At 64.8% G+C, this 230686-nt stretch carries 139 protein-coding genes and 4 pseudogenes (1 of these 143 running past the window's edge); 66 read left to right on the forward strand and 77 right to left on the reverse strand.

Annotation, left to right across the window (positions count from 1 at the left end):
- Both AADZ55_RS12595 and AADZ55_RS12600 read right to left on the reverse strand, forming a co-directional pair.
- A protein-coding gene (locus AADZ55_RS12595; RefSeq protein WP_207569141.1) for a sensor histidine kinase crosses the window boundary here: on the reverse strand, positions 1-253 show its start. Its footprint begins 1460 nt before the window's first position; the window shows 253 of its 1713 coding nt (coding positions 1-253); its start codon is at positions 251-253; its stop codon lies beyond the left edge, outside the window.
- A gap of 111 nt (positions 254-364) precedes the next feature.
- On the reverse strand, positions 365-1186 hold the full coding sequence (locus AADZ55_RS12600) for an alpha/beta fold hydrolase (protein WP_085326805.1): 822 nt from the start codon (positions 1184-1186) through the stop codon (positions 365-367).
- Positions 1187-1574: 388 nt separating this feature from the next.
- Between AADZ55_RS12600 and AADZ55_RS12605 the strand changes: the two genes are divergently transcribed.
- Both AADZ55_RS12605 and AADZ55_RS12610 read left to right on the forward strand, forming a co-directional pair.
- Positions 1575-2330, forward strand: coding sequence for a hypothetical protein (locus AADZ55_RS12605; RefSeq protein ID WP_207569143.1), 756 nt, complete (start codon positions 1575-1577; stop codon positions 2328-2330).
- Complete coding sequence (locus tag AADZ55_RS12610) at positions 2327-3082, forward strand: hypothetical protein (RefSeq protein ID WP_085326807.1); 756 nt, start codon at positions 2327-2329, stop codon at positions 3080-3082. The genes AADZ55_RS12605 and AADZ55_RS12610 overlap by 4 nt, the downstream gene beginning before the upstream one ends.
- Positions 3083-3099: 17 nt before the next feature.
- Here AADZ55_RS12610 and AADZ55_RS12615 read toward each other — a convergent pair whose 3' ends face one another.
- Positions 3100-4572, reverse strand: a complete 1473-nt coding sequence (locus AADZ55_RS12615; RefSeq protein WP_341286309.1) for an amino acid permease — start codon at positions 4570-4572, stop codon at positions 3100-3102.
- A 206-nt stretch (positions 4573-4778) separates the two neighbouring features.
- Positions 4779-5048, reverse strand: coding sequence for an EF-Tu/IF-2/RF-3 family GTPase (locus tag AADZ55_RS12620; protein WP_085327353.1), 270 nt, complete (start codon positions 5046-5048; stop codon positions 4779-4781).
- Positions 5049-5358: 310 nt separating this feature from the next.
- On the opposite strand from AADZ55_RS12620, the gene AADZ55_RS12625 reads away from it, so the two are divergent.
- Positions 5359-6201 (forward strand): ribonuclease Z, encoded by an 843-nt coding sequence (locus AADZ55_RS12625; RefSeq protein ID WP_085327327.1) that lies wholly within the window; start codon positions 5359-5361, stop codon positions 6199-6201.
- A 173-nt stretch (positions 6202-6374) separates the two neighbouring features.
- The gene (locus AADZ55_RS12630) at positions 6375-7022 is read left to right on the forward strand and encodes a response regulator transcription factor (protein WP_085327328.1); all 648 of its coding nucleotides are present in this window, start codon (positions 6375-6377) and stop codon (positions 7020-7022) included.
- 21 nt (positions 7023-7043) lie between these two features.
- Here AADZ55_RS12630 and AADZ55_RS12635 read toward each other — a convergent pair whose 3' ends face one another.
- From AADZ55_RS12635 to AADZ55_RS12650, 4 genes are all read right to left on the reverse strand, one after another.
- Positions 7044-8195: a PPE family protein gene (locus AADZ55_RS12635; RefSeq protein ID WP_085327329.1), complete on the reverse strand. Its 1152-nt coding sequence runs from the start codon at positions 8193-8195 to the stop codon at positions 7044-7046.
- A gap of 213 nt (positions 8196-8408) precedes the next feature.
- A complete protein-coding gene (locus tag AADZ55_RS12640) occupies positions 8409-9596 on the reverse strand; it encodes a sensor histidine kinase (protein WP_085327330.1) in 1188 nt (395 codons plus the stop codon).
- Positions 9597-9641: 45 nt separating this feature from the next.
- Positions 9642-11003: a hypothetical protein gene (locus tag AADZ55_RS12645; RefSeq protein ID WP_085327331.1), complete on the reverse strand. Its 1362-nt coding sequence runs from the start codon at positions 11001-11003 to the stop codon at positions 9642-9644.
- A gap of 172 nt (positions 11004-11175) precedes the next feature.
- Positions 11176-12075: a haloalkane dehalogenase gene (locus AADZ55_RS12650; protein ID WP_165759460.1), complete on the reverse strand. Its 900-nt coding sequence runs from the start codon at positions 12073-12075 to the stop codon at positions 11176-11178.
- A 131-nt stretch (positions 12076-12206) separates the two neighbouring features.
- Between AADZ55_RS12650 and AADZ55_RS12655 the strand changes: the two genes are divergently transcribed.
- Positions 12207-12833, forward strand: coding sequence for a TetR/AcrR family transcriptional regulator (locus tag AADZ55_RS12655; RefSeq protein ID WP_085327333.1), 627 nt, complete (start codon positions 12207-12209; stop codon positions 12831-12833).
- Here AADZ55_RS12655 and AADZ55_RS12660 read toward each other — a convergent pair.
- On the reverse strand, positions 12817-13830 hold the full coding sequence (locus AADZ55_RS12660; RefSeq protein WP_085327334.1) for an NADP-dependent oxidoreductase: 1014 nt from the start codon (positions 13828-13830) through the stop codon (positions 12817-12819). The two genes, AADZ55_RS12655 and AADZ55_RS12660, sit on opposite strands and share 17 nt — an antisense overlap.
- Positions 13831-13897: 67 nt before the next feature.
- On the opposite strand from AADZ55_RS12660, the gene AADZ55_RS12665 reads away from it, so the two are divergent.
- The 7 genes from AADZ55_RS12665 to AADZ55_RS12695 all read left to right on the forward strand — a co-directional run bounded on the left by AADZ55_RS12665 (position 13898) and on the right by AADZ55_RS12695 (position 20356).
- Positions 13898-14749 carry a class I SAM-dependent methyltransferase gene (locus AADZ55_RS12665; RefSeq protein ID WP_085327335.1) on the forward strand — a complete coding sequence of 284 codons (852 nt, stop codon included), beginning with the start codon at positions 13898-13900 and terminating at the stop codon, positions 14747-14749.
- 315 nt (positions 14750-15064) lie between these two features.
- Entirely contained in the window at positions 15065-15280 is a 216-nt protein-coding gene (locus tag AADZ55_RS12670; protein ID WP_085327336.1) for a hypothetical protein, read from the forward strand.
- A 368-nt stretch (positions 15281-15648) separates the two neighbouring features.
- Positions 15649-16206 (forward strand): cytochrome P450, encoded by a 558-nt coding sequence (locus AADZ55_RS12675; RefSeq protein WP_085327337.1) that lies wholly within the window; start codon positions 15649-15651, stop codon positions 16204-16206.
- Positions 16206-16823, forward strand: coding sequence for a cytochrome P450 (locus AADZ55_RS12680; RefSeq protein ID WP_278248632.1), 618 nt, complete (start codon positions 16206-16208; stop codon positions 16821-16823). The genes AADZ55_RS12675 and AADZ55_RS12680 overlap by 1 nt, the downstream gene beginning before the upstream one ends.
- 68 nt (positions 16824-16891) lie before the next feature.
- Positions 16892-17938 carry a M48 family metallopeptidase gene (locus AADZ55_RS12685; RefSeq protein ID WP_085327339.1) on the forward strand — a complete coding sequence of 349 codons (1047 nt, stop codon included), beginning with the start codon at positions 16892-16894 and terminating at the stop codon, positions 17936-17938.
- Positions 17939-18013: 75 nt separating this feature from the next.
- The gene (locus AADZ55_RS12690) at positions 18014-18508 is read left to right on the forward strand and encodes a DUF1772 domain-containing protein (protein ID WP_085327340.1); all 495 of its coding nucleotides are present in this window, start codon (positions 18014-18016) and stop codon (positions 18506-18508) included.
- A gap of 114 nt (positions 18509-18622) precedes the next feature.
- Positions 18623-20356 carry an FAD-dependent monooxygenase gene (locus AADZ55_RS12695; protein WP_085327341.1) on the forward strand — a complete coding sequence of 578 codons (1734 nt, stop codon included), beginning with the start codon at positions 18623-18625 and terminating at the stop codon, positions 20354-20356.
- On the opposite strand, the gene AADZ55_RS12700 is transcribed toward AADZ55_RS12695, so the two are convergent.
- Both AADZ55_RS12700 and AADZ55_RS12705 read right to left on the reverse strand, forming a co-directional pair.
- A complete protein-coding gene (locus AADZ55_RS12700; RefSeq protein ID WP_085327342.1) occupies positions 20276-20947 on the reverse strand; it encodes a TetR/AcrR family transcriptional regulator in 672 nt (223 codons plus the stop codon). The two genes, AADZ55_RS12695 and AADZ55_RS12700, sit on opposite strands and share 81 nt — an antisense overlap.
- Positions 20948-21023: 76 nt before the next feature.
- Complete coding sequence (locus tag AADZ55_RS12705; protein WP_085327343.1) at positions 21024-21851, reverse strand: glycoside hydrolase family 16 protein; 828 nt, start codon at positions 21849-21851, stop codon at positions 21024-21026.
- A gap of 108 nt (positions 21852-21959) precedes the next feature.
- Here AADZ55_RS12705 and AADZ55_RS12710 point away from each other — a divergent pair, with 108 nt between their 5' ends.
- Positions 21960-22808 carry a class I SAM-dependent methyltransferase gene (locus tag AADZ55_RS12710; RefSeq protein WP_085327344.1) on the forward strand — a complete coding sequence of 283 codons (849 nt, stop codon included), beginning with the start codon at positions 21960-21962 and terminating at the stop codon, positions 22806-22808.
- On the opposite strand, the gene AADZ55_RS12715 is transcribed toward AADZ55_RS12710, so the two are convergent.
- Positions 22771-24216 carry an APC family permease gene (locus tag AADZ55_RS12715; protein ID WP_085327354.1) on the reverse strand — a complete coding sequence of 482 codons (1446 nt, stop codon included), beginning with the start codon at positions 24214-24216 and terminating at the stop codon, positions 22771-22773. The genes AADZ55_RS12710 and AADZ55_RS12715 overlap by 38 nt on opposite strands.
- A 262-nt stretch (positions 24217-24478) precedes the next feature.
- Between AADZ55_RS12715 and AADZ55_RS12720 the strand changes: the two genes are divergently transcribed.
- Positions 24479-25114 carry a hypothetical protein gene (locus AADZ55_RS12720; RefSeq protein ID WP_242670363.1) on the forward strand — a complete coding sequence of 212 codons (636 nt, stop codon included), beginning with the start codon at positions 24479-24481 and terminating at the stop codon, positions 25112-25114.
- 32 nt (positions 25115-25146) lie between these two features.
- Here the strand turns inward: AADZ55_RS12720 and AADZ55_RS12725 are convergent, their stop codons facing one another.
- Both AADZ55_RS12725 and nrdF read right to left on the reverse strand, forming a co-directional pair.
- Positions 25147-25833, reverse strand: a complete 687-nt coding sequence (locus tag AADZ55_RS12725; protein WP_119185093.1) for an esterase — start codon at positions 25831-25833, stop codon at positions 25147-25149.
- A 225-nt stretch (positions 25834-26058) separates the two neighbouring features.
- The gene (gene nrdF, locus AADZ55_RS12730) at positions 26059-27027 is read right to left on the reverse strand and encodes a class 1b ribonucleoside-diphosphate reductase subunit beta (protein WP_085327346.1); all 969 of its coding nucleotides are present in this window, start codon (positions 27025-27027) and stop codon (positions 26059-26061) included.
- Positions 27028-27359: 332 nt separating this feature from the next.
- Here nrdF and AADZ55_RS12735 point away from each other — a divergent pair, with 332 nt between their 5' ends.
- The gene (locus AADZ55_RS12735) at positions 27360-29030 is read left to right on the forward strand and encodes a PecA family PE domain-processing aspartic protease (RefSeq protein ID WP_085327347.1); all 1671 of its coding nucleotides are present in this window, start codon (positions 27360-27362) and stop codon (positions 29028-29030) included.
- Positions 29031-29078: 48 nt separating this feature from the next.
- Positions 29079-29999 carry an arginase family protein gene (locus AADZ55_RS12740; protein WP_085327348.1) on the forward strand — a complete coding sequence of 307 codons (921 nt, stop codon included), beginning with the start codon at positions 29079-29081 and terminating at the stop codon, positions 29997-29999.
- On the opposite strand, the gene AADZ55_RS12745 is transcribed toward AADZ55_RS12740, so the two are convergent.
- The 6 genes from AADZ55_RS12745 to AADZ55_RS12770 form a co-directional block, all read right to left on the reverse strand.
- Positions 29982-30677: a cutinase family protein gene (locus AADZ55_RS12745; protein ID WP_085327349.1), complete on the reverse strand. Its 696-nt coding sequence runs from the start codon at positions 30675-30677 to the stop codon at positions 29982-29984. The two genes, AADZ55_RS12740 and AADZ55_RS12745, sit on opposite strands and share 18 nt — an antisense overlap.
- Before the next feature lie 223 nt (positions 30678-30900).
- Complete coding sequence (locus AADZ55_RS12750) at positions 30901-31533, reverse strand: TetR/AcrR family transcriptional regulator (RefSeq protein ID WP_085327350.1); 633 nt, start codon at positions 31531-31533, stop codon at positions 30901-30903.
- Positions 31534-32517: 984 nt separating this feature from the next.
- Positions 32518-33294 carry a fructosamine kinase family protein gene (locus tag AADZ55_RS12755; protein ID WP_242670364.1) on the reverse strand — a complete coding sequence of 259 codons (777 nt, stop codon included), beginning with the start codon at positions 33292-33294 and terminating at the stop codon, positions 32518-32520.
- Positions 33295-33695: 401 nt separating this feature from the next.
- The gene (locus tag AADZ55_RS12760; protein WP_341286191.1) at positions 33696-39869 is read right to left on the reverse strand and encodes a PE family protein; all 6174 of its coding nucleotides are present in this window, start codon (positions 39867-39869) and stop codon (positions 33696-33698) included.
- 325 nt (positions 39870-40194) lie between these two features.
- Positions 40195-40407: a hypothetical protein gene (locus AADZ55_RS12765; protein WP_085327633.1), complete on the reverse strand. Its 213-nt coding sequence runs from the start codon at positions 40405-40407 to the stop codon at positions 40195-40197.
- Positions 40408-40894: 487 nt separating this feature from the next.
- Positions 40895-42868 carry a PE domain-containing protein gene (locus AADZ55_RS12770; protein WP_341286192.1) on the reverse strand — a complete coding sequence of 658 codons (1974 nt, stop codon included), beginning with the start codon at positions 42866-42868 and terminating at the stop codon, positions 40895-40897.
- A gap of 685 nt (positions 42869-43553) precedes the next feature.
- Between AADZ55_RS12770 and AADZ55_RS12775 the strand changes: the two genes are divergently transcribed.
- From AADZ55_RS12775 to AADZ55_RS12785, 3 genes are all read left to right on the forward strand, one after another.
- Complete coding sequence (locus tag AADZ55_RS12775) at positions 43554-44414, forward strand: hypothetical protein (protein WP_133056425.1); 861 nt, start codon at positions 43554-43556, stop codon at positions 44412-44414.
- Positions 44414-45343: a hypothetical protein gene (locus AADZ55_RS12780; protein ID WP_085325348.1), complete on the forward strand. Its 930-nt coding sequence runs from the start codon at positions 44414-44416 to the stop codon at positions 45341-45343. The genes AADZ55_RS12775 and AADZ55_RS12780 overlap by 1 nt, the downstream gene beginning before the upstream one ends.
- A 340-nt stretch (positions 45344-45683) precedes the next feature.
- The gene (locus AADZ55_RS12785; protein ID WP_085325349.1) at positions 45684-46112 is read left to right on the forward strand and encodes a cellulose-binding domain-containing protein; all 429 of its coding nucleotides are present in this window, start codon (positions 45684-45686) and stop codon (positions 46110-46112) included.
- A gap of 73 nt (positions 46113-46185) precedes the next feature.
- Here AADZ55_RS12785 and AADZ55_RS12790 read toward each other — a convergent pair whose 3' ends face one another.
- Complete coding sequence (locus tag AADZ55_RS12790) at positions 46186-46863, reverse strand: DsbA family protein (RefSeq protein WP_085325350.1); 678 nt, start codon at positions 46861-46863, stop codon at positions 46186-46188.
- 561 nt (positions 46864-47424) lie between these two features.
- Here AADZ55_RS12790 and AADZ55_RS12795 point away from each other — a divergent pair.
- The 6 genes from AADZ55_RS12795 (at position 47425) to AADZ55_RS12820 (ending at position 54472) form a co-directional block, all read left to right on the forward strand.
- Positions 47425-47829, forward strand: coding sequence for a type II toxin-antitoxin system PemK/MazF family toxin (locus tag AADZ55_RS12795; RefSeq protein ID WP_242670161.1), 405 nt, complete (start codon positions 47425-47427; stop codon positions 47827-47829).
- Between the two features lie 323 nt (positions 47830-48152).
- The gene (locus AADZ55_RS12800) at positions 48153-48389 is read left to right on the forward strand and encodes a type II toxin-antitoxin system Phd/YefM family antitoxin (RefSeq protein ID WP_085325351.1); all 237 of its coding nucleotides are present in this window, start codon (positions 48153-48155) and stop codon (positions 48387-48389) included.
- Entirely contained in the window at positions 48386-48808 is a 423-nt protein-coding gene (locus tag AADZ55_RS12805) for a type II toxin-antitoxin system VapC family toxin (RefSeq protein WP_242670162.1), read from the forward strand. The genes AADZ55_RS12800 and AADZ55_RS12805 overlap by 4 nt, the downstream gene beginning before the upstream one ends.
- A 415-nt stretch (positions 48809-49223) precedes the next feature.
- Positions 49224-49409 (forward strand): hypothetical protein, encoded by a 186-nt coding sequence (locus tag AADZ55_RS12810; protein ID WP_242670163.1) that lies wholly within the window; start codon positions 49224-49226, stop codon positions 49407-49409.
- A gap of 153 nt (positions 49410-49562) precedes the next feature.
- Positions 49563-50942, forward strand: a complete 1380-nt coding sequence (locus AADZ55_RS12815; protein ID WP_278248610.1) for a TIGR00366 family protein — start codon at positions 49563-49565, stop codon at positions 50940-50942.
- A gap of 902 nt (positions 50943-51844) precedes the next feature.
- On the forward strand, positions 51845-54472 hold the full coding sequence (locus AADZ55_RS12820; protein ID WP_085325354.1) for a PHP domain-containing protein: 2628 nt from the start codon (positions 51845-51847) through the stop codon (positions 54470-54472).
- A 239-nt stretch (positions 54473-54711) separates the two neighbouring features.
- Here the strand turns inward: AADZ55_RS12820 and AADZ55_RS12825 are convergent, their stop codons facing one another.
- The 7 genes from AADZ55_RS12825 to AADZ55_RS12855 all read right to left on the reverse strand — a co-directional run bounded on the left by AADZ55_RS12825 (position 54712) and on the right by AADZ55_RS12855 (position 65951).
- Complete coding sequence (locus tag AADZ55_RS12825) at positions 54712-58518, reverse strand: HsdR family type I site-specific deoxyribonuclease (RefSeq protein ID WP_085325355.1); 3807 nt, start codon at positions 58516-58518, stop codon at positions 54712-54714.
- On the reverse strand, positions 58518-59696 hold the full coding sequence (locus AADZ55_RS12830; protein ID WP_165759387.1) for a restriction endonuclease subunit S: 1179 nt from the start codon (positions 59694-59696) through the stop codon (positions 58518-58520). The genes AADZ55_RS12825 and AADZ55_RS12830 overlap by 1 nt, the downstream gene beginning before the upstream one ends.
- Positions 59693-61243, reverse strand: coding sequence for a type I restriction-modification system subunit M (locus AADZ55_RS12835; RefSeq protein WP_085325356.1), 1551 nt, complete (start codon positions 61241-61243; stop codon positions 59693-59695). The genes AADZ55_RS12830 and AADZ55_RS12835 overlap by 4 nt, the downstream gene beginning before the upstream one ends.
- Before the next feature lie 37 nt (positions 61244-61280).
- Positions 61281-62105 (reverse strand): hypothetical protein, encoded by an 825-nt coding sequence (locus tag AADZ55_RS12840; RefSeq protein WP_242670165.1) that lies wholly within the window; start codon positions 62103-62105, stop codon positions 61281-61283.
- A gap of 2 nt (positions 62106-62107) precedes the next feature.
- Positions 62108-63145, reverse strand: coding sequence for an ATP-binding protein (locus AADZ55_RS12845; RefSeq protein WP_085325358.1), 1038 nt, complete (start codon positions 63143-63145; stop codon positions 62108-62110).
- Between the two features lie 2 nt (positions 63146-63147).
- The gene (locus AADZ55_RS12850) at positions 63148-64998 is read right to left on the reverse strand and encodes a Mu transposase C-terminal domain-containing protein (protein WP_341286193.1); all 1851 of its coding nucleotides are present in this window, start codon (positions 64996-64998) and stop codon (positions 63148-63150) included.
- A 197-nt stretch (positions 64999-65195) separates the two neighbouring features.
- Positions 65196-65951 (reverse strand): TnsA-like heteromeric transposase endonuclease subunit, encoded by a 756-nt coding sequence (locus tag AADZ55_RS12855; protein ID WP_085325360.1) that lies wholly within the window; start codon positions 65949-65951, stop codon positions 65196-65198.
- Between the two features lie 2255 nt (positions 65952-68206).
- Here AADZ55_RS12855 and AADZ55_RS12860 point away from each other — a divergent pair.
- The 8 genes from AADZ55_RS12860 to AADZ55_RS12895 all read left to right on the forward strand — a co-directional run bounded on the left by AADZ55_RS12860 (position 68207) and on the right by AADZ55_RS12895 (position 96158).
- Complete coding sequence (locus AADZ55_RS12860; RefSeq protein WP_085325361.1) at positions 68207-68923, forward strand: GntR family transcriptional regulator; 717 nt, start codon at positions 68207-68209, stop codon at positions 68921-68923.
- Positions 68924-68927: 4 nt separating this feature from the next.
- On the forward strand, positions 68928-72545 hold the full coding sequence (gene uca, locus AADZ55_RS12865; RefSeq protein ID WP_085325362.1) for an urea carboxylase: 3618 nt from the start codon (positions 68928-68930) through the stop codon (positions 72543-72545).
- Positions 72542-74287: an allophanate hydrolase gene (atzF, locus tag AADZ55_RS12870; RefSeq protein ID WP_085325363.1), complete on the forward strand. Its 1746-nt coding sequence runs from the start codon at positions 72542-72544 to the stop codon at positions 74285-74287. The genes uca and atzF overlap by 4 nt, the downstream gene beginning before the upstream one ends.
- Positions 74288-74452: 165 nt before the next feature.
- Positions 74453-82162, forward strand: a complete 7710-nt coding sequence (locus tag AADZ55_RS12875) for a SpvB/TcaC N-terminal domain-containing protein (protein ID WP_165759388.1) — start codon at positions 74453-74455, stop codon at positions 82160-82162.
- Positions 82163-82199: 37 nt separating this feature from the next.
- Positions 82200-91190 carry a neuraminidase-like domain-containing protein gene (locus AADZ55_RS12880; protein ID WP_085325365.1) on the forward strand — a complete coding sequence of 2997 codons (8991 nt, stop codon included), beginning with the start codon at positions 82200-82202 and terminating at the stop codon, positions 91188-91190.
- Positions 91191-91308: 118 nt separating this feature from the next.
- On the forward strand, positions 91309-92781 hold the full coding sequence (locus AADZ55_RS12885) for a PE family protein (RefSeq protein WP_085325366.1): 1473 nt from the start codon (positions 91309-91311) through the stop codon (positions 92779-92781).
- Between the two features lie 248 nt (positions 92782-93029).
- Positions 93030-94004, forward strand: coding sequence for a nicotinamide-nucleotide adenylyltransferase (locus AADZ55_RS12890; protein ID WP_085325401.1), 975 nt, complete (start codon positions 93030-93032; stop codon positions 94002-94004).
- A 444-nt stretch (positions 94005-94448) separates the two neighbouring features.
- Entirely contained in the window at positions 94449-96158 is a 1710-nt protein-coding gene (locus AADZ55_RS12895; protein WP_242670166.1) for a DHA2 family efflux MFS transporter permease subunit, read from the forward strand.
- Positions 96159-96169: 11 nt separating this feature from the next.
- Here AADZ55_RS12895 and AADZ55_RS12900 read toward each other — a convergent pair whose 3' ends face one another.
- The 4 genes and pseudogenes from AADZ55_RS12900 to cmtR form a co-directional block, all read right to left on the reverse strand.
- Positions 96170-97162 carry a hypothetical protein gene (locus tag AADZ55_RS12900; protein WP_133056426.1) on the reverse strand — a complete coding sequence of 331 codons (993 nt, stop codon included), beginning with the start codon at positions 97160-97162 and terminating at the stop codon, positions 96170-96172.
- A 232-nt stretch (positions 97163-97394) separates the two neighbouring features.
- Positions 97395-99778 (reverse strand): annotated as a pseudogene (locus AADZ55_RS12905) (heavy metal translocating P-type ATPase).
- Positions 99762-100046 (reverse strand): DUF1490 family protein, encoded by a 285-nt coding sequence (locus tag AADZ55_RS12910; RefSeq protein ID WP_085325403.1) that lies wholly within the window; start codon positions 100044-100046, stop codon positions 99762-99764. Before AADZ55_RS12910 ends, AADZ55_RS12905 begins: the two are co-directional and overlap by 17 nt.
- A gap of 28 nt (positions 100047-100074) precedes the next feature.
- A complete protein-coding gene (cmtR, locus tag AADZ55_RS12915) occupies positions 100075-100410 on the reverse strand; it encodes a Cd(II)/Pb(II)-sensing metalloregulatory transcriptional regulator CmtR (RefSeq protein ID WP_085325368.1) in 336 nt (111 codons plus the stop codon).
- 147 nt (positions 100411-100557) lie between these two features.
- Here cmtR and AADZ55_RS12920 point away from each other — a divergent pair, with 147 nt between their 5' ends.
- Both AADZ55_RS12920 and AADZ55_RS12925 read left to right on the forward strand, forming a co-directional pair.
- The gene (locus tag AADZ55_RS12920) at positions 100558-101514 is read left to right on the forward strand and encodes a universal stress protein (protein ID WP_085325369.1); all 957 of its coding nucleotides are present in this window, start codon (positions 100558-100560) and stop codon (positions 101512-101514) included.
- A gap of 18 nt (positions 101515-101532) precedes the next feature.
- Positions 101533-102438 (forward strand): universal stress protein, encoded by a 906-nt coding sequence (locus AADZ55_RS12925; RefSeq protein ID WP_085325370.1) that lies wholly within the window; start codon positions 101533-101535, stop codon positions 102436-102438.
- A 276-nt stretch (positions 102439-102714) separates the two neighbouring features.
- Here the strand turns inward: AADZ55_RS12925 and AADZ55_RS12930 are convergent, their stop codons facing one another.
- The 3 genes from AADZ55_RS12930 to AADZ55_RS12940 are packed head-to-tail and all read right to left on the reverse strand — an operon-like array spanning position 102715 to position 104380.
- Positions 102715-103101 carry a hypothetical protein gene (locus tag AADZ55_RS12930; protein WP_085325371.1) on the reverse strand — a complete coding sequence of 129 codons (387 nt, stop codon included), beginning with the start codon at positions 103099-103101 and terminating at the stop codon, positions 102715-102717.
- On the reverse strand, positions 103098-103817 hold the full coding sequence (locus tag AADZ55_RS12935; RefSeq protein WP_085325372.1) for a methyltransferase domain-containing protein: 720 nt from the start codon (positions 103815-103817) through the stop codon (positions 103098-103100). Before AADZ55_RS12935 ends, AADZ55_RS12930 begins: the two co-directional genes overlap by 4 nt.
- Positions 103814-104380, reverse strand: coding sequence for an ArsR/SmtB family transcription factor (locus AADZ55_RS12940; protein WP_423202398.1), 567 nt, complete (start codon positions 104378-104380; stop codon positions 103814-103816). The genes AADZ55_RS12935 and AADZ55_RS12940 overlap by 4 nt, the downstream gene beginning before the upstream one ends.
- 26 nt (positions 104381-104406) lie before the next feature.
- Between AADZ55_RS12940 and AADZ55_RS12945 the strand changes: the two genes are divergently transcribed.
- The 7 genes from AADZ55_RS12945 (at position 104407) to folE (ending at position 112906) form a co-directional block, all read left to right on the forward strand.
- A complete protein-coding gene (locus AADZ55_RS12945) occupies positions 104407-105837 on the forward strand; it encodes an NAD(P)-binding protein (protein WP_085325374.1) in 1431 nt (476 codons plus the stop codon).
- A gap of 9 nt (positions 105838-105846) precedes the next feature.
- A complete protein-coding gene (locus AADZ55_RS12950) occupies positions 105847-106599 on the forward strand; it encodes an acyl-[acyl-carrier-protein] thioesterase (RefSeq protein ID WP_085325375.1) in 753 nt (250 codons plus the stop codon).
- Positions 106600-106644: 45 nt separating this feature from the next.
- On the forward strand, positions 106645-107427 hold the full coding sequence (locus AADZ55_RS12955; RefSeq protein WP_085325376.1) for an SDR family oxidoreductase: 783 nt from the start codon (positions 106645-106647) through the stop codon (positions 107425-107427).
- A 56-nt stretch (positions 107428-107483) separates the two neighbouring features.
- Entirely contained in the window at positions 107484-108779 is a 1296-nt protein-coding gene (locus tag AADZ55_RS12960) for an acyltransferase family protein (RefSeq protein WP_085325377.1), read from the forward strand.
- A 589-nt stretch (positions 108780-109368) separates the two neighbouring features.
- Positions 109369-110781, forward strand: coding sequence for an ABC1 kinase family protein (locus AADZ55_RS12965; RefSeq protein ID WP_085325378.1), 1413 nt, complete (start codon positions 109369-109371; stop codon positions 110779-110781).
- Positions 110778-111965 carry a cytochrome P450 gene (locus AADZ55_RS12970; RefSeq protein ID WP_085325379.1) on the forward strand — a complete coding sequence of 396 codons (1188 nt, stop codon included), beginning with the start codon at positions 110778-110780 and terminating at the stop codon, positions 111963-111965. Before AADZ55_RS12965 ends, AADZ55_RS12970 begins: the two co-directional genes overlap by 4 nt.
- 212 nt (positions 111966-112177) lie before the next feature.
- Positions 112178-112906, forward strand: coding sequence for a GTP cyclohydrolase I (gene folE, locus AADZ55_RS12975; protein WP_085325380.1), 729 nt, complete (start codon positions 112178-112180; stop codon positions 112904-112906).
- Positions 112907-112932: 26 nt separating this feature from the next.
- On the opposite strand, the gene AADZ55_RS12980 is transcribed toward folE, so the two are convergent.
- The 5 genes from AADZ55_RS12980 to AADZ55_RS13000 all read right to left on the reverse strand — a co-directional run bounded on the left by AADZ55_RS12980 (position 112933) and on the right by AADZ55_RS13000 (position 118087).
- The gene (locus AADZ55_RS12980) at positions 112933-114441 is read right to left on the reverse strand and encodes an AAA family ATPase (RefSeq protein ID WP_085325381.1); all 1509 of its coding nucleotides are present in this window, start codon (positions 114439-114441) and stop codon (positions 112933-112935) included.
- A gap of 21 nt (positions 114442-114462) precedes the next feature.
- Positions 114463-115350, reverse strand: coding sequence for a universal stress protein (locus tag AADZ55_RS12985; protein ID WP_085325382.1), 888 nt, complete (start codon positions 115348-115350; stop codon positions 114463-114465).
- Positions 115351-115640: 290 nt separating this feature from the next.
- Entirely contained in the window at positions 115641-115985 is a 345-nt protein-coding gene (gene fdxA / locus AADZ55_RS12990; RefSeq protein WP_085325383.1) for a ferredoxin, read from the reverse strand.
- A 122-nt stretch (positions 115986-116107) separates the two neighbouring features.
- Positions 116108-116995 carry a universal stress protein gene (locus tag AADZ55_RS12995; protein ID WP_085325384.1) on the reverse strand — a complete coding sequence of 296 codons (888 nt, stop codon included), beginning with the start codon at positions 116993-116995 and terminating at the stop codon, positions 116108-116110.
- Positions 116996-117250: 255 nt separating this feature from the next.
- Positions 117251-118087, reverse strand: a complete 837-nt coding sequence (locus tag AADZ55_RS13000; RefSeq protein WP_085325385.1) for a DUF3097 domain-containing protein — start codon at positions 118085-118087, stop codon at positions 117251-117253.
- Between the two features lie 234 nt (positions 118088-118321).
- Here AADZ55_RS13000 and AADZ55_RS13005 point away from each other — a divergent pair, with 234 nt between their 5' ends.
- Complete coding sequence (locus AADZ55_RS13005) at positions 118322-118615, forward strand: DUF3349 domain-containing protein (protein ID WP_085325386.1); 294 nt, start codon at positions 118322-118324, stop codon at positions 118613-118615.
- A gap of 19 nt (positions 118616-118634) precedes the next feature.
- Here AADZ55_RS13005 and AADZ55_RS13010 read toward each other — a convergent pair whose 3' ends face one another.
- From AADZ55_RS13010 to pncA, 7 genes are read right to left on the reverse strand one after another with little or no spacing between them, the layout of a single operon-like run.
- The gene (locus AADZ55_RS13010; RefSeq protein ID WP_085325387.1) at positions 118635-119609 is read right to left on the reverse strand and encodes a patatin-like phospholipase family protein; all 975 of its coding nucleotides are present in this window, start codon (positions 119607-119609) and stop codon (positions 118635-118637) included.
- Positions 119610-119661: 52 nt separating this feature from the next.
- Complete coding sequence (locus AADZ55_RS13015; RefSeq protein ID WP_085325388.1) at positions 119662-120732, reverse strand: ABC transporter ATP-binding protein; 1071 nt, start codon at positions 120730-120732, stop codon at positions 119662-119664.
- Positions 120733-120734: 2 nt separating this feature from the next.
- Positions 120735-121577 (reverse strand): carbohydrate ABC transporter permease, encoded by an 843-nt coding sequence (locus AADZ55_RS13020; protein ID WP_085325389.1) that lies wholly within the window; start codon positions 121575-121577, stop codon positions 120735-120737.
- A complete protein-coding gene (locus AADZ55_RS13025; RefSeq protein WP_085325390.1) occupies positions 121564-122511 on the reverse strand; it encodes a carbohydrate ABC transporter permease in 948 nt (315 codons plus the stop codon). The genes AADZ55_RS13020 and AADZ55_RS13025 overlap by 14 nt, the downstream gene beginning before the upstream one ends.
- Positions 122508-123827 carry an ABC transporter substrate-binding protein gene (locus AADZ55_RS13030; RefSeq protein ID WP_085325391.1) on the reverse strand — a complete coding sequence of 440 codons (1320 nt, stop codon included), beginning with the start codon at positions 123825-123827 and terminating at the stop codon, positions 122508-122510. The genes AADZ55_RS13025 and AADZ55_RS13030 overlap by 4 nt, the downstream gene beginning before the upstream one ends.
- A 45-nt stretch (positions 123828-123872) precedes the next feature.
- Positions 123873-124670 (reverse strand): ketosteroid isomerase family protein, encoded by a 798-nt coding sequence (locus AADZ55_RS13035; RefSeq protein WP_085325392.1) that lies wholly within the window; start codon positions 124668-124670, stop codon positions 123873-123875.
- Complete coding sequence (gene pncA / locus AADZ55_RS13040; RefSeq protein ID WP_085325404.1) at positions 124670-125230, reverse strand: pyrazinamidase PncA; 561 nt, start codon at positions 125228-125230, stop codon at positions 124670-124672. The genes AADZ55_RS13035 and pncA overlap by 1 nt, the downstream gene beginning before the upstream one ends.
- A 70-nt stretch (positions 125231-125300) precedes the next feature.
- Here pncA and AADZ55_RS13045 point away from each other — a divergent pair.
- A pseudogene (locus AADZ55_RS13045) lies at positions 125301-125870 on the forward strand (DoxX family protein); the annotation flags it as partial.
- A 5-nt stretch (positions 125871-125875) separates the two neighbouring features.
- Here the strand turns inward: AADZ55_RS13045 and AADZ55_RS13050 are convergent.
- Genes AADZ55_RS13050 through AADZ55_RS13065 form a run of 4 tightly spaced genes read right to left on the reverse strand, consistent with a single transcriptional unit; the run spans position 125876 to position 130264 of the window.
- On the reverse strand, positions 125876-126238 hold the full coding sequence (locus AADZ55_RS13050; protein WP_085325394.1) for a DUF2784 domain-containing protein: 363 nt from the start codon (positions 126236-126238) through the stop codon (positions 125876-125878).
- 5 nt (positions 126239-126243) lie between these two features.
- The gene (locus tag AADZ55_RS13055; protein ID WP_242670170.1) at positions 126244-126726 is read right to left on the reverse strand and encodes a gluconokinase; all 483 of its coding nucleotides are present in this window, start codon (positions 126724-126726) and stop codon (positions 126244-126246) included.
- A 38-nt stretch (positions 126727-126764) separates the two neighbouring features.
- Positions 126765-128753, reverse strand: coding sequence for a phosphotransferase (locus tag AADZ55_RS13060; protein WP_085325405.1), 1989 nt, complete (start codon positions 128751-128753; stop codon positions 126765-126767).
- 5 nt (positions 128754-128758) lie between these two features.
- Positions 128759-130264 (reverse strand): carboxylesterase/lipase family protein, encoded by a 1506-nt coding sequence (locus AADZ55_RS13065; protein WP_085325396.1) that lies wholly within the window; start codon positions 130262-130264, stop codon positions 128759-128761.
- Positions 130265-130342: 78 nt separating this feature from the next.
- Between AADZ55_RS13065 and AADZ55_RS13070 the strand changes: the two genes are divergently transcribed.
- From AADZ55_RS13070 to AADZ55_RS13100, 7 genes are all read left to right on the forward strand, one after another.
- Positions 130343-131023, forward strand: a complete 681-nt coding sequence (locus AADZ55_RS13070) for a hypothetical protein (RefSeq protein ID WP_085325397.1) — start codon at positions 130343-130345, stop codon at positions 131021-131023.
- A 137-nt stretch (positions 131024-131160) separates the two neighbouring features.
- Entirely contained in the window at positions 131161-132369 is a 1209-nt protein-coding gene (locus AADZ55_RS13075; protein ID WP_085325398.1) for an aromatic ring-hydroxylating oxygenase subunit alpha, read from the forward strand.
- A 524-nt stretch (positions 132370-132893) separates the two neighbouring features.
- Entirely contained in the window at positions 132894-133541 is a 648-nt protein-coding gene (locus AADZ55_RS13080) for a chorismate--pyruvate lyase family protein (protein WP_165759389.1), read from the forward strand.
- An 801-nt stretch (positions 133542-134342) separates the two neighbouring features.
- On the forward strand, positions 134343-136397 hold the full coding sequence (locus AADZ55_RS13085) for an AMP-binding protein (protein WP_341286195.1): 2055 nt from the start codon (positions 134343-134345) through the stop codon (positions 136395-136397).
- Positions 136297-157263 (forward strand): type I polyketide synthase, encoded by a 20967-nt coding sequence (locus AADZ55_RS13090; RefSeq protein ID WP_341286310.1) that lies wholly within the window; start codon positions 136297-136299, stop codon positions 157261-157263. Before AADZ55_RS13085 ends, AADZ55_RS13090 begins: the two co-directional genes overlap by 101 nt.
- 32 nt (positions 157264-157295) lie before the next feature.
- A complete protein-coding gene (locus tag AADZ55_RS13095; protein ID WP_423202310.1) occupies positions 157296-171782 on the forward strand; it encodes an amino acid adenylation domain-containing protein in 14487 nt (4828 codons plus the stop codon).
- A gap of 176 nt (positions 171783-171958) precedes the next feature.
- Positions 171959-172183, forward strand: coding sequence for an MbtH family protein (locus AADZ55_RS13100; RefSeq protein WP_085327614.1), 225 nt, complete (start codon positions 171959-171961; stop codon positions 172181-172183).
- 25 nt (positions 172184-172208) lie between these two features.
- Here the strand turns inward: AADZ55_RS13100 and AADZ55_RS13105 are convergent, their stop codons facing one another.
- The 3 genes from AADZ55_RS13105 to AADZ55_RS13115 all read right to left on the reverse strand — a co-directional run bounded on the left by AADZ55_RS13105 (position 172209) and on the right by AADZ55_RS13115 (position 187976).
- Complete coding sequence (locus AADZ55_RS13105) at positions 172209-174806, reverse strand: sugar epimerase family protein (protein ID WP_085327615.1); 2598 nt, start codon at positions 174804-174806, stop codon at positions 172209-172211.
- Between the two features lie 10 nt (positions 174807-174816).
- Entirely contained in the window at positions 174817-187281 is a 12465-nt protein-coding gene (locus AADZ55_RS13110) for a type I polyketide synthase (protein WP_341286196.1), read from the reverse strand.
- 344 nt (positions 187282-187625) lie between these two features.
- The gene (locus AADZ55_RS13115; protein WP_119185036.1) at positions 187626-187976 is read right to left on the reverse strand and encodes a hypothetical protein; all 351 of its coding nucleotides are present in this window, start codon (positions 187974-187976) and stop codon (positions 187626-187628) included.
- 175 nt (positions 187977-188151) lie between these two features.
- On the opposite strand from AADZ55_RS13115, the gene rbpA reads away from it, so the two are divergent.
- The gene (gene rbpA, locus AADZ55_RS13120; RefSeq protein WP_085326422.1) at positions 188152-188487 is read left to right on the forward strand and encodes an RNA polymerase-binding protein RbpA; all 336 of its coding nucleotides are present in this window, start codon (positions 188152-188154) and stop codon (positions 188485-188487) included.
- Here the strand turns inward: rbpA and lnt are convergent.
- The 3 genes and pseudogenes from lnt to AADZ55_RS13135 form a co-directional block, all read right to left on the reverse strand.
- Positions 188455-191118 (reverse strand): annotated as a pseudogene (gene lnt / locus AADZ55_RS13125) (apolipoprotein N-acyltransferase). The gene rbpA and the pseudogene lnt sit on opposite strands and share 33 nt — an antisense overlap.
- Before the next feature lie 70 nt (positions 191119-191188).
- A complete protein-coding gene (locus AADZ55_RS13130; protein WP_085326419.1) occupies positions 191189-192793 on the reverse strand; it encodes an amidohydrolase in 1605 nt (534 codons plus the stop codon).
- A gap of 19 nt (positions 192794-192812) precedes the next feature.
- Positions 192813-193346, reverse strand: coding sequence for an FxsA family protein (locus AADZ55_RS13135; RefSeq protein ID WP_085326438.1), 534 nt, complete (start codon positions 193344-193346; stop codon positions 192813-192815).
- A gap of 76 nt (positions 193347-193422) precedes the next feature.
- Here AADZ55_RS13135 and AADZ55_RS13140 point away from each other — a divergent pair, with 76 nt between their 5' ends.
- Both AADZ55_RS13140 and AADZ55_RS13145 read left to right on the forward strand, forming a co-directional pair.
- Entirely contained in the window at positions 193423-194130 is a 708-nt protein-coding gene (locus AADZ55_RS13140) for a dienelactone hydrolase family protein (protein WP_085326418.1), read from the forward strand.
- 224 nt (positions 194131-194354) lie between these two features.
- Positions 194355-195935, forward strand: coding sequence for a DUF389 domain-containing protein (locus AADZ55_RS13145; RefSeq protein WP_085326437.1), 1581 nt, complete (start codon positions 194355-194357; stop codon positions 195933-195935).
- On the opposite strand, the gene AADZ55_RS13150 is transcribed toward AADZ55_RS13145, so the two are convergent.
- From AADZ55_RS13150 to AADZ55_RS13160, 3 genes are all read right to left on the reverse strand, one after another.
- Positions 195932-196327 (reverse strand): PPOX class F420-dependent oxidoreductase, encoded by a 396-nt coding sequence (locus tag AADZ55_RS13150; protein ID WP_085326417.1) that lies wholly within the window; start codon positions 196325-196327, stop codon positions 195932-195934. The two genes, AADZ55_RS13145 and AADZ55_RS13150, sit on opposite strands and share 4 nt — an antisense overlap.
- Before the next feature lie 89 nt (positions 196328-196416).
- Positions 196417-200001: a cobaltochelatase subunit CobN gene (cobN, locus tag AADZ55_RS13155; RefSeq protein ID WP_085326436.1), complete on the reverse strand. Its 3585-nt coding sequence runs from the start codon at positions 199999-200001 to the stop codon at positions 196417-196419.
- 47 nt (positions 200002-200048) lie between these two features.
- Entirely contained in the window at positions 200049-200792 is a 744-nt protein-coding gene (locus AADZ55_RS13160; protein WP_085326435.1) for a class I SAM-dependent methyltransferase, read from the reverse strand.
- 133 nt (positions 200793-200925) lie between these two features.
- Between AADZ55_RS13160 and cobG the strand changes: the two genes are divergently transcribed.
- The 3 genes from cobG to AADZ55_RS13175 are packed head-to-tail and all read left to right on the forward strand — an operon-like array spanning position 200926 to position 204131.
- The gene (cobG, locus tag AADZ55_RS13165) at positions 200926-202017 is read left to right on the forward strand and encodes a precorrin-3B synthase (RefSeq protein ID WP_085326434.1); all 1092 of its coding nucleotides are present in this window, start codon (positions 200926-200928) and stop codon (positions 202015-202017) included.
- 9 nt (positions 202018-202026) lie between these two features.
- Positions 202027-202653, forward strand: a complete 627-nt coding sequence (locus AADZ55_RS13170) for a precorrin-8X methylmutase (RefSeq protein WP_085326416.1) — start codon at positions 202027-202029, stop codon at positions 202651-202653.
- A complete protein-coding gene (locus AADZ55_RS13175; protein WP_085326415.1) occupies positions 202650-204131 on the forward strand; it encodes a precorrin-2 C(20)-methyltransferase in 1482 nt (493 codons plus the stop codon). Before AADZ55_RS13170 ends, AADZ55_RS13175 begins: the two co-directional genes overlap by 4 nt.
- Here the strand turns inward: AADZ55_RS13175 and AADZ55_RS13180 are convergent.
- Together AADZ55_RS13180 and bla are read right to left on the reverse strand one after the other, a co-directional pair.
- The gene (locus AADZ55_RS13180; protein ID WP_085326414.1) at positions 204128-205354 is read right to left on the reverse strand and encodes a class I SAM-dependent methyltransferase; all 1227 of its coding nucleotides are present in this window, start codon (positions 205352-205354) and stop codon (positions 204128-204130) included. The two genes, AADZ55_RS13175 and AADZ55_RS13180, sit on opposite strands and share 4 nt — an antisense overlap.
- 57 nt (positions 205355-205411) lie before the next feature.
- Positions 205412-206332: a class A beta-lactamase gene (gene bla / locus AADZ55_RS13185; RefSeq protein WP_085326413.1), complete on the reverse strand. Its 921-nt coding sequence runs from the start codon at positions 206330-206332 to the stop codon at positions 205412-205414.
- Between the two features lie 128 nt (positions 206333-206460).
- Between bla and sigC the strand changes: the two genes are divergently transcribed.
- Positions 206461-207015, forward strand: coding sequence for an RNA polymerase sigma factor SigC (gene sigC / locus AADZ55_RS13190; RefSeq protein ID WP_085326412.1), 555 nt, complete (start codon positions 206461-206463; stop codon positions 207013-207015).
- Between the two features lie 5 nt (positions 207016-207020).
- On the opposite strand, the gene AADZ55_RS13195 is transcribed toward sigC, so the two are convergent.
- The 4 genes from AADZ55_RS13195 to AADZ55_RS13210 are packed head-to-tail and all read right to left on the reverse strand — an operon-like array spanning position 207021 to position 210422.
- Positions 207021-207755, reverse strand: coding sequence for a cobalt-precorrin-6A reductase (locus AADZ55_RS13195; protein ID WP_085326411.1), 735 nt, complete (start codon positions 207753-207755; stop codon positions 207021-207023).
- Positions 207752-208507 (reverse strand): precorrin-4 C(11)-methyltransferase, encoded by a 756-nt coding sequence (gene cobM / locus AADZ55_RS13200; RefSeq protein WP_085326410.1) that lies wholly within the window; start codon positions 208505-208507, stop codon positions 207752-207754. Before cobM ends, AADZ55_RS13195 begins: the two co-directional genes overlap by 4 nt.
- The gene (cbiE, locus tag AADZ55_RS13205) at positions 208504-209676 is read right to left on the reverse strand and encodes a precorrin-6y C5,15-methyltransferase (decarboxylating) subunit CbiE (protein WP_085326409.1); all 1173 of its coding nucleotides are present in this window, start codon (positions 209674-209676) and stop codon (positions 208504-208506) included. Before cbiE ends, cobM begins: the two co-directional genes overlap by 4 nt.
- Positions 209673-210422 carry an SDR family NAD(P)-dependent oxidoreductase gene (locus tag AADZ55_RS13210; RefSeq protein WP_085326408.1) on the reverse strand — a complete coding sequence of 250 codons (750 nt, stop codon included), beginning with the start codon at positions 210420-210422 and terminating at the stop codon, positions 209673-209675. The genes cbiE and AADZ55_RS13210 overlap by 4 nt, the downstream gene beginning before the upstream one ends.
- Positions 210423-210451: 29 nt before the next feature.
- Here AADZ55_RS13210 and AADZ55_RS13215 point away from each other — a divergent pair, with 29 nt between their 5' ends.
- Positions 210452-210871 carry a F420-dependent biliverdin reductase gene (locus tag AADZ55_RS13215; protein WP_119185035.1) on the forward strand — a complete coding sequence of 140 codons (420 nt, stop codon included), beginning with the start codon at positions 210452-210454 and terminating at the stop codon, positions 210869-210871.
- A 55-nt stretch (positions 210872-210926) separates the two neighbouring features.
- Here AADZ55_RS13215 and AADZ55_RS13220 read toward each other — a convergent pair whose 3' ends face one another.
- The gene (locus AADZ55_RS13220; RefSeq protein ID WP_085326405.1) at positions 210927-212402 is read right to left on the reverse strand and encodes a hypothetical protein; all 1476 of its coding nucleotides are present in this window, start codon (positions 212400-212402) and stop codon (positions 210927-210929) included.
- Positions 212403-212788: 386 nt separating this feature from the next.
- On the opposite strand from AADZ55_RS13220, the gene AADZ55_RS13225 reads away from it, so the two are divergent.
- Entirely contained in the window at positions 212789-213739 is a 951-nt protein-coding gene (locus AADZ55_RS13225) for a hypothetical protein (RefSeq protein WP_242670201.1), read from the forward strand.
- A 280-nt stretch (positions 213740-214019) separates the two neighbouring features.
- Positions 214020-214478 (forward strand): hypothetical protein, encoded by a 459-nt coding sequence (locus tag AADZ55_RS13230; RefSeq protein ID WP_085326403.1) that lies wholly within the window; start codon positions 214020-214022, stop codon positions 214476-214478.
- A 26-nt stretch (positions 214479-214504) separates the two neighbouring features.
- Here the strand turns inward: AADZ55_RS13230 and AADZ55_RS13235 are convergent, their stop codons facing one another.
- Positions 214505-214705 carry a hypothetical protein gene (locus AADZ55_RS13235; RefSeq protein WP_085326401.1) on the reverse strand — a complete coding sequence of 67 codons (201 nt, stop codon included), beginning with the start codon at positions 214703-214705 and terminating at the stop codon, positions 214505-214507.
- A gap of 1002 nt (positions 214706-215707) precedes the next feature.
- Here AADZ55_RS13235 and AADZ55_RS13240 point away from each other — a divergent pair.
- From AADZ55_RS13240 to AADZ55_RS13255, 4 genes are all read left to right on the forward strand, one after another.
- Complete coding sequence (locus tag AADZ55_RS13240; protein ID WP_133056442.1) at positions 215708-216847, forward strand: DUF5631 domain-containing protein; 1140 nt, start codon at positions 215708-215710, stop codon at positions 216845-216847.
- 134 nt (positions 216848-216981) lie between these two features.
- Positions 216982-217296 carry a DUF2563 family protein gene (locus AADZ55_RS13245; RefSeq protein WP_085326397.1) on the forward strand — a complete coding sequence of 105 codons (315 nt, stop codon included), beginning with the start codon at positions 216982-216984 and terminating at the stop codon, positions 217294-217296.
- A complete protein-coding gene (locus AADZ55_RS13250) occupies positions 217278-219236 on the forward strand; it encodes an alpha/beta hydrolase (RefSeq protein ID WP_085326395.1) in 1959 nt (652 codons plus the stop codon). The genes AADZ55_RS13245 and AADZ55_RS13250 overlap by 19 nt, the downstream gene beginning before the upstream one ends.
- Positions 219217-219789 carry a hypothetical protein gene (locus AADZ55_RS13255; protein WP_085326393.1) on the forward strand — a complete coding sequence of 191 codons (573 nt, stop codon included), beginning with the start codon at positions 219217-219219 and terminating at the stop codon, positions 219787-219789. Before AADZ55_RS13250 ends, AADZ55_RS13255 begins: the two co-directional genes overlap by 20 nt.
- 13 nt (positions 219790-219802) lie before the next feature.
- Here the strand turns inward: AADZ55_RS13255 and AADZ55_RS13260 are convergent, their stop codons facing one another.
- Positions 219803-220930, reverse strand: a complete 1128-nt coding sequence (locus AADZ55_RS13260; protein WP_085326391.1) for a M24 family metallopeptidase — start codon at positions 220928-220930, stop codon at positions 219803-219805.
- A 48-nt stretch (positions 220931-220978) separates the two neighbouring features.
- On the opposite strand from AADZ55_RS13260, the gene AADZ55_RS13265 reads away from it, so the two are divergent.
- On the forward strand, positions 220979-221935 hold the full coding sequence (locus AADZ55_RS13265; RefSeq protein ID WP_085326432.1) for a 5'-3' exonuclease: 957 nt from the start codon (positions 220979-220981) through the stop codon (positions 221933-221935).
- Between the two features lie 4 nt (positions 221936-221939).
- Here the strand turns inward: AADZ55_RS13265 and AADZ55_RS13270 are convergent, their stop codons facing one another.
- The 8 genes and pseudogenes from AADZ55_RS13270 to AADZ55_RS13305 form a co-directional block, all read right to left on the reverse strand.
- Positions 221940-222668 carry a DUF4333 domain-containing protein gene (locus tag AADZ55_RS13270; RefSeq protein WP_085326389.1) on the reverse strand — a complete coding sequence of 243 codons (729 nt, stop codon included), beginning with the start codon at positions 222666-222668 and terminating at the stop codon, positions 221940-221942.
- A 72-nt stretch (positions 222669-222740) separates the two neighbouring features.
- Entirely contained in the window at positions 222741-225509 is a 2769-nt protein-coding gene (locus AADZ55_RS13275; RefSeq protein WP_085326431.1) for a DEAD/DEAH box helicase, read from the reverse strand.
- A gap of 96 nt (positions 225510-225605) precedes the next feature.
- Positions 225606-226463, reverse strand: a complete 858-nt coding sequence (gene tatC / locus AADZ55_RS13280) for a twin-arginine translocase subunit TatC (RefSeq protein ID WP_242670202.1) — start codon at positions 226461-226463, stop codon at positions 225606-225608.
- A 117-nt stretch (positions 226464-226580) separates the two neighbouring features.
- Positions 226581-226832 (reverse strand): Sec-independent protein translocase subunit TatA, encoded by a 252-nt coding sequence (gene tatA, locus AADZ55_RS13285; RefSeq protein WP_085326385.1) that lies wholly within the window; start codon positions 226830-226832, stop codon positions 226581-226583.
- 90 nt (positions 226833-226922) lie between these two features.
- The gene (locus tag AADZ55_RS13290) at positions 226923-227891 is read right to left on the reverse strand and encodes a helix-turn-helix transcriptional regulator (protein ID WP_085326383.1); all 969 of its coding nucleotides are present in this window, start codon (positions 227889-227891) and stop codon (positions 226923-226925) included.
- Positions 227888-228877, reverse strand: a complete 990-nt coding sequence (locus AADZ55_RS13295) for a helix-turn-helix transcriptional regulator (protein ID WP_085326381.1) — start codon at positions 228875-228877, stop codon at positions 227888-227890. The genes AADZ55_RS13290 and AADZ55_RS13295 overlap by 4 nt, the downstream gene beginning before the upstream one ends.
- A gap of 10 nt (positions 228878-228887) precedes the next feature.
- Positions 228888-229094: pseudogene (locus AADZ55_RS13300) on the reverse strand (Pup--protein ligase); the annotation flags it as partial.
- A gap of 482 nt (positions 229095-229576) precedes the next feature.
- On the reverse strand, positions 229577-230242 hold the full coding sequence (locus AADZ55_RS13305) for a hypothetical protein (RefSeq protein ID WP_341286197.1): 666 nt from the start codon (positions 230240-230242) through the stop codon (positions 229577-229579).
- Between the last annotated feature and the right edge of the window lie 444 nt (positions 230243-230686).

A 230686-nucleotide genomic window follows, 5' to 3' on the forward strand; every position in this document is an offset into this window, starting at 1 on the left:
GTTCGTCAACCAGTGCCGGACTCCGGGTCAACGAGGTCTGGTCGTAGCGGGAGATGTTGCCCAGTACCGTCGGGGAGGCGGCCACGACGCGAGCGATATCCAATGCATGATTGCCGTACTGGATGTCCAACCGGTGGCGATTGAACTGGACGAACAGCACGAAGGCGACCATCAGCGTCAACGTCACAACTACGAGTTGCAGCTGCAGTATCCGGCTGGCCAGTCGCAAGTCGATGCGGCCCCTGTAGGCCATGAAGGGACCTTAGCACGCGACCTGAGCAAAATGCGCAAAAGTGCGGGCGCGGTTTCGCGGGGAATCTCCGTGGGTAGTGCTAAGGGCCCGTGCGCAATTCGCCATCTCCGATCACAGGTGAGTCAGGAGCCGCTCGGCGAATGCCTCGGGATGCTCCCGGTGCATGAAGTGCCCGCCCCGGACCTCCTCGACGAGGTACTCGTTCCCGAACATCCGGGCCGCACCCCGATAGTCCGCAGGCTCGACGATGGGGTCATCGAGCCCCGCAAAGACGATCGTCGGCACCGTGATTCGCGCCTTCAGTGATGCCGACGGTACCGGGGAGAGCTTTCGGTAGTACCCGAACGCCGCGTTCAGGCTCGCCCGGTTTGAGAAGCTCGCGCGCACGGCATCGAATTCCTTGGGGTCGGGGTTCCAGGTAGGGGACCACCGCCGATAGATGGCGGGGAGCGCGGCGAAGTCATTGCGCGCGAAGCGGTTCGGCGCCCCTGGCAGCTTGTAGGCCGCGAAGTGCCGGGCGCCCCAAAGCTTCTTCAGCGATGGCTTGAGCGCCCCCGGGTGGGGAATGCCGATGGTAACCAGCTTCTTCACCCGGTCCGGGTGAAGCGCCGCCGCCCCATACGCGGCCGAGGCTCCCCAATCGTGCCCGATAACGACGGCGTCGCGGGCGCCGAGCGCATCGATCAACGCCAGGGCATCGCGCGCCAAGGTCTCTTGATCGGGGTCGCCGTCCGGGACCGCCGTCGGGTGGTACCCGCGCATAAACGGGCTGACCGCGCGGTAGCCCTTGGCGGCTATGCGCGGACGAAGATCGTCCCAGGAATGCGCCGTGTCCGGGAACCCGTGCAACAGGAGCACCAAAGGCCCAGAGCCCTCCTCGAGATAGGCAAATTTCAGCCCGTTCGCATCGACGAAATGAATCGCATCAGCCATGGCTTGGGGACACTACGCCAATCACCGGGCTATGAACAGATTGGAATGCGCCGCCGGCACCCGGCACTAGGCGCGGCCGAATGCTGTTTCCGGGGGTGCATTTCGCGTTAGGCTGGGCCGCTTTTGGGTGGGCAGCCGGCCGTTGTGTCTTCGGCTGTCTTGCCGTGCTGAACGCTAATGTGTACGCCGACACCCCGGTGGCAACGCGGACGCCGCGCAGGCCGGCCCGCGGGGAGGAGCACAAGTGCGGATCGATCGGTTCAGCCCGTTCACACTCCGGCCGCGACGATGGATAGCCCGAGCGGCTCCGTGGTGAGCCTTTCGATCAGTGATGCGCTCCGCAGCTGACAAGCGGTGGCCACGGCTGGTGGGTGCTGCTGCCCTGGCGGTGCTGGGCACCTGCGGTGCGGCCGTGGTGCTGACCACGCCGCGCTCGATCCAGGGGCGGGCCCCGTCGGCGAGCCTGGTGTCGCGATCGAACTGGGCTATCGCCAGTGCGTTGCCGGCCAGCGGGGATTTCCCGGCCGACTGGGGGTATTCGTTGACGGGGCGGTTGCGGCGAGCCCCATCGCCAAGCAGCGTGGCGCCGGCTGCCCTTCCCAGCGCGGGCCCGGCTGCGGTCTACTCGCCGGCGGCATGCCGAAGCATCCCCAAAGTCCTGGACCACTCCGACGCCGACCTGGCCGGCTACGTCCAGGTCGACCGGTACATCCAAGTGTTCGTGCAGGATGCCCCGCCAGCGGATGCCGCTGCGACGGGGGAAAACCGTGAGCACGGACCCAACGCCCGCTTCGCGATCTGGGCCGTTGCCGACGGTCCAGCCCGGATCGTGAATTACCTGAACTGGCTGGACCGGTGCGGCTCTTACCGGGTCACCAACCACTTTCTCGACGGCGCGGTCAAGAACGAGCGAACGGTCACCACCGAGGTGAAAGCACGCGGGGCCGGTGGCGCCGACGCCGCCGTCGCCGTCACTAGAACGTTTACCAGTGCCGGCAGCATTGAGCCCTCGTCGACTTACCATGTCGCGTACTACGCGGTGCGCGGCGTCCTGTTGGAGTGCACCATCTATCTGGAGGGCGCCGACCTGGATCTGGTACGGCGGCTCGCCACCCAGACGGTGCGAAAGTTGCGCGCGTTATGAACGGCTTGGCGCGACTGCGTAGTTCACTGAGGCCCCGTGCGGTCGCCGCCGTGCTGTGCATGCTCGCGACCGCCGCCGTACTGATCACCGCGCCCGCCGTGGTGAGCGCCTTGAGATCGGACCCGTCCGGCCCGTCGGGCCCCGAGCCGCTCGCCCCAAGGCTGGCCGCACTCGGCGACCAAGAACTCGCGGACCTGTTGCCCAAGCGGAGCGAATTCCCGGCTGGGTGGACGGTCGACGAGACCAGGGAGCTTTCGGACACGTTCGGATACATCAGATATCCCGTGTCCGACGACGGTCTGGGCATTGATCCCATCGAATGCTTTGGGGTGGTCGGGGTCGCCTCAACCGGCGCGTTCGACGCGGCCCAGGTGGTCGGGCACGACACCGCCGACCCGGCGGAGGTCGCCGATCGCACGGACATCCGCCTGATGGTCGGACGTGAATTCGACCCGAGAGGGTTCGATGCGTTCGTCGACCTGGTATCACGATGCTTGCGATTTAGTAGCACCGCCGCCGGCTCCTACACGGTGCGCATCCACGAGGACTCTCGACCGACCGCTGGGCCGCAGCGCTTCCGGTACTCGCTCACCACAACGATCACCGACGAGCCCGCCAACGAGACGCGCACCGATTATTACTCCTACGCACGCACCTCAGGGTTGATTCTGACCGGTTCGGCCAGCACCGGGCACCAACCGGCCTTCGATGCCCTGTTCGACAGCACCCTGCGGCGAATCTCCAACCGCTGACCCGTCCAGCGCTGTCGTCAGACAACGGGTGCACTCACGTCGGAGGTCTCATCGTTTGCGCCGTTCATCTCGGCTTGGAACAGGCAGTATTGCTCCGCGCGGCCGGGCCGGCGCTGGGCGATGAGCCAACCCAGGGTGAGGCCCACGAACCATAGCGGGAACCATGCCAACGCGAGCGCGGTTTCGGGTTCAGTGGTCAGCGCCCAGACCACGAACATGAAGAACGCAAGGACGGCCCAGCACATCGCCACGCCCCCGGGCATCTTGTAGACCGAGGCGGTGTGGCGCTGCGGGTGTCGGCGCCGGTAGACCAGATAGCTGACGATGATCATCGCCCACACAAACATGAACAGCAACGAGGAGACCGTCGTGACGAGCGTGAACGCGCCAATCACCGACCGGCCGGCATACAGCACCGGGATGGAGGTCAGCAGCAGCGGAGCCGTCAGCAGCAGGGCGGGCGCGGGCACGCCGCCGCGGTTGAGTCGGCGGAAGGCCGCCGGGGCGTGGCCTTCGTCGGCGAGGCCGAAAAGCATTCGCCCGGTAGAGAAGAATCCCGAGTTCGCTGACGAGGCCGCCGCGGTGATCACGACGAAGTTGACGATCGAGGCCGCGGCGGCAAGTCCGGCCAGCGAGAACATCGCCACAAACGGGGACTGACCGCCGGCGAACTGCCGCCACGGCACCACGGCCAGGATCGCCAGCAGCGCACCGATGTAGAAGACCGCCACCCGCAGCGGAACCGCATTGATCGCGCGGGGAAGGGTGCGGCGCGGGTCGAGGGTCTCGGCCGCCGCGGTGCCCACCAGCTCCACACCGACGAACGCAAAAAACGCGATCTGGAAGCCACTAACCACACCCAGGAAGCCCGTTGGGAAGAACCCGCCGTCGTTCCACAGGTTCTCGATCGTTGCGCGATCACCATGCGGGGAGACGAAGTTGGTCGCCACCAGGATCGCACCGATGGCGATCAGACAGATGATGGCGACGACCTTGATCAAGGCGAACCAGAACTCCAGCTCCCCGAAATGGCGGACGCTGAACAAATTGACCAGAATGATCAAGCCGACCGTGACCACGGCCGGGAGCCAGGTGGGCAGGTCGGGCCACCAGAACTTTGAGTAGCCGGTGATCGCGACCAGCTCTGCGATGCCGGTGACGACCCAGGCGAACCAGTACGACCACCCCACGAAAAAGCCCGCCGCAGGGCCCAACAGGTCGGCGGTGAAGTCGACGAACGACTTGTAGTTCAGGTTCGACAGCAGCAGCTCGCCCATCGCGCGCAGCACGAAGAATATGAAGAAGCCAATGATCCCGTACACCAGCAGCACCGCCGGACCGGCGAGGGAGATCGTTCGCCCGGATCCCATGAAGAGGCCGGTGCCGATCGCGCCTCCGATCGCGATCAACTGAATATGACGGTTGGCAAGACCCCGACGCAGGTGCGGGACCGCGTCAGCGGCATCGGAAGGGGTGCGGTCGATCGACACGGTGGCGTCCTCGTCAGTGATGCAGTCCTGGCAGAGATTGATCTTCGTCGCCGAGTACGCGGCCGCGACGTCGTTGTTCCATCGGCCAGACCATTGTTTCCACGGCCACACCCTACGAAGCTCGCGCGGGCGTAGCGCCGGTCGTTCACTAAGAAACACTTGCATATGTGCTCGAACTGATTGCTCCCACCGCTTTCGGTCGCGTCCTACGCCAGGAAGACACCCGTCGAGGTGATCACGTCGCCGGCAGCCACATCGCTCTTAGTGAGCCTTGCGAACAGCAGACCCACGTTGTCGCCGACCTTCGCCGTGTCCACCCTTTTGCGAAAGGCTTCGATGGCGTCGACCCTGACGGCGGAGCCGTCGTTGATCCGGACCTCGTCACCGATGCGCAGCTCCCCATACTCAACGCGGCCGGTAGCCACAATCCCGCGGTTGCGAATGAAGAACACGTCCTGGACCGTCATGCGGAACATGTGCGGAACGCTACCCGCCCGACCCAGGTCCATCACGCGTGCCACCGCGTCGTGCACCCAGCGGCGATAGCGGCAATTCCGTCGGGTGAACGTATGATTCGGTGGATGAAATTCGCTCCCCCAATTGGGGGAGAACAACGTGGCCTATGCGTCCGGCGCGCCCAGCGCGTGAGTGCACTCAGGACACGAAATATGCTGCTGCAGTTAGTCTTTAATGCAGTCGCTGCGCTCGGCCGGACGGCGCCGCACTTCGGCACGGTACCGCCGAGCCGCCCTGGCGCCGAGACCCCGGTTGTGGCATACCTGTGGAGTGATTGAAGTTACGTTGCTCGGCACCGGCAGCCCCATTCCGGATCCGCAGCGGGCGGGCCCGTCGACGCTGGTGCGCGCGGGCGGTCAAATACTCCTGGTGGACTGCGGCAGGGGAGTGCTGCAACGTGCTGCAGCGGTTGGTGTGATGGCGAACGCGCTGACCGCGCTGTTGGTGACCCATTTGCACAGCGACCACATCGCGGACCTCGGTGACGTGCTGATCACTCGGTGGGTCAGCACATTTAGACCCGACCCGGCGCCGTTGCCGATCATCGGCCCACCGGGAACCGCCGCCACGGTGGAGGCGACATTGGCCGCCTTCGGCGCCGACATCGGCTATCGGATTGCCCACCACGCCGACCTGACCCAGCCTCCCGCCGTCGCCGTGTACGAACACACCGAGGGAACGGTTTGGGACCACAACGGGGTGCGGGTCCTCGTCGCACCGACCGACCATCGACCTGTGTCTCCGACGATCGCCTTTCGCGTGCAGCATGACGGCGTGTCGGTAGTGTTGGCCGGGGACACCGTGCCCTGCAACAGCCTTGACCGGCTTACCGCCGGCGCGGATGCGCTGGTACACACCGTAATCCGCAAGGATCTTCTGAATGCTGTGCCGCTGCAACGCATGCGCGATATCTGCGACTACCACTCCTCGGTGGAAGAGGCGGCTTCGACCGCGGCTCGCGCCAGGGTAGCTACCTTGGTGCTCACCCATTGCGTGCCGCCGATCGCGCCGGGTCAAGAGGAGGCCTGGCGAGCGTGCGCAGCCGCACATTTCGACGGTCGCATCGAGCTGGGACCCGATCTGCACCGCATCGAGGTACAACGCACAACCTAGCGGACACATTTCCAACTTGGCGTCCCGCGGTCGGGTCGGCATCGGTGGCCCAGCGTTATCAGTAGTGCGCAAACTGCCGCGCCATTCGGTCTGGGAAGCAACAATGGGAGGGCACCCGTCCGCCTTGTCGGCCGGGCCCACAGAGCTTTTTCCCAGATCGCTTGGAGCAGCCCATGGCCCACCCCAATCAACGCGTCACTGTCGTCGTGGCCGACGATCACCCGGTAACGCGCCAGGGGGTAGTGCGCGCCCTGAACGCCAGCGGGCGGGTGGAGGTCCTCGCCGAGGTGACCGACGGTCGCGCGGCGCTAGACGCCATCCGTAGACTGCGGCCCGCGGTAGCTCTGCTCGACTACCAGATGCCCGGGCTTGACGGCCTTGAAGTCACCCACGCGATAGCTCGGGACGGGTTGCCCACCCACGTGGTGCTGCTGAGCGCCTTTGACGACAGCTCGGTCGTTTACAAGGCTATTGCCGAGGGCGCTTCGGGGTATTTGACCAAGGAATCCGACAGCGACGAGATCGTCGACGCCGTGGTCCGATGCTCCGGCGGCGCCACCTATCTACCCACCGGGGTAGCCGGGGGACTGGTCGGTGAGGTCAAACGCCGGGCCAGAGGAGCGTCGACCGTATTGACCCATCGCGAGAGCCAGGTGGTGGCGATGATCGCCGACGGGCTGTCGGTTCCGCAGATCGCGTCGCGACTTCATCTGGCTCCCAGCACCGTGAAGACGCATGTGCAAAGCCTCTACGAGAAGCTTGGTGTCGCTGACCGGGGAGCCGCGGTCGCCGAGGCGATGCGGCGTCGATTGCTGGAATGACTTGTGCCGAAAGGCCTTTTGCTATCCGGCTGACACCGGACGTGCCATCACTGTGGGACGGAACCCGTATCGCGGAGGGGGGTTGCCACCATCCCGACCGGTGCTCGTCGCCATCGGCATCCCGGGAATACCGGGTCCTCCTCCCATGACTGTCGGGGCGCCGCCCAGACTGATACCCGGCAACGCGGCCGCGCCGGGGCCCTGCGCCGGGGCCGCGACGGCCCAACTCGGCGGCACGGACAACGCTCCGACTGACGCAACACGGCCCAAGCCCGCCGGCATCGCCGCCGGTCTCGCGCTCAGCCCGGCTGCTCCCACCACGCCGGCGGCGGACCGCAGCGCGCCTCCAGCCGACCCCATCGCCTTCGCCGCAGTACCGGCACTCCCGGCGAGCCCATTCATCGCGCCTATCGCCGACATGCACGAACTCAGGATCGACGAGGGCACGATCGCAAAGACAGTCATGTCGGCGGCGAACTCCAACACGTCGTGCACCAAGTGTGCGGGTGTGATTGACGCGAGCCGCTGCAGCGCCTGGGGCACGGCGGTAATTACCCGGGAGCCCGTCGATATGACGATATGTGCGCGGGTTGGTGCCGTGCCGACGGCCTGGGCAACCGCGGCGGCCTGCCCGGCCAGCCCGGCCGGGTTGGTGGTCGCCGGCGGCGGGGGGAACGGCGTCAATGTCGCTGCCGCCGCCGAGGCGGCGGCGTAGCCGTACATCGCGGCCACGTCCTGGGCCCACATCTCGGCGTAGCGGGCTTCGGTGGCGGCGATCGCCGGGCTGTTCTGCCCCAAGAAGTTGGTCGCGGTCAGCGACATCAGCAGGGCACGGTTTGCCGCGATCTTCCCCGGCGGCACTGTCATCGCGAACGCTGCCGCATGGGCGGCCGCGGCAGCGTTGGCTTGGGCACGCGCCTGCCCAGCCTGAGCGGCTGTGGCGCTTAACCACGCCACATGGGTGGTAGCCGCGGCCGCCATCGATATCGATGCCGGCCCCAGCCACACCCCACCGGTCAACGCAGAGATCACCGAGGCGTATGAGGCCGCGGCCGTATGCAGTTCGTCGGCCAGCTCGCCCCATGCTGCCGCGGCCGCCAGCATGGACCCGGGCCCGGGACCGGAATACATTCGGCCAGAGTTGGTCTCCGGAGGCAAAGCTGCGAAATGCATGTCCGATCCTCGGGTAATCAGCTGCTGGCGGCGACCACGTTTACCGCCTCATAGCGGCCGGCCCACGCGCTCGAAGCCAGATATCTAAAGGTGCCGCGCCAAGATGGCGGTGCCTATCGGCTGAGCGGTTAGCCAGAGGATGAGAATGCGCCCCCCAATTGGTGGAGCCCGGCTTCCCCGTCGAGGGCTGGCTCGATCTCGCGCCGGTGGCGGTCAGTGCCGAAGCGGCAGTTCAACCCGAAGGTGTGCCCCCACGTGCTCATCGATGATGCTCAGCGTGCCCCCGGCAGCCTCCACCCGCGCGCGATGTGAGGCCAGACCGATATGGCCCAGCGCGAGACGGCGCGCCGCGGCGTCACGAGTGATCCCAATTCCGTCGTCTGCCACGTCGATACGAGCCACGCCGTCGACAACGGCCAGTTTCACCGATGCCGCGCTGGCACCCGAATGACGGGCAACGTTGGACAACAATTCGCGAATCACCCCGAACAGGATGGGATCGATCACATTCGAGCCCGGGTAGTCGATTTCAGTGGTGATGGCTAGGTTCGAGCGCTCCGCGGTGACCGAGGCTAGTTTCTCGACCGCGGCGGCCAATCCAACCTGGTTTAGCACGGCTGGGTGTAGCTCAAAGGTCGCTTCACGCAAGAGCCGGGAAGCGTGCTGCAAGCTGGCCAGCGCATGCTTCAGGGGCGCGTCCGGAGCGAGCTTCAGGAAGTCGGCGATATCACGGCGGGCGGCCAGCACATCTTGCAGCGGTCCGTCGTGGATGGATTCTGAGATCTGCCGCCGCTCCGCTTCCGACGCGGTCATCGTCTCAGCGAGTAGCTCTTCGCGGGACGAGGTCAGTTTGGCCATTTCGTCGACATTGCGCAACCGGAAGAACACCACCAATAGTGCTGTGCTGCAGATAAATCCGTACATCAGCACGATCAGCCCCGCTACCGCCGGCCCAATGCGCGACACGATCACCGGGTCGTGCAGAAGCGATCCGGTGAAGATCACGAAGCTGCAGGCCAGCACGGTAGCCGCCCGCCGCAACGACAACTCGGCAGCGACCAGCCGCGGCAGCAGCGCCATCACAAACAGCGGAATGTATCCGCCCGGCGACAACAGCTTGAAGCCGAACACCGCCATGACGTCAACCAAGGCGAGGATCAACAGTGTTCTGTCGCTGGTAAACACGGCACGTGTCGCGGAGAACGCCACCCTCAGCGCGCAGATCGCAATCAATGCGTAGCTGGCAAGCAGGCCCGTCTGCGCTGGCCATAGGGTCGAGTTGGTGTCGATTAGCAGTGCGCCGATCATGATGATGACGACGCCGACGCGAAGCATGGCCCCGGCTTGCAATGAACGCACCCGCTGTCTGCGGAGAACCTGCTCGACATCCGTGCTGCTCATCGTTTACCCAAGATACGGCGGTTTCGGCGGATGGCGGGGCGCAGGTCAGACAACGCTGACGCGCGCCAGCTTGGAGATCGTCGGATAGTACAGATCGCGACCCCATCCAACCGCAGGAAACACGATGCCCTGGAAGAGGCTTGGGACTCGGGCGCGCGCGCGTTCTTGACCGGTTTCGATGTCGATCACGACGACATCATCCGAGCAGCGGCTGGCACCGGCCGCGCGCACGTGACGGTTGTTCAGCAGTGGCCCCGCGTACGCCATGAGTCGCCGCAGACGCTGGGTGCGTAGCCGGGGCAGGTCGGCGTGATAGTCGTCGATGACGACCTCGCCGGTATCACCGAATCGGACCATGTGCGTCGCCGTAGCATACGGGCGCTGCCAAAGGCGTTGCAGCCCAGCATCACCAAAGCGCCAGGCGGCTAGTGCGCCGTTGGCCGAGTCGTAGCCGAGCGCGATGCGGCGCTTGGCGTCATACAACGGCGGGTTGGTCGCACTACCGTGTGCAGCGCCGCACACGTCGACGAATTCGTGATCGGTTACGTCCGTGAGGGAGACCCGGATCAGCTGAATGCCGCTCGGCGCCACGCCTGCGCCGAGCATCGAGTGAGTGTAGGTGTGGTCACCGTTGTTCAGAAACCACATCTGGCCGCCGTCGACGACGGGATCCCATCCGTAGCTATGGTCTGATCTGCCGCAATAGCGAAGCACCCAGTCGTCGTCGCGCTCGAGCCGCTCGGCCGCGGGATCCCAGACATAGCGATACACCGTCGTCACCCCGACCACATAGATCGTGTGCCCGTCGCTGGACAGTCGTGCGATCGTTCGCTCGGGCAACTCGATCTCCGCGCAACGTGGCTGCAAGCTTTCGGGTTCCAGCAGCGACAGTCGGGCGCGCTGTGCGCCTTTGCGGTCGAGATCTTTGGTGACGATCGTCCCGTCAGCGAGGATGACGAACGAGTTGTACGGACGCGGTTGAGGCAGTTTGCGGCTCGCGATCACCGAGCAGTCCGGCGCCAGGCGATGGCACCACCGGCCGAAAACCGTATACAACGATCCGTTGGCGTGGGCAGCCAACCCCCCCGGCCAGAACGGCCCGGCAGCCAGGTCCGGCGAGCGTTGCAGTGGCCGCAACGACTCGGGGTCGATGCGTTCGACCCACCCAGTCGACGGGCTGTCCAGCAGCCGCGGCCCCAGGGTGTGGCGCAGCACGTACACCTCGCCGGGATCGCGCAGCACCACCATCGTCACCGCGTAGGCATCGCGGCTGATCACCTCGAGGCGCTCACCGTCGGCGATGCCCAGTCCGCAGGTGCCGTGCGGTGTTTGGGTGCGGCGTGGGCCGCCGTCCTCACCTGGCCATGGGCTCGGCCAGTATCCCGCCAGTGCAGCATCCGAACTCATATGGCTGACTCGTTCCGGACGAGCACTTGGGTATCACCGCATGCCGGCAACGAAAGCATTGACACCCCACCAGTTTCCACGCGCAATGACGCAACCTGACACAAACTCAGCGTCCCGACGATCACCTCATCGGACATGCTGGACCACAATGGTTTTCGGCTCTAGCGCGTCGCTACGGTGTGACCGGGTGGACGCTGGTGAGCAGAGTGAGCAGATGCTCGGCGAGTTGCTCACCCCGGTCTTCCTGTAGGAAGTGCGCCGCGCCCGCAATCCTCACCTGCTCGCCCGCGGTGGGTATCAAGTCACAAAAGGCTTGCCCCGACTTCGGATACGCAAAGACCGGGTCCGTGTCGGAAAATGCAACGAGGGCCGGCTTATTCCACCGGGAGAGCTCATCGATGACCGTCCGCATCTCGTTCGCACCCGGACCGTCTTCGGCAGTCGGGACCAGCAGCGGAAACTGCGCGGCGCCAGCCTTTGACTCAACCGTGGGAAACGGCGCGTCGTACGCGGCGACGATGTCGTCGGGCAGCTGACTCGTCGTGGCGCCCTGGATTACGACACCCACCGGCAGATCCGGGTTCTTTTCCGCGAAGGCACGCCAGGCCAAGAATCCTTTGGACACCTGCCCGACGAACAAACCGGTATTCATGATCATCAGCGCGTCAACCCTGGCGGCATTCTCTGTTGCCCAGCGCAGTCCGATCGGGCCGCCCCAGTCCTGCACGACAACAGTTGCGTTGTGCACGTCGAGCGCACCCAACACCTTCGCGACCAGCTCGCTGTGCCGGTCGAAGGTGTACCAGCGGCGGTCCGTGGGCTTGTCGGATCGTCCGAAGCCGGCGTAGTCGGGCACGATGACCCGGTGCCCCGCCGCGACGAGCGGCGGCAGCATCTTGCGATACAGGTACGCCCAGGTCGGCTCGCCGTGAAAGCACACGACAGGCGATCCCTCGCGTGGCCCCTCGTCCAGATAGTGCATCCGCAATCCGTCGACGTCCAGGTAGTTGGGTGCGAAGCCATATCCCGGAAGTTGCTCGAACCGCGAATCGGGTGTACGGAAAACCTCCAAGGTGGACGAACTCATTGCTGCTATCTCCATTCGATAGTGGGCTGCGCTCCAGCACGTCACGGACACGTCAAGATTTCCCACAACGTATCGGATGTTTGACCGACCAGTCAACTATCGGATACGCTGGCTGGGTGCCGCGAACCTCGGATGCTCGTGATCGCATCGTGTCAGTCGCGGCACGGCTGTTCCTCGAACGCAGCTACCACGATGTGGGTGTAGAGGAACTTTGCGCCGCGGCCGATGTTCGCAAAGGCAGCTTCTACCACTACTTCTCGTCGAAAGCTGACTTGGCGAAAGCGGTAATTGACCTGCACATGCAGGCATTTCTAGCCCGGCTGACCAGCGAGCCCGGTGCCACACCGGCCGAGCTGCTGCTCGCGATACCAGACGCCATCAGTGCCATCCAGACCGCACTGCACGGTCAGTTCGGACGCTTCGTCGGCTGCCCGTTCGGCAACATGGCCGCTGAGTTGGCTACCACCGACGAAGCGGTGCGCATCCACCTCGCCGCGCGGTTGGCCGCGCTCGAAGAACACCTAGCAGCAACCTGTCGCGAGGCTGCCGCACACAACATGCTTCGCAACGGCGTCGACCCGGACCGGCTCGCGCATGCCCTATTCGCCCACTACCAGGGCCTTATCCTGCTTGCCAAGCTACATGGTTCGAGCGCTAACGCTCTGGCACCTGCGCTACACGACTTCCTGGACGGCTACCTAGCCGACCCGCATCGCCGCACCATGCCTAGCCGGACATCTTGACCACAAGCTTGCCGACGTTCTTGCCGTCGAACAGCATGTTGATTGCCGTCGGCAGCTGCTCGAAGCCTTCGACGACGGTCTCGAGCGGTTTGAGTTCGCCCTCGGCGATCAGGCCGGCGATCTCGGCGACCGCCTCCGGCGAGCGGCCGAAGTGGTCCCCAACGATGAAGCCCTGCACCGTCGCCCGCGCAATGAGCAGCTTGCCGAACGCGCGTGGTCCCGGCGGCGGGTCGACCGAGTTGTAGCCGGAGATCAGGCCGCACAGCGCGACCCGCGCGCGGACGTTGAGGCGCGCGAAGATCGCGTCCATGATGTCGCCGCCGACGTTTTCGAAGTCGACGTCGATGCCGTTGGGCGTCGCCGCGGCGAGTTTGGCGGCCCAATCGGGAGCGCGGTGGTCGACGGCCGCATCGAAGCCGAGCCGGTCGGTCAACAGAGCGCACTTCTCGGCGCCGCCGGCGATCCCGACGACGCGCGCGCCGTCAGCCTTGGCGAGCTGGCCTGCCACCGAGCCGACCGCACCCGCCGCGGCCGAGACCACGACTGTCTCGCCCGGCTGCGGCTTGCCGATGTCGCGGATCCCGATCCACGCGGTGAGCCCGGTCATCCCGAGCGCACCCAGGTAGGCACTCGGCGAGACGCCCTCGGCGACCTCGACCGGCAACAACGGCATCGCATCCGAGACGATCGCGTACTCCTGCCAGCCGATCAGACCCTGCACCGTCTGGCCAACCGGGTATTTCGGATTCTTCGACGCGACAACCTCGCCGAGCCCGAGGCCACGCATGACCGCGCCGATGCCGACCGGCGGCAGGTACGTCGGCGTGTCGTTGATCCACGCGCGGTTCGCCGGATCCAACGAGATCCAATCGACGCGTACCAGCGCCTCGCCGTCGCCGATCTCGGGCACCGCTTGTTCGCTGAGCTCGAAGGTGTCCGGGCCGATGCGTCCGGTGGGGCGTTCGCGCAGCAGAAAGCGGCGGTTTCGATCCGGCATTACCGCACCGTACCGCCAGTACGCCGACGGGAGACGCGTTGGGGTGGCGAGTGCTATAACGCAACACATGTCAGGATCTGGGCACACCATCACCCATGTTTCGGATACGGCCCGGTGGACGGCGTTGCATCGAGCAACCGAATCGGCACGGCCAGATGCGTTGTTCAGTGACCCGCTTGCCGAGCGACTGGCCGGTGAGCAGGGCCGTGCCATCGTCGCCCGGGTTCCACGGATGGCGCGCAGCGGTTGGTGGCTTGTCGCCCGCACCAAGATCATCGACGACGTCATTGTCGAAGCGATCGCCGGCGGCTGTGACCGGGTGTTGAACTTGGCCGCCGGATTGGACACCCGCCCGTATCGTTTGGACCTTCCGTCCGATTTCACCTGGGTGGAGGCTGATCTGCCGCAGTTGCTCACGGAAAAAACGCAGCTGCTTGCCGACCAGGCACCCACCTGCCGGTTAACCCGGATGGCCGTCGATCTGGCCGATGCTCGCGCCCGCGACGCATTCTTCAGAAGTGCGCTGGACGGCGCATCCAAGGCGCTAGTGCTAACCGAGGGCTTGTTGATGTACCTCGACGATCGCGATGTCGTCGCGCTTTCCGAGGCGATCAAGCAACCCGAGGTCGGCTGGTGGATGCTCGACTTCGCCGGCCCGGGCCTCAAGAACCTGATGAACAAGAAGATGGCCGGCATGCTGCAGAATGCGCCCTTCAAGTTCGCGCCTGAGAACGGGTTGGCCTACTTTGAAGAACTCGGTTGGCTCGTCATCGAGGCCGAGTCGCTGTTTTCGGCGGCCCGCCGGCTCCATCGCTTGCCGATATCGATGCGTCCGGCTGCCTGGTTGCCCCAGCCGGATCCGCGCCACCCGGGTAATCGGGCTTGGAGTGCGGTTGCTCTGCTTACCCGTCGTGCCTGACACGGTGGTCCGGTTATCGCCCCCCGGCACCCATCGTTTAGGCGTCCTAACAAGCAGGGCACAAACGCTCTTCACCGGTCGTTGCCTCTCCGCGGAGCTGGGCAGAAGATCCGGTTGAATTCGTGCGATGGGTGATTTTTCGAACACCCGCGTTTACACCGGTGCGGATTTTCAGCGAATTCACGGCTGATTCTCATCAAAAGACACGGCTAGGTCACAGCTTTGTGGCAATCCTGGACTACAAGGGTGAAAACACCGAGCCAGCATTTGGTGTTGCACCCCCAGTGCGGGTGAGTTGCGTTGATCTGAGAGGCGATGACAATCGTGGCGAAAGCGGCAGAGGCAACGGTGATTTTCCTTGAGTCCCACCCGGTGTGGGTTGCAGCTCAGCAGCGCGAAAAGCGGGTTCAGGAAGAGATGCGCCGCCATCCTGCGTTTCTGGGGCGGCAGCGCGCCGCCGAACGAGGTGGCGACGTCGCCGTCGGCGGCCGCGACTTCAGGGCATGCCACGGCAGCGACACACCCGCCTGAAGAGTGAGCCGCGAATACCGGCACCTGTCGCGATCGGTGAACGTCGACGGGCAAACCGGTCAGGCGCCTCCTGACCGGGATGGTGGCCAGCGGTAGCTCGGGGAGTCGGCCGCCGATCTCAAGTTCGTAAATCGGTTGATCGGATTGCCGCCCGCGATCCGTGTTTCCATTTGGGCGAAGACCGTGCCTAGCCGAGCTATGCCCACCCGGTGCAGCCCACGGGCAAACGATGGCCCCTACCGGCCAACCCACCTTTAACTACAGTGAGAATTGTGAGCACAGCGTCGGCGATCTGACGGCCGAGATGATGGCTTTTATCGAGTGAGCAGCCCTTCCGTCATTTCGCTACCTAATGACAAGGGCCGCAGATGACCACGTCGACCGACAACTTGACGATTCACCACCCGATCACCGTCGGAAGTGAAGAGTTCAATGCCAATCAGCACCGCTACTACGAGTGGATGCGCCGCCACGCACCGGTTTATCGGGGCAGGCTGAAGTTTGTCGAGGAACGCGATGTCTATTTCGTGTCCCGGCACCACGACTGCCTGAACCTGGTCACCGACCCGCGGATCCGCCGGCACGTCGCGGGAGCCCAACCGCTGCCGCTGCCCAAAGCGATCCGCATGCTCACCACCGACACCATGATCTATAAGGACGACCCCGAACACCTGCGGCTGCGCAAGCTGGTCAGCCATTCGTTCACCCCACGCACGATCAGCCACCTCGAGGCACGGGTCGAGAGCGTCACGCGCGGTCTGCTGGACCAAATGACGTCCGGGCAGGAAATCGACCTGCAACAGGCCTATGCCCTGCCGGTCCCGACCACGGTGATCAACGAATTGGTCGGGGTGCCCGAAAATGACCGCTACAGGTTCCGCGACTTCGTCGAAATCATGCTCGACGGGGTCAACTGCACGACCTGATCGAGCAGCGCCGCGCCGATCCTGGCGAAGACATCCTGACCGAGCTGATCCACGCCTGCGAGGAGGGCGAGCGCCTGTCCGACGACGAGGTCATCGCGATGGTGTTTTTGTTGATCGGCGCCGGCTACGAAACCACCTATAACCTGATCACCAACGGAGTCGCTGCCCTGTTGGCCCACCCCGACCAGTTTTCCCGCCTGCAACGGCAACCCGAGCTGATCGGCAGCGCGGTCGAGGAGATCCTCCGTTTCACCGGCACGGTTGGCGGCACCGAGCCCACCACGTTTGCCGCCGAAGACATCACCCTGCACGGCACTACCATCCCGCGCGGGGCGATGGTGATGGTGCTGCTCGCCGCCGCCAACCGTGACCCCGCCGAGTTCGCCGATCCAGACCTCTTCGACATCACCCGCAGCCCGAACAATCATCTGGCGTTCAGCAAAGGCAATCACTTTTGCCTCGGCGCGCACCTCGCCCGGATGGAAACCCGGATCGCGATCGCCAACCTCATCGAACACTTCCCCAACCTGCGACTAGCAATTGCACCCGAGGAGCTGAGCCTCCTGCCGGTGCCGCTGCTGAACCGGCTCAACGGCCTGCCTGTGGTGTTGCGCTGAGGTTTTCGGCGAAGCCCGCCCGGCGCAGCACCGTATTCTGAAGACCGGACGAACGAGGGGACCGCGCCATGTCTCAGACACCCGCCACCACCCGCAGCATGTTTCCCGAGATCAGCTCACGAGCGTGGGAGCACCCCGCCGATCGGACCGCCCTGTCCGCGCTGCGCCGGCTCAAAGGCTTCGACCAGATCTTGAAGCTGATGTCCGGAATGCTGCGGGAGCGTCAGCACCGGCTGCTGTACCTGGCCAGCGCGGCGCGTGTCGGGCCGCGGCAGTTCGCGGACCTCGACGCGCTGCTCGACGAGTGCGTGGATGTGCTGGACGCGCCGGAGAGACCCGAACTTTATGTGATGCAGTCGCCGGGCCCGGATGCCTTCACCATCGGGATCGACAAGCCATTCATCGTGATCACGTCGGGGATGTACGACTTGATGACGCACGACGAGATGCGGTTCGTGGTGGGCCACGAACTCGGCCACGCCCTGTCCGGTCACGCGGTGTACCGCACGATGATGTTGCATCTGCTGCGGTTGGCGCGATCATTCGGCGTCTTGCCGGTCGGCGGCTGGGCGTTGCGTGCGATCGTCGCCGCGCTGTTGGAGTGGCAGCGCAAATCGGAACTGTCCGGGGACCGCGCCGGGTTGCTGTGCGCGCAGGATTTGGACACCGGGATCCGGGTTGAAATGAAGCTCGCTGGTGGCAGCCAGCTGGACAAGCTGGACTCGGAGGCCTTCTTGGCGCAGGCCCGGGAATACGAGAGATCCGGCGACATGCGCGATGGGTTACTCAAGCTGCTCAACCTGGAGCTGCAGACCCATCCGTTCTCGGTGTTGCGGGCCGCCGCCTTGACCGACTGGGTGGATTCCGGCGAATACGCAAAGGTGCTGGCCGGCGACTACCCGCGTCGGGCCGACGATCGAAACGCCAAATTCTCCGACGACCTCGGCGCGGCCGCCAAGCATTACAGAGACGGCTTCGACCAGTCCAACGACCCGCTGATCAACGGCATCCGCGACGGACTCGGCGGCATCGTCGATGGCGTGGGACGGGCGGCCTCGAACGCGGCCGATTCGTTGGGCCGCAGGATCAGCGAGTGGCGCCAGTCCTCGAAATGACGGCCGCGCCAGCCCGTGCCGGACATCCCGGCTCGACGGTGGACCGACCACGCCGTCCCGGGTTTACTTCCGGTCATGAACATGAGCCCCTTTGTCGCCCTGACCTCCCTGGCCGCGATCGCTAGCGCCGCATCGGGCGGAATGATGTTTGTGTTCTCCACCTTCATCATGCGCGGGTTGGACCGGACCGATCCGATCGAGGCCATCACCGCGATGCGCGGTATCAACGCCGAAGCCAACTCCAATCCGGCGTTTCTGCTGGCGTACTTCGGTGCGACGATCTTGGCTCTGGTGGTCGGCGTGTTGGCCGCGATCCAGTTGCGCCAACCCGGCAGCTGGTGGGTGCTGGTGGGAGCGGTCTTCGGGATCCTCGGCGCGATCATCACGATCGCCGTCAACGTGCCGCTCAACAACCATCTCGACGGCGTGAATCCGGCGGGGTTGTCAGCCGCCGATGCGGCCCGCGAGTGGCAGGCCTACTTCACGACCTGGACGGCGTGGAACCACCTGCGGACCGTTACCGCGTTCGTCTCCGCCGTGGTGATGCTGATCGGCGTGCGCTTCCGCTGAACAATCCGTCAGGGGGAGTGACCCGGCCGACATTGCTTCAAGTCGCTCATAGTACTACAGTTGTAGTAACAATTCACCAATTGACGAATTCTTTCCACGGAGGCTGGTCGGGCGATGACTGAACAGTTGATAACGGCGCTCGTCGTAGGTGCGGGACCGACGGGCTTGACCATGGCAAACGAACTGACGCGCCACGGCGTCGCGGTGCGGATCATCGACCGCGAGCCCGCGCCGCTGCGCACGTCGCGGGCACTGGTCGTACAGCCTCGCACGCTGGAGATCTTCGACGACATGGGCGTGATCGACGAAGCACTCGCGGCCGGCAATCCGGCCACGTCGCTCACCATCGCGTTCAAGAAAAAGAAGGTGCAGCTTGACCTCGCCGGCGTGTTGACCGGACCGCAGAACCACACCGCCTATCCCGCCCTGCGCACTCTCTCGCAGCACGACACCGAGCGGATACTCAGCGAGTCGCTGACCACGCGGGGTGTCCCGATCGACCGCGGCCGGGCACTGATCGATCTGAGCCAAGACGGTGACACCGTGCAGGCGTCGTTGCGCGGCGACGACGGATCAATCGAGACGGTGCAATGCCGCTGGGTCATCGGCTGCGATGGCGCTCACAGTGCGGTACGCAAGGCAGCTGGCATCGCCTTCACGGGCTCCACTTATCACGACGAGTTCATCATGGCTGACGCCAAACTCGATTGGGACCTACCACACGGCGGCCTGTACGGATTTCCCACTTCGGCAGGCATTTTCGCGGCGTTTTCCATGCCAGGCGAGAACAGATACCGCATCTTCGGCAATGTCGCACCGGGGGTCCCCCCGCGACAGGAGGGACCCGGCGCCGAGTACTGCGAGCCAACCCGGGAAGAGTTCCAGGCGATGCTCGACAAGCGGGTGCCCTTCCCGGCCAGGGTCGTCGAGGACTACTGGGTGACCCGGTATCGGGTGCACAGCCGCGTCGTGCCCATCTATCGCCAGGACCGTGTCTTCTTGGTCGGGGACGCCGCACACGTGCACAGCCCCGCCGGGGCCCAGGGCATGAACACCGGTATCCAGGACGCCTACAACCTGGCCTGGAAGCTTGCCCTGGTCGAACGTGGTATCTGCGATCCGGCACTACTGGACAGCTACGAGGCCGAGCGTCACCCCGTGGGCATCCAGTTGCTCAAGACGACCGACCGGTTGTTCTCAGCTCTGCTGGGGCGCAACCCGATATCGACGATCGCCCGTGGTTGGCTGGGCCCAACGGTTGCGACGCGAGTACTCACTCGACGCGCAGTGCGTCGATGGTTCGTCGGCACATTGGCGCAGTTGCGGCTGCATTACCCGGACAGTCCGCTCAATGCTCAGGACGGTCCCCGGCAATCGGGCAAGGTTACCTGGGCTGATGCCCCCGCACCGGGCGACCGGGCACGAGAGGCCGACATGTTCTCCGGCGGGAAACCGGGCCGCCTCTACGAGACATTCCGAGGCACCCATCACACCGTTTTGCTGTTCACCGGGTTCGACGAACAAGCGCGACCCGCCGTGGAGCTCTGCCGAATTGCCGAACAAGTCGAACACGCCTACCCCGGGCTGGTGCGGGCGCGCGTTATCAGTGCCGAACGTTTCGTCGACCACCCGCTGGCACTTGCTGATCCGGATCGGTCAGCGCACGCTCAGTACGGGGTCAAGTCGCAATGCGTATTCGTCATCCGCCCCGACGCACACATCGGCTACCGCGGACGACCGATCGGCGTAGATCGGCTCCTGGCCGACCTAGCTGCCCGACTGCCCGGCGCTAGCGCGCTGCCGGCCGGTGGGTCGGCCAACCGCGGTGGCGCCGTTGGTCGCAGGTGATAGCTGGGCAGCACTTGGTTCAAGAACTTTCCGAACCATGCTGCGTGTGATCTCGCCGGGGCTGCGACCACCCAGGGTGTGGGGCATAACTAGCGAGGTGAACAGCACCCCGTTGTAGAAGGTGCCGAGCAGCTCGATGTCGTCCTGCGACGGTTCGCAGTCGTTCACACGATGCGCGTCGCGCGTCAGTCTCATGGCGTCATCGGTGATGCGGTCGAGCTCCTGACGCATATCAGGCTTTCGAGCGCACTCCAGCGCCAGTTCAAGCATCGCGAGATAGCGCCCGGGAAAACGCGTCAGCGCGTGATCGACCACGTCGCCTAGAAAGTCTGGGACGCTGACGGTTCGATCCGCCGCTGCGTACTGGGCGCGCAACTCCGTGATCAAGGCGAAGTGCAGGTCGACGATGCGCTGAACCGTCGCCGCCACCAACGCTTCGCGGGAACGAAAGTAGTTGGACGTGGTCCCGCGCGGTACTTCGGCGGCCTCGTCCACTGCACGGTGCGATAGGCCATGCAAGCCATGCATGGCCACTAGCTCGGCGGCGACATCGGTCAGTTTGTCACGCCGCGGCTGATTACTCGGTGGCACGTAGCTGCCTCCACGATCGACTTATCACTATGGCAATAGTAGCGCTGCCGTAGTGGCAACCCGCGCGGTCCGCGTCCTACCAGACACGCACCCAGTCGACGAGCATTTGTGCGGGGTAGCTCCCTGGCCCAGGATCACCGCCACCGGAACCAGCGACCGCCAAATTCAGGACCGGAAACACCGTGTAGCCGGATTCGTTAAAGGGCCAGTCCGGCAGGGAGTTCGCCGGAACGGTGAAGTACGGTTGCGCGCCATCAACGTAATCCTCCCAGAAGCGCATACCGGCTTGGTCCCACTGGCATCGCCAGGTGTGCCACCCGCTGTCCACCGCAATGTTGCGGGTCTTCCATTCCGAACCATTCGATTTCGCATGGACGGTGGTTGCCGAAGGCCAGTTACGGTTGCCGTACCACTCGAGAATGTCGATCTCGCCGCCACGGTCCTCATTGGACAACCACCAGGCGGGCCAGCAACCGGCGGTGAGGCAATCCAGTTTGATTCGAGCTTCCCAGGTGTGGCCGACGCCTCCCCGCCACGGGCTTTGAATTTTGCCGCTGTAGTAGGTGCTGCCTTCTTTTGCGGCACGGATTACCAGGTTGGACTTGCCATCGAGGAACACGTTTTGTCGGTCGTCGCGGTATTGCCCGATGTTCTCGGGTAGCTCCCAGAACGTCGGATCCTTGATGCGCTCACGAGCTCGCGCGACCGTCCACTTCGACGGGTCCGGGGCCGAGCCGGCCGGTCCATCAAACTCGTCCTGGAAGAGGTAGGTCACCGATTGGCCACTGGGCGACGGCGCATCAGGTGGGGACGGCAAAGCCCGGGCCTCCGGGAGGGGAACCGAAGCTGCCAGCGCACCGATACCCGTCATCAGCATCATGCTGCGACGATCCATCTCGGGCATAAACAAGGCACGATAGCAGTCGACAGGGGATTCCCGGGTGACCACTTCGCCTCGGAGCGGTCGTCGTTCTCATAACATTGCGCACAGGGGACGAGGAGGTGAGCTGCCATGGGCGGGGCGAATATGCCTGAACTTGCGATTGCAACGATGCCAAGGGGTGGGCCCGGGGCATCCTGGCTGGATCGTCGGTTCCAAACCGATGCGCTGGAGTATCTCGACCGCGACGACGTGCCCGACGAGGTCAAGCAGAAGATCATCCGGGTGCTCGATCGGGTCGGCACCATGACCCACCTGCACGAGAAGTTCGCCCGCGCAGCGCTGAAACTTGTCTCCGACATACCCCGTCCGCGCATCCTGGAGCTTGGTGCGGGTCATGGCAAACTCTCGGCGAAGATCCTCGAGCTACACCCGACCGCGACCGTCACGATCAGCGATCTGGATCCGACCTCGGTGGCCAACATCGCCGCGGGGGAGCTGGGGACCCATCCGCGGGCGCGCACCCAAGTGATCGACGCCACCGGAATCGACGCGGAGGACGATAGCTATCACCTGACGGTCTTCGCGCTGGCATTTCACCACCTGCCGCCCGCGGTCGCCTGTCGGGCCATCGCCGAGGCCACCCGGGTTGGGAAGCGCTTTCTGGTCATCGACCTCAAACGGCAGACGCCGTTGTCGTTCGCGCTCTCGTCGGCGCTGCTGCTGCCGCTCAACCTACTGCTGCTGCCGTGGTCGTCGATGCGGTCGAGCCTGCACGACGGCTTCATCAGCGCACTTCGTGCCTATAGCCCGTCGGCGTTGGAGACGCTTGCCCGCGCCGCCGATCCGGGCATGCAGGTCGAAATCCTGCCCGCACCGACCCAACTTGCCCCGCCGTCGCTTGCCGTTGTGTTCTCCCGTTCGGGCGCAGGGCCAACCGGAGCTAGCGAGTGCTCGACGAACCGCCGACCCGGCGAATGATTCTGTAGTAGTGGAGGTAAGCCGTCGCCGGTACGACGATGAACGTGATCACGATCAATGCAATCGAGAAGTAGTTTGGGCCGCGCCCCGCGAGAAAGATGGACCGGTAATCGAAGGACACTGCCAGCCCAACCGAGATCACGACCGCAACGATTGGTAACACCTTGTCGGTGAACGCATTTCGCTTCACCGCCGCATGCTCGGCCGCCTGGGAACGCGCCAAGGCGATGAGCGCAATCGGCACGATGATGAACTGAACGAATCGTGCGATCACCGCCAGGCCGGTCAGGTGCAGGTTGTCGAACCGAAGTGCCAGTGGAAATGCGAGCGCCAACGACGCTGTGATCGCGAAGGCAACCATCGGCACATCGTATTGGTTCTTGCGCGACAAGCTTGTCGGCAGCACGCAGCCGTCCGCGAGCGCGGTCCACAGCCGCGGAGCACCGAACGAGGCGGCGACATTAATGCCGAACATCGATACCAAAGCCCCGACGACGACGATCGTTCGGAAGGTATCGTTTCCGATGGCCGCGGCCAGTTTCACAGTGTCGCGGGAGGCGACAATCTTGTCCGATCCCAACAACATCGCTACCGCTAGCGCGAGCAGGTAGATCACGCCGACAGAGAAGATCGCTATTGGTATGGCTCTGGGCAGGTTCCGGTCCGGTGCATCCATTTCCTCGGCGGCGTTGGCGATCGATTCGAAACCGGTGAATGCGTACAACGCGACGATCGTGGCCAGCGCCAAACTCGAGAAGGTGCTTTTGCCAATTTCGGCGACGCCGAGCAACGAGTACGGTGTCGCGCTGTACGCCGACCACGCCGTTGCATAGTTGTTCACGTGCCGCGTGGCGATGATCCACAGTCCGCCGACTATGAAGGCCGAGAGCGCGAATGCCTTTCCCACGGTTGAGGTTCCGTTCGCCCACTTGATCGCTCGGTTCCCGAAGAGATTGATCGTTAGCAGCACACCGATAAAGCCGACAAACGTCAGCGTCTTCACGCTGAACAGTTGGTCGGTGTCGGCCCAGGCCTTTTCGGGGAAGGCCACTCGCAACAGCGTCGAGACGAACAGGGACGCAAGCACCCCCCATGCGATAGAAGCGGTAATGGCGTGGGTGACACCGACGTAGATACCGATCCGGCGCCCAAATGCGGCCGTGGTGTAGGCATACGAGGCACCGTTCGTTCTGACGTACCTCGCCGCCGTTGCAAAGACGATCGCCATTACGCCAGCGAAAAGACCAGCCAAAACGTAGGCGATCGGTGCGAAGGGTCCGGCGAGCTCGATCACCGCACCTGGAGTGAGGAAGATGCCGGCTCCGATTATCGAGTTGATCCCGAGCATGACAACACTCCAGAAACCAAGCTTGTGGATCGCACATCCTCCAGTCCGCGGGCCGACCACCGCACCAAGGCTGTCTAGCACTGAAACCCGCACCGTGCCATAGATTCCCTAGCCTCGATTTTTGAGCTATTGACCCATAGCCGCCGAGGTTGGTGGTCGAGGTGTTGGCCAAGTTGGCGATGCGAAGGCATTGGCGCACACGGGATTAGATGTGCAATTCACAAATGAAGGAATTTCGACACGCGCGGTAGTGTGCGCTAGTACAGGGCTTTTGTGGGGACGAAGGGTTGGCTCGGTGGACGTTGGGTGGCGAGTTGTCGTGATGTCGATCACTGTCATGGCGTTGGCTGTCTTCTCGTCGCGTGGACCGTCAGTTGCCGCGCCGCCGCCCACCCAGGTGATCACCGCGGTGGCCGTCGGGTCCAACGGCCAGCCGATCAATGGCTTCCGAGAGGCACCTGCGCAAGGCAATGTCACCGCAGCCAGCGACTGCACGAGGCCATCGCCGTCGGCGACGGCCGACAACATCTACTACTGTTCGCCCAGCGCCGCCGGCGCCGGCACCTGCTGGCCGTCGACGCCCGGGTCGCTGCTGTGCGTGGATAACCCGTGGGGCAAGCGGCTGCATCGGGTGACCTATGACGGTCCGCTCCCGCCGGTGCGGCCCATCGCTACACCAGACCCGTTCGCGCTGGTCCTCGATGACGGCACACGTTGCCTGCTACGCAACGGCGGCGCCTGGGGCGGGCGCGATGACGGGTACGTCGGCGTCTACGGGTGCGGCGACCCCAGCGCGAACCTCGCGGTGCTGTGGTTACCCAGCCAGGGCCCCGGCACCTGCATCGACCGCGCGGCTCCGGTGTGGACGGTCAAAGTCGGTCAACTCGGCACACCGAGCACCCACCTTCCGCCACCCCAGATCCGCGGGGTGACGACCGCTTGGTTCGCCGGGGTTTGAGCGCCGGTTGGGGGGCCGCAACCGAGCCACGGCTAGGCCAGCATCGAGTCGATCGCGGAGCGCGGGACCAGAACCTGGATGACGCCGGCTGCTTCGGGCAGCAGCTGACCCTGGCTGAAGAAGAAAATCACCCCATCATTCGTGATAGCGAAATTCTGGTAGTTGGCCGGGTCCAGACCAACACTCGGCGCGATCGGCACCGGCTGTTCCGCCTGTTTCTGCACTTCACTTTGCACGATGGGAAAGATCACCGGCAGCGGATCGGTCTCGGGCCGCCACAACGTGTCGTAAGTGATCGGCTTGCGAAAGCCCTGGTCCCAATTGAACGACTTGTACGCGGTTTGCGGGTGCGCGCCCCCCACGTTCTTGTAGACCTTGAGCACCACGGCCTGGGTACCGCGCGGCGGTACCTCCGACCCGTACGTGGTCGAGGTGATATCCAACTGGTAGGGCACGTCGCGTGGGGTAGACGACTTGGCTACGTTGAGGAATTCGTCCTGGGTCTGGTTGACGTAGCTTTCCAGCGACTTCTGGTCGGGGTAGAAGTTCGGCAGGCTGATGTTGATGTTGTAGCCGGGGTCGGTTGTCTGAATCTGGCACACCTGGCCCGTGTCGGTGCCTTTCAGGTTCTCACAGTAGGTCTTGGGCGCAGCCGCGGCCACACCGGGACAACCAAACAGAACGACAGCCGTGACAAGCACGAACATCTTGATACGCACGTAGAAAATCCTCCGGGGCAGATTGCGGCACTGGCGGCCGTAGACGAGAGATGATTGCCGTGATATCCGAGTCGACGACAAACATAGGCCATCGCGCTACTGGCGGCGACGATGGCTGGCGAGAGTCAAGCTAGCAGATCACTCGGGTCCGGCGCTGCTCGGTCCCCGGGTGCCCCCGGCTAACGTGCGTGAGCCGGGCCCCGCGACCTTCTGGTTCCTGGGCCATCAGAAGTCCCAGTCGGTGTCGGTGGTGGCTTGGTGGGTGCCCACGACATACGAGCTTCCCGAACCGGAGAAAAAGTCGTGATTCTCACCCGCACCGGGATCGAGGGCTGCACGCAACGCCGGGTTCACCTGGCAAGTGTCGTGATCGAACGCGGGCTCGTAGCCGAGGTTGGCTAGCGCCTTGTTTGCGTTGTAGCGCATGTAGGGCAGAACGTCGTCGGTCCAGCCCAACTCGTCGTACAAGTCGTGCGCATAGTCGATCTCGTTGCCGTACAGCGTGTGCAGCAGCTCATAGGTGTATTCGCGGTGCTCGGCCCGCTCGGAGTCGGTCAGTTCGGCCAAACCGCGTTGGCACTTGTAGCCGATGTAGTAGCCGTGGACGGCTTCGTCGCGGATGATCAGCCGGATCAGGTCGGCGGTGTTGGTGAGCTTGCCCCGCGACGACCAGTACATGGGCAAGTAGAAGCCGGAGTAGAACAGAAACGACTCCAGCATTACCGACGATGCCTTGCGCTTGAGCGCGTCATCACCGCGGTAGTAGTCGACGATGATCTGCGCCTTTCGCTGCAGGTGAGGGTTCAGTTCCGACCAGTCGAACGCGTCATCGATCTGCTTGGTCGAGCACAGTGTCGAGAAGATCGAGCTGTAGCTCTTGGCGTGCACCGACTCCATGAACGCCATGTTGGTCAGGACCGCCTCTTCGTGAGGGGTGACGGCGTCGTCGATCATGGCCACCGCTCCCACAGTCGCCTGCGCGGTGTCAAGCAGGGTCAGGCCGGTGAACACCCGGATCGTCGTCTGTTGTTCGGTGGCCGTCAGCGTCTGCCACGACGCCAAGTCGTTGGACAGCGGGATCTTCTCCGGCAGCCAAAAGTTGCCGGTCAAGCGTTCCCAGACCTGCAAGTCCTTGGCGTCGAGCAGCCGGTTCCAGTTGATGGCGTGAACCCGGTCGACGAGCTTGCCGGTCATCGACTTCCGTCCAGCCCGTCGAAGTCGGCATAGCTAGACGTCAGGTCCGGTAGTCGGTACCTGGGCATGTCGGCCGCCCTCCTCGTACTTTCACGCTCTTCAGTGGCATATACCAGCACTGTAACTCAGGGATTTCGGATAGCCATATTCCATTCTTCGTGTCTGCGAACTCATTACGAGTCGCGCCCCTTTCCAGTGCTGCCGGGCCGGGCGTGCGTCGGGTGTGGGTAGGTGATGCGGCTTGTTACCAGTGCGTGGAAACCCGAGATGCAAGGACTGGATCTGGCTACGCTGTATGCGCACAGGGATCGGTGATCGAGCGGAGGGGCGGCGTGTCACTTCTGGTCGTGGCTCCCGAGTTTGTGACCTCCGCGGCGGCCGACTTGGAGATCATCGCTTCGACACTGCGTGCGGCGAATGCCGCGGCTGCCGTCTCGACCACCGGACTAGCGGCGGCTGGCGCCGATGAGGTATCGGCGGCGTTGGCCGCGCTATTTGCCGGGTTCGGCCAGGAGTACCAGGCGCTGAGCACGCAGGTCAGCGCGTTTCATCAACAGTTTGTGCTGACGCTGAGTTCGGCGGCCGGATCGTATGCGGCCGCGGAGACGACCGTCGCGTCGCAGTTGCAGACGGCGCATCAGGATCTGCTGGGTGCGGTGAATGCACCCACCCAGACGTTGTTGGGGCGCCCGCTGATCGGCCATGGAGCAAACGGCACGGCCGCGAGTCCGAATGGTGGGTCTGGCGGACTGTTGTATGGCAATGGCGGCGCTGGCTATTCCGCGACGGCGTCGGGGGTCGGCGGTGGCGCCGGCGGTGCCGCGGGGCTGATCGGCAATGGCGGCGCCGGGGGAGCCGGCGGACCCAACGCAGCCGGGGGAGCCGGCGGCAACGGCGGCTGGCTGCTCGGTAACGGTGGGCTCGGTGGGCCCGGAGGCGCCTCGGACATCCCCGGGATGAGTGGTGGACCCGGCGGACCCGGCGGTGCCGCGGGCCTGCTCGGTTTGGGAGCGAATGGCGGAACCGGCGGCCTCGGCGACGGAGTCGGTGTCGATCGTGGCAACGGCGGCACCGGAGGCCGCGGCGGCTTGTTGTTCGGCAACTACGGCGTCAGTGGGCTGGGTGGGGACGGCAGAACCGTCGCGCTGGAGACGATCAAGGTCCCTGAGCCGGCGGTAGACGCCAACGTTAACGGCGGACCGACCTCAACCATCTTGGTCGACACCGGATCCGCTGGTCTTGTTGTCTCACCCGACGATGTCGGAGGAATCCTAGGAATACTTCACATGGGCCTCCCAACTGGATTAAACATCAGCGGTTATAGCGGGGGTCTGTACTATCTCTTCGCCACGTATAATACGACGGTGGATTTCGGGAATGGAATCGTCACCGCGCCGACCGGCGTTAACGTGGTCCTCTTTTCGATCCCAACATCTCCTTTCGCCATTTCGACATATATCAGCGCCTTTTTGACCGATCCAACAATAACCCCGTTCGAAGCCTATTTCGGCACCGTCGGCGTAGACGGCGTCTTGGGCGTTGGGCCGAATGCGGTGGGCCCGGGCCCCAGCATTCCGACCAGGGCGTTGCCCGGCGACCTCAATCAGGGTGTGCTGATCGACATGCCCGGCGGTGAGCTGCAGTTCGGCCCCAACCCACTAACTCCCAGAGTCGAGGTTGCCGGATCGCCGATTACCACCCTCTACGTGTCGGTTAATGGTGCGCCGCAAATACCCGTTCCCTCGATAATCGATTCCGGTGGAGTAATGGGAACCATCCCGTCATATGTGATCGGGTCCGGAACCCTGCCCGCGAACACCGACATCGAGGTCTTCAGCCCCAGCGGCGACCTGCTGTACCATTACAATACGAACGACTACCGCCCGACCGTTATTTCGTCCGGCCAGATGAATACCGGCTTTCTGCCCTTCCTATTCCAACCGGTGTATATCGACTACGGCCCCCCCGGGGTAGGGACGACGGTCTTTGACAACCCGGTGTGAGGTGCCCCGCGTTAGTGGTGGATAACCGCGCCCAGCGGGACAACCCACATGAGCGATCCAGTTGACGACCGACTCGATGACCGCACCGCGGTGATCTACGTGCCGTTCAATGCCGCCGGCCTACCCGGCGGCGTCGCGCGCATGCCCCGCGTGATTCGCGATGCCGGCCTGGAACACCGGCTGCCCAACCCCGTTGCCACCTGGGTTGGGGTCGATGGGATCACCACCGCGCGCGGACCATCGGGCTTGCTCAGCGAATCGGCCCTCACATCGATGATCGTTGACACCGCGGCCGCCCTGTCGACGGCGTGGAAAGCCCGGACACCGCCGCTGGTCGTCGCGGGCGACTGCCCCGTCCTGGTTGCACCGCTGATCGCCGCCCTGCAGGAGGGCGGCGCGGGTCTGGTTTTCATCGATGGCCACGAGGACGCCTGGGACCCCTACCGCACCTCCGGTGAAGCATCAGATTGTGAGATCGGTCTGGCCCTCGGCTTGTATCCCGGCCCCGACGCGCTGGCGCCGCAGCTGCCCTGCGTGAAGCGGGAGCAGTTGATCGTCCTCGGTCCACGCGACCAAGCGGAGCTGGCCGAAGCGGAACAACCCAGCGTCCGCGGACTGGTGGCGCATTACATCAGCGGTGCCGAACTTGTCGCTGTGTCCGAGCCAGCCCAATACCGTGACGTCGTCGACCACATCCGTGACAGTGCCGCCACGGCGCCGGCCGGATGGTGGTGCCATGTAGACCTCGACGTCCTTGATACCGCGTCGCTCCCGGCGGTCGACTATCCGCAACCCGGGGGGCTCAGCTGGGCTCAGCTCGAACGGCTCACCGCGACGTGCCTAAGTGTGCCCGGATGTCTCGGCGCGAGCTGTGTCATCTATAACCCCGATCTGGACGCCGGCCGAAACGCCCCGCGCATCGCGGACTACCTCGCGTTCATCCGCGGCCTGTTACCGCGAAGGCGATGATGCCGCCGTATCGCTGCGGCGCGCGTTCGCACCTTGACCGAGCCTGTCAGCCGCGAATGTCGCTGCCTGGCTTGTCATCCCGGACTGAATATACGAAACGTGCGCCAGGATGTTCCCGCCTCCGGTGCATATCGGATCGTCGGGAGCACACAAGTTGATGGTTTTGGTGCTGTACAGCGGACTGATTGTCGGCAGCGGCCGGCCGCCCCACAACATGCTGGAGAATCCACTCGATGGCTCGCCGAAAAGGGCGACAGCGGCGACATGATCCGCCACCGAGGCCGGCATCGCCGAGGTAGACAAATCGATGACCGTCGCGCCCTGAGAATAGCCACCGAGCACGATCTTCGTGTTCGGGCAGCTGGCGACGGTGTCCTGAATATGCGCGCTCGCATCATCGGAACCGTTTGACGAGCTGGTGTGATAGTCGTCATTGGCAGGGTAATTCACGGCGTACACCCCCATCGACCGCCCTCCAACACGCGAGCCAAGCGAGTCGACGAACGCCTCGCCGACGTCGCCAAGACCGGGATCCTGATGGGTACCTCGAGCGAAAACCACCGCGATGTCGGAGCACGGATCCGCGGAAGCGGCAGGACCCACGATGGGTGCACTCAGTAGGGCCCAGGCCATCCCAACCGAGAAGACAACGATGCGAGCAAGGGTGCGTGCGGTCATCTGCAAATGCTGACATACCGCCGGCCGATGGGCGGTGGTGGTGGGCCACCAATTGGATCCGGTCGCTTTTGCACCGGATTGACAAGGCGGAGCTAGCCAAGAGCGGACGCGGGCCGGCCCGCACCGATGGTCTGCGCCGAATCGCCTTATCGGTCATGAGGTTCCGAACCAAGCGCTCAGCGATTCACGCAAATCCGGTGTCCGGCCGTCGCGCTCAGTGGGCCTAGTGACTGGTGGCGAATAGCAAGGCGCTCAGGGCGCGATCTGCGAGTGCCGGCGGATCGTCTCGGATGCCGACGTGCGTCAGGTCGCGCCCGATGGTCAACGAGGCGATGCCGTGTAGGAGCGACCAAGCCGGGCCAGCGACCTCGCGCGGATCGCCACTGGGCAGCACGTGCGCGTCTTGACACCGCGTGATCGCCTCAAGCAGGTCGTCGAACGCGCGCTCACCCGCGGTCAGCAGCTCCGGATGGTCGCCCTTGTTCGTCTCTGCGCCAAACATCGCTTGGTAGTAGTCGGGATGGGTGACGGCCCAAAGCACATACGCCCGACCCATGTCGATCACCCGCTTGCTGGGATCGGTAGCAGAGCCGACGGCTCCCAATGCATCGTGCAGCTGGATAAACCCCCGGGTGGCGACGGCGGCCAACAGCTCGGCCTTGTCGGCGAAATGCCGATAGGGCGCCGCGGCGCTCACGCCGGCGCGCCGCGCCACCTCCCGCAGCGTGAAGCCTTTTGGTCCCTTTTCGTTGACCAGCCCCAACGCCGCCTCGGTAAGCGCCCGCTTGAGATCCCCGTGGTGATAGCCGTCACGTCGCTTCGCCGAAGTTTCGGGAATCTTCTCTCGACGTGGCATGTAGACAACGTTAACATCAATAAGTTAACATCGTCAACATTGTCGAAGGAGTGCCGATGCCGAACGCCGCCTTGGCCGCGGCTGACGATGCCGCTCGGATCGTCGCCGCGGTGCGTGATGATCCCGCCGGCCGGATACGCCTTGCGGCCGAGTCGTATTCGCTGCGCCGCGGGGATCGGCGGTACCGGCCCTACCGGCGGTCAGTCGTGGCTTTCATGCGTTGGCAACAACGGCGGGGTGTCCTCAACCCACTGGACGCCGATTCGCCCGGCAGCCGCTGGTGGCGGGCGGTCAACGAGTGCCTGCTTCGCGACACGGTGGAAGCGACGTTGCTCATCCAGCGTGGCTACGGGGAACCTTCGCGGCCCAGCGTGGCGCACTGGATTAGCTTCTTCGATGATCCGTCAGCGCAGTCGTGGTATCTGGCGCACAACGCTAGCGTCGTCGCAGGATACCTTGCGCACTCGGAGCTCACCGTGTTCGAGGCGCCCGCCGAGCGATTCTTTATGAACGTTGTGCTCGTGCGGGTGCTATTCGCTCACGCTCTGGTGCTCGACGGTGACCTCGCGCTCGGTAGGCTGTCATTTCTCGGACGGCTGATCGGTCACCCCCGAGCCAGGGGACCTCAGGTGTTCGTAGCGCTGAAAGATGTTCTGCCCGATCGCTATCCGATCGAGGAGGCGGCCGTTGATCGACTCATCGAACGCGAAAGCCGGCTCGGTCGGATCGTGGACTACGGTGTGATCGCCGCCCGCATCGACGTGTTATACGCCTCGTCCGCACGTGCGCTGGACGAGCCGCTTCTGCTCGGCCTTGTCCAGGGTGGAGCACCGTCCTACGCCTGGCCGGCCGATCAACGACACGTGTGGAGGCCTCGTTCGCGGTGGCGGTTGGCCGCAATGATCAGATTCTTGACACGTCCTCGCACCATAGGCCTAACCTCGAACCCGTCGCGGCCTAACGTCGTTGTCCGTCGTGGGGAGGCTAAGCGGCCAGCGCGGCGCGGGCGGCGGCGTGCGTCTGCCGTGCGTACCCGCCCCCGAACAACACCACATGTGCTAGCAGCGGGAAGAGCTGGTGCAGCCCGATCCGGTTGCGCCAACCGGGCTTAAGCGATCGCACGTACTGGTAACCGGCGAGGACGGCGTCGTAGTGCGGGCAACCGAACAGCGCCAGCATCGCCAGGTCGGTCTCGCGGTGACCGGCGTGCGCGGCTGGGTCGATCAGCACCACCCCCTCGGATGTCCACATCACGTTGCCGCTCCACAAGTCGCCGTGCAACCGAGCCGGCCGGTCATCGTCGTCGAAGTCGCCCGCGCGGCAACGTGCCACGACCGCTTCGATCAGTGCACGGGTGGAAGCATCCAGCCGCGCCGCCGCAAGCTCAGCCATTGGGACCAGCCGCTCCTCGGCGTAGAAATCGCCCCAGCGTCGGTGCCGCCGCAGCGACATCGGCAATGGCTGCGACGGAGGACTTCCGGGTCCGAAGAATCCTGGCCCATCCCACCCGTCGGGGCCTGCGCCGAACGCCGTCGCGCTAGCGTCGTGCGTCACGGCCAGTCGGCTGCCGAACACGTACGCGGCTTCGGGGCTTGCGGTCACCGAATCAAGCCGACGCAAGGTCAGGCTCGTTGCGCTATAGGAAACAACCGCCGCACAGGGCACACCGCCGTCAACACTTGATAGCCACCGCAGCCCTGCGGCTTCCCAAGAGAAGAAGCCAGTGGGCGCGCTCGGATGATGCTTGACGAAGTCGGTCACACTGTGACCGATGATGATCCATTGGGACGGTCAAAGCAATTCGGGTGCAACGGAACCCGTTCGACCACCTCTGCCTCCCGTGCATACCGAATGAGCTGGTCCGCGAACGCAGCACCGCCGGCAGCTCGATAATCCTGACCTCCAATCGATCTCCGATCGACTGGTAACCGCTGTTTGCCAACCCCGTGGTCACCGAGTCGCTGCTGACCCGCTTCCCAACGCTCGACACGCACCACCCGCACTCGTGGCCGGCCGAACAACAATCTCGGAGCGTCGGTCACGGCGCTGGAATCCTTCGCACCGCCCAGAGCATCACGTCGTCGCGGAATCCGTCACGACGCCGACACCAAGCCATCACAGCGCGGCTACCGCTTAGCGACCCAGCACAATCGACACAACCACTAGGCGGCTATATCGATGCTGAAGCCAGCCCTCAACGCCGCCCGGAGAGCCAAATCAAGGTTGACTAGGACATCGCGGATGCCCGCGGCAAGTTCGACAGCGCCACCCTCCAGACCGCTCAAGAATGCGGCCCCGGTTTGGCTGATGTCAGTGAAGGCACCCTCGATGCTCGAGAGCAGCACGTTTCCCGTCTGGCCAAATCCAGAAAGCCCGATACCGAAGCTTGCACCAGCGGCGTCGCTAATCACCGCCACTATTTCAGACGCCGCACTCGTCCAAATACTCGCCAGGGAACTGCCGGTCTGGGCGACCAGCGCCAGCGCCACACCGAGGTTGCCGGCCAGGGTCTCACCAGTTTGCGCCAAACTCATCAGCCCTGCACCAAAGCTGGCGACCAGCGCACCTCCAGTTTGCGCCAATGCAGAAATCCCGCTACGTAGGCTCGCCGCCAAGGCCGCGCTGACCTGGGCCGCCACTTCGGCGCTGAGATTGGCCGAAAGGGCTGCACTAAAGGAGAGCGCCGCGTTGACCGTGGCATTGAACGCGGCACTAAGCGCCGGCAACATCGCACTAAACCCAGCACTAAGCTGCCCCGCAACCGCCGGCAACGCCACACCCAGATTCGCCACCAACCCCTGACCCGCCGCCACCACCGCAGCCAAACTCGCCTGCACCGCAGGAGCCCCACTCAAAACCACACCCAACCCAGCCTGCACAGCCGCACCAAGACCCGACAAACTAGCCTGCAAAGCCGGCAAACCACCCGAAACCACCGCACTCACCGCGGCACCAAGCGCCGGCAACATCGCACTAAACCCAGCACTAAGCTGCCCCGCAACCGCCGGCAACGCCACACCCAGATTCGCCACCAACCCCTGACCCGCCGCCACCACCGCAGCCAAACTCGCCTGCACCGCAGGAGCCCCACTCAAAACCACACCCAACCCAGCCTGCACAGCCGCACCAAGACCCGACAAACTAGCCTGCAAAGCCGGCAAACCACCCGAAACCACCGCACTCACCGCGGCACTAAACGCCGGCAACATCGCACTAAACCCAGCACTAAGCTGCCCCGCAACCGCCGGCAACGCCACACCCAGATTCGCCACCAACCCCTGACCCGCCGCCACCACCGCAGCCAAACTCGCCTGCACCGCAGGAGCCCCACTCAAAACCACACCCAACCCAGCCTGCACAGCCGCACCAAGACCCGACAAACTAGCCTGCAAAGCCGGCAAACCACCCGAAACCACCGCACTCACCGCGGCACCAAGCGCCGGCAACATCGCACTAAACCCAGCACTAAGCTGCCCCGCAACCGCCGGCAACGCCACACCCAGATTCGCCACCAACCCCTGACCCGCCGCCACCACCGCAGCCAAACTCGCCTGCACCGCAGGAGCCCCACTCAAAACCACACCCAACCCAGCCTGCACAGCCGCACCAAGACCCGACAAACTAGCCTGCAAAGCCGGCAAACCACCCGAAACCACCGCACTCACCGCGGCACTAAACGCCGGCAACATCGCACTAAACCCAGCACCAAGCTGCCCCGCAACCGCAGACAACGCCACACTGATGTCGGCAACCAACCCCTGACCAACATCAACCAACGCAGCACCAAGACCGCTCAAGCTAGCCTGCAAAGCCGGCAACGCGGCACTAAACGCCGGCAACATCGCACTAAACCCAGCACTAAGCTGCCCCGCAACCGCCGGCAACGCCACACCCAGATTCGCCACCAACCCCTGACCCGCCGCCACCACCGCAGCCAAACTCGCCTGCACCGCAGGAGCCCCACTCAAAACCACACCCAACCCAGCCTGCACAGCCGCACCAAGACCCGACAAACTAGCCTGCAAAGCCGGCAAACCACCCGAAACCACCGCACTCACCGCGGCACCAAGCGCCGGCAACATCGCACTAAACCCAGCACTAAGCTGCCCCGCAACCGCCGGCAACGCCACACCCAGATTCGCCACCAACCCCTGACCCGCCGCCACCACCGCAGCCAAACTCGCCTGCACCGCAGGAGCCCCACTCAAAACCACACCCAACCCAGCCTGCACAGCCGCACCAAGACCCGACAAACTAGCCTGCAAAGCCGGCAAACCACCCGAAACCACCGCACTCACCGCGGCACTAAACGCCGGCAACATCGCACTAAACCCAGCACTAAGCTGCCCCGCAACCGCCGGCAACGCCACACCCAGATTCGCCACCAACCCCTGACCCGCCGCCACCACCGCAGCCAAACTCGCCTGCACCGCAGGAGCCCCACTCAAAACCACACCCAACCCAGCCTGCACAGCCGCACCAAGACCCGACAAACTAGCCTGCAAAGCCGGCAAACCACCCGAAACCACCGCACTCACCGCGGCACTAAACGCCGGCAACATCGCACTAAACCCAGCACTAAGCTGCCCCGCAACCGCCGGCAACGCCACACCCAGATTCGCCACCAACCCCTGACCCGCCGCCACCACCGCAGCCAAACTCGCCTGCACCGCAGGAGCCCCACTCAAAACCACACCCAACCCAGCCTGCACAGCCGCACCAAGACCCGACAAACTAGCCTGCAAAGCCGGCAAACCACCCGAAACCACCGCACTCACCGCGGCACTAAACGCCGGCAACATCGCACTAAACCCAGCACTAAGCTGCCCCGCAACCGCCGGCAACGCCACACCCAGATTCGCCACCAACCCCTGACCCGCCGCCACCACCGCAGCCAAACTCGCCTGCACCGCAGGAGCCCCACTCAAAACCACACCCAACCCAGCCTGCACAGCCGCACCAAGACCCGACAAACTAGCCTGCAAAGCCGGCAAACCACCCGAAACCACCGCACTCACCGCGGCACCAAGCGCCGGCAACATCGCACTAAACCCAGCACTAAGCTGCCCCGCAACCGCCGGCAACGCCACACCCAGATTCGCCACCAACCCCTGACCCGCCGCCACCACCGCAGCCAAACTCGCCTGCACCGCAGGAGCCCCACTCAAAACCACACCCAACCCAGCCTGCACAGCCGCACCAAGACCCGACAAACTAGCCTGCAAAGCCGGCAAACCACCCGAAACCACCGCACTCACCGCGGCACTAAACGCCGGCAACATCGCACTAAACCCAGCACTAAGCTGCCCCGCAACCGCCGGCAACGCCACACCCAGATTCGCCACCAACCCCTGACCCGCCGCCACCACCGCAGCCAAACTCGCCTGCACCGCAGGAGCCCCACTCAAAACCACACCCAACCCAGCCTGCACAGCCGCACCAAGACCCGACAAACTAGCCTGCAAAGCCGGCAAACCACCCGAAACCACCGCACTCACCGCGGCACCAAGCGCCGGCAACATCGCACTAAACCCAGCACTAAGCTGCCCCGCAACCGCCGGCAACGCCACACCCAGATTCGCCACCAACCCCTGACCCGCCGCCACCACCGCAGCCAAACTCGCCTGCACCGCAGGAGCCCCACTCAAAACCACACCCAACCCAGCCTGCACAGCCGCACCAAGACCCGACAAACTAGCCTGCAAAGCCGGCAAACCACCCGAAACCACCGCACTCACCGCGGCACTAAACGCCGGCAACATCGCACTAAACCCAGCACTAAGCTGCCCCGCAACCGCCGGCAACGCCACACCCAGATTCGCCACCAACCCCTGACCCGCCGCCACCACCGCAGCCAAACTCGCCTGCACCGCAGGAGCCCCACTCAAAACCACACCCAACCCAGCCTGCACAGCCGCACCAAGACCCGACAAACTAGCCTGCAAAGCCGGCAAACCACCCGAAACCACCGCACTCACCGCGGCACTAAACGCCGGCAACATCGCACTAAACCCAGCACTAAGCTGCCCCGCAACCGCCGGCAACGCCACACCCAGATTCGCCACCAACCCCTGACCCGCCGCCACCACCGCAGCCAAACTCGCCTGCACCGCAGGAGCCCCACTCAAAACCACACCCAACCCAGCCTGCACAGCCGCACCAAGACCCGACAAACTAGCCTGCAAAGCCGGCAAACCACCCGAAACCACCGCACTCACCGCGGCACTAAACGCCGGCAACATCGCACTAAACCCAGCACTAAGCTGCCCCGCAACCGCCGGCAACGCCACACCCAGATTCGCCACCAACCCCTGACCCGCCGCCACCACCGCAGCCAAACTCGCCTGCACCGCAGGAGCCCCACTCAAAACCACACCCAACCCAGCCTGCACAGCCGCACCAAGACCCGACAAACTAGCCTGCAAAGCCGGCAAACCACCCGAAACCACCGCACTCACCGCGGCACCAAGCGCCGGCAACATCGCACTAAACCCAGCACTAAGCTGCCCCGCAACCGCCGGCAACGCCACACCCAGATTCGCCACCAACCCCTGACCCGCCGCCACCACCGCAGCCAAACTCGCCTGCACCGCAGGAGCCCCACTCAAAACCACACCCAACCCAGCCTGCACAGCCGCACCAAGACCCGACAAACTAGCCTGCAAAGCCGGCAAACCACCCGAAACCACCGCACTCACCGCGGCACCAAGCGCCGGCAACATCGCACTAAACCCAGCACTAAGCTGCCCCGCAACCGCCGGCAACGCCACACCCAGATTCGCCACCAACCCCTGACCCGCCGCCACCACCGCAGCCAAACTCGCCTGCACCGCAGGAGCCCCACTCAAAACCACACCCAACCCAGCCTGCACAGCCGCACCAAGACCCGACAAACTAGCCTGCAAAGCCGGCAAACCACCCGAAACCACCGCACTCACCGCGGCACTAAACGCCGGCAACATCGCACTAAACCCAGCACTAAGCTGCCCCGCAACCGCCGGCAACGCCACACCCAGATTCGCCACCAACCCCTGACCCGCCGCCACCACCGCAGCCAAACTCGCCTGCACCGCAGGAGCCCCACTCAAAACCACACCCAACCCAGCCTGCACAGCCGCACCAAGACCCGACAAACTAGCCTGCAAAGCCGGCAAACCACCCGAAACCACCGCACTCACCGCGGCACCAAGCGCCGGCAACATCGCACTAAACCCAGCACTAAGCTGCCCCGCAACCGCCGGCAACGCCACACCCAGATTCGCCACCAACCCCTGACCCGCCGCCACCACCGCAGCCAAACTCGCCTGCACCGCAGGAGCCCCACTCAAAACCACACCCAACCCAGCCTGCACAGCCGCACCAAGACCCGACAAACTAGCCTGCAAAGCCGGCAAACCACCCGAAACCACCGCACTCACCGCGGCACTAAACGCCGGCAACATCGCACTAAACCCAGCACTAAGCTGCCCCGCAACCGCCGGCAACGCCACACCCAGATTCGCCACCAACCCCTGACCCGCCGCCACCACCGCAGCCAAACTGGCGCCAAAGTTGGCTGCGAAGGCCCCACTGGTGCTCGCCAGCTGGAACAGTCCAGCAAACAAGTTGCCTATCAGAATTCCACCGCTTTGTGCCAGTTCAGAGAGGGCGGGAAGCTGAACGCTTAGGTTTGCTGTAAGGGTTGCGCTGAGATTTGCTGCAAACTCAGAATTGAAGAACGCCAAAAGAGCGGCATTGGCCTCACCAGTCAACGCGGCGCCGGTTCCCGACATAGCGGCACCGAGGTTTTCGAAGGCGACGCCTGCGCTCACTATGGCCTGGCCTGTCTGCACCAGCCCGGTACCAAAGCCAGACGCGAGCGCACCACCAGCCTGCAGGGCAAGCCCAGCTCCGAGGTTAGGAAGGGCGCTTAACGCCCGGAGAAGGGGCGCAGCATCGAAGCTTCCCGTCAGTGAACCACCGACTTGGCCGCCGAGCCCAGCACCAAAGGCGGCGGCATTCTCCGCAGCCGCCGCGAAGGAATGACCAACCCGGAGGAGCGCGGCACCATTGGTTACCTCGGTGGCGAGGTATGCCGACGCGCTGCGACTCACCAAGCTGACGAATTCATCATGGAACACGGCGGCTCGGGCCATCGTTGCTTGATAGTCCCTACCGAAGTTGCCAAAGAGCTGCGCTATCGCGGTCGATACCTCGTCAGCGGCCGCCGGTGACAGCTGAGTTGTAGCGCCCGCTGCCGCCGATGTGACTTCGAGGAGCCCCGTGCGAATACCTGCCAGATCCTGGGCTGCCGTCTCTACGAGTTCCGGCACCAAGCCCACATAAGACATGTTCATGTCCCCACCGCCCCGATGAACAAGCTATAAAATGACGCCCCCGCGTCAGGAGCAATACTAGGCCTCCCCAAACATTTGCGTGGCTAAACCAGCAACATTTGGAATCTTCTGTACAGGGGCCAGAACCAACTTCCCGAAGACAGCCCGCAGGTCAGCGATGCCTGCCAAGATGCGGCCGATCCCGACGCTGTTCTGCAGGCGTGGCGACGCACTACCCGTTAGCCCGTGCTCTGATCCAATGCGCCAAGGAGCCAATCGAATTCGGGGCCGTCGCGTCGGATCTGTCGAACTCGGACTTCGAGCTGCTGCGAGGAGTTACGTCGATTCACGCCGAGTAGGACCGGCCGCGGCGCCTGGCCGATTGCCTGAGATCGACGACATTGGACCGGTGGATGGCGGGCCGTAGCAATCCGCGGTCACATGGGTACTCGCCGGCGGAGGCGTTCACCACCGCTGCGACGTCGAGTTCGACGACGTGCTTGCCGCGGGGCTGCTCATCCTTGACCCGGACACCGGTGGGTATCGCCGCACGCTCCATATGCTCGGCTGATCAACCTCTCACAGCGGGTGCGCAGCGGTCTGGAGCAGCGCACTCCGCCGTTAGAGTATCAGCCTCACCCATCATCACTACGGTCTTAATCCTTAATTCATCGGGCATGCGGCACATTTGGATATGCCAGGAATTTCGAAATCTCGCGATCGATCGCGGTCTCATGCGTCTGGAAAATTCCGCATCTTTGCGAGTTGACCGATGCTGAACTGCCCACCGGCCGAAGGAGAACCCAATCCACTAATACCCCAGGCTATTTGAGAAAACTGCCAGGTCACGTGAGAGCGGATATCGGGGCGACAGGATAGTTGATGATTCATCAGATGCAATATGCAGTGGTTTGCCGCTCGATCCTGCCGTATTCCTTCCCGATGCGCAGCAGCGAATAGGTCGAGATGCGGCAGGGGAGAGGCGCTGCTTACCGGGGTGGCCGCAGACGGACCACCTGGTACCTCTTCTCAAGGGTCCGAGACAACTAGGGGAGGAACGGGTTGAGTACCGGCGGGATAATTTGGTTGCCGGTCACGCCGGTGAATCGGATAAAGATCTGGGCGGGAATATTTACCGATTGGTAGATACCGGCGCCGATCCATGAGACCGGTACCTGTAAGAAGCTGGGCACCGCATCGACGATGCCGCTTATCGGGTCGAACACCAGGTAGGGAATCGTGGCCACGATCGTGCGCGACACCAGAGTCAGGTCGGTCGCGATATCGGGATAACCCTGTGCGGCGAAATCGGCGCTGAGCACGCTGTACAGGTTGGCGCCGGGATCAACATAGGTGCCATCAAAGCTGGGCGACGTCAGGGGCGCACCCTGCATATACGGTAGCGGCGGAATGCCGAATTGATCCATAATCGTCGGCGTCGTACTCGCGATCTGCCACGAGTTGTTGATAAACCCGTCCTGCATATCATTGCCGGCCTGATCGAAAATCAGGAATGTCGCTGTCTCCAGGGGAGATTGGAAGCCGTGAGTGATGCCACCGAGCTGGGCGGGCCCCACTTCACCATGGTCGGTGACCACGAGCACGGAAAACTCCTCGCCGGGGTTGGCGTTCTCCCATGTCCATATCGCACCCAACAGCCCACCACCGCCCTCGGTTTGGGAACCAAGGTTGTAGTCCATGTTCCGAAGCGCCAGCGCGTACTGCGGCGAATCACCACCGTATGCATGCGCGTTGACGTCGGGACCCGTGAAGTAGGAGAAGATGAGATTGCCCTTGTCTGGGTTGGCGGCCAGAATTGCGGCCTGGGTCTTCTCGCCGACCAGATTCGACGTCGCTATCCAGTCCGTGTCGCCCGCGACCTGCGGGACGAATTCGATGGTGTCGGCGGGATTCGAGCCGGCGCCGGCGATTTCGGTTATGACGTCCCAATCAGCGATGACGGTGGTGTTGACTTGGTCGCCATAGGTGTTCTCAAGGAAGTTGTACACCGTCGGCCATGTGTCATAGGTCCACGGGGTGAAGACGTTGTTGGTCACCCCGGCCGTTTCACCCGACACACCGGTCTGAATCGTCGTCCACGAGGGGTTGGAGATGGTGGTGTGCCCGACGATCGTCGACGCAGAAGTCACGCCTTGCGCCATCAGCGCGTGGAAGTTCGGGGTGCCACCGGGATCGGCCAGAATTCTGCTCAGATTCGTGCCGTCGGTGCCGATCAACAGGAAATTCGCATCCGGTGTCGCCAAAAGCAAAAGAGCGGCCTCTTCCGGAGACGCGAACATCACGTCTGGGTAATACATCCCAGCCGGACCGATCGCCCCCGGGGCACCCAACAACGACAACGCGCTGCCCCCGATCCCACCGGTCCCAGCCGGGATGCCGCCGCCACCGACACCCCCGGTGCCGCCGACCCCGCCATTGCCCAGCAACCACCCGCCCGTGCCGCCGGTGCCGCCGGTCCCGCCTCGGATACCGCCGGCCCCGCCGAGTCCACCATTACCGATCAACCCGGCATTGCCGCCGCGCCCTCCCATCTGACCCGGCCCACCTGACCCGCCCGTGCCGCCATTGCCCCACAGAATCCCGCCGTCCCCACCCGCTTGCCCAGTGCCGGGCACGCCGTTGACCCCGTCACCAATCAACGGACGCCCCAACAAAAAGTTCGTCGGCGCATTGATCACACCCAACACGTCCTCGGCGAAGGGCTGCAGCAGGTTGACATTGGCCGCCTCCGCAACCGCATACGACTCGCTGGCGGCACTCAAGGCCCGCACAAATCGCCCATGAAACGCCGCCACCTGCGCACTGACCGCCTGATATTCCTCGGCCTGACCGGAAAACAGCGAGGCAATCGCCGCCGATACTTCATCACCAGCAGCAGCCGCCAGCGCGCTGGTCGGAGCCAACGCCGCCAGGTTCGCCGCCGTAACCGAAGATCCGATAGCCGCCACATCTGCCGCGGCCGTCGCCAACACGTCCGGTGCGGCAATCAGATACGCCATCGTGGTCCTCCCACCCGGCCACTTCGAAACCATCGGAAGATGAGACGCTGCCCATACTCGCACGAATCCGGCAGCCCCGATGGCAGTTGCGTCCAGCCGACTGGTGCACCGACCACAAGTACCGACCGATCAACCCGCCACGGCAAACCCCGATCGGTTGCACGACTCGTCGTCAACCGTGATGACTGCAGACACGAAACGTATTGCCACCAGCGGTCATCGCGCTGCTCGAGCTGCGGATGCTGCACGGAATCGCTGTGCTTGCTTACAACAGGAATCCCGTCGAGTTGCTTGCGATGTCGCGACGGACTGTCGCTGCTGGGCAGTGCCGATCATGCTTGAGAACGTGCTGCCACTGATGGGAATCACCGCGCGCCCCACGAACACTCGGTTGATCAGCCTCTCACAGCGGGTGCGCAGCGGTCTGAAACAACACAGCTGTTTAGGTCGTTTGACCCAGCAGCACAACGGGTGTTGGCGAATTCCGCATTAACTGGTACCTCCGCTTAAGGTTCCGAAGCAAGTGTGCTTGCTACGCGTGCGGTTGACGAGTCCTAGGTTAGGAATGGGTTGAGCACCGGCGGGATGATTTGGTTGCCGGCCGCCCGCAAGGCACCCAAGTGAGTTTTCAGTGATCGTGCACTAACAAATGCCGGCTCGCGTCTCATGGGTTTACGATGTCGCCGTGGCGGATGTGACGGTGGCAATATTTTCGTTCACCAGGAACGAAGCGACCGCCGTGGCGGAGTTGCTGACACGCCTTTACATCGATTTGCCGTTGTTCGGAACAACGGTGTGGACGCCGACAAGGCCGGGGGAAGAGGCATTAGAGGGCCGCCTGTCTGACGGCCGGACGGCAAGGGTGGAGCACCATCCACTGAGTGCCCAAGGGAACGTCGTCGCAGCGGCCGCTCTCAGCAGGTCGACCCGCGAGAACCGGGCCGACTACTACGTCTTCTACGGCTGCTGCGGAACAGTCGACTCGAAGCTGGTTGGTCAGGTGTTTCGGGCCGAAAGGGTGTCATACCTTTCATTAGGAGTGGTAGCTGCCTCAGCCGACGGCGAAGTCGTCAAGCTACAGAACAAATGGATCGTCCGTACGCAACCTAGCGAGCAAGCTCCGCTTGACGCGATTGAGATGCGGGCCGGGTCAGCTGGTGCTCCGGGTTCTGTGTGGGGACTGGATCTTCCGGACGCCCACGTTCTGGCAACCGACAAGGTGATCAAGATCTCGCCAGGTGTCGCGCCAATGCCAATACATTCGCCATCCAACGGTCCCATCTATCCCAAGGGGGACTGGACGTACTCGCTGGCGCTTGCCCTGTACTCCCGAATGGCGACTAAGCCCGTACTCATCGACATGGAGTCCTTCGGTATCGCTTCCACGATGCGCGCGTTGGGCTTATGTGAGCGCGTGCTCGTCCTGCGCGTTGCAACAGACTCCTTGAGTGATAAGGCGGATCAAAGCGATCTGGATCAACTCGACTTCCTGAGAGCGGGTTTGGCCGAGCTGGCTGCTGCGATAGCTACTATCTTGGGACTCTAATGACGCTGGAGCGGAAACCGCGGACACTCGAGGACGAGGTGCGTAGATTGCGCGCCGGCATTGTGAAGCCCGCGCCCTCGACGCGTGACCCGCGGGAATCGGAAATGGTTCGTGTCGTGTCGGCCGCGTCCCTCGCCTGGGACGGTCAGGTAGACCGGGTCGATCGTTTCTCGCGTCCGCTCCTGCCATCCGGCACCCAGACTGAAGAGCGAGCCAACCCGGCGGTGACATCACAGCTTTTCTTGGCACAGGTGGCTTCCGACTATCGACGTGTGGCGTCATGCGAACTCGACCTCCACGAGGTGGAAGCACGGCGGAATTCAGACAACGGCGCGACGGCCCTAGAGCGTGCCGGTGTTGTAAGCCGACCAGTGGCGCCGCTAGCCCTCGGACAGTACCTTGCGGCTCACGAACATGCCGCGGATAAAGACTTGGCGAGTGTGTTGGTGCCATGGATGTTGTCTGCGGAGGATGCAGATCTCGAATCGCAATGCGCTGCGGCATTCGGCGATGTGCTCGGTCCCTTGGTTCAGGTCGCAGTGGACCAGTCGCATGACCGCACTCCGGTGGTGCTGCCTAGTTGGTCTAACCGTGTGGGAGATGCATGGTGCAAAGAGTTCCTCGCAGCGGGGGCTCAGATTCTGAAACGTCCGGCCTTGCTTAGCTCTTCACAAATCGACGGGGATGTGATCATTTCTTCCCGCGACGGCTTAGTTGATGTAACGGAGACCATAAACAATGTCGTTGCACTCGCAGAAGCCTTCCGCCCCGTGGAAGATGTGAGAGTCAGTGCCGCTGGAAACAAACCGAAGATCGACCTCGTTCTATCGGGCGATAGTCTCAGACCAGACGAGCTCAATCTGTTTATGACTAGTGTGCAGGACATGCCCGCAGATGTAATGATCCTGGCCAGCCAACGTTCCGGATAACTAGTCGCCGTTACTGATTCGCAAGGCTGGATGGGTTCGCCCATTACCGCTGATGTCGCAGGCAACTGAGGGAGGAGCCGGTTGGCGCAGCGGATTATACCGACCCGATTTACTGTAGCCCGCCACATTTTCTCCTGCTCATGTGGGTCGCCGTGAAACCGTAGGCGGCGCCGACGGGGGATGTTGCGATACCCGGCCGGCCGTGCCCTAGGGGTGGTGCGCGAGACCGCCGGGTTGATCGAGGCCAAAATTTCGCGACGGTCTCGGTTGAGCAAAGTTACTGCAGCCTACTCGCGAAGGGACGGCCGATATCGCCTGTTTGCCTTTAGTGTTGGATGGTATGGCCGGACTGAATAATTGCGTGAAGCGCTGGCGCACAGCGCTTCACGTAGCCGTGTCGGCATTGATGGCTGCCATCCTCGGACTTGCCACCACCCCCGTAGCTCATGCGGCTGCGGCCACGGCGACGTTGTCGGTGACATCGACGTGGCAGACCGGTTTCATCGCCCACTTCACCATCACCAACTCGAGCATAGTGCCGCTAACCGACTGGAAGCTTGAATTCGACTTGCCGGTAGGAGAATCCGTCTTACATACGTGGAATAGCACCCTCACCCAATCTGGCACGCACTACGTTCTCACCCCCGCGAATTGGAACCGCATCATTGCACCCGGCGGTTCAGCCACAGGTGGCCTAAGAGGCGTGCTGTCCGGTACTTACTCGCCACCATCGAATTGTGTGCTCAACGGGCAATATTTTTGCACCTAGAGGCTGTGTGCGCAGCAAAATGCTGCCTCGCCGAGGCAATACCGAGTCGTGCGCGCTCGCCGACTGGCCTTTGCTACCTATCGAGAAGCGTGGTGAATGCGCGCCTATCGTAGAGCGAAGCATTAGCATCGATCGAGCCAATCAGCACGGTGGGTACGCCGTCTGGGTGCGCCTGCTGAGCGTTCGTGTAAGCCAACTGGGACGCCGTGACCCATTGCTGGTAGCTGGCCGCGCGCACTGCATCGGCGAATGCCGGGGAGTTCAGAGCGGGAACGGAACCGGCTGCGCTCAGCAGAAACTCGGTGGTGAACCCGTCGGAACCCTCAGCAGGTTGGTGATCGAACAACCACTGGTGGTAGGCGGGGAAGCCACCCACCTCAACGGAGGCACGAACGGCGTTGGCGGCCCGCGCCGAACTCTCGCCACCAAGCATGCCGTCCAACAGTGACGCGATCACATACCGCACCTTGATACTGCCTGCGGCAGCCCGTGTCGCCAATTCCGGGCCATTGACACGTTCGAAGCGGGCGCAATAAGGACATTGGAAGTCCTCGTATACCAGGACGGTCTTTGGCGCGTTGGCGTTGCCCACCTCGATGGCCACTCCATCGGGGGCCATCCGAGCGGGAAGAGTGAGCAAGCTATCTCCGGGTTTGGCCGATGATCCCGATGGTGTGGATGCCGACGGCGAGCAGCCGACCACGGTCGCAGCCAGGCACAACACCGCCACTGCCCACGCCAATCGACGCATGCCAACTCCTTTTATGTCTCAGTTACGGTCGACCCGAAAGTCGGCGGTTAAGCCATGGGTTAGGTGAGGGGACCCGTTTGGTGGTCCAGTCGCCATGCGGCTTGATCACCAAAACGGGCCCCCCGGAAGCCCGCGTGATCATCGAAGACCGGCGCTACGAGCACTCCAACGCAAACCGACCCACTCCGCCCACGGCGAACTTACCCCAGCCAAGTTTGCCCTACAGTGGGCCACGACCCGCCAAACCCCAAGCCGCATAGCGCCTGGACCACCAACCGGGCCCCCGGGCGGATCCCCGCGGGCCGCAACCGGCCCTATGTCTACATTTTGTCTACACAAGGTCCATGGCAACAGAAAACCACAACTGTCCGAGTCCGCCGGCCAGATTCTGAGCGGCTCCAATCTCGGGCCACGGCTCGCCAAACCACCGTGGTCGACGTCGTGCACGCAACCATCGACGCCTTGGAACGGCAGGAGTTCCTCCGGGGACTCAACGGGGATTTGCCAGCGCCTGCGCACTAGCCCCGAACTGTGGGAGCAGTACCTGGCCGAGCGTCACGAGTGGGACGCCCTGGCTTGATCTGGCGAGGGGAGGTCCACTACGTCGACCTCGGCCAGCCGGTCGGCCACGAGCCGGCCTTTCGACGCCCAGCGGTCGCGGTGTCAGTCAACATTCGCAACAACGGACCGGGCGCGCTGGTGGTCGTTGTCCCGATCACGACCGCCAGTTACGGGCTGCCAAGCCATGTCGAACTGGAACCAGAGGGCGGCGGGCTAGACCAAGTCGCCTACGCTCGCTGCGATCAACTGCGAGTGGTCTCCATCGAACGACTGTCATTTCGCCATAGCATGATCGCCCCAGACCAATGCGCGCCATTGACCAAGCACTGCGCTTTGTCCGCGATCTATGATCGCTCGGCTACCCGCTCGTGCATCCTCAAACGGGCGGTGGACCAGTCAACGTGAGACGGGCACTCTACTGGTGACTCGCCATATTCGATCCGACCGCAATCCTTCATCCAGCCGGCGTCGGCTTCGGCGGACGTGCACGAACTGGCGCCTGGCGATCCGGCGGCCCTATTTGCCGAAACCCGCAGTTACACGCGGGTTTTGGTTGGGTGCACCGGGGGCGGTTAGCGGTGAGGCGACCGACTGGGTTCTGATTCGTCAGGTCAAAACGGAGTACTTGACTGGCCACCACCCTGCTATTCGTTTGCTGCATATTGTCAACGACTGGGCGGGCAGTGGGCGCCTCGCTGGAGACGTCTCACCGGTGATACAATCTGGATGTGAACACAGTGAGTGTGCGCGATCTACGCAACAACGGGGGAGAAGTACTCCGCCGCGTTGAGCACGGCGAGCGGATCGTGGTTACACGCGACGGTGTACCTGTGGCCGAACTGCGCCCCTTGCCCCGTTCCAGCGCCAGCCCGACTGAACTGATTCGTCGCCGCAAGAATCTCCCGCGAGTGAACCCAGATGCCCTCCGCCGCGACATCGACAATCTGATCGATCCGTCGCTGTGACCGAGGCTTCGAGACGGGGAATGCTGGACACCTCCACAGTGATTCTCCTCGGCGAGATATCCGAACCGGCCGAACTGCCCGACGAATCGGTGATTAGTGCGATCACGCTGGCGGAGTTGTCCGTAGGCCCGCATGTCGCACACGATGATGCTGAGCGCAGCGCACGTCAGCAGCACCTGCAGCAGGCTGAGACTGACTTTGACGTCGTTCCGTTCGACGGCGATTGCGGGCGGGCATTTGGCGGCGTTGCCGCGGCACTGCGGGCATCGGGGCGCAAGCCCGCCGCGCGTGCGTACGACGCACTTATTGCGGCGAGCGCGATCGCGCGTGGTGTTCCGCTCTACACCTGTAATCCAGACGACTTCGCCGGTATCCCGCGGCTGGAACTTCGACCGGTCACTCACCCGCACCATCAATAGGTAGGGGTTCTTGCCCGCCGCCACCCCCAGCGGGGCCGGTCCGTGGAGAACCGGTGCAGCCAGGCCCGCAACTCGGCTTCTTCGGCGGTGATTGGCGGCGGCTGCAGGCGCATCGTGGACCCCGCTCAGCCCGCCGCCTCTCGACGACGAATCGGGGCCTGCTACCCGGCGCTCCGGTATCCACCGGGACAGGACTCCCACCCGCTAGTCCAGTCCAACCTTCAGGACGCAACATAAGCGCAATCTAGGTGCGTGACGATGCCGGACTCTCCACTAGAGTCCGTGCAGGACATGTCACCGAACCGTCTCGGGACGGAGTAGCCGTGGACCCAGGCGATCACAAAAAGACGATTACGGCCCGCGATGCCGCGCTCGGCCGGGTGCTGGCATACCGCGGGCGGGCCGGGCCAGGCCGATGCCGATTCGCACGACCCTGGCCGTCGTCGTCGGCGTGCTGCTGGTCGCGTGCATCCGGCTGATTGTGTTGCTTCCCGAGACCGGAGTCCCGGCGTTCCCGGTCGCCCTTCGCCTGTTGGTGGTCGAGGTCGATCGGGCCGCACGCGAATGCGCGGACCGACTGGCGCTTCACCCAGGTGCGTGAGCGGTCCCATCGACAGTCAGGATTTGTCTGCGCGGCAATCCTGACAGTCTTGCTGCTGGCGGCCGTCGCCCTCGTGTGGTTGTTGGTCTACGAGCTCTGAAAGGTGGGTCAATGACGATAGAGCAGGACCGAGAGGTCAAGCAACGCGGCGTAATGCAGTACGTCACTACGCTGTGTGTGCGGTACGTCGAACGCTTCATGCCGGATCCGTACCTGTTCGCGGTCGTGCTGACCCTTATCGTCGTCGGACTGTGCGCGCTGCTCGTCAAGGGTGCGACGCCTCAAGGCATGCTCAAGGCGTGGTACGGCGGAGTGTGGGGGGCGCAGAATATCTTCACCTTCGCGTTTCAGATGGTGCTGATTCTCGTGACCGGTTACATGCTCGCCGAGGCGCCGATCCTGAAGCGGGCCATCATTCGCATCGCCAGCAAGCCAAAGAACCAGGTTCAGGGAGCTCTGCTGTGTTTCGGTGTGAGCGCCGTCTTTTCGTTGCTGAACTGGGGACTCGGACTGGTGGCGGGTGCCCTGGTCGCTCGCCAGGTCGCGAAAAGGCGTGCGGGCGCCCATTTCGGCTACCTCATCGCCGCGGCGTTCATGGGCTTTATCGTTTGGACGCAGGGCCTGTCGTCGTCAATCGCGCTCGCGAACACCGACACGGACAGCCCAATCAACGTGATACACAAGATGACTGGCACGAACGTGCCGCTGAAGCTGACGATCTTCCAGCCATACAGCTGGGTGTCCGCGATCGTGGTGCTGTTGCTGCTCGCCATCGCGATCTGGCGGGTGGAGCCGAAGGAGAGCCTCGAACCCGACCCCGCCGTGTTCGAGGAGGAGGTAGCGCCCGCGACGGGCGATTCCGACCAACCTGATCGGAGGCGAACATTTGCTGAGTGGCTGGAAGACCTGTGGATCCTCAATGTCTTGGTGTTTGTCGCGGGGATAACGTACTTCTGGCTCAGTGGCTTTGTGCTGCACATCTCCTCGATGATCATGTTGCTCACCGTCACGAGTGCGTTGCTACACCGCACACCGATTCGCTTCATTCACGCATTCTCCGGGGCGGCGAAGGTGTCCGGTCCGTTGCTGCTGCAGTACCCGCTCTACGGCGGCATCATCGGGCTGCTGGGTTACCTGCCCGAGCCGTCGGGCAAGGCGCTGCAGACAGTGCTCGCCGAGGCGCTCGTGACGGGCGCGAACCAGTACACCCTCCCGTTCCTGACCTTCATCGGTTCGGTCATCATCTCGTTGTTTGTGCCATCCGGCGGCGGGCACTGGGCCGTGCAGGGGCCGGTCGCGGTTGACTCCGCGCTAGCCCTTGGCCAGCGCTCGCCGGCCTACCTCGGACTGATTTCGATGTCGGTAGCGGTGGGCGAGGGGGTCGCGAACATGATTCAGCCGTTCTGGTTGCTGCCACTGCTCGCCATCGCGAAGCTGAATGTCCGCCAGGTGATGGGCTTTACTATCATCGCCTTCCTGATCGGCCTGGTCGTGTCGAGTGCTGCGGTTCTCATTGCCCCGCAAGTGTTATAGACCCGCGAGCGCGCACCTTCGCAGCGAAACTGCACGACCTCTTGCTCAGCAGGTTCGCAGTAGGGCGCACCGAGCGGCGGCACCCCTACCGGATCGGCTTTTCGCGCGGACGCGATGGCGCTGGGCGGCAGCGGAGCCAGCCCGTATCTCACAGCATCGACGCCAGCAGGCGGTTGTGCACGTAGGCGAACGAGCTGCCGGGGTCCGAGAAGGGGCCCGTTTTGTGGTCCAGTCACTATGCGGCTTGGGGTTGGTGGGTCGTGGTCCACTGTAGAGCGAATTCGGTTGGGGTGAGTTCGCCGTGCGCAGAGTGGGGTCTGTTGGCAACCGGACAATCACACGCAGACGTATTCGCATTACATGCGAATAACCAACTGTTACCGGTGAACCTGCAGATTCGATTCCGGCGTATTCGCCCCTGAGGCACGTGGTTCTGCAGTAGCGAGTAGCGCCACACGGTTGGGAAGGGTTGCTAAACAGCCGCAGCGCGTTTTGGTCCCCGCGGATCGTGCAGTGTCTGCGCATGAAGCAGGAGGGACTGTCCGGTCTCAATATAGTTGGCGGACGGATCCTGGCATCCGCCATCATTTTCGACACGATTGCTTGTATACCGGTCTCGATATAGATGGCGGTTCCATTCAGGCCGCGGGGTAGCCGACCCATCCGTCGCGAGATGCTGGATTCGTCAACGGCGCGTTATCCGAGCCGGGGAGCTTCACAGCCTACAATTTGGCCTGTTGGCGTGATGGTTGCAGACCAGCGTGGCACTTCTCTGGGTGATAAATCCCTTTGCCCGATACCTAGGGGGCTGGCCTGCACAACCAGGGGGCCGGCTCGACGGAGGTGGGTGCCGCTTAGCGCGCCGGTGTGGGGTCCCAAGATAGGAAGGAGGCGCCCGAACGATGACTAGTTGGGCGCGCTTCTGGGCCGTTGACTTTCACGTCCACACACCGGGTTCACAGGATGCAAAAGACGAACACTACGGAGCGCCGGAGGACATCGTCGCTGCCGCCATCGCAGCCAAGCTCGACGCCATCGTCATCACGGATCACAACACGGTCTCGTGGTGCAAAGACATCGCCGACGCCGCCAATGGCACGCCGTTGGTCGTTCTGCCCGGTGTCGAAATCAGCACTACCGAGGGGCATCTCCTCGCTGTCTGGGAGCAGGGAACGGACCCGAGCCTGATCGAGGAGGTGCTCGTCAAGCTCAATATCGGCCAGGCCGACCGAGGCAAGCTGGACATCGCGGCCGATGTCGGCTTTTCTCACGCGGCGGCGAAGGTGGCCGCCTCCGGCGGAGTGGCCATCCCAGCTCATATCGAGAAAGACAAGGGCCTGATGCGGCTCACCGTCAAGGCCCACGTAAAGGAGATACTGCTCGACGCCGCCATCAGCGCAGTCGAGGTGGTCCATCTCGACACGATCGAAGACGTGCGAAACAGCCTTGCCGAGCAGCGGAATCTGGCCTTCGTCCGCGGATCGGACACATGGAACAAGGACCAGAGTTGTCACGCGCTGTCCGGCATCGGTGCGCGTCGCACATGGATCAAAGCCAGTCGCCCAGACCTCGTCGGCATCCGCCACGCATTGGCCGACCCGGCACTGCGAATCTCCTTGGAGGAGCCGCCCGCGCCAGCCTCGTACCCGTGCATCGAAGACATCGATTTCATTGGCGGGTTCCTTGGCGGACAACGGATCGAACTCTCTCCGGATCTGAACTGTCTGCTGGGCGGGACAGGCGCGGGCAAGTCGCTGATTCTGGAGGCGGCACGGTTCGCTCTGAACCAGCAAGTGGACGCCGACGCATTCCCCAATATTCGCCGCGAGATCGACTCTCGCATGGCCAAGGCGCTCATGAACAACAGCATGGTCGTGCTGCACGTGACGTGTGACGGCAAGCGCTACCGGATCGAGCGCACCTTCAACACCGGTGGAACGCCCGCTGCCCGAGTGCTTCAGCAGACCGGAACCGATTGGGCCGAAGTCGATGTCGACCCCGCAGCCCTTTGTCCAATCGCGGCATTTTCCCAAGGGGAGATTCTCGAGTACTCAAGAGAGCCGGTCGGTCGCATGACCCTTGTCGATGCGTCAATCGATCTCGATGAAGTCAACGTGTCGATCAGCTCGGGTATCGGCGGCCTGCAGGCCAACGCCCGCAAACTGATCGCCGCACGACGCCGTGTCCAGAAGCTGGAGTCCGAGGCCGCTCAGGAGGCCGAGCTCGCCGAGCAGGTACGTCAACTCACCGACCTGTTCAAGACCGAGACCGTCAAGGAGCAGTCGGGGTGGACCAACGAGCAAACGAGCCTGCGTCGAGCCATGAAGAGTGTCGATGACATTGAACTTCCCGATTTCGACCTGCCCGACGTCGAGATCAGTGAGTCGGTCGCTGCAAACGCAGGCATCTTCGCCGAGGTCAGCTCTGCACTTGGACGCCTCCACCAGCGGGTCGGCGCGGGGAGGAAGGAGATCGGCGAGGCACTCGCAGAGGCTTCCGGCGCGCTGGCGCGGATCCAGGGCGAGTGGACTACTCGGTTTGAGGGATTCAAACGACGCCTCGACGAGGAGCTCGAGAAGATCGACCCTGAGGCCTCGCTGACGTCATTGCGCGCAAGCCTTGAGCAGCTGCAGTCGAAGCTGACCCAGGCCCAGGCATCGAAAACCGAACTTGACGAACGGGCACTGCCCGAACTGGACAGGCTGCAACGCGAACGTGAGGAACTCATCGAGGCTCTCCATGATGTGCGGCGCAAGCGTCGTGAAATGCGCCGCGCGCGAGTGGTGGAACTCAATACCAAGGCTGCCGGTTTCGTCAAGCTGGACATTCCCAGTCAAGGCGATGAGTCCGATTTCCGCAATGCACTTGACAGGATCAAAGTTGGATCACGCGTGAGGGACGACTTCTTGAATCAGCTTGCGTTGCGGACGCATCCGCTGAAATTTGCCCGGTGCATGTGGACGCAGGACCTCTCAGCCCTCGTGGATACAGAGCACGGAATCGACATGGCCAGTCTCGCCAAACTGCTGACCAACATAGATGAACGCAACCTCTGGGAAGATCTCTTGGAGCTGCAGTCGATCGACCGTCCGGATGTGCTCACCATCAAGTTCAAGAAGCCGGACGACGACGCTTACACCGCGATCGAAGAACTTGCCCACGGCCAGAGATGCACCGCGATTCTGGTGATCTTGCTCGCCGACGGCAACACACCGGTCCTGGTTGACCAACCGGAGGACGCGCTACACGCGCCGTGGATCGAGGAGTACCTCGTCGACCGGCTGCGGTCGTTGCGCGGTAGTCGGCAGTATCTCTTTGCCACGCGCAGTCCCGGCATCGTAGTCAGCGGCGACGCTGAGCAGATCGTCACGATGAAGGCAACTGCAGGGCACGGCGAAGTCGAAGCTGTGGGCTCACTCGAGCGTTACGAACTCAACGCTTTGGCGCTGGAACATCTCGAAGGAGGGCGAATTCCGTTCAGCCGACGTACCTTGAAGCTGAAGGTCTCGGTCGACCCCCCGGCACCGTAGAGAGATGTTTACCTGCGACGACGCCTGGACGGGCTGAGTCGTGTTGACGATGATGCTGTTGGTCAACGTGTTCTAAGTGACTCGCACTCTGACGCTCGCGGCTGGCATCAATTTCGATGAGGGGTTCTGGGCACGAGAAATCAATTCGTGCATGGGTTCTCGGTCACTGCTGCGAGTATCGGCTGCCTGAGCGGCTTAAGCGCCGCCTACGAAAGCGCGACAATTTGACCCACACCGCATCAAACTTGCCGCCCCGCGAGGTATGCGTCGACATCATCCTCAGGCCAGACTCGGGTCGTGTTGTTCACGCGTACGAAGAAGACCCTTTCGTCCTTGCTCGTTTTCGCCCACGCCCCAGCACCGTAGCGACCAACATCGACACGGCATATCTCTTTCCCTTCGTGCACAACGATTCTGGCCCGCACCAGAGTCGTCGGGTTGTGACCGAGTGCGTTGATCAAGTGCGTGGTTAGCCAGTTCACGAAACCATCGCCATTGGGCGGTTTCACGCAGTCATAATCAGGATCGAGCCCGAGGACCGCACGCTGGTTGTCGACACCGATCAGGAGGGTTCCGCCATCTGTGTTGAGGAACGCTGCGATGGTCTTGACCACTGCGTCTTCCATCGCCTTGTTCCTTCGGCTTTCCCGAACATCCCACCTGGCCGTGGACTTGAACTCAACCGAGAAATCCTCATCATTCTCGATCAGTTGCTCGACAGTGCGTAGCTGCGCTTCTCTCCGGTGGAGTTCGTCCGCAACGCGTGCTGCGATCTCTTCGTTGGTGCGGATCAGCTCGATCACTTCATCGCTCATACTCGCCAAGTCCGGCAGCTCAAGGGTGGCCACCGGCACACCAGAGGGCACAGGCTGCACATGTTCCCCGCGGTACACCGTTGATCCGTCATCGCCGTACGCGCTCAAGAGGTGGTCAAACACTGCCTGAACTTTGGAGTTGAACAGATCGAACGGGTATGGGTCCGCCGGCAAAGTCTCGTCCAGTACTTGTCGGATAGTCGATTTCACGTCAGCGGCTGTCGCAGCTTTCCGACGCCAATCCAGCACGACCTTGTCATGGACGTGCGAGAGCAGCCGCTTGGCGCTGGACTTCACGACGGCACGCTCATCGTCTGTGAGCACTGGATCAGGCTTGGTGAGCAGGTCGAAAATGGCCAGCTCTTCTTCGCTCAAGTCCTCACGTGCAGCGCGTTGCTCCTCATCAGTGAGAGTGCGAGAAAGCTCGATCAATCGCCGCAGGTACTCATCGATGTTGACGCTGCCGGCGTTGTACTCATCGATTAGATCCTCGATCCGCTGAACGAGGTCGTAACGGGTCGGGTTGCGCGTCGCCGCAGATGCTGCCCGCTGTTTCAGTAACTCAGCAAGCCGGTCGGTCTCGGCGCGTTTACGTCCAGCGAATTGGGCTGCCAGAGCGTCGAAGTCGATTTGCGATAGGTCGATGAGAGGATCTGGCTCGCTGCCTTCTGCGGCAGCTCGGATGACGTACTCCTCAGCACCGACGGACCGGTCAAGCAGTGCGTCCACAGCATCTGACACGGCGGATATGTCGGCCTTCGCTGGCCGGGTTACATCGGCGATCCGCTCGGCGACAACCCGGATTGCAGCCACAGTCTGCTGGAGGGAGGCAGCTTTGGGATCGGGGAGTAGTCCCTTGAAGAGCTTGCGTACTTGCCGTGCGCTGGCCATGAACGTTGTGCGCACATCCTCATCGACCAACAGCGCTTCCACCGCGGCATCACGCAATGCGATGTGTTCGAATCCCGAGGCATCACGAAGTGCCGGAAGATCAACGCCTTGGGCGGCGCAGAAGGCTACGAGGTTGTCGATCGCGGAGGTCAGCTCGCCAAACAGCGCATCAAGATCCTGGATCGGCGACCCAATGTCGCTCTCGGCGTGCGCGGCGCCGTAGATCGCCAAGGCCTTCTCAAGGTTTCGGAACACGCCGACGTAGTCGACGATCAGGCCGTTGTCCTTGTCCGGGAACACCCGGTTTGCACGCGCGATCGTCTGCATCAAGGTGTGGTTGCGCATTGGCCGGTCGAGATAGATCGTCGACACGCTGGGAGCGTCGAACCCGGTTATCCACATCGCGCATACGAAGACCAACCGCAATGGATCTTCGGCATCCTTGAACCTCTCGGCCAGATTCTCGCGGTTCATCCGCTCGCGGTGCGGACGGATGTCCAAGCCGACGCTGTCGAGTGCGGCTATTTCGTTCTGGCCCTGGGAGACGACAACTGCCATATCCGTCGTCTCCATTAGTTTGATTCGACTTGCCAGCCAGGGCCTTTCGAGCTCAGGGAGGGCGTCGTGCTGCGTCCGCAATTCTGCAAGGTGCTCATCCCATGCCGCACGTACGTAGTCGTACATGCGAACTGCGGCGGCTTTATCCAGTCCGACGTACATCGCCTTGCCCGTGAAACCACGTCCTACAAAATGCGTGACGAGGTCTTGCGCAATCTTGCGGAGCCGTTCTGGACGGGTCAGCAGGGTGTACTGCTTGCCGAATCGCCGAGCGAGCTGGCCTTCTGCTGCCTCGTCGAGTTCTGCCGCCTCCAAGAGACTCTCGAGTTCTTCCTCGAAATCCTCATTGACGAGCTGCAGCTCTGGTATTCGGTTCTCGTAGTAGAGCGGAACTGTCGCTCCGTCTTCGATGGCGGCGCGGAAGTTGTATGTACTGACGTAATCGCCGAACTGCTGCTTGGTGAGCTCCTCACCGACGATCAGCGGGGTTCCGGTGAAGCCCATGAAGGAAGCATTTGGCAACGCGCGTCGCATATTCAGTGCGAGAGTGTCGTATTGGCTTCGGTGTGCTTCGTCGGTGATGACTATGACGTCAGATCGGTCCGACAGCACCGGCATCGACTTCTCGCCCTTGCCCGGTTGAAACTTGTGGATCAGCGTGAAGACATAGCGGTGGTCTGCGGAGAGTAACTCGCGCAGGTGGGCGATGGAGGAGGCGTGGACCTTGGCTTCCGCAGGTATCGCGCCGGCGTCGGCGAACTCGCCATGCAACTGAAGGTCGAGTTCTGTGCGGTCTGTGACAATCACAAAGGTCCACGCGCCCGGAATCTGCCGCAGGACCTTCTGCGTGAACCACAACATCGAGAGCGACTTGCCTGAACCCTGCGTGTGCCAAAAGACGCCGAGCCGCTTGTCACCTGTCCCACGCACCTGGTAAAGGTTGTCGATCGCGGCATTGACACCGTGGTGCTGATGGCTACGAGCGACCGCCTTGATCAGGCCGCCCGGCCTTTCGATGTAGGCGACGAAGTTCTCGATTAGGTCCAGCAGGATGTGCGGCGTGCAGGTGCCTCGGATCGCAGTCTCCAAGGCGATGCCGCCGCGGTTGCTCTGGGCGTCGATAACGGTCCAGTCACCAAAGAACTCCCACGATGCGTAGGTAGCCCCAACCTTCGCGTCTCGTCCGTTGGAGAGAACGATGAGTCCGTTTGGCACGAAAAGCTGTGGAATTGTGTCGCGGTAGTCGGTGAGGTTCTCGTCGTATGCCGCCTTCACAGGGCGGTTGGGGTCCTTAAATTCAAACAGCACCAATGGGATGCCGTTGACGAACAGCACCGTATCGGTCCGTCGACGGTACAGGTCGCCTGCGAACCACATTTGCGGAACGGCGACCCACTCGTTCTTCGTCGAAACACGAAAGTCGACGTACTGCACCGTCGCGTACCGCCGCTCGCCGTGTTCGTCCGTCCACTCGGCACGGTAACCGTCACGCAACAGCTTGTAGACTTCCCGATTCGCGCGCACCCTGTCCATCAGCGACCGGTCCCGCGCGATAGCGGTTAGCGCTTCCTCGCGAATTGTCTCGGGGATGAGCGGATTTAGGTCACGGAGGGCATCGCGGAGCCGATGCGTAAGCACGACATCGTGCATCGATTCGCGGCCCAAAGTTCCTCCAGGGCCGAAGGTTTCTTGGAATCCGCTAACGACAGTCCAGCCAAGCTGTTCAAGCAAGGCGAGGCTGGGCCGCTCCACCAGACCAGCTTCGGTGTACGGCCCTGTCATTACGCCACCGCCCCTTGGGCCAGCGAGTCTAGATCCAGCCGGGAGATGTCGATTTGCCCAGTGACGAGCTTTGGCAGGAGCAGGTCTCGCATCTTTGCAAGGCACTGATTTTGCCGTTCCAACGCTGAACCTTCCGAGGCTAACGCTTCGGACATCTTGGCGAACTCGATCATCAGTCGATCAGGAGGTCTAATGAATGGCTTGCTGTAGGCGAGGTCGCGGCTCAGACCCGGAACTGCGGCGTGGGTATTGAGGAACTCCGTTCGGCGCAGTTGTTCGACGATGAATCTGAACGGCAGAGCCGACTCGACGAAGTATGTCGTATCGATTGGCCAGCACGGACCATCGATCCATGTCACGCTGCCAACATTGCCCTTTCTTCCGACGACAATTGCTGGACCGGCGACTTGGGCATCATTGTGCCACCCAACAATGCCGGATGAACCCACGACTGCAACGTCACCACCACTGCGGGCATCGGCCTTCAGCGCCTTTCCATACTTCAGTTCGATAACTCCGCCCAGGGTGAGGGCGTGCCAGCCCTCGGGGATTGGACCGACAGACGAGTCAACCAGAGGCACGTCCTCGTGGCCGGGAAACCGGAACCGTACAAACCACTCGCGGTAGCTTGTCCGCACGATCTCTTCCAGTACCTGGACTCGTCGCCCATTGTTCTTGATCAGGCCATCGAGCACGTCAAGGATTCGCCCAACAATCTCCTGCATCGGACGAGGCAGCAGAGGAACCACTACCGCTCGTAGTTCAGGTTGCCGAATGCCGCTCACGGTGGTTCCGCTGGCACGGCGCATAAGGCTTGCTCGGGCCTGCGGCGACCTCAGATAGTGAAAAAAGAATTGCGGGTCAACTTTCGCGCAGTCGGGTCTCAACAGAATCACCCGCTGCGCCAGCGCGATGCGCGCATCACTCCCTACCTGCGCAACTTCGCCGAGCGGCGCTTCTGTAGTAATGAGAATGTCACCCGCACTCGGTAAGCCACGCCGCATCCAGCTGTCGTAGATTTCTTCCGCGATGTACTCGCGAGGTTCTGGCAGAATGATGCCGCCCTTAATCACCTTCGCTGTTATCAGTGGGACGCCGGACGGTGACTTGGGTGGAGTCTTGCCTCGGTAATCGATCAGAGCTTCAATCAAGTCCCCGATTGCACGATTCTCGCTCACGCGTCCAAAACTCCCTGGACAGCAGCATCGACTTGGGCTCGAAGCACGAGGGCTTCGTCGCTGAGCCGTGAGAATTCCTCGTACAAGCCAGCGACCTTCTCGAGGAAGTCCTCACCATCTTCCTCGACTGCTGCAGTCCCGGCATAGCGCCCCGGGTTGAGGCTCCAGCCTTGTGCTTCAATCTCGGAGCGGGTTGCGGTCTTGCATAGCCCCGGAATATCGACGTACCTCCCATCCGGAAAGTACTCGTTAACAAGTGCTGCGCTGCCGTCGGCAGTCTCAAGCTGTTCGCCGCGATAGAGTCGAACAACGTTGGCGAGGAACTCGATCTGTTCTGGAAGGAAGTCCCGGTGCGCGCGATCAATCTGTCGGTAAAGGTGCCGCGCATCGATGAACAAAACCGCGTCTTCGCGCTCCGTCCCTGACTTACCGCGGTCGAGGAACCACAATGTCACCGGCAGAGTGACGGTGTAGAAGAAGTTCGTACCGATCGCGACCATCACATCGACCGCGCCGGATTCAATCAACTTCTGCCGAATGTCTCGTTCCGAGTGCCCCGCATCACCGGCCGAGTTCGCCATGACGAACCCAGCGCGCCCCTTGGTGCTCAACGCTGAGTTAAAAAGCTGAATCCACAAGTAGTTTGCGTTGTCAGGCTTTGGAACCCCGAACGCGAAACGCTTGTCGCCGGCCAGTTTGTCCTTGTCGACCTTGTCCACGTTGAATGGGGGGTTCGCCATGACGAAGTCGAATGCTTCCACCGAATCGTGTGGATCCTCGTAGTAACTGTTACCGAGGCGAATGTCACCCGACAACCCGTGGAGTGCGAGGTTCATCTTCGCAAGCGGAACCGTTCCCTCCTTCTGCTCGACGCCGAACACCGAGAGCTCTCGGGCAGCCGACTTATGATGTCGCTCAACGAACTTTGCGGATTGCACGAACATGCCACCGGACCCGCACGCAGGATCGAGCACCCGTCCGTGGAACGGCTCGATGATCTCCACGATCAGCCGGACAATCGAGTAGGGAGTAAAGAACTCACCGCCGAGACGGCCCTCGCTGGCCGCGAAGTTAGACAGAAAGTCCTCATAGATAAGGCCGAACGCATCACCGGACAGCTGGCGCGGCAGCGGAGCGAACAGCCGCAACAGCTCGGTGAGCGTGGACTTCTCCATGCGTTGGTAACCCCGCGGCAGCACGTCGCGCAGTTCTGGGTTCGCCTCCTCGATCGCCTTCATCGCCTCGTCGATCGCCTTGCCGAGGTTCTGGCTCTCAGGAAGGTCGACCAGGTGCGAGAGGCGGGCCGCGTCGGGCACATATAGCGCCGACTTGGCGCGATAGTCGTCCGGTGTCACCGGCCGGCGGGCCGTGGCCTTGGCCTCCAACTCGGGCCGGACCTGCTCGAACCGAAACTCCGCATAGGCGAGGAAGATCAGCCCAAGCACTGGGCCCCGATACTCGGCGGGGGAAAGCGTCGAGTTCGCACGCAGCTCGTCGGCGGCGGCCCAGAGCGTGCGACGGACTTGTGCAAGATCATCGGTTTTCAAACTGTCTCGCCTTCCTTGCCCCGCACGGGGCTCTCATTCAAGGTGCATCAATGAACCGCAAAATGTTGTAGTAGGTGTCCCGCATCGGAACCCCATAAATGCGGGCATCCCGCCGACGTGCGGCCAGGTGCGTCACTGCCGTCCAGACGCGGTTGGTCGCTCGCCACGGTTCCGCATCGTTGCGAGCGGGGATTACCTTCTCCACTTCTCTCGCGACCAACGCATTGCGCTGAGTCGCGTCAGTGTCAGGATCGGTCGCTGCGCGGAGGAATCCGGGCAGGGCAAGTAATCGTGCGATCTTGACTTGCTCTGAATACGTCAGCGCATTGACGTCATCGATGCCGAACTGGTTTCTACGGCGGGCGATCTCGCTGGCTCCGATGATCCCTGGGCTGGCACACTCTCGGCCGATCAGCATCGGCAGGGAATCGTGCAGGACATCGCGGGGCCCCAGGTGGCGCCGAAAGTGTCGCTCTGCGGCGAGTGCAGGGTAGTAGCCGTGCAGGTCGATCTGCGGAGAGCCGAGCCACTGCCGGTGCCGTACGCAGACGAGCCCGATGCCCGCGAGCCTTCCGCGAGCGGGCTCACCCTTTGTGCAGCGGAGGCACAGAGCTCGCTCGGTCACCTCTTGGTCGAGCACGCGCTCGGGCGCGGTGAACGCATCTGATCGAAGCCCACCGAGGTCTCGCCATGCCTGCAGACGATCAGGATTGCGTCGCTGCCTAGAACGGACGACCCCACGTTCCCGCAAGGCATGTTCGATATCGGACGGCATGCAGAAGTTCCGAGCGGCGTGGCGCCGAACATAGGAGTCCAGGTTTTCGCCGTGGTATAGACGGGTGCGCACGGGGAGAGGTGCCATGCTCATTCCGCCCGCCTCAGTGGCGTTGGGGTAGCCGTGTCGACGGCGACCGTCCGCGCTGCAGCCTCCTCAGCCGCGAAATCGGTAGACGTCATATCTAGCAGCTTCCTATTGACCAGCTCCTCGCCGCTGATAATCGCGGCGATTGCTGCGTCGTTCAGCAAGGCGCGAAGTGATCCGATGGAACCGCCGGTGCGGTCGTAGAGGTAGGTCGCCTCGGTTTCGAGTGATCCGGCGGCGTGGCGTCCGAGGGGGAGGAGGGCTTCAACACCCAGAACGAGTTCGGCCCACTTGCCTCGTTGCGCCTTCGTGCCGTATTCGTACTTCCTCATCTGGTGCACGGTCATTCGGCCCTTGAGCTGGCGTCCCATATGACCGGCGAACAAATCGGCCTGCAACAGGTCGATGCCGGCGTAGATGAACGTCGCATCAAGTCGCTCCGAGAACACCTTCAGTGCTGAAGCCGCTTCGCTGCCCGCCTGGTGATTGGTCTTGAGGTTGTGTACCTCATCGACGAGGACAAGCGAAACAGACAGGCTCCGCATAACACCGACGATCTGCTCCGTGAGGTCTTGTGCCGTGGACCGGTTAGGCACGAGGAGACCAAGGAAGTTGGCGAACGCCAACATCATCATCTTCGGCGTCGTGCCCGGCGGGACGACTGTATAGACCACCGGAGCGAAGCCGTCGTCGTAACGGTTGAACTTGGCGCGCATCATCCGCTCGTGCCGACGACCGATCAGCAGGGCAGCGGTCGACTTGCCGCGACCCGCAGACCCAGAGATCGCAAGCCCACGTCGCGCGGTGGCGGACTCCGCGGAGTTCCTCGCCATCAAGACACGAGTCTGACGTGACAACGCCTCGGTATCAGGCGTCTCCAACACGACATCCGCGCCAAGCCACGCAAAACGCTCCTGGTCGTACTCCTCTCTCCGGGCAGGGGAGAGCGCATTGATTTGCTTCATAGTGAGATGCACGGGCTCGACGTTGCGTCGGTTGACAAACTCCCGCCACGCCGCCAGCGAATCGGGTACGGCCACGGCTACTCCTCGCCCTCGTCATCGATACGTCGTGCTGGCCGACGGGGTGGGGACGCAGCGGTCTCGTTGACCGCAGAAACACTCGCCAAGTGTTCCGTCTCCGCCTCTGAACGAGTTCCGTCGGTGACGGGGGAGAGCGGTGGCACCACGGGCTTGTTCACGCTGTCGCGCTTCGCCGCTCGCTGTTCCTTGACCGTGCGCGCACCACCGGTCTGGATGCGGCTGATCTCCGCGAGGACGTCAACCCCGCTGGGGGCGTCGCCGCGGCGCTCTACTGCCCGGCGGGCGGCGCGCAGAACATCGAGGGAGAACGGCGCCGGCGCCTGTTTGGCGAGGCTCCAATCGGCCTCGATCCATTCGCCCCGAAAATGGTCACGGACGAAAATCGACTGCAATCGATAGGGGTCATATCGGACTTCCCATCTGTCGTTCGCTGGGAGCGGCAAGCCGCTCTTGACGCCACGGTAGGGGTGCAGCGCTGGGCTGTCGTAGTGCAAGCTTTCGAAGTTGATGCCGTAGCCCTGGATCGTCCGGTAGGTCACCGGAAGTAAGCCGATGTAGTCGTCACGATCCAGCGCCATATTGATTGTTGGTGCGACCGAGGCCAGCGCCGCGTAGGCCTCGTTCGGGGTGAGATCCTTCTTCGGCATCGCGGGGTGGCGGAGTCCTGGGTGGGGCTTGTTCTGCCATACCGCGACGATCCAGAGATCCAGCAAGTTCTGTGCCTCGGCCAGCGTCCAGATAGCTTCCGCCTGAGGCGATGCGCCGCGGTTCACGACGTTGCGTCCGACGTACCCGGCGAGGTATTGGGTGAATCCGCTGTTGATCGCCGCAAAGACTCGCTCAACGTGGGGTTTATCGGTAGGCGTGCGGGGCGCGGCCTTGGTCACGCTGATCTGCAATCGCTCGCATGCATTGAGGAAAGTGGAGCCGACGTAGACCTTGCCGCGGTCTACGGTGATCGACTCGGGCACGATCACGGGTTTGGCCGCAACGCTGGTCCGAATTTCTTCGTCGCCCTGGATCATGCCGGCGGGAAGGATGGAACGTGAAAATGCTACGGATGGTTGCCATCCGGGCTGCATCGGTAGGGGCGTGAGTGCCCGGGCGAGAAGTACTGCGGCGTCGACGCTCTTGGTAGCGACAGGCCGCAGAATCGCTGCGCACAAGGTTCGCGTGGCGATGTCGAGCATCACCGTGAGGTCCACACGTCCAGTGGACCCATCGGGGTAGATGACCAACAGATCCATTGGCGTGCTGTCGACTTCGGTAAGTTCACCAGGCCGCGATGGCGCCTGGCGCCCCCATGTTCGGTTCGGTCGGTTGGCTTGTGTTCGCCGAGTTGTCGCATTTCCGAAGGGATGCCGAGATTTCTCGAGATTGTCCAGCGCGCGATACAGAGTCGAACGCGAGGGCACCGGCAAGCCCAGCTGGGTAGCTTCTAAGCTGACCTGCTTGATTACGCGAGAGCGAGTTCCGGTCGAGAGGTTCGTTTGCGCCCTTACGGCGTTTTCGAGCAGAGATGCGACTGCTGGCTCGATTCGCCCGGTCGGAGAGGCCTGCCTCTGTATGCGTCCGTCGACCAGGCCGGCAACACCGTCATTGCGATACGCCTTGATGTAACGCTCCAGACTCCGGAAGCCGATGGCTGTATTAGCCGCCGCCAGCTCGGACACCTTCGCAGCAATCCGTTCCTTGAGTGGAAGATTGGGGTCGTACTCCCGACGGGACGGCGGTGCATCTTCCTCGTTGTGGCCGTCGAGATCCGCTGGAGGGGTACCGGTAAGCACTTCGACGACATGGCGACGGAGGAAGAGAACGCGTCGGCGAGCCTCAGGGTCGAGCGTCTCCAAGACCGCAGCCGAGTCAAGGCGGGGAAGCCGGTCTGGAACGTCAGGGAGAAAGCTGTCGTCGCCGAGCAGTTCGGCGACTCCGATCCGGCGAATCCGGCCTGACATAAGGTCTTTCAGCGCTAGCTCCGGGCCGTCCTGGGCTACGACCTGCCAAGTTTGGCCGTCATATTGCAGGCAGTCGAATAGGCGAACGGACTTCATGCCCACACCTGGCTGGACATCGACAACGTCCGGCTCAGATCCGTCGACAGGATCTGACGCCATATCAGGTGCAGCACGTTGGCCGTTAGGAGGTCGGTGCTCAGACACGTCGCTGTGCTCAGGCGGCGGAGACCGTCGTGCAGCGAAAGTGGCCTTTCGAAGCAGTCTCGGATCAACTCGGCAGTGTCCATGGAGGGAGCGTTGCGGTCATGCCGGTATCCGGCGAGCCAGCGCAGGTTGCGCGCATGCTCTGACGCAAGTCCGGTGAAGACCTCATATTGCCAACCGATTTCGTCGCATGCATTGCGCGTCAGGGCGAACTGTTCGGCATTCTTCTCGGCTCGCTCCGAAGGCCGAACGTCAACAACCCGTCCGTCACCGCCGGAAAGCCGAACGAAGAAGTCAGGTACATGGTCGTGATGACCGCTTGTGCCTCGTGGCCACAGCAGTGCCAACGGCTGAGCCGCGATGGCAACGACGTCGGTCGCGGTATCTGCCGACAGTAGGTACTCACGCTCGAGGAGGGACTCGAAGTCAACGTGCCCACGGTTTGTGCTTGACCAGTACAGGCCCTCGTAGTTCCGTTTGCCCGGCCAGGAGAAGAACTCACGGATCGGGGTCGCACGCTCGACCCGCACCGACCCGACGTCGGGCGACAGCGGCATGTTCTGAACGGTCCCGTCGACGCACGCCAGCACCCGCGTAACGTCCGTGGCGTTCCGCGGTAGCGAACGCAGACGTGGAGCTGCCATCTGGCCCCCTTTGAACCACCTGCCGGGAGGTTACAGTCGCGGTCCGACAGTACCGCCAGCTTTACTGAGAAAACAGCAACACGCCGAAGTCCGCCAGATATTTTGCGAAAACCGCCATCTATATCGAGACAGGACAGGGACCGTTGATTCATCTGCTGCAATATGCGGTACTTTACCTGACATAATGTCGCTTATCGGTATTCAGATGAACTCACTCGCACATCTTGCGCGCAGTTGTCTCAGGCAGCCGACGGCAGTTCCGTCACAGTGACGGATCGATTCGCCGGGGCCCCCACAGCCGACCTTCAATGCAACAATCCCACAGCCGGAACGTCGAGACCATGGTCTTGCGGTTGGGTTCCCGCATGCCCGGGCAACGGGCGATCCATTACGTCACTGTGACGCAGTATGGCGATCCCCCTTTGCAGTAAGCACCGCTTCCCGATCTGCGCCGGGTTCGGCCCTTGGTTGCCTGATAGAACCGCACGGAAGAGGAAAGCAATTGCCGGCCCTCGGGGGTGTTCATCCGCCCTTGACACAGCGGGGCGGCGTGTGTAGCGATATTACTTGCGGGGGGGTAATGGGCACGCCACCGGACGCGCCATTCCTTGCAGCTGCGTACACCTGTGAATGGAGTCTGTTATGGGTTGGAACGGGCCGGAATCCCTGGGGGGAAACTTGGCTCAAAATGGATTGAGTGCCGTCTCTTGGCGACCCGGTCGCCTCGACATCTTTGGCATTGGCACTGACCGCAGACTTAAGCACTGGTGGTACGAGAACGGTTGGGGTCGCGAGTCCCTGGGGGGAAACTTGTTGGCTCACAACGGACTGAGTGCCGTCTCTTGGCGACCCGGTCGCCTCGACATCTTTGGCATTGGCACTGACCGCAGACTTAAGCACTGGTGGTACGACAATGCTTGGGGTAACGAGCCCTGGCCAGGCTGGCCAGAGTCCTTGGGGGGAAATTTAATAGGCGAAATTGGTGGTCCACTGAGTGCCGTCTCTTGGCGTGCCGGTCGACTCGACATCTTCGGCATTTCTGCCGACAACGCCACGCTCCAGCACTGGTGGTACGAGAACGGTTGGGGTCACAACGCACAACCAGAGTCTCTGGGGGGCAGATTAATTGGCGCTCCACTAAGTGCTGTCTCTTGGCGTGCCGGTCGGCTCGACATCTTCGGCGTTTCTGCTGACAACGCCACGCTCCAACACTGGTGGTACGAGAACGGTTGGGGTCACAACGCACAACCAGAGTCCCTGGGGGGCAGATTAATTGGCGCTCCACTAAGTGCTGTCTCTTGGCGTGCCGGTCGGCTCGACATCTTCGGCGTTTCTGCTGACAACGCCACGCTCCAACACTGGTGGTACGAGAACGGTTGGGGTCAAGAGTCTCTGGGGGGCCGATTGACAGGTACTACTCCTGGACTGAGTGCCGTCTCGTGGGGTGCCGGTCGGCTAGACATTTTCGCTGGTGCCGCGACGCTTCAGCACTGGTGGTACGACAATGGTTGGGGTCACAACGCACGGCCGGAGTCCCTCGGGGGCTCTTCTGTCGGTGCGCGCGGTGGACTGAGTGCAGTCTCGTGGCAAGCAGGTCGCTTAGACGTCTTTGGCGTGGGCACTGACAGTACGCTTCGGCACTGGTGGTACTCCTAGCGGACCCAAGGCCACCTAATCGCGTCGGGCACCGGAGCCGCTATGGCTGGCTCCAAGAACTGCTCCAACGCGGGCCCGAAATCCCTGCTGGACAGCCCACGCAGGTGCAGCAACGGCAGCGGCGATCTGCGGGGACTTGCGTGGCCAGGCTGGCAGGAACCACAAGACATGGAAGGCGCCCCTTCGCCGGACTCAATGAGAACGGACAAAAGTGAACTCGCACAATGCTCTGTGACAAATGTGATCGAAACCACGAAGACCCGCTCAATATAGTTGTCGCACAGCGGGTCAAAGAATATGGCCTGTGACACATCGACCGACCAAAGACAGCGCAGGTCACGGCGCTGATTTTCGGGCCGCCGGCGCTTCGTGCCCTATAAGGACCGCAAGTGAGTCGCCTCGTGTGTCCAACGCTGGTCCAGTTCGGCATTCCGGTGCCCGAATAGCCTCCTCTCTGCCTTATCACCAGATCCCGCGCCGGTTTGCGCTAGACCGTCGCGCGTCATCGGCTGGAGCTCGGGCCAGGACGCAGGGGTTTCTAACACGCTTGTAACGTCGGGTGATATTGGCGAAATGGCTGGTCCATAGCGTATACAGCCATGTCGACAGCGACGGCTACAGCCATGGATACCGAGCACGCCGCTCGGTTATGTGATTCGGTCTACACGACGCTGCGTGCGGAGTTGATGAACGGTGCTGTGCCGCTGTATCAGCGAATCACGGAGCCGAAAGTGGCGGCCCGGTTCAGGATGTCGCGCACCCCGGTACGCGAGGCATTGGCCCGGTTGTGTGCTGATGGGTTGTTGCAACGCCAGGAGTTCGGGTTCAGTCCGGTGCGGCCGAGCATTCCGCTGATCCGTGATCTGTATGAGCTGCGGATTACATTGGAACTAGCCGGGATTCAGCGGGCGATCACCAACCCCGGTGTGGCGCATGACCGAGAGATCCTGCTGGCCGAAATGCAACGCTGGAAGGCACTGCGAGCAGATCCCCCCGTGCAGGAGCCTGGTTTTGTAGTGGTCGACGAACAGTTTCATGTCGCGCTGCTGACCGCGGCCGGCAACGGCGAGTTGGTGCGGACGCTGGAGTCGGTCAACGCCCGTATCCGGCATGTCCGGATGTATGACTTCATGGTCAACAACCGCATCGAGGTCACCATCGCCGAGCATCTGGAAATCCTCGACGCGGTACTGGCCGGCGGGCTTGACCAGGCACGCGACCTGTTGCATCGACACATCGGTGAGTCGCTGGACGTGGTATTGGACCGGGTCACCCGCGCGATCGTGGCGATGTCGTTGGCGAGCGAACAGGAGTGACGCGGTGAGTCTGAATTTCGACACGGTGCTGGTGGCCAACCGCGGCGAGATCGCATGCCGAATCATGCGCAGCGCGGCCGCTCTGGGATTGAAGACAGTGGCGGTGTATTCCGATGCTGATGGCGGTGCGGCACATGTGCAGATGGCTGATGTGGCGGTGCGGCTGGGTCCTGGCCCGGCGGCCCAGTCGTACCTGCGGGCAGACCTGGTCATCGAGGCAGCCCTGCAAACCGGGGCGGGAGCGATTCATCCAGGCTATGGGTTCTTATCGGAGAACAGCGATTTCGCAAGGGCCGCAACCGCGGCCGGGGTCGTGTTCGTCGGGCCCACACCGGAGCAACTGCAGATTTTCGGTGACAAGCACACTGCCCGCGAGGCCGCGCGGTCGGCGGGGGTGCCGCTGCTGGCCGGCAGCGGCCTGCTCGACTCGGTCGAGCACGCTGTCGCCGAAGCCGACCGGGTCGGTTTTCCGGTGATGATCAAGGCGGTGGGCGGCGGCGGCGGGATCGGCATGCAGGCCTGCCACAACGCCCAGCAGCTGCGCGCTGCCTATGACCGGGTGCAACGGTTGGCCGCGGCCAACTTCTCGGCCGACGGCGTGTTCTTGGAGCGATTCATCACCCGCGCCCGGCATGTGGAGGTCCAGGTGTTCGGGGACGGCGCCGGCCGGGTGCTCAGCCTGGGCACCCGGGACTGCACGCTGCAGCGGCGCAACCAGAAAGTGATCGAGGAAGCACCAGCCCCGCTACTGCCCGAGGAGGTGGCCGACGAGTTGACGACCGCCTCGCGGGCGTTGGCGGCATCGGTCGACTATCGCTCGGCTGGCACCGTGGAGTTCGTTTACGACGCCGATCGCAGCGTGGCATCATTTCTCGAGGTCAACGCCCGGCTGCAGGTCGAGCATCCAGTCACCGAAGCCATCACCGGCGTGGATCTGGTGACCTGGATGCTGCGGGCCGCCGGCGGCGACACGGCCATGCTCGACGAACTGCCGGACACCGGCCCGCCGCAGCGCGGCTGGGCCGTGGAGGCCCGCGTCTATGCCGAGGATCCCGGTCATGGCCACCGCCCCAGCGCTGGCCTAGTCACGGCGGCACGGTTTCCCACCGATGCCCGGGTGGACACCTGGATTGACACTGGCACCGACGTCAGCGCCTTCTACGATCCGCTGCTGGCTAAAGTGATCGCGCCGGGGACCACCCGCGATGAGGCACTGGACCGGTTGGCGTCCGCACTGGCCGATACCCGGATTTATGGGGTGCAGACCAATCTTCCGCAGCTGCGCGCCGCCACCGACGATGCGGTGTTTCGCGCCGCGGCCCACACCACCGCGACACTGCCGGAGGTGACGTGGTCACACCGCCGCATCGATGTGTTGCGGGCGGGCACGATGACCACCGTGCAGGACTATCCCGGGCGGATCGGCTTGTGGGAGGTAGGAATTCCGCCGTCAGGGCCGATGGATGACCTGTCGTTCACCCTGGCCAACACCGCGGTGGGAAATCCCGGCACAGCGCCGGGACTGGAATGCACCCTGCACGGACCACGACTGCGGTTTTCCGGGCCCGCGGTGATCTGTGTCACCGGTGCACCAACCACGGTGACTATCGACGAGACACCCGTGCCGATGTGGGAGCCAGTCGACGTCAGCGCCGGGGCGGTGCTGGACATCGCCGCCCCCACCGACACCGGGCTGCGCACCTATCTGGCGGTGCGCGGCGGCATCGACGCCCCCGCCTATCACGGCAGCGCCGCCACGTTCACCCTGGGCGGATTCGGCGGTATCACGGGCAAAGCCCTGGCTGACGGCGATGTCCTTGGAATCGCCCCGATCGATCCGGACTCGCTGCACCCACCACACCCGGTCCCGATCGAGCAGCGGCCCCGGTTCACCCATGCCTGGCAACTCGCCGTCGGCGAAGGCCCCCAGACAGCACCGTCCTACTTCACCGACGCCGACATGACCCAGTTCTATGACCATCCGTGGCGGGTGGGCAGCCACGCCAACCGCACCGGAATCCGGCTGCAAGGACCCAAGCCGGTGTGGTCGCGCAGCGACGGCGGCGACGCCGGCCTGCATCCATCCAACCTCCACGACAACCCCTACAGTGTCGGGGCGCTGAACGTCAGCGGAGATACCCCAATCCTGCTCGGCCCCGACGGTCCCAGCCTGGGCGGGTTCGCCTGCCCGCTGACTGTGGTGGCCGGACACCGCTGGCAGCTGGGCCAGCTGCGCCCGGGTGACACCGTGCAGTTCGTGCCTGTCGATGACGACACCGCCACCACACTGCGCACCACCGCCGCCCGAGCGCCTGGCACCGTCACCAACTCTGGTGCGGCGCTGGCCGATCGGGGAATCCTCGGTACCCTCGACGGTGACGGCGACCGGCCCTCAGTGGCTTATCTGCGCGGCGGCGATGACAATATCCTCGTCGAGTACGGCGACATGGTGCTCGACCTGGGTTTGCGGATGCGAGTGCACGCCCTGACCCAGGCACTCGCCGCGGCCGCCCCCGCAGGGGTCATCGATGTCACCCCCGGAGTGCGATCACTGCACATCCACACCGACCCAGACGTGCTGCCGCAACGGCGGCTGCTCGGTCTGTTGACCGAGTTGGAACACGACCTGCCCGCCACGGGCGACCTGGTCGTGCCCAGCCGCTCCATCCGCCTGCCCTTGTCGTTTGACGACCCCTCGATCAGGGAGGCGATCGGCCGGTACAGGAGCGGGGTGCGCGACAGTGCACCGTGGTTGCCATCCAACGTCGAATTCATCCGCCGGATCAACGGCCTCGACAGCATCGACGATGTACGCCAAACAGTGTTCGACGCCCAATACCTGGTCCTGGGACTGGGAGATGTGTATCTCGGTGCGCCGCTGGCGGTTCCGCTCGACCCACGCCACCGGCTGGTGACCACCAAATACAACCCGGCACGCACCTGGACCCCGGCCGATGCGGTCGGGATCGGCGGCAAATACCTGTGCGTGTACGGGATGGCCTCACCCGGCGGCTACCAACTGGTCGGCCGCACCATCCCCATCTGGTCCAGCTACCGCCAGCACCCCCCATTCGAACCCGGCATTCCGTGGCTGTTTCGGTTCTTCGACCGCATCGTGTGGGAACCAGTCACCGCCGACCAACTCGACGAGCAACGCGCCGCCGCCCGCGCCGGCCGCCTCGACATCGAAATCACCGACGGCGCTTTCGCGCTGGCCCACTATCGCCACTTCCTGACCGAAGACGCCGACTCCATCGCCGCGTTCGAAACCCGCCAGGCCGCCGCGTTCGCCGCCGAACGCCGCGCCTGGCAACAGGCCGGTGAATTCGACCGCGATATCACCGACACCGTCACCGTGGCCGAGCCCGACGACACCGCGCTGGCCGGCCTACCACCCGGAGCCCACGTCATTACCGCACCCATGGTCGGCAACGTGTGGCGTATCGACATCGAAGAAGGACAACATGTCATCGAAGGCGATACCGTAGCCGTGCTGGAAGCCATGAAACTTGAACTACCCGTGCCTAGCCCGACCACCGGCACCGTCCTGCGGGTGCTCGCCGCACCCGGCAACCCGGTGCAACCCGGCACCCCGCTGGCCGTGATCGGAGCCACGCCATGACCACCCACCCGGACACCACCGTCCAGCCCATTCCGACCGACCGGGTCCACGCTGCCTACCAGCGCATCGCCGAGACCGACCGACCCGAAGTATGGATCACGCTGCGCGACAAAGCCGACACGTTGACCGATGCGGCCACCGTGCAACAGCGTGTCGCCGCCGGAGAATGGCTGCCGCTGGCCGGGCTGCTGGTCGCGGTCAAAGACAACATCGACGTCGCCGGACTGCCCACCACCGCGGCCTGCCCCGACTTCGTCTACACCCCCGACACCACCGCCGCCGCCGTACAACGGCTGATCGACGCCGGGGCGATCATCCTCGGCAAGACCAACCTCGACCAGTTCGCTACCGGCCTGGTCGGCACTCGCAGCCCCTATGGTGCGGTGCGCAATGCGAATCACCCCGAACTGATCTCCGGTGGATCCAGTTCAGGGTCGGCGGTCGCGGTCGCACTCGGCATCGCCGATCTCGGGATCGGCACCGACACCGCCGGCTCAGGGCGGGTCCCCGCCGCCCTCAACGGCATCATCGGGATCAAACCCACCCTTGGAATCATCCCCACTCACGGTGTTGTGCCCGCCTGCGCCGACTACGACGCCCTCACCGTATTCGCGGCCGACCTGACCACCTCAGCCACCGCCGCAGCAATCATGGCCGGCCCCGACCCACGCGACCCCCGCAGCCGCAGCTGGCCCGCTGATGTTGCCCTGGCCGCCCCCGAGCAGCCCACCCTCGCCATCCCGGCACCGGCCAACCTCACCGACCTGAGCGTCGGCTACCACGACGCGTTCGAGCAGACCATCGAGGCCTGCGCCACCGCCGGGTTCAAAATCGACACCGTCGATATCACCGTGCTGCTCGAGGCGGCCCGACTGCTCTACGACGGCGCGATCGTGGTCGAACGCTACGCCGCCGTCGGCGAATTCCTTGCCACCACACCACCTAGCGCCGACCCCACCGTTACCGCGATCATCACCGCAGCCCGCGACACCACTGGTGCTGGCTTCGCCGCCGACCTCAATTCCCTGGTCTACGCCCGCGCTGCAGCAGCCGATCTACTGGCCGGATTCGATGCGCTGCTGTTGCCCACCACCACCGAACATCCCACCCTGGCTGCCGTAGCAGCCGACCCGGTCACCATCAACACCCGTATGGGCACCTACACCAACTTTTGTAACCTGCTCGACCTGGCCGCCGTCGCCGTGCCCGCTAGGCCCCTGCCCGACGGGAAGCCGTTCGGGGTCATGCTCGTCGGGCCCACCTTCAGCGACCAGGTCCTCATCGACCTGGCCGCACGCCTCACCCACACCACCGCGCCGCTGCTAGTTGACCACGGCGTCGCACTGGCGGTGTTCGGGGCCCACTTGCGGGGCCAACCCCTACACCACCAGCTCGACAAGCTCGGCGCTCGCTACCTGCGAGACATCCGTACCAGCGACGCCTACCGCCTCACCGCACTAGCCACCACACCACCCAAGCCCGGCCTCATCCGCACGAGTCCGGGCCGCGGTGCTTCGATCCAGGGTGAGCTCTACCAGCTCTCAGAAGCGGGGCTCGGCCGATTCCTGGCCGTCCTGCCCACACCCATGGCTCTGACCAGTGTCGAACTCGACGACGGCAGCACAGTTGTGGGGTTCACTGCTACCCATGACGCCACCACCGCCGCCATCGACATCACCGAACACGGCAGCTGGACACGGTATCTCGCCCACCGAACCGCGCAACGCAAGGACCATCACTAGGACCGCCGCTTTGCGCTCGACCAGTATCTGAGCTTGGTCGGCGGCGGCTAATCGCCGAGATGCGAAGTGATGCCACGCTCGGCTGAATTTCCAACGAACCCACGAGCGCAGCCACTAAGCTGTCTGATCAGCCATAGTTTGCGGCGCGCGGCCGTGGGGAGGGATATGGCAAGGCAACAGGATGAACTGCTGACGCGATGGACTGCTGAGTCCGCAGCCCAATCTCCGATTTCTTCTGTCGCGCCATCGATTTCCCTTCCCAAGGGTGGCGGCGCGATCCGCGGCATCGGCGAGAAGTTTGCCGCCAACCCGGTCACCGGCACCGCCTCGATGACGGTGCCAATCGCCACGTCGCCCGGTCGGGCCGGTCTCGGTCCTCAGCTTGCGCTGTCGTACGATTCCGGCGCAGGTAACGGGCCGTTCGGCTTTGGTTGGACGCTCAGTCTGCCCGCCGTCACACGCAAGACCGACAAGGGATTGCCGCGCTACCGTGATGCCGAAGAGTCCGACGTCTTCATGCTGGCGGGCGTCGACGACCTGGTGCCCGAGTTCGATGCCAGCGGTCATCGGTTCGAGGATCAAACGACGGCTCCTGGCTACACGGTGCACCGCTATCGCCCGCGTATCGAAGCCGCCTTCGCGCGCACCGAGCGCTGGACGCGCCATAGCGACGGGGACGTGCATTGGCGTGCGCTGTCGCGCGAAAACGTCCTCACGATCTACGGCAGAGACGCCAATTCACGGATCGCCGACCCGGCCGACCCACGCCGAGTCTTCAGTTGGTTGATCAGCGAGTCGCGCGATGACAAGGGCAACGCCATCCTCTACGACTACAAACCGGAAGACGGCGCGGCGGTGGATCTGGCACAGTCCTGCGAACGCAATCGCGGCGGCCCCGACAGCCCGCTGCGCACCGCGCACCGCCATCTCAAACGCATCCGCTATGGCAACCGATCGCCACTGCTCGATGAGAACGGACGTCGCCCTCCTTTCCTCTCGGCCCCCACGATGGCCGACGCCGAGTGGCTGTTCGAGGTCGTGCTGGACTATGGCGAACACGATCCCGACGCGCCGCGTCCCGACGATGCCGGCTTGTGGCCCTGTCGAAACGATCCCTTCTCGAGCCATCGGCCGGGCTTCGAGCTGCGCACCTACCGCCTCTGCCGGCGCATTCTGATGTTCCATCACTTCCCAGCCGAGGCCGATGTGGGGTCGGACTGCCTGGTGCGCTCCACCGACTTCAGCTATCGCGAGGACGACCCCGTTGCGTCATTCCTGACGTCGGTCACGCTCACCTCGTACCGGCGCAGCCAGACCGGCTATCTCCGTAAGTCGTTGCCACCCGTCGACTTCGGCTACAACCAGCCTGTCGTCGGCGAACAGGTTCACGACGTCGATGACGATAGCCTGGACAATCTCCCGGACGGCGTAGCGGGCGTTGCGTGCCACTGGCTCGACCTCGACGGCGAGGGCCTGACCGGCGTCCTGGCCGGGCAGGCGGCCGGTTGGTTCTACAAGCGCAACGAATCGATGTTGACCCGCGACGCGACCACGGGCGCCCCCTCCGCGCGCCTCGCGCCGGTCGAAAGGATTGAGCCGCAGCCTCTGGACAGCGTGCCGGCGGCAGGCCAACGGCAATTCCTCGACCTTGCCGGCGACGGCCATCTCGACCTGGTGACCCTGGCGCCGCCGGTAGCGGGTTTTCACGAGCGCGATGACGAACGCGGCTGGAGTCCCTTTCACGCGTTCGAGTCGATGCCCAATGTCGCGTGGACCGATCCCGGCCTCAGGTTCGTCGATCTGACGGGCGACGGCCACGCCGACATCCTGCTCGCCGAGAACCACGCCTTCACGTGGCACCCGTCATTGGCCGAAACAGGTTTTGGCCCACCGCAATCCGTTGCCACCGCAACAGACGAGGAACGTGGCCCGCGGGTGGTATTCACCGACCGCACCGAGACGATTCTCCTCGCCGACATGTCGGGCGATGGATTGAGCGACATCATGCGCATCCGCAACGGCGATGTGTGCTACTGGCCCAACCTCGGCTACGGCAGGTTCGGCACGAAGGTGGCCATGGACGGCGCACCGTGGTTCGACTCCCCCGACCAGTTCGATCCGCGCCGCCTGCGCCTGGCCGACATCGACGGCTCTGGCGTCACCGACATCATCTACCTGGGCCGCGATCGAATCCGCTTCTGGTTCAACCTGTCCGGTAACGGTTGGAGCGACGCGCGCGAGCTGGCCGCCTTTCCCACCGTGGACAACGTCGCCACCGTCGCAGCCGTCGACCTGCTCGGCAACGGCACGGCGTGTCTGGTGTGGTCCTCACCACTGGAAGGGTCGGGCGGCAACGCCATGAAGTATGTACCGCTGATGGCGGAGGGCAAGCCGCATTTGCTGATCTCGACCCGCAACAACCTCGGCGCGGAAACGAGAGTGCGCTACGCGCCGTCGACGTACTTCTACCTCAAGGACAAGCGCGACGGACGGTCGTGGGTCACGCGTCTGCCCTTCCCGGTGCACGTCGTCGAACGTGTCGAAACGCTCGACCGCATCAGCCGCAATCGCTTCGTGACGCGCTATGCCTATCACCACGGCTATTTCGACGGCCCCGAGCGCGAGTTCCGCGGCTTCGGCATGGTCGAGCAGTTCGACACCGAGGAGTTCGCGGCCCTCAGCACCGACGACACGTTTCCCGACGCTGTCAACATCGACACCGCGTCGCACGTGCCGCCCGTGCACACCAAAACCTGGTTTCATACCGGCGCCTTCATCGGTGCCGAGAAGATCGAGCGCCGCTACGAATGCGACTACTTCCATGACGAGGGCGTGCCGCCACTGCCCGACACGCAGCTGCCGACCACAGTCAAGCGACGCGACGGCGCCGAACAGCCGTGCCGCCTTTCCACCGAGGAGATGCGTCAAGCCTGTCGTGCACTCAAGGGTGCAATGCTTCGGCAGGAGGTCTACGCGCGCGACGGCAGCGACGTGGAAGGGCTCCCCTACCGGGTGACGGAAAACAACTACACGATCGAGCTATTGCAGCCGAGCAGCCCGAACCGGCACGCCGTGTTCTTCACGCATGCCCGCGAGGCGGTCACGCTCCAGTACGAACGCAAGCTTTACGACGTCGGCGCAACCAAACAGACCGACCCTCGGATCACGCATGTCGTCACGCTCGCGACCGATGGATACGGCAACGTGCTGCGGACGGCGACGATCGCCTATGGCCGCCGAATCGACGATCCGCTGTTGTCCGCCGAAGACCGTCAGAAGCAGAGCACCACCCTCATCGTCTATACCGAGAGGGACCATACCAACGCCGTAGCGACCACCGAGAACCATCGTGCGCCGCTGCCGGCCGAAACTCGGGGCTATGAAATCCTCGCGCTCTCACCGATTGTGGACCAAGGGTTGTTTGGCTTCGACGCGCTACAAGAGCAGTTGCAACTAGCGAGCGACGGCAGCCACGATCTGGCGTACGAAGACTTCGACGCTGCGAGCGCGGCCGATGAACCCCACCGGCGCCTGATCGAGCACACACGCACCCTCTACCGACGCGACGACCTCGCCGGACCGCTTCCATTGGGCGAGATCGAAACGTACGCACTGCCTTTCGAGAACTACAACAAGGCGTTCACGCTGGGCCTCGCGCACGCGACGTATGTGGCGAGCGGCAAGCTCCTAGAAGCGGAGCTGGGCGCTGACCTTGTCGAGGGGGGTTACGTCCAGGTCGAAGGTGATACGGGTTGGTGGATGCCGTCCGGCCGGATATTCCTTGCTCCTGAGCCGGGCGCGACAGCCGCACAAGAACTCTCCGTCGCCCGCCAGCATTTCTTCATGCCGCGTCGCTTCCGCGATCCTTTTCACAATGACACTCGAGTCCGTTACGACGACTATGACCTGCTGGCGCTGGAAACCGCCGATGCACTGCAGAACAAGCTCACGGTTGGCGAACGAAGCGGCACCGGCGCCGTCGAGCCCCGCATCGACTATCGCCTGCTGCAGCCGACGCTGATCACCGATCCCAACGGCAACCGCACGGCGGTCGCCTTCGACGTGCTTGGACTGGTCGCCGGCACATCGGTGATGGGAAAGCCGGACGAATCTCTCGGCGATTCGCTGCAAGACTTCGTGCCGGATCTGAGCCAGGAACAAATTGATGCCTTCTTTGCCGATCCGCGGGCCCAGGCAGCCAGCCTCCTCGGAAATGCCACCACCCGCGTCATATATGACAACGACCGATACTTCCGCTCCGGCGATCCGGCCCAACCCACCTTCGTCGCCACGATCGCACGCGAGCATCACATGAGCGATCTCGCACCGGGTGCGGTGTCACCGATGCAAGTCGCCTTTGGATACAGCGATGGCTTCGCCCGCGAGACCCAGCGGAAGACCCAGGCGGAACCCGGCCCTGTCGAGGATGGCGGTCCGAATGTCACTGCGCGCTGGGTCGGCAGCGGCTGGACCGTCTTTGACAACAAGGCCAACCCGGTCCGTCGGTACGAACCATTCTTCAGCGCCAGCCATTGGTTCGAGTTCGCCCGGGCTCTCGGTGTCAGCGCGACGCTGTTCTACGACCCGCTCGGACGGGTGGCGGCCGCGCTGCACCCCAATCACACGTTCGAAAAGACGCTATTCGCCCCTTGGCGGCACGAGACTTGGGACGTCAACGACACTGTGGCGCTCGATCCGCTCACCGACACCGACGTCAGTCAATACTTCATGCGGCTGGCGCCAGCCGCCTACTCGCCGACCTGGTTGGCCATGCGGACCCAACCGGCGTTCGCTGCGCTAGCCCACCAACGTTGGCCGGATGCCGCCGTTCGCACAGCCGAGAGCCGTGCTGCCGAACAGGCTGTCGCACACGCACATACGCCGACTGTCAGGCATTTCGACGTGTTGGGACGAACGTTTCTGACTCTGTTGGACAACGGAGCGGCCACTAAGCAGGTGACCCGAGTGGACCTCGACATCGAAGGCAATCAGCGTGCTGTCATTGACGCCAAGGGGCGCATCGTCATGCGCTACGCCTACGATTTGGCGGGCAACCGTACCTACCAGGCCAGCATGGACGCGGGCGAGCGTTGGGCGTTGCACGACGTCTCCGCCAAGCCCATCCGTGCCTGGGACAGTCGTTCCGTCGTGCGACGACTGACCTATGACGAACTTCGGCGCCCGATGGAACTGTTTGTGACCGAAGGGACCAACGAGCGACTCGTACAACGGACGGTCTATGGCGAACAGCAAGGCGACGCCGCCAATCATCGCACTCGCATCTTCCAGGAGTTCGATGGTGCGGGCTTCATCATCAGAGACACCTACGACTTCAAGGGGAATCTGCTCCAGGGCCGACGCCGGTACCTAGCCGACTACAAAAGCGTCGCGGACTGGCAACAGTCGCCCGCCCTCGAGACTGAGACGTTCTCAAGCAGCACAACCTATGACGCGCTCAATCGGTTGGCGACAGTTACCACGCCGGACGGCAGCACGTATCGCCCGGCATTCAACAAAGCTGGCCTGATCAAAAGCATCAACGTGCATCTTCAGGGGGCGGAATCAGCTACGCCGTTCGTAACCAACATTGACTACGACGCAAAGGGTCGGCGAACGTTCATCCACTATGCCAACGGCGTCGCTACGAGGTATGCATACGATTCTGAGACGTTCCGTCTAATCGGCGTCAACACGACCCGTAATCTTGGCTTCAACGAGTTCTCCTCACAAGTCTTTGCCGATGCGAGCAACTTGCAGGACCTGAAGTATAGCTGCGACCCTGCAGGCAACATCACCCGCATAGAAAACAGGGCATTGAGAACGACTATCCACGACAATCAGTTAGTCGAACCCGTCTGCCATTACGTTTATGACGCACTCTATCGTCTCACCGAGGCGAACGGTCGGGAGCACATCGGCCAGACGGCATTCAGCTCCGATTCTTCGGACCGGAGTTATCGGGACCACCCTTTCGCCGGGCCAAACGCGGATCCGAACGACCTGCAAGCACTGCGCAACTATATGGAGCGCTACGAATACGACGCGGTCGGAAATTTCGAGCGTGTGATCCATCACGCGAAGAATGGCGACTGGACGCGACACTACGAATACGGTGAGCCGAGCCTGATCGAACCCTTTAGGCAAAACAATCGACTAACTGGCATAGCGGTCGGCGAAACGACGGAGACCTACAGTCACGACGAACATGGAAACATCCTGACGATGCCGCATCTCGCCGAGATGACCTGGGACTTCAAGGACATGTTGAAGAGCGTGAATCTCCGGGGTGGCGGGATCGCCTACTACGTGTACGACGCAAGCGGTCGCCGCATACGAAAAATTGTGGAGCGCCAGAACGGCACGCGGCAAAAGGAGCGGCTCTATTTTGGGAGCTACGAGGTTTATCGTGAGTATGGCGGCGACGGCGGCACCGTCGCGCTCGAACGTGAAACTTTGTACGTGATGGATGATGAGCGTCGAGTTGCACTAGTCGAAACACTTACCCGGGGCAACGAGAGTACGCTCAGGCAAGAGGTGCGCTTTCAGCTCGGCGATCAACTGGATTCAACAAACCTTGAGCTGAATACAGCCGGCCAGCTGATCTCATACGAGGAATATCATCCGTACGGCACGACTTCCTACCAGGCAGCGCGGAGCGGTGCTGAGGCCAGTTCGAAACGACACAGATATACAAGTAAGGAACGTGATGAGGAGACTGGCTTTTATTATTATGGGGCGCGGTACTACGCTGCCTGGCTCGGACGGTGGGTGAGCTGCGATCCGGCGGGTATCAGCGAAGGGGTGAATCCCTTCTTGTTCGTCGTCTGCAACCCGATCGTGCTCGTAGATCCAGACGGATGGAGCCCAGAGGATGCGGCAGCGCTTCGAACCGACCTCACAAATGCCTATCTGGCACAAGCGCATTCAGCGGAGCAGCTGCGTCTTCTCAACAGCAACCTGAGTGTCCTTGAAGGCCGTCTCGACCGCCTTCAAGGCGAACATGTCTCCATGTTGCTGGAAGGAGAAACGAAACTCAGCGAATCGGAATTCGGTCAGCAGAACAAGCAGTACGAGCAGAGCATCAAGAGCACGAAACAGCAGATTGCGGGCGTGCAGCAAAAGATCGTGGAGACGACGAAAGCGCTTGGCCGCGCTACGGATAACGCCATTGCGCTGCAGAAGAAGGCTGCCAAGCTCGGTGTTGATGTCACGGAAGTCAGGAAGAGAGCTGAAACTCAGCTGTACGACGAGAAGTTGGCCAAGAAGGGCGGCGGCAAAGGCGGCGGCGGGACGAAGGGCGGTGGCGGTGGCGGCAGCGGAGGGCCGAAGGGTGGTGGTCCGGGCGGATCACCGAAGGGCGGTGCCGGCGCCGCACCGAAGGGTGGCGGAGGAAGCGGTTCCGCGGGTGGTGGCATGTTCGGTTGGGGCATGGCCATCCTGAATATGGCATTCCTGGCCTACGACATTGGTAAAGCCGAGACGCCCGAGCAGAAGGTAGATGTGCTCAAGGACACCGCACGCGACAGCGCGATCGGCGCGGGAGTCATCTTCAATCTGGCAAGAATCCCGGTAGTCGGCCTGCCGCTGGCGACCGCGGCCACCGGGTTTTCGATAGGTTACAAGGGCGGCACCATCATTGCCGAGCATGTTCCGGACCCTGTTCACGTGGCGGTCGGAGAGACAATCGCCGAGCCGGGACCAAGCGGATGGGGCGCGGGACCGACCTTCATGGATCCCTTCTTCATCCCGCTTGGGAAATTCGTCATCGGCGATGTGGACGCGCCGTCCGTGCCGCCACCCCCGGAACCCGTTCGTACATTGACGCCGCAAGAACGCAACGACGCGAAGTTGGAGAGGTTGAAGGACGCCTACTAGGCACTAGATTCATCAACTCAAGCGGGGGGTCGCACGCATGAAACTCCAGGGCCGGAATCTCGCAATCCGGCTGCGCGGCGAAGACGTCAAACTGCTGCATACCGAGCTGCGCCGACTCGGCCTGAGCGTCGCCAAAGAGGAAGCAGACGCTTCGCTGTTCGGCCCGACGACGGAGGCGCTGATCAAAGCCTTTCAGTCGCAACAAGATCTGCAGCAGACCGGCGTCGTCGATCAGGCGACGGCGACGGCGATCAACCGCGAGGTTGACCGTCTCTCGGCCGCCGCCCCACCGCTGCAATTGGTCGTGCAGGGTCGAGTTGTCGCCAATGATGGCGACGCCGCGCCGGGCGTAACGGTGCGCGCCTTCGACAAGGACATGCGCAGCGAGACACTGCTGGGTTCAGCGCGGACCGACCGGCTGGGCCGCTACGAGATCCGGTATGACCCAACACAGTTCCGCCGCGCCGATAAGGACTCGGCAGACTTGATCGTGCGGGCCGTCGCCCCGCGCGACGGCGGGCAGCCTGATGCGGTGCTCGCCGCTTCGGAGGTCCACTTCAACGCCGGTCCGGCCGCGACGATCGATCTTCACATCGACCGCACAGCGCACCGGCCGTCGGAGTTCGAGCATCACGTCCAGGCCGTCACGCCGCTGCTGGAATCCGTCGCCCTCGCGGACCTCACCGAGGACGACATCGGGTTCCTGGCCGGTGAGACCGGCATTGACCGCCTGCATCTTGCCTTCCTCGCCACCGCGCACCAGCACGCGGCGACCACGCGAATCTCGCCGGAAGCGTTCTACGCCGCCTTCCGCCAAGGCCGGCCGTCAACGCTCGCGGCGCTGGCGCTGCAGACCCCGAGGGCTCTCGCGGGGGCCCTGACCGCTGCACTCGATGCCCGGATCGTGCCGGCCACGCTGCGCGAGCAGATCGACGCCATCGTTGCGGCTTTCAAGCGTCTGCGCGGCGACCACGTGGTGCGTGATGCGACCGTGACGCCCGTCCGTGTCCTTGCCGCGGCAGGACTTTCCACCGAGCAGCAAGAAGCCGTCCTCGACCTGTGGCTCGAACGCGACAGCGATGCCGGATTCTGGACGGCGTTGCGCGCCTCGCCCCTCGCCGCACAGACCCGGCCGCTACAGGCCGCGCTAGACCTGTCCCTGCTCACGGGCAACGACGCCGCCCTGTTGGAGGGGCTGGCCACCCGCGACGTGCGCAGTATCCGGGCGCTTGCCGCCATGTCCGAGGACGAACTGAAGACGGCCATTCTTGCGTCCGCTGAGACGCTGGGGGCCCTCGATACGCCCGACGACTCGGAGTCCGATGACTCCAAGGCAGCACGTCTCGCCGCCGGCATCCTGGGGCTGGCCCGCGTCCAGCACCCCAGCGCGTTCGTGCTGGCGGCGCGGCGGAACTCCGCCAGGCCGCTCGACCGGGATGTGGCGCGCGTGTTGGCCAACGCCCCCGAGCTCGACCTGCGTGGCGCCGATCTGGCGAGCTTCCTCGGCGCCAATCACAGCGCGCTGGATGGCGTCGCCGACATCCAGCAGACGCAAGCGGAGCTGCGCCGCATCCAGCGTGTCCTTCGCCTTGCACCGGATGCCGCGCACGCCCAGGCGCTGATGGATGCCGGGTTGGACTCGGCGCATGCCGTCGCCGGCGTGTCCGAAGCCGCCTTGGTTGCGAGGTTCGGGGCCGCCCTCGGCGGTGTCGAGCAGGCGCGGATCTATCATGCACGGGCGCGGCGCGTGAGCGACACCGTGCTGGCGATCGCGGGTGCGGCCCAGCAGGCCGCATTGGCCTTAAAGCCGTCGGTGCTGGGGGTTGCGCCCGATGCCGGCAAGGAATTCCCCGACCTCGCTTCGCTGTTCGGCGCCGAGGATCTGTGCGCCTGCCAGCATTGCCGGTCGGTGCTAAGCCCGGCCGCCTATCTCGTCGACCTGCTGCAATTCATCAACCCCAGGTTCGGACCCAAACCCATCGCGGCGCTGCGCGCGCGCCGGCCGGACATCGAGCACATCCCGCTGTCCTGCGAGAACACCAACACCCCGCTGCCCTATATCGACCTGGTCATCGAGATCCTCGAGTTCTACGTCGCCAACGGCACGCTTTCCGGCGCGGCCGCGCACGATACCGATGGAGCCGAGCCGGCCGAACTCGCCGTCGCGCCACAGTTCGTGCTCGATGCGGCCTATCAGCGTCTGCAGGAGGCGGTGTTTCCGCCACCGTTGCCGTATCAGCGATCTCTCGAGACAGTTCGCCGTTACCTGCAGCAGCTCGGCACCAGCCGCGCGGAGCTCATGGCGGCCTTCGCCGCCAGCGACGTTGACATCGAGCTCGAATCGCTCGGCATTGCCGACTCCGAACGCAACATCTTGGTGGGATCGTCGTCGGCACCTCTGGCCGATCACTACGGTCTTCCGGCAGACCCCAGCCCCGTCACGACGATGTCGGCCACGCAACTCATGACCGCGCTTAGCGTCGGCTACGACGATCTGCTGTTGCTTTTGCAGACCCAACATCTCGATGCCGGCGGCGCGATCACGCTGACGGACACCGAGAATCCACCACGTTGCGATCCGACGAAGATCGTCGCCGACAATCTCGGCACGCAGTTCTGGCGACGGGCCCATCGGTTCGTGCGGCTGCAGCGGAAACTCGGCATCGGCGTCGCGGAACTCGACGATATGCTGCGCGTCCTGGGGGGTGGCGACATCTCGGTCGAATTGCTGCGCCGCATCGCCCACGCCGAGAGGTTGCGCCGCGAGCTTGGGCTGTCACGCAAGGTCCTGCTGGGCTTCTGGGAAACGACTGCGCCGGACGCCAATACGGAAAGGCAACGCCTTACTGCGTTGGCGCAGGCGATGCGGCTGCGCGAGGTCGAGCTCGACGCCCTGATCGCGCTGAGCGACATCCAGCCTTTCGTTCCCAGCGATCCCGGTGGCCTGGCGATGCTGGCAGCGTCGGTGAAAGCCGTTCGCGACAGCGGGCTTTCGATCGCCCAAGTTGCCTATACCTTCCTGCCCGGTCATCCGGCGGGAGCCCCCTGCACGCTTCCCGACAATGCAATAGTGCAGCTCATTCGCACGACGCGATCCGCGCTGCAGGAGTTGGTCGTCGATGCGGACGATCCCGCCGCACTCGAGCGACGTCGCCGCGACATCGTCGTGCAAACGGTTGGTGAGACCTTTGGGTTGCCAACCGACACGACACGCCTGCTGATGGAAGCCGTGATCCATTCGACAGCGAATCCGGCGCAATTCCTGACGCCGGATGTCCTTGACCTCACTGGCCTGGACGAGAGCGTCCTGCAAGATCCTTCGGCCGCCACACTGCGACCTGTGCGCCGCGGCCTACTCAAGCTACACAAGGCATCGCTGCTGATCGGCGGCCTGCACTTGTCGACCAACGAGACGGCCCATGTTGCCTTTCACGGCGGTGACTTCGGCGGCTTCTCCTTCGATAGCCTTCCGCTGGATGAGGTGGAAGCGAGCGCCGCCACGTTCGCGGCCTGGCAACGTGTCGCCCAATTCGCGGTGTTGAGCGGGCGCCTGCCGCAGCGGGAACAGACCTTGATCGACGTGTTCGAGGCGGCGGCGCTGCCCGCCGCCGACAACCCGAGGGAAGCGGCGATTTCGGCGCTGCGGGCGGCAACGCAGTGGAACGAGGCCGACCTCGTTTTCCTGTCCGGGCCCGGCGGCTTGAACCTCGCAACGGCGCAGGACTTTTGCGATGTCGCCAAGCTCTGGCAACTGGATCGGGGTATCGCCTTGGCGCGGCGCCTCGGCGTCGCCGCCGAGCGGGTCGTGACCTGGGCCAAGCCGACGCCCGATGCGGCTGCGGCCGTGGACGTCATCGATGCCTTCAAAGCGCGATGCGCGCCGGAGACGTGGGCAGTGGCGGGTAAGGCACCACGGGACAGGCTGCGTGAAGCCCAGCGCGACGCACTCATCGCCTACATCCTGCAGCACGACCCCACGGTTGAAGCGCTCGGCATCACCACGGCCGATGGACTTTTCCAGCATTTCCTGATCGACACGCAGATGTCGGCGTGCCAGGACACGTCGCGAATCAAGCAGGCAACCTCGTCTGTGCAGCTCTTCATCCAGCGGGCGCTGATGGGCCTCGAAGACGGGGTCGCACCCGACGACATCGACGCCGAGCAGTGGCAGTGGCTGCGCAACTACCGGGTCTGGGAGGCCAATCGCAAGGTCTTTCTCTTTCCCGAGAACTGGATCGAGCCCGACCTGCGCGACGACAAGACGCCGTTCTTCCGAGAGCTCGAATCGCGACTTCTTCAGGACGACGTCACCTTCGACACGGCAGAGGCTGCGGTCGAACGCTATCTGGACCAGGTGCATGAAGTGGCGCGGCTCGACATCCGCGCGCTCTATGTCGAGGAACCAGACGGCAACGGCGGCGAGGAAGTCGTCCATGTATTCGGCCGCACGCTCTCTTCGCCGCAGACCTATTACTATCGCCGTCTGATCGGCGATCGAACCTGGACGCCATGGGAGAAGGTCGACACCGGCATCGAGGGTGATCACCTGCTGCCGCTGGTCACCAATCGCCGCCTCTATCTCTTTTGGCTGCATTTCGAGGAGCGGCAGGACAGTGGCAAGAAGCTGCCACACGCCTACATCCAGTCGATGGAGCATTGGCTGTGGAAGACGAAGCTGTTCCCCAAGTGGCAGGCCGATGAGAAGGAGTGGCTGCGGAGGCACACCAGCTACGAGGTCTGGAAGTCGCTGGAATCGATGCTTCGCAACGCCGGTATCGATGTCACGGAAGCCAAGACTGAGTACTTCGCGAACGCCGGCTTGCCGGAGCAAGAAGAACCGGCACCCCGCGCTCCCGAAGAGCCGCCGTTCTCATCACCGCCCACGCTCGTACACCGGGCGATCACCCTCTGCTGGAGCGAGTACCGCAATGGCGCCTGGTCGACCAAACGCAACTCGGACACCGCCATCGTCTCCAGCCCGGTGTTGCCCACCTTGCAAAAACACCTCAGCAGCCAGTATCTCGCGGACCTGAATAGCGCCTACGACTTTGTGCCTGTGGACGCCGACGGGCAGATGGTCAAGACCATCTTCACGGTCCAACTGCCGCGCGTACAGGATCACTATCTGACCGCCGGCTTGGACCGGACGACCGGGCATATTTCGGTCACGGTATCGCGGCGCTATGAAGAACGGGTTCCGCTGCTTGACATAGAACACCTGACCGTAAGGGGGCACGAACGCGTCGGGCAGTTCAAGATGTCATGCGGGAATATGGTCGAGCCGGCGGCCGGCATCGGAATGATGGTCAGCCTGCCGTTCGAGCAGCTACCCCGGCCGGATGGGACGAGCAACGTGGCCATGGCCTTCGCTCACCCAGGCTCGGCACTGCCAAAGTGGCTTGGCATCACGATGGACGGCCCCGCGAAAAAGCACCAGCTCGCTGTCACCACCGATGGCGAGACGCGCGTGATCCTCGGATCGGTGCCGATGTCGGGGGCCTATTCCGTCCTCCGCGACGGGCAGCATTCGAGCTTTCGCCTCGAACCGCCATACCAGGACTTCATAGTCCAGGACGACCATCGCGCGTACCTGGCCTCCCCCTCTGGTTACATCAATCTCGAGATCGCACCTGGATCCATGTTGCGAATTCCCGCTGTCACCAAGAACGTTCAGGCACCTTTGGTGCTTGCCGCGCAGGCCAAGGCGAAGCTCGTCACGACGGTTGCAGCACCTGCCATGCCGGGCATGATCTCCAATGTCACTGTACTGCAGCCGATCTCCGACAAACCGTCCGCTTCCCAATTAGCCCTGAGCGCAATGCCGGCCGGGGCGCTTGCCGAGGTGCTCAGCCTCAAGGGACTACGCTTCCAGTCCCTCGTGCACCCGCATGTCTGCGCGTTCAAGGACGCGCTTACCAAGGGCGGTTTGCCCGGACTGTTCGATCCCTCGGTGCAGTCACGCAATGACGACCCCGGCGCCAAGAACAACGCATTCGCCCGCTGGTACGCGCCGACATCCGAAGTCGTGCCGCCATATCCCCGCGAACATGTCGACTTCGGTCGCAGTGCGAGTGCACTGTATAACTGGGAACTGTTCTTTCATGTTCCGATGCTCATCGCCGGTGCGCTGACCCGCAACCAGCGCTTCGAAGAGGCCATGCACTGGTACCACTTCATCTTCGATCCCACGACAAGTCGTTCCGGCCCGTCACCACAACGCTTTTGGAATTGTCTGCCGTTCTTCACCAACACCGATCCCGAGCGCGACAGCATCCAGGAACTCCTGTTGGCTCTGGCCGGCAAGAAGCCGGGATGGCAAGACTTCGCCGACCAGATCGAGGAGTGGCGGCGCAATCCGTTTAACCCCCACCTGATCGCACGGCTACGCATCACCGCCTACCAGAAGTCGGTGGTGATGCACTACGTCGACAACCTCATCGCATGGGGCGACCAGCTCTTCCGCCGCGACACGATCGAGGAAATCAACCAGGCGACGCTGCTCTACGTGCTCGCCGGCGAAGTCCTCGGTCCGCGACCGCGAACCGTGCCTCCCGCCGAGGAGCCAGCCGTCAAAACCTACCGCGAACTCGCCACCGATCTCGACGTCTTCTCCAATGCTTTGGTGGAGGCCGAGCAACTCGTTCCCTACAGCAACAAGGTCGCGCCGCAGAAGCAGCCGCCGACACGGTGGGGTCCGAATCACCTTCCGGGACAATCGAAGACGCCCACGCCACCGGCTCCGCCCAGCCTGGCGGCGGTCGCGGGCCCATATTTCTGCCCGCCGCAAAACGAGGAACTGCTGGCGCGCTGGGACACGGTCGCCGACCGCCTGTTCAAGATCCGCCACTGCATGAACATCGAGGGCCTGGTGCGCGATCTTCCCTTGTTCTCCCCGCCGATCGATCCCGCACTGCTGGTACGGGCGGCCGCCGCCGGCATTGACCTCGGCGGCGTGCTCGACGACCTCTACACCGAACTTCCCCACTACCGCTTTGCCACACTCATCCAGAAGGCGGCTGAGCTTTGCAGCGAAACCCGCGCCCTCGGCGCGGCTCTGCTCGGTGCCCTCGAGAAGCGCGACGCCGAGCAGCTGACGCTGCTGCGCAGCGCACACGAGCGTGCCGTGCTGGGGCTGCTGGAGCGGGTCCGCATAGCTGCGCACGACGAGGCCCTTCGAAATCGCGAGGCATTGGCGGCGTCGCGGGAAACCGCGCTGGCGCGCTACGAGCATTACCAGCGAATGCTCGGCAGGCAGCCGGCCGGCGGCATACGTGAAGTCTCGTTGTCGGGCCAGGCGCGCATGATCGACACCCTTGGCGTGCCGATGATTGCGCACGAGCTCGCTGAGCTTGCCAGCCTCGGTGACGCCAACGACATCCAGCGCAATGCCGCCGGCTTCGAGATTGCCGCCAACGTGGCGCATGTCGTGGGCGATATCGCCGCCGCGCCCTGGGGTGTTGGTATCAACATCAGCATCGGTCAGGCGCTTTCGGCGTTCGCCTCCTACTACCGCATGCAAGCGGCCAACCTGAACTACGATGCGACGCTCGCGGCGAAGCTCGGCCAGGCGGTGCTCCGCGCTGCGGACTGGGCCCTGCAATGCAATCAGGCGGTACACGAGATCCGCGCAATCGACAAACAGATGCTGTCGGCCGACGTCCGCATCGCCATTTGCGACGCGGAACTCGCCAGCCACCGCAGGCAACTCGAGAACGCGCGGCAGATCGAGGACGTTCTGCGCGGCGAGTTCACGTCGGGCGAGCTGTACAACTGGATGGTCTCGCAGACCTCGTCGCTGTACTTCCAGGCCTATCAGCTCGCCTACGACATGGCGCGCCGCGCCGAACGGGCCTGGCGCTATGAAATCGGCGCTGTTACCAGCAATTTCATCCGTCCCGGCCACTGGGAGAGCCTACGCAAGGGACTGCTGGCCGCTGACCGTTTACACCACGATCTCAAGCGCATGGACGCGGCCTATCTCGCGCAGAACAGGCGCGAGCACGAGATCACCAAGCATGTGCCCCTCACTCAGCTCGATGCGCTGGCCTTCGTGGCCCTCAAGGAAACCGGCACCTGCCTGATCCGGCTGCCCGAGGCGTTGTTCGACCTGGACCATCCCGGGCACTACTTCCGACGTCTCAAAAGCGTCAGCCTGTCGATCCCCTGCGTCGCAGGCGCCTACACCAGCGTCAACGCCACCCTGACGCTGCTCAAGAGCGAGATCCGCGTTGACTCGACTGTCGGGTCGCCGTACGCCAAGGTCGAAAACGCCGACGATCCGCGCTTCCGCACGAACTTTGCCGCCGCACAGTCGATTGCCACGAGCCATGCCCAGAACGACAGCGGCCTGTTCGAGTTGAGTTTCCGCGATGATCGCTACCTACCGTTCGAGGGCGCGGGCGCGATTTCGGAGTGGCGGCTGACGCTGCCCAAGGACTGCAACGCGTTCGACTTCGACACGATTTCGGACGTCATTCTGCACGTCAAGTACACCGCGCGAGACGGCGGCGCCGCGCTGGCACAGCAGGCACGCGATGCGACGCTGAACATCCCGTCACAGGCAGGGCTGCATCGCCTCTTCAGTGTGCGCAACGAGTTCTCCAACGACTGGTATCGCTTCCTCCACATCGTCGAGTCAGCGACACAGCACAGGCTGGTGCTCGCCATCGGCCGCGAACGTTTCCCGTTTGTGCTGCGCAACAAGGTGATCACGATCCACAAGCTAACGTGCTACCTCAAGGCGCACGATGCCGTGGACACGACCGGCATCGCGGTCGACTTCTCGGTCGGCCGGCAACAACCCGGCGACCCGAATGCACCGATTCTTCCGTTGGGCGGTGGCGCCGCAGCCTTCGCGCCGCTGGGGGCGCCGTGGGGAAATTTGCTCGGGTGCGAGGTCGGCGGAATCACATTCGACACACCGGGCAGCCTCGTGCTGGATGTCGCTGCGACCGATCTGGCAACCCTGACACAGGGCCAATGGCTGCTTGATTTGATGATCGTGGCCGAGTACTCAGCGGCCAGTTGACCAGTACAGGGGCCCTCGCGAACGTTGGGACTGCAGAAACGGCCACCCCAGCCCTCAACCTGAGTACCATTTTGTAGCCGGCCTAAGGTTGTCGCGCCACCGGGTATGGGAGCCGCCGATGTCGTACGTGATCGCAGCACCCGCGGCTTTTGTCCTGGCGTCGGGGGACTTGACCGGGATCGGGGAGGCGGTTACGGGGGCCGCCGCCGCGGCGGCGCCCTCGACGACGGGGATTGTCGCGGCGGCTGGCGATGAGGTGTCAGCAGCAATCGCAGGTCATTTTGGCAGCTACGCCCAAGAGTTTCAGGCGCTGAGCGCGCGGATGACGCTGCTTCATGCCGAGTTTGTGCGTGCCTTGAGCGCGGCCGGGTCCGCGTATGCGGCCGCTGAGGCCGCGAATGTGTCGCCCCTGCAGATGCTGGTGCAACAGGCCGAAAGCCTGGGCCTTCCTACACCCGCCGAGTGGCTGACGGGGCATCCGCTGCTCGGTAACGGCGCCGCTGGGGCTGCGATTACTGGGGCCACCGAGTCCACCGGCCCCAATCAGCCCAGCGTGCTGCTTCGCCCGGCCACCAACGAGGCGGGCCTCGGCGGGGCGGTGAACTACACCGCCACCGAGGCCCTCACTGCCCCGGCCACCAACGGGGTGACCGGGGTCAAGACGGGGTTCTCCTTCCTGCAGATTCCGGTTGGTCCGTCCTCTTTCCTGGGAATCCCCGTTGGTCCAATTGGCTACCCGGCCCCCGCACATTGGTACTTCCCGACCCAGGCAGACGGTTCGGTGCAGGCCAATGGTGTCGTCTATCTGCAGCACGGCTTCGGGGCAATAGGTTGGTTCTACGAACCGCTGGCCATCCAGCTGGCGCAGCAGACCAATAGCGTCGTGGTCGTTCCCACCGTGCCGTCAATTCCTTTGCCGTTCGGTCTCTGGATCGGCGGCGCGGAGATGCAGCAGGGTGTGGCCTCGTTGTTCCTGGGCAACCAAACGGCGCTGAACATCAGTGCGAACCAGGCCGGTTACCAGGGCATGCTGCCGGAGGACTTCATCCTGACCGGACACTCCGCCGGCGGTGGCCTCGCCACGGCCGCGGGCGGCTACTACGTCTCGGCCCTCGGGGCGAACACCGTCGACAACGACCTTCTTGGTGTGGTGATGTTCGACGGGGTCTCATCCAATTCGTCGGGCTTCGCGGCTTCGATAGCCAACCTGCAGGCGCTGAACATCCCCAACTATGTGGTGGCCGCGCCGCCCCAGCCATGGAACGCTTCTGGTGCCACCACGAATCAACTGGTCAGTCTGTACCCGGGGCAGTTCGTCGGGGTCGAGATTGTCAATGGCTCGCATGTCGACTCCATGGTGGGCGGACATCCCCTCATCGACTTCTTCGCACAGCTGCTGACCGGGTTCTCCCCGCCCGGCGCCACCGCGGCCGTGTACACCCTGTCTTCGGGCTGGATCAACGACATGTACGCCGGGGCGGGGCCGACCAACCCGATCTACGGCGTCTACGGGCCCACCGGTGGCTACCTGCCCCCGGGCGGCCAGCAGATCATCGTGGGCCAGAGCGCCGGGATCGTACTGCCGGTGTAGGCCACCTCGCCAGCGCAGCCAACGACACAGTCGCGGCAGAGCTTGAAACCGTTGTGGTTTTACTCGGCGACCCAGGCGCGAGAACGGCCGCACCGGCCCCGGGGTCAACGCGAGCTTGATTCAGCACATCCTTCCCGGGAACTGAGTAGTCCAGCAGTGTTGCGCCCGGAATCTACCCATGCGATCAGGGGTCGACGCCTATTCTGGGCACCATCATGTCTCCCCCGGGCTACGTTGAGGGCACCACCGTGACACACGGAATGGTGCTCGGAAGGTTCTTACCGCCCCATGCCGGACACGTTTACCTCTGCGAGTTCGCGCGCCGATGGGTGGATGACCTGACGATCGTCGTCTCGGTACAGACCGCAGACCCGATTTCGGGCACCCAACGCGTTGCATGGATGCGGGAGCTGTTCCCCTTCGATCGCGTGGTCCATCTCACCGTCGGGAACCAACGGCATCCGTCGGAACGCCCGCCGTCGTGGGACATCTGGAAGGCGATGCTGGAACGCGTACTCCCGCGGCGTCCCGACTTCGTCTTTGCCTCCGAGCCCTACGGTGCGGATCTCGCCAAGATCCTCGGCGCGCGATTCGTAGCGGTCGATCAGGCTCGCACCATCGTTCCGGTGAGCGGAACTGGCATCCGTGCGGACCCGCTTGCCCATTGGCAGCACATCCCACGCTGCGTGCGGCCCGCCTTCGTAAAGCGAGTTAGCATCATCGGACCCGAATCCACCGGGAAGACCAGGCTCGCACGGACGCTCGCCGAAAAGCTCAGAACGAAGTGGGTCCCAGAGTGGGCAAACACACTGCGGGAACACAATGGCGGCTCGCTAGTCGGACTGGATTGGACCGAAATCGTTCGCGGACAATTCGCCTCAGAGGAAGCCTTAGCGCGCAATGCCGATCGCGTCCTGATCTGCGACACGGACCCGCTCGCGACCACTGTGTGGGCCGACTTCCTGCTGGGCAGCTGCCCGCAAAAGCTCCGCAATTTGGCTTGGCGTCCTTACGATCTCACGCTCCTCACCAAGCCCGACCTGCCCTGGAACGCCGACCGCCCGCGACATCTGCCCGGCGAGAGCGTTGACTTTTTCGCCCGATGTGAACTCGCTCTGCGCGAGGCTGGACGACCATTCGTGGTGGTCAGTGGCGGTTGGGAGAAAAGGATTTCCACAGCTCTCCACGCCGTCGAAGAACTAGCGCCTTCCCGGCGCCCCTAAGGGCCGCGGAACGGATCGCGGAGTCATGTTGGAGCAGTGCGTTTCCCGCGAGCGGGTCTCCCAACTAGCATTGTCCCGTCCTGATTTGCTAGAGCAGCGCAGCGGCCTGCGCCCGAAATGCCCGATAGCTAACGAAACCAGTTGCATCGGCTCGGGTCGGCGCAAGCGGCCGACCGCGGCTCTGGCGGCGGACCCGACTCCCCCGCCCGTAGCTCGCCACGGTGGGAAAGGATTCGGGATCGACGCGTTCGCCGATACCACGGAGAAGGCGCATGCTAGGGCGGCCAGCGGCACACCGCTGGAGGGTTCCCCGCAACGCGACGTGGCGAGGCAAAGTGACCTCGACAGCCGCTGGGTCAGGCCAAAGGGCCGACGGTGATGCGCCGCTCGGGCACGCCGCGATCACCGAAATCGCAGGCAAAGATGGCGTTCCGCACTCAGCCCGTGAACCAAGACCAGCGCAGCCGTCCGGACAAGCTCGACGCCAGGCTGTGGCGGATCGCAGGAGTTTGCGTCCTGGGCTCGATCATGACCATGGTAGACACCAGTGTTGTCACCGTCGCGCAACGCACGTTCGTCGCAACCTTCGGCTCGCCCCAAGCCGTCGTTGCCTGGACGATCACCGGCTATGCGCTCGCGTTGGCCGCCGTGATCCCACTGGCCGGTTGGGCAGCCGACAGATTCGGCACCAAACGACTCTTCATCGGTTCGATTCTCGTCTTCACACTGGGCTCGCTGCTGTGCGCGATAGCACCAAACATCGCATCGCTGATCGCCTTTAGGGTGGTGCAGGGCCTCGGCGGCGGCATGCTCACGCCGCTGGTCCTCACCATCGTCAACCGCGAGGCAGGTCCCAACCGGGTTGGCCGCGTGATGGCGGTGCTGGGGATCCCAGTTGTGCTCGGCCCGGCGTTCGGTCCCGTTCTAGGCGGCTGGCTGATCGACAGCCATAGCTGGCAGTGGATCTTCTGGATCAACCTGCCGGTCGGCGTGGCCGCATTCGGCCTCGGCGCGATCGTGTTACCTCACGATCACCCGGCACCATCGGAAACCTTCGACTTCGTTGGGATGCTGCTGCTGTCCCCGGGCCTGCCTGCATTCCTGTACGGGATGTCAGAAATCCCTAGCTGCGGCACCGTGGCTGATCGCCGCGTGTGGATACCGGCGGCCATCGGTATGGCGTTGATGGTCGGATTCGTGTTTCATGCCCTGTACCGTGCGGAAAATCCCCTAATCGATCTGCGCCTGTTAACCAACCGAGCGCTTACCCTCGCCAACGCGGCGATGTTTCTTTACATCGTCTCAACTTTCGGCGCAGCGGTGCTGTTTCCAAGCTACTTCCAGCAATTGCTCCACCACACACCGTTGCAGGCCGGAATGAGCTTGGTCCCCCGAGCAATCGGTGCCGCGCTGACGATACCGCTGGCTGGAGCATTGGTGGACAGACGCGGCGGTCACGGGGTTCTTGTCACCGGCATCACGTTGATCGCCGCGGGTATGGGCACCTTCGCCTACGGGGTCGCCACCCAGCGCGACTACCTTCCGACGCTGTTGACCGGTCTGACGATCCTGGGGCTGGGCATGGGCTGCACCAGGATGCCACTGGTCGCGGTGGCAATGCAGAGCCTGGCCCCAAATCAGATCGCACGGGGTTCGACGCTAATCAAAGTCAATCAGCAGATGGCTGCCGCCGTCGGCACCGCGCTAGTGTCGGTAATCCTAGCCAGCCAGCTCAACCGCGGCGAAAACAATTCCGGGACAAACGAAATCGCGATTCTGCAAGACAGTCCGGCGCGGCGCGGGACATCCGTTGACCAACCCGTGATGCCGGGGCAGCCCCTTTCCCCCGCACTTCCGGACAACCTACTGCACGACCTGTCGCACGCCTACAGCGTGGTGTTTGTGGTGGCGGTCGTACTGGTGGGCTTGGTCTTCGTACCGCTGGCCCTCTTGCCCAGAAGGTCGACGGGCGCGGGCACCGAGCCAAACGCCGTCGCGCCAACGCGCACTAGGACGCGGCGGGCCCAGCGGCGGCGTGCTACCCAGTGGGCAGTCATCGACAGGCGTTCCACAATGGATTGCCGACCAAAGCAACTCAACGAGGGCGCGCGCAGCGCAGACGAGGGCCATAAGCTTGGAGAGCAATCGTTTTGAGCTGTTCGGATTCATGGCGCAGTGGCCCAACCGAGATAGGTGTTGCCGGGGGATGTCAGAGGTACCCGCCGGATTTTGGGTTCCTGGTAGTAGTTCGCGGTGATGCACTGGCCGTCGCCCTCGCTGAGCATTACGTGACCCTGGCCGTGATCGAAGTCTGGAGCGCTGGAAAAGACCAGCGCTCCGGCCGGAGGATTGGTATCGGTGTGGATTTTGCCCTGGCTGTTGAGGGTGTTAAAAAAGTCCAACGCCGTGTAGCCCGGCCACCTCACGCGGCCGTAGGCGGCTTCGACGAACTCGAAGCACTGGATGGGGTTGTTCGGGTTGGTCGCCATCTCGTTGCGCGCCCACGCGAGTGCACGGGCGACCCGATCATCACCATTTGACTCGGGCGCTGAGCCACTGTCAGCGCATTCAGGGGCAACGATGTCGAGGGTTTCGATGTCGACATTGGCGATGAAGTTTCCATCAGACGTCTTGTACCACAGGTTGTCCCAGCCACCGTTGGGGATGTTGGAGCTAAAGAAGCCTTGCACGGATTGGCCACGCGCGGAGCACACCAGCGCCACTTGGGTGCCGGGGTCATACCAGCCGTTCTGCTGAGATGTCAGGTTGGGCGCCGACATTTTTTGAGTCTTCGTTTTGACCGTTGCCGAGGGGGCAGCGTATGCCGCCGGCCAGATCGCCGCAGCGGCAGTCAAAACCACCGCTACGCCGATCACGGTGACGGGTACAAGTCCGGGAGTGCGATGGGGCATCGGTCCTCGCTTCAAGCTCCGGGCCAGCCGTGTCTGGCGTCGAGGTGTATCAGGACAGGTGAAAGCGGCGTTACGCAAAGAGCCCCATAGTCGGACGATGAGAGAAAATTGGTCGGGACGATGAGAGAAAATATCATCTGTCTGACCGCCACAATCGGCGGCACCCACATGCCTGGCCAACCCCCAGAGGATCGTGTTGCTCGGCCCGCCGCGGCCATGATCGACCGCGTCGTCGATGCGCGACACAAGAACCCGAAATCGAACGTCTAGACCACCAGCCACTACGCCGATTCGATCGGCAGCTCGCCAAACCACCGGTGGCCGCCGGGTTCGGCGCCGCGCTCTGCGAACTAAACTTTCTGTGCGACAAACACTATCGACCCCATGCTGAGCTGGCGTCGCTTGTCCTTACGACGTATCGGCGCTACACCAACGGACTCATGACACCAAAGCAATTGGGCCGAGCGTGATCTCGCGATCATCCGCCCTGCTCGGTTGGCGAGTCCGAAGCGCTGGACAGTCGCGGCGGGACCCGTGGCGAAGCAGCTCGGCCACCAGTGCGCGGCCGCACGATGGTCGGCACTGGCCCACTGAGCGGTTTAATACGTCCGGCGCGCACACCGTTGGCGATAACGAAGACCTCGGTGAGCTCGTGGACCAATACCACCGCGGCCAGGCCCAGGGTCCCGAACAACGCCAGCGGCATTAGCACGGTGATGATCGTCAGGGACAGGCCGACGTTCTGCAGCATGATCCGCCGGGAGCGCCGGGCGTGGTGCAGTGCTTGGGGCAAGTGCCGCAGGTCTTGACCCATCAGGACGATGTCGGCGGTTTCGATGGCGACGTCGGTTCCCATGGCGCCCATCGCGATTCCCAGGTCGGCGGCGGCCAGGGCGGGAGCGTCGTTGACACCGTCGCCGACCATCGCGGTGGGTCGCTGGGCACGCAGCTGTCGGACCAACTGAGCCTTGTCCTCAGGGCGCAGGTCGGCATGTACGTGCTCGATGCCGGCCTGGGCGGCCAGCGCGAGGGCGGTGGCGCTATTGTCTCCGGTCAGCATCGTCACCTGGTAGCGGCCGGCGCGGAGCCCGGCGACGACCTCGGCAGCTTCCGGGCGTAGTTCGTCGCGCACCGCGATGGCACCGAGCAGCTGGTTGCCGCGTTCGACGAGAACCGCTGTGGCCCCGGCCTTTTGCATGCCCGCCACATGATCGCCGAGGTCGGCGGGGTCGAGCCAGCCGGGCCGCCCCAGTCGGACAACATGCCCGTCGAGTTGGCCGGCGAGCCCGGCACCGGGAAAGGCTTGCACGTCGCTGGCGGTGGCGATCGGAGCTGGTGTCGCGGCGAGGATGGCCACGGCTAGCGGGTGCTCACTGCGGGCCTCGAGGGCGGCCGCCACCGCCAGCACCTCCGCCCGGGTGGCGCCGTTGGTGGTAATGACGTCGATGACCACGGGCTGGTTGGCAGTCAACGTTCCGGTCTTGTCCAGGGCGAGGCCCCCGATGGTGCCAAGTGCCTCCAGTGCGGCGCCGCCCTTGATAAGCACGCCGAGCTTGGACGCGGCGCCGATGGCCGCGACCACGGACACCGGAACGGCGATGGCCAGCGCACACGGCGAGGCCGCGACCAACACCACTAGGGCGCGTTCGATCCAGACCGACGGGCTACCGAGGATGCTGCCGGTCCCGGCGATCAGCGCCGCCGCGATCATGATGCTCGGTACCAACGGTCGTGCGATGCGATCGGCCAGCCGCTGGCTGGCGCCTTTGCGGGCCTGTTCGGCTTCCACGATGTGTACGATCCGCGCCAGCGAGTTGTCCGCCGCGATCGCGGTGACCTCCACCTGCAGCGCGCCGGACCCGTTGATCGACCCGGCGAACACCTCGTCACCGGGTCCGGCCTCGGCCGGCACCGATTCGCCGGTGATCGCAGAGACGTCCAGCGCAGTGCGCCCGGTACGAATGATGCCGTCGGTGGCGAGGCACTCCCCCGGTTTGACGATCATCTGATCACCGATGCGCAGTTCGGCTGTGGCGACCGCGGTTTCGGTGCCCTCTCGCAGTAGCGTGGCTTGATCCGGCACCAGCGACAGCAGGGCACGCAGGCCGCGGCGGGTACGCGCCACCGCGTATTCCTCCAAGCCCTCGCTGATCGAGAACAGAACCGCCAGCGTGGCCGCCTCGCCGACCTCACCGAGTGCGACAGCCCCGAGGGCGGCAATGGTCATCAGGGTGCCCACACCGATGCGGCCTTCGGCCAGTCGCTTGAGGCTAGAGGGCACAAACGTCGAGGCACCAACTGCCAGGGCAAGGGCTTTCAGTCCCAGCGCGACCGGCCAGAATAGACCGGCCCATGCGGTAATCACCGAGGCGGTCAGCAGCACCCCGGACAGCGCGGCTCGTCGCAGCTCGGCGACTTGCCAAAGTCGTTCCGGCTGATGCTCCTCGTTGTCATCGTGGTCGCAGCAGGTATCGCTCATCGCACCCGGTCGCTGCGCGGCCACGCGTGCGCCGGACCGCGTTCGCGCGCTCCAGGCGAAGATCTTTTGCACTACACGGGCTTGCGCGGATCGGCCGAGTGCGGGACACGCGCGGGCCCCGCCGCCGCGGGGATGTGCTCGGCATCGGCGATCGTCGACAGGATGGCAGCGGTGTCGCAGCGCAGGGGCGTGTACCAGATCACCACGGATGCGGTTCGCGGATAGGCACATACAGCCTTCACACCGGCCACCTTGCTGACCGTGTCTTCGATCGCCACGGCCCGGGCCGCGTCGAACTGAAACCCGGTGGCGTGCACTCGCATCCGCCCCGCGGCGTCGGATACAACGGTCAGCGTGACGCCGGTGTCAGCAGCGGTCGTCATCATCGGCCTTGGCGGCGGCCGGCTGGGGGGCCTCGTCCCCAATCCGTTCACGAGCCTCGGCAACCATGTCGGCGACCTTCAGCCGAGCCGCCTCGGCCGCCACCTCCGCGCGCCGGGTTCCGCGCAGACCCCACTGCGTCGTTGTCACCGCGGCCCGACGAACCGGAGCCGCGCCCACCGCCGTGCGCAGCGCTTCGTACGCGCCCACCCCAACCAACCCGGTGAACACCGTCCCGGCTGCCTTGACCAGCAACTCGCGCGTAACCACTGCTAACCCTTCCTCCGATTTCGCGTTGTCAGCACACACTCGTCGATCGCTCGGCGGCGCAGGGCTGCTCGGTATCCACCGCCAGAACGACCTGGACCAACTCGCCCAGGGCACGGGCGAGGTGACTGTCGGCCAGCGCGTACCGAACCTGCCGGCCCTCATAGGTTGCAACGACCAGTCCACAGCCGCGCAAACACGACAGATGGTTGGACACGTTCGATCGCGTCAACCCGAGGTGCGCCGCCAGCTGGCCCGGGTAGCAAACTCCATCCAGCAGCGCCACAAGAATCCTGCACCGCGTCGGGTCGGCCAGAGCCCGGCCGAGTCGAGCCAGCGCCGATTCCCGCCTCTCACACGTCAGCATGATCCAGACAGTACAGCGTTCACTGTTATAACAGCAACCGCTGAATTGTGGGCCGGGAAAGGGAGCGACTTAGGGACCATTGCCTCCTGACGCGATTGCGCCGGTTGGCTAACGTCGGCGGTATGCACGCACGAAAAGGAGGCGCGAATGTCACCCCAACAAGCGAACCTCGGAATCGTGGTGGGTGTGGATGGTTCACATTCCTCGAATGTGGCCGTCGAATGGGCCGCGCGCGACGCGGAGATCCGCGACGTTGGGCTCAGCGTGGCGCACGTCGTGCCGCCAGTAGTGACCGCCCCTGAAGGGTGGGCGTTTGAGTATGCGCGATTTCAGGACGCCCAGAAGCGCGAGCTCATCGAACACTCGTACCTGGTCGCCCAAGCGCACCTAATCATCGAACAGTCCCATAAGGTCGCCCTCGAAGCATCCTCCCCGAGTCGCGCCGCGCATATCACGAGCGAAGTGCTCCACGGCCCGATAGTGCCCACGCTGGTGAATATGTCCAAGCAAGCCGACATGGTCGTGGTGGGCTGCCGGGGTCAGGGCGCCGTGGCCGGCGCCTTGCTGGGATCGGTCAGCTCCGGCCTGGCGCGCCACGCTCATTGCCCAGTCGCCGTCATACCCGACGAGGACCCGCACCGGGCGCGCCTCCCCCAAGCGCCGGTGGTGGTGGGCATCGACGGCTCGCCGACCTCGGAGTTGGCGGTCCAGATCGCCTTCGACGAGGCGTCGCGCCGCGGCGTGGACCTGGTGGCGCTGCACGCGTGGAGCGACATGGGGCCCCTCGACTTTCCCAGGCTCAATTGGGCGCCGATCGAGTGGAGAAACATCGAAGACCGGCACGAGAAAATCCTCGCCCAGCGTCTTGGCGGATGGCGGGACCGATACCCCAACGTCGTCGTGCGCAAAGTCGTGGTGTGTGATCGTCCCGCGCCTCGCCTACTCGAATTGGCGCAGAATGCTCAGCTTGTGGCGGTTGGCAGTCACGGCCGCGGTGGGTTTCCTGGCATGCTGCTCGGCTCGGTCAGCCGCGCCGTCGTCAATTCCGGTCAGACGCCGGTTATCGTCGCTCGAATTCCCCATGATCCGGGGGTGCCGGCCTAGCTCAAGAAGGAGTGTGCCTTGCCAGTGGGTGTGATTGTGGGCTATGACGGCTCGCCGGCGGCGAATGCCGCGATCGATGCCGGTGCGTTGCTATTCCCCGGTGCACACGGGTGGATCACCTACCTGTGGGTGCCGCCATTCGCCAGCGACAGGGTGCGTCATCGGCTACGAGCCGTCGCTCGGGACACCAACGAGTTGAGTGCGATGGTCGAGCGGGAGGGTGAGCACCAGGCCCAACGGCTCGTTGCGATGGGGGTAACGCTGGCCCGCACCGCGGGGTGGGACGCCGAACCGTTGCTGAAACGCACCTGGGGCGCTGAGGGACTGCGTTTCGCGCAGGTTGTCGAGGAGGTCCACGCCGACCTGGTACTCGTCGGATCTCGAGGGCTGGGTGGCACCCAGGCGGTGTTGGGCAGCATTTCCGACATGGTGGTGCACTACTCCGTCCGACCCGTGGTCGTCGTCCCGCATCCGATGTTGGCAACCGAATACGAGGCGCTGCCCGAAGGGCCGGTGCTCGTTGGTTGGGACGGCTCACCTGGCGCCGAGACGGCGTTCACAGCGGCCGGACGCGTGTTTCCGGAACGAGATGTGCTGCCGGTCTTCGTCAGCGAAGATACGGGCGCGACGCCGTCACGAGACAATCCGTCCGGAATGGGCGCCCACGAAGTCCTCCAGCTGCATGCCGACCGCCGGCATGGCTCCCACGCCCGTGCCGTCTCGGAGGCTCTTGTCGCGGCCGCCGCCGACCGCGGTGCGGCCGCGTTGGTCGTCGGATCGCGTGGACGTTCTACCGCGCGGAAGATCCTGCTCGGCAGCGTCGCCTTGGGAGCTTTGCACCACTCCCATTGCCCGGTCATGGTGGTGCCGAGCGCGTGGAAGGATTCCTCGAGCGGTGCGGAGGCCGCGGTAGCCGCCGATTGACCGGGTACTGGTGCCCCGGCCATGTGTCCGGCCCAGTACGGCGTCGTGGTCCGCGTCGAGAGCCGCCGGGTGCGGAAAGATTCCGCCGACAATCCGCACAGTTCCCAGAATGAGTGCGTGAACGACCGCACCGCCGCCCAACTCAGTTGCGCGACGTACTCAGCGACGGCGTCGGGGTCGTCGCTGTATCCCTCTTAGATGTCGACGCTGACCCCGCCCGGTAGCCCAACGCCCGCGGCACCCCCCAGGCGCTGGGCAGCACAAGCGGTTGCCGGTTCAGCAGCCGTTGCGGTGCAGGGCGTCGGTGACGATGCGTTTGAGTGCGGTGACGTCGTCGGCGGCGTTGATTTCCTCAGCCGTGAGGACCAGGGTCAGTTCTTTGCCTGTTGCTTCGAGAAGGGCTGCCGGACAGTCGACATCGAGGTTGGGGTGAGCAGCCCGAAACGTCGACCTGAGCTGGAAGTCGACGTCTAGCTGAAGGCTAGCAACGAAGCGTCGCCAACTTTTGTCCTTGATGAGCCCGGAGTAGGTGATATCGCAGAGATGGCAGTCGGTAGTCCCCGTCGTGATCGCCGAGTACACGTCTCTCAGCATGCTCAGTGGCGTGGCGTCGACGTTGTAGACGAACACCAGCCGGGTGGACGTCGGGCCATGTTGTGTCATGGGCGTCGAGCCCGGACGATGGCACCGTGCCGGCCGGGGCCGGTGTTGTGGGTGTATTGGATGCTCGGCTCCACCAGCCCGGCCGCTGCCAGAACCCGCAGGTAGGCGCTATGGTGCAGTGCGCCGGCACCGCAATTGGCCCACTGGTTACCGTCGGTCGACGCGTCGGTGACCCTATCGAGCCCGTCCTCGGCGACCACGTCGAAGATCGCGACTCTGCCCCCAGGGCGCAACACCCGGGCGATCTCGGCGAACACCGGGACCTTGTCGGGGGCAAGGTTGATGACGCAATTCGAGATGACGACGTCCACCGACTCGTCCGCAAGCGGGATGTTCTCGATCATTCCATGCAGGAACTGGGCGTTGGTGACCCCGGCTTCGGCCGCATTGGCCCGCGCGATGTGAAGCATCTCGTCGAGGAAGTCGATGCCGTAAGCCCTGCCGGTTGGGCCGACTCGTCGGGCCGACAAGATCACGTCGAGGCCTGCTCCGGAGCCAAGATCGAGCACGGTCTCGCCCGGTTGGAGGTCCACCACGGCGTGCGGGTTGCCGCACCCCATCGAAAGGTCGGCCGCGGCCGACGGGACCCGCGCCAGTGTGTCGTCGTCGTATCGGCTTGCCCCCCAGCGCCCGTCCGCCGCCAGCTCCTTGGCCCCGGTTCGAGCCGCCTCCCGGTAGTAGGCGCGGACGTTTTCGTGGATATCACTGCTGGTCATCGGGTGCACTCCTGTTCACTGACAAACTCGACCGGTATGCGTCCCATGACCACATCGACCGCCGACGGGAAACAGGCCAGGCAGTTGGTGTTGATCCGCCACAAGCTCGAGGTACCCCGCTGATCTACCAGAACGAAACGCACGTCAGCCAACTTCGCAAGGTGATGCGAAATCGTCGACTGCCCCACATCAAGGCGCTGGGTGAGCTCGCCGACAGTCATCGGGGCTGTGGCATTGGCGAGTTGGTGCAGGATCAGCACCCGCGTTGGATCGCCGAGGGCGCGAAACCACGAGGCCCATCTCTCCGCGGTCGGTCGATCAATTCCGCCTGTCGCCTTCATCGATAATCGACGATAATCGATTAAGGCTCCTCGATCAAGCCGGACCCCGCTTCCGTTCTCGCCGGAGCTTGCCGTCGTACACCCGCTGGCATGCTGCGCGAATACCCGCACGGTCAAGGTCCGGTCGAATCTGGTCGCGGGCTTAGACTCCATCTGGCGCTGACCGAAGATCGTTGCGCCAGGGCGACGATGGGTCATCCACCGGCGGCAACTTCGCTGCACAACCGCCAATTCCTAAAGGAGAGCAAATGGACGGGCCTAAAGGTGGGCCTGAGCAAGCCCTCGAGGCCGATTACCTCGTAATAGGCGCCGGAGCGATGGGAATGGCGTTCACCGACACACTCATCACCGAATCCGATGCGCGCGTCGTCATTATCGACCGCGCGTGTCAACCCGGTGGGCATTGGACGACCGCTTACCCATTCGTCCGGCTGCACCAGCCCTCGGCGTACTACGGAGTCAATTCGAGGGCGTTGGGTCACAACACGATTGACTCCGTCGGTTGGAACCAAGGACTGAACGAACTCGCGACCGCCGGCGAAGTGTGCGCCTATTTCGATGCTGTAATGCAGCAGCAACTGCTCCCCACCGGGCGGGTTGACTACTTCCCGATGACCGAGTATCTGGGCGACGGCCGGTTCCGGACATTGGCAGGCACCGAATACGCGGTCACGGTCAATCAGCGCATCGTCGATGCGACCTACCTGCGTGCCGTCGTACCATCGATGCGGCCCGCGCCGTACTCCGTCGCACCGGGAGTCGACTGCATCGCCCCAAACGAACTGCCGAAATTCGGCACCCGGAACCGGTACGTGGTCGTCGGTGCCGGCAAGACCGGCATGGATGTCTGTCTGTGGTTGCTCCGAAACGACGTCAGCCCGGACAGGCTGACCTGGATCATGCCGCGCGATTCCTGGCTGATCGACCGGGCAACGCTGCAGCCCGGGCCGACTTTCATCAAGCAGTTCCGGGAAAGCTACGGCGCCACTCTCGAGGCAATCGGGGCCGCAACGTCCACCGACGATCTTTTCGACCGGCTGGAGACCGAAGGAACCCTGCTACGCCTTGACCGCTCGATACGTCCGAGCATGTATCGGTGTGCGACCGTGTCGCACCTCGAACTCGACCAGCTGCGCCGCATCCGCGACGTGGTCAGGATGGGCCACGTCCAACGCATCGACCCCACCACGATGGTGCTCGACGGCGGATCGGTTCCCGCCACGCCCTCGGCCCTCTACATCGACTGCACCGCCGATGGAGCGCCACAACGTCCCGCCACGCCGGTTTTTGACACCGACCACATCACCTTGCAGGCGGTGCGCGGATGTCAACAGGTATTCAGCGCCGCGTTCATCGCGCACGTCGAATTCGCCTATACCGAGGATGCGGTGAAAAACGAACTCTGTACCCCGATTCCACACCCAGACAGCGATCTGGATTGGATGCGTCTAATGCACGCCGATCTATGCAACTTTCAGCGCTGGTTGGACGACAACGACCTGACGGATTGGCTGAGTTCGGCGCGGCTGAACCTGCTCGCCGACCTGCTGCCGCCGCTGTCGCACAAGCCGCGGGTGCGCGAGCGGGTGGTGTCGATGTTCCAAAAGAGGTTGAGCACCTCCAGCGAGCAGCTGGAGAAACTGCTCGGCGCTACCGCCACAACAACCGACCAACGTTAGGAAGCGTCCGTGGCCCACAACCCCGATGTCGACCTGCCGCTTGTCCAGCGACCCGACGCGGGATACGTCTACCGAACGAGTTGGCGACTGGCCACAACTGACATTGACGAGCAGATGAGGCTGCGCCTCGACGGTGTCGCGCGCTACATCCAAGAGGTCGGCGCCGAGCACCTCGCCGATGCCCACCTGGCGGATGTCCATCCGCATTGGATCGTCCTACGCACGGTCGTTGACATTATCGAACCGATTGAGCTGCCCAGCGACATCACCTTTCACCGGTGGTGCGCAGCGCTTTCCACCAGGTGGTGCAACATGCGTGTTCAGCTCGAGGGTTCCGCTGGCGGGCGAATCGAAACCGAAGGGTTCTGGATCTGCGTGAACAAGGACACCCTGACACCGTCCCGCCTCACCGATGAGTGCATCGCACGTTTCGGCAGCACCACCGACAACCACCGGCTCAAGTGGCGCCCATGGCTCACCGGGCCGGTCATGGACGGTACCGAAACCCCATTTCCCTTGCGTCGCACGGATATTGACCCCTTTGAGCATGTCAACAACACCATCTACTGGCATGGTGTGCACGAGATCCTGTGCCAGGTCCCCACCCTGACGGCGCCCTACCGGGCCGTGCTCGAGTACCGCAGCCCCATCAAGTTTGGTGAACCGCTGACCGTCCGCTCCGAGCGACGCGACGACGTCGTGCACATGCACTTCGTCGTCGGGGACGACGTGCGTGCGGCAGCTCTGCTACGCAAGCTGTAAGCATGAACTAGGTTCCGTAACGCAATGCAGCGACGAGGAGAACCCATGACTGGACGATTGGCCGGAAAAGTTGCGCTGGTTAGCGGCGGCGCGCGCGGTATGGGCGCTTCGCATGTTCGGGCGATGGTGACCGAAGGGGCCAAGGTCGTATTCGGCGACATCCTCGACGAGGAGGGCAATGCCGTCGCCACCGAGCTGGGCAACGCGGCGAGGTATGTCCACCTCGACGTCACCCAACCCACACAGTGGACGGCTGCGGTAGACACCGCCGTCACGGCGTTCGGTGGACTGCACGTGCTGGTCAACAACGCCGGCATCCTGAACATCGGGACCATTGAGGACTACGCACTGACCGAATGGCAACGGATCCTCGACGTTAACCTGACCGGGGTCTTCCTGGGCATCCGCGCTGCCGTCCAGCCGATGAAAGAAGCTGGTCGCGGCTCCATCATCAACATTTCGTCGATCGAGGGGCTGGCCGGCACCATCGCCTGCCATGGTTATACCGCCACCAAGTTCGCCGTGCGTGGGCTGACCAAGTCGACGGCTCTGGAGTTGGGCCCCAGCGGAATTCGGGTCAACTCGATTCACCCCGGATTGGTCAAGACGCCGATGACCGACTGGGTCCCCGACGACCTCTTCCAGACCGCACTGGGCCGCGCCGCCCAACCCGTGGAGGTGTCCAACCTCGTCGTCTACCTCGCCAGCGACGAGTCAAGCTATTCCACCGGCTCGGAATTCGTGGTCGACGGCGGGACCGTGGCTGGTCTGGCGCATAGGGACTTCGGTGCCGTCGAGGTGTCCGCGCAGCCGGAATGGGTGACGTAGTCGGCGGGCGACGAAAGCAGGCGGACGTTGGGATTTGACACGCCGATTGGCAGGCGATGACCGACCACACCAAGCGACCGGTCCGCGATTTCGCGGTGGATTTCTACCGCGTCCTGGGGGTGATCCTGATCGTGCTGGGCCACTGGCTGGCCGCCGCGGTGACCTATGACGATGGACATTTCGGTCGGGAGAACCCGCTCCTCGACCAGCCCTGGACGCAGTACCTGACCTGGATTTTCCAGGCGGTTCCGGTGTTTTTCCTGGTCGCCGGCTACGCCGCCGCGGTGTCCTGGGCGCATCGGCGCGACACCGACGGTTTCTCACGCCAGGCCTGGCTGCGGCATCGACTGGCCCGGGTTCTGGGACCAACGGCCGTGTACCTGGGGCTGGTGTCGGTGGTTGTGGTGGCTCTCGACGTCTCCGGCGTGGCCGGCTCCGCGCTGGAGTATGCGGGTTGGGCGCTGGCAATGCAGCTGTGGTTCCTCGCCATCTACCTGGTGGTGGTGTCCTTGACGCCCATCGCCGTTGCCGCGCATAACCGTTGGGGACTTCTGGCGCCGGGTGCGCTGGTGGTGGGGGCCGTGGCGATCGACGTCGCGGCCGTCGGCTGCCAGGTGCCCTACATCGGGTGGCTGAACTACGTGCTGTGCTGGGGGACGCTCTACCAACTGGGAATCGCTTGGCACGAACGGCTGCTGACCGGGTCCAAGCCCATGCTGATCGCTGCGGGGTCGGCGCTCACGCTGGCACTGCTGATCTGGCTGGGGCCCTACCCCGTCAGCATGATCCGCGTTGCCGGCCAACCGGTCCACAACACGACGCCACCCACGGTTGCGTTGCTGGCGTTCGGATGTGCGCAGACCGGTCTGGCGATGACGGTCGCGCCAGCGGTCAATCGCGCGCTGCGCTCGCGCCGCGTTCAACGAGTGATATCGGTAGCCAACGCCAACGTGATGGCCCTATACCTGTGGCACTTGGTGCCCGTTGTGATCGTGGCGATTGTTGGCTACCCGGCCGGACTGTTCCCGCATCCGGTCGAGGGAACCGGGGCGTGGTGGCTGTTCCGGCTGGAGTGGGTGGTCATCCTCAGCCTCGTGACAGCCGTCGAGATGGCTGTGTTGTGGTGGCGCAGGCGGCTTTTCGCGGCCCCACTGCCGCTGGTCGACGTGCCGTTTAGCGAACGTCGGGCCGAACCGATCCTGCTGGCCGGCGCCGCGATGGCGACGTATGGCCTGGCGTTCTTCGCCGCCAAAGGCTTCGCCCCAGCCGGGCACTTTCCGTGGGTGAGTGCACTGGTGTTCGCCGTCGGAGTGGTTCTGGTGGCGTTGCGTCCCACCAGGGTCAGCGGATAGTGCCGCCGACGTTCCAACACGAAAGTTATTACCTACACGCTACTAAAATGTAACTCATTGCAGCATTGACAAATGGATGTGCCCATATGACAATCAGCGCTGTTATTTGGCGATAGGTATGGTCAGCCGAAGTTGCTTATGCACGGCTGAAGCCTGCTCACGAATATCGCTATCCAATTGTGGGAATTGGGTCAAGTTGGTGCCAAATACCGCGGTGAGTGAAACACCGAGATCGTCGGGCGCCGGGTCGGCCGTGGCAAGTCGTGCGCCACGTCGCGCGGGTCATGCGAATAGCTCTGTACTCCAAAAGATTTGATGTCGGGTGAGGGGCACAAGCAACCAGGCCGGCGCAAACCGGCCCGGACCGCGAGCGCAGCTGCCCACATTTCGACCTGAAGCCGGGTAAAACCGCAGATCAGCCGCCCGCGATGGTGCCGACGACCGGTCGCGTGGTCGAGGTCGGGCCAAATGGCGCCGGACACATTTTGGATGCACCAACAACGCGTTATTGACGACTGCGCAACTAGCGTCCTAGCATCACATCGAATAACTTCAGTTCCTGGGGGCAGACCCGCCGTAAGGAGTCACGATGCCGGGCGGTGACCACCATTTGCCCCAAGGGCGACTCCGGCGCACTATCCCGTTGGCCGGGTTCACGGCGCGCGCCACTAGCGGGCGACTGGTTGCTGGTCTCCGGGAGAAAACCGGTAGCGCGGGTGCTGTTGCCCGGTTTCACGAGCAAACTGCGGAGTCCTACGCGGAGTTGCTCGGCCACTCCAAGGGCGTGCTGATGAAGGCCGGGCAGATCTTCTCCATGGTGGACGCCGGTTCGGTGAGCGATGGGAGACTCGCGCCCTACCAGAAGGCGCTGACCCGGCTGCAGGCCGAGGCGCCACCCATGGACCCCGGCCTGGCCAGGGACGTCCTGCTCGCCGATCTGGGCCGACCGATCGAGTCGGTGTTCGCCGAGTTCAATGACCAGCCCTTGGCGGCGGCTTCCATCGGACAGGTGCATCGCGCGGTGCTGCACGACGGCCGGCAGGTGGCTGTCAAGATCCAGTATCCCGGTGTCGGCGACGCAATCCGGCAAGACTTATCCAACACCGAACTCTTCGCGACGTTTTTCCGATTCGTGACCAAGACCGCGGGTATCGAGGTGTACCGAGACCTGGGCGTGTGGACAGAGGAGATCAAGGCACGTATCGCCGAGGAAACCGACTACCGGCACGAAGCCGTCAACATCACCACCTTCCACCAGCTCTATCGCGATCATCCGTTCATCCGGATACCGGAAGTGATCCACGAACTGTCCAGTAACCGGGTTCTGACCATGACGTATCTGGATGGGCTGGACTGGCCCGCCGCCCAGGACGCCGACCAGGATCTCAAGAACAAGTGGGCCGAGGTCATTCTGCGGTTCGTGATGGCTTCCTACCGGCACGCGAATCTTTTCCATGCCGACCCGCATCCGGGTAACTACCGCTTCGGCAGCGACGGAACCGTGGGATTCCTCGACTTCGGCTGCGTTAAGGTCCTGGATGAGCAGCTGCGGCGAAACGGCGTCGCCTTGCTTCGCGCGGGGATAGAAGGACGCAAGCATGATCTGCGTGACCAGATGGTGAAAATCGGGTTTTTTAGCCATGATTCGACGATCACCAGCGAAGAGGCGTATGACTGGTACGCCGACATCATTTATGAAGCGCTGGCACCGCAGCCGGTCACGTATACACCAGAAACCTCAAGCCGGGCCATTCATGCACTGATCGATGTCCGTTCGCAAGACCATATTCTTCGCCGCATGTCGGTGCCGGGAGATTTGGTGTTCACGACACGAATCAACCTGAGCGTCAACACAATATGTGCGGCATTGCGGGCAACCGTCGACGCCCGGTCAATGATTGACGAGATGGATGGCGTCTGCGCGCCGATCACACCGCTGGGGAGGCAGCACGACGCCTGGGTACGTCAACGCGGTCTGCCATACGGATTGGAGCCCCGATGACCACCACTGACATCTCACCAGCTCTAGATATAGAGTGGGATCCCGCCAATCCGCACGAGTATTACGCGCGACGCCGACTCGAGGGAGATGTCGTCTGGCACGACGGCCTACAGATCTGGCTTGTTCTCGGCTATCACGCTGGCCACGAAGTTCTCAGGGGATCGGGATGGATCAGCAACATAATGGCGAATCCCACGGTGTACGAAGCTATTTCGCCCACATTCGACGCCAAGATGCTTGACAAGTTCATCCTGTTCGCCGATGGCGAAATTCACGCTCGGCTGCGCAGGGCGGTCCGCGACGTGTTCACTCGGACATTCGTGACCGGGATGCGTCCCGGAGTGGAAGCCATCGTCTCTGGGCTGGTCAGCCATCCCGAACCTCAGGCGGTTTTTGACTTCATGACCGAAATCGCCTTGCCCATGCCGGCCGCCGTTATCGGGGAATGGCTGAGTTTGGATGCCCGCAGTTCGCGATTTCTAAACGATCACATTTCCGTCATAGTTCGGATGCTCCAAGTACTCGCCGATGCCGAGGAAGTCGCCAAAGGCATAACCGCCTTGACTTCCGTTTTCATGGACATCCTTCCGCTGGCCGCCGATCGCCGTGCCCACCCCGGAGACGACTTGCTCAGTCACATCGCCTCCGATCCTGACCTCGAGCTTGACGACGTCGTCATCACCGCTATCCTCATCGCCGTCGCAGGCCGCGAAACCACCGCGAACCTACTCGGAGCAGCACTGGTTCGGCTGCTCACGCCCGAACCCGACGGCACTCGCCTGATCGATAACGTCGACCCCGCCGATCCGTCAGTGGTCACCGAACTCATGCGGCTCGATGCATCCGTGCAAAGCGCGGGGCGCACGGCCACCCAGGATCACGTCATCGGCGGCGTCGAGATTGCGCAGGGCCAACAAGTAGCCGTCATCATCCCGGCGGCCAACCGCGACCCCAACGTCTACGATGAGCCGAGCCAATTCCGCCCAAACCGCCAGGGACCCGCACCCCTAACGTTCGGCCACGGCGCGCACTATTGCGTGGGTGCCGCCCTGGCACGACTCGAACTCACGGCGGCACTGTGCGAGATTTTCGCCCGTGAACCGTCGTTGGCGGGGCCACCGATCTGGACCGACATCGCGGCAATCCGTGGGCCACAAACAGTCCCCATGATCTTCCACCGCTAACGCGTGTCAGGCCGCGGCGGTTGATTACCCAGCGGGCGGGTGGGCGACGCCACAAATCTGAACAATCGGGGGACACGGTGTTCATCCCCTTCGTGTCCAATCAGTTGACAGCCGGCATCGAAGCGTAGCGGCAACATGGGGTCGTAGCTCCCAACAGAGACTCGCAAGCAGGAAGGTTGCCCCGTGAACGTTGTGGCCGTGGCGTCGGCAACATGACCGCATTCCCGTCGGCCCCGCGCCAGTCCAACTATCAGATGCCGCCATGGGGTGAGAGCGCCTGGGCAATGACCGATGAGATGGCACATGCACCTGCGGCCCCGTATTCAGGGGGTTTCGGCTACCGGTCGGCGGATCCCGCGCCATGGTACGTCAACGCCAACAATCGCGACAACGCTGTGGAGCGGGCCGTGCAACAGCTCCTGGACGCGCTAGGGGTGGACGAGGGCGAACACACCGCCCAAACGCCGGCGCGCGTGGCAGCCGCATGGCGCGACATGTTGTGGGGATACGACGAGATTCCGGAAGACCACCTCGACACCGACCTTCCCGCACCGGACGACTCGGGCCTGATCGTCATGCACGGCATCTCGTTCGCTTCCACCTGCGCCCGCGATCTGTTGCCCTTCGCGGGTACCGCCACTGTTGCCTATCGCCCGCACCCGGGCCAGCGTGTCGTGGGCCTATCCAAGCTGGCCCGGCTGGTTCACGGGTACGCAGCGCGCCTGCAGGTACAGGAACGCATCGCGCACCAGGCCACTGCGGGGATCATGCGCAAGCTCAACCCGTCCGGTGCCATGTGTGTCATCACGGCGCGACACGACTGCATGAGACTGCATGGGGTGGGTGAGCCGGCCGCCCAGGCGACCACCGAGGCCCGCAAGGGCGTGTGGCTGGATCACGAGATGGCACTTGTCCATCGCCTGCACGCCGACAACCGGTGAGTCGGAGCGCTGTCCCCGCGGCGTGCTCAGGTCGCGCTACGCCAGATCTCATCGGCCTCTTCCACGGAGTGCACAACCGGCTGAGACGCGTCTATCCGGTGCGCGCTGTCCCAGTCGCCCTGTCGGGCGGCCAGAGCCGCCGCGATCTCGGGGGTCGCATCGGAGTTGCCCCTGGCCCTGGCCCTGATTCTGTCGGCCGTCACGTCGACCGTCGCCGAACACTTGAACTCGATGATCGGCGAGCGCGTTTCCGCCGCCAGGCGATGGGCGCAGCTGCGAATCTGCGGATCGCCCCAGGTGCCGTCGAGGATCACTGAGTGCCCGATGCCCAAGAGCAGGCGCGCTCGGCACAGAGCCTCCTCGTAGACGGCCCGGATATTGTCGCGGCTGTACAGCCCAGAATCCAAAACCCGGGGTTCCCCGGCTATTACGCCGGAATCCCGTAGCTCACTGCGCACATCATCTGTTGAGATCACCGTCGCCCCAACCAACTCAGCAAGCCCGCGCGCAAGGGTCGACTTGCCGGTTCCCGGACTTCCACCGACCAGCGCCAACCGCACGACGCCGTTCTCCAGGTGCTGGGTAGCGATGGTGAGGTGGTGAGCAGCGTCCGCCGCGGCCTCCGGTTTGCCCTGTGACAACCGCACGCACTCGACTTTCGCCCGCACCACAGCGCGATAGGCAACATAGAAATCGTGCAGCGAAGCTGGGGCGGTATCGCCCGAACGGGCCGCATAGCAGGCAAGGAAGAAGTCACCAAGATCTTTGCGGCCCAAGAACTCCAGATCCATCGCCAGAAAAGCGGCATCATCGACGCGGTCGACGTAGCGAAGTTCGTCTTCGAACTCCAGGCAGTCCAGCAACGCCGGTTCGCCATCCAGCAGAAAGATGTCGTCGGCGAGCAGATCAGCATGGCCGTCCACAATGCAGCCTTCCTCAACCCGGCTCATAAACAAAAGCTCACGCCCAGAAGCAAATTGGTCGACCAGTTGTTCAATCCGCCGGATCGTATCCCCTGAGACTGCGTTACCCGCGTAGCGGCGGAGTTCAACCAGATTGTCGTGCCACCGACGGGCGACCGCACCAACCTCACCCTGAGCATTGATAAACCGGTTCCGCTGGGCGCGCTCATGAAACCGGGCCAATACCTCAGCAATCGCATCCAGGGCGCCTTCGACTGGCACGCCGTCGGTCACCATCGACGCCAGCCGCTGCTCGTCGTTATAGCGCCGCATGACGACCACCGGTTCGGCTCGGCCTCCGCCTGGATCGCTGAGGTGGGCTATGCCCAAGTAGCTCTGCGCGGCAAGGCGACTGTTCAACTCGACTTCACGGATACAGGCGCGCTCTCGCTGATCCGCCGTACGGAAATCGCAGAAGTCAGTCACAACAGGCTTTTTCGCCTTGAAAGCCCGGTTACCGGCCAGCACCACCACGGCCGTGTGGGTTTCGCGCACATCAACATAGGGGTTATCGGGCACCGCTTCGGTGGCCGGTGCTTGACTACGCGTGCCAGCGTTGGTAGCGAGATCCACGGCTCTAAACGGGCCAGGCGTTCATGACGGCCGTGCCACGATCAGCGGCACCCGGACGGAGTGCAAGACAGCGTTACTGACTGACCCCAGCAACATGCCGCTAAAGCCGCCGCGGCCATGACTGCCAACGACGACAAGCTGAGCGGACGCCGACCTTTCTACCAGCTGCCGCGCCGGGCGATCGCAAACGGCAATCCGGCGCACCGGCACGTCGGGATAGCGTTCCCGCCAGCCCGCCAAGCGTTCGGCGAGACTGAGCTCCGCTTCCTCCTGCACCGCCGAAAAATCCAGACCCGGAAGTTCGACCACCTCGATGTCACTCCACGCATGCAGGGCGATCAACTCGACGCCCCGGCGCGACGCCTCGTCGAACGCGACAGCCGTCGCAAGCTCCGAGACCGGCGAACCGTCGATGCCCAGCAGTACGGGAGCGTGTTGCGGATCCGGGATCACCGAGTCGTCGTCGTGGATAACCGCGACCGGACAACTCGCGCGCCGCACCAGGCTCGAACTGACCGAGCCGAGCAAACCCCGGGCCAACGCTCCGCGGCCCGAGCTGCCCACAACCACCATCTCGGCCTCGCTGGAGATTTCAACCATGGTGGGCACCGGGGTCGAAAATACGAGCTCGCTCTTGACACCGAGCTTACGGTCCGCCGGAATCGCCTCCTTGGCAAGCTTGACCGCGTTTGCAACGATCTTGCGCCCCTCGTCTTCCTGCCAAACTCCCCACGTTTCCGGGTACGGCATCGGCGGCCAGGTGGCCACGTCGGCGTTAACCACATTGACCACGGTCAGCGGAAGGTTTCTCATCACCGCCTCGCGGGCCGCCCAACAGACTGCGGCACCCGATGCGGGCGAGCCATCTACCCCGACGACAATGCCGTGTTGTTTCAGGGGCACAGACATTTTGGTCTCCCTTCATCTCCAGCGACGCTACGAGCCCGTCAGCCGCCGGTCATGGGCCTTTGGTCCTCAGCCACACGGCATGGGACCTTGGTTGGAATGTAGATGCGTTTCCAACGCTTGAACACCCCTGTCTCCAAACCTAACTCGGCGGTCGCGCGTACGCGTCGCTGAGAGGTCGCCGGTATCGCGGTGGGCGCCTGATACACCTAACCGTAGCGCCGATCAGACGCCAGGCGCCACCTGCCCGGCCGGGGTCGAAGCCGCGCCGGCGAGAACCGTCTTCGCGCCGATCAGGCACCCGGCACCGGGATGGCCGCGACCATGGGTGTGTCGACGCCGATCGGGCCGATCGGTTGCGCGCCACCCGGCGAACCGAGCGGGGCATCTCTGCCCGGTAGGGTCTGGTTGAAGAAGGCGGCGTTATCCTCAAGATGCTGTTGCTGGTCGTCGGGTAGGTCGCCTTCCCAGTAGATCGCCCCGACGCGGCAAATCAGTTTGCACGCACCACAATCCACGCATTCGTCGGGGTTGATGTACATCGTTCGGGCGCCCTCATAAATGCAGTCGACTGGGCACTCCTGCACGCAGGACTTGTCCACTACATCCACGCACTCTTTGCCGATCACATAGGTCACAACCGTCAAGCTACAAATCCCTGTCGCTGATCGCGCCTGCCCAAAGACCCTTACAAGAAAGGACCAAAGGCCTTTCGCCGCCGCGCCTTGCGACCGCTCGGGTGCGCGTGGCACACCTCGGACTATCTCGAGCTGGGACGGACGACGATCACCGGAATTCTCACCGAGTGGGCTACCGCGGAACTCACCGAACCCAACAACATGCCGGAAAAGCCCCCGCGGCCGTGGCTGCCGAGCACGACCAGCTGAGCTTGCTCGGAATGCTCGAGCAGCCACCGGGCGGGCTTGTCACAGACCAGTGACCGGTGCACGCGGACATCCGGATACTGCTCTTGCCAGCCGGCGAGGCGTTCCGCGAGGACTTCTTCCTCTCTGTTCTCGCGGTCCGGCCAGTCCATCCCCAGGACCGGAAACATCCCCAGATCGGTCCAAGCGTGCAACGCCACCAGGTCCACGCCTCGGCGGGAGGCTTCGTCGAAAGCAAAGGCCGTCGCCGCCTCCGACGCCGGCGAGCCGTCGATGCCCACCAACACCGGTGCAGTGGGGTCGGGAGTCGCGCCAGCATGGGAATGAATGACGGCTACCGGACAATGCGCATGGTGCAGCAGGGCGGTGCTGACCGAGCCGAGCAGCAGTCGGCCCAACGCACCCATCCCCTGGCTGCCGACCACCATCATCGAAGCTTCTTGAGAAGCGTTGATCAGCGTCGGCACCACATTGGAAAAATCCATCTCGGTATGCACCTGTGGCGGCTCTGATTCACCCAGGCTGTTGGTGAGCGCCGCGCGGGCACGATCAATGACCTGTTGCGCGTAGTCCTGCTGCCACTCAGTCATATTCGCGTACAGTTGGCCCACCGGCCAGCCGACAACCACGGGCGCAACGACATGCAGCAGGGTGATGGGCACCTGGCGCATGACGGCCTCACGGGTTGCCCAGGCCACCGCCGCGTCGGATTGCGCTGATCCGTCGACGCCAACGAGAATCCCGTGCTTGGGGGTATCCGACATATTCAGGCTCCTCGCGTTGAAACTCGTTCGCGGCGCGTCGTCATCAGGATCGCGGCGCGTGATCCGTCTCCCCCTGATGTTAAGCGGAGGTCCATGGGATTCAGCACGGACATGGGCCCCATTTGGGTGCGGCCGGTCGCCAGTTGTCGCGCTGGTGGTCACCTCGTGCCAGCCGATGCCACCGTGCCGCGCCGAGGCGTGGAACGCATTGAGCAACAAGGGCAGCCCACGGTTGCGATCGCCGCCGCGGCACGACTACCCAGCCGGCTGGGTCACGAAGTCGATAAGTTCTTCGACCCGGCTGATCAACGCCGGTTCTAGGTCGTTCCAGTCCCGCACCCGCGACCGGATGCGCCGCCACGCCGCGGCGATGTCCGCCTGTTCAGCGTGCGGCCAGCCGAGCGCATCGCAGATGCCGTGCTTCCACTCCAGGTGGCGCGGCACGTTTGGCCAGGCGGCCAGGCCGAGTCGGTGCGGCTTGACCGCCTGCCAAATGTCGACAAAGGGGTGCCCGACGATCAAAGTGTCGGCACCACCCGGCCCCCGGCGTACCGCATCAGCGATGCGAGCCTCCTTCGACCCCGCGACCAGATGGTCGACAAGAACACCGAGCCGACACCGTGGGCCGGGCCCGAACTCGGCCACGATGTCCACCAGGTCGTCGACGCCACCGAGGTGCTCGACGACGACACCCTCGATCCGCAGGTCCTCCCCCCACACCGCGGCGATGAGTTCGGCGTCGTGACGGCCCTCGACATAGATCCGGCTGGCCCGGGCCACCCGGGCACGCGTACCGGGCACCGCGACCGAGCCGGACGCCGTTCGCCCCGCCGCGGCAGGCGCCCGGCGCCGCGGCGCGGTGAGGATCACCGGCCGGCCGTCCAGCAGATACCCGGGGCCCAGCGGAAAGCCGCGGGTCTTGCCGTGGCGGTCTTCCAGGTCGATACGACCATATTCGACTCGGACCACCGCGCCGACGTAGCCGGTCGTTGCGTCCTCGACGACCATGCCGAGCTCGACCGTGTGCTCAACCGACCGGGGCCCCCGCCGCCCGCCTCCGGCAAGCACGTCGGTTCCATAGCGATCCACCACGCGGCAATCTTAGGAAGCCGGTCGGCAATCACTGCTGCGGCACGCCGTATTGTTGTTGAAAATGCCTGTGCCGGTGTTGTTTCCGATGTATCGGTCGATGCTGCTGCCCAACATGCAACGAATTCGCAACTGATCATGTGGCGTTAGCCCGTTACTGATGTCCCCGCTGCTACGTTGCTAGAACGGCGATTGCCCGCCGATGCACAGCGCGCGGGCGGTTAGCGAGGTGGACGCATGATCCTGACCGATCGGGTTTCGAGGATTGTCGCGTTCATGCGGGCCGGCTATCCCACCGGCATGCCGCTCACCGGCTACGTGCCGCTGGCGGCTCTGTCACGGCGCCGAGTATCCGACGAGGAGATCACGACCATCATCGGTGAACTGGTCGCGCACCGACTACCAATCAGCGATGCCGATGTCGGGGTGGCGATTACACGGATCACGCAGCAGATGCCTTCACTGAATGACATCGAACGTGTCCAACGTCGACTTGCTGCGACCATCAGGCCACACGGTCACTGGCAATGACGGTCGACACGGCGCCGATTCACAGCGACGGCCGGACCGGACTCCCGCAGGCGGCTAGGTAGTCGGCGTAGTTCCAGCTCTGCAGAAACTCTTGGCCCGCCTGGAATCCGAGTTGATAGAGAGCGTCACGTTGTTCGGCGGTGATATCAAAGTCGATCGCACTCACGTCGTGGGCGGGCACGAAGATGGTGCGTCGTACGGTGCACGGATCGTCGATGTAGGCATTGTCCTGATTGCTCACCAGCGTTTCTATCGCCGCGATTCCCAACGACACCGGCCCGTGGACCGGCTGGGTAGGGGGAATGCCCGGACGTGCCGCCAGCCTGATCCCAAAAGTGGGCCATCTCGGTTCACCGTCGGTCCGGTCAAACAATGCCACCGGAAAGTTCGACAGCAATCCACCGTCGACCCAGGTGGCGCCGCGCACCCGAACGGGTTCGAACACGAACGGAATCGCCGACGAGGCGTGCACTGCGCGCGCCACCGAAAAGTCGTCCGGGTCGATGCCGTAGGAGTCCAGGTCCCACGGGATGCGAACGAGTCGCCGACGAGACAGATCGCTGGCGGTGACGACCAGCGACCAGGCGAACTGTTCGGGCTCCTCACCGGTACGCAAGTCCCCGAAGGTGTAGACGCCCAGGTCAGCGAGCAAACCGCTGAGCAGCTGTTCCAGATAGGCCCCGCGGTAAACACCGTCTGACAACAGCAGCGAGAGTCCCCCACCGATCAACGGCACGTGTCCGATCAGGTTGCGGTCGAGGAATTTCCGGTAGTCGATGCTGCGCATGATTTCGGCAAGCCGCGTCAACGGTTCACCGGCGATCTGTAGAGCCGCGACCAACGACGCGACGATCGCACCCGCGCTGCTCCCCGCGACGCGGGGAAATCGGTAGCCGGCTTCGGCCAGCGCGTCCACCGCTCCGACCAGCCCAATGCCCCGGACCCCGCCGCCTTCGCACACCAGGTCTACACGTGCTGCCTTCACCAGCGCCACGTTAGCCGGATCGTGCCCGATTGCAGTTGCACGGCGCGCCGAACGGCTCTGCTCACCGAATCCGATGCCCGTCGACGGAGAAGAAATGCAGATACCCGGGTTGCGGATACAGGTGTATCCGGCTGCCCCGCTCGGGCGGGTTGCTGCCGTCGGATCGAGCGATGACTGAGTGCTCGGTTTCGCTACCGTCCGGCGCGATTCGGCCATACAAGTAGGCGTCGGCGCCGAGTTCTTCGACCACGTCGACCTCCATTTCGATACCCACGTCGCCCAGCTCGAAATGTTCGGGGCGAACACCGACAATGACCTCCGCGGCGGCGCCGACGACCGCACGTGGCACGCGGATCCGCCAATCTCCCAACGAAACCGCGGAATCGGCGATCCGAAGTCGGAACAGGTTCATCGCCGGGGAACCGATAAACCCCGCGACGAACACGTTCTCCGGGTTGCGGTAGAGCTCCCGAGGCGCGGCGCACTGTTGCAGTACGCCGTCGGACAGCACCGCGACTCGGTCGCCCATCGTCATGGCCTCGACCTGGTCATGGGTGACGTACACGGTGGTTGTGCCCAGTTGCCGTTGCAACGCTGCGATTTGATTGCGGGTTTGCACGCGAAGTTTGGCGTCAAGATTGGACAGCGGTTCATCCATCAGGAATACCTGTGGGCGGCGCACGATGGCACGACCCATCGCCACCCGTTGCCGTTGCCCGCCGGAGAGATCTTTCGGTTTGCGATCCAGATAGGGCTGCAGGTCAAGCAGTTTCGCGGCGACAAGCACTCGCTCGCGGATCTCAGCCTTTCCGATCTTGGCGACCTTCAACGCGAAGCCCATGTTCTGCGCCACCGTCATGTGCGGGTAGAGCGCGTAGTTCTGGAAAACCATCGCAACATCCCGATCTTTGGGATCCAAATCGGTGACATCGCGCTCGCCGATCCGGATGCGCCCGGAATCCAGGGTTTCCAATCCGGCCAGCATCCGAAGGGAGGTCGTTTTGCCACATCCGGACGGTCCCACCAGGACGACGAATTCCCCATCACCGACCGCGAGGTCGAGACAATCCAGGGCCGGGCGGTCGGCGCCCGGGTATTGCAACGTCGCCTGCTCGAAACTCACCGAAGCCATGCTTACCCGCCGAGCCCAGTCACCGCGATGCCACGGACAAAGTAGCGTTGCGCGACCGCGTAGATGATGACCAGCGGCAGTAGGATCAGCATCGAGGCCGCCATCAACACCGGCCACCGTGCGACGTATTCGCCCCGCAATCGGACTAGGCCAAGAGTCAACGTGGCCAGGCTGTTTCGCTGGATCATCAGGAGCGGCCACAAGAAGTCGTTCCATACACTGACCCAGGTGAGCACGCCCAGCACCAGCACTGCGGGGCGTGAATTGGGCAGCAGGATCCGCCAGTAGATCTGCCACGGCGAGCAACCGTCCAGAATTGCGGCTTCCTCGAGATCGGTGGGTAGCGTGCGGAAGAACTGCCGCATGAGGTAGGTGCCGAACGCGCTACCGAACAAACCCGGCACGATCATCGCCCACGGAGTATCCACCCACCCCACCGTGCGCATGAGGATGAACTGCGGGATGACGGTCACCGTCAGCGGCACCATCAAGGTGCCCAAGTACAAGACAAACAAGGTATCGCGGCCCCGGAACTGCAGTCGCGCGAAGGCATAGCCGGCCAACGAGCAGAAGAAGACTTGCCCGGCGGTCACACATCCGGCATAGAGCACGGTGTTGAAAAGCATGCGCCAGAACGGCATCAACGCGAACACCTCGCGGTAGTTGGACCACTGCAGATGCGAGGGAAACAGCTTGGGCTCGGCCACCTCGCCGTCCTTCTTCAGGGATCCGGACAGCGCCCAGATGACCGGAAACAGCGCACACCAAGCGATCCCGATCAGTGCGGAGTACAAGGCGACCCCGCGAATGAAGTGGCGGTGCACCATTCGATTAGCCGAGCCCACGCGAAGCCTCCCAGGCGCGCCGGCGCGTGATGCGCAACTGCAGCACGGTCAACACCAACAAGATGGCGAACATCACCCACGCCAGCGCCGATGCGTAACCAAATTCCAGGAACGAAAACGCGTGCTGGAACAACATGATGCCCAAGACATAGGTTGCTGTTTCCGGTCCACCGTTGGCACCGGTGAGGACGTACACGAGGTCGAACGCCTGGAACGCGTGGATAATTGATATGACGACCACGAACGACATCGCTCCCCGGATCAGTGGCACCGTGATGGACACGAATTGCCGGATCTCGCCGGCACCATCGATTTTGGCTGCCTCGTACACAGTCTCTGGAACCCCCTGCATCGCGGCCAGCAAGATGACCGTCGCGAAGGGCACGCTCCGCCACACGCTGACTAGACAGAGCGAGACCATAGCCCATCGGGGTTCGATCAGCCATGGGACCGGGCCGGCTCCTATCCAGCCGAGCATGATGTTGAGCAGGCCATTGTCGGTGTTGAAGACAAACTGCCAGACGACCGCCATCACCACTGAGGAAATGGCCAGCGGCAAGAAGACGATGGTGCGAAAGATGCTGATGCCCTTTACTTTCCGATTCAGAAAGGCGGCGACGATGAGACTAACCAGGACCGTCGGCAGGACCGTGCCGACGGTGTAAACCGCGGTGTTGAGCACCGCGATGAGAAACAGTGGGTCAGAAGTGAAGAGGTTTGTGAAGTTGTGCAGACCGACGAACGTCGGCGGGGTGAACAAGTCCCACTTCTGTACGCTCATGTACAGCGAGAATCCCAGGGGAAAAAGCATGAATACCGCAACGCCCGCCAGGTTCGGCGCGACGAACGTGCGCCCGGCCCAGGCACGTCGCCGCCAGCGGCGCGCCTTCGTGCCATTCGGCACGGGCGTGGCAGGCGTATCAGTCGATGTCATGGATTGCGCAGCACTTCATCCACGGCGTGGGACAGCCCGGCCAGCGAGGTCGCCGGCCGGGATCCACGCAACACGGGTCCGAAGTAGCGGTCCATCAGGGCGGCGATCTTCTCCCACGCCGGTGTGACCGGCATACCCGCCGAATTGGCCGGCCCATCGGTGAGCACGGCAAGGTTGTCGACTCTCCGGTGGGCGTTGGCGAATCCGTCCGAATGGATCGCAGACCGCAGCACCGGCACGAAGAGGCGAGATTCACCGATCAATTCCTGCCCGACGGGGCCGGTCGCGAACTTTACGAACTCCCACGCCTGCGCCTTGCGCTTACTGGTCGCCGCGATGGCGAGACCGGTGACACCGATATTCGAGCCGGCGGCGCGTCCGCGCGGCCCGGTTGGCAGTGGGGCGACGTCGAAGTCCAGGCCGTCGGCCCGATCGAACGTCTGATATCGCCAGTGACCGGCCAGCGCGATTCCGGCCTTGCCCACCGAGAACAAGTCCGCCGTTGACATCGACTGCTGCTCGGCCGCGCTGGGCGCCACTTTGTGTTTGTTGGTCAGGTCGGCGTAGAACTGCACTGCCTCGATGAACGCGTCATGGTCGAAATTGAGGTGGGTCGGGTTCATTCGGGGAACCGACCAGGGTACGCCGTTGTTCATGGCGAACAACCCGGCAGAGTAGAACGAGACCCAGGCGTTGACGAAACCCCATTGTCTGACCCTCCCCGACCGGTCACGCTTGGTGAGCGCCCGGGCGGTATCCAGGAATTGGGCAAAGCCCCAGGGCCGTTTCCAGGTGCGGGGCGGAGGCGGCACGCCAGCCTCTTCGAATAGCCGTTTGTTGTAGAACAGGAAGTTTCCGGACCATTGCTCCGGGAAGGCGTACTGCCCTCCGTCGAATGTGAAGGTCTCATACAGTGCCCCGATACTGTCCGCCCGCAGCTGCGCGGCGAAAGCCGCATCACGCGCCAACAGGGTGTTGAGGTCGAGCAAAACCCCACGGTCGGCCAGTTCGGCATAGGTCAGTTCCCAGGCCATCAACACATCCGGACACTTGCCGCCCGCGCAGAACGTTGCGAGCTGCGCCATGACGCCGGGTCCGGACAGCAGGGCGCGCACCTTGATGTCCGGATGGCGGCGTTGGAATTCGTTGACGACGCGCATCCGGGGACGGAGCTCGTCCGGATTGGCCGCGAAGAAGAACGTCAATGCGTCATCGTCATCGGCCCCGCACCCGACGGCCCACGGAGCCAGCGAGACCGCCGTGAGCGCACCCGCACCACGCAACAGGCTGCGCCGCTCGAACGGCTTATCGACCATCGTGCTCCCGATTTCGGTTCCGGTGATATCCGTCGTAGTAGACCGTCAGCTTGGGAAGTAGCGGATCCGGTTGATCTGGTTGCCGCGCCAGGCCACGTCGGCGAACAGGATGCCGCGCCCATGGTCGGAGGCGAGCGATACCGTGACGGTCGATCCGGCGCCGTTCACCTTGGTCCAACTGGCCCCGCGTAGCTGCCCGAACAGCTCGGAAATGTCGAGCAAGTCGCTGTCGCTTAAAGTTATTGTGGCAGTAGGTGATAACGTTCGCTGCGCGGCGGAACAGTCGCCTCGGGCCGCGGCACCGAGGAACGTTTCCACCAACGTCTTGTGCCGCCCGCCCGCCCGGCGAAAGCCGGTCATGAACCCCGCGGTGCCGCCCAACCCCTGGTTGCTCAGCAGCGCCGTCGACAGTTGCAGTGCCGGGGCGGCCGCCCGCGATCCCGTTCGCAGGAACTGCAGCATCATCGCCGGCAACTCCCAGTAGGCACGCAGCACGGCGATCTGCCACTCGCTGTGCACCCGTCGCAGGTCATAGCGCAGGAAGGCGGGAATGAACATCGTCACGTCCGACCCCATCGCGACCTCGAGTTCCAGATCGCGCAGCACCACCGTGCCGGAGACGATATCCACATCGCGATGGAACTTGATGTCCCGCGGCCCGATGAAGGTGTCGTAGAAGCGGCCGATCGCCTCGTGCCCTACATGCGGCCGCGAACCCACCGGGTCCTCGACCCGCCCGTCACCGGTGAACAACCCGACCCAGCCGGCACGATCATGCGCGGCCGCGGCCCGCGGCGACCGCTCCACCGCGGCCAGCAGATCGTCCCGGTTGGGCGGTGCCATCAGGGGCTGCCGACCAACTCGACGCTGGCGGTGCGCATCTCCTCGAACGCCGTCGCGGTGCTATCGGCCGACACACCCGCTGTCAGGTCCACCAGCACCCTGGTGACCAAGCCGTTGCGCACCGCATCTTCGGCCGTCCGCCGCACACAATGATCGGTGGCCATACCGACCACGTCGACCTCATCGACTCCGCGTTGCCGCAGCCAATCCAGCAGCGGGGTGCCAGCCGCGTCGACTCCGTCGAAACCGCTGTATCCGGCGGAGTAGGCCCCCTTGTGGAACACCGCCTCGATTTCGGTGGTGTCCAGGCCGGGATGGAAGTTGGCGCCAGGGGTTCCGCTGACGCAATGCGGTGGCCACGACGAGGAATAGTCCGGTGTGTCGGAGAAGTGGTCACCGGGGTCGATGTGGGAGTCCTTGGTCGCCACGACGTGATGGTAGTCGGGCTGGCCGGCGAGGTAGTCGCTGATGGCGCGGGCCAGGGCGGCACCGCCTATTACCGCGAGCGAGCCCCCCTCGCAGAAGTCGTTCTGCACGTCGACGATGATCAACGCCCGCACACCGTCCACCATACGTTCGGGCGATAATCCGGGCAGTTTGCCTGCCGATCAACCGGGGAACCCAAGCGCAATGATGCTCCGCAGAATCGCACGGCCCATGCTGTCAGCGGCATTCATCAGCCAAGGTATGGATTCGCTGCTCAACCCCAAACCCGCAGCCGAAGCCGCACAGCCGACGGTGCGCGGGCTGCGGGCGCTGCCGGGCGCGGTAGGCAACAGCATTCCGTCGGACGCCGAGACGGTCGCACAGATCAACGCGGCCGTTCAGATCGGCGGCGGTGTGCTGCTCGCGACCGGTCGGCTGCCCCGCCTCGCCTCGGTAGTGCTAGCGCTGACGACCATCCCGGGCAAGCTTGGCGCCCATATGTTTTGGAGTGAAGCCGATGCGGAGCGCAAAGCCGAGAAGCGGCGCAACTTCGCGACCGACGTAAGCTTGCTGGGCGGCTTGTTGATCGCCGCGGCCGACACCGCGGGCAAGCCGTCCTGGGGATGGCGCGGGCGCCGCGCCGCCGAACGGCTCTCCGAAACGGTCTCCTCCGCGCTGCCGGGGGCTCAGGACTCGCTGCGTGACTCCGAACTCGGAGAACGGATCGTGCACGGCCTACACGTGGGCGCTGAACGTGGCCGCGAACTGGTCAGCGGCAATCACAAGCGCCGCTGGCGATGGGCCGGGCAGAGGTAAAGCGTCCACGACACCGCGACGATCGCGAACGCGACGAGCTGGGCGCCGGCCACCCAACCGGCGGGATAGATCACGCCGGTGATGTAGTGGGCGACAAATCCGTCCGGCGGCAGGGGCGCCATTCCGGCCTTCGCACGAGCCCAGCGCTCCACCCAGGTCAGTGGGCAGTCGACCCGCTTGGTGGCGATGCCGATCCCCCAGATCACCGCTGGAACATGCAGCCACATCGTGCGTCGCCACCGCAGGGCCAGGAAACCGCCGGCAAGGACGTAGGCGATGAAGGCGAAGTGCAATACCACGGTCGCCGAGACAACCAATTCGTACATGATGCCTATCGGTCCTGCCGCGTCGCGCAATGCGACAGGAAGGTGTCGACAATGTCGGCGACATCGCGGCCGGCGTCGAGGCCGACGCCCGCCTCGTCGGCACCCAGCGGTTCCAAGGTGTCGAACTGCGAACGCAACAGTTCGGCCGGCATGAAATGTCCTGACCTGCCGGTTAGCCGACGACCGATCAGCTCGGGCGAACCGTTGAGGTGCAGGAACTCTGCGCACGGACAGTACGCGCGCAGCCGGTCCCGGTACTCGCGTTTGAGAGCCGAACAACTCACCACCCCAGCGCCGCAGTGGCCGGCCAACCACTCCCCGACCCGCTCCAGCCAGGGGTAGCGATCGTGGTCGTCGAGCGGTTCCCCGGCGGCCATCTTGGCGATGTTGGCTGGCGGGTGCAGGGCATCCGCATCCAGGAACGGCACCCGCAACCGTTGCGCGAGCGCCTCACCCACCGTCGACTTCCCCGAACCGGATACACCCATCACGACGACGGGTGAGGGCAGCGCAGACCGGCCAGTCTTCACGCCTGGTTGCGATTCCACTCCAGCCAGCCGACGCCGCTGCGACCGTCTGTGGTGCTGACGCGGACCCATGCGCGTGGGAACTGGCTGACCCTTCCGTCGGCGGCGGTCAGGCGAAGCGGTGCGTGGCCGCCCACGTCGGCCGTCGCGGTGATGTCGCCCGGCTGCAGAGTCAATGTAGCACTCACCGGTAATCCGTTGGCGGCGAAGACTTCTCGGGTTTCCACCTCGTTCAGTTCGGCAACCGCGCCCGCGTGGTCTTGGACGTAGCCGACACTGACGCCGGGGATGCCCGGAATTCGTATGTGCACGCCGTGTAGGTGAGTGCCATCGGCCAGGTGTAGCGCGCTCCACATCCAGTCCATGCTCCACCAGTCACGCACACCCCACGAGTGGTCGCGCTGCCCGGGAGCCGACTCGATGCGGTAGCAGGTGTCGTTGATGGTGACGGTTCCCGAGACGGTGCACGGGATCTCGTAGCGTGTCGTCAAACGATACTGATAGGGCGTGCCGGCAGTGGCCCAATCCAGGTCCATCGCGATCTCGACCGGAGTTCCCGATTCACCCCGCAACAGGCCCGACGGATCTGGGTAAGCCTGCCCGCGCGCACGCAAGTCCACCCCGTAGGTCTGCAGCGGGGCGCTGGCCGAATGGCCTATCTCCACGGCGTCGGTGCGCAACACCCAGGGGTCGTCAGGCAGTTGGACGTCGAAGTCGACGACGGCGACGGTCGGCAGGTCGGGTCCGCAGATCAGGGCGTGAAACCAGGCGGTGTGTTCGTTCGGCATCAGACCGATCCGTAACCAGCCACCCAATCCCTGTGCCGCATCGACGAAGTCGGCGTACCAACTCTCACTCCACAGTGGCTCGGCGGTCGCGACATGTGCAAACTCGTCTTGCCGCGACGGCCGCAACGGGTCCGGCGGCGCGGGTAACGTCGCCAACGCATCGGTGTCCAGCACGTGATCACAGTGCCGTTGCAGCATCGTCATGAACATTCGGTCGCCCCGCTCGGTGCGTTCCACCAGCATGGACGACACAATCGCCATCATCACTCCGAAAAAGCTCTGCCGGCGTACACCTTCGGCGACGTCGGCGAGGCTGATCCGCGCGTCCGGACCCAGCGCGTCGTGATAGACCCGCAGCAACGCGTCGTACTGAGCACGTCGCTCCTCGGTCCGCAGGGCGCAGCCGAGGAAGTACGCCAGATCGCTCAGCGCGGGGCCCCAGGAAACGGTCTGCCAGTCGACCACCGTCAGCGCCCGGTCGGCTCCGGCGGTGCCGAACAGCATGTTGTCCAATCGGTAGTCGCCGTGCACCAGGCCCGAAATTCTGCGGTCGGCGCCCTCCTGGGCCAGGTAGCCGTCGAACGCGTTCACCAGGCGCTCACACACCGTGCGGTGCTGCGGCGCGATCTGGTCGCGGTAGCGGTCGACGAACCCGGCATACAGCCCGGTGATCATCGCCTGACTGAGTGGCGCCTCCCGGTTCAGCCACGGCGCCTCGGCCAGCGCCGGGTCACCGAGCAGCGGGCCGTGCATCCGAGCCAGCTCGCCGACGGCCAGTCTTGCCTGTTCGGTTGTGGCACCAGCGATCTCGTCGCCGGCGATCCCCGGTCCGGCATCACCGAGCAATAGGTGAAATATTCCTGTCGCGGTATCGACCGCGGCGTGGTAGCAGGGCGCTATCGGCCCGCCCAGGCGCGGCGCGACGTCTCGGTAGAAGCGGACTTCACGCTCGTAGAGACCCATCGCCACCCCAGTCTGCCGGCTCACCGGATCGGTGGCCGCGACCTTCAACACCACCGACTGGGGACCGTCCGGGCGAGGGTCGGCATAGCTCAGCAGGACGCGGTAGCACTCGCTCATCTGGCCGGTGCCGATGCGCTCGATGGAGAAACCAGTAACTTCGGCGCGGATAACTGCGGTCAACCACGCGGTCGTGAGGTCACCGGGTCGTTCGATGGCTCGCTCGGTATCGGAGTCCATGAGGGTCACGTCGCCAGAGAGAATCCGTCCCATGCCATCCGGCGGTGCCGGTGCGGATCCACCTCGACACGGCACCTGCGGTCGATAACCAGGACGGCACGGTGGTCTTGGGTGTAAGCCGGCCAGCCGTCGCCCGGAACGCCAGTTTGGCTGAAAGACCGCCACCGGCGTTGCACCTCGCGGCTGACCCGCAGCGCGACGCGGCGGTCGGCGGCGGCGGTCAGCAGTGCACCGAACCCGGTGCGATAGAAGTCGAAAACAGCGAGCAGTTCGGTGCCATGAGTGGCACCGAGACCCGCCCAGCGCAGCGTCCGTGGCGCGTAGTCATATCGGTAGAGATAGGTGGGCGCGTGAGCGCCATGCGCCTCGGCGATCTGCCAGGCCGCCGAGCTGAAGGCGAAGTCACCACCGAGCTGGATACACGCCGAGGGCTCGGGATAATTCGGGTAGGCGGCGGTGATGCGTTCGCGATCAGCCGGTTTCATGTCCGACAGCAGCTCTTCCACCATCGGTTCGTTGGTCGGCAACATGCCCAGGAAGCGGGTGAACAACCGGCCCTCATCGGCGTTGCTGCCCACGATGAGCGGAACCGGGTGCGCCTGACCGGACCGCATCGCCTCAACAGGGTCAACGGGCAGGTAGTCGTCGCCGAATACCGGACCAATCGCGAAGGCGCCCAGCCTATTCCGCATACCCTGGCGAATCAGGCGGTGCTGGGTTTCCACTAGCTGCGCCGAGGACGCCTGTATCAGCGCTTTGGCGGCATCTCGGGGGCGGGCGCCGAGCAGATGGGCGAAGCGTGCCGCGAACTCGTCGGCGACCTCTCGCGAACGCACCATGCCCGCCGCCGGACTTTCCGAGATCGCCCGGGCGAACAGGCCTGCGGCGACGGGCACGGCCAGCAGCGTGGCAGTGATGTGGGCGCCCGCGCTTTCACCGAAGATGGTGACATTGCCTGGGTCACCGCCGAACTCCGCGATGTTGTCCTGGATCCAGCGCAACGCCAGTACCAGATCGCGCAGGTACACGTTGCTGTCGAGGGTGATTTCCGGTGTCGATAGCGACGACAGATCCAGACACCCGAGCGCGCCCAGCCGGTAGTTGACCGACACGTATACGCAGCCGCGGCGGGCCAGCGCCGCACCGTCGTATATCGGGGTTGCCGAGCTGCCCAGAATGTAGCCGCCGCCGTGGATGAAGACCATAACCGGCAACGGTTCGGTGGCTGGCCTTTCCGGTGTGACGACGTTGAGGGTGAGACAGTCCTCGCTCCTGCGCTGGTACTTGCCGACGCCAAGCATGGTGTACCGACGCTGCTGGGGTGCGCAGTTGGCAAACCCGTGGCAGTGCCGTACCCCCGACCAGGGCTGTGCTGGCTGGGGCGCCCGGAATCGCAGCGGCCCCACCGGGGGGCTGGCGTAGGGGATGGATCGCCAGCGGTTCACGCCGTCGCGGGTGAAGCCTTCGACGATGCCGGTGGCCGTGCGTGCGCGGACGGTGCGCTCGTGCATAGACCGACGGTATCCGACTCGACGGGTACACGGCGCGCGCAGCGCTTGTATTCCGCGCGTGCCGGTTAGCCTGTCGGAATGCGGATCGCCGCGCTGGTCGCAGTGTCGTTGCTGGTTGCGGGCTGCTCGCACACCGATGGCCGTGGTGCGGGGCAGTCGCAGACCGGCGCACCACCATCCTCGCTGGCGGCGGCCGTTCCTTCGGCGGGTCACCAGCCGGGCCCCTCGGCCGCGCCGGCTGCGGGGGCACCGATCTCGGCCGTCATCTCCTGGATCGAGGCAGGTCACCCCGCTGATCCCGCTGGCTATCACGTCGCCACGCGCGACGCCGTCACCACCCAGCTGGGCGACGATGTCGCGCTTAGCGCCCAAGCCGGCAAGGTTTCCTGCATGACAGACTCCAAGCACACCGGCGGCGCCCTGGCCTGTCTGGTTCAGCTGACCAATCCGCCGCCCCGACCCGAGACCGCCTATGGCGAATGGAAGGGCGGTTGGGTCGACTTCGACGGCCCCAGCCTGCAGTTGGGATCCGCCCGCGCCGATCCCGGACCGTTCGTCTATGGCAATGGCCCCGAGCTGGCAAACGGGGACACCCTGTCGATCGGCGACGATCGCTGTCGCGCCGATCAAGCCGGTCTGTTTTGCGTGAACTATGCCCATCAGTCCGCGGTCCGGTTCAGCAGCGCCGGCATCGAGCCGTTCGGTTGCCTAAGGTCGGTGCCGGCGCCGGATGGCGTGGCCGTAGCGTTCGGCTGCTGATATGACCCGCCGGGAGCACATCGCTATCGCGGGCGAGGTAGCGCTCACGGCGAACGTCGCCAAGACCCCAGACTTCAAGTGGCGTCGTGACCTTGCTGGCAACGCGAGTAAACACGAAAAGTCGCTATGCTGCACCCATGAGCAGGACCACGAAGCCGCTGGTTGCTGACGATGTGGAGATCGTTCGGCGGGTTCTCGCCCATGTCGACGGCGGCACCACCGACGAAGGCACTGCCTGGCGCGAGCCCGTCGAAAACTACCTGAATCCACACCGGTTCACCCAGGAACTCCAGCTACTGCGGGCAATGCCAAGCGTGTTCGTTCCGTCCGCCACTATCCCCAACAAGGGCGACCACGTCGAACGGGTGACCTTCGGGGTGCCCTTGTTCGCTGTGCGTGGGCCCGATCAACGGGCTCGGGTGTTTCGCAACGCATGTCGGCACCGTGGTTTCGCGCTGGTCGAGGACGCCGGGTGTTCCCATGCCCTGGTGTGCCGCTACCACGGCTGGACATATCGCCTGGATGGCTCGCTATCGCATGTCCCGCACGCCCACGCATTCCCCGACTTGGACATGTCGACGCGGGGTCTGATCGAGGTCCCGAGCTATGAGGCGGATGGGCTCATCGTTATCGGGGCAATCGATTCTGGCGGCGCGTGCGTCCCGCAACCCGATGCTGACGCGGCGACGGCCTGGCTGACTAACGGGACGGCGTGGCGAGACCAGCTGCTACCAATCGATCGGGTCTTGTCCGTCGAGACCAATCGACTGGCGATAAATTGGAAGGTAATTGTCGAGCAGTTCTTGGAGGGGTACCACATCCGCTGGACTCATAGAGAGACCCTCCCCGACCTATACGACAACCTCACCGTGGTCGAGACGTTCGGCCCGAATTCTCGGGTTACGTTCCCATACCCCGCGATCGAGGAGCTGCGCGACCGCCCAGAATCAACCTGGCCGGGACGTGTGCCGGCGACATATGTCTATCAGCTGTTCCCCAACGTCATACTCGGGGCGTTCCCGCAACTGGTACAGGTGATCGTGGTCGACCCGGTAGACGTAGCTCACAGCGAGGTCATCTACTACACGATGACGAGAGCCGACATCGCCAACAAAATACCGCTCGACGCCGAAGAGCTGCCCGACCCCGCGGAGGTAGCTCGCTACATTACCGGCGTTGTCGCGGAGGATAACGAAATGTCGTCGGGCGTGCAGCGAGGCTTTCGCGCCGGCGCGAACAAGTTTGTGGAGTTCGGCCGGCACGAGAGCGCTATCGGACACTTTCACGCCAACCTTGGTGACCGTCTGGCGCAGTTTGCCGCGACCCAACCGCAGGCTCCGCGCTAGCCCGTGTTTGCCCGACCGGGCTTCTTTCTCACGTCTCCGTAGCCGCAGGTTTGGCCCACCACGATCACACCCACCACAAAGCGCTGCGTGCCATGGGGCGGTTTAAAACAGGCAGCTCATGCGGCCAGCTGGATCGACGGTGTATGCGTCACCAAGAACCAACGCCGCTTGTTGTGCTCACAATGATCCGGAAGGGCCGCAACCCACCGTCACACGCCTAACCATTTGTGAGTGACCGATCTGACATGCCACCAGCCAAAACATGCGTTCTCGTGACGACCAGAACCTGTTACTATTGGCCGAACGATCGTGCTCAACGCCGAGTGGTCCCCGCGTCAAGTCCTACATCCGGTCTCGCCTCCGGACAGCACCGCATGGACATGCCGATCCCCGAAACAACGCTTTCGTTGGCGCCAGCTGGCGTGTGCCCAGGGCTGTCACCGAAGAATCCACGAATTCGTGGGTGCGTTCGCTGACGGCACAGTGACATACGCGCTGGAGTAACGCACAGGAAGGAACAAGAAGTGCATTCAAACTTCCTTACTGCCGAAGAAATCCGAAAATTCGGCCGTGACCTCCGGATACTCCTTGCAACCAATGGTACCCTACCGCGGATCCTCGGCATTCTCGCGAATGATGATATTTTCACGCAGATTATCGACCGGGATATTTGCGTTGCCACTCCGGAAATGAGGAGCCCGGAGCGGCCGTTTAATGGCCGAACGCTGCATCGCAAAGTGCTACTTAAAGGCCGCTCATCGGGAAAACTATTTGTAGTTGCGGAGTCACTAATATCCATTGATCTGGTACCACCGAAATTGATCGACAATTTGATCGAGATGGATCGCCCCATTGGGGAGTCTATATTGGCCAATGGCATTGAGATATTCAAAGAGAATCCAAAGCTCTGGATGAGCACGTTGCCCGACTGGCTGAAGCTCGACGAACGTCAGGACTTGGCCCAGGAAGCTATCGCGCGTCGATACCGCATGACCATACGCGGTCAGCCGGCCATCGTAGTCACCGAATATTTCCCGCTGGGCACATTCACTAAGTCCATCACGACGGCAACCATCGGGGCCGATGGCGAAGATGGCAACGCTGAAATCGACATGAGCATTTCTGATTGTTCTTGCGAAGATGCAATACAACAGCAAATGGCGGACTGCTAAATTGCACTAGGGTGACCAGAAGTGACTAGTCCTACATTGCCTATGGCGTGTACGTCACAAAATTTATATCGCGCTTGCCCATCATGGGTCGCAGCCGAACTCTCCGGTTGGGCCAGCCCGAAGGCGGCGCTGCCCGCTACCACAACCACCGATGAGCCGATAACGGTGGTGGGCATGGCGGTCGGCACCGATCCCGACCCGGCCGAAGCGGCCCGACTTCACCGAGCCGACCGCTGGTGGTGGCCTATTGGGCAGGTCGCATCGCAGCTCTGGCCTGGCACCCCCGCCGGTCGGCCCGGCTCGGTGGGCGACGTGAGCACAATGAGCAGAACCACGAAATCGTCGTTTATGCCGACTATCGCCCAAAAGCGTGACATGCGTTGCAGCGGCACCGTAGGGTCGGTCTCAACGAATACCGAAGCGCTCGGGCGGTATGCGGCGCCGCGTAATTGCGGAACCGAAAGATGAATCGCAAATGGCCATTTTTGCCACTTTTGCATGTGCCGGGAAGCCTCGGCGCCAAACGGGCGAGGCCTGCACAAATGCAATGCATATCGTGTCATCCAGTCGTCGCAGACACCGGAGGACAAGTGGTCAACATCGGTTGCCGTTCCCTAGAAGCACGTCGGCGCAACACAGACAAGGAAGCAGAAAATGGTTCCTTTGCGCACCATCAACGATTGGCAGCCACCGCATGACCTGGTTACTACACGGATGGCCGCAGCGGCGGCATGTGGAGCGGCCAACAGTATCGATATTCGAGCTATCACTCGCTTTTGTGTCACGGGCGGTAATTGACTGATGCAGAGCGAGAACGTCGCAAGACTGCTCGCCGAGCGGTCATTGGAAGCTGGATGGTCCGACGCGCCGGCCTATTATGCTCCGCACCCGGTGACTCATGGCCAAATCCATGATGATGCGTCACGTCTCGCCACAGTGCTTAGTGACCGCGGACTTTCCAGGGGAGATCGCGTCCTGCTGTGTCTCCCGGATTCGTTGCATCTGGTGCAGCTATTGTTGGCAAGTTTGGCTCGTGGGATTTTGGCGTTTATCGTCAACCCCGAACTCCGTGCCGAAGACCACGCGTTTGCGGAGCGCGATACCGAGCCAGCCCTTGTCATCACGTCTGGCGCCCTGCGCGGTCGGTTTCAGCGGTCAACCGTTGTGGAGGCCGAAGAGCTGTTATCGGATGCAACTCGAGCCGAGCCCGCAGACTACGAAACCCTAAACGGCGACGCCGTTGCCTACGCCACCTATACGTCTGGTACTACGGGTCCGCCCAAGGCCGCGGTTCATCGGCATGCCGATGTCTTGACGTTTGTTGACGCGATGTGCCGCACCGCGTTGCGGCTCGCTCCCGAGGACGTCGGACTGAGCAGCGCACGCATGTATTTCGCGTATGGCTTGGGTAACTCGGTTTGGTTTCCGCTCGCGACAGGCAGTTCCGCGGTCATCAACTCATCGCCGATGAGCTCGGAAGCGGTCGCAAAATTATGTGAGAAATTTAGACCATCCGTGCTCTACGGCGTCCCAACATTTTTCGCGAGAGTTGTCGACACGTGCTCTCCCGATTCGTTCCAATCGCTCCGCTGCATCGTATCGGCCGGGGAGGCTCTTGAGCTCGGCCTAGCTGAACGCCTAGTCGAATTCTTCGGCGCCATCCCCATCCTGGACGGAATTGGCTCGACCGAAGTCGGACAAACGTTCGTGTCGAATACGGTCGACGAATGGCGTATTGGAACCTTGGGAAAGGCCCTTCCCCCCTATGAGATCCGTGTGGTGGCGCCGGATGGTACGGCGGCCGGACCCGGGGTCGAGGGAAACCTATGGGTTCAGGGACCATCGATCACAGTGGGCTATTGGAACCGGCCGAATGACCCACTCCCTATCAATGGAAACTGGCTCGACACTGGCGATCGGGTATTTATCGATTCCGACGGATGGGTTAGGTATCGTTGCCGCACCGACGACATTGAAGTTGTAGGCGGAATCAACATTAATCCAGACGAAATCGAGCGGCTCATTCTTGAGGATGACTCTGTAGCTGAGGCCGCCGTCGTCGGCGTAAGAGAATCCACGGGCGCGTCGGCGCTACAAGCGTTTCTGGTACCCAAGCAGGGCGCATCCCTCGATGATTCGGCTATTCACGAGATCTACCGGCGATTGCGCAGCCAACTTTCGGCATTCAAGATACCGCACAGATTTGCCATTGCGCCGCAGCTTCCTCGAACCGCAACCGGGAAATTGAAGCGCGGCGATCTCCGCGCCGAAAATCCAACAAAACCTATTTGGCAGATTTCCCCTCTAGCGCCTTCGTCGACCACACCCGCGGAGCTTGACAAAGCATCAGTCGCGGACGTCGAGACTTCCGATAGAAATCGTCTGGGGATGGACCTGCACGAGCAACTGAAAGTTTTGCAGCAACAGCGCTACCGACTGTTGGCGGACACCGTAGGCTCACAGGTCGCAACGATGTTGGGCCAAACCAATGTTCGGTCGGTAGATGCGGAACTCGCCTTCTCGGAACTAGGTTTCAACTCGCAAATGACGGTCGAACTTCGCAATCGACTGGCGGCACTGACCGGCCTGCGGCTGTCCGACACAGTGGGGTGGGACTACGGGTCGGTATCAGAGTTGGCTACCTACTTGGATGCCGAGCTCTCCGGTTGGGCCAGCCCCAAAGCGGCGCTGCCCGCTATCGCGGGCCGACGAACCCATCGCCGTGGTGGGCATGGCATGCCGGCTACCCGGCGGGGTGGACTCCGCCCAAGCGTTATGGGAATTGGTCAGCACCGGCACCGACGCCGTCGGAGGCTTTCCCACCGACCGCGGCTGGGACCTCGCCGCACTGTATGACCCCGACCCCGACGCGGTCGGCAAAACCTACACCCGCTCGGGAGCATTCCTGGCCGAAGCGGCCGGCTTCGACGCCGAATTCTTCGGAATCTCCGCCCGCGAAGCCACCGCCATGGACCCCCAACAACGACTCCTACTCGAAGTGTGCTGGGAAGCACTGGAAACCGCCGGCATCGACCCCACCACCCTGGAAGGCACCAACACCGGAGTATTCGCCGGGATCGGGGTGCAGGGCTACGGAACCACCGGCTCCCAAAGCGCCGAAGGCTACGGACTAACCGGCGCCGCCACCAGCGTGGCCTCCGGCCGAATCGCCTACGTCCTAGGCCTGCAAGGCCCCGCCATCACCATCGACACCGCCTGCTCCTCCTCCCTGGTCGCCACCCACCTAGCCTGTCAATCCCTACGCAACGGCGAATCCGGCCTAGCCCTAGCCGGCGGAGTCACCGTCATGGCCACCCCGGCACCATTCATCGAATTCGCCCGCCAACGCGGACTGGCCACCGACGGACGCTGCAAAGCCTTCGCCGCCGCCGCCGACGGCACCGGCTGGGGCGAAGGCGCCGCAATCCTGGTCCTGGAACGACTCAGCGACGCCCACCAACACCACCACCCAGTCCTAGCCGTCATCGCCGGATCCGCGGTCAACCAAGACGGCGCCTCCAACGGACTCACCGCCCCCAACGGACCCGCCCAACAACGCGTCATCACCCAAGCCGCCGCCAACGCCGGCATCCCCCTCGACCACGTCGACGTCGTCGAAGCCCACGGCACCGGCACCACCCTGGGCGACCCCATCGAGGCCGGCGCACTACTAGCCACCTACGGCGCCAGCCGCGACCGCCAACACCCCCTATGGCTGGGATCGGTCAAATCCAACATCGGCCACACCCAAGCCGCCGCCGGAACCGCCGGCCTGATCAAAATGATCACCGCCCTCAACCACGCCGAACTCCCCCCCACCCTGCACATCGACCAACCCAGCCCCCACATCGACTGGTCAACCGGCGCGGTACAACTACTCACCCAAACCCAACCCTGGCCCACCACCAACCACCCCCGCACCGCCGCCGTCTCCTCCTTCGGAGTCAGCGGCACCAACGCCCACCTCATCCTCCAACAACCCCCCACCCCACCACCCACACCCACACCCACACCCACACCCACCGACCCACCCACCGCGCTGCGAATCTGGCCACTGTCCGCACGCACCCCCACCGCACTTCACGCCCAAGCCGCCCGCCTACACCACCACCTACTCGACCACCCCAACCTCGACCTCACCGACCTCGCCCACAGCCTGGCCACCACCCGCACCCACCACCCCCACCGCGCAGCCCTGACCATCCCCACCACCACCACCAACCCCCGCGAAGACCTCCTAGCCGCACTACACGCCCTAGCCACCAACCACCCCCACCCCCACCTCACCCGCCACCACCTACCCCGCCACCCCAACAAAACCGTCTTCGTCTTCCCCGGCCAAGGCGCCCAATACCCCACCATGGCCACCGGCCTCTACACCCACCACCACACCTTCACCAACACCCTCAACGAATGCGACCACGCCCTGCACCCCTGGACCGGCTGGTCAGTACGCGACGTCCTCACCCAACACCCCAGCGCCCCACCACTACACCGCGTCGACGTCATCCAACCCGTCCTATTCGCCATCATGATCTCGCTCGCCGAACTACTCCGCACCCACGGCATCATCCCCGACGCCGTAATCGGCCACTCCCAAGGAGAAATCGCCGCCGCCTACATCGCCGGCGCACTCCCCCTAGACCAAGCCGCCAAAATCGTCGCCCTACGCAGCCAAGCCCTCACCGCCCTATCCGGCCACGGCGCCATGGCCTCCGTACGCCTATCCCCCCACGAACTACACCCCCACCTACAACCCTGGAACACCACCCTCACCATCGCCGCAACCAACGGCCCCACCCACACCATCATCAGCGGCGACCCCACCGCCCTCGAACAATTCACCACCACCTGCCAACACCACGGCATCCACATCCGACCCATCGCAGTCGACTACGCCTCACACTCACCCCACGTCGAACACCTCCACCAACACCTCCTCCACCAACTCGGCGAACTCACCCCCCAACCCGCCCAAATCCCCCTCTACACCACCGTGCAAAGCGCACAAACCAACCACCCCCTCGACACCACCACCATGAACGCCGACTACTGGTACCGCAACCTGCGCGAACCCGTCGAATTCCACAACACCATCACCACCCTGCTCACCCAAGGCCCACACACCTTCATCGAACTATCCCCCCACCCCGTCCTAGCCCCCGCACTCACCGACACCATCACCACCACCACCACCGACCAAACCCAATCCACCGTCATCACCACCCTGCACCGCGACCACCCCGACCTCGACACCCTCACCACCACCCTGGCCCACCTCCACACCCACGGCCACAGCCCAACCTGGACCACCCTCTACCCCACCGCCAACACCACCCAACTACCCACCTACCCCTTCCAACACCACCCCTACTGGCTAACCCCACCCACCCCCACCACCAACACCAGCACCGATCCCGCCGAAGGCCGGTTATGGAACGCCGTGGACGCCGACGCCCTCGACACCGTCGCGCAGGTGTTGGGCATCGACGACGACCACCCCACGGCATCACTGGCCCCGATGGTGACCGCCCTGCGGCAATGGCGCAAACAACTCGGGGACCGCTCACTGGTGGACAAACTGCGCTATCGAGTCAGCTGGCAAGCGATCAACCCGACCACCTTCCCCCAGACCCGGCAACGATGGCTGGTCCTGACCCACCCCGACCAATCCGATGAGATACTCACCGGCCTATCGGCACACTGCGCAGACGCCCCGACCGTGCTGGCCATCGACACCCACAACACCGACCGAAACGAACTAGCGACCCTGCTGGTGCAGCACACCGCCGCCAACGACTGCGATGGTGTGCTGTCCCTGCTGGCCCTCCACGACCAAACCCACCCCGACCTTCCCGGACCAGCAACGGGATTACTCGCCACCCTGCTGGCCGCGCAAGCCTACGGCGATAGCGGACTGACCCTGCCGTTGTGGGTCCTGACCCAAGGCGGCGCCCAACTCAGCGCCGATAACGACCCCTTAACCCCGAGCCAATCAGCCGTGTGGGGACTCGGACAATCGGTCTGCCTGGAACACCCCGACTGGTGGGGCGGGCTGATTGACCTACCCGCTACCCCCACACCACAGGACTTCAAACGCCTCCACACCCTGCTGACCTGCCCGCAACCCGAAGACCAACTCGCCATCCGCGCCCACGGCGTACACGCCCGACGCCTGAACCCCGCACCACTACCCCCAGACCGGGCACGCACCTGGAAACCCACCGGAACCGCCCTAATCACCGGCGTCACCGGCCCTCAAGGCCCACACATCGCGCGCTGGCTGGCCCACGCCGGAGCCAGCCACCTGGTCCTGCTCAGCCGCACCGCCGCCGACCACCCCGGAATCGCCCAACTAGAACAAGAACTCCACACCGCCGGAATCACCACCACCGCCGCATCGGTGGATGTCACCGATCGCCACGCCCTAGCGGCCGTGATCGACAAAACCCGCACCGAACACGGACCCATCCACACCGTCGTACACGCCGCAGCGTTTCAGGGCTGGGCCACCATCGCCGAAACCACCCCCGACGAATTCCGCGAAACCTACACCGCCAAAGTCCTGGGCGCCGAAAACCTGATCACCCTGCTCAACGACGAACCACCCCACACCTTCATCATGTTCTCCTCAGCAGCCGCAACCTGGGGCGGCACCCGCCAAGGCGCCTACGCAGCCGCTAACGCCCACATCGAAGCCCTCACCACCAAACTGCGCGCCCACGGCCACCACGCCCTGGCCCCCGCCTGGGGAACCTGGGCAGACGACCGAACAACCACCCAACAAACCCTGGACTACCTCGCCCGCATCGGACTCAACCAAATCCCCACCGACACCGCCTTCACCGCACTCCAACAATCCCTCGACATCGACGACACCCTAATCACCCTCACCGACGTCGACTGGGACCAATTCCACGACGTCTTCACCACCCGCCGCGCCCACCCCCTGCTAGCCCAGCTGGGCTCCACCCAACCCCACACCACCCCCACCACCCCAGCCATCCCCGACCAACTCGGCGCACAACTGGCCGGCCAAACCCCCCCACAACAACTGGCCACCCTCACCACCCTCGTGGTCAACGCCACCGCCACCGTGCTCGCCCATCCCGACCCGACCACCCTCGACCCCGACCAACCCTTCAAAAACCTCGGCATCGACTCCCTGACCGCCCTACAACTGCGCAACACCTTGACCCGCCACACCGGCCTACCCCTGCCAGCCACCCTGGTCTTCGACCACCCCACCCCCACCACCATCGCCCAACACCTAACCAACCTGCTCACCGGCACAAACACCCCAACCACCACCACCCCCACCCCCCTCAGCACCGACGAACCCATCGCCGTGGTGGGCATGGCATGCCGGCTACCCGGCGGGGTGGACTCCGCCCAAGCGTTATGGGAATTGGTCAGCACCGGCACCGACGCCGTCGGAGGCTTTCCCACCGACCGCGGCTGGGACCTCGCCGCACTGTATGACCCCGACCCCGACGCGGTCGGCAAAACCTACACCCGCTCGGGAGCATTCCTGGCCGAAGCGGCCGGCTTCGACGCCGAATTCTTCGGAATCTCCGCCCGCGAAGCCACCGCCATGGACCCCCAACAACGACTCCTACTCGAAGTGTGCTGGGAAGCACTGGAAACCGCCGGCATCGACCCCACCACCCTGGAAGGCACCAACACCGGAGTATTCGCCGGGATCGGGGTGCAGGGCTACGGAACCACCGGCTCCCAAAGCGCCGAAGGCTACGGACTAACCGGCGCCGCCACCAGCGTGGCCTCCGGCCGAATCGCCTACGTCCTAGGCCTGCAAGGCCCCGCCATCACCATCGACACCGCCTGCTCCTCCTCCCTGGTCGCCACCCACCTAGCCTGTCAATCCCTACGCAACGGCGAATCCGGCCTAGCCCTAGCCGGCGGAGTCACCGTCATGGCCACCCCGGCACCATTCATCGAATTCGCCCGCCAACGCGGACTGGCCACCGACGGACGCTGCAAAGCCTTCGCCGCCGCCGCCGACGGCACCGGCTGGGGCGAAGGCGCCGCAATCCTGGTCCTGGAACGACTCAGCGACGCCCACCAACACCACCACCCAGTCCTAGCCGTCATCGCCGGATCCGCGGTCAACCAAGACGGCGCCTCCAACGGACTCACCGCCCCCAACGGACCCGCCCAACAACGCGTCATCACCCAAGCCGCCGCCAACGCCGGCATCCCCCTCGACCACGTCGACGTCGTCGAAGCCCACGGCACCGGCACCACCCTGGGCGACCCCATCGAGGCCGGCGCACTACTAGCCACCTACGGCGCCAGCCGCGACCGCCAACACCCCCTATGGCTGGGATCGGTCAAATCCAACATCGGCCACACCCAAGCCGCCGCCGGAACCGCCGGCCTGATCAAAATGATCACCGCCCTCAACCACGCCGAACTCCCCCCCACCCTGCACATCGACCAACCCAGCCCCCACATCGACTGGTCAACCGGCGCGGTACAACTACTCACCCAAACCCAACCCTGGCCCACCACCAACCACCCCCGCACCGCCGCCGTCTCCTCCTTCGGGATCAGCGGCACCAACGCCCACCTCATCCTCCAACAACCCCCCACCCCACCACCCACACCCACACCCACACCCACACCCACCGACCCACCCACCGCGCTGCGAATCTGGCCACTGTCCGCACGCACCCCCACCGCACTTCACGCCCAAGCCGCCCGCCTACACCACCACCTACTCGACCACCCCAACCTCGACCTCACCGACCTCGCCCACAGCCTGGCCACCACCCGCACCCACCACCCCCACCGCGCAGCCCTGACCATCCCCACCACCACCACCAACCCCCGCGAAGACCTCCTAGCCGCACTACACGCCCTAGCCACCAACCACCCCCACCCCCACCTCACCCGCCACCACCTACCCCGCCACCCCAACAAAACCGTCTTCGTCTTCCCCGGCCAAGGCGCCCAATACCCCACCATGGCCACCGGCCTCTACACCCACCACCACACCTTCACCAAGGCCCTCGACGAGGTCTGCGCGGCCTTTGACCCCCACCTCGACGTCCCACTCACCGAGGTGATGTTCGCCGCCGCCGATACCCCCACAGCCCAGCTGCTCCAACAAACCCACTACGCCCAGCCCGCCCTATTCGCCTTCGGCGTGGCCATGCACGCCGTGCTGACCCAGGCCGGTATCAACCCGGACTACCTGCTGGGCCATTCCGTGGGGGAACTGACCGCCGCCCACATCGCCGGGGTGTTCTCACTAGACCAAGCCGCGCTATTAGTCAGCGCCCGCGGCCGGCTCATGCAAGCCTGCGCGCCCGGGGCAATGCTGGCCATCACCGCCAGCCAACCCGACATCACCGCCATCCTGCACGAACACCCCGGACTAACCCTTGCCGCAGTCAACGGCCCCACCTCGGTGGTGGTCTCCGGCCCCGCCGACCAAATCAACACGCTGCGCCACCACTGCACCACCCACCACTACAAAACCACCCCACTACGGGTCAGCCACGCATTCCACTCGGCGGCCATGGACCCCGCACTGCCCGAATTCGAACACATCACCGCCGGATTAACACTGCACCCCCCACAGCTGCCCGTCTTGTCCAACCTCACCGGCCAACTAGCCACCACCGACCAACTCACCTCCCCCCACTACTGGACCCAACAACTGCGCCAACCCGTCCGATTCCACGACAACATCACCACCCTGCTCACCCAAGGCCCACACACCTTCATCGAACTATCCCCCCACCCCGTCCTAGCCCCCGCACTCACCGACACCATCACCACCACCACCGACCAAACCCAATCCACCGTCATCACCACCCTGCACCGCGACCACCCCGACCTCGACACCCTCACCACCACCCTGGCCCACCTCCACACCCACGGCCACAGCCCAACCTGGACCACCCTCTACCCCACCGCCAACACCACCCAACTACCCACCTACCCCTTCCAACACCACCCCTACTGGCTAACCCCACCCACCCCCACCACCAACACCAGCACCGATCCCGCCGAAGGCCGGTTATGGAACGCCGTGGACGCCGACGCCCTCGACACCGTCGCGCAGGTGTTGGGCATCGACGACGACCACCCCACGGCATCACTGGCCCCGATGGTGACCGCCCTGCGGCAATGGCGCAAACAACTCGGGGACCGCTCACTGGTGGACAAACTGCGCTATCGAGTCAGCTGGCAAGCGATCAACCCGACCACCTTCCCCCAGACCCGGCAACGATGGCTGGTCCTGACCCACCCCGACCAATCCGATGAGATACTCACCGGCCTATCGGCACACTGCGCAGACGCCCCGACCGTGCTGGCCATCGACACCCACAACACCGACCGAAACGAACTAGCGACCCTGCTGGTGCAGCACACCGCCGCCAACGACTGCGATGGTGTGCTGTCCCTGCTGGCCCTCCACGACCAAACCCACCCCGACCTTCCCGGACCAGCAACGGGATTACTCGCCACCCTGCTGGCCGCGCAAGCCTACGGCGATAGCGGACTGACCCTGCCGTTGTGGGTCCTGACCCAAGGCGGCGCCCAACTCAGCGCCGATAACGACCCCTTAACCCCGAGCCAATCAGCCGTGTGGGGACTCGGACAATCGGTCTGCCTGGAACACCCCGACTGGTGGGGCGGGCTGATTGACCTACCCGCTACCCCCACACCACAGGACTTCAAACGCCTCCACACCCTGCTGACCTGCCCGCAACCCGAAGACCAACTCGCCATCCGCGCCCACGGCGTACACGCCCGACGCCTGAACCCCGCACCACTACCCCCAGACCGGGCACGCACCTGGAAACCCACCGGAACCGCCCTAATCACCGGCGTCACCGGCCAACTGGGCCCACACATCGCGCGCTGGCTGGCCCACGCCGGAGCCAGCCACCTGGTCCTGCTCAGCCGCACCGCCGCCGACCACCCCGGAATCGCCCAACTACAACAAGAACTCCACACCGCCGGAATCACCACCACCGCCGCATCGGTGGATGTCACCGATCGCCACGCCCTAGCGGCCGTGATCGACAAAACCCGCACCGAACACGGACCCATCCACACCGTCGTACACGCCGCAGCGTTTCTGGGCTGGGCCACCATCGCCGAAACCACCCCCGACGAATTCCGCGAAACCTACACCGCCAAAGTCCTGGGCGCCGAAAACCTGATCACCCTGCTCAACGACGAACCACCCCACACCTTCATCATGTTCTCCTCAGCAGCCGCAACCTGGGGCGGCACCCGCCAAGGCGCCTACGCAGCCGCTAACGCCCACATCGAAGCCCTCACCACCAAACTGCGCGCCCACGGCCACCACGCCCTGGCCCCCGCCTGGGGAACCTGGGCAGACGACCGAACAACCACCCAACAAACCCTGGACTACCTCGCCCGCATCGGACTCAACCAAATCCCCACCGACACCGCCTTCACCGCACTCCAACAATCCCTCGACATCGACGACACCCTAATCACCCTCACCGACGTCGACTGGGACCAATTCCACGACGTCTTCACCACCCGCCGCGCCCACCCCCTGCTAGCCCAGCTGGGCTCCACCCAACCCCACACCACCCCCACCACCCCAGCCATCCCCGACCAACTCGGCGCACAACTGGCCGGCCAAACCCCCCCACAACAACTGGCCACCCTCACCACCCTCGTGGTCAACGCCACCGCCACCGTGCTCGCCCATCCCGACCCGACCACCCTCGACCCCGACCAACCCTTCAAAAACCTCGGCATCGACTCCCTGACCGCCCTACAACTGCGCAACACCTTGACCCGCCACACCGGCCTACCCCTGCCAGCCACCCTGGTCTTCGACCACCCCACCCCCACCACCATCGCCCAACACCTAACCAACCTGCTCACCGGCACAAACACCCCAACCACCACCACCCCCACCCCCCTCAGCACCGACGAACCCATCGCGGTGGTGGGCATGGCATGCCGGCTACCCGGCGGGGTGGACTCCGCCCAAGCGTTATGGGAATTGGTCAGCACCGGCACCGACGCCGTCGGAGGCTTTCCCACCGACCGCGGCTGGGACCTCGCCGCACTGTATGACCCCGACCCCGACGCGGTCGGCAAAACCTACACCCGCTCGGGAGCATTCCTGGCCGAAGCGGCCGGCTTCGACGCCGAATTCTTCGGAATCTCCGCCCGCGAAGCCACCGCCATGGACCCCCAACAACGACTCCTACTCGAAGTGTGCTGGGAAGCACTGGAAACCGCCGGCATCGACCCCACCACCCTGGAAGGCACCAACACCGGAGTATTCGCCGGAGCCTGGGCCCAAGACTACGGAACCACCGGCTCCCAAAGCGCCGAAGGCTACGGACTAACCGGCGCCGCCACCAGCGTGGCCTCCGGCCGAATCGCCTACGTCCTAGGCCTGCAAGGCCCCGCCATCACCATCGACACCGCCTGCTCCTCCTCCCTGGTCGCCACCCACCTAGCCTGTCAATCCCTACGCAACGGCGAATCCGGCCTAGCCCTAGCCGGCGGAGTCACCGTCATGGCCACCCCGGCACCATTCATCGAATTCGCCCGCCAACGCGGACTGGCCACCGACGGACGCTGCAAAGCCTTCGCCGCCGCCGCCGACGGCACCGGCTGGGGCGAAGGCGCCGCAATCCTGGTCCTGGAACGACTCAGCGACGCCCACCAACACCACCACCCAGTCCTAGCCGTCATCGCCGGATCCGCGGTCAACCAAGACGGCGCCTCCAACGGACTCACCGCCCCCAACGGACCCGCCCAACAACGCGTCATCACCCAAGCCGCCGCCAACGCCGGCATCCCCCTCGACCACGTCGACGTCGTCGAAGCCCACGGCACCGGCACCACCCTGGGCGACCCCATCGAGGCCGGCGCACTACTAGCCACCTACGGCGCCAGCCGCGACCGCCAACACCCCCTATGGCTGGGATCGGTCAAATCCAACATCGGCCACACCCAAGCCGCCGCCGGAACCGCCGGCCTGATCAAAATGATCACCGCCCTCAACCACGCCGAACTCCCCCCCACCCTGCACATCGACCAACCCAGCCCCCACATCGACTGGTCAACCGGCGCGGTACAACTACTCACCCAAACCCAACCCTGGCCCACCACCAACCACCCCCGCACCGCCGCCGTCTCCTCCTTCGGAGTCAGCGGCACCAACGCCCACCTCATCCTCCAACAACCCCCCACCCCACCACCCACACCCACACCCACACCCACACCCACCGACCCACCCACCGCGCTGCGAATCTGGCCACTGTCCGCACGCACCCCCACCGCACTTCACGCCCAAGCCGCCCGCCTACACCACCACCTACTCGACCACCCCAACCTCGACCTCACCGACCTCGCCCACAGCCTGGCCACCACCCGCACCCACCACCCCCACCGCGCAGCCCTGACCATCCCCACCACCACCACCACCAACCCCCGCGAAGACCTCCTAGCCGCACTACACGCCCTAGCCACCAACCACCCCCACCCCCACCTCACCCGCCACCACCTACCCCGCCACCCCAACAAAACCGTCTTCGTCTTCCCCGGCCAAGGCGCCCAATACCCCACCATGGCCACCGGCCTCTACACCCACCACCACACCTTCACCAACACCCTCAACGAATGCGACCACGCCCTGCACCCCTGGACCGGCTGGTCAGTACGCGACGTCCTCACCCAACACCCCAGCGCCCCACCACTACACCGCGTCGACGTCATCCAACCCGTCCTATTCGCCATCATGATCTCGCTCGCCGAACTACTCCGCACCCACGGCATCATCCCCGACGCCGTAATCGGCCACTCCCAAGGAGAAATCGCCGCCGCCTACATCGCCGGCGCACTCCCCCTAGACCAAGCCGCCAAAATCGTCGCCCTACGCAGCCAAGCCCTCACCGCCCTATCCGGCCACGGCGCCATGGCCTCCGTACGCCTATCCCCCCACGAACTACACCCCCACCTACAACCCTGGAACACCACCCTCACCATCGCCGCAACCAACGGCCCCACCCACACCATCATCAGCGGCGACCCCACCGCCCTCGAACAATTCACCACCACCTGCCAACACCACGGCATCCACATCCGACCCATCGCAGTCGACTACGCCTCACACTCACCCCACGTCGAACACCTCCACCAACACCTCCTCCACCAACTCGGCGAACTCACCCCCCAACCCGCCCAAATCCCCCTCTACACCACCGTGCAAAGCGCACAAACCAACCACCCCCTCGACACCACCACCATGAACGCCGACTACTGGTACCGCAACCTGCGCGAACCCGTCGAATTCCACAACACCATCACCACCCTGCTCACCCAAGGCCCACACACCTTCATCGAACTATCCCCCCACCCCGTCCTAGCCCCCGCACTCACCGACACCATCACCACCACCACCGACCAAACCCAATCCACCGTCATCACCACCCTGCACCGCGACCACCCCGACCTCGACACCCTCACCACCACCCTGGCCCACCTCCACACCCACGGCCACAGCCCAACCTGGACCACCCTCTACCCCACCGCCAACACCACCCAACTACCCACCTACCCCTTCCAACACCACCCCTACTGGCTAACCCCACCCACCGCCGTGGATGTCAGCGCCGCCGGGCTTGACAAGCCCGACCACCCCCTACTAGGCGCCGTAACCGACCTCGCCGACCAAGACCAGATCGTGTTAACCGGACGGCTATCGACAACCACACACAACTGGCTAGCCGGCCACAAAGTCCAAGACACTGTGGTATTCCCCGGAACCGGATACATCGATTTGCTGCTGCAGGCCGGCGAGTACGTGAATTGCCCCGTCATCGACGAGCTGGTCCTCCACACCCCGTTGGCGCTGGTTGAACACACACCCACCGACGTACAGATCACCGTGCAGACCGGTGAAGACAACGGCCGGCGCCCCTTCACTCTTTATTCCCGCACCGGCGGCACACACAACCCCACGGCCTGGACTTTGCATGCCACCGGCGCTTTGACCACCAACGAACATCCCGCGTCCGGCCCGCCGTCACCGCCATCGAGTGTCGACCCCATCGATCAGGACAGCTTCTATCACGACCTGGCCGAACAAGGCTTCCACTACGAACCCCCGTTCCGATCGTTGCAGGGTATCGGCCACCACCCCACCCAAAAAGACACCGTCTACGCCGAGGTGGCCTTGCCCGCCGACATCGACATCACCGGCTATGGAATCCACCCCGCCCTACTGGATGCCGCTATGCATCCCCTGGCCGCGGCCTTCTACCACACCGACAACGGCACCGACCCGGCAACACCGCGGCTTCCGTTCGCATTCGCCGGGGTCACCTTGCACGCCATCGAGGCCACCCGACTCCACGTCCAACTCACATCCACCGGGGCCGACACCTTCAAACTGCACGCCACCGACCCCACCGGCGCCCCAGTCATCACCATCAACACACTGACCCTGCGGGCCCGACCCGACCACATCAGCTCAGCCGCCCCGGGTGCAGCTCGCGATAGCTTGTTCCAACTGAACTGGCCGTGCCTGCCCGACGATGTATTCCCGATGGTGGCAACCTCACCGGTGTCGGCGGTCGTTACCGCTGACCCCGATCACCTTCCCGCCAGCCTGCACAACAGCCCTATCTACACCGACCTGGCCCACACCGACCTGGCCCACACCGATCTTGTGGTCTGGCCGTTGCCACTGCCAGATCCCGCCGACGCTGATCACCTACAGCGTGCCCACACCCTGACCCAGCACACTGTCACCCAACTGCAGGACTGGCTGACCCGCCCCGACACCCTCGACACCCACCTGGTGATCATCACCTGCCACGCGGTGAGCATCAACGTCTACGATCAAGCACCCGATCTAGCTCACGCCGCCGCGTGGGCATTGATCCACACCGCCCAAAACGAGCACCCTGGCCGCATCACCGTGCTCGACACCGACAGCACCCCCACCACCGACCGCACCATCAGGAACGTCTTAGCCGCCCTGGCCGCCCCGACACCGGCACAAACCGCCCCCGAACCCCAGCTGGCCCTACGCCACGGCATCGCACACACACCCCGACTGACCCCGCCCCTGGCCCTGACCCCACCACAAACCCCAACCTGGCAGCTGGCCATCACCGACGGGGGCGGACCAACCAACCTGGCCCTGGTACCGACAGAGCCGGCCACCGTGTTGGCCCCCGGGCAGATTCGTGTCGCCATCCGCGCTGCCGGGCTTAGTTTCCACGATGTCGATGTTGCGTCAGGAGCCGTCTCCGATGACGGGATAGGCCGTGAAGGCGCCGGTGTGGTCATCGAAACCGCCCCCGATGTGACCACCGTTGGTCCCGGTGATGCCGTAATGGGCCTATTCCCCGGCAACGCCTTCGCCCCCATCGCCATCACCGACCACCGCATGGTCGTTGCGATCCCAGCCGGCTGGTCGTTCAGCCAGGCCGCCTCGGTCCCGGTCGCGTTCCTGACCGCCTACACCGCCCTCGTCGAGCGCGCGCAACTATCCGCAGGGCAGCGAGTGCTCATCCACGCCGGCACCGGTGGTGTCGGTCAAGCCGCCATCCAAATCGCCCACCACCTCGGCGCTGAAGTCTTTGCCACCGCCAGCCCGCACAAACACCCTGTCCTTGCCGATCTAGGAATCCCAGACCAGCGCATCGCCTCATCACGCACCCTGGATTTCGTCGACGCGTTCCACGACGCCACCGACGGACAAGGCATCGACGTGGTACTCAACAGCCTTCGCGGAGACTTCATCGACGGTTCACTGCAACTGCTGTCCCACGGCGGATGTTTCGTCGAGATCGGCAACAGCGACATCCGTCTAGCCAGCGACGTCAGCACCGCCCACCCCGGAGTTGACTACCAGGCCTACACGCTGACCAACACATCCACCGCCCGTCTTAGTCAAACATGGAACGCACTGACCGAGCTATTCGTCGCCCGCGTCCTTAGACCTCTGCCCACCACCAACTACGGCCTGCTGCAAGCCCCCCAAGCCTTCCGCGACATGAGCCAGGCACTGCACACCGGAAAAATTGTGCTGACCCTACCCACCGTGCTCAACCCAGACGGCACCGTCCTAATCACCGGCGGCACCGGCATGCTGGGCAGGCTATTCGCCGAACACCTGGTCACCCACTACGGTGTCCGGCATCTACTGCTGGTCTCACGCAGCGGCCCCAACGCCCCCGGCGCCGCCGAACTCCACCAGCACCTCACCAGCCTCGGCGCCCAAGCCCAAATCACCGCCTGCGACACCAGCAACCCCTCCGAACTCACCGCATTACTCGCCGATATCCCGGCCCAACACCGGCTCACCGCCATCATCCACACCGCCGGTGTCCTCGAAGACGCCGTCATCACCGAGATGACCGCCGACCAACTCGACACCATCTTGACCGCCAAAGCCGACACCGCCTGGCACCTACATCAACTCACCACCGACATAGACCTCGACACATTCGTCGTGTTCTCCTCGGTCTCTGCGGTCCTGGGCGCCCCCGGACAAGCCGCCTACGCCGCCGCTAACGCCTTTCTTGACGCACTAGCCCAACAGCGCCACCGCCAACACCACCACACCACCAGCCTGGCGTGGGGCTACTGGCAAACCCCCAGCGGCATGACCGCTCACCTAACATCCCTCGACCACACCCGCATGACCCGCACCGGACTGACCCCCATCCCCACCGAACACGGCCTAGCCCTATTCGACACCGCCCTTACCCTCCATCAACCCAACCTGATCCCCACCCCCCTCAACAAACGAACACTGGCCCAACAAGCACGCCAACACACCCTGCCGCCAATCCTGTCAACGCTGACCACCACTCGCCCCCAAGCCACCACCACCTCCAGCCCCCACGGATTCGGCGCACAACTGGCCGGCCAAACCCCCCCACAACAACTGGCCACCCTCACCACCCTCGTGGTCAACGCCACCGCCACCGTGCTCGCCCATCCCGACCCGACCACCCTCGACCCCGACCAACCCTTCAAAAACCTCGGCATCGACTCCCTGACCGCCCTAGAACTGCGCAACACCTTGACCCGCCACACCGGCCTACCCCTGCCAGCCACCCTGGTCTTCGACCACCCCACCCCCACCACCATCGCCCAACACCTAACCAACCTGCTCACCGGCACAAACACCCCAACCACCACCACCCCCACCCCCCTCAGCACCGACGAACCCATCGCGGTGGTGGGCATGGCATGCCGGCTACCCGGCGGGGTGGACTCCGCCCAAGCGTTATGGGAATTGGTCAGCACCGGCACCGACGCCGTCGGAGGCTTTCCCACCGACCGCGGCTGGGACCTCGCCGCACTGTATGACCCCGACCCCGACGCGGTCGGCAAAACCTACACCCGCTCGGGAGCATTCCTGGCCGAAGCGGCCGGCTTCGACGCCGAATTCTTCGGAATCTCCGCCCGCGAAGCCACCGCCATGGACCCCCAACAACGACTCCTACTCGAAGTGTGCTGGGAAGCACTGGAAACCGCCGGCATCGACCCCACCACCCTGGAAGGCACCAACACCGGAGTATTCGCCGGAGCCTGGGCCCAAGACTACGGAACCACCGGCTCCCAAAGCGCCGAAGGCTACGGACTAACCGGGGCCGCCACCAGCGTGGCCTCCGGCCGAATCGCCTACGTCCTAGGCCTGCAAGGCCCCGCCATCACCATCGACACCGCCTGCTCCTCCTCCCTGGTCGCCACCCACCTAGCCTGTCAATCCCTACGCAACGGCGAATCCGGCCTAGCCCTAGCCGGCGGAGTCACCGTCATGGCCACCCCGGCACCATTCATCGAATTCGCCCGCCAACGCGGACTGGCCACCGACGGACGCTGCAAAGCCTTCGCCGCCGCCGCCGACGGCACCGGCTGGGGCGAAGGCGCCGCAATCCTGGTCCTGGAACGACTCAGCGACGCCCACCAACACCACCACCCAGTCCTAGCCGTCATCGCCGGATCCGCGGTCAACCAAGACGGCGCCTCCAACGGACTCACCGCCCCCAACGGACCCGCCCAACAACGCGTCATCACCCAAGCCGCCGCCAACGCCGGCATCCCCCTCGACCACGTCGACGTCGTCGAAGCCCACGGCACCGGCACCACCCTGGGCGACCCCATCGAGGCCGGCGCACTACTAGCCACCTACGGCGCCAGCCGCGACCGCCAACACCCCCTATGGCTGGGATCGGTCAAATCCAACATCGGCCACACCCAAGCCGCCGCCGGAACCGCCGGCCTGATCAAAATGATCACCGCCCTCAACCACGCCGAACTCCCCCCCACCCTGCACATCGACCAACCCAGCCCCCACATCGACTGGTCAACCGGCGCGGTACAACTACTCACCCAAACCCAACCCTGGCCCACCACCAACCACCCCCGCACCGCCGCCGTCTCCTCCTTCGGGATCAGCGGCACCAACGCCCACCTCATCCTCCAACAACCCCCCACCCCACCACCCACACCCACACCCACACCCACACCCACCGACCCACCCACCGCGCTGCGAATCTGGCCACTGTCCGCACGCACCCCCACCGCACTTCACGCCCAAGCCGCCCGCCTACACCACCACCTACTCGACCACCCCAACCTCGACCTCACCGACCTCGCCCACAGCCTGGCCACCACCCGCACCCACCACCCCCACCGCGCAGCCCTGACCATCCCCACCACCACCACCAACCCCCGCGAAGACCTCCTAGCCGCACTACACGCCCTAGCCACCAACCACCCCCACCCCCACCTCACCCGCCACCACCTACCCCGCCACCCCAACAAAACCGTCTTCGTCTTCCCCGGCCAAGGCGCCCAATACCCCACCATGGCCACCGGCCTCTACACCCACCACCACACCTTCACCAAGGCCCTCGACGAGGTCTGCGCGGCCTTTGACCCCCACCTCGACGTCCCACTCACCGAGGTGATGTTCGCCGCCGCCGATACCCCCACAGCCCAGCTGCTCCAACAAACCCACTACGCCCAGCCCGCCCTATTCGCCTTCGGCGTGGCCATGCACGCCGTGCTGACCCAGGCCGGTATCAACCCGGACTACCTGCTGGGCCATTCCGTGGGGGAACTGACCGCCGCCCACATCGCCGGGGTGTTCTCACTAGACCAAGCCGCGCTATTAGTCAGCGCCCGCGGCCGGCTCATGCAAGCCTGCGCGCCCGGGGCAATGCTGGCCATCACCGCCAGCCAACCCGACATCACCGCCATCCTGCACGAACACCCCGGACTAACCCTTGCCGCAGTCAACGGCCCCACCTCGGTGGTGGTCTCCGGCCCCGCCGACCAAATCAACACGCTGCGCCACCACTGCACCACCCACCACTACAAAACCACCCCACTACGGGTCAGCCACGCATTCCACTCGGCGGCCATGGACCCCGCACTGCCCGAATTCGAACACATCACCGCCGGATTAACACTGCACCCCCCACAGCTGCCCGTCTTGTCCAACCTCACCGGCCAACTAGCCACCACCGACCAACTCACCTCCCCCCACTACTGGACCCAACAACTGCGCCAACCCGTCCGATTCCACGACAACATCACCACCCTGCTCACCCAAGGCCCACACACCTTCATCGAACTATCCCCCCACCCCGTCCTAGCCCCCGCACTCACCGACACCATCACCACCACCACCACCGACCAAACCCAATCCACCGTCATCACCACCCTGCACCGCGACCACCCCGACCTCGACACCCTCACCACCACCCTGGCCCACCTCCACACCCACGGCCACAGCCCAACCTGGACCACCCTCTACCCCACCGCCAACACCACCCAACTACCCACCTACCCCTTCCAACACCACCCCTACTGGCTAACCCCACCCACCGCCGTGGATGTCAGCGCCGCCGGGCTTGACAAGCCCGACCACCCCCTACTAGGCGCCGTAACCGACCTCGCCGACCAAGACCAGATCGTGTTAACCGGACGGCTATCGACAACCACACACAACTGGCTAGCCGGCCACAAAGTCCAAGACACTGTGGTATTCCCCGGAACCGGATACATCGATTTGCTGCTGCAGGCCGGCGAGTACGTGAATTGCCCCGTCATCGACGAGCTGGTCCTCCACACCCCGTTGGCGCTGGTTGAACACACACCCACCGACGTACAGATCACCGTGCAGACCGGTGAAGACAACGGCCGGCGCCCCTTCACTCTTTATTCCCGCACCGGCGGCACACACAACCCCACGGCCTGGACTTTGCATGCCACCGGCGCTTTGACCACCAACGAACATCCCGCGTCCGGCCCGCCGTCACCGCCATCGAGTGTCGACCCCATCGATCAGGACAGCTTCTATCACGACCTGGCCGAACAAGGCTTCCACTACGAACCCCCGTTCCGATCGTTGCAGGGTATCGGCCACCACCCCACCCAAAAAGACACCGTCTACGCCGAGGTGGCCTTGCCCGCCGACATCGACATCACCGGCTATGGAATCCACCCCGCCCTACTGGATGCCGCTATGCATCCCCTGGCCGCGGCCTTCTACCACACCGACAACGGCACCGACCCGGCAACACCGCGGCTTCCGTTCGCATTCGCCGGGGTCACCTTGCACGCCATCGAGGCCACCCGACTCCACGTCCAACTCACATCCACCGGGGCCGACACCTTCAAACTGCACGCCACCGACCCCACCGGCGCCCCAGTCATCACCATCAACACACTGACCCTGCGGGCCCAACCCAACACCGACAGTCTCCAACCCGCAGCGGGGGTTTCCCGGCAGGACTTGTTCGAGTTGGCCTGGCCGACGCTATCGGCGGATGTGTTTCCCGCCGCGCAGGTTTTACCGGCGTGGGCGCTGATCAGTGAGCAGCCCCAGCTTTCTCCCGCTGGTCTGGGTGAAGGGCTTGTCTACTCCGATGTGGCCGCGGTGGATTCCTGGCCGGCGTTGGTGGTTTGGGATTTGGCATCGCCACAGCCCAGCGGTGATCACCCCGATCCGTTACCACGGGTGCATGTCTTGACCCGTTGTGTTTTGGCTGGGTTGCAAAGCTGGTTGACCGACGCCGACCCGGTTACGGCTCACTTGGTGATCCTGACCCGCCATGGTGTCAGCATCAGCCCCGATGACCAGGCCCCCGACCTAGCCCACGCCGCCGTGCGGGCCTTGATCCACACCGCACAAAACGAGCACCCCGGCCGGATCAGTGCGATCGATATCGACACCACGACCACGACCGAACACACCCTGATCAAGGTCTTAGCCGCCCTGGCCAACCCGGCACGGCGGTTAGACACAGAGCCTCAACTAGCCCTACGCGACGGTGTGGTCCACGCCCCCCGACTCACCCCGGCCCAGCTACCCGCCGGGCCGCACACCGAGTCCGCCCCCGTCGCACTCGATCCTGAAGGCACGGTGTTGATCACCGGCGGTACCGGGATGTTGGGTGGGGTTTTTGCCGAGCATCTGATAACCCATTACGGCGTTCGACACCTGGTGTTGCTGTCGCGTAGCGGTTCCAACGCTTCAGGTGCTGACGACCTCTATCAGCGATTAACCCAGCTTGATGCCCAGGTCAGCATCGCTGCCTGCGACGCTAGCGATCCTGCGCAACTGGCAGCGGTGTTGGCCGCCATACCTACCCAACACCGACTCACCGCTGTAGTCCACACCGCAGGGGTCCTAGATGATGCCGTGATCAGTGAACTCACCACTGAGCAACTTGATGCGGTGTTAACCGCGAAAGCCGACGCGGCCTGGCAGCTACACCGACTGACCGCCGATGCTGACCTGGATGCGTTTGTGGTGTTCTCCTCGGCCGCGGGAGTGTTAGGGGCCCCCGGACAAGCCAACTACGCGGCCGCTAACGCCTTCCTGGACGCGCTGGCTCACCAACGCCACCGCAACGGCTTACCGGCCACCAGTTTGGCGTGGGGCTACTGGCAAACCGCTAGCGCAATGACCGCTCATCTCGATGCGGTGGACCAGGCCCGGTTCACCCGCAACAACCTGACCCCAATCACCACCGAACACGGTCTGGCCTTATTTGATGCCGCGCTGACATGCCAACAACCCAACCTGGTGCCAGCCCCGCTCAACACCCGCGCACTGGCTCGTCAAGCACGACACGGCGCCGTGCCGACCATCTTGACGGGCCTAACCACAACCCGCCGGCAAGCCAGCACCACCACCACCACCGACACGCTGACCACCCAACTGGCCGGCCAGACCCCACAACAACAACTAGCCACCCTGACCAGCCTGGTCACCACAACCACGGCCACCGTCTTAGCCCACCCCGACCCGACCGCCCTCGATCCCGACACACCGTTCAAAGACCTCGGTATGGACTCGCTGAGCGCTCTTGAACTCCGCAACACCTTGACCCGCCACACCGGCCTACCCCTACCGGCAACCCTGGCCTTCGACCACCCCACCCCCACCACCATCGCGCAGCACCTGGCCAGCCTGCTCACCGGCACAAGCGCCCCGACACCCACGAGCATCGACCATGTCAAACGGATTCAAGAATTGGTTGCATCGATTCCGGCGGAACGCTTGGTACAAGCCAACGTATTGGCCGTCTTGCAACGACTAATGCCGGACAACGCGGAATCCGTGACTCAGCGCCAGAAGAAACCTGATATCGCGAACATGAGTCTGGACGACCTAGTCGCTGCGGCGCTAGACGATCATTGACTCTAGCGGCTTAACTTCAAGATAGGGACGCAATGGAAACGTCAATAGAAAAAGTAACGCAGGCTTTTCGAAAAACTCTCATTGAGAATGAGAATTTAAAGCAACTCTTAGCATCATCCTATGAGCCGATAGCGGTGGTGGGCATGGCATGCCGGCTACCCGGCGGGGTGGACTCCGCCCAAGCGTTATGGGAATTGGTCAGAACCGGCACCGACGCCGTCGGAGGCTTTCCCACCGACCGCGGCTGGGACCTCGCCGCACTGTATGACCCCGACCCCGACGCGGTCGGCAAAACCTACACCCGCTCGGGAGCATTCCTGGCCGAAGCGGCCGGCTTCGACGCCGAATTCTTCGGAATCTCCGCCCGCGAAGCCACCGCCATGGACCCCCAACAACGACTCCTACTCGAAGTGTGCTGGGAAGCACTGGAAACCGCCGGCATCGACCCCACCACCCTGGAAGGCACCAACACCGGAGTATTCGCCGGAGCCTGGGGCCAGCCCTACGGTGCCGGCGGTACGGGCGGTGCCGGCGCACCTGAAGGCGCCGAAGGCTACGGACTAACCGGCGCCGCCACCAGCGTGGCCTCCGGCCGAATCGCCTACGTCCTAGGCCTGCAAGGCCCCGCCATCACCATCGACACCGCCTGCTCCTCCTCCCTGGTCGCCACCCACCTAGCCTGTCAATCCCTACGCAACGGCGAATCCGGCCTAGCCCTAGCCGGCGGAGTCACCGTCATGGCCACCCCGGCACCATTCATCGAATTCGCCCGCCAACGCGGACTGGCCACCGACGGACGCTGCAAAGCCTTCGCCGCCGCCGCCGACGGCACCGGCTGGGGCGAAGGCGCCGCAATCCTGGTCCTGGAACGACTCAGCGACGCCCACCAACACCACCACCCAGTCCTAGCCGTCATCGCCGGATCCGCGGTCAACCAAGACGGCGCCTCCAACGGACTCACCGCCCCCAACGGACCCGCCCAACAACGCGTCATCACCCAAGCCGCCGCCAACGCCGGCATCCCCCTCGACCACGTCGACGTCGTCGAAGCCCACGGCACCGGCACCACCCTGGGCGACCCCATCGAGGCCGGCGCACTACTAGCCACCTACGGCGCCAGCCGCGACCGCCAACACCCCCTATGGCTGGGATCGGTCAAATCCAACATCGGCCACACCCAAGCCGCCGCCGGAACCGCCGGCCTGATCAAAATGATCACCGCCCTCAACCACGCCGAACTCCCCCCCACCCTGCACATCGACCAACCCAGCCCCCACATCGACTGGTCAACCGGCGCGGTACAACTACTCACCCAAACCCAACCCTGGCCCACCACCAACCACCCCCGCACCGCCGCCGTCTCCTCCTTCGGGATCAGCGGCACCAACGCCCACCTCATCCTCCAACAACCCCCCACCCCACCACCCACACCCACACCCACACCCACACCCACCGACCCACCCACCGCGCTGCGAATCTGGCCACTGTCCGCACGCACCCCCACCGCACTTCACGCCCAAGCCGCCCGCCTACACCACCACCTACTCGACCACCCCAACCTCGACCTCACCGACCTCGCCCACAGCCTGGCCACCACCCGCACCCACCACCCCCACCGCGCAGCCCTGACCATCCCCACCACCACCACCACCAACCCCCGCGAAGACCTCCTAGCCGCACTACACGCCCTAGCCACCAACCACCCCCACCCCCACCTCACCCGCCACCACCTACCCCGCCACCCCAACAAAACCGTCTTCGTCTTCCCCGGCCAAGGCGCCCAATACCCCACCATGGCCACCGGCCTCTACACCCACCACCACACCTTCACCAACACCCTCAACGAATGCGACCACGCCCTGCACCCCTGGACCGGCTGGTCAGTACGCGACGTCCTCACCCAACACCCCAGCGCCCCACCACTACACCGCGTCGACGTCATCCAACCCGTCCTATTCGCCATCATGATCTCGCTCGCCGAACTACTCCGCACCCACGGCATCATCCCCGACGCCGTAATCGGCCACTCCCAAGGAGAAATCGCCGCCGCCTACATCGCCGGCGCACTCCCCCTAGACCAAGCCGCCAAAATCGTCGCCCTACGCAGCCAAGCCCTCACCGCCCTATCCGGCCACGGCGCCATGGCCTCCGTACGCCTATCCCCCCACGAACTACACCCCCACCTACAACCCTGGAACACCACCCTCACCATCGCCGCAACCAACGGCCCCACCCACACCATCATCAGCGGCGACCCCACCGCCCTCGAACAATTCACCACCACCTGCCAACACCACGGCATCCACATCCGACCCATCGCAGTCGACTACGCCTCACACTCACCCCACGTCGAACACCTCCACCAACACCTCCTCCACCAACTCGGCGAACTCACCCCCCAACCCGCCCAAATCCCCCTCTACACCACCGTGCAAAGCGCACAAACCAACCACCCCCTCGACACCACCACCATGAACGCCGACTACTGGTACCGCAACCTGCGCGAACCCGTCGAATTCCACAACACCATCACCACCCTGCTCACCCAAGGCCCACACACCTTCATCGAACTATCCCCCCACCCCGTCCTAGCCCCCGCACTCACCGACACCATCACCACCACCACCGACCAAACCCAATCCACCGTCATCACCACCCTGCACCGCGACCACCCCGACCTCGACACCCTCACCACCACCCTGGCCCACCTCCACACCCACGGCCACAGCCCAACCTGGACCACCCTCTACCCCACCGCCAACACCACCCAACTACCCACCTACCCCTTCCAACACCACCCCTACTGGCTAACCCCACCCACCGCCGTGGATGTCAGCGCCGCCGGGCTTGACAAGCCCGACCACCCCCTACTAGGCGCCGTAACCGACCTCGCCGACCAAGACCAGATCGTGTTAACCGGACGGCTATCGACAACCACACACAACTGGCTAGCCGGCCACAAGGTGGGCGACAGCGTGGTGTTCCCGCCGACCGGGTTTATCGATGTCGTCCTGCAGGCCGGTGAGTACGTGAAATGCCCCGTCATCGACGAGCTGGTTTTGCAGGCTCCTCTGGTCCTTCCTTCGGGCGCTGCCGCCGATCTGCAGATCAGCGTGCATCCTTTCGACGAGCAGGGGCGGCGGGCTTTTCGCGTGCATGCGCGCACCGGTGATCGTCCGCACAGCCGCGCAACCTGGACCGCGCATGCCAGCGGCACACTGAGCAACCCACCCGCCACGGTGACTGCTCTGACTTCACCTTCAGCTCGCGCAGAGGTCGTCACCGCTATTGAACGAGACGGTTTCTATGAGCAGCTCACCCAGCACGGCTTGCACTACGACGGCGCGTTTTGCTCGTTGCTGGGTATGAGTAGCGACCCGGCCAACCCCGACATTATTCATGCCGAGGTGGCCTTGCCCGCCGACATCGACATCACCGGCTATGGAATCCACCCCGCCCTACTGGATGCCGCTATGCATCCCCTGGCCGCGGCCTTCTACCACACCGACAACGGCACCGACCCGGCAACACCGCGGCTTCCGTTCGCATTCGCCGGGGTCACCTTGCACGCCATCGAGGCCACCCGACTCCACGTCCAACTCACATCCACCGGGGCCGACACCTTCAAACTGCACGCCACCGACCCCACCGGCGCCCCAGTCATCACCATCAACACACTGACCCTGCGGGCCCAACCCAACACCGACAGTCTCCAACCCGCAGCGGGGGTTTCCCGGCAGGACTTGTTCGAGTTGGCCTGGCCGACGCTATCGGCGGATGTGTTTCCCGCCGCGCAGGTTTTACCGGCGTGGGCGCTGATCAGTGAGCAGCCCCAGCTTTCTCCCGCTGGTCTGGGTGAAGGGCTTGTCTACTCCGATGTGGCCGCGGTGGATTCCTGGCCGGCGTTGGTGGTTTGGGATTTGGCATCGCCACAGCCCAGCGGTGATCACCCCGATCCGTTACCACGGGTGCATGTCTTGACCCGTTGTGTTTTGGCTGGGTTGCAAAGCTGGTTGACCGACGCCGACCCGGTTACGGCTCACTTGGTGATCCTGACCCGCCATGGTGTCAGCATCAGCCCCGATGACCAGGCCCCCGACCTAGCCCACGCCGCCGTGCGGGCCTTGATCCACACCGCACAAAACGAGCACCCCGGCCGGATCAGTGCGATCGATATCGACACCACGACCACGACCGAACACACCCTGATCAAGGTCTTAGCCGCCCTGGCCAACCCGGCACGGCGGTTAGACACAGAGCCTCAACTAGCCCTACGCGACGGTGTGGTCCACGCCCCCCGACTCACCCCGGCCCAGCTACCCGCCGGGCCGCACACCGAGTCCGCCCCCGTCGCACTCGATCCTGAAGGCACGGTGTTGATCACCGGCGGTACCGGGATGTTGGGTGGGGTTTTTGCCGAGCATCTGATAACCCATTACGGCGTTCGACACCTGGTGTTGCTGTCGCGTAGCGGTTCCAACGCTTCAGGTGCTGACGACCTCTATCAGCGATTAACCCAGCTTGATGCCCAGGTCAGCATCGCTGCCTGCGACGCTAGCGATCCTGCGCAACTGGCAGCGGTGTTGGCCGCCATACCTACCCAACACCGACTCACCGCTGTAGTCCACACCGCAGGGGTCCTAGATGATGCCGTGATCAGTGAACTCACCACTGAGCAACTTGATGCGGTGTTAACCGCGAAAGCCGACGCGGCCTGGCAGCTACACCGACTGACCGCCGATGCTGACCTGGATGCGTTTGTGGTGTTCTCCTCGGCCGCGGGAGTGTTAGGGGCCCCCGGACAAGCCAACTACGCGGCCGCTAACGCCTTCCTGGACGCGCTGGCTCACCAACGCCACCGCAACGGCTTACCGGCCACCAGTTTGGCGTGGGGCTACTGGCAAACCGCTAGCGCAATGACCGCTCATCTCGATGCGGTGGACCAGGCCCGGTTCACCCGCAACAACCTGACCCCAATCACCACCGAACACGGTCTGGCCTTATTTGATGCCGCGCTGACATGCCAACAACCCAACCTGGTGCCAGCCCCGCTCAACACCCGCGCACTGGCTCGTCAAGCACGACACGGCGCCGTGCCGACCATCTTGACGGGCCTAACCACAACCCGCCGGCAAGCCAGCACCACCACCACCACCGACACGCTGACCACCCAACTGGCCGGCCAGACCCCACAACAACAACTAGCCACCCTGACCAGCCTGGTCACCACAACCACGGCCACCGTCTTAGCCCACCCCGACCCGACCGCCCTCGATCCCGACACACCGTTCAAAGACCTCGGTATGGACTCGCTGAGCGCTCTTGAACTCCGCAACACCTTGACCCGCCACACCGGCCTACCCCTACCGGCAACCCTGGCCTTCGACCACCCCACCCCCACCACCATCGCGCAGCACCTGGCCAGCCTGCTCACCGCCACTGGCGATGCCACCGCACCAGTATTAGGTCCGCGCGTGCGCCCGCAGCGCTTGCCGTTGTCGTTTGCCCAACGCCGGTTGTGGTTTATCGAACAGACCGTTGGCTCAACACCGATCTACAACATTCCGTTAGCGCTGCGGTTGACCGGGGATCTCGATGTGGAGGCACTTCGTGCAGCCATCGGCGATGTGATCGAACGCCATGAGAGCTTGCGCACCCAGTTCATCTGTGACCAGGGAACCCCGTATCAGCAAGTATTGACGGCCGATGAATACGAACCGGTTTTCGCAGTCATCGACGTCAGTGATGAAGAACAGCTCGCCAATCAGATAAGCAACGCCGCAGGCGATCCGTTCGATTTGGCAACCGAGATCCCGATCCGCGCCGAGCTGTTGAAGCTTTCACCTGTTGAACATGTGTTGGTAGTGGTGATCCACCACATCGCCGCAGACGGCGCCTCGATGACAGCTTTCTTTTCTGATCTCGTGCGCGCCTATACCGCCCGCAATGAAGGCTATAAGCCCCAGTGGTCACCGCTAGCACTGCAATACGGCGACTACACGCTTTGGCAGCAAGAATTCTTAGGCAGCCATGATGACTCGGCCAGTGTGCTATCACGTCAGCTGGCCTATTGGCATTCCGAGCTAACGGGGGCGCCCGAGGAAACGATGTTACCGTTTGACCGGCCCCGTCCCACCCAACAGTCCTTTGCTGGTGACGTGGTCCATTTCGTCGTCGACACCCACCTACAAGACCAGGTCAAGCAGTTAGCGCAGCGCTGCGAGGCGACAGCATCGATGGTGTATCAGGCCGCGGTAGCGGTGCTGTTGCACAAACTGGGCGCCGGCGATGACTTGACGATCGGCGGGCTTAGCAGCGGGCGTACCGACGCCGCCCTTTCCGAGCTGGTCGGGTTTTTCGTCAATACCTGGGTATTGCGCGTTCAGACGACTGAAAATCCCAGTTTCACCGAAATACTCGCCCAAGTGCGGCAAAAAGCACTTGCCGCCTACAACCATCAAGACGTTCCCTTCGAACACGTCGTGCAACGGCTCAACCCCACCCGCTCGACGGCGCATCACCCACTCTTTCAAGTGACTTTCGCGTTGCAAAATACCCCGTTACCAACAATGAAGTTCCCGGGGCTATGGACGCAACCGATACCCACACGACCGCACGGTGCCAAATTCGATCTCCAAATTGAAATTGTCGCCCCACAACAGCCACCCGGCCGGCCCCCGCAACCCCTACCAGCCAGCATCGAATACTCCACCGATGTGTTCGACCATGACACCGTCACCACTATCGTCGACTACTACCTACACATCCTCACCGAGCTGACTGCCGATCCGGAACGACGGCTATCGTCGATCGGTCTGCTTGATGAAGCCGCCCACGCTCTCATAGATGAGTGGGGTAATCGTGCAGTGCTCACCCACGCCTCTAGCAAAACGAGGGCATCGATACCGGCGCTCTTTGCTGCCCAGGTGAGGGGCACGCCCGACGCAGTCGCGCTGACCTTTGAGGGCAACTCGTGCAGTTACCGCGAACTCGATGAGGTTTCTAACCGTCTTGCTCACCTGTTGGCCGACCAGGGGATCGGTCCCGGTGATGTGGTGGGGCTGCTGTTCGAGCGCTGCGCTGAGGCCATCGTCGCGATCTTGGCGGTGCTCAAAACCGGAGCCGCCTACCTACCCATCGATCCCAGCCACCCCCAAGCCCGCGTCGATTTCATGATCGACGACGCCACCCCAGCAGCAGTAATCACCAGGGCCGAGTTAGCCAGCCGCCTTGACAGAACTGACCTGGCAATCATCGATGTCGATAACCCGACCATCAAAACTTCCTATCCTTCCCACCCGCTGCCAGTACCGACTGCCGACAACATCGCCCATATCATCTACACCTCCGGCACCACCGGAACCCCCAAAGGCGTCGCTATCACCCACCACAACATCACCCAACTCATCGCAGCACCAACCTCGTTCGCACCGGCAGCGGGGCAAACGGTAACCCAATGCCATTCCTATGCCTTTGACCTTTCCGCATTCGAGATTTGGGGCGCACTCCTTCATGGCGCGCGGCTGGTGGTGATACCCGAATCAATCACCCGCTCCCCCACGGACTTTCACGCCTTACTCGTCTCCGAAAAGGCCGGCATGTTGGTTCAAACTCCTTCCGCGGCAACGGTGTTGTCGCCCGAGGGCTTGGAATCGACGGCACTCGTCGTCGGCGGCGAGGCCTGCCCCACCGAGGTCGTGGACCGGTGGGCCGGCGGGCGGGTAATGGTCAATCAGTACGGCCCGACCGAGACCACCATGTACGTGTCGATGAGTGCGCCATTGACACCGGGTTCGGGGACAGCGCCCATCGGCCGCCCGGTGGCGGGGGCGGCATTGTTTGTGCTGGATCGGTGGTTGCGGCCGGTGCCCGCCGGCGTGGTCGGTGAGTTGTACGTGGCCGGCACCGGGGTGGGTAGCGGGTACTGGCACCGATCGGTATTGACCGCATCCCGGTTCGTGGCCTGCCCATTCGGCGGGGCCGGCACCCGGATGTATCGCACCGGCGACCTCGTGCGATGGGGCGCCGACGGCCAGCTGCAGTACCTCGGCCGCGCCGACGACCAAGTCAAGATCCGCGGACACCGGATCGAACCCGCCGAAATCGCCACCACCTTGACCGAACTCGACGGGGTCGAACAAGCGGTGGTGATCGCACGCCAGGACCGCCCCGGCGACAAACGCCTGGTGGCCTACGTCACCGGAACCGCCAATCCGGGCGACATACGCGCCACGCTGACCAAAAAACTACCGCCCTACATGGTGCCCGCCGCCGTCGTAGCGCTAGAGACGCTGCCCCTGACCATCAACGGCAAACTCGACACCCACGCCCTACCGGCCCCCCACTACGGCGACACCGACGCATACCGCCGCCCCACCACCACCATCGAAGCCATCCTGGCCACCATCTACGCCCAGGTACTCGGCCTCGACCGGGTCGGAATCGACGACTCCTTCTTCGACCTGGGCGGAGATTCGCTGTCGGCGATGCGGGTGATCGCCGCCATCAACACCACCCTGGATGCCCACCTCAGCGTGCGCACTCTGTTCGACGCACCCAGCATCACCGCCCTAGCACCGTGCATCGGTGGAGGTTCACGCCGGCTGACACCGCTGACGGCCCGTGCACGTCCCGCTGTGGTCCCGCTGTCGTTTGCCCAGTACCGGCTGTGGCTCGTCGACCAGCTGGAAGGCCCCTCACCGGTCTACAACATGGCCTGGGCGCTGCGATTGCGCGGGCAGCTCGACGTCGATGCGCTGGGCCGCGCACTAGCCGACCTGATAGAGCGTCACGAAACCCTGCGCACGGTGTTCCCCTCGACCGAGGGGATCCCCCAGCAAGTGGTCATACCCGCCGACCAGGCCGACCTGGCCTGGGACGTCATCGACGCAACCGGATGGCCGGCCGGTCGGCTGCGGCACGCCATCGACACCGCCGGGCGCCACAGGTTCGATTTGACAACCGAGATCCCGCTAAGGGCACGGCTTTTCATACTCGGCGACGATGAACACGTGCTGGTGTTGACCGTGCACCATATCGCCGCCGACGGCTGGTCTTTGACCCCGCTGACAGCCGACCTGGACACCGCCTACATCCACCGAAGCGCCGGTCGCGGCCCAAACTGGGCCGACCTCGCGGTGGGCTACCTCGACTTCACCCTGTGGCAGCGCGCCAACCTCGGCGAGCTAACCGACACCGACAGCGCCATCGCCACCCAACTGCGGTACTGGGAGAACACCCTGGCCGGCATGCCAGACCGCCTTGAGCTGCCCACCGACCGACCCTACCCACAGGTTGCCGATCACCGCGGCGCCTGGGTCGCCATCAACTGGCCCGCCACGCTGCAACACCAGATAGCCCGGGTGGCCCGCGAGCACCACGCCACCAGCTTCATGGTGATCCACGCCGGCCTGACCACCCTGCTGGCTCAGCTCAGCGCCAACACCGATATAGCCATCGGAATCCCCACCGCCGGCCGCACCCACCCCGCACTCGATCACCTCGTCGGCATGTTCGTCAACACCCTGGTGCTACGCGTCGACCTGTCCGGCGATCCGACCTTCACCCAACTACTCGCCCAGGTCCGCACCCGCAGCCTGGAGGCCTTCGACCACCAAGACGTGCCCTTCGAAGTCCTCGTCGATCGGCTCAACCCGACCCGGTCGATGTCCCACAACCCCCTCATCCAGGTGCTGCTGGGCTGGCAAAACCTCCCCGAACACGACCCCATCACCGCGCTGACCCTCGGCGAGCTAGACGTCACCCGCCTGCCCGTCGACACCCAGACCGCCCGCATGGACCTAGCGTTTTCCCTGTCCGAACGCTTCACGCACACCGGCGGGCCCGCGGGCATCACCGGCTCCCTCGAATACCGCACCGATGTCTTTGACGCCGCCACCATCGAGGCGCTGCTGGGCCGGTTGCAACGGCTGCTACAGGTGATGACCAGCCAACCCGACCGGCCACTGTCAACGGTGGACCTGCTCGACGAAACCGAACGAGCCGGCCTGTACCGGTGGGGCAACCGCGCCGCGCTGACCCAACCACCTGGCGACGCGGTGTCGGTTCCGCGGTTGTTTGGCGCCCAGGTCACCCGCACCCCCAATGCGACAGCCCTAGTGTGCGGAGACACCTCGCTGACCTACCACCAACTCGACGAGGCTTCCAACCGCCTTGCTCACCTGTTGGCCGACCAGGGGATCGGTCCCGGTGATGTGGTGGGGCTGCTGTTGGAGCGCTGCGCTGAGGCCATCGTCGCGATCTTGGCGGTGCTCAAAACCGGAGCCGCCTACCTACCCATCGATCCCAGCCACCCCCAAGCCCGCGTCGATTTCATGATCGACGACGCCACCCCAGCAGCAGTAATCACCAGGGCCGAGTTAGCCAGCCGCCTTGACAGAACTGACCTGGCAATCATCGATGTCGATAACCCGACCATCAAAACTTCCTATCCTTCCCACCCGCTGCCAGTACCGACTGCCGACAACATCGCCTACATCATCTACACCTCCGGCACCACCGGAACCCCCAAAGGCGTCGCTATCACCCACCACAACATCACCCAATTGATGGAGCCGTTGCATGCACCCCTGCCGACGGCAGGAGTATGGGCACAGTGCCACTCGTATGGCTTCGACGTCTCGGTCCAGGAGATCTGGGGCGCCCTGTTGGATGGGGGCCGGCTGGTGGTGGTACCCGAAGCCGTGACCCGCTCACCCGCAGAGTTTCACGCCCTGCTGGTTTCCGAGCAGGTCAGTGTGCTAAGTCACACTCCCTCCGCCGTTGCGACTTTGTCGCCGCAGGGTCTGGACTCGGTGGCGTTGGTGATCGGTGCTGAGCCCTGTCCGGTTGAGCTGGTGGATCGGTGGGCGCCCGGGCGGGTGATGATCAATGCCTACGGCCCGACCGAGACCACGGTGGATGTGTCGTTGAGCGCGCCGTTGAGAGCGGGCGCGGGGACACCGCCCATCGGTGCGCCGGTGGCGGGGGCGGCGTTATTCGTGCTGGATGGGTGGTTGCGGCCGGTGCCCACGGGGGTAACCGGGGAGCTGTATGTGGCCGGCGCAGGAGTCGGCACCGGGTACTGGCGGCGGTCCGCATTGACCGCATCCCGGTTCGTGGCCTGCCCATTCGGGACGGCGGGTACCCGGATGTATCGCACCGGCGACCTCGTGCGATGGGGTGCTGATGGCCAGCTGACATTGGTGGGCCGCGCCGACGACCAAGTCAAGATCCGCGGACACCGGATCGAACCCGCCGAAATCGCCACCACCTTGACCGAACTCGACGGGGTCGAGCAAGCGGTGGTGATCGCACGCCAGGACCGCCCCGGCGACAAACGCCTGGTGGCCTACGTCACCGGAACCGCCAATCCGCGTGACATACGCGCCACGCTGACCAAAAAACTACCGCCCTACATGGTGCCCGCCGCCGTCGTAGCGCTAGAGACGCTGCCCCTGACCATCAACGACAAACTCGACACCCGCGCCCTACCGGCCCCCCACTACGGCGACACCGAGTCGTACCGCCCCCCGACCACCACCATCGAAGCCATCCTGGCCACCATCTACGCCCAGGTACTCGGCCTCGACCGGGTCGGAATCGACGACTCCTTCTTCGACCTGGGCGGCGACAGCATCCTGGCGATCCAAGTCGCCGCCCGGGCACACGCGGCCGGGGTCAGCTGCCGACCACGCGATGTCTTCACCTTCCACAGCGTCGCCGGGGTGGCCCAGGTCGCCCAGTACGCCAACCAGGACGACGCCGGGGCGGATGACGGTGTCGGCGAAGTGGCCGCGACACCGATCATCCGCTGGCTGCACAGCAGCGACGGTCCCATCGAACACTTCAACCAGACATTCGTGATACAAGCCCCGCGCGACGTCACCGACGCCGACGTCGTCATCATGCTGCAGGCCCTGCTGGACCGCCATCCCATGCTGCGGCTACGCGTCGACCCGGACGCCGCCGGCGGCTGGTCACTATCCGTCCCCGCACCCGGTTCAGTGCACGCGCGCGATTGCCTCCAGCTGCACGACGAGCTGACAGAAGAAGCGCTGACCGCGGCCTGGTCGCGGCTAGAACCAACCGCCGGAGCGATGCTCAGCGCGATCTGGATTTCCTCGACAGCCCAGTTGGTACTAGCCATCCACCATCTTGCCGTCGATGCAGGGTCGTGGCGCATCATCCAAAACGACCTCAACACCGCTTGGAACCAACACCACCGCGGGCAACACGTGGTGCTGCACACCGCGGGCACATCCTTCCGCCAATGGGCCTCGGTGCTGGCCGAGCACGCGCACAGCGAGGCCGTGACCAATCAACTGCCGGCGTGGCAACAAATCTCTGCAACCCCGCCACCGCTACCCGCGCCCCACACCGCAACCAGCCCCAGGCATCGATCGGTCCGACTAGACACCGACACCACACGCATGCTGCTCGGAGCGGTCCCGGCCGCGTTTCACACCGGGCTGCACGAGATTCTGTTGATCGCCTACGCGCTGGCATGGGCGGAATTTCTGGGCCACCCCGACACGCCGATCACCATCGACGTCGAAGGTGACGGACGCTACGAAGAAATAGCACCCGACATCGACCTATCCCACACGATCGGTTGGTTCACCACCAAATACCCCGTGGCGTTGACGGTGGGGGAGCTGCGTTGGACGCAGATCGCGGCCGGCGACGCGGTTGTGGACTTGATGATCAAGGACGCAAAAGAACAGCTCCGCACCATCCCCGACGGCCTCACCTACGGTTTACTGCGCTACCTCAACCCCAACACCGAGCTCACCGGGACCGATCCGCTCATTGCTTTCAGCTACCTAGGCCGCCTTGGTGTCTCAGCGGAGCAAGCGTCGGCCGATGGCGGGCTGTGGCAAATCACCAATTCCGACCTCCCGTTGACCGCGGCGGCGCGCAACGAGCCAAGGCAGCCGCTGACGCACATCGTGGAACTCAACGCGGTCACCGTCAACAGCGACAGCGGCCCCCAGCTGCAGGCCAACTGGACCTGGGCGTCGTCGGTGTTCGATGACCGCCAGATCACCCGCCTAGGCGAGCTGTGGTTCGAGGCTCTCACCGGGATCTGCACACATATCCGCAACGGCGGAGGCAATCTCACCCCGTCCGATCTGGCCCCCTCACCCGTCACCCAACAGCAAACCGAACACCTCGAACGGCCGAGCTTTGCCTCCGTGCACGGCGTTTCACATGGGGAAGACTCCCCCGAGGTGCACGCCCGCGAACTCACGCTGGACAAGTTCATCGACGCCGCGACGCTGGCCGCCGCCCCCCAGCTGCCCCGGTCTAGCGCCGAGGTGAAAACGGTACTGCTGACCGGCGCCACCGGATTTGTGGGGCGATACCTGGCGCTGGAATGGCTGAAGCGGATGGACCTGGTCGACGGCACCGTGATCTGTTTGGTGCGAGCCGAATCTGACCAACTCGCGCGGCGCCGGCTCGACAGCACGTTCGACAGCGATCCAAAGCTATCGCAGCACTACCGGGAATTTGCCGCCGACCATCTGGAAGTGATCGCCGGCGACAAGTCAGAACCGGACTTGGGTCTCGACCGGCAAACATGGCAGCGGCTGGCCGACACCGTCGACCTGATCGTCGACCCCGCGGCCCGGGTCCACCACCTACTGCCCTACAGCCAGCTATTCGGCCCCAACACGCTGGGCACCGCCGAGCTGATCCGTCTCGCGCTAACCACCAACCTGAAGCCCTACACGTACGTGTCGACCGCCAGTGTCGGCGATCAGATCGATGCGTCGGTGTTTACCGAGGACACCGACATTCGGGCCATCAGCGCAACCCGCAAGATCAACCAGAACTACGGCAACGGCTACGCGAGCAGCAAGTGGGCCGGCGAGGTGCTGCTGCGGGAGGCCAACGACCTGTGCGGCCTGCCAATCGCGGTGTTCCGCTGCGGCATGATCCTGACCGACACCAGCTACGCAGGCCAACTCAACGTGCCGGACAACTTTACCCGCCTGATGCTGACCCTGATCACCACCGGCGTCGCGCCCGGCTCGTTCTACCAGCTCGACGAGAACGGTAACCGGCAACGCGCCCACTACGACGCCCTGCCTGTCGAATTCGTCGCCGAAGCGATCAGCACACTGGGTGCGCAGGTCGCCGACGGGTTCCAGACCTATCACGTGATGAACCCGCACGACGACGGCATCGGACTCGACGAGTACGTCGACTGGCTAATTGACTCCGGCCAGCCGATCCGGCGGATTGACGACTACGGCGACTGGCAGCAGCAGCTGGAGACCAGCCTGCTCAGCCTGCCGGAGCCACAGCGCCAGCGCTCGCTGCTCCCGCTATTGCTGCTTTTGCACGACCACCCGGAGCCCCCAGAGCCGACCCGCGGATCAACCGCGCCGACCGACCGGTTCCGCGCCGCGGTGCAAGCGGCGAAAATCGGCCGCACCAACGACATCCCGCAGATCACGGCGCCGATCATCGTCAAATACGCCACCGACCTGAAGCTGCTCGGACTGCTCTGAGTGGGTAGTCACCTCGGCGCGACGGGCGTCGATACGGGTCCGCGGGTGACCGGACGACAGCCCGGTTCCACCGATGGGGGGATAGAAACTCCCTCCGGATGGCGGAATGCGCGCTGGGGGCCGCGCGGCGAAACTGGCCTTACCCGCATACGGGTAGTTAGGAGGTCAGGAAACCCTTGAGCGTCAACCCTTTCGACGACGACGACGGCAGCTTCTTCGTCTTGGTCAACGATGAGGAGCAACACAGCCTGTGGCCAACCTTCGCCGAGGTTCCGGCGGGATGGCAGGTCGCTTACGGTGAGGCAACGCGAGCCGCGTGCCTGGACTACGTCGAGCGGAACTGGACCGATATCCGGCCGAGAACGCTGCGCGAGAAGCTGGCGCAGGTCCGCCCCCGCTGATGGCTAGGCCCGCCGGGCGAATCGCCTAACGAGGCACGTTGCCGCTCCGGTCACCCGTCGGGAACGGCCGCCCATCCTCGGCAGCCAGCTCAAGCACATGAATCTCCCCCGTGGTGCCGTCGACCTCGACCAGCGCTGCGGGCGGTAGAAACCGGGTAGCCCCTTGGGCGTCGACCACACAGGGGAATCCGAACTCGCGCGCGACCACCGCGGCATGCGACATCGGGCCGCCGAGCTCGGTCACCACGGCGGCGGCGTAGCAGAAGGCGGCGGTGTAGCCGACATCGGTCACCTCGGCGACCAGAATCTCGCCGGGTTGCAGGTCGTCGATGGTCTCCGGGCGCACGATCCGAACCCGGCCGCGGACCCGTCCACCGCAGACGCCGACTCCGTGGAGGGTGTCCCCGGCCACCAGCGCCACCGACGCCGTGGCCGACGGCTCCCAGCTGCCGCTGAACACGGCGGGCGGAACGACGGCGGCCAATCTGCGTTGTTCGGCTCGGCGCCGGGCCACCAGCGCAGAAACGTCGGCCGGCAGCGCGTCGAGTTCGTCGACCAACAGGTAAAACACGTCGTCCGGCGTGCCGAGGACGCCGGACTCGGTCAGCCGGCGCCCGTACTCACGCAGCAGAGAACGCAGCACCCAGATGGCGCGCACCATCTTGTCGCGGCGGACTTCCCGGTCCCGGAGTTGGCGCGCCGCCAGCAACGCAACGGGCTTGGCCCGCAACGGAATCACCGGCGTCGGTGGCTGCGGCGTAGGCACGGCGCTCAACGTCTTGGCCACCATCCGCACCAGCAACTCGGGGTTGTCGGCATAGCTGGTCGATGCCATCTCGACCTCGGCCGGGCCACGGTGCCCGATCAACGCCAGCTCGGCCAGCACCGCGGAATGAAACTCCGGTGCCTCAACCGCCAGCTTGTCGAGGCGCTCCCCCGGCTCGGCCAGCAGCCGAGACACGGCCGGGTCGCGCCGCGCCGCGGCCACCAGCCGCTGCACCGCCTCCACCGATCGCGCGCTGACCAGTTCCGGCCCGACCGCCGGCGCGGTGTCTCGGCCGCACAAGCCACGCAGCAACACGTTGAACGCGGCGCACAGCATGAATGACCCGGATGCCAAAACCCAGCCGTGCACGACGTGGTCGCGCGCCAACCCGATCAGGCTCAGCAATCGGCGATCGTCCAGCGCTGTGCGGTCGTCTCCGGCCAGACGCTCCAGGCGATCGACATCGGCGACGTAGGCGTTGGTGTCACGGGGTGAGCCGGCGGACAAACCCACCAGGTTGACGCCGAACACCCCGATATTGCGCAGGGTGCGCAACTGCTTGCCAGCGCGGCTGGGTTCCGACGGCGGACGCTCCTCGCCAAAGATGGGCAGCGAAGCCATGCTGGGTCCGAAGAACCCGCTATTGCCGACGATGGTCGCAGGCTTGGCGAACGGCACGGTTTCCGCCATGAAATGCGCCGACGTGATGGCCCCATAGAGCCGGTGGGCGAACACCGCGACGGTCCGCATGGCGATCTCCCGCTGGATTACCCCACCGGGCCGCAGCCGTTCGGCGATTCCCACCCCGCCCGCACGCAGGCCGCGCACGGTCACCGATGCCGACGACGGCGAGAAGGGGCCGGGCAGCGCCTCCGACAAGTTGGTGGCCAGATACGTCGGGAATCGCGGGTCGATCGGAGTGTCGAACTCGCCGTTAACCCCTTCTGGGCCAGCCGGTCTGGGTAGCACTCCGTCTTGTGCCGGGGAGTCGGCCGCGGGGAGATCTTGGATATTGGCCAGCCGCCAGGGCAGCGAAATCACACGCTTACCCAGGGACACTCGGCCGCGCACCGCCAGCGTGAAGTCTTCTAGGCATTCGTCGGCGTTCCAGGCCGGCTGGAATCCCCACTCGTCGCGCAGCTGCGTGACGTCCATCAGCGGCGCGGACTGCACAAGTTCGAATTCGGCGAACGACGCAACCCGCCGCCGCAGCGCTCCCGCACCCATCGACACCATGGGCCGCCCGAGTGCGGCGGCGATCTGACGCAACGTCAGCTCCCCCGGAGCAGCGAGATTAATTGGGCCGCTATCGATTCCGGTATCCAGGATCGCACGGACCAATAGCCGAAGCGCATCGTCGGTGTGCACGACCTGTATCGCGCGATCAGCTGATCCGGCGGGGAACACCGGCTGAGCAAACAATCGGCGCACCCAGTTGTCGACGTTTCGGCCGACCATGAGCGCGCTGCGGATACCGACCCATTCCACCCCGGAGTTCACCAGCAGCTCTTCGAGGCGGGCTTCATGTCGGCCGTCGCTGGACGGCGGGGTGGACGTTGACACGATGCGCCGGGTTCCGGTCTTGGCCATCGCGTTGAGGACATTGGCGGTGCCGCCGATGTTGACATCGTCGTCTCGGCCGCGCGCCCACGCGCAGTGCGCGACGACGTCCGCGCCCGCTATGGCACGCTCAACCGCGGCGCCGTCCCGGATATCGGCGGCGACGAAATCAGCTGAACTCGGCCAGCTTTCCGGTCGATGGCGGGCGATTCCGGCGACCTCATGACCCTGGCTTAGCAACCTGGCGACGACGCCGCGGCCAAGAACTCCGCTGGCCCCGGTGACCGCGATTCTCACTGAGCTCGCCCTACTCGTCGTCGTCCATGAACGCCGCGTTGACCAGGTCATCGAGGTCCATGGCCGCGATGTCTTTTTCGGTGGTCGGCGCCTCGGCCTGAGCCGGACCGCTGCCATCGGTTTCGTTTGCCAACGCGAGCAACAGGTCCAGCACTCCCGCCTGCCGCAGGCGCCTGACCGGAATGGATGCCACCACGCGCCGGATTTCGGCTTCCCCGGACGCAGCGGCCGGGGCGTCCTGCGGTGAGGAGCCAAGCAGCTCTCGATGCATGTAGCCGGCCAGCGCCGCGGAGTTGGGATAGTCGAAGATGAGAGTTGGCGAAAGGGCCAGGCCGGTAGCGGATTTGAGCCGGTTGCGCATTTCGACCGCGGTCAACGAGTCGAAGCCCAGCTCCTGGAACGCCCGATCCGGGTCGATCGCTTGCGCGCTGGTGTTGCCCAACACGGTGGCAATGTGGGAGCGCACCAGGTCCAGCAGGATGGCGTGCTGCTCGTCTTCCGGGAGCCCTTCGAGACGTTGCAGCAACACAGATTTCGACTTCGCCGCGGCTAGTGAGTCGTCCACCTGGCGCCGTGTCGGCGCGTTGATCAGGTCGACGAACATCGGTGGCAACGTGCCCCCGTCGAACTTGACCTTCAACGCCGCGAAGTCGATATGGGCGGGCAGCATGAACGGCTCGTCGACGATCATTGCGGTGTCGAGCAGTTGCAGGGCGTCGTCGGACGGCATCGCCACAATGCCGTCGCGGGCGAAGCGTTTGAGGTCCACCGTCGCCAAGCCGCCGGTCATGGCGCTGGCCTGGTCCCACAGACCCCAGCCCAGTGAGATGGCGGCCAGTCCGTGCGCCTGCCGGTGTACCGCCAGCGCGTCCAGGAATGAGTTGCCGGCCGCGTAGTTGGCCTGTCCCGACGACCCCACCAGCCCGGCCATCGACGAAAACATGACGAACGCCGAGACGTCCAGGTCGCGGGTCAGCTCGTGCAGGTTCCACGCCGCATCAACCTTGGCTCGTAGCACCGCTTCCATGCGCTCCCGCGTCAGTGAGGTCACCACCGCGTCGTCGAGTGCGCCGGCGGTGTGGAGCACGGCCGACAACGGGTGCTGCACTCCGATATCGGCGATCACCTTGGCCAGCGCGGGTCGATCGGCCGCGTCACAGGCCACCACCTGCACCTGCGCACCGGCGGCACCCAACTCGGCCACCAGCTCCGCGGCCCCCGGCGCATCCGGGCCACGTCGGCTCACCAACACCAGCTGGCGCACCCCATGGCGAGTCACGACATGACGCGCCAACGCCGAACCCGCCATGCCGGTGCCACCGGTGATCAACACGGTGCCCGCCGCCCACGCATCCGGCATCGTCATCACGACCTTGCCAATGTGACGCGCCTGACTCAGATAGCGCAACGCCGCAGGCGCCCGCCGCACATCAAACGTCGTCACCGGCAACGGCCGCAGCGCGTCATCGCCGAACAGCGCCGCCAGCTCGGCGAGGATCTGCTGAATGCGTTCCGGCCCCGCCTCAAACAGGTCAAAGGCGCGGTAGCGCACACCGGCGTGCCGCTCGGCAACCTCGCCGGGGTCGCGGATGTCGGTCTTGCCCATCTCTAGGAAGATCCCGCCCGGCGCCACCAGACGCAGTGAAGCGTCCACGAAATCACCGGCCAGCGAGTCCAACACCACATCCATGCCGTGGCCGCCGGTGACCGCCCGGAACTTGTCCTCGAACTCAAGACTGCGCGAATCGGAGATATGGTCGTCGTCAAAGCCCATGGCCCGCAAGGTGTCCCACTTACCCTTGCTGGCGGTGGCGAACACCTCCAACCCAAGATGCCGGGCCAGCTGCACCGCCGCCATCCCCACCCCACCGGCGGCGGCATGGATCAATACCCGCTGTCCCGGCTTAACCGCAGCCAGATCCGTCAGCGCGTAGTAGGCCGTGGCGAAGACCACCGAAGTGGTGGCAGCCGCGGTGTACGACCATCCCGTCGGCACCTTGACCAGCAGGCGCTGGTCGGTGGTGGCGACGGTCCCGGTTCCCTCCGGGAACAGGCCCATCACCCGGTCGCCAACCGCGAAACCGCAATCCTCCGTGGCTGTTTCGAGTACAACGCCGGACGCCTCCACACCCATGACGGCATCCGGGTCCGGGTAGAGACCTAGCGCGATCATGACGTCCCGGAAATTGGCCGCGATGGCGGACAATCCCACTCGGACCTGCCCGGGCGCCAGCGGCGCGTCGGCGTCGGGAATCGGTTCCAGCCGCAGATTCTCGAAGGTGCCAGCGGCAGTCATCCCCAGCCGCCACGGCCCGTCACCCGGCGGCACCAGCAGTCCGCTCACCGCACGGCTGCCGTGCACCCGGGCAGTGTAGACCTGATTATTGCGCCACAACACCTGCGGCTCACCGGCAGCCAGCACCGACGCTACGGCCCGATCATCAAGGGCCACATCGGTATCGACCAGCACGATCCGGCCAGGATGCTCGGTCTGCGCCGACCGCACCAACCCCCACACGGCCGCACCCGCCAAATCGGTGACATCCTCGCCCGGCAATGCCACCGCACCTCGGGTCGTCACGACCAAGACCCCTGACCCGTCGCGGGCTAGCCACGACTGCAACACGTCCAGCATCGAACTGGTCGCCGCATACACCCCCGCCACGACGTCACCGGCCACGGGCGCGGACTCGAACACCACCGTCGACAACTCATCCGTTGTCCCCCAGGCGCACACCGGTACCGGCTCTACCTCGGCCGACGGCTGTGCCGACCAGTTGACCTCGAACAGTCGGTCCGGCCCCGACCCGGACACCGCCGCGCGCAACTGCCGATCGGTCACGGGCCGGGCCAGCATGGAGGCCACCGACAGCACCGGCAAGCCCAATCCATCGGCCAACTCGATCGACACCGCCGACGGACCAACCGGCGCGATGCGCGCCCGCACCGCCGGCGCACCCGCGGCATGCAACGACACGCCCTGCCAGGAGAACGGCACCAACACCGAGCCTTGGTCCAACTCAGCGCTTTCGGTGCCCAAGATCACGGCATGGAGGGCGGCGTCCAGCATCACCGGATGAACCCCGAAGCCCGCGACCGACACCCCGGCATCCGCCGGCAACGCCACCTCGGCGAACATCTCATCGCCTCGGCGCCACATCGCGGTCAGTCCCCTAAACGCCGGGCCGTATCCGTACCCGCGCTCGGCCAACCGCTGGTAGCCGTCCGCCACCTCGACCGGGATGGCACCCACCGGCGGCCACACCGACAAGTCTGCGGTCGGTTCCGCCGACCCGGGACTCAGCGCGCCCTCGGCGTGCAACAGCCAACCCGAGCCGACGTCACCATGCGAGTACACCGACACCCCGCGCACGCCAGACTCGTCTGGACCACTCACGACCACCTGCACCGCCACCGAGCCCGACTTCGGCAGGACCAGCGGCGCCGCCAAAGTCAGCTCGTCGAGCACTCCGCAGCCCACTTCGTCTCCAGCACGGATGGCCAACTCGACAAAGCCCGCTCCCGGGAAGATCGCCACACCGCCCACGGTGTGGTCGGTCAACCAGCCCTGCACACTGGGCGACAGCCGACCCGTCAGCACCACCCCGCCGGAGGCGGGCAGTTCCACCACCGCGCCCAGCAGCGCGTGCTCACTGGCCGCCAGCCCCAAGCCGGCGGCGTCGGCCGCAACGCCGTCGCTGGACAGCCAGAACCGCCGCCGCTCAAACGCATACGTCGGTAGCTCGACAAAGTTCGCCTCGCCCGTCACCGCGCGCCAATCCACGTCCATACCGGCGACAAACCCTTGCGCGACGGCGGTGGTCAGCGTCACCGGCTCGGGGCGATCCTTGCGCAGCGCGGCCATCGTCAGTACCGGGACGTCCGGCAACGACTCTTCGATCGACGCCGTCAGGCCGCTGCTGGGGCCCACTTCAAAGAAGCGGCTAGCGCCGGCCGCTTGCCCGAAGCGCACGCTGTCGGCGAACCGCACCGCCTGCCGGACATGACTCGTCCAATAGGCCGCGGATCCGAAATCGTCGCCCGCCCGCTGCCCGGTTACGTTGGAGATGATCGGGATGACGGGCTGGCCGATGGCGAGTCCGGCAGCGACGGTTCCGAATTCGTCGATCATCGGATCCATCAACGACGAGTGGAAGGCGTGGGAAACCGCCAGTTGGTGGACTCGGCGGCCGTCGGCGCGGAGTTTGTCCGCCACCGCAGCCACGGCATTGTGCGCGCCAGAAATCACCACTGACGCCGGACCGTTAACGGCCGCGATATCAACCTCGGTACCCAGCAGAGGCCGCACTTCTTCTTCGGCGGCCGCCACGGCGAACATCGCCCCACCGACCGGGAGCGCCTGCATGAACCGGCCGCGGGCAGCCACCAGGACGGCAGCGTTCTCCAACGAGAGGACACCGGCGACATGCGCTGCCGTCAACTCGCCAACCGAGTGACCCATTACGAAATCGGGTCGTACGCCCCAGGATTCCAACAATCGGAATAGGGCGACTTCCACCGCGAACAATGCGGGTTGCGCGAATTCGGTGGTGTTCAACAGGTTTTCGTCGTGACCCCACATCACTTCGCGTAGTGGGCGCAGCAGGTGCCGGTCCAGTTCGCCCACCACGGTGTTGAATGCCTCGGCGAACACCGGGTATCCGGTGTGCAGTCCCAGTCCCATGCCCAGTGATTGGGAGCCTTGGCCGGGGAAGACGAACACCGTCTTGCCCGCGGGCTGGGCAACACCGCGAACCACCGAACCACCCAGCACCGGAGAATCTGGGCCGGCCAACTCCGCCAACCCAGCCAACAACCCATCCCGATCGGCCCCGACAACCACCGCCCGATGCTCAAAACTCGAACGACCCGCCAACGACCACCCCACATCGGCAACATCAAGCCCGCCATGGCCACCCACATGCTCAGCCAATCGCGCCGCGGCCACCCCCAACGCCGCCAACGACTTCGCCGAAACCACCCACGGCACCACCGGCGGCCGCACCCCAACCTCCCGCACCGCCGGCGCCGGGACAGCCTCCACAATCACATGCGCATTGGTGCCACTAATCCCAAACGACGACACCCCCGCCCGACGAACACCCTCGGCCGGCCAAGCCCGCGGCTGCGTCAACAACGACACCGCCCCCGCCGACCAATCCACATGCGGACTCGGCTCATCCACATGCAACGTCGCCGGCAACACCTCATGACGCATCGCCAACACCATCTTGATCACACCCGCCACCCCCGCAGCGGCCTGGGTATGACCCATATTCGACTTAATCGACCCCAACCACAGCGGCTCGGCTCGATCCTGCCCATAGGTGGCCAACAACGCCTGCGCCTCAATCGGATCACCCAACGTGGTCCCGGTCCCATGACCCTCAACCACATCAACATCGGCCGCCGTCAACCCCGCATTGGCCAACGCCGCGCGCACCACCCGCTGCTGCGACGGACCATTCGGCGCGGTCAACCCATTGGAAGCACCATCCTGATTGACCGCCGTCCCCCGCACCACCGCCAACACCGGATGACCCAACCGCTGCGCATCCGAAAGCCGCTCCACCACCAACATCCCGCCGCCCTCGGAGAATCCGGTGCCGTCGGCCGCCCCGGCGTAGGCCTTGCACCGCCCGTCCGGGGACAATCCGCGCCAGCGGCTGAATTCCACGAAAATGTCGGGCGTCGCGTTGATGGTGACGCCGCCGGCCAACGCCAAGTCGCACTCGCCCGACCGCAGCGACTGCACCGCCATATGCAATGCCACCAGCGACGACGAACACGCCGTATCCACCGACACCGCCGGGCCCTCCAACCCCAGCACATAGGCCACCCGGCCCGACGCCACGCTGGACAGCTGGCCGGTCAGGCGGAATCCTTCTATCGGCTCGGCGGAGAACATGCCGTAGCCCTGCGTCATTACCCCGGCGAACACACCGGTGGCGCTGCCCCGCAACCCATTCGGATCAATCCCGGCCCGCTCCAACGCCTCCCACGAGAGTTCAAGGAACATCCGTTGTTGCGGATCCATAGCCAAGGCCTCACTCGGTCCCACCCCGAAGAAGGCAGGGTCGAAATCACCGACACCGTCGACGAAGCCGCCGGTGCGGGTGTAGCAGGCGCCCGGGACGTCGGGATCCGGGTTGAACAATCCGGCCAGGTCCCAGCCGCGGTCGGCCGGGAACTCGGAGAGCACGTCGCGGCCCTGAATCAACATCTGCCACATGTCGTCCGGAGAATCCACCGCCCCGGGATAACGGCAAGACATGCCGACGATCGCGATCGGGTCGTCAGCCGTCGCGCGCGCCACGGGTACTTGTGTGGCTTCTTGTGGGACGCCGGCAAGTTCGGCGCGGATATAGGAGGCCAGACCGTTGGGCGTCGGGTAGTCGAAGATGAGCGTGGGTGAGAGCGAAAGACCGGTAGCGGATTTGAGCCGGTTGCGCATCTCGACCGCGGTCAACGAGTCAAATCCCAAGTCCTGGAATGCCTTGTCCGGGTCAATGCCCTCGGGCGTGATGTTGCCTAGCACCGTGGCGATGTGGGAGCGAACCAGGTCCAACACAACGGCGTGCTGCCCCGGTTCGGGCAGTCCGTGCAGACGCTGCGCGAGCGCCGATTTCGACTTCGCGGCGGCCAGCGAATCGTCAACCTGACGCCGTGTCGGCGCGCTGACCAGATCGGTGAACATGGACGGCACCGCGGCCGCATGTGCCCGCAGCGCGGTCAGGTCGATACGGGCAGGCGCGAGGAATGGCTGGTCGACAATCATTGCGGTGTCGAACAACTCCAGTGCCTCAGCCGTGGACAGCGCCAAGATCCCTTCGCGACCCAGCCGGGCCAGGTCTGCGGCGTCCAGGCCACCGGTCATGGCGCTGGCTTGATCCCACAGGCCCCACCCCAGCGACATTGCCGGCAACCCGTGAGCCCGCCGATGCACAGCCAACCCATCGAGGAAGCAGTTCGCCGCCCCGTAATTGCCCTGGCCCGACGACCCGACGATCCCGGCCATCGACGAGAACATGACAAAAGCAGACACATTCAGGTCACGGGTCAACTCGTGCAGGTGCCACGCCGCGTCCACCTTGGCCCGCAACACCACATCAACCCGATCCGGTGTCAACGACGAAATCAAGGCATCGTCAAGCACTCCGGCCGCATGAATCACGCCCGACAGCGGATGCTGCACTCCGATGTCGGCGATGACCTTGGCCAGCGCCGCGCGATCGGCCGCGTCACAAGCCACTACCTGCACCTGCGCACCGGCGGCACCCAACTCGGCCACCAACTCCGCGGCCCCCGGCGCATCCGGGCCACGTCGGCTCACCAACACCAGCTGGCGCACCCCATGACGAGTCACAACATGACGCGCCAACGCCGAACCCGCCATGCCGGTGCCACCGGTGATCAACACGGTTCCCGCACCCAGCGCACCACCCGGCCCAAATGGCACGGTCATGACGACCTTGCCGACGTGACGTGCCTGACTCAGATACCGCAACGCCGCCGGCGCCCGCCGTACATCAAACGTCGTCACCGGCAGCGGCCGCAGCACGCCGGCGTCGAAGAGTTCGGCGAGTTCGAGCATGTATTGATGCATGCGGGGGCGGCCGGGTTCGAACAGATCGAAGGCCCGGTAGCGCACACCCGGGTACTGCTGGGCGATCACACCGGGGTCACGGATGTCGGTCTTGCCCATCTCCAAGAACGCACCACCGGGTGCGACCAGACGCAGTGAAGCGTCCACGAATTCACCGGCCAGCGAGTCCAGCACCACATCCATGCCGTGGCCGCCGGTGACCGCCCGAAACTTGTCCTCGAACTCAAGACTGCGTGAATCGGAGATATGGTCGTCGTCAAAGCCCATGGCCCGCAAGGTGTCCCACTTACCCTTGCTGGCGGTGGCGAACACCTCCAACCCAAGATGCCGGGCCAGCTGCACCGCCGCCATCCCCACCCCACCGGTGGCGGCATGCACCAGCACCCGCTGTCCCGGCGTTACGTTGGCCAGGTGCACGAACGCGTAGTACGCGGTGGTGAAGACGGCTGATATTGCGGCGGCTTCCGCGTACGACCAGTCGGCGGGCATGGGAAGCAGCAGGCGGACGTCGCCGGCGACCAGCGTGCCGCTGCCGTCCGGAAAGAATCCGAACACCGAGTCACCGACCGCGAATTCGTTGACTCCCGGGCCGACCTCGACGATCACGCCGGCGCCCTCGCCACCGAGCAACGCATCGTGGGTGAACATGCCCAGGGTGATCATGATGTCGCGGAAGTTCGCGGCGATGGCACGGATGGCCACCCGAACCTGGCCGGGCCCCAACGGTGCATCGGCGTTGGGAACCGGCTCTAGCCGCAGATTTTCGAAGGTGCCGGAAGCGCTCAAACCCAACCGCCACGGCCCACCGGCCGGCGGTACCAAGATGCCCTCGGCCGCGCGGCTGCCGTGCACGCGTGCGGTGTACGCCTGTCCGCCCCGCAGCACGACCTGCGGCTCGCCAGCAGCCAGCGCTATCGCGACCGCCGAATCATCAAGCGGAGTATCGGAATCGACCAGCACGATCCGGCCCGGGTGCTCGGTCTGCGCCGACCGCACCAGCCCCCATACCGCCGCGCCGCCCAGGTCGGTGATGTCATCTCCCGCCAACGCCACCGCACCCCGGGTCGCCACCACCAACACGCCCGACTCGTGACCGGTCAGCCAGGACTGCAGCGCAACCAGCGCTTGGTGGGTGCGCTGGTACGTTCCCGTGACCGGATCGTCATCAGCAGCAATGGATTCGAAGACCTGGTGCGGAGTCGTGTCAGCCGCGACCTGAACCCCCGGCGCCGGTGACCAAACCACCTCGAACAGCCGATCCGGGCCCGAGCCGGATACCACGGCGCGCAGCTGCCCTTCGGTCACCGGACGAGCCGCCATCGCGGTGACCGACAGAACCGGCAACCCCAACCCGTCGGCAAGCTCGATCGATACGGTCGACGGACCCACCGGCGCAATCCGTGCGCGCACCGCCGATGCGCCCGACGCATGCAACGACACGCCCTGCCAGGAGAACGGCAACGCAAGTTCGGCATCTTGGTTCGCTACCGCCGCGGCATGCAGCGCGGCGTCCAGGAGCGCCGGATGCACCCCGAACCCGCTGACAGCGCCAGCCGCCTCCGGCAACCTCACCTCGGCGAACAGCTCGTCACCGCGGGCCCACATCGCGGTCAATCCGCGGAATGCCGGACCATACCCGTACCCTCGCGCCGCCAGCCGCTCGTAGCCGTCTGTGACATCGACTGCGACGGCACCCGCGGGCGGCCACACCGACATGTCCACGCTGGGTTCAACGGTGCCGGAGCGCAAGCTGCCTTCGGCATGCAACAGCCAGCCAGAACCGGCTTGGCCGCGGGAAAATATCGATACGCCACGGGAACCGCACTCATCGGCGGCATCGACTACCACCTGCACCGCGACCGACGCCGCCGCCGCCGCAGAACTATCGGCCGGCAGCAACAACGGTGTCCGCAGGGTCAACTCGTCGATCACCGAACAGCCGACTTCGTCGCCGGCGCGGACCGCTAGCTCCACAAAGCCGGTGCCCGGGAATACCACCATTCCCGATACGGCGTGGTCGGCCAACCACCCCTGCGCACCCGGCGACAGCCGGCCGGTCAACGCAACCCCACCCGAGGCCGGCAAATCCACCACCGCGCCCAGCAGTGGGTGCTCGCTGGAGCCTAGCCCCAAACCGGAGGCATCGGCAGCCACACCGTCACCGGACAACCAGAACCGCCGCCGCTCAAAGGCATACGTCGGCAACTCCACATAGCCCGCTTCATCAAGCACGCCACGCCAGTCCACCCCCACACCCGAGACAAATGCAGCGGCAGCCGACAACAGGAACCGTTGCAGTCCGCCGTCCTCGCGACCCAGGGTGGGCACGACGATGGCCGGGGAGTCGCCAACGGAGTCCTCGATACCGGCAATCAACGCCGGGTGCGGACTGGATTCGATGAATGTGCGGTACCCGTGCTCGCATGCCTCGCGCACCGCCCGGTCGAACTGCACCGTCTGCCGGATGTTGCGATACCAGTAGTCGGCATCCAAACCTGCTGTGTCCAAACTGGTTCCGGTGACCGTGGAGAAGAAGACGGTTCGCGTAGAACGCGGCTCGATGCCGGACAGAACGTTGACGAGCTCGCCGCGGATTGCCTCCACCTCGACCGAATGCGACGCATAGTCCACATCGATCCGCCGGGTGCGTAGCTCCTGGTCGGTGCAGAGCCGGATGAGTTCTTCCAGCCCGGCTACCTCACCCGACACCACCACCGCCGCCGGGCCGTTGACTGCGGCGATGCTGATCCGATCAGCAAAGGGCGCCAACAACTCCCGCGCCCGATCGGCGCCGCACGCGATGGACACCATGCCGCCCGGGCCGGCCAGTCCGGTCAGTAACTTGCTGCGCAACGTGACCACCCGTGCGGCGTCTTGCAGAGACAACGCACCGGCAACGTAGGCCGCAGCGATTTCGCCTTGTGAATGGCCGATTACCGCGTCGGGACGTACCCCGACCGACTTCCAGAGTTCGGCCAGGGACACCATCACCGCGAACAACACCGGCTGCACCACGTCCACGCGATCCAGCCCCGGAGCGCCGGGAGCCCCGCGCAGCACATCCGTCAACGACCAGTCGACAAATTCCGAAAACGCCTCGGCACACACGTCGATGTGCCGTGCGAATACCGGTGCGGTGTCCAGTAATTCGATTCCCATGCCCACCCATTGGGAGCCTTGGCCGGGGAAGACGAACACCGTCTTGCCCGCGGGCTGGGCAACACCGCGAACCACCGAACCACCCAGCACCGGAGAATCTGGGCCGGCCAACTCCGCCAACCCAGCCAACAACCCATCCCGATCGGCCCCGACAACCACCGCCCGATGCTCAAAACTCGAACGACCCGCCAACGACCACCCCACATCGGCAACATCAAGCCCGCCATGGCCACCCACATGCTCAGCCAATCGCGCCGCGGCCACCCCCAACGCCGCCAACGACTTCGCCGAAACCACCCACGGCACCACCGGCGGCCGCACCCCAACCTCCCGCACCACCGGCGCCGGGACAGCCTCCACAATCACATGCGCATTGGTGCCACTAATCCCAAACGACGACACCCCCGCCCGACGAACACCCTCGGCCGGCCAAGCCCGCGGCTGCGTCAACAACGACACCGCCCCCGCCGACCAATCCACATGCGGACTCGGCTCATCCACATGCAACGTCGCCGGCAACACCTCATGACGCATCGCCAACACCATCTTGATCACACCCGCCACCCCCGCAGCGGCCTGGGTATGACCCATATTCGACTTAATCGACCCCAACCACAGCGGCTCGGCTCGATCCTGCCCATAGGTGGCCAACAACGCCTGCGCCTCAATCGGATCACCCAACGTGGTCCCGGTCCCATGACCCTCAACCACATCAACATCGGCCGCCGTCAACCCCGCATTGGCCAACGCCGCGCGCACCACCCGCTGCTGCGACGGACCATTCGGCGCGGTCAACCCATTGGAAGCACCATCCTGATTGACCGCCGTCCCCCGCACCACCGCCAACACCGGATGACCCAACCGCTGCGCATCCGAAAGCCGCTCCACCACCAACATCCCGCCGCCCTCGGACCAGCCGACCCCGTCGGCCGCCCCGGCGTAGGCCTTGCACCGCCCGTCCGGCGCCAACCCGCGATGCCGGCTGAATTCCACGAAAACAGTCGGCGTGGCGTTGACGGTCGCGCCGCCGGCCAACGCCAAGTCGCACTCGCCCGACCGCAGCGACTGCACCGCCATATGCAATGCCACCAGCGACGACGAACACGCCGTATCCACCGACACCGCCGGGCCCTCCAACCCCAGCACATAGGCCACCCGGCCCGACGCGACGCTGGAGGTCATCCCGGTCAACCGGTAGCCCTCGATCTCCTCGGCCAACATGCCGTAGCCCTGGACTATGAGTCCGGCGAACACACCGGTGGCGCTCCCCCGCAACCCACCCGGATCAATCCCGGCCCGCTCCAACGCCTCCCACGACAACTCCAGCAACATCCGATGCTGTGGGTCCATCGCCAACGCCTCGCTGGGCGAGATGCCGAAGAAGCCGGGATCGAAATCCGCGACACCCGTTACGAAGCCTCCGGTTCGCGCGTACGACTTGTGGCGCATATCGGGGTCGGGGTCGAACAATCCGGCCAGGTCCCACCCGCGGTCGGTGGGAAACTCTGACATCACATCCCGGCCGTCGGCCACCATCTGCCACAGGCCCTCCGGGGAATCGACCCCACCCGGGAAGCGGCACGACATTCCAACGATCGCGATCGGCTCGCTCGACCGCTCCAGCAGCGCACGGTTGGTGCGCTTCAGGCGTTCAACCTGGACCAGCGCTTTCCGCAGCGCGTCGGTCGCATGCTGGAGTTGATCAACCATGTAGTAAACCTCGCCTAATCTTCGCCTGATATTGGCCGTCATCGACCGCCGGATGCGGCTCTCACCGAGTCACGGAAGTTGCTGCACAAAACGACATCGTCGTGCGGCGCTCCGAGCCAAGTTCGCTGGTGAGTATCGCCAACTCCGCCAGGATTTCAAAACGTCCGGTACTCCCGACTTCTGCACGCCCATCTGCCGGGCACCAGTGCGCCCGTGCAAGGCCTGCCGTCCATGGCGCGACTGTACCCGCCCGTCCGCCCGTGCCGGGTAGGCGCATGTCAATGCGAGTCTAGCGGCGCCGCTAGCGGTACGTCTCAGCGGAACAGCCGGCACGAAGGCAGCGGCTACACCCCCACTCGGCGCCAGCCGTCGGCGGCCGTCGCGGCCCGGATCAGCTCGTCACACAGTAGGCGTAGTTCGGTCGCCCCGGCGCCTTCGTCGAGCGCGGTGGCGACATCCTCGGCCGCACATCGCACCTGGTAGACGCGATCCGATAGGTCGGCTGCTTCGTGGGCCGACAACACGACCGCGTCGACGGGCAGGGCCGGCACCTCACCCCGGGCCATCATGGCCCGCTGCTCGTATGCCCGCTGCCGGCAAGACTGCCGACAGTACTGGCGGCGACGGCCCATTCCGGCGTCGGTCACATCACGACCACACCATCGGCACGGCTGGGGACGGGCGCGACGGGTCACGCCTGCAGACTGTAGTCCGCCGGGGTCCACGATCCCGGTATCATTGATGGTCGCGCCGCGCGCGTCGCGTGCCGGGAACTACACAGCCGGCCGTAACGTTTGCCAAGCGGAACCAATCATCGGTACGGAGCCTTTAACCCAGCCCAGGGCTCACAGGACCTAAGGAGTAGTGCCTATGGCTGATCGCGTCCTGAGGGGCAGTCGCCTCGGAGCCGTAAGTTATGAGACCGACCGCAACCACGACCTCGCACCGCGTCAGATCGCTCGATACCGCACCGAGAACGGCGAGGAGTTCGAGGTCCCGTTTGCGGACGACGCCGAAATCCCCGGCACCTGGCTGTGCCGCAACGGCATGGAAGGCACCCTGATCGAGGGTGACCTGCCCGAGCCGAAGAAGGTCAAGCCGCCGCGTACGCACTGGGACATGCTGCTGGAGCGCCGCTCGATCGAAGAACTCGAGGAGCTGCTCAAGGAGCGCCTAGATCTCATCCGGTCGCGTCGTCGCGGCTGATCCGGAAGCGCTACCCGCGCCCGGCCCGCTACGTGGGGTTGTGGGCGCGAGCGGCGCGAGCGCGCGATAGCCGCCCCTCGAGGCCCCATCGGGTGACTTTCCCCAGCGCCTCGCGAATATTGGACCCGCTCATCTTGGACACACCGAGTTCCCGCTCGGTGAAGGTGATGGGCACCTCGATGACGACAAACCCGTTGCTCACTGTGCGCCAGGTCAGATCGATCTGGAAGCAATAGCCCTTGGAGTCCACACCGTCCAGATCGATCGCTTGGAGCACTTCGCGACGGTACGCGCGGTAGCCAGCGGTGATGTCGTGAACCCCGATACCGAGCGCCAACCGCGAATAGGTGTTGGCCGTCTTGGAAAGAGCCAGCCGCCGCCACGGCCAGTTGCGCACCGTGCCCCCGTCGACATAGCGCGAACCGATCGCGAGATCGGCGCCGGCGTCGACCGCGTCCAGCAGGCGATGCAGCTGTTCGGGCGCGTGGCTACCGTCGGCGTCCATCTCGACTAGCACCGCGTATTCCCGGCTCAACCCCCAGGCGAAACCCGCCAAATACGCCGCGCCCAGGCCGCCCTTGGCGGTGCGGTGCAGCACATGGGTGCGGCCGGGATCGGCCTGTGCCAGCTCGTCGGCGAGCGGACCGGTGCCGTCGGGACTGCTGTCGTCCACGACCAGCACGTGCACGTCGGGGCACGCTTCCTTCAGCCGCCGGTGGATCAGCGGCAGGTTCTCCCGCTCGTTGAAGGTGGGGATGATCACCAGAACGCGCTGGCTGGGACGGTAGCCCGGAGCTGGGGGCGCCGGCTGGCCGGTGGTCATGTAACTCCTCGTTGTCGCCCGAAACCAGACGAGTGTCGGCCGCCCTGTTCGGGCGGGATGGGTTCGCCGTCGTCGGATTCGCTCAGGACCGGCGGACCTGAGCCCTCGGATTCGCCCTCCGACCTGGACCGCCTCGAACGCGGGAACCACCCATTCTGCCGCATGCCCACGAGAATGACCGCTCCGGCCACCCCGACGAGAATCCACTGCACGACTGGGCCCCAGCGAGTCGCCGGAGTCAGCCTCGTCTTGAGGCGAACCTGGCTGTCCAGGTATGCGGGTTCGAAAAAGTCGGTCCGGACCAACTCAGCGCCGTCCGGCGCGATCACCGCGCTGATGCCGGTGGTACCGGCAACCACGACGTACCTGTCATGTTCGACGGCCCGTACCTTGCCGAATGCCAGCTGCTGCTCGCTCATCGCTTTGTTGAAGGTGGCGTTATTGCTGGGTACGGTCAGCAGTTGGGCGCCGGCCAGGACCGACTTCCGTGGGGCACGGTCAAATATCACTTCCCAGCAGGTGGCCACCCCGACCGGTACGCCCGCGATGCGCACCACCCCGGTGCTTTTGCGGGGCACGATATGGCCGGCGCGGTCGGCATAGCCGGAGAGGTGCCGAAACAGCCACGGCATGGGCAAGTACTCCCCGAACGGCTGCACGATTTCCTTGTCGTGGCGGTCGGCCGGTCCGGTGCCCGGATACCAGACGATCACCGTGTTGGTGTACTCCGGGATTTCTTGGAGGCGGCCCGACACGTCAAGCACGGTGCCGACCAGGATCGGGGCGCCGATCGCGTCGGCCGCTTCGGAGATCCGTTGTCCGGCGTCGGGGTTGACGAATGGGTCGATGTCCGACGAGTCCTCCGGCCAGACGACGAATTGGGGTTGCGGGGCGACCCCGGCATGGACGTCGTCGGCCAGCTGGATCGTCTCCCGGACGTGGTTGTCCAGTACCGCCCGACGTTGCGCATTGAACTCAAGACCGAGCCGGGGCACATTGCCCTGGACCACCGCGACCGTGATCGTGGGTTCGCCACCCGATCCCCTACCCGCGTGCCGCACCTGGGGCCAGACGATGATCGCGCCGAACAGAACCAGGCAGATGCACACGCCCGGCAGCACCACGGCCGGCGGCGGCCCGCTCACCTGGCCACCGATTCGCCGCCACGACTTCTCGATCTCCAGCGCGATCGCGGTCAAGCTGCATCCGACGAGCACAACCCCCGTCGACAACAGCGCCACCCCGCCGAGCTGGACCAGCGGCAGCAGTGGGCCTTCGGCTTGACCGAAGGCCACCAATCCCCACGGAAACCCGCCGAACGGGACGATCGACTTCAACCACTCCTGCCCCGCCCACACCACCGCGAACCAGATCGGCCAACCCGGCAGCCGGCGTACCAGCACGGCGAACAAACCGAACAGACCGGGGAACAGTGCGCACGCCGTGGCCAGCGTCAACCAGGGCCCGGGACCCACCAGATTGCCGATCCAGGGCAACAACGGGACGTAGAACGCCAGACCGAACAGGAAGCCGAAACCCAGCCCACCCACCGGGGTCGTCGCACGGTGGGTGAGCACCCACGCCAGCAACGCAAGCGCGACGACCGCCGCCCACCACCAGTTCAGCGGCGGAAAGCTGGCACAAAGCAGCAGGCCGGCCACGACGCTGACCACCAGCCGCGTCAGACGCGGCTGCACCGCGGCCCGTGCGGTGGGCACCCGCGCAACTACCCAGCCGCCCAGCCCGGCCAGGCTCCGGCGTGCCACGACACCCAGCCGGGCGGCCGCGCTCGGCTGGTCGGGCCCCATTTCCGGCTCCGCCGCGGGTTCGAGCTCCGAATCGGCCTCATCGGGCCTCGCCGTCCCGTCGAACCATTCCCTAGCCATGGATGACCGCACCTCGATGCACGGTCTGGTGGCAACGCGGCAAGGCGTCGGTCGGGCCCAGCCGAGGCAACGCAGGTACCCGCGACCGCGGGTCGGTGGACCAGCGCCGGACCGCGTCGCGCGGTGCGTCGACGTCAAAGGCGTCGGCGTCCCACACCGCATAGGAGGCCGGCGCACCAGGCACCAGGGTGCCGGCCCTACCGGCGCGAACGCCGCCAGCCCGCCAGCCGCCGCGCGTTGCCGCAGCGAAGGCTGCCCGCGCCGATACCCCGCTGCCCGGCGTGCGGTGATTGACCGCCGCGCGCACGCTGGCCCAGGGATCGAAGCCGGTGACGGGGGCGTCGGAGCCAAGCGCGAGGGGCACGCCTTGGGATGCTAACAGCGCAAGTGGGTTGAGTTCGCTGCCTCGCTCAACACCGAGGCGGCGAGCGTACATGCCGTTGCCGCCGCCCCACAGCGCATCGAAATTGGGCTGCACGCTCGCGATGACTCCCCAAGCGGCCAGCTTTGCGGCATGCTCCGCGGCGACCATCTCCACGTGTTCGAGACGGTGCCCGCAGCGGGCGACGGCAACCACGCCGAGGTCGTCCACCACCCGTTCGAAGGCGACGACTACGGCCGAGACCGCGGCGTCGCCGATGACGTGGAAACCGGCGGTCACTTCGGCCTCGGTGCATGCCCGCACGTGCGCTTCGATGGCGTCCGGGTCAAGGTGACAGATGCCGATGCAGTCGGGTGCGTCGGCGTATGGCTCATGCAGCCAGGCGGTGCGCGATCCGAGCGCCCCGTCGACGAACAGGTCCCCGGCCAGCCCTCGGGCCCCGGTCTCGTTCACCAGAGCGCGGGCCTGCGCGGGCGTGGTGACCGCTTCACCCCAGTAGCCGATCACCTCGACGCCGTGGTCGATAGCGCGTAGTTGCAGCCAGTCGTCGAGCCCGCCGATTTCGGGCCCGGCGCATTCGTGCACTGCGACGATGCCGGCCGCGGCGATGGCCTGCAGCGCCGCGGCCCGGGCTTCGGCGAGCTGCGCATCGGTCAACAGGTCGCGTGCGGCGGCCCGGGCCAGGTGATGGGCGTCACCGGCCAGCGGCCGCTGGGCCGCAAAACCGGCGGCCGCCGGCAGGTCGGGGAGCAACCGCCGCAGTCCGGAGGAGGCCAGCGCGGAGTGCGCGTCGACCCTGGCTAGGTAGGCGGGCCGGTCACCGAGCACCGCGTCCAGGTCGGCGGTGCTGGGCGCGGTGTTCTCGGGCCACGCCGACTCATCCCAACCGTGACCCCACACCGACTGACCCGGGTGCGCCGCCGCATAGTCGGCAACCAGCTGCAGGCAGTGCGCGCGGGAGCCTGCGAGCCGCAGGTCCAGCCCGCTGATCGTCAGACCGGTCGCAGTCAGGTGGACGTGGCTGTCCACGAATCCCGGCGCCACGAATCGGCCGCCGAGATCCTCCACGTCAGCGTCTGGGAACTGGCTCCGGCCGGCGTCGTCGCTGCCCAGCCAGGCAACGACATCGCCGCGCACCGCCATCGCGGTGGCGTCGGGCTGGCTGGGGCTGTACACCCGGCCGTTGCACAGCAGCTTGGTGGGAATCTGGGTCACACCGCAAAACTACGTGGGCCTAGCTCGACCCCGGCGGCTCGTCGCCAACCGGACCCGGCCCCAGGGTCGGCGACTCGACGTCCCATTCCTGGACGTCAATGACCTCGCCATCAATAAAGTCCGGGTCGGCACCGCGATCGCCGAGGTTGAAAGCCCCGGCCACGCCGGCCGCCGCCTCCGCTGTCAGCGGCACCCGCCGCAGGAAGCCACGCACCGCGACCGCGGTCAGTCCGGGACCAGCGACCGCCCGGATCGGCGGCACCAGCAGCAACAGCCCCAACGCCGTGGTGACCAGGCCGGGAACGAGGACCAGGACGGAGGCAATGGTGACCAGCGCGCCGTCGCTCAGTGCGCTTCGTGGTTCCGTCAGGCCGGATCGCAGCTGCATCAGCTGCCGACCAAGCTGCAACCCACCCAACGGAGCTAGGAGACCGACCCCGAGGACAAACGTCGCCAGCAGCACCAGCAGGGTCCAACCGAACCCGATCGTCGCCGCGAGCGCGAAAACCACCGCTAGCTCGACGACGGCGTAGATAAGAAGCAGCCGCGACACCATGTGACGCCAACGTCTACGGGCCACGCCCAAGTTCCTTTGGAAGCGATGATCGCGGCTGCAGTTAGATGACGCTATGACAACGATTGAGATCGATACGCCCGCCGGACCGATTGATGCGCTGCTGGGCGTTCCCCAAGGGGAGGGTCCCTGGCCGGGTGTGGTGGTGGTCCACGACGCGATCGGCTATGCCCCGGACAATGCGTCGATATCCGAACGCATTGCCCGGGCTGGCTATCTGGCGCTCACACCGAACATGTATGCCCGGGGCGGCCGCGCCCGATGCATCATCCGAGTCTTTCGCGAGCTACTGACGAAGCGGGGCCGTGCCCTAGATGACGTCCTGGCTGCCCGCGATCACCTGCTGGCGATGCCCGAATGCTCCGGGCGGGTAGGCATCGCGGGCTTCTGCATGGGTGGTCAATTCGCACTCGTATTGTCGCCCAAGGGTTTTGGCGCCTCCGCGCCGTTCTATGGCACCCCGCTGCCCCGCAACCTTAGCGAGACGCTGGACGGAGCGTGCCCGATTGTGGCCAGCTTCGGCAACCGTGACCCGGTCGGTATCGGCGCAGCAAGCCGATTGCGCGAAGTAGCCGCGGCCAAACGCATTTCCGCAGATATCAAGTCGTACCCCGGCGCCGGACACAGCTTCGCGAACAAACTGCCTGGCCAGCCGCTGATGCGCATCACGGGATTCGGCTACCACGCCGCCGCCACCGAAGACGCGTGGCGCCGGGTCTTTGCGTTCTTCGGCCAACACCTCGGAACCGAAGCGACGACGTAGTCCGCAGTTGTATCTGGGCGGTTGCCCGAATGTGCCAGCGCGAAGTTTCATTACGATCAACGCTGCGGCGTGTCGCTATTTCAGCGGACCCGCAATTGCCAGACTGCCGGTATGCTTCGCCGCTCAACAGATGATCGCCGTCGCAGTGCCCACGCGCGTGACGCGGCCCATATCCTTGGTCGCGCTGCGCGATTCGACTCGAAGCGCAGTAGACGATGCGACCGATGACCGTGGGACTGCCTCCGAAGTCGAGGCCGCCGGAATTGCCCGACCTTACCGACGACAACGTTTCCGATAATGATGCGGCAACCGGCCCGAAGCGTCGGACGATGCTGTGGCGACCAAAGTTGTTGCCGGTTCATGATCGCCGTTGCATCATGGACGCGCTGATGGTTGCGCCGTCGGGTGCAGCACTATGGCAATTCGCGGCCCTGATGTTCTTGTCGAGCCTGGTCGCGTCCGTAGGGCTGCTGCAAAACTCCGCGGCGGTCGTGATCGGTGCAATGATGATTGCCCCGCTGATGGCGCCGATCATGGGCATTGCTGCCTGTCTGATCATGGGGTGGGGGCAGCGGTTGGTGCGTGGGCTGATGCTGGTGTCGGTATCCGCGTCGGGAGCCGTCGCGGTGGGCTGGGTGGCGGCCACACTATTGCCCGCGACGGGAACCGGCCTGCCCGCCGAGGTTGTTGCCCGCTCCAGCCCCGATATCCGGGACCTGTTGGTAGCGATGGGTGCTGGCGGTGTCGGAGCGCTTGCCACCGTGCACAAGAAGATCTCGGTAGCGCTGCCCGGTGTCGCGGTGGCTGTCGCGATCGTTCCCCCGCTGGGCGCCGCGGGCGTATTACTCGGGCGGGGTCAACCGCAGTTGGCCCGAGGTGCAGTCATGTTGTTTTCGACGAACCTGGTCGGAATTGTTTTGGTGGCGGCCATCGTGTTCCTGCTCAGCGGCTTGGTGCCGCGCCACACCTTCCACACCAACCGCCACCAGATCCTCGCCTCCCTGGTCCTGGCCGTTGTCGGTGCCCTGACCGTCGCGATGATTCTCACCCCACGGTTTATCGCCCTCACCGGCCGCGCTCGCGATCTCGAGGTCGCCACCCAAACCCTCACGAACATGCTGAGCCCGGGCAGCGAACTCAGCCATATCACGGCCTCTGGCAACACCATCCGAGCCGACATCACCAGCCCTACATCGCCCCCGCCGGTCGGTAAGGTGGCCGCCAATCTTAGTCGCGCGCTGGGACATCCGGTCACGGTGGAGCTCAGTTGGATTCCGGTCCGGGACCCGGAGCATAGTCGACCGGAGACCCCGCAACCGCCGCTCAACGAGCTGGGCCCGGTGATAAGGAGCTGGCTGGTCGCGCAATCGTTGACTCTGCAAGGGCTCAGCTACGAATCGGGGACGTTGGTGGTCTCCACCGCCGGGCCGTTTCCACCCAAGAGATCCGACGAGCTGACATCTCTAATCAACTCGCGGTACCACTACCGCATCCCGGTCAGCCTGGCCTGGACCCGCACCAACGGGGCCACTAGGTCCGATGGCACCGAAACCGCGCTCGATGCCGCGCGTGCGACCGCCGCCGCATGGGCTGCGAAGCGACAAGACATCGCGATCTTGAGTACGACCGGGACCGCTGCTGAGCTCACCGTCACCCTGCTAGGGCAAACCGAACCCGAAATCGACACCCTGCGAGCCGATCTTCAGGCTGCCCTGCCGCAGACCACCATCACTATTCAATGGTTATCCGGCGGTGTGCTGGAGATCGCCCCACCCACGCCGACGCCAGCGGCGGGTTCTGGCTAGCTGCCAACCACTTTGAGCTCGATGCCGACGTTCTTCGCCATACCGCCGCGCAGCTTGCTGACAAAGTTGAACAGCCGGCCCTGGATGCCGTAGCGCCTACCGATCGCGTCATACACCGCACCCGTCTGCGACTTGTCGAGGATGGCCGCGGTGCCTTCAACGGCCTCGCTGGTGGGGCGACCGCGCACAGTGCAGGTGGCCAGGGTCACCCGCGAGGTGTTGCGGATCCGCTTGACCTTCCATGCTTTTTCCTCGGAAATGACCAGCAGTCGGTCGCCGCGGTCACTGTCGGCGGCGGCCCAGATCGGGGTTGGCTTGGGCCGGCCATCTTTGGTGAACGTGGTCAGCAGGATGTACTGCGCTTTGGCGAGGTCGGCGAAGGTTGGCGTCACCGTGCCAACCTACCCCGCGGCCCCCCGCGAGCAGACGCAGAGTCGCACGCGAAGGGCCTTTCGCGTGCGACTCTGCGTCTGCTCGGCAACTAACTCTCGATGTCGCCCTCGGCTTCCAACAGCGCCTGGCGCAGCGCGTCGAGGGTGTCCGGTTGCGGGTCGGCCCACATGCCGCGACTGGCCGCCTCAAGTAGTCGTTCGGCCATCCCGTGTAGCGCCCACGGGTTCGACTCGGTCATGAACTTGCGGTTCTGCGGATCCAGCACGTAACGCTGCGTGAGTTGTTCGTACATCCAGTCGGCCATCACCCCGGCGGTGGCGTCATAGCCGAACAGGTAGTCGACGGTGGCCGCCATTTCGAATGCGCCCTTGTAGCCGTGCCGGCGCATAGCAGCCATCCACCGGGGATTGACCACGCGGGCGCGAAACACCCGCGTGGTTTCTTCCGATAGCGTGCGGGTGCGGATCGCGTCGGGTCTGGTGTTGTCGCCGATGTAGGCCGCCGGTGCTTGGCCGGTCAACGCCCGCACGGCGGCCACCATGCCGCCGTGATATTGGAAGTAGTCGTCGGAGTCGGCGATGTCGTGTTCGCGGGTATCGGTGTTCTTGGCGGCCACCGCGATGCGCCGGTACTGGCGATTCATGTCGTCAACGGCGTCGCGGCCGTCCAGGTCACGTCCGTAGGCGAATCCGCCCCAAGCGGTGTACACCGCAGCGAGGTCGGCGTCGTCACGCCAGTTGCGGCTGTCGATCAGCTGTAGCAGCCCGGCGCCATAGGTGCCTGGCTTGGAACCGAAAATCCTTGTTGTGGAGCGCCGTTGGTCGCCGTGTTGGGCCAGGTCGGCCTGGGCGTGCGCGCGCACATAGTTGTCGTCGACGGGCTCGTCGAGGTCGGCGACCAACCGCACCGCGTCGTCGAGCATCGTCACGACGTGCGGGAACGCGTCGCGAAAAAACCCGGAGATCCGAACGGTCACGTCGATCCGCGGCCGACCTAGCTCGGGCAGCGGAATCGGCGTCAGGCCGACGACCCGCCGCGACGCGTCGTCCCAGTTCGGCCGAACACCCAGCAGCGCAAGCACTTCGGCGATATCGTCGCCGGCGGTGCGCATCGCTGAGGTGCCCCACACTGACAACCCAACCGATCGCGGCCACTGCCCGTGGTCGTCGCGGTAGCGGGTCAGTAGCGAATCGGCCAGTGCCACGCCGGCTTCCCACGCCAGCCGCGACGGTACCGCCTTGGGGTCCACGGAGTAGAAGTTGCGCCCGGTGGGCAGCACGTTGACCAGGCCACGTAGCGGTGATCCCGACGGTCCGGCGGGGATGAATCGGCCATCGAGGGCCCGTAAGACCTGGCCGATTTCCGACGCGGTGCCGGCGAGGCGCGGCACCACCTCGGTGGCCGCGAACCGCAGCACCGCCGCGACGTCGGCGTTGTCGGTGAGCCGGTCGGCGGCGGCGGGATCCCAGTCGCCCGCCTGCAGCGCCGCAACCAGCTCGCGGGCTTTGGCCTCGGTCTGGTCAACGGTCGTGCGTTCGTCGGTGCCGTCTTCGGCCAGGCCCAGCGCCTGCCGTAGCCCGGGGAGAGCATGCTCGCCGGCGAACAGCTGCCTGGCCCGCAGGATGGCCAGCACCAAATCGAGTTCGGCTTCCCCCGTGGGCTTTTGACCGAGGATGTGCAGCCCGTCGCGGATCTGGACGTCCTTGATCTCGCACAGCCACCCGTCGACGTGCAGCAGCAAGTCGTCGAACGAGTCGTCCTCGGGCCGTTCGGTCAGACCCAGGTCATGGTCCATCTTGGCGGCCCGCAGCAGCGTCCAGATCTGCTGGCGGATGGCGGGCAGCTTTGCGGGGTCCAACGCGGCAACGGTGGCATGCTCGTCGAGCAGCTGTTCCAAGCGCGCGATGTCGCCGTAGGTTTCGGCGCGCGCCATCGGCGGGATGAGGTGATCGACCAGCACCGCGTGCGCTCGTCTTTTGGCCTGGGTGCCCTCGCCGGGGTCGTTGACCAGGAACGGGTAGATCAGCGGCAGGTTGCCCAGCGCGGCGTCGGGTCCGCACGCCGCCGACATGCCGAGCGTCTTTCCTGGCAACCACTCCAGGTTGCCGTGCTTGCCCAGATGCACGATCGCGTGGGCTCCGAAGCCCGCTGGAAGGCCGGCATCCAGCCACCGGTAGGCGGCCAGGTAGTGGTGGCTGGGCGGCAGGTCCGGGTCATGGTAGATCGCGACGGGGTTCTCCCCGAAGCCCCGTGGCGGCTGAACCATCAGCACGACGTTGCCCGCTTGCATTGCGGCGATGACGATTTCACCGTCCGGATCGTTGCTGCGGTCGACGAACAGCTCCCCCGGCGGCGGGCCCCAGTGCGCCTCAACAGCGTCGGTCAGTTCGGCCGGCTGGGTGGCGAACCAGTCCCGATAGTCCTTGGCGGACACCCGGATTGGATGGCCGGCCAGCTGCCCTTCGGTGAGCCAGTCGGGGTCTTGGCCGCCACGGTCGATCAGCGCGTGGATAAGGGCGTCACCGTCGTCGGAGTCCACACCGGGCAAATCGCCGACCTGGTAGCCGTGCGCACGCATCGCCCGCAGCAGGGCGATGGCGCTGGCCGGAGTGTCCAGGCCGACCGCGTTGCCAATCCGGGCATGTTTGGTCGGGTAGGCGGAGAACACCAGGGCCACCCGCTTGTTGGCGGGGGCGACGCGTCGCAACCGTGCGTGCCGGATCGCCAGGCCGGCGACCCGAGCGCAGCGCTCGGCGTCGGCTACATAGGAGATCAGCCCGTCTTCGTCAATCTCCTTGAACGAGAACGGAACTGTGATGATGCGGCCGTCGAACTCGGGCACCGCAACCTGGCTGGCCACATCGAGCGGGGACAGGCCGTCGTCATTGGCGCACCACTGGTCGCGCGGGCTGGTCAAACACAGGCCCTGCAAGATCGGGATGTCCAGGGCCGCCAGGTGTTCGACGTTCCAGCTGTCATCGTTGCCACCGGCTGAAGCGGTGGCCGGCTTGACTCCCCCGGCGGCCAGGACGGTGACTACCATGGCATCGGCTTCGGTGAGGCGTTCCAGCAGCTCGGGTTCGGCGGTGCGCAGCGAGGCGCAGTACACCGGCAGCGGGCGTCCGCCGGCGTCGTCGATCGCGCGGCACAGCGCCTCGACATAGCCGGTGTTGCCGGCCAGATGCTGGGCGCGGTAGTAGAGCACCGCGATGGTCGGACCGTCGGATTCGGTCGCGGCGCGCGTCAGCACCCCCCAGGTCGGGGTCACCACCGGCGCAGTGAACCCGTAGCCGGTCATCAGCACGGTGTCGGACAGGAACGCGTACAGCTGGCGTAGGTTGTCCACGCCGCCGTGGGCCAGATAGATGTGGGCCTGAACCGCGATGCCGACGGCCACCGTGGACAGGCCGGTCAACTCGGCGTCGGCCGCCTGCTCGCCGCTGACCAGCACCGTCGGTACGGCCCTGGCGAGCACGGTGTCGATGCCGTTCCGCCAGGCGCGGTAACCACCGAGAATGCGCACCACCACGATCGACGCGCCGTCCAGCAGGTCGGCCAGTTCCAAATCAGACAGCCGCGACGGGTTGGCCCATCGATAGTTCTTGCCACTAGAACGGGCGCTGATCAGGTCGGTGTCGGATGTCGACAGCAGCAGGATGGTTGGCTCGGCCACCCCCCATTCGTACCGCACGCGCCGACGACCGGATTGGCCGACGACGGCTAACCCGCGGTAGGAAGTCGATAGACGGACACGTGCGAACGGGACTCCGCGGTAAACGCCGCACCCGACCAGTCCGCGTGCCTGCTCTCTAGCTCGAATCCGGCAAGTTGAGCCATCAGGTCAAGCTCAGCTGGCCAGATATAGCGGTGCGGACTACGGAGCAGTCGGGCCTGTTTGTCCTCGCCGAAGTGAAAGTGGTGCGAGACAACCCACTGGCGCAGGACGTCATAGGTGTCCAAGCCGATATAGCCGGGCTCGGACCGGAACACCGTCGCCTGCTGTCCTGGTGGGAGCGTGCGCAATTCGGGCACCCACAGTTCGATCACGAACCGGCCGCCGGGGGTGAGGTGGCGCGCCGCGTTGCGGAAACAGGCGACCTGTTCGGCTTGGGCAAGCAGGTTGGAGATCGTGTTGTAGACCAGGTAGACGAGGGCAAATTCGCCCGGGGCGAGGGCGGTGGCCATATTGCCGGTGACGACGGGGAGAGCCGCCTCATCGGCCTTCTCGCGGAGCCGGGCGATCATCGCGTGGGACAACTCGATGCCGGTGACGGACACACCACGCTCGGCCAGCGGGATGGCCACCCGGCCGGTTCCGATCGCAAACTCCAGCGCCCGGCCGCCAGCCGCGAGTTCGACGAGGCGGTCGACCGTCGGCCCCAGTACCTCGGGGGCGAACATTCCGGCGCCGAACGTGTCATAGCTTTCGGCCGCATCTGCATCCCAGATCTCCTCTTGGAGCACGGCGCTGATTTTGCCGGCCGGCGCGTCATGGCGTCCAACGATTATTCGCTCGCAACACCAGTCGCTGCCGGTTGCGTCGCCGAACGCGACCAACCACTGCCTCTGCTAGTCGAACGCCGTTACCGTGGACCGGGTGGCCAGGACCCGCGACACCGACGCCTGCCCGGGCGCGCTGCAGGTGCATCAGGCCGCCGACGGGGCGCTGGCCCGGATCCGGTTGCCCGGCGGGATGGTCACCGCCGCCCAGCTGGCGACGCTGGCCGGCCTGTCGAACCAGTTCGGCTCGGCAACGTTGGAGTTGACGTCCCGCGGCAATATCCAGCTGCGTGGGATCACCGACGTGGCCGCCGTGGCCGAGGCGATTGGCGCCGCGGGGCTGCTGCCGTCGGCGACCCATGAACGGGTGCGCAATATCGTCGCGTCGCCGCTGTCTGGCCGGGTCGGCGGGAACGCCGACGTGCGGGCGTGGGTTGGTGAGCTCGACGCGGCAATCCGCGCCGAGCCAAGGCTGGCGGCGCTGGGCGGCCGGTTCTGGTTCAGTTTCGACGACGGCCGAGCTGACGTGTCCGGCCTGGGTGCCGATGTCGGCGTGCACGTGTTCCCCAACGGACCCCGACTCCTGCTGACCGGACGCGACACGGGCGTGAAGGTGGCCGATGTCACCGAAACCCTCATCGGGGTGGCGTTGCGGTTCGTCGAGATCCGCGGAAAGTCCTGGCGAGTAACGGAATTAACCGATATCGGCGAACTGCTACCCGGCGTCGAGCTCGGTATCGCCTTTCCACCCGTCACCAAGCCACCAGTGGGCTGGATCGCACAAGAAGACGGCCGTGTCACCCTCGGCGCCGCGCCGCCGCTGGGAGTGCTGCCCGCACGCGTCGCGCAGTACCTGGGGGCGATCGAGGCCCCGCTGGTCGTCACGCCGTGGCGATCGGTGCTGATCTGCGACCTCGACGAAGCGGTGGCCGATACCGCGCTGCGGGTGCTGGCGCCGTTGGGCCTGGTGTTCGACGAGAAGTCCCCCTGGTTGAACATCAGCGCCTGCACCGGCAGCCCGGGCTGCACGCACTCGGCCGCCGACGTGCGGGCGGACGCCGCAAGATCGCTGGCCGCGGATTCCGACGCGCACCGTCACTTCGTCGGCTGCGAACGGGCTTGCGGCAGCCCCCTGGCCGGTGCGGTGCTGGTCGCCACCGGCAGTGGATACCGACAATTCCGGCCGTAGGGTGAGCGGGTGCTCGACTATCTGCGTGACGCGGCCGAGATCTACCGGCAGTCGTTCGCGGCCATCCGTGCCGAAGCCGATCTGACGCGGTTCCCCGCCGACGTCGCGCGGGTGGTGGTCCGGTTGATCCACACCTGCGGACAGGTCGACGTGGCCGAGCACGTGGCCTACACCGAAGACGTCGTCGCGCGGGCCGGCGCCGCGCTGGCCGACGGCGCCCCGGTGTTGTGCGATTCGTCGATGGTGGCCGCCGGAATCACGATCGCGCGGCTGCCCGCCGACAACGAGGTCGTGTCGCTGGTTGCCGATCCGCGTGCGGCCGAGCTGGCCGTCCGCCGGTGTACCACCCGCTCGGCGGCCGCTATGGACCTGTGGGCCGCCCGGCTGGCCGGCGCGGTAGTGGCCATCGGCAACGCGCCCACCGCGCTGTTTCGGCTGCTCGAACTGATCGACGAGGGGGTTGCGGCGCCGGCCGCGGTGCTGGGCGGTCCGGTCGGCTTCGTCGGCTCGGCGCAGTCCAAGCAGGAGCTCATCGACCGCCCGCGCGGGATGTCCTATCTGGTGGTGGCGGGCCGTCGCGGCGGTAGCGCCATGGCCGCCGCCGCCGTCAATGCGATCGCGACCGAGCGCGAATGACAGCCCGCGGCACGCTATGGGGAGTCGGGCTGGGTCCCGGTGATCCGGAGTTGGTGACCATCAAGGCCGCCCGAGTGATCGCGGCGGCCGATGTGGTGGCCTATCACAGCGCCCGCCATGGTCACAGCATCGCCCGCGGTATCGCCGAACCGTATCTGCGGCCCGGCCAGCTCGAAGAGCACCTGGTGTATCCGGTGACCACCGAGACGACCGATCATCCCGGCGGCTACGCCGGTGCGATCGAGGATTTCTACGCGCAAGCCACCGAGCGCATCGCCACGCATCTGGATGCCGGGCGCAACGTCGCGCTGCTCGCCGAGGGCGACCCACTGTTTTACAGCTCCTACATGCATTTGCACACCCGGCTGACCCATCGGTTCAACGCGGTGATTGTGCCGGGAGTGACGTCGGTGAGCGCCGCGTCGGCGGCGATCACCACACCGCTGGTGGCGGGCGATGAGGTGCTTTCGGTGTTGCCGGGCACGTTGCCGGTCGCCGAACTGACCCGCCGGCTCGCCGATGCCGACGCAGCCGTGGTGCTCAAGCTGGGCCGTTCGTATCACAATGTGCGGGAAGCACTTTCGGCCTCCGGCCAGCTTGACGACGCGTTCTACGTGGAACGGGCCAGCACCCCCGACCAACGAGTCCTGCCCGCCGCCGATGTCGACGAGACCGGCGTGCCGTATTTCTCGCTGGCGATGCTGCCCGGTGGGCGCCGCCGGGAATCGGTTCCCGGCACCGTCGCGGTGGTGGGCCTCGGGCCGGGCGGCACCGACTGGATGACCGCACAGAGCCGACGTGAGCTGGCCAGGGCGACCGATCTGATCGGCTATCGCCGCTACCTGGACCGCGTCGGACTCCGCAATGGCCAGCGGCGCCACCCCAGCGACAACACCGACGAACCCGCCCGGGCCCGGCTGGCCTGCTCCCTGGCCGACCGGGGGCACGCGGTGGCGGTGGTGTCGTCGGGCGATCCGGGGGTCTTCGCGATGGCCACCGCCGTTCTGGAGGAAGCCGAACAGTGGCCGGGTGTACAGATCCGGGTGATTCCGGCGATGACGGCCGCCCAAGCCGTCGCCAGCCGGGTCGGTGCTCCGCTCGGCCACGACTATGCGGTGATCTCGCTGTCCGACCGGCTCAAGCCGTGGGAGGTGATCGCCGCGCGTCTTGCCGCGGCCGCCGCCGCGGACCTGGTGCTGGCCATCTACAACCCGGCGTCCAAGGCACGAACCTGGCAGGTCGCGGCGATGCGCGAGCTGCTGCTGGCCCACCGCGAACCCGGCACGCCGGTGGTGATCGGCCGCAGTGTTTCCGGGCCGGTGGCCGGGCCCGACGAAGACGTCCGCGTGGTTCGGTTGGCCGACCTGAACCCCACCGATATCGACATGCGCTGCTTGTTGATCGTGGGATCCTCGCGGACCCAGTGGTATTCGGTCGACGCAGGCGATCGGGTGTTCACCCCGCGCCGCTACCCCTAGCTGGATGGGCTCGCGTTCAAGGCAACCGCGACAAAGTCGAGCCGCCACAACGACTGAATCAGCGTGCGGCCGAATTCCTCCAGGTTCCCCGCGTTCGCGTGCGGAGATTCGCCGCTGCGCGCCACCCGCTGCGCGATCTCGCGGATCGTGCGGCGGCCGTCAACGTGCTGCAGAAAGGCCAGCTGGGCGGGGCTGGGCGCCATGCGCCAACCCGGCCAATAGATGTCTGTGCTGGAGACACCGCAGCGCGTGCGCAGCAACGGCACGTAATCGAGGGAGTCAGCCGCCGAAAAGTCGATTGTGTACTGCTCTTTGGGTCGGTCGGGATGGCACGCCATAAATAGATGGGTGGCGTTCAAGGTCTCCAGACGTTCCATCACGGACCAGACCTTGACCTCGGGCAACGCGTTCACCGCCGCGTAAAACTCGCTGTTCGGGACGAAAAAGTCGTGCGGGTAGTACGGCGTTTTGTGGAACCATCCCTGAAATACCAGTCCGGCGGAGGTGACAAGGTCGACGCATTCCTCGACGGTGTAACTGCGGTGGCGCCCGTGCAGAAACGTATCGACCAGGGCGCTATCGGAAAGTAGATCACGAGCTTTCGTGAGATAGTTCCGGACCGGGTGATACGTCGGTAGCAGCGAGATCGCTTCCTTGGCCATTTTGATCGATGCATCGTCCTGACCCAATCCCAGGTCACGAAAGACCGTGTCCAGCAGTTCGACGCCGATTCGGCCGTACTTCCCGTAGAGCATCGTCGCTACGACGCCATCGGACCGCAGGCAGTTGGCCAGTGCTTTCATGCCCTCCCGTGGATTCGCCATGTGATGCAAGACACCGGTCGATACGACGAGGTCGAAGTCGAGTCCCAGCGTCGAAAGCTCTTCGATGGGAAGCAGATGCAACTCGAGGTTCGCCAGCTGATGCTTGTCTTTCAGATATTGCTGATGGTCCAGTGCCGGCTGACTGATATCGATCGCCACCACTTTCGCCGCGCGGTTGGTGAACGCAAAAATTGCCGCCTGGTTGGTGCCGCAACCGGCGATCAAAATATCAAGATCAGGTTGATATTCGCGGTCCGGCCATAGGATCCGGTGGGAGTGCACCGGGTCGAACCATTCCCAGTTCGCCGAGGTCCATGCCTCGAGATCCGCTATGGGGTGCGGGTATAACCACCGGTGGTACTGGCGGGACACGATATCGGCGCGCGGATCGTCGGTCACTTCAGCGTCGCCTCCTTCGGTTACCGCCCAAGCTAGCCCACCTTCGGTCCCGGGGGCCTACGCAAGCACCCCGGCAACGCATTTCGCCGCGTCGGCGACCAGCTCCTGACTGGGTTCGGCCTCATACCCGAGGCCGGCACGATCGGACATGATCGCCACGACGTGCGCCGCGCCAGTGGGCGACCACACGACTGCGACGTCGTTAGCTCGTCCGTAGTCACCCGATCCGGTCTTGTCTATCACTTTCCAATCGGCGGGAAATCCCGCCCTGATGCGCTTGGTGCCGGTGGTGTTGCGCGCCATCCAATCGGTGAGCAGTGCCCGCTTGTCGGGTGGCAACGCGTCGCCTAGAACAAGCTGCTGAAAATCAAGGGCGATCGCATGCGGGGTCGTGGTATCGCGCTCGTCCCCGGGCGGATCGCGGTTCAGTTCCGGTTCGTCCTGGTCCAAACGACTCACGGTGTCGCCCAGGCTGCGCAGGTAGCCGGTGAATGCCGCGGTCCCGCCCAGATCGGCCAGCAAGAGATTGGCGGCGGTGCCGTCGCTGTAGCGGATCGCCGCATCGCAAAGCTGCCCGATCGTCATGCCGGTCTGAACGTGCTGTTGGGCTATCGGCGACGTCGACCGGATGTCGGCACTGGTGTAGGTGATCAGCGTGTCCAGATGCGAGAGCGGATTCTGGTGCAGCACCGCCGCGACGAGCGGCGCCTTGAATGTGGAACAGAATGCGAACCGCTCATCGGCGCGGTATGCGATCGCGGCGGTCGTGTCGGTCGCGGGCACATACACCCCGAGTCGGGCCTGGTAGCTGCGCTCGAGTTCGGCAAAGCGATCCGCCAAATCCGCTCTTTGCGGCAAGGTTGCCGGCGCGGGATGATCGCCGCTGGCACGATGCGCACAGCCGGCCACCGGAACCAGCATTGCCATCGCCACCAGCAGCTCACGCCGGCCAAAGCCGGTGCCCTCCCTGTTCCGCATGCCGCAGTATCTTACGGAGTCGCCCGCATAGCGTGATCGCCCGTACGGTGGCGCCGGCGCGATCACACCGCGGTTCTACGACGACGGGTCGTAGACTGACTGCGCCCGGCCGTCTAAGGTCTATGCCCATGACTGCGGTGTGCGAGGACGAGGCCCTGACCGCACTCGCCTTGTCGGCCGCAAAGGGGAACGCGCGGGCGCTTGAGGCGTTTATCAAAGACACGCAGCAAGACGTGTGGCGATTTGTCGCCTACCTGTCCGACGTGGGCAGCGCGGACGACCTCACCCAAGAGACATTCCTACGGGCCATCGGCGCCATCCCGCGGTTCTCCGCACGCTCCAGCGCCCGAACCTGGTTGCTGGCCATCGCGCGCCACGTCGTCGCCGACCATATTCGCCACGTCCGGTCGCGGCCCCGCACCGCCCACGGTGCCCAACCCGAACACCTGCTCGACGGCGTCCGCCACGCCCGCGGATTCGAAGACCTCGTCGAGGTAACCGCAATGATCGCCGACCTCAGCACCGAGCAACGGGAAGCTTTGCTGCTTACACAGCTACTCGGGCTGTCCTACGCGGACGCCGCGGCGGTGTGCGGCTGCCCGGTAGGCACCATCCGATCCCGGGTCGCCCGAGCGCGCGATGCGCTGCTAGCCGACGCCGAGCCCGACGACCTGACCGGATAGCGAAGTCAGCCGGACCCGAGACCGACGACCCAGTCGACGGCCTCCTCGACGGTGCCCACGGCCCGCACCCCAACCGGCAGCGGTGGGCGGGCCACCATCACCACCGAAACGCCCAGCGCGGCAGCGGCATCCAGCTTGGCCCGGGTCATGTCGCCGCCGCTGTTCTTGGTGACCAGCGCGTCGATGCGGTGTTCCCGCAGCAGCGCGAATTCGTTTTCGTAGGCATACGGCCCGCGGGACAGCATCAGCTGGTGCCGACGCGGCAGTACGGCGACGTCGGGCGCGGCGACCGCGCGAATCAAAAACCACGCGTCACTGCGCGCGAAGGCTGCGATACCCGAGCGCCCGGTGGTGAGGAAGACTCGCGAATAGCTTTGTCGGACCACGATTTCTGCCGCCTGGACGTTCGATGCCGCAACGATGGCGGTGCCGGGGTCCCACGGCGGGCGCGCCAGGACCAGGTGCGCCAGCTCGAGTTCGCCGCACACTTGCGCGGCGTGGGCAGTAATGGTTGCCGCGAAGGGGTGGGTGGCGTCGACGACGGCGTCGATGCGTTCGTCTTGCAGCCAGGCGCGCAGCCCCTCGACTCCACCGAACCCGCCGACGCGTACCGCTCCGATCGGCAGGGCGGGGTTGGGCACCCGGCCGGCCAGCGAACTGACAATGTCGGCGTGTCCGTGCAGCCGCCCGGCCAACGCGCGTCCCTCGGCCGTGCCGCCGAGCAGCAGCACCCGTGTCAATGTGCGCCCCGGCCGCGCCGTGCCACCGAATACAGGTAGCTGTCGGTGAAGCCCTCGGCGGCCAGCACGTCGCCGACGACGATGACGGCGGTCTTGGTGATATTCGCGTGGTGCATCCGCGCGGCGATATCGGCCAGCGAGCCGCGCAGCACGGTCTGCCGTGGCCAGCTCGCGAAAGCCACCACCGCAGCCGGCGTTTCGGCTCGGTAGCCCCCGTCCAGCAGTTGCGGGACGATCGCGTCGATCTGGGCGGCGGCCAGGTGCAAGACGAGGGTGGCGCCGGACTGGGCGAGGGCGGCCAGGTCCTCACCGGGCGGCATCGGTGTGGACAGGGTCGCCACCCGGGTCAGCGTCACCGTCTGTGCCACTCCCGGGACGGTGAGCTCACGGCCCAGCGCGGCGGCGGCCGCGGCGAAAGCCGGTACGCCCGGCACTATTTCGTAGCCGATTCCCAGCGCGTCGAGTCGGCGGCACTGTTCGGCCAGCGCACTGTACAGCGACGGGTCGCCCGAGTGCAGCCGGGCGACGTCGCGGCCGGCGGCGTGGGCGTCGGCGAGTTCGGCGACGATCTGGTCGAGGGTAAGCGGACCGGTGTCGACGATCTTGGCGTCGGGCGGACAATGCGCCAGCAGATCGTCGGGCATGATCGAACCCGCATACAGGCACACCGGGCATCGTTGCAGGAGTTGCTGGCCGCGGACGGTGATCAGGTCGGCGGCGCCGGGGCCCGCGCCGATGAAATAGACCGTCACCGCTTGGTCACCGCCCATTGAGTGACCGGCAGCTGTGGGCGCCAACCGGTGAAGCCGCCCAGCGGTTCGCCGCGGTAGTGCTGGAATCGTCGAAGCTCGCCGCCGAGGCGCGAATGAGCTTGCGCCAGAGCAACTTCCGCTTCGATAGTGACCGCATTGGCGACCAGGTTTCCGCCGACGGGCAGGTTGTCCAGGCAGGCGTCGAGCAGGCCGGGCTGAGTCACGCCGCCACCGAGGAAGATCACCGATGGCAGCGCGGCGTCGTCGAACGTGTCGGGCGCTTTGCCGCGCACGTCGATGCTGACCCCGAACGCAGTGGCATTGCGCCCGATGTTGAGGCGGCGCCGTTCGTCGCGTTCGAACGCCACCGCGGTGCAGCCCGGCCAGCATCGGCACCACTCGACCGCGATCGCGCCTGAGCCCGCGCCGACGTCCCATAACCGCTGCCCGGGCCGTGGTGCCAGCGCCGCCAAGGTCGCCGCGCGGATCCGGTGTTTGGTGATCTGCCCGTCGTGGACGAACGCCTCGTCGGGCGCCCAGGACGTGCGCACGTCGGGCAGGTAGCGGACGGCGATCACGTTGAGATCGTCGACGTCGGGATGTGCTCCGGTGGCCCATTCCCGCGCGGTGCCGTCGCGGCGGCGTTCGGTTGGACCGCCGAGCTGTTCGAGCACGCTGAACTCGGAGTCGCCGCGGCCGTGCGCGTTGAGAAGCACCGCGAGCGCCTGCGGGGTGGAATGGTCGCTGGACAGCACGATGGCCTGGCCGCCGCGCCGCACCGCGGTTTTCGGCGTCGCGGTGACCAGGCTGATCACCTCGGTGTCGTGGACGTTCCAGCCCATCCGCGCGCACGCCAGCGTTACCGCCGAGACGTGCGGCAACACGGTTACCTGTTCAGTGCCGAATATTCGGATGAGGGTGCCGCCGATACCGTGCAGCAGCGGGTCGCCGCTGGCAACTACGTGGATGTCGTCTCGGCCGGCGGGCAGGCTTTGCACCGCGGGCAGCATCGGTGACGGCCACTCCCGGCGTTCGGCGGTCATCGTGTCGTCGAGCAGGTCAAGCTGTCTCTTTGAACCGTAAACTACTGTGGCCCTGCGCAATTCGTAGCGAGACCGCTCAGAGAGGCCCGCCACGCCGTCGGCGCCGATCCCGACCACGATGATCATCGCGGCATCCTGCGCCAGACGACCTGGGGCAGCAGTCGCAATACGAAGAACATCGGCCGCAGCGCCCACGGGATCCACACTGTGCGCCGCCCCCTGGCCAACGCGCGTGCGGTCGCCGCGGCGACCTGCGCCGCGGTGCTGGACAGCGGAGCGGGCGTCATGCCAGCCGTCATCCGTCCGATGACGAATCCCGGCCGCGCGATCAGCAACCGCACCCCGGTGCCGTGCAACGCATCGGCCAGTCCGCTGGCGAAGCCGTCCAGGCCGGCTTTGGCCGATCCGTACACGTAGTTGGCTCGGCGCACCCGAATCCCGGCCACCGAGGAGAACACCACCAATTTGCCCCGGCCGGCCGTGCGCATCGTGGCGGCCAGCTGGGTGAGCAGGCTGACCTGGGCGACGTAGTCGGTATGGACGATGGCCACCGCATGCTGCGCGTCTGCCTCGGCGCGGGCCTGATCGCCGAGTATCCCGAAGGCCAGCACCGCGGTGCCGATCGGGCCGTGCTCTTTGACGATCGAGGCGACCAACGGGCCGTGGGAGGCCAGATCGTCGGCGTCGAACTCCCGAGTGTGCACTTGAGTTGCGCCGGCGGCGCGGAGGGCGGCGACTTGCTCGTTGAGCCGATCGGCGTTCCGCGCCGCCAGTATTGCTGTCATCCCCGGAGCCAGGCGCCGCGCGAGTTCGGTACCGATCTCGCTGCGGCCGCCGAAAATTACCACCGGACCAGCGCCCGTGTCATCCACGGCTGCGATTATTGCCTGCGCTAGCGTGAGTGGCGATGGCGAATACCACTACCCGGCTCAGCGACGACGCGCTGGCGTTTCTCTCCGAACGCCATCTGGCCATGCTGACCACGCTGCGGGCCGACAATTCGCCGCACGTGGTGGCGGTGGGTTTCACCTTCGATCCCAAGACCCACGTCGCTCGAGTGATCACCACCGGCGGATCACAAAAGGCCGTCAATGCCGATCGCGGCGGTCTCGCGGTGCTCAGCCAGGTCGACGGCGCCCGGTGGCTGTCGCTGGAGGGCCGGGCGGTGGTGAACAGCGACATCGACGCCGTGCGCGACGCCGAGTTGCGCTACGCCCAGCGCTACCGCACCCCGCGCCCCAACCCGCGCCGGGTGGTCATCGAGGTCCAGGTTGAGCGGGTGCTGGGGTCCTCGGATCTGCTCGACCGCAGTCGCGGGTAGCGCGACCCAACGGGTGCTGCCCTGATCGCGATGCTGCCCAGGCACCAGGATCTTCTCACCGCCAGGCCAGGGGCACGGTGTATCGCATCCATGCGCCACCGACGTACCCGGCCGCAGCGTGCAGACGGGCGTTCTGGTGCCCAGTTCGAGGCACGGCGAACTGCGAGCCGAGGGCCGCGCAGGCTAGCGAAGCCCCGGCGAACGTCACCGGACTCGACGTCACGGTCCAGGTTCCCGCGGCGTCTTGGCATGCTGCGGGGTGCGCGTCCCCGCACGAAGCAGCGACCCAGCGACCATCGGCTCGCTGCAGGGCGCACGTTCCGGCACCCGCACGCGGTTCGTCCGGCGCCCAGCTCCACAGCGACGCCTGGATGCGCCCGTCCTCGGGAAGCAGCTGATCGAGGCCGAACAGATTGACGCCGCAGTCGGTCATCGCCCGCACCTTCGACGGTGCCAGCGCCTCCGGATTGGCCGGCGGCCGGGTCGGGTTGACCAGCGCCGAGACCAAAGTCGAGTCCTCGAAGTAGCGGACCAGCCGGGAGGCGTAGACGGCGCCGCCATACGTGACATCGCACGTCGGGTACGGCCGGTAGCCGGAGGTCGACCCACTGTGCACCGCCACGTCGTCCCAGTCGAAGACATGGGCCGACCAGGCCGGCACGCAGGAGCTGACGAGTATGACCCGCGCGCCGGATGCGCGGACGTCGTCCCGCGAGGCGCCGAGCGGCAGCGGCGCGCAGCCGGTTGCCGCGCGCTGACTCGGGTCGGGGTGAAATATGAGGCTTGATCCATCCGGACGCCGCAACGAGCTCTCCAGCGTGGCGAGCGCCGACGCGTACGCTCGCGGGTTCTGCAGCGCGTCGTCCAGGTAGAGCAGGATGACCTCGTCGGTGTGCCCGGGTGCGTTCAGCCAGGTCGCGATCTGCGGCAGCACCTTGGCGAGGAGCGGTTCGACGGTGCAGCCCAGGTTCTTTTGCTTCGGTCCGAGCCCGTGACACACGGTGACGCCGCGGGCCCCGTGTAGCTCGAGCCGGGGAATGTAGTGCAGGTCCAGCTCGAGGCTGCGGACGTCGATGTCCAGCTGTTGGGTCAATGACAACTGCTGGTTTGAATCGGCGTGCGAGACGGTGAACGAGTCGCTGAGGCTGTTGAACGAGTTGTGCGTACCGAGCCACTGGGCGTCCAGTAGGGGCAACGGATCTTGCAGCGCGTATTGGAAAGCCGCCGTGCGGTGCACCCATGACTGCAGGTAGGCGTCACGCGCCGCTTGGGTCACCCGGTGGGCCAGCGGAAGGACGCACCGCGCATCGGGCACGCCGACGCGGCGACACTCCGCGGCGACCGCGTCGGCGAACTTGCCGATCGCAACGCAGGGGATCGCAATGGGACTGATGGCGTCACATGGTGCCGTGGGCGAGGGCGGGGCGGGCACCTCGTCGGCATCGGCGCCCACCGGTGCTGGCGTTGTCAGCACCACCGCGCAGGCGCTCATGATGGCCGCCGCGAACTTCGGCCATCGGGTGCTGGGCATGCGTTACAGTGCCACGTCGACACCCACCCGACCAGGGATGTTGTCGAAGTGTTGTGATCCCTTGACCCGCGGTTGAGCCCGGGGGCGTTGTCAGGGGGAATCGATCTCCAGACCCACCGGGCAATCCTCAATGCTGGCGCGTGTTGCATCCCGATTGGGAGGTGATGTTGGCAGCCACGCGCAGCACCCTCACCCACACCCAACACCGCCGCTATTCACCCGCCCCGCGTCGCGGCACCATGCATGGTGGCGTATCGCCGCCGTCAAAGTGCGGCACTGAATTGACCGGCAACCAAGGCGCGGCTAGCGTCACGAACGGCTCATGCGGGGGCACGTTGTCGCGTTCGCCATGCGCTAAAGCCAGGCCAAATGCGCGAGAGAACGTAATGAGTGGGGACCAAGACCAGCAGCTGAAGATCATCCTCGACCAGCTTTCGCAGCTGCTCGGGATACCGCCGCCACCGCTGATCACGCCCGATGAGCTTGCGACCGGACGCTCGAACATCAGCCAATTGCTCAGGGCCCTGGGCGGTGCCGCCAACAGCGGTGATCCCGGCGACAACCTCACGGCCCAGACCGGGCATGACGAACGTGAAGCCAAGACCGCCGACGCGCTGACGAAGTTTCCGGCCAACGAAGCGCAGTCCGCGGCGCAGCTGGCTGCTGTCGGCGATTCCGGCCAGATGACGCAGATGCTCCAGCAGATGCCGCAGATGGCGTCCGGCGTCGCAGGGGGAATCGCGGGAGCTCTTGGTGGCGCGCTGCAACCACTGAGCCAGATCCCCCAGCAGGTCGCCCAAGCGGGCCAACAGGCTATGCAAGTGGGTATGGGTCTGCTGCAACAAGGCACAGGGGCTAGCGAGGCGCTGCCCGATGAGCTGCTCGGCGAGGAGGGTGACCTCGGGGTCGGTGAGCTCGCCGGATCCGGTGGCGGCGGTACCGGTGGTGGTCTCGGCCTCACCACGCCGACCGCGTTGCTCGGCCCGCCGCCGACTCCGTCGGCCGGTACTGTTCCGGCGGCGTCGCAGGCCGTGTCATCAGGACCGCCGAACGCATCTGAACCGGCGGCAGCGCCTAGGGGTGGGATGGGCGCGATGCCGATGGTGCCGCCGGGCGCCATGCACGGCGCGGCCGGGACGGGCAGCGACGCCAAACCCGACACCAAGCGCATCGTCGCGCCGTCGGTCAAGAACGGTGCGCCGGTTCAGGGTCGGATCACCACGCCGCCACCCGCACCAGCGGTGGTCAAACACGTTGACGGCAAGCCTGTCGTGACTCGGCGCATCCTCCTGCCCGACGAGAAGCGCGACGACGAGGGGACGGACTCGGGGCGCTGACGGCTTCCACCGCGGAGTCCGGCGTGAATCCACTTACGCCCAAACCCCCTAACGCGTGGTCCCGCTATCCGCACCCGTTGCTGAGCGCGCAGTCGGATTGCCAATTCCAGATGCGGTAACCGCAACTTGGGCTGTCGGCAAAGGTCAGGGCTGGCAAAGGGTGACTACCGCCATATCGAGTGAGCGATACGATCGGCCCGTGTCAAATCTGCCCCCTCCGCAATCTGCATCGCACCCCTGGCCGCTAGTAGCGCCATCTGCGCCAAGGACGCGGTGGCCGATGTTGGCATTGCAGGTGGTCGCGCTCTTGGTGACGCTCGGCGTCGGGATCGTTGGCTGGTTTCGACCTGTCCCAGAAAAACACCCGCCCGCGCCCACGTACACCAACCAACAGGTCGCCGATGCCAAAGCAAAGGTATGCGCTGCGTACGAACAAGTGCGCAAAGCCGGGGATCTGGCCGGATCTCGAAATGGCGGTAGCGACCCGACCGCGATCCTCGCCGTGGCGACAAGCACCCGGCAAGTACTGGAAGTAGGCAGCAGGTACCTCATGACGAAACTGGGCACAGAGCCAGCGACTCCGCCCGATCTCGCAGCGGCGGTTCACAAGCTAGCCAATGTTTATCAGGAGCTAACGATTAATTATCTGGACGGCCTTTCTAATTCCGACCAGGAACTAGACCCGTTGCTCCGAGCTGGGGACGAGGCTCACTCAACAATCGAAACGCTTTGCAAGTGACTGACTTCCCCTCCGGAGAATGGTCCCTACTTCTTGTAGGTGATCAATGGCCCGACGACCTGGACATGATGGCGCTTGGGTATGGCAAACTCAATCGCGGGAGTATCAAGACTGGCTTCACTCATTTCGCGGACATGCTGCGCGGCGCCCAAACGGGTGCGCTTGTCGAACAGCGCGGTCACACTGCCGATGATCTCCGCAGCACCTTCCGCGAAGGCGAGGACCATGCCCGGGAAGTAGCCGAAAAGAACGGTGTCAAGGAAAGTGCATATGGCACCGCCTACGACAGCATGCTAAGCCTTCGGAACGATCTCACAAGTCTGGCCGAGGAGGGCAATAGACGGATCAAAGAGATCCAGGACTCGAAAGCGCCCGCGGAAACCAAGGTGGCACAGATTGTCGCCGCAGTACACGAGTATCGAGCGCTGGCCAATCTCTCCGCCGCGAAGTATGGCGGCAACGTGCTCGATGCGATGCAGCGCATTCTCGATGCCGAGGGAGCCGGGCAGTCAGCCCGGCAGTACGCACAGGATCACGGCCTCGAAGTCGGGCAAATGTTCCGACAGCCCAACGACCAAAGTAGCCTGACCGATCACGTACGTAGTGTGCTCGACGATCCCAGCCCGACGGCAAGCAGCTCCGATAACGCGGAAACACCGCCGGCGACTCACGGCCCCATCGCAGGAATACCTGGCAATACTTCCCCACCAGCTTCGCGCAGCCCCACGGCAGGCATCACTGCTAACGCCGGCACCCCGGCAGCCACGTCTGGATCAACGGCGGGTGTCCCGGGCACCGGCGCACAATCAGCACCGTCGCCCGACGCACAACCAGGACTCACCACCCTCCCACCGCGTCAATCTCCTGCAGGACGAGCCCCCGTACAACAAGCCCCCGCTCCGCAAATACCTCCCCACGGCTCCCTAGCCTTCACCGACAGTGCCGTCGTCCCCGCAGAGCAATCTCCGTCAGCACAACCCACCCCTCTTCGCGGCTCACCAATGAACTTCACCCAAGTTGCGGGCATCCCCCAAGGGCAAGCCTCTCTGCCTCCCCCTGCACCAACATCGTCTCCCCTACCGGGAGTCGGTGTCCATGGCGCTCCGGTGCCAGCTACCGGACTGTCGCCAGTCAACGTGGGCGCGCCACCTTCGGCAAATGTGTCGCCGATTCCTGGCTCACCGCCGGCGCCCGCAAGTGCAACCCCATCCATAACTCCGTCCGAGTTAATGCACAGCTTCGACAAGGGGATGCAGGCTGGCGAGCCGTTCTCGGCAGCAGCCAATGCAATACCGCCGGCGCCGATGTCGCCTACCGAGCCGCAAGTCTCACACGCCGCACCAACGACACCGTCCGCGGTACCAGGCGCCGCAGCCCACACACCGGTGTTTGATTCGCCGCCGGCCCAGCACGCACCCGCCCCCGAGACGCCGCCCCAATCATTCGTGGCGGCACCCGCCCCAGCCGCTCCCGCCGCGCCCTCACCGGCCGGTCCACTGCCTTCGTACGGCGCCGACCTGCGACCCGCGGTCTCGGCGGCCGCCACACCGGCCGCGCCGCCGAGCCCTGCACCGGTGTCGGCGACACCCGGCTCGGCGCCGGTGCACCCGTCGGCCGGGCAAGCCGGCACGGGCCAGCCTGCTGTGGTCCGTCACACGCCGCCATCCAAACCGCCACCACCGTCGGCTCTGGGGACCCAAGCCGCTACCGCCACCGCTACGGGGGCGGCCACAGGCGCCGCATCAGCCGACGCCACCGCGAGGGCACGCCTGCAGCAGCTAGTGGATGCCGTCGCTCGTCAAGAATCCCGCTTGGCCTGGGCGGCCGGGGAGCGCACCGACCAAACCACCGTGCTGGCAACCGATCTGGCGAGCGGCTGGATCCCACCGGGCGTCGACCTCCCGGCCGCTGTCACCCTGCTGTCCCCGGCCCGTCGCCGCGGCAACCTGGAAGCCCTGCTCGGCGAAGTCAGTGTCGCCGCCGGCTACACCCCGATCCATCACGTGCCCGATGAAGACGAGCCGATCCCCACCTCACCCCGGCCCCGACGCGCACCCGATATCGATGAACTCGGCTGGGAACTAAGCGAAGCCACCCAGTGGCGCGACGGGCTGCCGCGGTTGGCCCACACGTTGGCCAAAGCGGCTTCTACCGGGACCGGCGTGCTGGACTCCGAAGTCGACCTGCTACGTGAGCATTTGGCAACGATCGGTGCCAAAGTCCTTGACAGCTATCCCGACAACGTAGATCCCCATGACGTCGGCAACTGGCAGCTGCTGGCCGCAATCGACGCCCTGGTAGTTGGCGACAAGACCGTCGCCAACTACCACCTCGCCTGGTTCCAGGCCTGCCGACCCACGCCCGGCTAGGCCGACCACCGGCCCCGTATCGCGGGCGCGCCGAACATGGTTGAGCCGTGACCGTGGTCGCTGACCGATACAAGGTGAATTGACCGGCGAGTCCGCGGTAGTAGTCTTACAGCCAATTCCGAAGGGGGGCGCGGGTGTTTGTCAGTACCGGATTGCTACGCGCGGGGGCCAGCGAGTCACACCGCGCGGGCGGGCATGCCCAGGATGGCGCCGATCAGCTGTCACGGGGACCGCTGCTGTCGGGGATGTTCGGTGACTTCGCAGCGGCCGAGACGTTTCACGACGCGGTCGGTTCGACCCACACACAGCACGTTAGAAGCTTGCAGGCTCACCAGGAGGCACTGACCGCGCTCGGCGGCAAGGCACACTACGCTGCGACGGGGTTCACCGACATGGACAACCACAATGCGGCAAACCTGGGCGCGGTGCGATGCAGCTCCGCCACATAAGCATCCCAGCGCTGATCGCCGAAGCCGGCGGCGATCCCTGGATAATCAACCAAAGTCTGCAATCTGGTCGCCCGGCGCAGATTTCGGATCTGGCGGAGGCGTTTCATGCTGCGGGCCGATGCACCGCCGAGTCCAGCGCAGCCTTCGAGGAAGCCCGTCGCCGCTTCGAGGCGGCATGGAACCGCGAAAACGGCGATCATCCGATCAACGACGCCGCCGAAGTGCAGAGCGTGACCAAGTCGCTGGGCGCACAGTCCTTGCAGTTGCCCAAGATCGGGGTCGACCTGGAGAACATCGCGGCCACCCTGGCCGAGGTGCAACGAGCCGCAGCCGGGCAGATCGCGACTCTCGAGGGTCAGTTGCAGCAGATCGACAATCAACTCAGCCAAGCGCTCGAACTGGACAACGACATCCACCTCAGCGCCGACAGATCGGCGCTTGATGCGCTGATCACGAGTCTTGAACACGACGCCATCGACGACACCACCTCAACACTGGGCCAACTCGAGTCACTACGAAACGGCTACTCGGCTCGCTTGGAGAAGTCGCTGGCCACGCTCCGCGCCGACGGCTACGACCCGGTAGTTATCCAAGGGATAGACGCATTTCAATCGCCGGTGAAATCCGAAGAACCGATCCAGATTCCGCCACCAAGCACCAACGCAGAAGACGTGCACAGGTGGTGGACATCGCTGACGCCAGCGGACCGGCAACGTGTGCTCGCTGAGCACCCGGATCGGATCGGCAACCTCAACGGCGTTCCGGTGAGCGCGCGCAGTGATGCCAATATCGCGGTGATGGCACGAGACCTCAGCCGGGTGCGTGACATCGCCAGCCGCTACAACGTGTCGGCGGTCGAGGTGGTGGGTGATCCGGCGAAATTCGGTCTGTCGGCGAGCGATATCACCCGCTACCACAACGCCGATCAGACGAAGCAGGGCTTCGACCACGACGCCGATAGCGGCCGCAACGCGGTGTACCTGTTCGCTTATGATCCGCTGGCGTTCGGCGGTAAGGGGCGCGCTGCGATCGCCATCGGCAACCCGGACACCGCCAAACACACCGCCGTGATTGTGCCCGGTACCAGCAGCAGCGTGAAAGGTGGGTGGCTGCACGACATCCACAACGACGCGCTCAACCTGTACAGCCAGGCCAATGCCGCCGACCCGAGAAACCCCACCGCGGCGATCGCTTGGATGGGATATGACGCCCCGAACGATTTCACCGACCCGCGGATCGCCACACCGATGCTGGCCCGAACCGGCGGTGCGGCGCTGGCGCTGGACGTCAATGGTTTGTGGGTAACGCACCTCGGTGACGGCCAGCATGTCACCGTGCTGGGCCACTCCTATGGCTCGACGACTGTGGCCGACGCTTTCGCCATGGGCGGCATGCACGCCAACGATGCTGTGCTGTTGGGCTGCCCGGGAACCGACTTGGCCCGCAGCACCGCGAGCTTTCATCTTGACGGCGGACGGGTGTATGTGGGTGCGGCATCCACGGATCCGGTCAGCATGCTCGGGCAGCTGGATAGCCTCAGCAAATATGTGAACAGCAACAATATCGGCGGTCAGATGCTCGGTTTAACCGCTGGCCTCGGTGTCGACCCGGCTGGCGACGGATTTGGATCGGTGCGGTTCCGCGCCGAGGTCCCCGACTCGGATGGCATTAACCCCCACGACCATTCGTATTACTACCATCCTGGAAGCGAGGCGTTGCACAGCATGGCCGACATCACCTCTGGACATGATGACGCGCTGGCATCCGACGGCATGCTGGCTCAATCTCGATATCAGCCGCGCATCGAGATCAACGTTCCAGGCCTGGGTTCGGTGGGCGGCGATATACCGGGCACGCCGGCCACCCTCGATCCGGAGTGGAGCCGCCCCCCGGGATCCATCACCAACGATCATGTCTTCAATGACCAACACCACCACTGAGCCACGGCACCTAGGGTCACGGCAAGCACTGCTTGCCGTGATCGTCATCGCCGTCATGTTGTTAGGAGGATGCGCGCTGGTGATGCGCAAACCACATTCCGCGGGTTCGTCCAATCCATGGGACGATTCCGCTCATCCGCTCACCGACGAGCAAACCATGGCCCAGGTCGTCGAGCCCGGCAAACAGATCGTCGCCGGCGCCGACCTTCAGGGCGTCAGCGGCGGATTCTCGTTCGCCTCGTGCAACGACCAAGGCGATCCGCCAAATCAAGGCAGGCTCACCATCGGCTTCTTGTTGCGCGGCGAGCCGGACGCGTACTTTGAGCACGTCACGGCGGCGATGATCGGTCATGGCTGGAACGACGGCGCACCACCAGGACAGCACTACCACGGCACAGCGCTGCACAAAGACGGCGTGACCGCGAATATGAGCTACGTACCGTCCGACCACCATTACGGACTGCTCATCCTGTATGGCGAATGCCGCGATACGACCGACCACCACAATGACGGCAAAATGATTGATGTCACCAACCAACTAGTTGCGCGATGAGGCGGCGCTCATCTCAGGAAACGGGCACCACGATCAGCTTGCGCGGCTGATTGTTGACCGACACGCAGCCGTCCTCGGTCACGACGACGATGTCCTCGATGCGGGCACCCCACCGGCCCGGCAGATAGATGCCGGGCTCGATAGAAAACGCCATGCCCGCCGCCAATGGCAGATCATTGCCAGCGACGATGTAGGGCTCCTCATGCACGCACAGCCCGATCCCGTGCCCGGTGCGGTGCACGAAGTACTCCGCGAGTCCAGCTTCGGCCAGCACCGCGCGGGCGGCGGCGTCCACCCGCGCGGCGGTCACCCCCGGACGGACTGTCTCAAAGGCCGCACGCTGAGCGCGCATCAAAACCGAATATTGTTGCGCTACATCAGAATCGGGTTCGCCGAGGCTATATGTGCGGGTTGAGTCGGAGTGGTATCCGGGCTCATAGGTACCGCCAATATCGACGACGATGATGTCCCCCACTCGCAGCTCACGATCCGAATATCCGTGATGCGGGTCGGCGCCGTGCGGGCCGGAGCCCACAATAATGAACGCCACCTCCGAATGCCCTTCGGCGACAATCGCTTCAGCGATATCAGCGGCCACATCGGCCTCGGTTCGGCCCGGCACCAGAAACTCCGGCACCCGGGCATGCACCCGGTCGATCGCCGCACCGGCCCTGCGCAGCGCGTCGATCTCGGCTTCCTCCTTGATCATCCGCAGCCCGCGCAGCACATCGGTGGCCAATGTAGGCACCCCGCCCAACGCATCGGCCAACGGCAGCAGGTGCAGCGCCGGCATGGAATCGGTGACGGCGATAGCCGCCGGCGCCCCTCCCAACGCGGCGCTCACCAACCCGTACGGGTCGTCGCCGTCGACCCAATCGCACACGCGCAGGCCCAATTCCACCGCGGCGGATTCCTTGAGCGTGGCGAGTTCAAGCCGCGGCAGTACGACCGTCGGATCACCGGCGGCCGGCAACACCAGCGCGCTGAGTCGCTCGAACGTGTCCGCGCGCGAGCCGATGAGGTAACGCAGGTCATAGCCGGGGGTAATCACGAGACCGGCTAGGCCAGCGTCGGCGGTCGCGGCCGCCGCTGCGGCCAGCCGGCGGGCGTACACCCCGGCGTCGAATCGGCGGGAATCCATGGCAGCCAGGTTAACCGCGTGCGGGCAAGCGCTGGCAGGATGGCCCGCATGTCCGCACCCCTGTTGCTGCTCGACGGCGCCAGCATGTGGTTCCGCTCCTTCTTCGGCGTGCCGTCGTCGATCACCGCTCCCAACGGCCAGCCGGTCAACGCGGTTCGCGGATTCATCGACTCGGTGGCGGTGGTGGTCGCCCAGCAGCGGCCCAACCGGCTGGTGGTGTGCCTCGATCTGGATTGGCGGCCCCAGTTCCGGGTGGACCTCATCCCGTCGTACAAAACGCACCGGGTGGCCGAACCGGAGCCAGCGGGTCAGCCCGACCTCGAAGTGGTGCCCGACGAGCTGACCCCGCAGGTCGACATGATCATGGAACTGCTGGACGCCTTCGGGATCCCGACCGCAGGCGCCCCGGGTTTCGAGGCCGACGACGTGCTGGGCACGCTGGCAGCGAGCGAACGCAGCGACCCGGTGGTCGTGGTCAGCGGCGACCGTGACCTGCTGCAAGTGGTCACCGACGATCCCGTCGCCGTTCGCGTGCTCTATCTCGGCCGCGGGTTGGCGAAGGCCACCCTATTCGGACCCGCCGAGGTGGCCGAACGCTATGGGGTTCCGGTGGCTCGGGCCGGAGCCGCCTATGCCGAACTCGCGCTGCTGCGCGGCGATCCTTCCGACGGCCTGCCGGGTGTGCCCGGCGTCGGCGAGAAGACGGCGGCCAGTTTGCTGGCCCAGCACGGCTCGCTGGATCAGATCGTGGCTGCCGCCCATGACCCCAAGTCCACGATGGCCAAGGGGCTGCGGACGAAACTGCTTGCCGCGGCGGACTATATCCAGGCGGCAGGCCCTGTGGTGCGGGTAGCCACCGACGCACCGGTCACGCTGTCGACGCCCACCGATGCGCTGCCACTGGCGGCAGCCGATCCGAAGCGCACCGCCGAACTTGCGACCCGATTCGGGGTCGGCTCGTCGATCGCGCGGCTACAGAAAACGCTCGACAGCCTGCCCGGGTGAACAGCTATTGCGGTCGGCCGACCTCGTAGGTGCCCTTGTTGTCCTGGAAGGTCACCGTCACCCGCTTGGAGGCGCCGTCGATGCTCACCGTGCATTCGAAGGTGGCGCCCTTTTTGACGGTGGGGTCTGAGCCGTTGTTGCACTTGACGTCTTTGACGTTCTTGGCGCCGTAGCCGGTGGTCTCGTCGGTGAGAACCTGCTGCACACCGACCTGAGCCTTGGCGACGTCCAGTTTGGTGGTGACGAAAAATCCGGGTGCCCAGAAACCGAGCACCAAGACGATGCCGATGAATAGCACGGCGATCACCCCGACCACGCCGCCGATCACCGCCAGCGAACGCTTCGAACTCTGACTCGGCTGGTCATACGGACCGTATTGCCCGGGGTACTGGCCGGGCTGACCGTATTGAGCGGGCTGGCCGTATTGGCCCGGCTGGCCGTACTGGCCCGGCTGCTGGTATTGGCCGTACTGACCGGGCGCACCGAACTGGGTGGCTTGTGAGCCGAAGTCGGACTGCCCATAGCCGGGCGTGGGTTGCGGGTATTGCTGGGGGTACGCCGGGTCAGCCGGCTGTTGGTACTGCGGTGTATACGCCGGGGCGTGCCACGTCGCATCCTGGGTCGGTTGCTGCTGCCAGGGAGATCCCGCCGCCACGGTTGGGTCCGAGGATTGATCGCCCTGGCCGGGCGGTGGCCACGGCTGCCTCGGGTCTGATCCCTGCGGTCCGCTCATCGTTTCTCCTCAGTCCGATTCTTTTCCTGGCCCTGAACTGGCCCCCGGATGTAACCGTAGCTGCGGCCCAGCCTACCCGGCGTCAACCGCGACGACGCCGCGCCGAATGTCATTGATAGCGCGCTTGGCGGTGGCCCGCAGTTCGGGGTCGGGCGCAGCGTTGCGAACTTGGTCCAGCAGGTCGAGCACCTGGCGGCACCAGCGCACGAAATCCCCTGCCAGCAGTGTTGATTGGGAAGAGCCCGTCGCGTCGGCGGCGGCCAATGCCGCCGCCAGATCACCGGTTCGTGCCCAGCGGTAGATGACCCTGACGAAGCCGTCGTCAGGTTCGCGACTCGGGTTGATCCGGTGTGTCTGCTCGTCGGCGCGCAACGTCGCGGACAGCCTCGACGTCTGGGTCAGCGCTTGGCGCAGTCCCGGTGTGGGCACGTCCGCACCGAATGGGGCACCGGGGCCGTCACCGCCGCGCGTCTCGTAGACCACCGCCGACACCACAGCCGCCAGCTCGGCCGGTTTCAACCCCTCCCATGCACCCGTGCGCAGGCACTCGGCCACCAACAGGTCGCTTTCGCTGTAGATCCGCGCCAGTAGCCGACCGTGGTCGGTGACCTCGGGATCGGCGGCCGGGCCTCGGATGAACTCCCGCTCGGTGAGCAGCGCCACGATCCGGTCGAAGGTCCGGGCCAACGAGTTCGTGGCCGCGGCGACCTTTCTCTCCAATTGCGCGTTGTCGCGTTCGATGCGCAAATAGCGCTCGGCTTGACGGATCTGGGCTTCGAGCCCGGGCGCATTGTGCGCTGGATGACGGCGCAGTTGTGCACGCAACGACTCCAGCTCCGGATCGTGAAACGCGCCCTCCTTACCGCCGTCGCCACGTCGTGTCGGAACGACCAATCCCGCGGCGGCCGACCGCAACGCCGAGGCCAGATCGCGCCGGACCCGCGGTTGGCGGTGCTCGACCCGCTTGGGCAGCGTCATCGACCCCACCGGCGGCGTCGCCCCAGAGTAGTCGGCTGACGAGATCCGGCCCGCCCATCGATGTTCGGTCAGCACCAGCGGCCGCGGGTCCGAGCTATCGCGGGCCGATTCCAGGACCACGGCAAGGCCGCCGCGACGGCCGTGGGTGATGGTGATGATGTCGCCCCGGCGCAGCGCGGCCAGTGCATCGGTGGCCGCCTGGCGTCGCTGCAACCGGGACGCGCGGGCCTGCGCACGCTCCAGGTCGGACACCTGTGCGCGCAGCCGGGCGTATTCGAGGATCGGCGCATCCGGTCCTCCCAGTTCGGCAGCGATTTCGCCGAGCATCCCGTCGCCCCGCTCAATTCCGCGAACCAGTCCGACGACGGATCGGTCGGCCTGATATTGGGCGAACGACTGCTCGAGCAGCCGGTGCGCCTGTTCCGGACCCATCCGGTGCACCAGGTTGATGGTCATGTTGTACGACGGGGCAAATGAGCTGCGCAGGGGAAAAGTGCGGGTAGAGGCCAGGCCGGCCACCTCGGACGGTTCGACTTCTGGGTGCCAGATCACCACCGCGTGACCCTCGATGTCGATGCCGCGCCGCCCGGCCCGTCCGGTCAGCTGTGTGTACTCCCCCGGCGTGAGCGGCACGTGCTGCTCGCCGTTGAACTTCACCAGCCGCTCCAGCACCACGGTGCGGGCCGGCATGTTGATGCCGAGCGCCAAGGTCTCGGTAGCGAATACCGCCTTGACCAGACCAGCGGTGAACAGCTCCTCGACGGTGTGCCGGAATGCCGGCAACATCCCGGCGTGGTGGGCGGCCAGACCTCGCAGCAGCCCCTCCCGCCAGTCGTAGTAGCCGAGTACCGCCAGGTCGGAGTCGGCCAGGTCACCACAGCGATGCTCGATCACCTCCGCGATCTGTGCACGCTCCTCCTCGCTGGTCAGCCGCAGCGGCGACCGCAGGCACTGGGTGACCGCCGCGTCACAACCGGCCCGGGAGAACACAAACGTGATCGCCGGCAACAACCCGGCGGAGTCCAGCGCGGCAATCACCTCCGGCCGAGCGGGCGGGCGGTAGAAGCGCGGTCGGCCCGACCGACCGGGACCTCCTCGTCCGGCCTGCCGCCGGGGCGCACGCCAGTCCGACATCCGGTCCGCCTCGCGGCGATGGGCGATGTGGCGCAGCAACTCGGGATTGACCTGCGCCTTGCTCGTGTTGGACGGGGGCCCACCGGCCTCGGTCCGGTAGTCGAACAGGTCGAACATGCGCTTGCCCACCAAAACGTGCTGCCACAGCGGCACCGGGCGGTGCTCGTCGACCACCACCGTGGTGTCGCCCCGCACGGTCTGGATCCAGCCGCCGAACTCTTCGGCGTTGCTCACCGTCGCCGACAGGCTGACCACCCGCACGTCATCAGGCAGATGCAGGATGACTTCCTCCCACACCGGGCCCCGCATCCGGTCGGCGAGGAAGTGCACCTCGTCCATCACTACATGCGAAAGGCCTTGTAGCGCAGGGGAATCCGCGTAGAGCATATTGCGCAGGACCTCGGTGGTCATTACCACCACGGGCGCATCGCCGTTGACCGACAGGTCGCCGGTCAACAGCCCGATCCGGTCGCGTCCGTAACGTGCCACGAGGTCGGTGTGTTTTTGGTTGCTCAGGGCTTTGAGCGGCGTGGTGTAGAAGCACTTGCCGCCGGCCGCCAGCGCCAGGTGCACCGCGAACTCGCCGACCACTGTCTTGCCGGCGCCGGTCGGCGCGCAGACCAGCACACCGTGACCGCGTTCCAGCGCGCCACACGCCCGCTGCTGGAAGTCGTCGAGCGAGAACGGCAGTTCCGCGCTGAACCGGCCCAGCTCGGCGAGGTCGCTCACGACATCGCCCCGTTGGGCGAAGGCGCGCAGTTGTACGTCAAAATCGGCGTGTCGGCGTGCAGACACGCGCGCTCGCGACGGGGGCTATGTGGACCCTTAGGTGACGTCGTCATGAGGTCCACCGCTGACCGACGGCGCCGGCACCGGCGAGGGCGGATCGATGACTGAAGCTTCGTCATCGGGAATCGCGGCTTCACGCTTGGCTTTTCGCTTGTCGTGCACGCGAGCGACCTGAATGGCGAATTCGAGGAGCACGGTCAGCGCCGCCCCGAGCGCGGTCATCGAGAACGGGTCGGATCCGGGCGTGAAGATCGCCGCGAACACGAACATCGCAAAGATCAAACCACGCCGCCAGGACTTGAGCCGTTGGTAGGTCAGCATGCCGGCCATGTTGAGCATCACGATTAGCAGGGGGAATTCGAAGCTCACCCCGAACACCACCAGCAGATTCAGCAGAAAGCCGAAGTACCGGTCGCCGGACAGCGCGGTCACCTGCACGTCGCTGCCGACGGTCAACAAGAAGCCCAGCGCCTTGGATAGCACCAGGTAGGCCAGTACCGCACCACCGACGAACAGCACCGCCGCCGGGATCACGAACGCCACCGCGAAGCGGCGTTCCTTCTTGTAGAGACCAGGCGTGATGAACGCCCAGAGCTGGTAGAACCACACCGGACAAGCCAGCACGATCCCGGCGGCCATCCCGACCTTGAGCCGCAGCATGAACTGGTCGAACGGCGCGGTGGCCAACAACCGGCACTCTCCGTCGGCGCTGATATCGGCCCGGGCCGACTGCGGCAGGGCACAGTAGGGATGCCGCAGCCACTCGCCGAGACTCTGCAACCCGAAGATTGAATGCGAATACCAGATGAACCCAAAAATTGTGGTGACCAAGATCGCGGCCAGGGAAATCAGCAACCGGGTGCGCAGCTCAGTCAGGTGGTCGACCAGCGACATCGTGGCGTCGGGATTGACGCGGCTGCGCCTGTTGCGCGGGTTGAGCCGCTTGAGAAGACCGATGGCGCGCGCTGAAGCCCGGGAACCGTTCACGACACTCGGTCAGCGACGCCCGGGCTACGCCGGCCGCGCCTCGGTGCTGTCTTGACCAGAAGCTGCTGAGGGGTCGACACGCTGTGATTGCACCGGTGTGGGTGTCTCGATGGATGTTTCGGCCTTGTTCTCGTTCTGCAGTTCACGGACCTCGGACTTAAAGATGCGCAGCGACTTGCCCAGCGAGCGCGCCGCATCGGGGAGCTTCTTGGCACCGAACAACACGACCACCACGACAGCGAGGATCGCCCAATGCCACGGACTAAGACTGCCCACTTTGATTACCTCCAGACGTCCACCCGATGTTACCGCAGCAGCGCCCAGCGCCGGTGCGTCCGCGCCGCTGTGTGGTGCCCCTCAGCGGCACTAGTCCTTGACCGCGGCCTGGTATGCCTGAAGGGCGGCCGCAGCGCCCACCCGCACTCGCTGGGCAAGCGACTCCGGCGCCAGGACCCGCACCGCCGACCCGAAGCCCAGCAACAGGCGCGTCATCCAGTCCTCAGAGGCGTAGGTCATCGTCACCTCACAGGAGCGGTCCGGCAGCTCTCGCACCTCCCGAATCGGGTAGTACTCCAATATCCACGACGCCGACGGTGCCACCCGTAACGTCGCCGACGGCAGCGATGGGTCGCCGTCGAACAGCGACGTGTCCGGTGGCGCCTGCACCGCCGGTTTCGGTGGCATCGCGGGTTCGCCCAGCTCGGTGGCGTCGACAATCCGGTCAAAACGGAACAGCCGGACCCCTTCGGCCTCGCGTGACCAGGCCTCCAGGTAGCTGTGGCCGCCGATCAACAGCACCCGGATGGGGTCTACGGTCCGAGTGGTCAGCGTGTCGTGCGACGCGGAGTAGTAGTCGATGGTCAGCGCGCGCTTGTCACGCACCGCCGCGCGCACCGTGGCCGCAGCCCGGCTCTCGACGGGAGCGGGCTCGTCGACGGCCGTCACCGTGCTGTCATGCCCAACGGTGCCGGCCGCGGCCGCGATCTTGGCGATCGCGCTACGCGCCGCTTGCGGATCGACCACACCCGGAATGTCGGCGAGCGCCCGCAGCGCCACCAGCAATCCGGTGGCCTCTGGTGACGTGAGCTTCAGCGGCCGGTCGATGCCCGCCGAGAACGTCACCTCGATGGTGTCACCCGAGAACTCGAAATCGATGAGGTCACCCGGGTAGTAGCCAGGAAGACCGCACATCCACAGCTGGTTGAGGTCCTCCTCCAGCTGCTTGGCGGTCACTCCGAGTTCGGCGGCGGCCTCGGCGCGCGTGATCCGCGGGTTGGCCTGGAAGTAGGGCACCATATTGAGCAGCCGCGCCAGGCGGGTGGACACCGGTGTCATTCTGGTGCTCCGGCCGCGGCGCGCAACCGGGTCAGCACATCGTCGCGCAGCGACGGCGGCTGCAGCACGATCGCGTCGGCCCCATAGCCGCTGATCTCACGCGCCAGCCCGTCGCTGGATCGGATGTCGAGCTCGATCACCTCGCCATCGCGGCCGGCAAGTTGCCGCCGCCCCACCGACCGTCCGGCGCGTCGCAACGCTGTGGCCCGACCGTCGGCCACCCAAACCGTGGCCTGCACACCGGTCGGTGTCTCCGTCACCATCTGCGCGACGATGCTTCGCAAGTCCACGCCATCGGGCACGGTGGTCGCGCCGGCCGGCTCGATCGGCGTCACCGCCGCCCCAATCCGTGACAGCCGGAACACGCGGGTTGCGCCGCGGTCGCGGTCGTGGCCGACGAGATACCAGCGGCCCTTCTCGGTGACTAAGCCCCACGGTTCGACGGTCCGGATGGTGAACGGCTCGGCGCGCGACGATCGATGCGGGAATTGCACTGCCTGCCGGGAGTCGATGGCCGACAACAGGATTCCGAGAACGTCCTCAGACCCCCATAGACCCGGGACGGCGGCAGCGGAGGCGATGGCCACCGGGGCGTCGGGATCGACGTCCACCCCGGCGGCCCGCAGCTTGAGCAACGCGCCCTGCGTCGCGGTGATCAACTCCGGCGACTCCCACAGCTGGGTCGCGACGGCCACCGCGGCCGCCTCGTCCGGAGTCAGCTCAACGGGAGGCAGTGCGTAGGCGTCGCGGTTGATGCGGTAACCCTCGGTGGGGTCCAGCGCCGACACCCTGCCAACCTCTAGCGGAACGCCGAGGTCACGCAACTCATTCTTGTCGCGCTCAAACATCCGGGAGAACGCTTCAGCGGTCGGGCTGTCCGAATAGCCCGCCACGGTGGACCTGATCTTTTCTGCGGTGATGTAGCCACGGGTGGACAGCAGGGCGATGACGAGATTGACCAGCCGTTCGACTTTCGAGGTCGCCATTAGTCGGGCTCTACATGCTCACGATCGGTCGTTTAACCCGCTCGTCGACCGCCCGGAACGGGTCTTTGCACAGCACGGTGCCCTGCACCTGGTCCTCGAGTTTGAGAGGCACCCAGTCGACGGTGAAATCACGCCCCGCTTCCTGCGCGGCGCTGATGAACTCACGACACAGGCTGGCGCGCGTGGTCTGCGGCGGCTGGTCCACGGCCGCCGCGACGAGCAGGTCTTCGAGCACCCATTCACTGGCCCGATCGGGGGTGACCAGCTGCACCAGGCTGTCGCATTCGACGGTGGTGTACTCGCGATGGCTACCCACCTCGTCCAGGGACAGGCGACGATTGCCGTGGAAGGTGCAGGTGACACCGAACTCGGTTTCGATGCCCATGATTCGTCGCCGCACGAGTTCGAGCGTACTTGTTGTCCAACCGCGACGGTGCGCAAGCCACGCCCTACGCATGCGGTTGTCGAAATGAGCCCCCAAACCGGGGTGGCCGCGGTGTCGCAGCCGACGCTCAACCACCGCCTACCCGTGTTCGCTAAACGTGATTTCCCGCAAGACCTTTCGACCGCACGCACGACTCACCCCCGACTGGGTGCGGCTAGCCTGGCGCGCTACGACGTGAGTAGACGACCTTTCCGGCCCCGACGCACCGGGGCCGGAAAGGTCCAATTTCACCCTTACTGCGACGGTCCCCAGCCCTAGTCGCTGTCCTCGTTCAGGTTGACCTCGTTCTGGTCGCTTATGCTGTTCAAGTCCGAGTAGCCGCTTAGGCTTTCGCTATCCGAGTCCTGATAGTTGTCACCGTCGGCCGCCGGCACTACATCCACGGGCTGCACTGGATCCACGATCAGGCCGGAGATGCTGTTCAAGTCGGAGTTGTCGCTTAGGCTTTCGCTATCCGAGTCCTGATAGTTGTCACCGTCGGCCGCCGGCACTACATCCACGGGCTGCACTGGATCCACGATCAGGCCGGAGATGCTGTTCAAGTCGGAGTACTCGCTGTTGTCGCTATCCGAGTCAGAATGCTCCGCTGCATCCACCTGGATGGGCACCGGCAAATACTCGTCCTCATCGTCAGAATACCCATCATCAGAATACTCATCGTCAGAATACCCATCATCAGAATACTCATCGTCAGAATACTCATCGTCAGAATACTCATCGTCAGAATACTCATCCGTTCCCAACACAATTGGCAAACCGTTCTGATCGACCCCGATAACAATTCCTGGGCCCTCGTTTGGATCAGGCGTGGTGGCAGCGGCAGCGATTGGGGCAAATGCCACGAGGGGCAGTGCGATCAGCGCGCCGGCTACGGAGGCCCGAGTGAGATTGCTCGGCCGGGCAGTTTTGGAGCGAAACACAACATTCCTTTCTGTCGAACGGCGAGCCACAAACTGGCAACTCGCCCCTAAAATCGGCGATCAGACTGGTCAATCTGGTCCCGAAAACCATTGCTAAACTGCAGGTCCAAAGTGGATATTTGCACCCTTCAGAAAACCGAATAGCGATTGCAGAGGTCGGCGTGCCGAGCGCCGATAGCGCCGCATTTATGGACCTAGAGAGCCCGTAGCCAATGCGGACCGGTACACCACTGACCGGTACACCACTGGGTGGTTCGTTACTTTAGGGTGCTACCGCCTTGTGCCGGGAGCCTGAAATCGACTACCAAGTAAGGTAGGCGACCGCGTGTCGACGTTGACAGTTTGCACAAAATCCCTTCCACTGAAGCTCGCGCCGAACCCTGACCACGGAGAACCCAATATTAGACGTCTGTCTAATACATCTCCAAACTTAGGGCGGGGCAA

Source organism: Mycobacterium decipiens (assembly GCF_963853665.1).
Classification (GTDB): Bacteria; Actinomycetota; Actinomycetes; order Mycobacteriales; family Mycobacteriaceae; genus Mycobacterium; species Mycobacterium decipiens.

Excerpts from the sequence above, each read along its gene's own strand:
- AADZ55_RS12600 (WP_085326805.1), bottom strand. The coding sequence starts at position 1,186 with ATGGCTGATGCGATTCATTTCGTCGATGCGAACGGGCTGAAATTTGCC.
- AADZ55_RS12610 (WP_085326807.1), top strand. The coding sequence starts at position 2,327 with ATGAACGGCTTGGCGCGACTGCGTAGTTCACTGAGGCCCCGTGCGGTC.
- AADZ55_RS12620 (WP_085327353.1), bottom strand. The coding sequence starts at position 5,048 with ATGTTCCGCATGACGGTCCAGGACGTGTTCTTCATTCGCAACCGCGGG.
- AADZ55_RS12630 (WP_085327328.1), top strand. The coding sequence starts at position 6,375 with ATGGCCCACCCCAATCAACGCGTCACTGTCGTCGTGGCCGACGATCAC.
- AADZ55_RS12635 (WP_085327329.1), bottom strand. The coding sequence starts at position 8,195 with ATGCATTTCGCAGCTTTGCCTCCGGAGACCAACTCTGGCCGAATGTAT.
- AADZ55_RS12640 (WP_085327330.1), bottom strand. The coding sequence starts at position 9,596 with ATGAGCAGCACGGATGTCGAGCAGGTTCTCCGCAGACAGCGGGTGCGT.
- AADZ55_RS12645 (WP_085327331.1), bottom strand. The coding sequence starts at position 11,003 with ATGAGTTCGGATGCTGCACTGGCGGGATACTGGCCGAGCCCATGGCCA.
- AADZ55_RS12660 (WP_085327334.1), bottom strand. The coding sequence starts at position 13,830 with ATGCCGGATCGAAACCGCCGCTTTCTGCTGCGCGAACGCCCCACCGGA.
- AADZ55_RS12665 (WP_085327335.1), top strand. The coding sequence starts at position 13,898 with ATGTCAGGATCTGGGCACACCATCACCCATGTTTCGGATACGGCCCGG.
- AADZ55_RS12670 (WP_085327336.1), top strand. The coding sequence starts at position 15,065 with ATGACAATCGTGGCGAAAGCGGCAGAGGCAACGGTGATTTTCCTTGAG.
- AADZ55_RS12675 (WP_085327337.1), top strand. The coding sequence starts at position 15,649 with ATGACCACGTCGACCGACAACTTGACGATTCACCACCCGATCACCGTC.
- AADZ55_RS12685 (WP_085327339.1), top strand. The coding sequence starts at position 16,892 with ATGTCTCAGACACCCGCCACCACCCGCAGCATGTTTCCCGAGATCAGC.
- AADZ55_RS12690 (WP_085327340.1), top strand. The coding sequence starts at position 18,014 with ATGAACATGAGCCCCTTTGTCGCCCTGACCTCCCTGGCCGCGATCGCT.
- AADZ55_RS12695 (WP_085327341.1), top strand. The coding sequence starts at position 18,623 with ATGACTGAACAGTTGATAACGGCGCTCGTCGTAGGTGCGGGACCGACG.
- AADZ55_RS12705 (WP_085327343.1), bottom strand. The coding sequence starts at position 21,851 with ATGCCCGAGATGGATCGTCGCAGCATGATGCTGATGACGGGTATCGGT.
- AADZ55_RS12710 (WP_085327344.1), top strand. The coding sequence starts at position 21,960 with ATGGGCGGGGCGAATATGCCTGAACTTGCGATTGCAACGATGCCAAGG.
- AADZ55_RS12720 (WP_242670363.1), top strand. The coding sequence starts at position 24,479 with ATGTCGATCACTGTCATGGCGTTGGCTGTCTTCTCGTCGCGTGGACCG.
- nrdF (WP_085327346.1), bottom strand. The coding sequence starts at position 27,027 with ATGACCGGCAAGCTCGTCGACCGGGTTCACGCCATCAACTGGAACCGG.
- AADZ55_RS12740 (WP_085327348.1), top strand. The coding sequence starts at position 29,079 with ATGAGCGATCCAGTTGACGACCGACTCGATGACCGCACCGCGGTGATC.
- AADZ55_RS12745 (WP_085327349.1), bottom strand. The coding sequence starts at position 30,677 with ATGACCGCACGCACCCTTGCTCGCATCGTTGTCTTCTCGGTTGGGATG.
- AADZ55_RS12750 (WP_085327350.1), bottom strand. The coding sequence starts at position 31,533 with ATGCCACGTCGAGAGAAGATTCCCGAAACTTCGGCGAAGCGACGTGAC.
- AADZ55_RS12760 (WP_341286191.1), bottom strand. The coding sequence starts at position 39,869 with ATGAACATGTCTTATGTGGGCTTGGTGCCGGAACTCGTAGAGACGGCA.
- AADZ55_RS12765 (WP_085327633.1), bottom strand. The coding sequence starts at position 40,407 with ATGGAGCGTGCGGCGATACCCACCGGTGTCCGGGTCAAGGATGAGCAG.
- AADZ55_RS12770 (WP_341286192.1), bottom strand. The coding sequence starts at position 42,868 with ATGGCGTATCTGATTGCCGCACCGGACGTGTTGGCGACGGCCGCGGCA.
- AADZ55_RS12780 (WP_085325348.1), top strand. The coding sequence starts at position 44,414 with ATGACGCTGGAGCGGAAACCGCGGACACTCGAGGACGAGGTGCGTAGA.
- AADZ55_RS12785 (WP_085325349.1), top strand. The coding sequence starts at position 45,684 with ATGGCCGGACTGAATAATTGCGTGAAGCGCTGGCGCACAGCGCTTCAC.
- AADZ55_RS12790 (WP_085325350.1), bottom strand. The coding sequence starts at position 46,863 with ATGCGTCGATTGGCGTGGGCAGTGGCGGTGTTGTGCCTGGCTGCGACC.
- AADZ55_RS12810 (WP_242670163.1), top strand. The coding sequence starts at position 49,224 with ATGCCGATTCGCACGACCCTGGCCGTCGTCGTCGGCGTGCTGCTGGTC.
- AADZ55_RS12815 (WP_278248610.1), top strand. The coding sequence starts at position 49,563 with ATGCAGTACGTCACTACGCTGTGTGTGCGGTACGTCGAACGCTTCATG.
- AADZ55_RS12820 (WP_085325354.1), top strand. The coding sequence starts at position 51,845 with ATGACTAGTTGGGCGCGCTTCTGGGCCGTTGACTTTCACGTCCACACA.
- AADZ55_RS12825 (WP_085325355.1), bottom strand. The coding sequence starts at position 58,518 with ATGACAGGGCCGTACACCGAAGCTGGTCTGGTGGAGCGGCCCAGCCTC.
- AADZ55_RS12840 (WP_242670165.1), bottom strand. The coding sequence starts at position 62,105 with ATGGCACCTCTCCCCGTGCGCACCCGTCTATACCACGGCGAAAACCTG.
- AADZ55_RS12855 (WP_085325360.1), bottom strand. The coding sequence starts at position 65,951 with ATGGCAGCTCCACGTCTGCGTTCGCTACCGCGGAACGCCACGGACGTT.
- AADZ55_RS12860 (WP_085325361.1), top strand. The coding sequence starts at position 68,207 with ATGTCGACAGCGACGGCTACAGCCATGGATACCGAGCACGCCGCTCGG.
- atzF (WP_085325363.1), top strand. The coding sequence starts at position 72,542 with ATGACCACCCACCCGGACACCACCGTCCAGCCCATTCCGACCGACCGG.
- AADZ55_RS12875 (WP_165759388.1), top strand. The coding sequence starts at position 74,453 with ATGGCAAGGCAACAGGATGAACTGCTGACGCGATGGACTGCTGAGTCC.
- AADZ55_RS12880 (WP_085325365.1), top strand. The coding sequence starts at position 82,200 with ATGAAACTCCAGGGCCGGAATCTCGCAATCCGGCTGCGCGGCGAAGAC.
- AADZ55_RS12885 (WP_085325366.1), top strand. The coding sequence starts at position 91,309 with ATGTCGTACGTGATCGCAGCACCCGCGGCTTTTGTCCTGGCGTCGGGG.
- cmtR (WP_085325368.1), bottom strand. The coding sequence starts at position 100,410 with ATGCTGACGTGTGAGAGGCGGGAATCGGCGCTGGCTCGACTCGGCCGG.
- AADZ55_RS12920 (WP_085325369.1), top strand. The coding sequence starts at position 100,558 with ATGTCACCCCAACAAGCGAACCTCGGAATCGTGGTGGGTGTGGATGGT.
- AADZ55_RS12930 (WP_085325371.1), bottom strand. The coding sequence starts at position 103,101 with ATGACACAACATGGCCCGACGTCCACCCGGCTGGTGTTCGTCTACAAC.
- AADZ55_RS12935 (WP_085325372.1), bottom strand. The coding sequence starts at position 103,817 with ATGACCAGCAGTGATATCCACGAAAACGTCCGCGCCTACTACCGGGAG.
- AADZ55_RS12945 (WP_085325374.1), top strand. The coding sequence starts at position 104,407 with ATGGACGGGCCTAAAGGTGGGCCTGAGCAAGCCCTCGAGGCCGATTAC.
- AADZ55_RS12955 (WP_085325376.1), top strand. The coding sequence starts at position 106,645 with ATGACTGGACGATTGGCCGGAAAAGTTGCGCTGGTTAGCGGCGGCGCG.
- AADZ55_RS12960 (WP_085325377.1), top strand. The coding sequence starts at position 107,484 with ATGACCGACCACACCAAGCGACCGGTCCGCGATTTCGCGGTGGATTTC.
- AADZ55_RS12965 (WP_085325378.1), top strand. The coding sequence starts at position 109,369 with ATGCCGGGCGGTGACCACCATTTGCCCCAAGGGCGACTCCGGCGCACT.
- AADZ55_RS12970 (WP_085325379.1), top strand. The coding sequence starts at position 110,778 with ATGACCACCACTGACATCTCACCAGCTCTAGATATAGAGTGGGATCCC.
- folE (WP_085325380.1), top strand. The coding sequence starts at position 112,178 with ATGACCGCATTCCCGTCGGCCCCGCGCCAGTCCAACTATCAGATGCCG.
- AADZ55_RS12985 (WP_085325382.1), bottom strand. The coding sequence starts at position 115,350 with ATGTCTGTGCCCCTGAAACAACACGGCATTGTCGTCGGGGTAGATGGC.
- AADZ55_RS12995 (WP_085325384.1), bottom strand. The coding sequence starts at position 116,995 with ATGTCGGATACCCCCAAGCACGGGATTCTCGTTGGCGTCGACGGATCA.
- AADZ55_RS13005 (WP_085325386.1), top strand. The coding sequence starts at position 118,322 with ATGATCCTGACCGATCGGGTTTCGAGGATTGTCGCGTTCATGCGGGCC.
- AADZ55_RS13015 (WP_085325388.1), bottom strand. The coding sequence starts at position 120,732 with ATGGCTTCGGTGAGTTTCGAGCAGGCGACGTTGCAATACCCGGGCGCC.
- AADZ55_RS13025 (WP_085325390.1), bottom strand. The coding sequence starts at position 122,511 with ATGACATCGACTGATACGCCTGCCACGCCCGTGCCGAATGGCACGAAG.
- AADZ55_RS13030 (WP_085325391.1), bottom strand. The coding sequence starts at position 123,827 with ATGGTCGATAAGCCGTTCGAGCGGCGCAGCCTGTTGCGTGGTGCGGGT.
- AADZ55_RS13035 (WP_085325392.1), bottom strand. The coding sequence starts at position 124,670 with ATGGCACCGCCCAACCGGGACGATCTGCTGGCCGCGGTGGAGCGGTCG.
- AADZ55_RS13050 (WP_085325394.1), bottom strand. The coding sequence starts at position 126,238 with ATGTACGAATTGGTTGTCTCGGCGACCGTGGTATTGCACTTCGCCTTC.
- AADZ55_RS13055 (WP_242670170.1), bottom strand. The coding sequence starts at position 126,726 with ATGGGTGTATCCGGTTCGGGGAAGTCGACGGTGGGTGAGGCGCTCGCG.
- AADZ55_RS13060 (WP_085325405.1), bottom strand. The coding sequence starts at position 128,753 with ATGGACTCCGATACCGAGCGAGCCATCGAACGACCCGGTGACCTCACG.
- AADZ55_RS13065 (WP_085325396.1), bottom strand. The coding sequence starts at position 130,264 with ATGCACGAGCGCACCGTCCGCGCACGCACGGCCACCGGCATCGTCGAA.
- AADZ55_RS13070 (WP_085325397.1), top strand. The coding sequence starts at position 130,343 with ATGCGGATCGCCGCGCTGGTCGCAGTGTCGTTGCTGGTTGCGGGCTGC.
- AADZ55_RS13075 (WP_085325398.1), top strand. The coding sequence starts at position 131,161 with ATGAGCAGGACCACGAAGCCGCTGGTTGCTGACGATGTGGAGATCGTT.
- AADZ55_RS13085 (WP_341286195.1), top strand. The coding sequence starts at position 134,343 with ATGCAGAGCGAGAACGTCGCAAGACTGCTCGCCGAGCGGTCATTGGAA.
- AADZ55_RS13095 (WP_423202310.1), top strand. The coding sequence starts at position 157,296 with ATGGAAACGTCAATAGAAAAAGTAACGCAGGCTTTTCGAAAAACTCTC.
- AADZ55_RS13110 (WP_341286196.1), bottom strand. The coding sequence starts at position 187,281 with ATGGTTGATCAACTCCAGCATGCGACCGACGCGCTGCGGAAAGCGCTG.
- rbpA (WP_085326422.1), top strand. The coding sequence starts at position 188,152 with ATGGCTGATCGCGTCCTGAGGGGCAGTCGCCTCGGAGCCGTAAGTTAT.
- AADZ55_RS13140 (WP_085326418.1), top strand. The coding sequence starts at position 193,423 with ATGACAACGATTGAGATCGATACGCCCGCCGGACCGATTGATGCGCTG.
- AADZ55_RS13145 (WP_085326437.1), top strand. The coding sequence starts at position 194,355 with ATGACCGTGGGACTGCCTCCGAAGTCGAGGCCGCCGGAATTGCCCGAC.
- AADZ55_RS13175 (WP_085326415.1), top strand. The coding sequence starts at position 202,650 with ATGACAGCCCGCGGCACGCTATGGGGAGTCGGGCTGGGTCCCGGTGAT.
- bla (WP_085326413.1), bottom strand. The coding sequence starts at position 206,332 with ATGCGGAACAGGGAGGGCACCGGCTTTGGCCGGCGTGAGCTGCTGGTG.
- sigC (WP_085326412.1), top strand. The coding sequence starts at position 206,461 with ATGACTGCGGTGTGCGAGGACGAGGCCCTGACCGCACTCGCCTTGTCG.
- cbiE (WP_085326409.1), bottom strand. The coding sequence starts at position 209,676 with ATGATCATCGTGGTCGGGATCGGCGCCGACGGCGTGGCGGGCCTCTCT.
- AADZ55_RS13220 (WP_085326405.1), bottom strand. The coding sequence starts at position 212,402 with ATGCCCAGCACCCGATGGCCGAAGTTCGCGGCGGCCATCATGAGCGCC.
- AADZ55_RS13225 (WP_242670201.1), top strand. The coding sequence starts at position 212,789 with ATGAGTGGGGACCAAGACCAGCAGCTGAAGATCATCCTCGACCAGCTT.
- AADZ55_RS13230 (WP_085326403.1), top strand. The coding sequence starts at position 214,020 with ATGTTGGCATTGCAGGTGGTCGCGCTCTTGGTGACGCTCGGCGTCGGG.
- AADZ55_RS13235 (WP_085326401.1), bottom strand. The coding sequence starts at position 214,705 with ATGGTCCTCGCCTTCGCGGAAGGTGCTGCGGAGATCATCGGCAGTGTG.
- AADZ55_RS13240 (WP_133056442.1), top strand. The coding sequence starts at position 215,708 with ATGCACAGCTTCGACAAGGGGATGCAGGCTGGCGAGCCGTTCTCGGCA.
- AADZ55_RS13250 (WP_085326395.1), top strand. The coding sequence starts at position 217,278 with ATGCAGCTCCGCCACATAAGCATCCCAGCGCTGATCGCCGAAGCCGGC.
- AADZ55_RS13255 (WP_085326393.1), top strand. The coding sequence starts at position 219,217 with ATGACCAACACCACCACTGAGCCACGGCACCTAGGGTCACGGCAAGCA.
- AADZ55_RS13260 (WP_085326391.1), bottom strand. The coding sequence starts at position 220,930 with ATGGATTCCCGCCGATTCGACGCCGGGGTGTACGCCCGCCGGCTGGCC.
- AADZ55_RS13265 (WP_085326432.1), top strand. The coding sequence starts at position 220,979 with ATGTCCGCACCCCTGTTGCTGCTCGACGGCGCCAGCATGTGGTTCCGC.
- AADZ55_RS13270 (WP_085326389.1), bottom strand. The coding sequence starts at position 222,668 with ATGAGCGGACCGCAGGGATCAGACCCGAGGCAGCCGTGGCCACCGCCC.
- tatC (WP_242670202.1), bottom strand. The coding sequence starts at position 226,463 with ATGTCGCTGGTCGACCACCTGACTGAGCTGCGCACCCGGTTGCTGATT.
- AADZ55_RS13290 (WP_085326383.1), bottom strand. The coding sequence starts at position 227,891 with ATGACACCGGTGTCCACCCGCCTGGCGCGGCTGCTCAATATGGTGCCC.
- AADZ55_RS13295 (WP_085326381.1), bottom strand. The coding sequence starts at position 228,877 with ATGGCGACCTCGAAAGTCGAACGGCTGGTCAATCTCGTCATCGCCCTG.